Here is a 226,050-nt window from a genome sequence, read left to right on the forward strand (position 1 = left end):
CCCCCCCCCCCCCCCCCCACCCCCCCCCCCCCCCCCCCCCCCAAAACTCCAGACCAACTCACGGGAGAGTGGAGCGGCTCCTCCACAACCGCGCAGCCCACGACGACGGCGCGCCGCCCTCTCCACAGGACGCCCCTCCCCCCCCCTACTCGTCTCCTGGACCTGCGCGGCATCCTCTGAGCATGCGCCCACCATCACCCCTTCCGGAGGAGCTCAGAGGCCGCACGTTCAGTCGCGCGGAAGCACGCGCCCTGGGAGTCCCCGACCACAGACTCCGCGCCCGCGACGTCGAGCATCGCAGTCGGGGCATCTACCGTCACCGTCCCGACCTCGGCCCAGGCGCCCTCTCGCCCCGCGCACCGGTCCCGCAATCGGTCCGTCGGCTGTTCCCACCGGGTTCCCCACCCGGCCGCCCGCAGGATCCGCACGCCCTCGACATAGACCTGTGTCGAGCCGCCTGCTCCCGGTCACGCGTGCTGTGGATCAGTCATCACTCCGCAGCCCGGTTCTACCGACTGCCGCTGCCAGCGAGGTCGGCACGGGATGCACGTCTGCACATCAGCGGACTGACCCGTCATGTGGCTCTCGATGCCGACGTCGACGTCGCCCATCACTGGCCGTGCCCCGCGGCGGGCGAGGTCGTGGAGACCCTCGGGATCCGTGTCTCGTCCCCAGAGCGTGTGTTCATCGACATGATGTCGAGTCTTGGTCGCGAGGAGCTCGTCGCCCTCGGCGACAGTCTGGTGCGCCACCCCCGGCCCCAGTACGAGGGCCGCGAGGAGCCATGGACCACGGTGCCCCGACTGCGGCGGACGGTGGACCAGCACAAGGGCGCCCGGGGTGTCGTCGTCGCGCGCGAGGCGCTCGAACTCATCCGCGTCGGATCGGATTCGCCAGCCGAGACGCGCATGAGATTGGCGCTCACGGAGGCCGGGCTGCCGGAGCCCGAGCTGCAGATCAGGCTCGATCCGACGGACCCGGACTCCCCCTCAGGGGATATGGGATATCGCAACGCCCGCATCCTGCTGCAGTACGAAGGGGCGCACCACTTCTCGGCTGAGCAGCAGCACCATGATCAGTACCGCGATGGCGCCTTCCGCGCGGAGGGATGGACGGTGCTGTCCGCCAACCGACTCGACCTCGCCGAGGGCTTCCGTGGCCTGTCGGGACGGGTCAGGGATCTGCTGATCGCCCCGTGAATGCGTCTGGAGTTGTGGAAACTCGACTCGATCGAGTGGAGTTTCCACAACTCCAGACCAACTCAGCGGAGGGGAGGGAGGGAGGGAGGGAGGGAGGGCGGGCTGGCCTCAGCGCACGGGCACCGGGGCCGACTCGCCGCCGTCGCCGGGCTGCGGACCGGCGTCCGGGTGGGTGCCGTTCGCCATGGCGTCGGCCCGCTCCTCCCAGAACTCGGCGTTGCGCACGCCCACGGTCCGCGGGTCGAACTGCGGGTCCTTGCCGGCCTTCATCTGGGCCCGGTAGTCCTTCAGGGCCTTGAACGCCGGCTGCTGGATGAGCAGGATGCCCACGATGTTCAGCCAGGCCATGATGCCCACACCGATGTCGCCGATGGACCAGGCCCGGCCCTCGGCGCCCATGGCGCCGTAGAAGACCACGATCAGGATGACCACCTGCAACACGGCCAGCAGCGCCCGCTGGACGCTGATGCTGCGCACGTTGCGCATGGCGTAGGTCAGGTTCGTCTCCGCCATGTAGTAGTAGTACACCAGCGTGGAGAAGGCGAAGAAGGTCAGGGCGACGGCCACGAAGATCGTGCCCGCCCCGGCGAACACTGTGTCCAGGGCGAACTGCGTGTACGGAGCTCCAGCCTCGACACCGTCCGGCAGGTTGGAGGCGTGCTCGATCAGGCCGTCCTCGGTCTCCACCTGGAACATCCCGGTGGAGAGGATCAGGAACGCGGTGGCCGAGCAGACGATCAGCGTGTCGATGTAGACGGCGAAGGCCTGCACCAGACCCTGCTTGGCCGGGTGGGAGACCTCCGTGGCGGCGGCCGCGTGCGGCCCCGTGCCCTGACCGGCCTCGTTGGAGTAGATGCCGCGGCGCACACCCTGATCCACGGCGTAGCCGAGGATGCCCCCGAAGACGGCGTGGGCTCCGAAGGCGGACTCGAAGATCAGGCGCAGCATGGCCGGGATCTCAGAGGCGTTGGCCAACAGCACGATGAGCGCGATGATGATGTAGCCGATCGCCATGATCGGCACCACCGTGGCGGTGAAGTGGGCGATGCGCTTCACACCGCCGATGATGATGATCCCCAGCACGATGGCCAGGAAGACGCCGATCATCCACCGGTCCAGTGCGGGGAAGGCACTGGTGAGCGCACCCGACATCGTGTCGGTCTGGATGCCGGGCAGGAACACGCCCAGCGCCACCACCGAGACGACGGCGAAGATCCAGGCGTAGATCTTCAGCGGGATGCCCGCCCAGGTGTGCCGGTAGGCCCTCTCGAAGTAGAAGGCGGGACCGCCGCGGTACTCTCCGGTGCGTGGGTCGCGCTCCTTGAAGATCTGGCCGAGGGTGGACTCCACGAAGGAGGTGGCCGCACCGAGCAGCGCCACGATCCACATCCACATCACTGCACCGGGCCCGCCGAAGGCGATGGCCACGGCCACACCGGCGATGTTGCCGGCGCCCACGCGGCCCGACAGGGACATGGTCAGCGCCTGGAAGGAGGAGATCCCGTCCTTCGAGCTGCCTCCCCTCACCAGGGCCCGGATCATGTCCGGGATCCTGGTGAACTGCACCAGCTTGGCGCGGATGGTGAACAGCAGACCGGCGCCGAGGCACAGCCACACTAGATAGGGGCTCCAGACGACGTTGTCTGCCCATTCGATGAAAGCGTCCATGGGTTTCCTTCCCTCATCATCACACTCGTCGCGGCGGCGCACGGGATGGTGTGGCCGGGCGCGGACCGTCGGCTCGGCGCGAGCACGGGTGTCACGGACGGTCTGTGAGTGTCGGAGCTCACGTCGAGCTCCGATCGCAAAGAGTAGCACCGTCCTGTTTCGACGGTATGTCTGCCAGGACGGCAGGGCGTGATGCCGCTCACATCATGCCACAGCGGCAGTGAGGTCGCCGCATCCGGTGCGCGCTCTCCGTCCTCCTGCCGGGCTGACCATGCCGGGCTGACTATGCTGTGCTGGGTGATCAGCCCGACTCCCCCGGCTCAGCCCTCCCCTGGCCCGCCCGCCCGCGTCCCCTCCCGCCGCTTCCTGGCCTGGGAGGTCGTCCTCGTGCTGGGCGTCTCGCTGGGGCGCAGCGCCGTCTACGCGATCCTGCAGCTGGCCGAGCGGCTGGCGGAGGCCCCGTTGGCGGAGCAGACGGCCACCGTCCACTCCAGCCGGTCCCGCCACGAGCTCTTCGACCTGACCTACCAGGTGCTGGACAGCATCTTCGCCCTCGTGCCGGTGGCGCTGGTGCTCTACCTGATGTTCCTGCACGGGGTGAATCCGTTCCGTCGCTTCGGCTTGGACCTGCGCCGCCCCCGCCGAGACCTGGCCCTGGGGGCAGGCCTGTTCCTGCTGATCGGGGCGGGCACTCTGGTGGTCTATGTGGGCGGCCGCACCGCCGGGGTGACCATGGAGATCATCCCCGCCGACGTCACCGCGCACTGGTGGACCACTCCGACGCTGCTGATCGCCGCAGTCCGCCATGCCCTGGTGGAGGAGGTCATCATGGTCGCCTATCTGCTGGACCGGGCACGGAGGATCTGGCCGGGGCTGACGCCGTCGTGGGTCCGCCCCGAGAGCTCCATGCAGGCCGCCCCCGCCCCGGCCGGCCACCGGGCCGAGCCCCGGGACGCCGCCCCGGCCGGACTGCCGCGGTTGGGCAGACTCTGGTGGGTGGTGGTGGCCGCGGCGCTGCTGCGCGGGGCCTACCACCTCTACCAGGGCTTCGGCCCAGGTCTGGGGAACGCGCTCATGGGCGTGGTCTTCGGCGCCGTCTACCTGCGGTACGGTCGCGTGATGCCACTGGTGATCGCCCACTTCCTTCTGGATGCGGTGGCGTTTCTGGCCTTCCCCTGGTGCTGCGCCTGACAGGGGTGTCCGCACTCATCGGCGGATGACCTCGGCCAGCACCTCGATCGGACCGATGATCTGCTGGAAGGACTCGTCATAGACGTCCTCGGGCAGCATGTAGGGGTCCACGACGTCATCGTCCGGCCCCGGGCGTCCGGCATCCTGGCGCGCCCGGTCCAGCAGGGGCACGACGGCGGCGATCCGGTCCCGCTGCGTGGCCCCCTCCCCCACGACGTCGCGCAGCTGCGCGCGGACGGCATCCCGTCCGAGGTGCTCCGCCAGCCGACCGACCTCCCGGACGGTGAAGGCCCGCGCCCGCGCCCCCGGAACCTCGGCCGTGACGTCCTCCAGGTGCTCTCGGGTGGCGGTGAGGATGAGGTCGGCCTCCTCCACCATCGCGGCGGTGACCTGCCTGGCGGTGAAGTCGTCGGCGTCGGCGCCGTAGTCCGCGACCCGCTGCTTCATCGGCGGCTGCATGTCCTCGCCGTCGTGGGCGTAGGTACCACCCGAATGCACACGCAGACCCTCCTCGGCGGCGTCGGCGAACACCTGGACGAACAGCCGCTCCATGGCGGGTGAGCGGCAGATGTTGCCGGTGCAGACGGTCAGCACGGTGAAGTCCTGGGTCATGGTCCTCTCCTGGCGAGATCTCACGGGTCGGTCCTGCACAGGATCCTCTCACAGGGCCAGGGTTGCGTCGCAGCAGCGCAGGGTGGAGGCCGCATACGCGTCCCCGAAGATCACCCAGTGCCCCAGCAGGTAGAACAGCTGATGGACCGGCACACGTTCTTCCCACCCCGGCGCGAGAGGCAGCTGGGCCTGATAGCCCGCCACCACGGCGTCCAGGTGGGGCAGGCCGAACAGCTGCATCATCGCCAGATCCGATTCCCGGTGGCCGGCGTGGGCGAAGGGATCGATGAGCACGCCCTCGACGTCGGCGTCGCGGCCCGGTGAGCCTGCGGCGGCGGGCTCCTCCGGGGAGACGCGCCTCCACAGCAGGTTCCCGGACCAGAGGTCACCATGGAGGCGCGACGGCGGCTCCACAGGGTCCGTGGCCTGGCCAGTTCCGCGTGCGCCGCCTGCGTCACCGGTGCCACCGGTGCCACATGTCCCGCCGCCGTCGAGGTCGCCGGAGGCGATGCGGTCCCGGGCGGCGCGCAGCACCGGCGGGACTGCCGTCAGGCGCTCCAGCAACGGGTCCAGTCGCTCAGCGGCGAGGAAGGAGCCCCAACTGGGATGGGTCCCCGACCCCATCGGGAGCAGCTGGCCGGCCGGGCCGAACAGGGGCGGCTCCCCGGGCGGGTGCCCCGGGGGCAGGGCGCCGAAGGCCGTGCCGGCAGGTAGGCTCCGGTGGGTGCGGGCCAGGGCTGCGCCGAAGGCCGCAGCTGACATCCGATCGGGCCGGGCCTCCACGACGGTCTCCACAGTGAGCGCGTCATCGTCGACGTCGAGCACGCGGACCACGGCGGCTCCCCCGTCCGGCACAGCTTCAGCCAGCCAGCGCAGCCCCGCAGCCTCGATCCGCGGAGCCGCCGTCGTCCTGCTGGTCTTGCGGACGCTCATCGCGCCCACCCGAGGACCTCCGCTGCGCACTCACGCTCCGTGCTCACGCTCGACACTCACCCTCCGTGCTCCCGGACCGGGCGCAGCGCGTCCGGGGCGGGGAAGGGCAGGGTGTGCTCCCGAGGCCGAGCGCCCACCACGGAGGCCGCCCCCATCGCATCCTCGGCCACGCGAATACGGTCCGGACTGACTTCCACGATCCGGACGCGGACCTCTTCTCCGGCAGGCAGCCTCAGCAGCCAGGGATCCGCCAGGAAGGACAGGCCTCTCCCGTCCAGCGCCTCCTCAGCCTGGAGCCAGTCGACCTGTTCGGTGATCGGCCTGCCCAGGATGTCCACGGCGACGAAGCCGTCCCCGGTCATACGGATCCAACCCACCCGCTCACCGTCGTTCCGATGATGGTCGATCCAGTTCTCGTCCATGGCGCCACTCTACTCACAGCCTTCGACACCGTCGCCGGAGGGTGCGGCGATCTCGCCGAGCTCGGCCCTGACGATGTCGAGCGCCCACGCGGAGTCGGCCTCCGGCGGCTGATGGAAGAGGTGGAAGACGAGCCCGTCGATCAACGCGTGGAGCCGCTGCGCCGTGACCACTGCTGCCGGAGACCCGGGCTCTGAGGTCAGCATCTCGACGATGCGCCCACAGAGCCCGGCCAGCCGCTGGTGCGCCTCGCCCCGGACCCGATGAAGCTCCGGCACCGCGGCGCGTTCGGCCAGGAGGGCGAGGTTGACCTCGAACTCCGCCCGGGTGTCCGGCGTGAGCGGAAGGACCTCTCTGATGAGTGCGAGGGCACGCGCCTCCGGGGCATGGGAGGCCGCCTCCGCGTAGGTGGCATGGAGACGATCCGTGGCGCGCTGCACCATGAGCTCGGCGGAGAACTGCACGAGCTCAGCTCGGCTCGGGAACACATGCCGGAGCGAGCCGACGGCGACGCCGGCCCGATCCGCGACAGTGCGTACAGAGACCGCGGAGATGCCCTGGTCGAGGATCACCTGCCACACCGCCTCCGCGAGCTGGCTCTTGCGCGCATCACGATCCATGGTCCGAGGCATGGACACACCGTAGCACGACCGTGCTACACTCGCGGCGTCGTATATAGCACGACTGTGCTAGAACCACTGGGCGCCCTGTGCCCGCCCTGCACCACGCCATTGCGACACACCCACCGACCCCTCGGGAGCACTCCATGGCAGACCCCCATCCGGCCACTCGGGCGCGCGGCGCTCTCCTTCGCACAGGCCGCGCCACCGCGGCGGCCCTCGCCCTGCTGACCCTGTCGGCCTGCACCACGGACGCCTCTGAGGCCGACCCGGAGTCCAAGACCTTCGACTACGACGGCGACGCCCTCTCCATCGAGACCCATGAGGTCGCCACCCACGTCGTCGCCGCCGATCGGGACGACATCCTGGTCACCCGCTGGTTCGCGAAGACGGCAGGCTTCGAGAAGCTCGTCTGGACCCTGGACGGCGACACCCTGGAGATCGACGCCGGCTGCCACGGCATCGCCGTCTGCGACGCCCGCTTCGACGTCGAGGTGCCCCACGGCATCGACGTCGAAGTCGACGGCGAGCCCATCGACCTCGAATCCCGCTGAGCCTCTCGCCAGGCCCCACAGCGGCACACCCCGATCACCCCTTCACGGAACAGGAGACCCTTCCATGCGCATCCTCATGGAGATCATCGGCATCATTCTGCTCATCAACGGCATCGGCGGCCTGTGGAACGACGACTTCGGCCTCCTGGGCCGCTTCGCCGACGGTGCCGCACTCACCGCGCTCCAGGGAGCCGCCGTCCTGGCCGGCGCAGCGCTGACGGGAGGAAGCCTCTGGGGGCGCCGGTCAGCGAAGGCGAGGCGGAAGTCGCCCGAGTCCTCCGACGACTGGACCGACGACCTCCTCGACGAACTGCTGTGACCGGCGATCGGCAGGAACCTCACCCATGAGGCACTCCAGACATGAGGCGCCCCAGACATGAGGAGGCCCGGGCGGTCTGCGCATCCCCTCGATACGCAGACCGCCCGGGCTCCCCGGCTCAGTCCGTCACATGCTCAGTCCGTCACCGACTCAGTCGCGGCGCTTCTCGAACGATGTGCCGTACGGCTTGTCCTGCAGAAACTCCAGGATGGCCATCTCGCGGGTGTCCGAGGGCAGCTCGTTCGGGTCCTCGAAGAGGCGTCCGGCGGCCCGGTCCGCGAGGTACTGCTTCATCTCCTCCTTGACCTTCGGCGCCAGGATCACGCAGCCGACGACGTTGATGAAGATGCACAGGAACAGGGCCGAGTCGGCGAAGTCGATGATGTTGCCGAAGGACACCATGCAGCCGATCACGATCATCACGCAGATGATGGAGCGGAAGATGGTGTCTTTGGTCTTCGACATGCCCACCAGGTAGCGCCAGGCCTGGATCCCGTAGTAGCTCCAGGTGATCAGGGTGGAGAACGCGAAGAGCGCCACGCAGATCGCCAGGACCACCGAGAATCCAGGCAGGAAGGTCTCGAAGGAGGCGGCCGTCAGACCCACTGGGTTGTCGTGGCCGACCCCGATGGCCTCCTCGTAGTCGGCGGGCCAGGCGAAGATGATCACCAGGGCGGTCATGGTGCAGACCACCACAGTGTCGATGAACGGCTCCAGGATGGCGTTGAAGCCCTCCGAGACCGGGCGGCGGGTCTTCACCGCGGAGTGCGCGATCGGGGCCGAGCCGATGCCCGCCTCGTTGGAGAATGCCGCACGCTGCACACCGATGATGATCACGCCGATGACACCACCGGTGATGCCCTCTGCGGTGAAGGCCCCGGAGATGATCGCGCCGAACGCGTCACCGATGTTGGTGATGTTCACCGCGATGACGATCAGGCAGGCCAGCACGTAGATGCCGGCCATCGTGGGCACGATCTTCGCCGTGGCGGAGCCGATCCGGCGGATGCCGCCGATGATGACCAGAGCCACCAGCCCTGCGAAGATCAGGCCGAAGATGAACGCCGAGGTGTCCGTGCCCAGGAAAGCGAACGCGGAGGTGCCGGTCATCTCGTCGAGCGTGCTGCCGGCGGACTCGATGGCCCCGTACGTCTGGTTGGCCTGGAACATGCCGCCGCCGATGATGCCGAACAGCATGATCGAGATCGCGAAGACGCCGGTGATGATGAGCACCGGCAGCCTGCCGAGCTTCCGGAACGCCACCGGCAGGTACTTGAACGGCCCGCCGTGGACGATGCCGTTCTCATCGATGTGGCGATACTTGACCCCCAAGGTGCACTCCACGAACTTGGTGCACATGCCGAACAGGCCGGCCAGGATCATCCAGAACGTGGCGCCGGGGCCACCCAGGGAGACCGCAGCGGCGACACCGGCGATGTTGCCGAGCCCCACGGTGCCGGAGACCGCAGCCGTCAGGGCCTGGAAGTGGGTGACCTCGCCAGGATCATCCTCGGTGGTCCATTTGCCGCGCACGATCTCAAAGGTCACCGGAGCGGTCCGGAACTGCACGAAGCCGAAATAGATGGTGAACCCGATGGCCGCGACGATGGCCCAGAGGACCACCAGCGGGCCGTCCCAGAGCGTGGTGCCCTCCGGGAACGGGGCACCGAGTGGAATCTCCACGTTGGTGCCGAAGATGAGATTGACGAAGAAGCCGGTGATCTCACCGAACCATTCGTCAATGGTGTCTGCGACGCCCTGCAGGCCGTTGCCGGTCTCTTCGACCTCGGCCATCGCCAAGACGTGTCCTCCTCTGGACATGTGTCGTCCCCCATCTGCATGTCGAGTGATGCTGATCACAACGATTGTGTGCCCTGAGAGTACTACCCGGTACGCACGACAATCTATATGCGAGATGTTTCAGGAGCTTTTCCGTACGCAATTCTGGTGTACCAGTTACGTTTCGAAGGATGCATTCTTTGCTGACGCGCGTCTGATCTGGGGCCACAGGGACGACGACGGCCCCGCACCGCACCACAGGGGTGCGGCACGGGGCCGTCTCGGCGTGTCGCCTCAGCTGATCTCGATGACCCGTCCCGGAGACGGAGCCGACTCTTCGGAACCGTACTCCCCCACATATTCAGTGCGGACATCGCGGATGAGGAAGAACAGGAAGACGAAGAGCAGGATGCAGATCACCAGCACCAGGGGGTGCAGCCCCCGGCGCGGATCCCGTCCCGGCTGGTCCGAGGCGCCGCCGTCCTGCCCTTCGCCGTTCATCCCTCGATCCCGAGCTTGGCCAGCACGATCTCGCGGACCTTGCCGGCGTCGGCCTGACCGCGGGTCTCCTTCATGACCGGGCCGATGAGCGCGCCGATGGCCTTGAGCTTGCCGCCGGCCACCTTCTCCACCACATCCGGGTTCTCGGCCATGGCCTTCTCGACGGCGGCGGTGAGCGCACCGTCGTCGGAGACCACCTCCAGGCCGCGGGCGGAGACGATCTCCTCCGGCGAGCCCTCGCCGTCGAGATGGTGCTCCAGCACCTGACGGGCGATCTTGTCATTGATCTTGCCGGCATCGATCAGCCCGGCCAGCTCGATGATGGTCGCCGGGGTCACCCCCAGCGCCGCGGGTTCGAGATCGCGAGCGTTGGCCAGACGGGAGATCTCCCCCATCCACCACTTGCGGGCCACCGCCGGAGTGGCTCCGGAGTCCACGGTCTCCTCGATCTCGCTGAGCAGACCGGCGGCGACGACGTCGCGGAACTCCGCGTCCGCATAGCCCCAGGCCTCACGCAGACGGCGGCGACGCTCCGCCGGAGGCTCCGGCAGCTCGGCGCGCAGCTTCTCGATCCACTCCTCCGTGGTGACGATCGGCAGCAGATCCGGCTCGGGGAAGTACCGATAGTCGTCCGCATCGGACTTCGGACGCCCGGAGCTGGTGGTGCGGGTGTCCTCCTTCCAGTGACGCGTCTCCTGGACGATGCTCCCCCCGGCGCTGAGCACCCCGGCGTGACGGCGGATCTCGTAGGTCACCGCGTGCTCCACCGCGCGCAGGGAGTTCACGTTCTTGGTCTCCGAGCGGGTGCCGAACTCGCTGGCGCCCTTGGGCATCAGGGAGACGTTGGCGTCGCAGCGGACGTTGCCCCGCTCCATGCGGGCGTCCGAGATGTCCAACGCCTTGACGATGTCCCGGATGGCCGAGACATAGGCCCGAGCGATCTCCGGGGCCCGCTCGCCGGCCCCGACGATCGGCTTGGTGACGATCTCGATCAGCGGCACCCCTGAGCGGTTGTAGTCCACCAGGGAGTAGTCCGCGCCCTGGATGCGGCCGGAGCCGCCGGCGTGGGTGAGCTTGCCGGCGTCCTCCTCCATGTGGGCGCGCTCGATCTCCACGCGGAAGATCTCACCGTCGTCGAGCTCCACGTCCAGGTGACCGTCGAAGGCGATCGGCTCGTCGTACTGGGAGGTCTGCCAGTTCTTCGGGGTGTCCGGGTAGAAGTACTGTTTCCGGGCGAAGCGGCAGGTCTCCGCGATCCGGCAGTTCAGTGCGAGGCCGAGCTTGATGGCGTCCTCCACCGCCTGCCGGTTGACCACCGGTAGGGTGCCGGGCAGACCCAGACAGACCGGGTTGACGTTGGTGTTCGGCTCGTCGCCGAAGGCGTTCGGCGCGGAGGAGAACATCTTCGTCTTCGTGTTCAGCTCCACATGGACCTCGAAGCCGAGGACCGGGTCGAAGCGGGCCATCGCCTCCTCGTAGGACAGCGGCGATGCCTCGGTGAGCGTCTCAGTCATAGGTGTCCTCACTCTCCTGCAGTGTGGGCCGCGGCGGCGGGCTCGGCGGCCAGCTCGGGGATCTGGGCCCACAGCGGTTCGGCGTCGGCGGTGAGCAGACGCTCCAGGGCCGCGCCGGCGTGGTAGACCCGGGCGTCCTCACGGGCGGGCGCGAGGAACTGGATGCCCACCGGCAGCTGGCCCCCGGCGCCGTCGTCGGCCAGTCCGCCGGGCACCGAGATGCCCGGCACGCCGGCCAGGTTCGCCGGGATGGTGGCCACGTCGTTGAGGTACATGGCCAGCGGGTCGTCGAGCTTCTCCCCCAGCCGGAACGCCACGGTGGGCGAGGTCGGGGAGATCAGCACGTCGGCCTGCTCGAAGGCGGCCTCGAAGTCCTGCTGGATGAGGGTGCGGACCTTCTGCGCCGAGCCGTAGTAGGCGTCGTAGTAGCCGGCCGACAGGGCGTAGGTGCCCAGCACGATGCGGCGCTTGACCTCGTCCCCGAAACCGGCGGCGCGGGTCGCCCCCATGACGCGTTCGATCGTCAGCGGCCCGTCCTCGGGGAGCACACGGTGGCCGTAGCGCACACCGTCATAGCGGGCGAGGTTGGAAGAGGCTTCCGAGGGCATGATGAGGTAGTAGGCGCTCAGCGCATGCTCGAAGCTGGGGCAGTCGACCTCCACGATCTCCGCACCGGCCTCACGCAGCGCGTCCAGGGCCTCCTGGAAGCGGGCGAGCACGCCCTGCTGGTAGCCCTCCCCCTGCAGCTGCCGGATGACGCCGACCTTCAGGCCCGTCACGTCCACCCGGCGGGCCGCCTGGGCGAAGTCCGGCACCTCATCCGTCAGGGAGGTGGAGTCCTTCGGGTCGTGGCCGGCGATGAGCGCATGCAGCAGCGCGGCGTCCTCGGTGGTCCGGGCCACCGGGCCGATCTGGTCCAGCGAGGACGCCATGGCGATGGCCCCGTAGCGGGAGACCGAGCCGTAGGTGGGCTTGGTGCCCACGGTGCCGGTCACCGCCCCGGGCTGCCGGATGGAACCGCCGGTGTCCGTCCCCAGGGCCAGCGGGGCCTCGAAGGCGGCGACGGCGGCCGCGGAGCCTCCGCCCGAGCCGCCCGGGATGCGGTCCAGGTCCCACGGGTTGCGGGTCACACCGTAGGCGGAGTGCTCCGTGGAGGAGCCCATCGCGAACTCGTCGAGGTTGGTCTTGCCCAGGATCGGCAGCCGGGCGGCCCGGATCTTCTCGATGACGGTGGCGTCATAGGGGCTCATCCAGCCCTCGAGCATCTTCGAGCCGGCCGTGGTGGGCTGCCCGACGGTCACGATCAGGTCCTTGATCGCAATGGGCACCCCGGCCAGCGGGTGCAGCGCCTCGGCGTCACCACCTCCGGCGGCGCGGATCTTGTCCACCTCGGCGGCGGTGTCCAGGGCCTCCTCGGCGGAGACGTGGAGGAAGGCGTTGATGCCGCGGTCCCCGCCGTCGACGGCGGCGATGCGGTCCAGGTGGGCCTGCACGAGCTCGGTGGAGGTGATCTCCCCGGCGCGCAGCTTCTCCGCCATCTGAGCGGCGGTCAGTCGGATCAGCTCAGTCATGGTCAGCCTCACTCCTCGTCCAGGATCGCCGGAACCTTGAATCGCCCGTCCTCGGCGTCGGGGGCGTTGAGCAGAGACTGCTCCTCGGTGAAGACCTCGCCGACGACGTCCTCACGGAAGACGTTGGTCAGCGGCAGCGGGTGGCTGGTGGCGGGCACGTCCTCGGAGACCGCCTCGGACACCTTCTTCACGGAGTCCACGATGACGGCCAGCTCGCCGGCCATCGTCGTCAGCTCCTCCTCGGTCATGCTGATATGTGCAAGTGTGGCCAGATGCTCGACGTCGGCGCGCGAGATCTCAGACATGCAGCTCCTACGGGGTCGTGGGGTTCACACGTGGATTTCGAAGTCCCCGACAGTCTAGTCGAGGCACCTGACGGGGACGGTCGGACTCCGTGCCCGGCCCAGGCCAGGTTCAGGGCGACGTCAGGCGGCCTACGGGGCGTCCGAAGAACGGGAAACGGGCGTCCTTGCCGTGCTGCTCCCGGGTGATCACCAGGTCCCGGCTCGGGTCCTCGACGAATCCTTCGGAGCGGTACAGCCGGTGGGCCGCGGTCATGGAGACCAGACTGCACAGCACGATGCCCTCCGCACCGGCCTGCTCCGCCCGGCCGATGAGGTGCCGCACCATGGTCCGGGCGATCCCCCGGCCCTGGAACGCGGGCGCCACCGAGAGCATGCGGAACTCCATCTCGGTGCCGCGGGCGAGCTCGGCGAGCGCGTCGCCGGGCCAGGCGATGACGGCGGAGGCGGCGACCACGCCGTCGACCTCGGCCACGATCAGCTCGCCATGCTCCGCTCGGTAGGCGACGTCGGCCAGCTGGGAGATGTAGGGATCATCCGCCGACAGATGACCGCCGTCGACATAGGCTGCGACGGTGAGCTCGCCGATACGGGCATGATCGTCGGGCCGGGCCGGACGGATCACCACCTCAGGGAGAGTGGAAGAACGCTCCGGCGCGGCACCGTCTTCGAGGAACTGGCCGGTCATCGGGCAGCGCCTTCTCCCGGCACCTTCCCGTCCTGCGCCCGCTCGTCGTCCGCCTGCCCGTCCTGTACCTGCTCCTCGGCGAGGCCGATGGGCAGCGGACGCAGTCGCGTATGGGGGATGCCGATGTCTCCGATGAGACACCAGTCTCCCCGCACCGAGCTGTCCGCCACGGCCGGGCGCCGCACCGGCACCCCGGCCTCCTCGGCGATCAGTGCGGCGGCGGACCAGTCGTGCTCCTGGATGCCGAACTCCGCGAAGGCCTCCACCGTGCCGTCAGCGACCATGCAGATGTCCAGGGCCGCTGCCCCGAGGCGCCGCAGATTGCCGAAGCTGTCGAGCATGGCGGCGACGGCGGCGGTCTGCTGAGCGCGCCGTTCGGGGTCGTAGCCGAAGCCGGTCGAGAGCAGACCCGCGGACAGGCTGCCCCGCGGACCGCACAGACGCACCGGATCCCCGATCGGCCGCCCGGGTCCCTCCCCGTCGAGACGAGAGGTGAACGCCCCGCCATCGCGCGAGGCCCACCAGAGGCGACGCAGCCCGGGAGCATGGACGACGCCGACCAGCCACTGACCGTCGGGGCCCTGCACCGCCACCGAGGTGCCGTAGTAGAGGATGCCGCGCACGAAGTTGGTGGTTCCGTCGAGCGGGTCGATCGACCAGCGGTAGCCGGTGGCGCCGTCGGGGGCGACGGTGCCGTACTCCTCCCCCGTGACCGTGTCCTCAGGGCGCCGACGCCGCAGCACCGTGCGCACGGCCTGCTCGGCACGACGGTCGAAGTCGGTCACCAGGTCGGACTCCGAGCTCTTGGTCTCCACCCCGTCACTGCCCAGGGCCAGTCCGGAGGGCGCGACGTCATCCCGCCCGGCCAGCACGGCGGCTCCGGCGGCGGCGGCCTCGCGGGCGATGTCCAGCAGCTGATGCGCAGCGGTCACGATGTGGTCTCCCAACCCTCGTCGATGATGTGTGGTGCACGTGATGTGACTCCTGATGAGCCGGGCGTCGTGCCGGGCCTCAGGACTCGAGGCCCTCGGGCCCCCTCTGCAGCAGGACGCCGAACTGCTCCTCGTCCAGCACCGGCACCCCCAGCGATGCGGCCTTGTCCAGCTTGGAGCCGGCGTTGGCCCCGGCCACGACGTAGGCGGTCTTCTTCGACACGGAGCCGGCGGCCCGGCCTCCGCGGGCGATGATCGCCTCTTTGGACTCGTCCCGGGACCAGTTCTCCAGACTGCCGGTGACCACCACCGTCAGGCCTTCGAGGGTGCGCGGCGTCTCCTCGTCGACGTCGTCGACCATGCGGACCCCGGCCTCCGCCCAACGCTCCACGATCCGCCGGTGCCAGTCCAGCGAGAACCACTCGTGCACCGCCGCCGCGATGGTGGGGCCCACTCCGTCGATGCCGGCGAGCTCCTCCTCGTCGGCGGCCTGGACCTTCTCCAGCGAGCCGTAGGCGGCGGCCAGGGCCCGCGAGGCCGTGGGGCCGACGTGCCGGATGGACAGCGCCACCAGCACACGCCACAGCGGCTGCTCCTTGGCCTTCTCCAGCTCGGAGAACAGCGTGCGGCAACGGTCGTTGGGATCCCCGTCCTGCTTGGCGAAGTACCGCTCCACGGTCCACAGTCCGGTCTTCGTCCACGTGCGCGAGGCGGCGTCGTAGTGCCGCTCCTCCCGCCAGACGTAGACGTCCTTGAGGTCCTCCGGGGAGAGGTGGAAGAGATCGGCCTCGTTGCGCAGCACCGGCGTCTGGGGCTCCGGCATCCCGTCCTCGCCGAAGGTCACCGTGACCCCCGACTCTGCGACGGCCTCGCGGCTGACCAGCTCGGGGAGGTCCGGGCGGCGGAAGTCCGGATCCGTCAGCGCACGACCGCCCTCCTCTCCGAGGCCCTCGATGTCCAGGGCGCCCCGGGAGCCGACGTGGATGACCCGTTCGGCCAGCTGGGCGGGACACGACTCCGCATTAGGACAGCGATAATCGACGTCGCCCTCCTTCGCGGGACGCAGCTCGGTCCCGCAGGCCGGGCACTTCACCGGGAAGACGAACTCGTGGAGCTCCTCCTCCCGTCCCTCGCGGGAGGGAAGCACCGGACCCAGCACCTCAGGGATGACGTCGCCGGCCTTGCGCACGATCACGTCGTCGCCGATCAGCACGCCCTTGGCCCGGACCACGTCCTGATTGTGCAGAGTGGCGCGGGAGACCACTGAGCCGGCGACCTTCTGGGGCTCCAGCACGGCGAAGGGCGTGACCCGGCCGGTGCGGCCCACCTGCACCTGGATGTCCACCAGGCGCGTGTGGACCTCCTCCGGCGGGTACTTGTAGGCGGCCGCCCAGCGCGGGACCCGCGAGGTGTGGCCCAGCGCGCGCTGCTGGTCGAAGTCGTCCACCTTGATCACGACGCCGTCGATCTCATGGACCAGCTCGTGGCGCCTGGACTGGTGCTCGTCCAGGTAGGCCTCGATGTCCTCATAGCTGCGCAGCAGCTTCGTGTAGGGACTGACCGGCAGGCCCCAGGAGGCCAGCAGCTCATAGGCCTCATGCTGCGAGCCCAGGTCGAGGCCCTCTCGGGCGCCGAGTCCGTGGACGAACATGCTCAGCGGGCGCTCGGCGGTCTTGGCGGGGTCCTTCTGCCGCAGCGAGCCCGCCGCGGCGTTGCGGGGGTTCGCCAGCGGCGGCTTCCCGGCGGCGGTGAGCCGCTCGTTGAAGGCGTGGAACTGCTCGGTGGGCATGAAGATCTCTCCGCGGACCTCCAGCTCCGCAGGGTGACCCTCACCGGAGAGCCGCTGCGGGATGTCCTCGATGGTCAGCACGTTGTGGGTGACGTCCTCGCCGGTGGTGCCGTCGCCTCGGGTGGCCGCGCGGACCAGGCGGCCCTCCCGGTAGAGCAGGTTGATGGCCAGCCCGTCGATCTTGACCTCGGTGAGCCAGGTGGGCGTCGCGTCGGGGCGCACCTCGGCCAGAGAGGCGACGGCGCGGTCATACCAGGCGCGCAGCTCGGAGCGGGAGAAGACGTCCTCCAGGGAATACATGCGCTGCAGATGGGTGACCGGGGAGAACGCCTCGGAGACCTCGCCGCCGACCTCCTGCGTGGGTGAGTCCGCCGAGACGATCTCCGGATGCTCGGCCTCAATGCGCTGCAGCCGGGAGTAGAGCTCATCGAACTCCGCGTCAGAGATCAGCGGGGCGTCCTCCTGGTAGTACGCCACCCGATGGCGACGCACCTCCTCCACGAGCTGCTCGTACTCCTCACGCAGCGCCGTCGGCGGAGCGGATGGCTCGGCCGACGGCGCTGAGGCGGGCTCTGCGGTGGGTTCGGGAGCGGGCTCGACGGCGTCGCGGTCAGCAGTCTCGGTCACGCGCACCAGTCTATGACCTCCCCCGGACATGATCAGAGGCCCCGCGCATCCGAGCCACGAGACCTCGGCCACGGCAGGCCCCATGCGTGGCCGCTCGACCCCGCGCCGCCCGGCGACGAGGATGGAGCCATGACTTCCGGACCTGCCGACGACGGCGCACGACGCGCCCAGGGCAGCCTGCTGGTGCTCCTCGGGCTCGGCTGTCAGCAGGTGGGGGCGGCCCTGGCGGTCCTCGTCTTCCCCGCTGCGGGGCCTGTGGGCATGGTGGCCCTGCGCCTGGTGCTCTCCGCCGGCGTCCTGTGGGCCCTGGTCCGGCCCCGGGTCCGCGGCCTGTCCGCCCGGTCCTGGGGCGTGGCCGCCGGGTACGGACTCGTGCTGGCCGGTATGAACATCGCCTTCTACCTGGCGCTGGATCGCCTGCCGCTGGGCACCACGGTCACCCTGGAGATCCTGGGGCCGCTCACCCTGAGCGTCCTCGCGTCACGCCGGTGGCTCAGCGCACTGTGGGCCGGGACCGCCTTCGCCGGCGTCGCGATGATCGGCTGGGACCCCGCCACGGAGCTGGATCCCGTCGGCGTGGTCTTCGCTCTGCTGGCCGCGGCGCTGTGGGCCGCCTACATCATGATGACCAGGCGCACCGGTCAGGAGTTCACCGGACTGATCGGTCTGACCCTGGGCATGACCGTCGGCGGGCTGGCGGTCGCGCCCGTCGCCGTCGTCACCAGCGGTTCCGCGCTGTTCCAGCCGCACATCCTGCTGATCGGCCTGGGGGTGGCGCTGCTGTCCTCCACGGTGCCCTATGCGTTGGAGATGCTGGCGCTGCGGCGGCTGCCGCCCAGCGCCTTCGCGATCCTGCTGGCCCTGGCCCCGGCGATCGCGGCGGGCGCCGGATTCCTCCTGCTCGGCCAGCAGCTCTCGGTCCATGCGCTGCTGGGCATGGGACTGGTGGTGGTCGCCGCGATGGGATCGGTGCGCGGATGAGTCGCGCGGTGCGGCACCTTCCGGATCCGCGAGCAGGATCCGCGGGATTCAGCCCTCGCGGACATCCACCACGATCACGGTGACGTTGTCCCGGCCGCCTTCGCGCAGCGCCTGGTGGATCAGCCAGTCCACGGTGTCCTGGGGGGAGCGTCCGGCGTCGAGGATGTCGGCGATCTGCTGGTCGGTCAGCTCTCCGGTGAGCCCGTCGGAGCAGATCAGCAGCCGCTGGCCGGCCTCCACCGGCGCCATCGTGTAGTCGCCGCTGAACAGGTCGCCGGCACCGAGGGCGCGGGTGATGACGTTGCGGTTCGGGTGGTCGCGGAGCTCCTCGGCGGTGATCATCCCGGACTCGAACATCTCCTGGACCTGCGAGTGATCGCGGGTCAGCTGACGCAGCCGCCCGTCCTGGTGCAGATAGGTGCGCGAGTCACCGATGTTGAACACCAGCCACTGCAGCCGCTGGCCGGCCTCCACCAGCACCGCGCCGGTCAGCGTGGTGCCGGCCTTGGCGTCGGTGGCCTCGCGGATCCGCTCGTCGGCGTCGTCCAGGCAGGCCTGCAGCTCCACCCGGGTGATCGGCCCCGGAGCGGCGTCCCAGCCCTCGGCGAGCGCCTGCACCGCCAGGGCGGAGGCCACCTCGCCGGCCTCGTGGCCACCCATGCCGTCCGCGACGGCGAACAGCGAGTCGGTGACCACCGACGAGTCCTCGTTGAGCTCACGGCGCAGACCGACGTGCGAGCCGTACCCGTAGTCCAGGTAGAGCCCGTGGTCCGGGCGCGGCTGCTGCTCGTCGTCCATGGTCGTCTGGTGCCCTTCGGTCAGTGGGTGCGGGAGATCCGTGCGGCGCGAGGGTGCGCCGGGTCACCAGACCATCATGTCACGATGAGGTCACGTTCCACAGCCGCGACGAGAGCTCAGGAGTTCTCCAGGACGATCCCCGTGCCGCCGGCGCGCAGCAGCATGTGCGGCTGCACCTCCCCGAACCCGCGCACGATCCGCGGCGGCTGCGGGACCAGCAGGTAGTCGTCCTCGGACTCCAGAGCCCGGGCCGTGACGGAGTCCACCAGGATGGTGCCGGGATCGGCCAGGGCCGTGAGCCGGGCCGCGAGGTTCACGGTGGGCCCATAGATGTCGCCCATCCGGGACAGCACGCGCCCCCAGACCACGGACACCCGGGCCTGGGGCAGGACGTCGTCGGCGGCGATCGTCTCGGCCAGGGCCAGTGCGATCTCCGCACCGGCCTCCGGGGTCTCGGCGTTGAACAGGACTTCGTCGCCGACGGTCTTGACGAGCCGACCGCCGCCGATGGAGATGATCTCCGCGCAGCGGGACTCGAAACGCTGCACGGTCTGCGCCAGAGTGCGTTCGTTCATGGTGCGGGACAGCGAGGTGTAGGAGACGAGGTCCGCGAAGCCGACGGCACGGGCCAGCGGCAGCGGAGAGTCGTGCTCGGAGCCGTCCCGGCCCTGGGCAGTGGCGGCCAGCCCGGACTCCACTCGCACAGTGAGCCGCTGCAGCGCCGCGGAGAGCTGCCGGCGCCAGGCGTAGCTCATGAGGCTCTCGATCGGCGCGATCAGCTCCGGCAGGGTCTCCACCACCTGGGTCCGTGCCGTGGCGTCGGAGAGCTGCTGGTTGGCGATCTTGTCCTCCACCAGCGCCTCGATCTGCCAGACCACCATGCGGTCGGTCATCTGGCCCACCGAACGGGTCAGCGAGATCGCGGTCTCCTCGTTGAGGTGGCCGTCGCGCACCAGCGAGATCATCGTGGACAGCGCCTCGACGTCGGCGTCGGTGAACGCCTTGACGTCGTCGTCCAGGTTGGGGAAACCCAGGGCGCGCCACAGCTTGCGGGCGGCGTGGGTGGAGACGCCGAGCTCGCGGGCCATCTCCTGGTAGGTCAGGGTGCGCTCGGCACCGAGCAGCCGGCGTTCCAGGTCCCGGATGCCGCGGTGCCAGTCCTGCTGCTCCACCGTGGGGATCGGGATCGCAGCAGTCTCCGGCGCCCGCTCCCAGCCGTCCGGCGCGGATCCCGACGACGACGCCGCGGCACCCGCCGGGGCCGAGGGGGCCGAGGCCGCTGAGGCCGCTGACCGTGCGGCCGAACGGGCCTCAGCGCGGGTCCGGCCCGCGGGACGTCCCGACCTCTCGTCTCCGGGGTCATGCGGGGTGTGCGCCACCGGCGCCGGCTCGGACGACGGATCGCCCTCCCGGGCACGTCCCTCACCAGCTCCGCCCTCACCAGAACTGTGTGGGCCGGCGTCCGGAGCAGGGGGAGCTGGAGGCGTGGGGGCAGTGGCGGCGGGTGAGTCCCCGGGCGCGCGCCGCACCCCACCGGGCACGGCCGCCGCGGGGCGGGGCAGGGCGATCTCTCCGGTGTGCAGGCTCGGCGTGGTGACGGGCCGCGGGGACGGGAAGTCGGACCAGTCGGACCGGGCGGCGGCGAGCTGCTCGTCGGTGTACCCGACGGCGTCGCGGTCGATCTCCCCGGTCTCACCGGTCAGACTGTGGGCCCCGGGATCCGCGTCGACGTCCTCGGCGGGGGGTCCCTCCGGGGGCGTGGACGCGTCTCCGGAATCGCCTTCCGGGGCGCCGAAGCCGCGCCGGCGGGCCCGCTCCCAGGCGAGCCGCCCATGCTCGGCCGGGCTCTCCTGGGGACCGGTCTGACGCCGGGCGGACTCGTCTCGAGACTCATCGACCATGGTCACACCGCCTGTCCCGGAGACTGTCCGAATCGTGGCTGCTGCCGGGGCGCCGCAGTGCCCGGCGGGGAGGAGTGCCCCTGAGGATGGGGGGACTGCTGGGCGGCGTGCTGCCGGGCGGCGGCCTGCCGGTAGGTGCTCAGCTCCTCGGCCATGACCGTGTGGAAGTGCTCGACGTCCGGCATGTCTGTCAGCACCGTGCGCTGCTGCTGACCGTAGGCGCCGTGCAGCAGCACCAGATCGCCGGCTCCCTGGACGGCCTGCAGCCGCGACTGCTTCAGCTGCACCTCGGACATCAGCCCCAGCGGCACCACCACCGGCTGAGGGGCGCCGAGGATGTTCTTCTGCACCACCCGCAACGTGGTGAGGTAGGTGTGCCGCAGCGCCCACCGCAGCAGGGGGCGGAGCGTACCGAGCACCAGGACCAGACCGCCGGCCACCCAGATCAGGAACACCCCGATGTGGCTGTAGTACCGGATGAACTCCGGCTGCGAACCGCGGGACACGTAGCCGAGGAGGAAGCTCATCACGGTGACCGTGACGAGCAGGTTCACCAGGGCCGGGATCAGCGCACGAAGATGAGCGCGTGTGCGCACGACGACCTGTTCGCCGTCCACGAGCTTCAGCTTCATCGCGTGCCCTCGTCCTCCGCTCTGATCAGGTCAGACCTGTGCCGCCGGTCCGGCGAGGTCCGCGGCCAGTCTACCCGTGGGTCTCAGGCCTGCGCCCGCCGCAGGTGGATGACGTCTCCGGCGGAGAAAGGCCGTCGCCGCTGCGCCGCCGAGCCCTCCACCGCCTCCCACGGCGCCTCCGGCGCGCTCCGACGCCGGGTGACCTCCACCTGCAGGGAGCCGTCGTCCTGCAGCCCGACCGCGGTGCCGCTTTCGGCTCCCCCACCGGGCAGCTCCACACGCACCTCCTGGCCGAGGGTGTCCATGACCTCCTGCACGCGGGCACCCAGCGCACTGTCCCGCACGGAGCCGCGGGCCGCAACGCCCTCCAGGTCGGCGAGGTTCTGCGCCAGACGCTCCAACAGTGCGGCGAGCACCTCGGTGCGCAGCGTCGCGAGGTCGGGCGACCCCGCCCCGGCCGCCGACGCCCGTCCCTCGCCCAGTCGATCCAGCTCCAGCAGCACCGAGGTGGACGTCGGCGTCGGCAGGTCCTCGGCGCGCAGCAGCACGTTGATCCCGATCCCCAGCACCACGGTCACCCCACCGGCGGCGCCCGCAGGGACGGGCGCCAGCACCGCCAGGATTCCGGAGATCTTGCGCCCGTCGATGTGCACGTCGTTGGGCCATTTCAGCTGCGCCGGGATGCCGTGGCGCTCCCGGAGAACCTCTACGAGGCTCAGGCCGGCCACCAAAGAGATCCAGGGCAGCTGGCGCGTGGGGTCGACGCCGTCGCGTCCCGGACGCAGCACCACGGAGGTGGACAGCGAGGTCCGCGGAGGCGAGGACCAGCCGCGGCCGAGCCGACCGGTGGCCCCCGTCTGCTCCTCCGCGGTGAGCACGGAGAGATGCGGCCAGGTCTCGGCGAAGCCCGGCTCCCCGGCCGCCCGAGAGAGCTGCAGGTTGGTGGAGTCGACAGCCTCGACCACCCGCAGCCGGGAGTACGGGCCCTCGGCGACCAGCTGCTGACGCAGCCACGCGGTGTCCAGGGGCGACGCCGTCGTCGGCTGCTGCTCGCCGCCGGTGTTCACTGTGCCGCCGAGGGCCTCGGTGCTCGCTGTGCTTCCTGTGCTGTCCTGTGTCATGCGGCTCCTCCGCCTCCTGCAGCTGCGCGGTGCCGTAGGAGGGCACCTGATGACCGGGCGCCGAGACCCGGCCGGAGCGACCGGAGGTCAGCGGCTCAGAGGAAGATGTCCGGGATGAGCTCGCGCCCGTGCTCCACAGCGTAGTCGGAGAGGTCCTCCACGCCCGCGGCGGCCAGCACCTTCTCGTCGGTGAGGAATTCTCCGGTGCGGCGTCCGGCGGCACCGGAGAGCAGCGCGAGCGCCGCATCCGCGACCACTCCCGGGGTGCGGGCCGAACGGATCATCTCCTCCCCTCCGGGCATCGCCCGGATGGCCGCGGTGTCGATGAGGGTGGCGGGCCACAGGGAGTTCACGTCCACGCCGTCGGCGGCCAGCTCCTGAGCCAGGCCGGCGGTCGTCATGGACATGCCGTACTTGGCCATCGTGTAGCCCAGGTGGCGGCCGAACCACTGCGGGTCCAGGCGCCCGTCGGCGCCGGTCAGCGGCGGAGACAGGGTGAGGATCTGCGCGTGGCGGCCGTCGGCGGCGGCCTGACGCAGATGCGGCATCGCCGTCTTGGACAGGTGGAAGGTGCCGCGGACGTTGATGTCGTGCATCAGGTCGTAGCGCTTCATGTCCAGGGCCTCGGTGGTGGACAGATCGATGGCCGACGCGTTGTTGATGACGATGTCCACGCCACCGAACTCGCTGACCGTGGTGTCCACGGCGCGGAGCACGTCGGCGTCCTCGCGCAGATCCCCGACGATCGCCAGGCCGCGACCTCCGGCGGCCTCGACGTCGGCCACGGCGGTGCGGACGGTGCCGGCGAGCTTGGGATGCGGGGTGTCGGTCTTGGCGAGCATGGCGATGTGGGCACCGCGCCCGGCGAGCGCGACGGCGATGGCGTGCCCGATGCCGCGGCTTCCGCCGGACATCAGCACGCGGGCGCCGTGGAGATCCCGGGGGCCGATCAGCTGGGTGGGCGTCGTGGCGGGGGTGGGTGCTGCTGGCTCAGTCATGCCCTCAATTCTACTCATGAGTAACCCCCTTCTGTCATCTGCGTCACATCGACATCCGACCCCCGGGCCAGCCTTGTAGGGTTCCTACAGTCGTCAGACCCCTGCCCCGGGCTAGACTGGCCGCTGGATTGTAGAGTTCCTCAAGGATCTGGCAGCGACCCCCGTGACGCCCCGCGCGTCCCGCAGCGCCGCCGTCCACCCGACCGCCGGAGAAAAGGGTTCCCCACGGACGATGAGCACCTCCCCCCGCACTGACGCCAGCGCCAGCACCGACGGCCGCACCGCCCCGAGGCCGGGCGCGGAGCACGACCTGTCGACCACCGCCGGGAAGCTGGCCGAGTTCCGCCGCCGTCGGGACCAGACCCACGCCCCCGCCGGGGAGGCCGCCGTGGAGAAGCAGCACTCCCGCGGCAAGCACACCGCCCGCGAGCGCATCGAGATGCTGCTGGACCCCGACTCCTTCGTGGAGCTCGACGCCCTGGCCGTGCACCGCTCCACCTCCTTCGGCATGGAGAAGAAGAAGCTGCTCGGCGACGGCGTCGTCTCCGGCTACGGCACCATCGACGGTCGTCTGGTCGCCGTCTACTCCCAGGACTTCACCGTCTTCGGCGGCTCCCTCTCCGCGGTCAACGGGGAGAAGATCGTCAAGGTCCAGGAGTTCGCCGCCCGCAACGGATGCCCGGTGATCGGCATCAACGACGGCGGCGGCGCCCGCATCCAGGAGGGCGTGGCCTCCCTGGCCATGTTCGCCGACATCTTCCGGAACAACGTCCACTCCTCCGGCGTGGTTCCCCAGATCACCCTGATCATGGGCCCCTCGGCCGGCGGGGCGGCCTACTCCCCGGCGCTGACCGACTTCGTGATCATGGTGGACAAGTCCTCCCACATGTTCATCACCGGCCCCGACGTCATCAAGTCGGTCACCGGCGAGGACGTGGACATGGAGACCCTCGGCGGGGCGCGACAGCACAACACCACCACCGGCACCGCCGCCTACCTGGCCTCCGACGAGGAGGACGCCCTCGAGTTCGTCAAGGAGCTGCTGGAGTTCCTGCCGTTGAACAACCTCGCCGAAGCCCCGGTGGAGCCGACCGAGGAGCGGGCGAAGATCGAGGCCGAGGACGAGGCCCTGAACACCCTCATCCCCGACTCCGCCAATCAGCCCTATGACATGCACGTCGTCATCGAGCAGATCCTCGACGACGGCCACTTCCTGGAGCTGCAGGCCCTCTACGCCCCCAACGTGGTGATCGGACTGGGCCGGGTGGAGGGCCGCAGCGTCGGCGTCGTCGCCAACCAGCCCTCCCAGTTCGCCGGAACCCTGGACATCGCGGCCAGCGAGAAGGCCGCCCGCTTCGTCCGCTTCTGCGACGCGTTCAACATCCCGATCCTCACCCTGGTGGACGTGCCCGGCTTCCTTCCCGGCACCGACCAGGAGTTCAACGGCATCATCCGCCGCGGGGCCAAGCTGCTCTACGCCTACGCCGAGGCCACCGTCCCCAAGATCACGGTGATCACCCGCAAGGCCTTCGGCGGGGCCTACATCGTCATGGGCTCCAAGAAGCTCGGCGCCGATGTGAATCTCGCCTGGCCCACCGCGCAGATCGGTGTGATGGGCGCCCAGGGTGCGGTCAACATCCTGCACCGTCGGGAGCTGGCCGCCGTGGAGAAGGAAGGCGGAGACGTCGAGGCCCGGCGCGCCGAGCTCATCGACGACTACGAGACCGAGCTGCTCAACCCCTACCAGTCCGCCGAGCTGGGCTACATCGACGCCGTCATCGAGCCGGCCGAGACGCGCTGGCAGGTCACCAAGGCGTTGCGGGCGACCTTCCACAAGCGGGAGGCACGGCCGGCCAAGAAGCACGGCAACATCCCGCTGTGACCCGCCGCACCTGCAGCACCTGCAGCACCGAGACCGCCGCTGGGCCCCGCCGGGCCCGACGTCCAGGAAGGAGGCGACGCCGATGACCGAGACCACCCAGGACCCGACCGAGGGGGACTCCCCGGAGACACCCGTCCTGCAGCTCACCGGCACCCCGCTGGGCGCCGAGGAGCTCGCCGCGGTGGCCGCCGTCGTCGGGCGCCTCGCCACCGCGGAGCCCGTGGAGGACGCCGACGCCGGAGGGACCGGCCCGCGGGACCGTACTCTGCAGCGGCGCCGCCATCTGGGCCTGTGGGGCCGCCCCGGCACGGACTCCTGGCAGCACGCGGCAGGACTGAGGTGACCCGGTGAGCGCACATCATGACAAGACTCCCCGACTGATCCTCGCCTCCGCCTCCCCGAGCCGCCGACAGATCCTCGAGGAGGCCGGCCTCGACTTCGAGGTCGTCGTCTCCGAGGTGGACGAGCCCGCCGTCGTGGCCTCCGCCGTCGAGGCGCTCGGACCGCTGACCCCCGCCGAGGAAGCGCTGCTGCTGGCCCGCACCAAGGCCGAGGACGTCGCCTCCCGAGGCGCGGCCCGCGGCGCTCTGGTGCTGGGCTGCGACTCCGTCTTCGAGCTCGACGGCGTCGCCTACGGCAAGCCCTATGAGGTGGAGGTGGCGGTGCAGCGCTGGCGGCAGATGCGGGGCGCCACCGGCATCCTGCACACCGGCCACTGGCTGGTGGACGCCTCGAGCGCCACACGCACCACCGGCTCCAGCTGGCTGGGCCAGAAGCCCGGCCACGACGGCGAGCTGAAGGCCGCCGGCGAGACCGTCTCCACCCGCATCACCTTCGGCCGGCCCACCGATGAGCAGATCCGCGACTACGCCGAGTCCGGGGAGCCCCTGCACTGCGCGGGGGCCTTCACCCTGGAGGGCGCGGCCGCGAAGTTCATCGAGCACGTCGACGGCGACCGCGAGTCGGTCATCGGCGTCTCGCCCGCCGCGCTGGCCCGGCTGCGCGCCCAGCTGGCGCCTGAGGCCCCTCCCGTGTCGAGCGGCCGAGGATGACGGGATCTCCGGCGATGCGGCGGCGTGTCGCCGGACAGATGCCGTCAGAATCGGCCACCAGATGAAGAATTCGCAGCGTCCACCCCGACTACCAGGAGTGCAGAAGAGACCATGACCCAGTTCAGCAAGGTGCTGATCGCCAACCGCGGGGAGATCGCGGTGCGGGTGATCCGTGCGGCCCGTGACGAGGGGCTGTCGACCGTCGCCGTCTACGCCGACCCGGACCGCGACGCCGTCCACGTCACCATGGCCGACGAGGCCTACTCCCTGGGCGGAGCCACCGCGGCGGACAGCTACCTGGTGGTCGAGAAGATCCTGGAGGCCGCCCGCGCCACCGGTGCGGACGCCGTGCACCCCGGCTACGGCTTCCTCTCCGAGAACGCCGACTTCGCCCGTGCCGTGCGCCTGGCCGGACTGACCTGGATCGGCCCCTCCCCCGAGGCCATCGAGACGCTGGGCGACAAGGTCTCCGCCCGCCAGCTGGCCGAGAAGGTCGGCGCCCCGCTGGCGCCCGGCACCAAGCAGCCGGTCAAGGACGCCAAGGAGGTCATCAGGTTCGCGGACAAGCAGGGCCTGCCCATCGCCATCAAGGCCGCCCACGGCGGCGGCGGGCGCGGCATCAAGGTGGTCCGCGAGCATGAGGAGATCACCGAGCTCTACGAGTCCGCCGTCCGCGAGGCCACCGCGGCCTTCGGGCGGGGCGAGTGCTTCATCGAGCGCTACCTGGACGCGCCGCGGCACGTGGAGACCCAGTGCCTGGCCGACGAGCACGGCACCGTGGTGGTGGTCTCCACCCGTGACTGCTCCCTGCAGCGGCGCAACCAGAAGCTCGTGGAGGAGGCTCCCGCGCCGTTCTTGAGCCGCCAGCAGAACCGGCAGCTCTACCGCGCCTCGAAGGCGATCCTCCGCGAGGCCGGCTACACCGGCGCCGGGACCTGCGAGTTCCTGGTGGGCCGCGACGGCACCATCAGCTTCCTGGAGGTCAACACCCGCCTGCAGGTGGAGCACCCGGTCTCCGAAGAGGTCACCGGCATCGACCTGGTCCGAGAGCAGTTCAGGATCGCCCGCGGCGAGCGGCTGGGCTACGACGACCCGGAGGTCCGCGGCCACAGTATCGAGTTCCGCATCAACGGCGAGGACGCCGGACGGAACTTCATGCCCGCCCCCGGCAAGCTCGAGCGCTTCGACCTGCCCAGCGGGCCGGGCGTGCGCGTGGACTCCGGCGTGCGCGCCGGGGAGACGATCTCCGGGGCCTTCGACTCCATGATCGCCAAGCTGATCGTCACCGGCGCCACCCGGGAGCAGGCCGTCCAGCGGGCCCGCCGCGCCCTGGCGGAGATGACCGTCGAGGGCATGCCCACGGTGATCCCCTTCCACCGCCAGGTCCTCGAGGATCCGGCGTTCGTCCCCGAGCTGGCCGAGCACGACGGCGGCCACGGCCACCGGAAGGCGCCGACGTCGTTCTCGGTGCACACCCGGTGGATCGAGACCGAGTTCGACAACACGATCCAGCCGTTCAACATGCTGGCCGCTCACGCCGATCCCGAGCACGAGGAGGAGCGCGCCTCCGTGGTCATGGAGGTCAATGGCAAACGCGTCACCGTCGGACTGCCTGCCTCTCTGGCGGCCGGCAAACTCGCCACCCAGGCGGGCAAGAAACGACGCCGCAAGCGCACCGCCGCAGCCACCGGCGCCTCCGGGGACCAGCTGACTTCGCCCATGCAGGGCACCATCGTGAAGGTCCACGCCAAGAACGGGGACAAGGTGGCCGAGGGCGACCTGATCCTGGTGCTGGAGGCCATGAAGATGGAACAGCCGCTGACCGCCCACAAGGCCGGCAAGCTCAAAGGGCTCAAGGCCGAGGCCGGCGCCTCGGTGAGCGCGGGAGAGGTGCTCGCCACGATCGAGGGCTGAGCAGCCGCACTCCGGGATGGCCCCGGAGGGATTGTCGCCGGACGTCGTCTCAGTGCGCGTCGTCCGACGATCCCTCCGGGGTCATCGTGCGTCCGGGGCAGGATCTCACCATGCGGACAGTTGCTGTTGCGCTATACCTGGACCGCACCGACCGGCGTAATGTGTCGATGCCTTCGCACACGACTCACCTCCCCGAGGAGACCTGTCCCATGTCCACCACGACTCGCCCTGACCTGGACCCGGCTGAACCCGCCGGTCCCAGGGATGGCTCCGCCGCCTCCGCGTCCGGCCTCGTCGACGACACCTCCGATCCGAACAGCACGGTGCCGCGCCGACGGATCATCTTCGCCTCGCTCATCGGCACCACCATCGAGTTCTACGACTTCTACATCTATGCGACGGCGGCCGTCTCGATCTTCCCCCTGCTGTTCTTCTTCGGTGATGAAGGCACCGCCCTGCTGGCCTCGATGGCCACCTTCGGCGCCGCCTTCGTGGCACGTCCCGTCGGCTCCATCGTCTTCGGCCACTTCGGCGACATCGTGGGGCGCAAGGCCACGTTGGTCGGCGCCCTGCTGACCATGGGCATCGCCACGTTCATCATCGGACTGCTGCCCACATACCACCAGATCGGGATCTGGGCACCCGCAATGCTGACCATCCTGCGTTTCTGTCAGGGTCTGGGTCTGGGCGGGGAGTGGTCGGGCGCCGCCCTGCTGGCGTCCGAGACCGCACGCCCCGGCAAGCGGGCCCAGGCCGCCATGTGGCCGCAGCTGGGCGCCCCCTTCGGCTTCATCCTCGCCAACGGCCTCTTCCTGCTGCTGGCCACCCTCTTCGACTATCAGTCCACCGCGACCGACCTCACCGACCCGTTCCTGGTGTGGGGCTGGCGTCTGCCGTTCATCCTGTCCATCGTGATGGTCGCCGTCGGGCTCTACGTGCGACTGCGCATCGAGGAGACTCCGGTCTTCGCCCGGGCGATGAAGAACAACGAGCGGGTCAAGGCCCCCATCGGCGAGGTGTTCCGCAAGAACTGGTGGGAGATCATCCTCGGCACGTTCATCATGCTGGCCACCTACGGCCTCTTCTACATCATGACCACCTGGGTCCTGTCCTACGCCATCGGCTCCGCGGCCACCGGCGGCCTCCACTACGACTACCAGTCGTTCCTCGTCCTCCAGGTGCTGGCGATCCTGTTCTTCGCGGCGTTCGTGCCGGTGGCCGGCCACCTCGCCGACCGCTTCGGACGGCGACCGATGCTCATCACGGTGACCGCGGCGATCATGGTCTTCGGGACCACGTTCGGCATCTGGCTCGACGCCGGCTCCATGGGCACGGGCGACGACCTCAACATCTGGCAGATGCTGCTGTTCCTCAGCGTGGGCATGGCCCTGATGGGCCTGACCTTCGGACCGATGTCCGCCGTCCTGCCGGAGCTGTTCCCCACGAACACCCGGTACACCGGCTCCGGGGTCGCCTACAACGCCTCCTCCATCCTGGGCGCGGCGCTGACCCCCTTCGCCGCGACCTGGCTGGTCCAGAACTACGGAGTCCACGCCGTCGGCCTCTACCTGGCAGGGCTCGGGGCACTCACGCTGATCGCCCTGGTGCTGTCTCCGGAGACGAAGACCAAGTCCCTCTACACCCCCGGGACGGAATGAGCTGACGAGACGGCAGATGCCTCCGCGGTTCGGGCCCTGATGACACGCGGTCTCGCGTGACAAGGGCCGAACCGCGGAGGCATCGTCGTCTGCGCCCGAGGGATGCTCAGTAGTACACCGCCAGGGGCCCGTTCGGTCCCTGCACCACCTGCACCTCGGTATTGAACACTCGGGTCAGGACGTCGTCGCGCATGATCTCGGCCGGAGTGCCGTGCTCCACCACCTGCCCGTCCTTCATGGCCAGGATCCTGTCCGAGTAGTGGGCGGCGAAGTTGATGTCGTGCAGCACGATGACCACGGTCCGGTCGAGCTCGTCGGCAGCACGGCGCAGCTGCTTCATCATCGCCACCGCGTGCTGCATGTCCAGGTTGTTCAGCGGCTCGTCCAGCAACACGTAGTCGGTGTTCTGCGCCAGCACCATGGCTACATACGCCCGCTGCCGCTGCCCGCCGGAGAGCTGGTCCAGATACCGGTCCTCCAGGTCGGTGAGGTCCAGAAAGTCGATCGCCTCGGAGATGTACTTCTCGTCCCCCAGCGTCAGCCTGCCCTTCGAATAGGGGAAGCGCCCGAAGCTGACCAGCTGCCGCACCGTGAGCCGGGTGACGAAGTGGTTCTCCTGGCGCAGCACGGAGATGATCTTCGCGATCGCCTTCGAGGGCGTGTTGACGACGTCGTGACCGGCCACCTCGATGCGCCCGGAGTCCAGGCTCAGCAGCCGGCCGATCATCGTGAGGATCGTGGACTTTCCCGCCCCGTTGGGGCCCACCAGGGCGGTGATCCCGCCGGCGTCGATGTCGACGCTGACCGGCCCGATCGACACGGACGAGGAGTAGGCCTTGCTGACATCGGTCAGGGAGATCACAGGCGTCCCTTTCGCAGGAGGAAGAACAGGAAGACGAGCCCGCCGACGAGCTCCACGATCACCGTCACCGCTCCCCCCGCGTCCCAGACGTGGCGCAGGACGAAGTAGCTCGCGGAGAGGACCGCGTAGCCGCACAGGAACCCGAGCGGGAAGAGGTGCCGGTGCGAGTAGGTGTCGCCGAACTGGTAGGCCAGGGCGGCGGTGAGGAAGCCCAGGAACATCATCGGACCCACCAGCGCGGTGGCCAGGGAGACCAGGATGGAGACCAGCAGCAGGATCTTGATGACCTCCCGCTTGTGGTTCAGGCCCAGGTTGGTGGCGTTGTCCTTCCCCAGCGCGATGACGTTGAGCTTCGGCGCCCACAGCCACAGCACGACGGCGACGGCGAGCGCGATCGGGATCGCGTAGGGCAGGTACTCAGCCCGGGCGTTGGAGAGGTTGCCGAAGAGCCGTGCGGTGAGCACGTCGAACTCGGAGGGGGTGAGCATCCGCTGCATGAAGGTGGACAGCGAACCCAACGTGCCGCCGAGCACCACACCCACCAGCAGCATGATGTGGATGTTGGAGAACTTCCCGGACAGCAGCCACGTGTAGAGGCCGGTGGCCAGCAGCATCATGACCGCCATCTGCAGGAAGAACTGCGGAACGCCCACCAGCATGACGACCCCGGTGATGCCGAAGAGGTAGACGAATCCGGTCTGGATGGCGGTGTAGAGGGAGCCGAAGCCCATGATGCCGGGGGTGATGATCCGGTTGTTGACCGCCGTCTGGAAGGCGATGGTGGCTATGGCGTGGCACAGGGCGACGACGGCGATGGTCAGCAGGGAGTCCCGCCGCATCCCGGCGATGAGCCACCACCCGTCGGAGCCCACGGGCATGGGGTTGTTGTAGAACAGGATCCCGGCCGTGGAGCCCAGCGAGATGAGGATCAGCACGGCGGTGACCAGTGCGTAGACCCGACGGTGCCGCCGGCCGGTGAGGGGCCCGGAGCGGCGCGACTGCTGCGGCGTCTGCTGCGTCCCCCTCTGCGCGGGCGCGTCCTGCGCGGTCTTGAGCATCACGTGACGAGTCCTCCCTTGCGGCGCTGCCTCAGCAGCAGCCCGATGAACACGATCCCACCGACCAGGCCCAGCACCATGGAGACGGGGACCTCGAAGGGAGCGATGATGAGCCGGCCGATGAGGTCGCACAGGGTCACAGTGGAGATCCCGACCAGACACACCCAGGGAAGGTTGCTGCGCAGGTCGTCGCCGCGGAACAGGGCGACGATGTTGGGCACCACCAGGCCCAGGAACGGCAGGGTCCCCACCACGGTGGCGGTGACCCCGGTGGCGACGGCGACCATGGCGGTGCCCATGAACAGCACGAGCGTGTAGTTCAGCCCCACATTGGTGGCCATGTCCTTGCCGAGCCCGGCGGCGGTGAACTGATCGGCCACCAGAAACACCAGCACGGTGACGGCCAGCACGATCCACATCAGCTCATAGCGGCCCTGGATCACGCCGGTGAAGGATCCCTGGAACCAGATGCCGAGCGTCTGGAGGGTGTCGGTCATCAGTGCCAGATAGGTGGTGAAGGAGCTGACCACCGCCCCGAGCATGATCCCGATGATGGGCACGATGAGGCTGGACTTCAGCGAGACCCGGCGCAGGAACAGGAAGAACACCATGGTGCCCAGGAACGCCATCGCCACGGCAGCGGACATACGGGCCAGCAACGAGGCGGTGGGGGCCAGCCACATGACCAGGATGAGACCGAGTCCTGCCCATTCGGTGGTCCCGGTGGTGGTGGGCTCCACGAAGCGGTTCTGTGTCAGCAGCTGCATGATGACCCCGCACATGGCCATCGAGGCTCCGGCGAGCACGAGCGCGACGGTCCGCGGGATGCGGGTGATGCCGAACATCCAGAAATTGCCCTCGGCAAAGACGTCGAACTGCCCCACCAGCAGTGAGGCGGCCAGCAGGCCGAGGGTGACGACGACGGCGAGCAGGAACGACGGCGTCAGCAACGGGCGCCGTCGGGAGCGCTGCTCGTCGACGAGGATGTCGCGGCTCGTGTAGGCGATGTCCTGCCGCAGCGTGGAGGTCATGATGTCTTTCCGGGTGGGTCAGGTGCAGGGGCACGGCCGAGCCCCGCCCGTGAGAAGACGGCCGGGGCTCGACCGGCTCAGCGGTCGGCGTCGAGGACGCTCACCGGGCGGCCTCGAGCGCGTCGGCGAAGTCCTCCAGGAACTCGGTGTAGGCCTGGATGTCCTCGGTGAGGTACATGTTCTGCGGCATGTAGACGATCTGGTCCTCCTGCACCGCAGTGACCTCCTGCAGCGCCGGGGAGTCGGCGATCAGCTCGCCGGCCGGGGTGTACTCGGGGTCGTCGGGGGCCATGCCGTCGCGGTCCAGGACGATGATCCAGTCCGGGTTCGAATCGGCGATGGCCTCCACGGAGATGTCGTCGCCCTCATGGTCGCTGGACTGGTCGTCGACCTCCAGTGCCGGGACGAGGTCGAACTCCTGGAAGATCGGGGCCACTCCGCGGCCCTGGTTCGGGCCGGCGTAGTTGATGTCCCCGCCGGAGGTCAGCACTCCCATCACGCTGGAGTCGCCGTCGTAGGCGGCCTCCACCCGGTCCATGGCGGCCTGCAGGCCCTCGACGAGCTCGGCGGCCTCGTCCTCGGCTTCGAATACCTGGCCGAGCTTTTCGGTCATTTCGATGAGCCCGTCGAAGAATGTCTCCGGGTCGGTGGTGGCCTCGTCGAACTCGAGGATCACGCTGTCATCCGGCAGCAGGGCGGCGATGTCGTCGTAGTACTGCTGGTAGCGCTGCCCGGTGACGACCAGGTCCGGCTCCGCAGCGACGATGAGCTCGAGGTTGGGCTCACGGTGGTTGCCGGTGTCGAGGATGTCCTCGTCGTCGGCGTAGTCGGTGATCCCGGTGCCCATCAGAGCCCGGGCGGCGACGGTCAGCTCGACGCCGAAGTCCTCCAGCGTGCGGAAGGTGCGGTTGTCGAACGCGCCGACGGACTCGATGGAGTCCACGTCGATCTCATGGGTGCCGTGGTCGTCGTCGATGGTGACGACACCGGCACCCTGTGACGACGAGGCCGCGTCGGCGTCGGATCCCGCCTCGGATCCGGCGTCGGACCCGGCGGATGCGTCGGAGCAGGCGGTCAGCGCCAGGGCGGCGACGGCGAGCACGGACAGCCCGGCGGCGGCACGGGAGGTGGAGCTGGTGGTCTCAGCAGAGGTCATGGGGCCTTCCTCAAGGTCACGGGTCGGCGCCGGTGCGGGGCGGCCGACAGTGGTGGAGTGTGTGATGGACTCGGGTGCGAGGCGGCGGGTCGGACCACAGACTGCGAAAGAGGTCACACCTACCTTCGCCGAATGACTTAGCCCAGCCTAAGCAAATAAGAACCTATCGACTTGGCTAATGCGCTGCAAGTTGGTGACGACCCCATGACGGATCGCAGCCCTCCACAGCCTCGTCGGACCGGACGGACCAGCATTCGAGGGCGGCTCCGGCTAGGCTGGCGGAGATGTCTGAGACCTCTGCGCTCGCCCCGCTGCTGACGCCCGAGGGCTGGGAGCTGCTGAACTCGCTCCCGCCCTATGATGCCGACGACGCCGCCCGGCTCAACACCGAGCTGCGGCGCGCCGGCCACTCGCCGGAGCTGGTGGCCGCCGCACTGACGCAGTCCCGCCTGCGCCGGGACGCCGCAGCGAAGTTCGGTGACTTCGCCGCCCGGATGCTGTTCACCCAGGACGGGCTGCAGCAGGCCACCCGACTGCCCGTGGCGGCGGGTCACGCCCGGCGCTTCCGCGAGGCGGGCCTCACCCATGTGGCAGACCTGGGATGCGGCCTGGGAGGCGATGCGCTGGCACTGGCCTCCCTGGGACTGGAGGTCATCGCCGTCGACGCCGACGAGGATGCCGCCGCGGCGGCGACGATGAACCTCACGCCGTTCCCAGAGGCCGAGGTCCGGCACACCACCGCGGAGGCCTTCGTCGCGGAGATGGGCCTGACGATCGGCCAGCCCGACGAGCCGGACGGGACAGACAGGACAGACGGGGCAGACAGGACAGACGGTCCGGGCGGCGCCCCCGCCGGCTGGGGCCTGTGGCTGGATCCGGCGCGCCGGGATGCGGGCCGCGGGCACAGCGCCGACGGCGCCTCGCGCCGCATATGGGACCCGGAGTCCTTCTCTCCGCCGCTGAGCTTCGTGACCTCGCTGGCCGCCACTGGCATCCCCCTGGGCGTGAAGCTGGGGCCGGGGATCCCGCATGAGCTCATCCCCGCCGACTGCGAGGCCGAGTGGGTCAGTGTGGACGGCCACGTGGTGGAGGTGGTCCTGTGGTTCAACGCACTGGCGCGCCCCGGGGTACGACGCGCGGCGGCTGTCCGCAGCGCGGACGCCATGGAGGAGCTGACCTCCGCCGCTGAGTTCGGCGAGCGCCCCGACGCCGAGGCCCTGGGCCCGGACGGGCTCTCCGGACTGCTGTGTGAGCCTGACGGCGCCGTGATCCGCGCCGGGCTGGTCTCCGATCTGGCCGAACGGCTCGGCGGAGCCATGCTGGACGAGCACATCGCCTACTTCGTGCTCCCCGACCGGGCCGCGCCGCCGTCGACCTCCGCCGTCCGGTGCCACCGCGTGGTGGAGGTCTTCCCGTTCCAGGTCAAGCGACTGCGCGCCTGGGTGCAGGAGCACGGCGTGACCAGCGTGGAGATCAAGAAGCGCGGGGTGGACGTGGTGCCGGAGACGCTGCGCAAGCAGATCCTCGCCGGGCAGGACGGGCGCGGCAAGAACGGACGCAGGAAGGACGGACGGGAGAGGACCGCCGCGACGGCGGATCTGCCGCCCGCCGGACCCCGGCACCGCACCCTGGTGATCACGCGGGTCGGCGACCAGCGGCTGGTCGCCGTCGTCGAGCCGGTCTGAGGTCCCGGGCTTGTCTCAGGCGCCGGTGCGACGCCCGGTGCTGCCGTCGAATCAGGCGCCTGGCTTCCGCTGCGCCTGACTCATCCGCGTGAGGTCAGGCGCTCAGCTAGCCAGGCGTCCAGCTCCCGATGGATGGCCGCCGGAGATTCGACCGGCCCCAAGTGTCCGACGCCTGCGAGCGTGGTCGTCTCCGGGTCCCCGGGGAGGGCGCGACGGAGCCGGTGGGCCTGCTCGACTGCGATCCAGGGGTCGTCCTCACCCCAGCCGATGCGCACCGGGCAGCGCAGCTCGCCCAGGCGGTCGACCACCGGGCGGGTGTCCTCCACCCGCAGCTGGGAGATCTGGCGGTAGAAGGCCGCCTGACCCGTGGGGCCCAACCACGGTTCGGTGAGGATCTCCACCCAAGCCGGAGTCAGGGGCTGACGTGCGGCTCCGGCGATGTACTCGCGGACCAGGGCGGCATGCAGCTCCGGCGGAAGCTGGGAGAAGACCTCCTGATGGGCCGAGACGAGGCGGAAGAACGGTGAGCCCCACGGCTCCAGCGCGACGATGTCCCAGAGATGCAGGGAGGCATAGTCCCGCCCGTGCAGAAGGTGCGCGCCGAGGGCGACCGCGCCGCCGATGTCATGAGCGATCACCGAGGGCGCGGAGAGCCGCCAGCGGTCCAGCAGCTGGGCGAAGCGGCGCATCTGCGACCCCAGATCCACCGGAACCTGTTCCTCCTTCGCGGAGGCGCCGTAGCCAGGCATGTCCCACAGGCGCACCCGCCGATGCCGCGCCAGGTGACGGGCCGCCGCGCTCCACACGGCCGCAGACCACGGCGTACCGTGGCAGAGCACCACATCCGGTCCACGGGGCGGCCCATCGGGCTCCAGGAGCCAGGTCGCAACGGCGACGCCGTCGACATCGATGAAGGTGGGCTCAGGAAGGAGGACTGCGTCGTGCGACATGTCAGGAATCTATCTCTCCAGGCTTCGGGCGGCCAACACCTTCCGGCGGCTCAGCAGACCGAGTGGCCGACCTCGTGCTCCCCCACCGGCGTCGGCAGGGCGCCCGGCGCCGGGGCGCCGGCCAGGACCTCCACGAGGGCCGCGAAGCTCTCCTCCCCGCGTCCATAGAGGGCCACCTGGGTCTCGGCCGGGTGCAGACGCAGCGGCTCGGGACGGTCCAGGGCCACCACGACGTCGGCGCCCTGCGACGGCGGCGCCCCCGGCGCCACCAGGCCGATCACGGCGCCTCCGGCGCCCAGCTGATGGCCGGCCGCCTGCAGCGCCGACTCCAATCGCGCGCGGTCCTGCTCCTGTCCGCCGACCACCGTCACCGGACCCTGCAGGACATCGGCCTCGCACTGGCCGGCGACCAGCGTCACCGCGTGACGGGCGACGGCGGCGGCGACCTCGGCGGCGCCGTCGCCAGCGTCCTCGCCCGCGTCCTCGCCCGTGATGCTGGGCAGGTCGGCGTACCCGCCGCCGTCCTGTTCGACCTCCTCCTCGAGGCCCTGAAGGACCTCCGGCAGGGCGACGCCGGGGCCGGCGTCGAGCTCCCCGGCAGCCAGATCCTGCTGCCAGAGCATCAGCGCGACCACCCGCTCGGCGGCCTCCGTCAACCGGTCCTCCTCGAGCCGCCCCGACTCCACCGCGTCGACGATCGCCGCGTGGGCGGTGCGCACATCCGAGGGCATCAGCAGCAGGTCAGCACCGGCCTCCAGGGCCCGCACGGGCGCCTCGGCCGGACCGGCCTGGTCCACCACGGCGGTCATGTTCAGCGCGTCGGTGACGATCACGCCGTCGTGCCCCATCTCGCGCAGCCGCTCATAGGCCACCGGCGACAACGACGACGGCACCCCGGCCTCCAGGGCGGGGACGTCGAGGTGCCCCATCATGATCATCGGGGCGCCGGCCTCGATCACCTGCTGGAAGGGCGCCCAGTCATGGTCCTCCAACTCGCTCAGCTCGGCAGGCTGGACCGGCAGCGTGAGGTGGGAGTCCTCGGTGACGCCACCGTGGCCGGGGAAGTGCTTGGCCGAGCCGGCCAGACCGCCCTCGGCGAGCCCGCGGAGCCCTGCGAGCGCCAGGTCGGCCACCAGCTGGGGGTCAGCACCGAAGGATCGGGAGCCGATGGCCACATCCTCAGCGCCGAGGGTGACGTCCGCATTCGGGGCGAAGTCCATGGTGAAACCAAGCTCCGCCAGGTCCTCCCCCATGGCCCGGTGCCCCAGCGCCGCCAGGGCGTCATGACCGGCGACTGCGGCCTCCTCTGCGGCCTCGTCCGGGGCTTCCTCTGGGGCTTCGTCCGAGTGCTGTCCGTCCAGCGCTCCGAGGCGCGCGGCACCATACGCCATGGGCGCGGGCCACTCCGTCAGCGGGTGCCCCACCCGTGTCACCAGGCCGCCCTCCTGGTCCACGGCGACCACCGCTGGCCAGTCCCGGGACACGGCGGCCTGATGCAGGGTGTCCAATTCACCGGCGAGGGCATCGAGGTCCGCACCGTCCTCGCCGCGGGGAACGTTGTCCCCCATCACGATGGCGCCGGCCAGGTGGAGCTCCTCGATGAGCCCTGCCATGCCGGAGGCATCGGTGCCGCCGTACTCCCCCACGAGCACCTGCCCGGCCTGCTCGTCGATGCTCAGCTCAGCGACCGCCGCGGCCGCCGCATCACGGTGCTGGTCTCCCGGTCCGGCCAGGGCCGCCTCACGGGCCGCGAACGCCTCCCGACGCTCTTGCGCGTCCTGCTCCTGCTGGTCCCGCTCCTGCTGGTCCTGGTTCTGCCCGTCTCCGCTCGCCCCACCACCGGTGCCGTCAGCGTCGTCCCCGGCGCCGCCGTCGTCGCCCGAAGCGCAGGAGCTCAGCAGCAGGGCCGGAACCATCAGCAGGGGCGCCAGACGGCGCAGCGCCGAAGTCATCCGGCCAGCCGCCCGGGGAGCATCAGGAGACGAAGAGATCATGGCCCCAGGGTATCCAGCGTGCAGCATCGAGCGCGCATCGGGCGCCGGGCCCTGGCGACCGTCTCCGATGACCGTCTCTGATGACCGTCTCTGACGGCGTCGCGGTCCCCACTCCAGGGACCCACCGGACCGCTGACGCGCTTCATGCCCGGGCCCCATCCCTGCAACGGGGACAGCGATCCTCACCTGAGGCGCCGCGAGACGCGCGAAGGCCGCCTCACCGAAGGCGGAGGGGCGCCCTGTCCCCGGTATCCTGAAGCTCCCCGCCTGTCGTCCCAGCTGAGGAGCCCCCATGGACCTGCCCTTCGCTCCCTCGGAGCGCTCGACCCTCGGCCTCGAATGGGAGCTCGCCCTGGTGGACAGGTCCTCGGGCGACCTGCGCTCGGTGGCGGAGCATGTGCTCACCGCCTGCCTGGACGACGCCCGAGCCCCCGGCGTCGAACCCCATGAGGACGAGGAGCACCCGTATGTGAAGCGGGAGCTGCTCACCAACACGGTGGAGATCATCACCGAGGTGTGCGACGACGTGGCCGAAGGGGTCGGCTCCCTGCGGGAGACCGCCCAGCAGGTGCTGCGCCACTGCGACCCGCTCGATGTGGAGCTCTACTCCCAGGGATCCCATCCCTTCGCCCCGCCCACCGAGCAGCCGGTCACCGACAAGGAGCGGTACGCGGAGCTGATCCGCCGCACCCAGTGGTGGGGCCGCCAGATGGTGATCTACGGGGTCCACGTGCACGTGGGGCTGGACGATCGCCGGCAGGCCATGCCTGTGGTGGACGGCCTGCTCAACTTCTACCCGCACTTCCAGGCGTTGTCGGCGTCGTCGCCGTACTGGTCCGGGGAGGACACCGGCTACGCCTCGCAGCGGGCCCTGATGTTCCAACAGCTGCCCACCGCCGGGCTGCCCTTCCAGTTCGAGGACTGGTCCGGCTTCGAGCACTGCGTCGGAGACCTGGCCCACACCGGGGTCATCGACGACGTCACCGAAGTCCGCTGGGATGTGCGCGCCGTCCCACGGTTCGGCACCGTGGAGATGCGCATCTGCGACGGCCTGGCCACCCTGGAGGAGATCGCCGGGATCGCGGCCCTGACCCAGTGTCTGGTGCATTCCCTGGTGGAGCGGATCGAGGACGGGGAGAAGATCCCCACCATGCCGCCGTGGTTCACCCAGGAGAACAAGTGGCGGGCTGCCCGCTACGGGATGGACGCCATCATCATTCTCAACGCCGACGGCGACGAGGAGCTGGTGACCGACCACCTCTCCCGCGAGCTCGAACGGCTCGAACCGGTGGCGAAGCGTCTCGGCTGCGCCGACGAGCTCGCCCTGGTCGAGGACATGATGCGCGAGGGCCCCGGCTACCAGCGGCAGCGCAGAGTCGCGGAGAACCACGACGGCGACTTGCGGCAGATCGTGCTGGACTCCTCCGCCCGCACCCGGATGTCGATCAACGGAGGCCGGACCGTCTGAGGGGCGGGGAGCTCACCGGTCCGGAGCCTCACGGCACCCAGCGGTAGCGGTGCTCGGGCCTCCCGGCCTGCCCGTAGCGCAGAGTCAGCTCGGCGCGCCCCTCAGAGCACAGATGCTCCAGGTACCGGCGAGCGGTGACCCGGGCGATCCCGGTCCTCTCGGAGAGCTCCGCCGCGGAGACGTCCCCTTCAGCGGAGCGCAGCGCCTCCGCCACCCGCTCCGCCGTCGTCGCGGTCAGCCCTTTGGGCATGGACCGTGACGAGGCGCGAGGCCGCAGCATGCCGAACAGCGAGTCCACGTCGCTCTGCGTGACCGTGGACATCGCCTCCATCCGCTTCCGCGCGGACGCGTAGCGCTCCACCAGGTCTCGCAGCTGCCGCAGCGGGAACGGCTTGATCAGGTAGTGCAGCGCCCCCAGCGCCATGGCGGTGCGCACCTGGTCCACATCCCGCAGCGCGGAGATGATGACGGCGTCGACGACGCCGACCTCCCGCCTCCAGCCGGGACTGCGCAGCTCCTCCAGCACGGACAGACCCGTCCTGTCCGGCAGGAACAGGTCCAACAGCAGCACATCGGGCCGGTGGCGACGCACCTCCTCCAGCGCCTCGGCCCCGGTGTGGACCACTCCGACCACGGTGAGCCCAGGCAGCGACTCCACCAGCTCCCGGTGATTGTGAGCCACGCGGACGTCGTCGTCCACGATCAGCACCCGAACCCCGGAGCCCACCGAGGCAGGCGAGCCTCCCACTGCTCCTCCTCGCTGAGTCATGTCTCCGAGCCTTCCTCTCGCGCCTCAGCCTCTTGCGCCCCAGGTCGGCGCACCGGCAGATAGGCGGCGAACGTCGTCTCCTCTTCGGCCTCCACGGCCACCGTGCCGCCACGACGCAGACAGGCCTGACGGACCAGCGCCAGTCCCATACCCCGCTGGCCGTCGTCGCCCTTGGTGGACCGGCCCACATGGAAGATCTCCCGAGCGATCTCCGGGTCCAGGCCGGGCCCGGAATCGATGACACGGACCTCCACCACGTCTCCCGCACCCTCTCCGGCACCGTCCCCGGCACCGGCACCGGCAGCGCCATGCCGGCGCACCATCAGCTCCACCCAGCCGTCGGGTCCGGCCGCGTCCATGGCGTTGTCCACCAGGTTGCCCACCACCAGCAGCAGATCGTCGCGGAGATCGGAGGGCTGGTCCTCCGGCAGATGGGAAAGCTCGGAGAGGCTGAACTGCACGCCCCGTTCTGCCGCCTGCACCGACTTGGCCAGCACCAGCGCCGCCACCGTCATATCCCCGATGCGGGCGGCAATCTGAGCATCAGCCCCCGAGGTGGCGGTGGCCAGCTCGGAGAGGTAGTCCCGGGCCCGGTCCACCGCCCCGAGCTCCAGCATTCCGGACACCGTATGGATCCGATTGGCGAACTCGTGCCGCTGGGCGCGCAGCCCGGCGGTGACCGTCCGGGCCCCGTCCAACTGGTCGGTGAGCCGGGTGAGCTCGGTGCGGTCGCGCAGGGTGACGACGACGCCGCCGTCGGCCTCCCGCACCCGCACCGGCCGGCGCGTGCACACCAGGATCCTCCCGTGGGCGCCCAGCAGCAGATCCCCTCCCGGGTCGTCACCGGGGCCGTCACCGGAGAGCACCTGTTCGGCCTCCGCGCTGAGGCCCAGCTGCGCCGGAGTGCGGCCCAGGTGGTCCTCCGGCAGATGCAGCAGCTCCCGAGCCGGCGTGTTGGCCAGCACCACCCGGCGCTGCCGGTCCAGCCCGATGACCCCTTCCCCGATGGCATGGAGCAGCGCCTCTCGCCCATCCAACAGCGTGGCGATCTCCTTGGGCTCGAGCCCATGGGTGTCGGCCCGCAGCCGGCGGGACAGCAGCCGGGCGCCCACCGCCCCTGCCCCCACGGCCACCAGGGCCACCCCCAGGATCAGCGGCAGGGTCTGCACCGACGCCAACCGGACCTCCGAAGCCAGGATCCCCACCGAGACGTAGCCGATGACCTCCTCGGCGTCGTCGAAGACCGGCACCCGCGCCCGCAGGGTCAGCCCGGCGTGCCCGTGCTCCACACCGGTCCAGGTCTGCCCGGCCAACACCGGCGCCGGGTCCAGGGACGGCCGCTGACCGATGGCCTCCGGATCCGGGTGGGACTGACGGATGCCGTGACGGTCCGCGATCATGATGTACTCGAAGCCCGTGGCCGCCCGCAGGGTCTCCGCCCACGGGGCGAGGACCTCCGAAGGATCCTCGGTCTCCAGGGCCTCCTGGACAGTGGGCATCACCGCCACGGACTCGGCCATCGTCAGCACGCGTTCCTCATACTGCTGCCGAGCCTCCACGTACTGGACCACGCCCCAGAGCAGGCTGACCACCGTCACGGCACCCACCAGCAGCGCCATGTTCCACCGGAACAGCCGCCCGGCCAGAGTCACCTCCCGGCGGGGCGCGCGCGTGCGGCTCCGGATCTTCTGGCTCACGGCACCTCCTGGGGGTGACGGTCGCGTCGGCCGGGGCGGCCGACGTCGTGATCACCGATGTGATGACCAATATGACCACTATGGCCTCGGGATGCACAAAACTGTGGGGCCGGTCACATGAGATCCATGCTGTCACACAGGTCACATTCCCGATGCTGATCCTGCCGCACACCCGCATCCAGGAGGACACCATGCTCAGTCTCATCGGCCTGGCGGTGATCGTCACCATGACGACGCTGCTGATTCTCGGGCGCATCGCCCCCATCGTCGGCCTGACCGTCATCCCCGTCACCGGGGCCCTGGTGGCCGGCTACACCTTCACCGAGATCGGCGACTTCTTCGGCGAAGGTCTCAGCTCCGTGCTCAATGTCGCCGTGATGCTGGTCTTCGCGATCCTGTTCTTCGCGATCATGAACCAGGCCGGCCTCTTCGACCCACTGGTCCGCCTGACGGTGAAGCTCACCCGCGGCAACGTGGTGGCCATCTGTGTGGGCACCGTGCTGCTCGCCGCCGTCTGCCACCTCGACGGCGCCGGCGCCTCCACCTTCCTGATCGTCATCCCGGCCCTGCTGCCGCTCTACCGCCACCTGGGCATGAGCCCCTACCTGCTCCTGCTGCTGGCCGCCATGAGCATGGGCGTGCTGAACATGCTCCCGTGGGGCGGCCCTGTCGGCCGCGCCTCCGCCGTCGTGGGCATCGACCCGGTGGAGCTGTGGCGCGGGCTCATCCCCGTCCAGATCCTCTCGCTGGTGCTGCTGGTCATCGCCGCCGTGCTGCTGGGCCTGCGCGAACAGCGCCGCATCGCCGCCCGCGGAGGCGCCCCGGTCATCGAGGAGGACGTCCAGGAGGAGAGCTCCTCCGAGGCCGCGGCGGAGACCCGCGTGGAGGAGCGCGAGCTGGCCACGGTCGGCGCCGGCGGCTCGTCCGGGTCCACCGGCACCGCCGACGCCGTCGTCGGCACCTCGACCGGAGGCCCGTCGGACCGCATCGGCCACGGCACCGGTTCCGCCCGGAACACCCAGGACTTCGCCGGAGACAACGACGACGTCTGGGGCGCCCACGACGACGCCCCGGCCACGCCGCGCTGGCGGATGGCCACCAACGCCGTGCTCGTGCTGGCCATGCTGGCCCTGCTGATCTCGGACATCCTGCCCGCCCCGCTGGCCTTCATGCTGGGCCTCAGCGCCGCCCTGATGGTCAACCACCCCCGGGTCAAGGACCAGATGGAGGCCATCAAGTCCCACGGCGGCAGCGCCGTGGCCACCGGCGCCATCGTGCTGGCCGCCGGCTGCTTCCTGGGCATCATGGAGCACTCCGGGATGCTGGACTCGCTGGCCACCGACGCCGTCGCGATCCTGCCCAGCGCGCTGGTGCCCTACCTGCACCTGATCGTCGGCTTCTTCGGCCTGCCGCTGGAGCTGGTGCTGAGCACCGACGCCCACTACTTCGCCCTGCTGCCGGTGGTGGAAGGCATCTCCACCGAGGCCGGCGTCGGCACGCTCTCTGTGGTCTACGCAGTGCTGGTGGGCAACATCATCGGCACCTTCATCAGCCCGTTCGCCGCCGCCCTGTGGCTCGCCCTGGGCCTGGCCGGCTGCGACATCGGCAAGCACATCCGGTACTCCTTCTTCCCGATGTGGGTCTTCTCCGTGGTGGTGCTCGTCCTGGCCCTGGCCCTGGGCCTCATCCCCTGGAGCTAGCGGCCCCAGCGCTCACGCCTCCGCGCTGAGCGCAACAACCCAGCCGAGTTGGTCTGGAGTTGCGGGTACTCGTCTCGATCGAGTCGAGTACCCAGAACTCCAGACCACCTCGCGTCTGGGGGAAGGGCCGAATGGGCCTCGGGAGGGCCTCGGGAGGGCGCCGAGCTGCGGCTCAGACGCTGATGCGGTCCACCGGCTGGGAGGAGTCCGCGGGGATGTCCAGCGATGACGGCGCCACACCGGCGGCCACCAGCTGGGCCCCCAACGCGGCGACCATCGCGCCGTTGTCCGTGCAGAGGGAGACCGGCGGGATGCGCAGCTCGATGCCGGCGTCGGCGCAGCGCTGCGCCAGCAGCTCGCGGAGGCGGCGATTGGCGGCCACTCCCCCGCCCAGCAGCAGGGTGGTGATCCCGTGCTCACCGGCGGCGCGCACCGCCTTGGCGGTCAGCACGTCCACCACCGCCTCCTGGAAGCTGGCGGCGATGTCCGCCGTCGGAACAGGGCGCCCGGCGACCTCGAACTGCTCCACCGCCCGGGCCACGGCGGTCTTCAGCCCGGAGAAGGACCAGTCGTGCCGGTGCTTGCCGGGCTGCTCCGCGGTGCCGACGAACTTCGGCAGCGTCAGCCCACGCGGGAATCGGAAGGCCTCCGGGTCGCCCTCGGCGGCGAGTCGGTCGATCTTCGGTCCGCCCGGGTACCCCAGGCCCAGCAGCCGGGCGACCTTGTCATAGGCCTCTCCGGCGGCGTCGTCGATGGTGGAGCCCAGCAGCTCCACGTCCCGGGTCAGCGAGCGGACCCGCAGGATCTCGGTATGGCCGCCGGAGACCAGCAGCGCCCCGGTGCCGGGCGGCAGCTCGGTGACCGCGGCGGGCTGGCCCCCACCTGAGACACCGGCGGCGTCGGCGTCGGCAGCGTCATCCAGGAGACCCACCCCGACATGGGCCACCAGGTGGTTGACTCCGTAGAGCGGCTTGTCCGCCGCCAGCGCGAGGCCCTTCGCCGCGGAGAGTCCCACCATCAGGGCCCCGGCCAGACCCGGCCCGGAGGTCACGGCGATCGCGTCGACGTCGTCCAGGGTGACTCCGGCGGTGTCCAGCGCCTGGCGCAGGGTGGGGACGAAGGCCTCCAGATGCGCACGGGCGGCGATCTCCGGGATGACCCCGCCGAAGCGCACATGCTCTTCCACGGAGCTGGAGACGGTGTTGGCCAGCAGCTCGGTGCCGCGGACGATGCCCACACCGGTCTCGTCGCAGGAGGTCTCGATGCCCAGCACCAGCGGGGCGGCAGATGGTGGGCTGGCGGATGCGGTGTGCTCAGTCATCGTGTCCTTCTCGTCAGCGCAGCTGGGAGGCCGAGCTCGGGGCGTTCAGGTCGGTGAGCGGCTTCTGCATGATCAGCGCGTCTGCGCCGTCCGGGTAGTAGCGCCGCCGAGTATGGATATGGGTGAAGCCTTCGCGGGTGTACAGGGCCTGGGCGCCGTCGTTGTCCGCACGGACCTCCAGCAGCACCTGCTCCGCACCCCAGACGGCGGCGGTGTCCACCACCAGCCGCAGCAGCCGGGTGCCGAGCCCGCGGCCCTGCGCCTCCGGTGCGACGGCGATGGTCTGCACATCGGCCAGGGGCAGCACGCACATCATGCCCACATAGCCGAGGAGGCGCTCATCGGTGTGAGGGTCGTCGGCCACCGGCTCGGTGAGCACCCAGTAGCGACGGGTCGCCCGCTCGCCCTGGGTGTGGTCCAGCTCATCGAGGAAGAACTGCTCGGGCCAGGCGTCATGTGGGAAGAGCCGCCGCTCCAGCGCCATGACCTCCGGGAGGTCCTCCACCGCCATGGGACGCAGCCGCACGGCGGGCTCGTCCGGCACAGCACTCACGTGGTGGCCTTCTTCCGGCGCACCGGGGGCTTCGCGTCCGATTCCCGCAGGTACAGCGGTGCGGGGTCCCGGAGCAGCTGCGGCCGCTCCTCGGCGATCAGCCCCAGCTCGGCGGCGTCGGCGGTCCACGACGCCGCCTCCTCGGGCGCGCCGTCCGGCAGTCTGAGCTGCTCCGGGTAGAGGCTGACCCCCACGCCCACGGCCGGCAGCTCCGGGAGCTCCGCGGCCGGCCCCACCTGCGGGCCCTCGAAGTTCTCCACGGCCCGGTACCGCGCCCAGTACACCTCCCGACGACGGGCGTCGGTCGCCACGAGGAACTCCGAGTCCGTGCTCGCCCCGGCGGCGCTGTGCGCCACGGCGCGGCGGGCCAGGGAGTCGAGACTGCAGATGCCATGCAGGGGGGCGCCCCAGACCTCGGCGAGGCTGTGCGCCAGCACCAGCCCCACCCGCAGTCCGGTGAAGGGCCCCGGCCCCACTCCGACGACGACGGCGTCGAGCTGCGCCCCGGTCACACCCGCCTGTGCCATGACGTCCCGCACCGCGCCGGCCAGGACCTCGGCATGGGTGGTGGTGGCGTCGGTGCGCCAGGAAGCCCGCACCTGGGCGTCATGGACGACGGCGGCGGAGGCGCCGGCGGAGGAGTCGATCGCGAGAAGCACCCCACCATGGTAGCCCTGACCGGGATCTCCCGGCTGCGGGCCGATGAGCCTGCCCCAGCCCGAGGTCAGGGCAGGAGATCACGGCCGGGCGGCGGGCTCACAGCACCAGCGCCGCGATGACTCCACCCAGGAACAGCGGGATGTTGAAGTGCAGGAAGGTGGGCACACAGGTGTCCCAGATGTGGTTGTGCTGGCCGTCCGCATTGAGCCCGGAGGTCGGGCCGAGCGTGCTGTCCGAGGCGGGCGAGCCGGCGTCGCCGATTCCGGCGGCTGAGCCGATGAGCGCGGCGGTGGCCAGCGGGCTGAAGCCCAGACTCACCGCCAGGGGGACGAAGATCGCAGCCAGCACCGGCACGGTGCCGAAGGAGGTGCCGATGCCCATCGTGACCAGCACGCCGACCACCATCATCAGCACGGCCGCAAGCAGCTGGCTGTCACCGATCCAGGCGGCGGCGGCCTCCACCAGGGTCTCCACCGCACCGGTCTCGGTGAGCACCGCCGCATAGCCGGAGGCCACCAGCATGATGAACGCGATGGTGCCCATCATCGCCACACCGCGGTCGATGATCGAGTCGCCCTGCTTCCAGGACTCCCCGCGCGCCAGGAAGACCACCAGGATCCCGGCCAACGCGGCGATCACCAGCGAGCCATAGACCAGCTGCAGTACGAGCGTGACCACCAGTCCGAGCAGGACGGCGACGTCGCCCCGACCCCACCGCAGCGCGGGGTTCTCGTCCCCGCTCGAGGCGTCGACGTCGTCGTCGGCCCCACGACCGGCGGACGGGCCGGCGGCCGGGCCGATGCCCGGCATGGCATAGACGCGGGGGCGGCGATAGGTGACCAGCACCGCCACCGCGAGCCCCACCACCATGCCCGCCACCGGGATGGCCATGGCCAGCGGCACCTCCCGCAGGGAGATCTCCACGCCGTGGCGGGTCATCTCCTCGGCCACGATGCCCTGGAAGATGAGACCGAAGCCCAGCGGCACCAGCAGGTACGGCGCCTTGAGCCCGAAGGTCAGGGCCGTGGCGATCGCGCGCCGGTCGAACTGCAGACGGTCGAAGGCCGTCAGCAGCGGCGGGATCAGGATGGGGATGAAGGCGATGTGCACCGGCACCAGGTTCTGCGAGAGGCAGGCCACGCCGGCGATCCCGAACAGGACCATCGCCCGGGGGCCGCGCAGCAGGGGCATGACCCTCCGGATGAGCTTCTCGGCCAGCCCGGAGCGGGCCACCATCACGGCGAGCGTCCCCAGCAGGATGTAGCTCAGGGCCGTCTCGCCCTGCCCGCCGAGGCCGCCGACCAACGTGGAGAAGGTGGACTCCAGGGACAGCCCGCCGGCCAGCCCGGCCACCACGGCGGCCAGCAGCAGGGCGATGATGACGTTGACCCGTGCCAGGCTCAGTGCGGCCAGGACCAGCACAGAGAGCACCACCGGGTTCAGGAGTTCGGACACTCTCGACTCACCTCGTTCTCGACGACCGACGTCGCCGCGGTTGCTGCCGGGCACCACCACCGGGGAGGGCCGGGGCTACCCCTCCGCGGCATTTCACACAGCGGCACGCTTGTCCCATCTATTGAAACTGTGATCCGGGCCATAGGCAAATCGAACGCGGACGACGACGTCACGGGGAACCCTCATGACCACCCGGACAGGCCGAAGCAGGGCTCGGCCGACCATGTCAGACGGGCGGCTCAGACGGGCGCGTCAGACGAGGCACGCCAGACGAGCAGCGCCGGGCGAGCGCTTCAGACGGGTGGAGTGGACCAGCGGGGACCGTAGCCGCGCAGCACCGCGCGGCGCGCCCCACCCAGCAGGTCCTGGTCCGTCTCGGAGAAGTCGGTGATGATCTGCGGCTCGGCGGACTCGCCACCCTCAGCCGCGGCCTCCGGGGCGATCAGCTCCAGGTCCACCCAGGAGCCCTCCTCCCCCACCAGGGCATGCTCGGCCAGCCGGCGTCCCCATTCGACCACCGTGACCGACTCCTCCACAGTGGCGGCGATGTCCAGGTCCTCGAAACCGGCGGCATCCGTCCGATACGCGTCCACGTGGACGAGGTCGACGACCTCCCCGTGATGGATCCGGCTCAGCACGAAGGTGGGCGAACTGATCTGCCCCTCGACCCGCAGTCCGTCGGCGAGCGCCTGAGTGAAGGTGGTCTTGCCCGCCCCGAGCCCTCCGGTGAGGATCAGCAGATCGCCGGCCCGCAGGCTCTGCGCCAGCACCCGTGCCAGTGCGGCGGTGTCCTGCAGGTCCTCCAGCTCCAGAGTGCGGATCCAGCGATGGCCGGCCACCGGCTCCGGCACCATGTCCGCGCCGCCGGCGCCGCGGCTCATGCCCGGCCCTCCTCCGCCCCGGGGGCGGAGACGGCGTCCGACGTCGACCCGTGACCGGCGGCCAGCTCGGCGGAGTCCACCACCAGGCGCGGCACGCGACCTCCGATCCGGGTGATGATCTCGTAGTTGATGGTCTGCGCGGCCCGGCCCCAGTCGGCGGCCGAGATGCCCGAGTCGCCGCCGAAGAGGACGACGTCGTCGCCCACCTGCACCGGAGTGTCCGGGTCCTCCAGGTCCACCACGAACTGGTCCATGGCCACCCGCCCGGCAGACTGGTAGACCCGGCCAGCGATCTGCACCGGGGCATGCACAGCGATCCGCGGCACCCCGTCCCCGTAGCCCAGCGGGATGAGCGCCAGCGCGGTGGGCCGGTCCACCCGGTGGGTGAGTCCATAGCTGATGCCCTGCCCGGCGGGCACCCGCTTCACGTTCGCCACCGTGGTGCGCAGCTCCATGGCCGGCCGCAGGCCCAGCTCCTCGGCGGTGCGGTCCGCGAAGGGGCTCTGCCCGTAGACCCCCACCCCCACGCGCACCATGTCGAAATGCGCGTCCGGGCGCGAGAAGGCCGCCGGAGTGTTGGCGACATGACGCAGGGAGACGCTGAGCCCGGCCTCCTCGGCGACCTGCAGCGCCTCCCGGTAGACCTCCAGCTGCTCGTCGGTCTCCCGCCGGTCAGGCTCGTCGGCCACGGCCAGGTGGGTGAAGATCCCGACCACGGAGATCAGCCCGCGGTCCTGGTGCTCCGCGGCGCGGGCCACCAGCTGCGGCCAGTCGGCCACGGTGCAGCCGTTGCGGCCCAGGCCGGTGTCGATCTTCAGGTGCACGTTGGCCGGCGTCTGCAGGGAGGAGGCCGCCGCGGCCACCTCGTCGAGCTCCCAGCCGGAGATGCCGACGTCCACGGAGCGCTCGATGGCCTCGGCGAAGTCCGTCTGCGCGGTGTGCAGCCAGGCCAGCACCGGCGCCTCGATCCCCGCGTCCCGCAGCGCGATCGCCTCGGTGACGTGTGCGACTCCGATCCAGTCCGCACCGGCCTCCACGGCGGCACGGGCAGTGGTGACCGCGCCGTGGCCGTAGCCGTCGGCCTTCACAGCGACCATGACCTTGGCGGGACGGACGTAGGAGGCGATGGTCTCCACGTTGTGGCGGATCGCGGCGGGATCGATGATCGCCGCCCGTTCGCAGCCCTCCGGGAGACCTCGCGACGATGCGGGCACACGGCTCTGCGTGCCGGGGGAGGTACTCATGAGGACCACTCTACGCGGAGCCGCTGACGCTCTGGGGCTCCCCCGCGGGCACGTGAGGCGCGCCCCGAGGCCGCCGCCGGGGCCTACCAGGCGACCTGCCGGGCAACCTGCCGGCCGCTGGCCAGAGCCCTTCCCCAGCAGCCTCCCCGAGGGCTCAGCGCAGCCGGTCCGTCAACCAGCTGCCCCAGCCCACACCGAGGCCGAGCAGGACGATCCACACCACCTGCAGCACCGCGCTCAGCGGCGCCCAGAGCAGGCCGAAGGTCACCAGCGCACCCACCCCGGCGCCGGTGACGCCGGCGGTGACGGCGGTGCCCAGCGGGGAGGTCGCCGAGAGCCAGCGGGAGCACATCCCCAGCGCGGCCCCCAGCAGCCCTCCGACCAGGCTCACCGGCGCCAGCAGGCGCAGGTAGGCGGCGAGGACCAGGAGCGCCTCGTCGCCCGCCACGAAACCGGTCAGAAGGTCCACCGGCACGGCGACGATCACCACCAGGGCGACGGCGGTCAGCGACCCGAGGGCGCAGAAGATCAGACGGGCGAGGGGGCGCACGGGCGGCACGGAGACAGTCATAGCAGGCCCATCTTCGCAGACTCCCGGTCCCCGATGACCCGCGTCACCGGGTCGGGGCAACGGTGGAGAGCAGCTCCCCGGCCCCGAAGGCGCCGCAGGCGTAGGGATCCAGCCGCTTGGCGGCCTCGGCATGCAGCCGCACCCCCAGGGCCGCGGTGCGCCACATGGGCGCCTGCGGATCCACCGCGGCCAAGGCGCCGATGATGCCGGTGAGCACATCCCCGGAGCCCGCGGTGGCCAGGCCGGGGGCATGGACCCGGTGCACCACCGTGGGGCCCTGCGGCGCGGCGATGATCGTGGAGGGCCCCTTGAGCAGCACGGTGACGTTGAGCCGGGCCGCCAGCTGCTCCACGGCGGTGGCAGGATCCCGGTCCAACACCTCCCCCAGGTCCTCATGGCCGGTGTTGGTCATCACCCGGCGCAGCTCCCCGTAGTGCGGAGTGAGCAGCACGTTCGGGCCGAGATCCTCGTCTGCGAAGTACTCGTCGTCGAGGTTGGCCAGGGCCGACGCGTCGATCACGCACGGGTGCTCCGTGCCGGCCCACTCCACGGCGCGTCCCATCGCGGCGATCTGGAAGACGTCACGGGAGATGCCGGGGCCGATGGCCGCCGCCGTCGCCCGCTCCAGCACGGCGGTGGACTTCCCGGAGGTGGTCACCACCTCCGGCATCATGATGCTCAGGCGTTCCCGGACCTCCTCCGGGGCCTGCAGGGTGACCATGCCGACGCCGGAGGTCACCGCCGCTGTCGCGGTCAGCTGCGCCGCCCCGGGGAACTGCACCGAGCCGGCGATGACATGCAGCACCCCGCGGGAGTACTTGTGATCGCGCGCCGAGACCCGCGGCCGGCTCAACGGGGCCGGTGTGTCGGCCGCATCCGGCGTGGTCGCCCGCAGCCGCTCGTCGCCCACCAGCCAGCGGGCCGGCGTCGGCAGGGTGGCGCCCAGTCCGATGTCCACCGCCCGGATCTCGCCGGCGGCGTGGGAGCCCTCGCCCAGCGCCAGGCCGGACTTGATGCCCCCGAAGGTGACCGTCACGTCCGCGTCGATCACGTCGCCGGCGACCGCCCCGGTCTCCACGTCCACCCCGGAGGGGATGTCGCAGGCGATCACCTGGGTGGACTCATCGGCCAGCACCTCGTCCAGCCCCGGGATGCGCGGCATCTCGAAGCCCACCCGGGAGCCGGTGCCGATGATCGCGTCGATCAGCGCATCGGTGTCGGTGTCCACCACGTCCACGAGGCGACCGCCGGCGGCCAGGAAGGCGCGGGTCCCGGCCTCATGGGCGCGGTCCCGCATCATCACCGCATGGGTCTCCACTCCGCGGCGGCGCAGCATCGCCAGGGCATAGAGGCCGTCACCGCCGTTGTTTCCGGAGCCGATGAGCCCGGTGACCTTCGCCCCGTACACCGACCCGCGGACGGCGCGGAGCCTCTCCAGCACGGCCTGGGCCAGCCCGTAGGCGGCCCGCCGCATCAGCGTCTCCCGGTGGCCGGCCTCCAGCAGCGGGGCCTCCGCCTGGCGGATCTGCCGCCCCGTGTAGAGCGGGATCAGCGGGATGCATGACGGTGCGCCCATCGGTCAGTCCTTCCCTTCGGCGACCACCATGGCGGTGGCGACGTCGCCGTCGTGCGACAGCGAGAGATGCCAGCGGGCGACGCCCCGGGCCGCCGCGACGTCGGCCACCGTGCCGGTGACCTCCACCTGCGGGGCGCCCAGCGGGTCCAGCACCACCTGGCAGTCCTGCCAGTTCATGCCGGCCGGGGCGCCGAGCGCCTTGGCCACGGCCTCCTTGGCGGCGAAGCGGGCGGCCAACGACCGCACGTTCAGCTCCCGCTCCGCCGGGACGAACAGCCTCTCCCGCAGAGCGGGGGCCTTCGTCAGCTGCTGGGCGAATCGCGTCACGAGCACGACGTCGACGCCGATCCCGATGATCACGACGACACCTCCTTCAGCAGTCCACTCACCAGGTCATTCCGCTGGCCGTTCCGGGCTCCGCACGGCAGCTGGTCACTCCACCGTGACGGACTTGGCCAGGTTGCGCGGCTGGTCCACGTCGTAGCCCTTCTCGCTGGCCAGGGCGCAGGCGAAGATCTGCAGCGGCACCGTGGTCAGCAGCGGCATCAGCAGCGGCTGGGTCTCCGGCACGTGGAAGACGGCCTCGGAGAACTCCTTGACGGCCTCGTCACCGGACTCCGCCACGGTGATGGTCTTCGCACCGCGCGCGCGGACCTCCTGGATGTTGGAGACCACCTTCGAGTGCAGCGAGTCGCGGCCGCGCGGGGACGGGACGACCACGAACACCGGCTGCCCCTCATCGATCAGCGCGATGGGGCCGTGCTTGAGCTCGCCGGCGGCGAAGCCCTCCGCGTGGATGTAGGCCAGCTCCTTGAGCTTGAGCGCACCCTCCATGGCCACCGGATAGCCGACGTGACGGCCCAGGAACAGCACCGACGGCGTGTCGGCCATGTCCCGGGCGAGCTGCTTGATCTGCTCCGAGTTGTCCAGGATCTCCTGGATCTTGGCGGGGATCTTGTGCAGATCGGCCAGGATGTCGGTGATCTGGCCCTGGAAGAGCTGACCGCGCAGCTGTGCCAGGTACAGGCCCAGCAGGTAGGCGGCGGCGATCATCGCCAGGAACGCCTTGGTGGAGGCCACCGCGATCTCCGGACCGGCGTGCAGGTACAGCACCGCGTCGGACTCCCGCGGGATGGTGGCCCCGTTGGTGTTGCAGATGGACAGCGTCCGCGCGCCCTGCTCCTTGGCGTAGCGGACGGCCATGAGGGTGTCCATGGTCTCCCCGGACTGGGAGATGGAGACCACCAGGGTGGTCTCATCGATGATGGGGTCCCGATAGCGGAACTCGTGGGCGAGCTCCACCTCCACCGGAATGCGGCACCAGTGCTCGATCGCGTACTTGGCCACGGTGCCGGCGTAGGCGGCCGTGCCGCAGGCCAGCACGATGATCTTCTGGACGTCCTTGAGCTCCTCCGGGTCGATCCGCAGCTCATCCAGGGCGAGCCGGCCCTCGGCGTCGGTGCGGCCCAGCAGCGTGTCCTCCACGGCCTTGGGCTGCTCGTTGATCTCCTTCTCCATGAAGGTGTCGAAGCCGCCCTTCTCGGCGGCGGCCGCATCCCAGTCCACGGTGAAGCGCTTGCCCTCGGCGGGGGTGCCGTCGAAGCCGATGATGGCGACGTCGTCATGGGTGATGGTCACGATCTGGTCCTGCTCGAGCTCGACGGCCTCACGGGTGAAGTCGATGAAGCCGGAGACGTCGGAGCCCAGGAAGTTCTCACCCTCGCCAAGCCCGACCACCAGCGGGGAGTTGCGGCGGGCCGCCACCACGCGGTCCGGCTGGTCCACGTGGACCGCCAGCAGGGTGAACGCGCCCTCCAGCTCCTGGCAGGCCAGACGCATCGCCTCGGTCAGGTCGCCGGCGGCGTCGTCGGCGAAGTGCCGACCGATCAGCTGCGCCGCGACCTCGGTGTCGGTCTGGGACTCGAAGACGCACCCCTCGGCGAGCAGCCGCTCCTTGAGCTCCGCGAAGTTCTCGATGATGCCGTTGTGGATCACCGCCAGCCGGCCGCCGTCGCCCAGATGCGGGTGGGCGTTCTGGTCGGTCGGACCGCCGTGGGTGGCCCACCGGGTGTGCCCGATGCCCACCGTGGCGGGCGCGACCGGCGAGGTCTCGATCTCCGCGACGAGGTTGGCCAGCTTGCCGGCCTTCTTCCTCGACTCGACGACCCCTCCGGAGACGGTGGCGACGCCGGCGGAGTCGTACCCGCGGTACTCCAGGCGGCGAAGCCCCTCGAGGAGCACGTCGAGTGCGTTGTGTTCTGCAGTCTTCTCAGGCAGGCCGATGTAGCCGACGATTCCACACATGCGACATAGCGTATCGTGTTCACGTGTCACCGCACCCTGATGAACACCCGCGCCCGGCGGCCCCCATCCCCAGCGAGCCGCACCCGACCGGTCCCATCCCGGCGGAGGTCGCGGGCACCGCGCCGTGGGCGGGATCACCTCCGCTGGCCTCGGACGCTTCTGACCACTACTCCCCGTTCGTGGAGCTCGACCGCCGCGCCTGGTCCCGGCTGGCCGACACCATCGAGCAGCCGCTGAACCAGGAGGACGTGGACCGGCTCCGCGGCATCGGTGAGCACCTCTCGCTGGACGAGGTCGCCCAGATCTACCTGCCCCTGTCACGTCTGCTGTCCATCTATGTGGAGTCAGCCGCCCACCTGCGGGCCGCCACCAACGACTTTCTGGGCGGCAACGCCCGCCGCACCCCATTCGTCATCGGCGTGGCCGGCTCGGTGGCGGTCGGCAAGTCCACGACGGCCCGCGTGCTGCAGGAGATGCTGCGCCGCTGGCCCTCCACGCCCCGGGTGGAGCTGGTCACCACCGACGGCTTCCTGTATCCGAATGCGGAACTGCGCCGCCGCGGCCTCATGGAGCGCAAGGGCTTCCCGGAGGCCTACGACCGCCGCGCCCTGCTGCGCATGGTCTCCGAGGTGAAGTCGGGCAAGCCCGAGGTCCGCGCTCCCTGGTACTCCCACCTGTACTACGACATCGTGCCGGACAAGGAGGTCGTGATCCGCCGTCCGGACGTGCTGATCGTGGAGGGCCTCAACGTGCTGCAGCCCGCCCGGGTCCGTGCGGACGGCACCACCGGGCTGGCGCTGAGCGACTTCTTCGACTTCTCCATCTATGTGGATGCGAATCCGCGCCACATCGAGCAGTGGTATGTGGACCGGTTCATGCGTTGGCGCACCGGCGCGTTCGCGAACCCGGAGAGCTACTTCCACCAGTATTCCTTCCTCTCCGACGACGAGGCGGTGCAGCGCGCCACCGACATCTGGCACCGGATCAACGGCCCCAACCTGCGCGAGAACATCCAGCCCACCCGTTCCCGGGCCCGGCTGGTGATGAGCAAGGACCGCGACCACTCGGTGTCCCGGGTGCTGCTGAGAAAGGTGTGAGCTTCTCCCCGTGACTCCTGGCACCCCGATCCCCCGCCCCACACCGCGGGACCCCTCCTCGCCGCGCCCGCCCGCTCCGTCTGGGGGCACCCGCCACCGTCGCCGCCCCTCCCCTGCGGTGATCCGGCGACGGCGGCTGGTCGCCGTCGCGCTGCTGGCGCTCGTCCTGGTGGGCGCGGGCTGGCTGGGCGCCAGCCTGGTCGACGCCCTCCGCGGAGGCGACGACGAGCCCGTGGCCGAGCAGGGCGCTTCGCTGACCGAGCGCGCGTCCGACGAGGCGGCCGAGGAGGAGTCAGGAGAGGAGTCGTCGGCCCAGGACGGAGCAGCGGACGCCTCGGATGAGGACGCTGCCGACGACGCCCGGTCCGGTGCCGGAGATGAGGGAGACGGCGAGGAGACGACGGAGGTCGCTGAGAGCACCGACGAACCGGAGCGCACCGAGGACGAGCGCACCGAGGAGGAGGACGCAGACGGTGCAGAGGACGACGACGCCTCCTCAGGGGAGGATGCGGCGACGGAGGACGGCACCGCTGAGGACGAGCCGGAGCCGCGTCGGACGGAGACCGTGGGCCCGGAGGACTTCTACCCTCCGGTCAGCGAGGCCTCGTCGGACCCGGACTCGATCCATGTGCTGGTCAACAGGCTCAACCCGCTCGACCCGCTGGACCACCAGCCTGACGACCTGACCACCCCGCAGGTGCGGTCCTCCTACGACGGCATGCTGCTGCGCGAACAGGCCGCCGATGCGCTCGCCGAGCTGTTCTCCGCCTCCGATGCGGAGGGCCTGCTGATGACGCTGACCAGCGCCTACCGCTCCTACGGCTATCAGCAGCAGCTCTATGACGGCCGGGCCGCGGAGCTGGGAGTCGCCGGAGCCGATGAGTACACCGCACGCCCCGGACACTCGGAGCATCAGACCGGACTCGCCGCCGACGTGATCGCCTATGACAACCCCACCTGCGGGATGGGCGCCTGCTTCGGCGACACCGCCGAAGGCATCTGGCTGGCGGAGAACGCCCACCGGTTCGGCTTCATCATCCGCTACCAGGAGGGCACCGAGGACATCACCGGCTACGCCTATGAGCCCTGGCACCTGCGCTACGTGGGCGAGGAGACCGCCGAGGCGGTCTTCGAGGCCGGGGTGACCCTGGAGGAGTACTGGGGCGAGCCCGCCGCCCCGCGCTACCCCGGCGAAGAGTGAGCCGCAGCGTGCCGCGACACGCTGAAGAAAGTTCCCGGACCTGCACACGGCCCTGACATCGCATGCCTAGAATCGCCCCATGATCAAGGGATTCAAGGACTTCATTCTGCAGGGCAACGTGGTCGACCTCGCCGTCGCCGTGGTCATCGGCACCGCGTTCGCCGCCGTCATCAACGCCCTGGTGGAGAGCGTGCTGATGCCGCTCATCTCCGCGCTGGTCGGTTCTCCCGACTTCGACAGCTTCGCTGTGGTGTCCCTCAACGGCAATCAGCTGCTCTTCGGGGTGCTGCTCACCCAGATCGTCAACTTCCTGCTCATCGCCGCCGCGATCTACTTCGTGGTCGTGGTGCCGATGAACAAGATCATCGAGGCCCGCAAGCGCCGGCTGGGCATCGAAGACGAGGAGGAGGTCGAGCCGAACACCCAGCTGCTCACCGAGATCCGCGACCTGCTCCAGCAGCAGGCCACGCGCTGACAGCTGCCCCCAGGGGGCTCACGGAGACGGGGCGCGGTCCGGAGCTGATGCTCCGGGCCGCGCCCCGTCTCTGTTGTCAGTGAGCCACCGTGAGGAGGGCTCAGAGCGCCAGTTCGGCGCGGACGATCTGCGCCAGCGACTCCGACTCCTCCTGGGCGATCTCCGCTGTGGAGGCCTCCACCATCACCCGGACCACCGGTTCGGTGCCGGAGGGACGCAGCAGCACCCGGCCAGCTTCCCCGAGGCGACCCTCCACCTCCGCGACGGCGGCCAGCACGGCGTCATGGGTCTTCACCCGCGCCTTGTCCACTCCGGAGACGTTGACCAGGACCTGCGGCAGCCGGTCCATGGCCTCAGCGGCCAGCGTCTGCAGGGGCTTGCCGGTGGCGGCCACCCGGGCGGCCAGCTGCAGCCCGGTGAGCACCCCGTCGCCGGTGGTCGCATAGTCGGAGAAGATCAGATGCCCGGACTGCTCGCCGCCGAGCGAGTATCCGCCGGCGCGCATGCCCTCGAGCACGTAGCGGTCGCCGACGGCGGTCTCCACCACGGAGATCCCGGCCTTCTTCATGCCGAGCTTCAGCCCGAGGTTGCTCATCACCGTGACCACCAGAGTGTCGTCCTTCAGCTGACCGTCGGACTTCAGCGCCAGGGCCAGGATGCCCATGATCTGGTCGCCGTCCACGACGGCGCCGGTGTGGTCCACGGCCAGGCAACGGTCGGCGTCGCCGTCGTGAGCGATGCCGAGGTCCGCGCCCTGGGAGACCACCGCCTCCTGCAGCTGGTCCAGGTGGGTGGACCCGCAACCCTCGTTGATGTTGATGCCGTCGGGGTCCGCGCCGATGACGACGACGTCCGCACCGGCGTCGGTGAAGGCCTGCGGCGAACACCCGGAGGCGGCGCCGTGGGCGCAGTCCAGCACGATCTTCAGGCCACGCAGGGAGGTCTCCCCCAGAGAGCGCAGCAGGTGGACCACATAACGGTCCTCCGCATCCGCGAAGCGCTGCACCCGACCGACCTCCGCACCCGTGGGGCGGGGCGGCTCGTGGGCGAGCTGGTCCTCGATCTCGTCCTCGAGGGCGTCGTCGAGCTTGTGCCCGCCGCGGCCGAGGAATTTGATCCCGTTGTCCGGGGCGGGGTTGTGGGAGGCGGAGATCATCACACCGAAGTCCGCGTCGATGTCCGCCACCAGGAAGGCCGCAGCCGGGGTGGGGAGGACGCCGGCGTCGTGGACGTCCACGCCGGCGCTGGCCAGGCCCGCCTGCACCGCCGCGGAGATGAACTCTCCGCTGACGCGGGGATCACGGGCGACCACCGCCACGGGGCGGCGACCGCCCTCGGTGCGGCGGTGGCCGAGCACCTCTGCGGCGGCCTGGGCGAGCTTGAGTGCGAGCTCCGCGGTCAGCAGCCCATTGGCCACACCGCGGACTCCGTCGGTTCCGAAAAGTCGTGCCATGATGCGGACAAGTCTAGCCATAGCCGAGCAGTGCTCCTGCACCGACACCGTCGCCGGCCGATGACCTGCACCGCCAGATCACGTCTGCCCCCTCAGATCTGACGGTGCAGACGTGATGTCGGTGGGCAGAACGCGCGCTCGGACCGCCTGGGGCCACCGGGCGAACCGGCCGCAGACGCAGGAGGACCCCCGTCCGGCACGTGCCGAGCGGGGGTCCTCCTGCGGCGCTCGCACCACTGGATCAGCGGGGCGAGGCCGGAGCGGCTGAGACGATCAGCGCTTCGAGTACTGCGGAGCCTTGCGGGCCTTCTTGAGACCGGCCTTCTTGCGCTCCACGGCGCGGGCGTCGCGGGTCAGGAACCCGGCCTTCTTGAGCGCCGGACGGTTGTGGTCCCGGTCGATCTCGTTGAGCGCACGGGAGATGCCCAGGCGCAGCGCGCCGGACTGGCCGGAGGGGCCGCCGCCGTCGATGCGGGCGACGACGTCATAGGCGCCCTCGAGCCCCAGCAGGGTGAAGGGGTCGTTGACCTCCTGCTGGTGCAGCTTGTTCGGGAAGTAGTCCTCCAGGCTGCGGCCGTTGATGGTCCACTGGCCGGAGCCGGGGACGATGCGGACGCGGGCGCGAGCACGCTTGCGACGGCCGATGGCGGCGCCGCCGACGGTCAGCGGGGCGCGCTCGGTCTCGCCGGTCTCCTGGACGGGGGCGGACTCCGAGGTGTAGCTGGTCAGCTCCTCGGCAGTGTTCAGCTCTTCAGTGTTCTGAGCCACGGTTCTCCTTGAAAATGTTCTCGTGTCGGGTGGCCAGGACTACTGAGCGACCTGGGAGATCTCGTACGGCTTCGGCTGCTGGGCCGCGTGCGGGTGCTCCGGGCCGGCGTAGACGCGCAGCTTCTTGAGCTGGGCGGCACCGAGCTTGTTGTGCGGGAGCATGCCCTTGACGGCGAACTCCACAGCACGGGTCGGGTGACGCTCGATCATCTCGTCGAACGTCATGGAGGAGATGCCGCCCGGGAAGCCGGAGTGGCGCCAGTAGCGCTTCTTCTGGCCCTTGTCGCCGGTCACGGCGACCTTCTCGGCGTTGATGATGATCACGAAGTCGCCCATGTCCTGGTGAGGAGCGAAGGTCGGCTTGTGCTTGCCGCGCAGCAGGGCGGCGGTCTGGCTGGCGAGACGACCCAGCACGACGTCGGTGGCGTCGATGATGTGCCACTGAGCGTCGGCGTCGCCAGGCTTCGGGGTGTACGTACGCACGGTGATGATGCCTTCGGTCGGTGTTCTACGGTTCAGCGCACCGGGCACGCGGTGGTGTGAGAGTCACCATGCGCCAGTGGCTGTTTCTTCGCGAGTGCGCCGTCCGGCTTCCCAGGTGAGGGCTGGGAAGATGCCGGGCCCGTGAGTTCCCCTGCCGCTCGTGGAGGCATACGGTCATGCAACTGAACCGCCTCGACACAAGCCCACGCAGGAGTGGACACGCACAACAACCGTTCACTATACCGGGTGGGCCTCACCGCGGCAATGTGAGCTCCCGCTCCCCGGTCAGCGACGAGCTCCTCGTCCATCTCGTCCGTCAGCTCGGGTTCGCTGCGCCGTGACCCCCAGACGCGTCTGTCCCCGCCATGTTCGTTCGTCCCTACGGTATTCCACAGGGACGGACGAACGAACATGGCGGGGACAGGCGGCAGGGTGGGGGCGGGATCAGCCGCGACGGCGGGCCACCAGCTCCTCCACCGGCCCGGCCAGCGGGTGGTCGGCCTCCAACCCGGTCACCTGCTCCACGAAGTCCCTCGGCGGCAGATCCGCCAGCAGGCCCTCCAGCTGATTCGCCTGCTCGTCGTGGGCGTCCCGGAAGTCCAGGGCGGCGTCGACGACGGCGAGCAGCGCCTCCGCTCCCAGCCCCTGCTCCACGGCCTGGGAGGCCGGGCCGATCAGCCGTTCGTGGCGGGAGAGCTTGCGCAGCGGCTGGCGACCCACGCGCTGCACGGTGTCCGGCAGCGCCGGGTTCCGGAACCGCCCCAGGATGGTCTCCCGGTAGGAGGCCATGTCCTCGGCCGCGAAGCCGTGCTTGGCCACCAGCAGCGCGGAGGTCTCCTCCAACGCGGCGGCGACCCCGGACCCTACGGCGTCGTCGGCGAGCGCCTCGGCGATGGTCCCGGCACCGGCCCGAGAGCCCAGATAGGCGGCCGCGGCGTGCCCGGTGTTCACGGTGAACAGCTTCCGCTCGATGTACGGGCCGAGGTCGTCCACGAAGTGGGCACCGGGGATGTGCGGCGGGTTCTCCCCGAACGGCCCACGCTCGATCGCCCACTCGTAGAAGGGCTCCACGGTGACGTCAAGCCCCGCACCCTCGGGCTGTCCGGGCACGATGCGGTCCACCGCCGTATTGGCGAACACCGCCCGGGCGGAAAGCTCCTCCCAGTCCGCCCCGGCATGCTCCCGCATATGTCCGGCCAGGGTGTCCGTGGCGCCGATCGCGTTCTCGCAGGCCATGACCTGCAGCGGCGGCGCATCCGCGGCGCGCCGCCGCAGCCCGGCCACCACATGCGGGGCGATGTGCTTCAGGATCATCGGCCCGACGGCGGTGGTCACCACCTCCGCGGTGCCCACCTCCTCGGCCACAGCCTCCGGGGACTGCGCGGAGTCCACCGCGCGGAACCCGTCGACCACCCGGTCCGTGCCGCCGTCGCCGACCTCATGGACCGTATAGCTCTCCGCGGCGTCCAAGGCCTGCACCAGGGGCGCGACGACGTCGGAGAAGACGACCTCATAGCCTCCCTCGTGCAGCAGCAGGCCGACGAAGCCCCGACCGATGTTGCCTGCGCCGAAATGCACGGCCTTCATGACTGGTCCTCCTGTGCTCTCCATGGTCAACCCTCGTCCACCGCGGAGAGCAGCTCGAGCAGCTCCTCCTCACTGGTGGCCTCCTTGAGCCGCTGGACGGTGGCCTTGTCCCCGAACAGCCGGGCGATGCGGGAGAGGATCTGCAGGTGCTCGTCCCCCACTCCGGCGATGCCGACGACGAAGGTGGCCCGCTGGCCGCCCCAGTCCACGCCGTCGTCGTACCGGGCCACCGAGAGCGCGGAGGCCTTGATGGCGTCCTTGGCCTCGTTGGTGCCGTGCGGGATGGCGAGCTCGTTGCCCATGAAGGTGGAGACGGTCTCCTCCCGCTCATACATGGCGGCCAGGTAGTCCCCGGTGACCGCGCCGGCGGTCTCCAGGGCTGCCGCCGCCTCGGCCATGGCCTCGTCCCGGGTGGCGGAGCCGGAGTGGATGCGGACCCGGTCCAGGGCCAGGATCCCACCGGTCGCCGAGCCTGAGGGCTCGCTCGCTGCCGGTGCCGCAGCTCCGGCACCCACCGCAGCAGGCTGGGCGCTGCCGACCTCGGCCCGGCTGCGGACCAGCTCGACGACCTCGTCGTACTCCGGAGCGTCCATGAAGCTCTCCACGGAGACATGGATGGCCTCCGGCTCCTGCCCACGGGCTCGGTCGGTGAGCTGCTGCTGGGTGATCACCAGGTCGGTGTCACCCGGCAGCGCCGCCACCGCCTTGTTCGTCACCGTGACGCCCTCGATGCCCGCGTCCTTGATCTTCTTCCGCAGCACCGACGCTCCCATCGCGGAGGAGCCCATGCCGGCGTCGCAGGCGAAGATGATCGAGTTGATGCGGCCGGCGGCCTCCCCGGAGGCGGCCTGCGCGGCCAGGCCGGCGAGCGCCGCCGAGGACTTGCCCTTGGCGGCCTCGGTGCGTGCGACGGCGTCGGAGAAGGAGTCCTCGGCCTGCAGGTCCCGCTTCCGGCTGGCGAGCAGGATGAACGCGGCGATGGTGAAGCTGACCGCGGCGGAGAGGATCACCGAGAGAGTGACGCCGAGGTAGGAGTCCGAGGCGGTCTGGATGAGCACGGCGAAGATCGAACCCGGCGCGGCAGGGGCACGCAGGCCCGAGTCGAAGAGCGCATTGGTGGCCACACCGGTGGCGCCGCCGCCGATGACGGCCAGCAGCAGGGCCGGCTTCATCAGCACATACGGGAAGTAGACCTCGTGAATGCCGCCGGCGAACTGGATCAGCGCCGCCCCCGGAGCCGTGGCCCGGGCGGCCCCGACGCCGAAGACGGTGAAGGCCATCAGCACGCCGAAGCCGGGGCCGGGATTGGCCTCGAGCAGGAACAGGATGGACTTGCCCTCCGCCGCGGCCTCGGAGATGCCCAGCGGGGTGAGCACGCCATGGTTGATGGCGTTGTTGAGGAAGAAGACCTTCGCCGGTTCGATGATGATCGAGGTCAGCGGCAGCAGACCGTTGTCCACCAGGAACCGCACCGCAGCACCGAGGACGTCCATCAGGGCGTTGACGATCGGCGCCAGGGCGAAGAAGCCGACCACGGACATCAGGAAGGCCGTGATGCCGGCGGAGAACATGTTGACCAGCATCTCGAAGCCGGCCTTGACCTTGCCCTCCCACAGGGCGTCCAGCCGCTTGATCACCCAGGCGGCCAGCGGACCCATGATCATCGCGCCGATGAACATGTGGATCTGCCCCAGCTCGTCAGCCCCCTCCGGCAGCGCGGCATTGGCCTGCGCGATGAGGAAGTCCGAGCCGATGATCACACCGAAGGTGGCCGTGGCGCCGACGACGGCGCCCCGGACGTCGTAGATCATCTTGCCGCCCTGGACGGCGATCAGGATGGGCAGCAGGAAGTGGATCATCGGGCCGATGATCTCGCCGAACGCATCCGTGGCCGCCGTGCCCTCGGTGAACTCGTTGACGTTCACGATCACGGCGGTGATGATCCCCCAGGCGATGAGCGCGGGGATGATGGGCATGATCATGCCCGAGAGGAAGGAGCCGAACTTCTGGACCCCCACGCGCAGACTGCCTGGAGAACTGCTCTCCGAGCTCTGCGCCGCGGGCGACGTCGACGTCGTCGTCATGGCGTATGCCTTTCGTCAGGTGCCCCGTCGGGGCGAGTGATGTGGGTGGATGAGAAGAGAGGTCAGCGGGAGACGTCGGCGAGCGCCGCCCGGGCCGCCTCGCGCGCGTCCTGCGCGCCGGCGGCGGCCAGCGCCGCCTGGGCCGCGGCCCGAGCGGCCTCGGCCGTGTGTCGGGCCAGCTCGGCGCGGACATCGGCCATCGCGGCCGGAGCCATCGAGAGCGTCTGCACTCCCAGGCCGACCAGCACCACGGCCAGCAGCGGATCCGCGGCGGCCTCGCCGCACACCCCCACCGGGCGGTCCTGGCGGGCTCCGGCGGCGCCGACCTCGCCGATGAGCCGCAGCACCGCCGGGTGCCACGGGTCCTGCAGCTCGGCGACGGAGCCCAGCAGCCGGTCGGCGGCCATCGTGTACTGGGTCAGGTCGTTGGTGCCGATCGAGGCGAAACCGGTGCGGGCCAGCAGCTGGTCGGCGATCAGGGCGCTGGAGGGGACCTCCACCATCACCCCGGCGGTGCGCAGCCCGTGCTCGGCGGCGAGGGCGGTGAACGCCTCGGCCTCCTCCGCGGTGGAGACCATCGGAGCCATGACCCACAGGTCGGCCTCGGTGGCGGCGGCGGCCTCGGCCAACGCGGTGAGCTGGCCCCGGAGGATCTCCGGCTGCGCGTTCAGGGCGCGCAGGCCACGGCGCCCCAGCGCCGGGTTCTCCTCGTCCGCGTCGGTGAGGAACGGCAGCGGCTTGTCCGCGCCGGCGTCGAGCAGTCGGATGACCACCTTCTGCCCGGGGAAGGCCTCGAGCATCTGCTGGTAGGCGTGGCGTTGGGCGGCAACGTCCGGAGCGGTCTCCGCGCTGAGGAAGAGGAACTCGGTGCGGAACAGGCCCACACCTTCGGCGCCGCGCTCCACGGCCTCGGCCGCCCCCTCCGGCGATCCCAGGTTGGCCAGCAGCGGCACCGGGGTCCCGTCGGCCAGCGCCCCCGGAGTGACCGGGGCGGAGGCCGCGGCGGCCCGCTCCGCGATGCGCGCGCGGACCTCCTCCTCACGCTCAGGGCTCGGGGAGGTCTCCACCGCGGAGGCGGCGGCGTCGACCACCACGGTCTCACCATCGGTCAGCTCGGCGGCCCCGGCCACCCCGACCACGGCGGTGAGGCCCTTCTCCCGGGCGAGGATCGCGGTGTGGGAGGTGGGCCCGCCCTCGATGGTCACCACCGCCAGGACCTTCTCCAGATCGAGCAGCGCGGTGTCGGCCGGGGCCAGGTCCTGGGCCACCAGCACGAAGGGATGGCCGGGGTCCGGGACGCCGGGGGCCGGAAGCCCGGAGAGGTGGGCGATGACGCGCTGGGCGACGTCGGCCAGGTCGGCGGCGCGCTCCCCCAGGTAGCCTCCGGCCTGCTCCAGGCGGCGACGGAACTGCTCGAAGGACTCATGGACGGCCCGCTCCGCGGTGGCGCCGTCGCCGAGACGGGCCCGCACCGCCTTGTCCAGGGCCGGGTCCTGGGCCATCATCGCCTGGGCCTGCAGCACGCCCTGGGCCGTTCCGCCGGCGGCCTCGCCCCGGGCGGCGAGGTCCTGGGCGACGGCGACCACGGACTCCTGCACGCGAGCGTGCTCCTGCTCCGGGGTCAGGGCGCTGGGCTCCTCCCCCGGGGCCTGAAGAGGGGCCGCCATCCGGGCCACGGGCCCCAGGGCCACACCCTGCCCCACGCCGGTGCCGGTCAGGGTGCGCGCCCCGGGAGCGGGCTGTTCCGCGGGCGCGGCGGAAGCAGCGGACACAGCGGGCGCGACCTCCTGGGAGGAGGCGTGCGGCAGCAGGGACGAGGTCATGAGGTCTCCTCGGGGTCATTGCGGTCGACGGGGAGCGACTCGAGGATCAGGGCAAGGGTGCGGGATCCGTCGAGGTCGCTGAAGATGTCAGGGGGAAGGGTCACCAGGGGGATGCGCATGCTGTAGGAGTCCAGGCGGTCCTGGACCTGCTCCCGGAAGGCGGCCAACTGGGGCCCCAGCAGGAGGAGGTCGACGTCATCGAGGTCCCCCGACAGTGCGGAGTCGGCGGCGGCACGCACCGTATGCGGCAGCCCCGCCCGCTGCAGAGCGGCGCGGGCGCGCTGGGCCACGAATGTGCTGGACGCACCGGCGCCGCAGACCACCAGGATCTCCATCGATCATCAGCTCCTTCTTCTCCTGACTGTGATTCTCCGCGCGCCGCGATGCCCGTCACAACCATTGAAGTTTCCGCCTCCCCGGAAATCTGCCGGTCACCGGCCCGCCACCTGCCGGTCGCCCAAGGACCCGGAGACGCGGCGCGGGTATCGTAGGCGTGGATCCTCCCGCCGCCCGAGCGCAGGCGGGCGGCACCTGCCATGGAACGACGGCGCCGAGGGGGCATGCGATGACGCGGCAGCGCCAGGACCAGCTGGTCACCCTGCTGCTGCGCGACCGCGGCTGGACCACGGCGGCCGCGCTGGCGGACCTGCTCGGCGTCACGCCGCGCAGCGTGCGCTCCTACATCGCGGCGATCAACGCCCGCACTCCCGGCGGCGACGCCGTCGAGTCAGGGCCTTCCGGCTACCGCGCCAACCGACCCGTGCTCGCCGGGCTGAGGGCCGGCGGCGAGCGGGAGACTCCCCGGGACCGGCTGCACCGGCTGGTGCGGGCGCTGCTCACCGCCGAGGAAGGGCTCGACGTCTATGAGACCGCCGAGACGCTCTACGTCAGCGACGCCACGGTGGAGTCTGACCTTGCGCGTGTCCGCGGCCTGCTGGACGGGACCGAGCTGCAGCTTCGACGCAGCGGACCGCGGGTGCGCCTGGTGGGCGACGAGCTGGCCCAGCGCCGGCTGGTCTCCCGCCTGGCCCATGAGGAGATGGAGGAGGGAACCTTCGACGTCGAGGCTCTGCGGCGGGCCGCAGGGCTCGGCACCGTGGACAGCGCCGCCTTCGGGACCTTCACCCGGGAGCTGGCCGCCGAGCTCGCCTCGCTGGGCTGGTACGTCAACGAGTTCGCGGCCGCCGACGTCGCCCTGCACGCCGCCATCGCCGCCGACCGGGTCGCGCGCGGCCGCGCCCTGCACAGCACCCACGGGGAGCCCAGCGACGATCAGCACCGCCTGGGGGCGACCCTCGATGCGCTGAGCCGACGCCATTTCGACGTCGCCCTGGGCCCCGGCGACCTGCAGCATCTCAGTTCCCTGGTGCTGACCCGGGTGGTCGCCCCCGGTGGGGCCGCCGAGGAGCAGGTGCGGCTGGACCCGGAGATCGAGGCCACCGTGCGGCAGGCCGTCACCCACGCCGCCCACGGGTACCTGGTGGACATCGTCGACGAGGAGTTCATCCGGCGCCTCGGCCTGCACGTGCAGAACCTGGTGCTGCGCTCCCGGGAGCATGCGACCGCCCGCAACCCATTGACCCGATCCCTGAAGTCCGCCTACCCGATGATCTTCCAGGTGGCGGTGTCCATCGCCAACGACGTCGGCCGCCGCCTGGACGTGGAGATCCACGACGATGAGATCGCCTACATCGCCATGCATGTGGGGGGCCGTCTCGAGCGCCGCCGGATGGCGGAGACGGTACTGACCGCCACCATCGTCTGCCCCGGGTACTACGAGCTGCACGAGCTGCTGCGCTCCCGGATCGCCCGCTCCCTGGGACCCAGCATCGAGGTCACGGGAGTCGAGACCCGGGTGGACCCCGACTGGGCGGCGATCGACACCGACCTGGTGCTGACCACCATCGAACCGCCCCACCGCGACGAACGGACCGTCACCCTGCCCCCGTTCCTCACCGACGCGGACCTGGAACGCATCACCACGGCGGCCTCCCGGATCCGCCGGGGCCGACGGCTGGCCCGGCTGCGGGAGGAGCTCGAGCGCTACCTGAGCCCGGACGCCTTCATCCGTCCGCTGGACACCGCGGACGAGGAGGAGGCCATCCGCGCCCTGGGTGCTCCGCTGGCGGCCCGCGGAGTGATCGACCAGGACTACATCGACCGCACCGTGGAGCGGGAACGGCTCTCCTCCACGGCGTTCACGGAGGCCCTGGCGGTGCCGCATGCACTGCAGATGACCGCCACGCGCACGGCCATCGCTCTGGGCATCGCCGACGGCTCCGTCCCCTGGGGCGACGCCCGCATCCAGGTGGTCGCGCTGGTCGCCTTCAGCGAGGACGAGCGCGAGGCCTTCCAGACGATCTTCGAACAGCTCGTCGAGGTCTTCAGCGAACGCGAGTCCGTCCAGCGGCTGCTGCGCCGCGGGCAGGACTTCGGCAGCTTCCTGGACGAGCTGGTCGCCGTCATCGACGGGTGAGGGCGGCCCCCTGAGGCTGCCCACCCCTGGCACGTGCGGCGGGCTCTGGCCCAGCCTCCTGCGGCGGTTCGGCCCCGCGAGCAGGACGGGCATGCGCATGCCCGTCGTCATTCTCCGCCGCGTGTCGGAGGGACGGACGACGACGGCCGGCCACCTCCCCCCACTGAGGGACGTGACCGGCCGTCGTCTGCGCACTGCCCCGGTGCGCCCGATGGATCCGGGCTGCGGGCTCAGTCCTGCTTGGTGTAGGCGCCTTCCGCCATGTCCTCAAGCTCGCGGCCCTTGGTCTCCGGGACCCATTTGAGCACGAAGACCAGGGACAGCAGCGCCGAGACCGCATAGAAGCCGTAGGCGAAGACGAGCGAGAGCTCCGCCATGGACGGGAAGACCGTGGAGATCACGAAGTTCGCCGCCCAGTTGGCCGACGCCGTCACCCCCAGCGCGATGGCGCGGATGCGGTTGGGGAACATCTCCCCCAGCAGCAGCCACATGAACGGGCCCCAGGTGGCGCCGAAGAACAGCACGAACACGTTGGCCGAGATCAGGGCGACCACGCCCCAGGCCCCGGGGAGCTGGACGTCGTCGCCGACGGTGACGGCCTGGGAGAAGGCCACCGCCATCATCCCGAGGCCCAGGGCCATGCCGGCAGAGCCGACGGCCAGCGGAATGCGGCGGCCCACCTTGTCCACGATGATGATGCCGACCACGGTGGCCACGATGTTCACCGTGGTGGTGATGACCTGGATCAGGAACGACTGGTCCTCGGGGATGCCCACCGACTGCCACAGCGTGTTGGAGTAGTAGAAGATCACGTTGATCCCCACGAACTGCTGGAAGACCGCGAGCCCCAGGCCGACCCACACGATGGGCATGACCTTGCCGGAGACCAGCAGGTCGCGCAGTCGCTGCCGGGACTCCATGTTGATCGTCCGGCCGATCTCCTGGATCTTCGCGCGGATCTCGTCGTCCTGGCGCAGGCCCACGACCTCCCGCAGAACCGTCGCCGCGCGGGCGTCGTCGCCCCGCGAGACCAGGTAGCGCGGCGACTCCGGGATGGAGGTGGCCAGCAGGCCGTAGATCAGGGCGGGGATCGCCTCGATGAGGAACATCCAGCGCCAGGCGTCGACGCCGAACCACAGTTCCCCGGAAGCCCCACCGGCGAGGTTGGAGATGAAGGCGTTGGAGACGGCCGCGGCGAAGATCCCGATGACGATGGCCATCTGCCACAGCGAGCCCAGGCGTCCCCGGAGGTTGGTGGGCGCGACCTCGGCGATGTAGGCCGGGGCGATCACCGAGGCCATGCCGACGCCGACGCCGCCGAGCACGCGCCAGACGATCAGGTCCACGGTGTCGAAGGCCAGGCCGGAGCCCAACGCGGAGATGAAGAAAGCGGCGGCGGCGATGAGCATGGCGCGCACGCGACCCAGACGGTCCGAGAGCGTGCCGCCGATCCAGGCGCCGACCATGCAGCCCAGCAGAGCGGAGGAGACGGTGAAGCCGATCAGGACCTCAGAGAGGCCGAACGTGTCTTGGATGGCGCCGACCGCACCGTTGATGACGGCGGTGTCGAAGCCGAAGAGGAAGCCGCCGAACGCGGCGACCAGCACGACCCATGTCACGGCGGTGACCGCGGGGTCCTGCGATCGTGTGGTGGTGGTGCTCATCAGAGGGTGATCCTTTGAGTCGAAGAGGTCTGAACCGGTGAGCTGCGTCCTATGAGCCAGGTCGCAACGCATGCGAACTGTGGCACCCTACATCACCAGGCAGGAAGCGCTCTCAGCCTCTCGGCACGCCATGAGTGGAACATCACCCCTGGTCAGAGAGCTATAGCGCTGGAGCAATCGATGCGTGACTCCGCACACTGCGTGCGAAAGATCACATCAGTCGATGTCATGGGTGTCACAGCAGGCATCGCATGACAATTCGTCCGCGGCTCAGGATCCGCGTGTCGGGCGCGTGGCCCGAGTCTGCTCCGCACGGTCGGCCAGCTGATCGTCGGGCGGGTAGTCCACAGACTCCAGCACCAGTCCTCGCGGCGGGGCCAGCCGCACTGCGGCGTCCCAGCTGGGCGTGCCCAGCCGCTCCATGAGCCAGCCCGACTCACGGCGCCCCTCCCCCACGTCGATCGTCGCGCCGATCAGGGCCCGCACCATGTGGTGGCAGAAGGCGTCCGCGGTGAGCCGGGCCGCGATGACGCCGTCGTCCCCGCGTGCGATGCTGAACTCCTGCAGCTCTCGGATGGTCGTGCTCATCTCCCGGGGCCGGCAGAAGCTGCCGAAGTCATGCAGCCCCAGCATCCCGACGGTCTCAGCTGCCATGAGCGCGTCGTCCAGCCGCGCGCGATGCCAGGCGGTGTCCGCCCGACGCAGCGGATCCCGCAGCGCGGGATGGTCGGCGATCCGGTAGGTGTAGGTGCGGCTCAGGGCCGAGAACCGGGCGTCGAAGCTCGCCGGGACCTCGGCGGCGCTGTGGACGACGACAGCCCCGTCCTCGCGGGCCAGCACCCCGCCCAGCCGGCGCAGGATCGCCTCCTCGGGCGCGATGTCCCGGCCCCGTGACAGACCTTCCCATTCGGCGCGGCTCAGGTCCAGGTGCACCACCTGGCCTCGGGCGTGGACCCCGGCGTCGGTCCGCCCGGCGACCACGACCTTCACAGGCCGACGGATCAGGGTGGCCAGCGCCTCGGTGAGCACACCCTCTACGGTGCGCAGCCCCGGCTGGGCGGCCCAGCCGCGGTAGGCGCCGCCGTCGTAGGCCAGGTCGAGTCGGATCCGCACATCTGCCATGGACACCAGGGTATCCGGGCTCCGCACCGCAGCCCGCACACGCAGAAGCCCCCGATCCCCTCCAGGGGATCGGGGGCTTCTGCGATGCCGAGGGCACATCGTCACGGCGTGCTGACGATGCGCGGCGCGGAGAACCGTCAGGACAGGCGCTCTGCCGGATCATCGGACCCGAAGGCCCGGAAGGGTCACTTGTCCTCGGTCTCCTCGGAAGTCTCCTCAGCCGGAGTCTCCTCAGCGGGAGTCTCCTCGGTGACCTCCTCGACCTGAGTGTCCTCGGCGACCTCCTCGACCGACTCCTCCTCGACCGGGGCGGCGGCGGCCTGCTCGGCCTCCTTCACCACAGCCTGCTTCGGGGAGACCGGCTCCATGACGAGCTCGATGACAGCCATGGGGGCGTTGTCGCCCTTGCGGTTGCCGATCTTGGTGATGCGGGTATAGCCGCCCTCGCGCTGGGCCATGGCCGGAGCGATCACAGTGAACAGCTCGTGGATGATGGCCTGGTTGGTCGAGTTCTTGGCGCTGATCTTGCCGACCACCTGGCGGCGAGCCGCGAGGTCACCCTTCTTGGCGATGGTGATCAGGCGCTCTGCGTACGGACGCAGACGCTTCGCCTTGGTCACCGTGGTGGTGATCGAGCGGTGCTCGAACAGGCTGGCCGACAGGTTGGCCAGCATCATCTTCTCGTGCGACGGGCTCCCGCCCAGGCGCGGTCCCTTGGTGGGGGTAGGCATTGTCTCGTTCTCCTTGGATGGTGCGCCGCCGGGTCACAGCCCCCGCGACGCGCAGATGATGTCGTGTGCGTCAGGCGCTCAGAACTGCTGCTCGCCCTCGAGGTACTCGCCCTCGCCCGCCTCCTGGAAGCGCGCGGCGGTCGGGTCGAAGCCCGCCGGGGAGTCCTTCAGGGACAGGCCGAGCTCGGTGAGCTTGTCCTTGACCTCGTCGATGGACTTCGCACCGAAGTTGCGGATGTCCATCAGGTCGGCCTCGGAGCGTGCCACGAGCTCACCCACGGTGTGGATGCCCTCGCGCTTGAGGCAGTTGTAGGAGCGCACCGTCAGCTCCAGGTCCTCGATGGGCAGAGCCATGTCGGCGGCCAGGGCGGCGTCGGTCGGCGAGGGGCCGATCTCGATGCCCTCGGCGGCGACGTTGAGCTCCCGGGCCAGCGAGAACAGCTCGACCAGCGTGGTGCCCGCGGATGCCAGTGCATCGCGCGGAGCCATCGACGGCTTGGCCTCGACGTCGACGATCAGCTTGTCGAAGTCGGTGCGCTGCTCGACACGGGTCGCCTCGACCTTGAAGCTCACCTTCAGGACCGGGGAGTAGATGGAGTCGACCGGAATGCGGCCGATCTCCGAGTCCGCGACCTTGTTCTGCGAGGCCGACACATAGCCGCGGCCGCGCTCGATGGTCAGCTCCATGTCCAGCTTGCCGTCCTCGTTGAGGGTGGCCAGGTGGAGGTCGGGGTTGTGGACCTCCACACCCGCCGGCGGAGTGATGTCCGCGGCAGTGACCTCACCCGGGCCCTCCTTGCGGAGGTAGGCGACGACGGGCTCGTCGTGCTCGGAGGACACGGAGAGCCGCTTCACGTTGAGCACGAGCTCGGTGACGTCCTCCTTGGCGCCGGCGACGGTGGTGAACTCGTGGAGCACACCGTCGATCCGGATGCTGGTCACAGCCGCGCCCGGAATGGAGGACAGCAGGGTGCGACGCAGCGAGTTGCCGAGGGTGTAGCCGAAGCCCGGCTCCAGGGGCTCGATGATGAAACGCGAACGGTGGTCAGCGACGACTTCTTCGGTCAGCGTGGGGCGCTGTGCAATGAGCACTGGTGGTTCCTTTCAGAGTGCATCCGCTATATGACGCAAACTCAGCGATGATGATGCTCACCTCCGCCGCAGCCCGGGAGGCCGCGGCGGAGATCGGTGTCGTATAGAAGGTCGCTCAGACGCGACGGCGCTTCGGCGGGCGGCAGCCGTTGTGCGCGCTCGGGGTGACGTCCGTGATGGAGCCGACCTCGAGGCCGGCGGCCTGCAGGGAGCGGATGGCGGTCTCGCGCCCGGAGCCCGGGCCCTTGACGAACACGTCGACCTTGCGCATGCCGTGCTCCTGGGCACGCTTGGCGGCCTGCTCCGCGGTCATCTGCGCCGCGTAGGGAGTGGACTTGCGGGAGCCCTTGTGTCCGACCTCGCCCGACGAGGACCACGAGATCACGGCGCCGGTGGGGTCCGTGATGGACACGATCGTGTTGTTGAAGGTCGACTTGATGTGGGCCTGGCCCTGGGTGATGTTCTTGCTGGCCTTGCGGCGCGGCTTGCGAGCCGCTGCGCGTGACTTGGGGGGCATATCTTCTCCGTGACTCAGTTGGTCTGATCAGCGTGTGCCGGCCTGTCCGGGACCCCGGAGGCCGAGGGCATACGCAGAACTACTTCTTCTTGCCTGCGACGGTCCTCTTCGGACCCTTGCGGGTGCGGGCGTTGGTCTTGGTGCGCTGACCGCGGACCGGCAGGCCACGGCGGTGGCGCAGGCCCTGGTAGGAACCGATCTCGACCTTGCGCCGGATGTCGGCGGCGACCTCACGACGGAGGTCACCCTCGACCGTGAAGTTCCCCTCGATGTAGTCACGCAGAGCGACCAGCTGGTCGTCGCTGAGGTCCTTCACACGGGTGTTCGGGTCGATCCCGGTGGCCTCGAGGGCCAGCTGGGCGCGGGTGTGCCCGACGCCGTAGATGTAAGTGAGTGCGATCACCGTGCGCTTGTCGCGCGGGATGTCGACACCTGCCAGACGTGCCACGTGGCAGTCCTCCTTGTTCTTGTCCGAAGGTCTTCAGCAGTGCGTTCCCTCTGGGACGTCCCCGATACGGTGATCGGCGGCGTCCGGCGTCGGAGGTGACGCCGTCAGCGGGTCTCCGGCCCTCGGCAACCGGAGGTGGAACCGTGCAGCTCATCCACGGTGTGCACTGCCATCATCATTGAGCTGTGGTCGAGCGCCCGGGCGCCCTCACTTCATCCAGGTGGGAGAAGGTGAGGAGCTCAGCCCTGGCGCTGCTTGTGGCGCGGGTTCTTGCAGATCACGCGGATCACGCCGTTGCGGCGGATCACCTTGCAGTCAGAGCAGATCTGCTTCACGCTGGGGTGAACCTTCATGGCTTTCCTCTTTACTTGTAGCGGTAGACGATACGTCCACGGTTGAGGTCATACGGGCTCATCTCCACCACGACCCGGTCCTCCGGGAGGATCCGGATGTAGTGCTGGCGCATCTTGCCCGAGATGGTGGCGAGCACCACGTGGTCGTTCTCCAGACGCACGCGGAACATCGCGTTCGGAAGGGCTTCGGTCACCCGGCCCTCAACCTCGATCACACCTTCTTTTTTACCCATATGCTCCACACCGTTCGCGACTCCCCCGTCCGGTCGATGCACGACGACGGCGACAGCACCCGTCGATCCGGACCGCGGCGCACTGCACCGCCTGACCCGTGATCATGAGGAATGATGCCGCCGCACGTGACGTGCGGGCCGGGAGAATCTGGTTCTGTTTCTGACAGACGCCGCTGGGCTCCCTCCGCTCCCGGTGAGACCGGAGGCGCAGGACGCCCGCCGGTCTGCGGGCACGGCTGAACCACAGAGACAACCAGCAGTCAATACTACCCGACACCGAGTCGTCGCGGCAATTCGCCGCAGGAGGACCCGGGGCGGGTCAGCGGTGAGGAGGGCGGACCGGGGCCGGCAGCCGCGGTCGACCCGAGTGTCGATCAGCGGATCGGCACGGGGGTCACGCCGAGCGGCTCCAGCTCGGAGGCCCCGCCGTCGGGTGCGGTCAGCACCCAGATCCCGCCCTCGTGGCGGGCCACCGAGTGCTCCCACTGGCTGGCCCGGGACCCGTCCTCCGTGACGACCGTCCAGTCGTCGTCGAGGACCCGGGTCTCGATGCCGCCGCAGGTGAGCATCGGCTCGATGGCCAGCGCGAGGCCCGGCTTGATCCGGGTGCCCTTCATGCCCGTGGAGTAGTTGAAGACGTCCGGGGGCAGGTGCATGGCCGAGCCGATCCCGTGGCCCACATAGTCCTCGAGGATCCCCAGCCGCTCGCCGGGCTGGGAGACGACGTGCTCCTCGATCGCTTCACCGATCTCCCCGACGTGGCGGGCCGTGGCGAAGGCGGCGATGCCGCGCCACATGGCCTGGCGCGTGATCTCCGAGAGACGCTCGTCGCCGGCGTCGGCGGTCCCGTCCTGGGAGGAGCCCAGGATCACCGTGCGCGCCGAGTCCGAGTGCCAGCCGTCGATGATGCAGCCGCCGTCGATCTTCAGCACGTCGCCGGTCTGCAGGACTCGGCCTCCGGGGATCCCGTGGACGACCTCGTCGTTGACCGACGCGCAGATGTGCCCGGGGAAGCCGTGATAGTTCAGGAAGTTCGGCTTCGCCTCGTGGTCGGCGAGCACCTCGGCGAAGACCGCGTCGAGCTCCGCCGTGCTCCGTCCGGGCTCTGCCGCGGCGACGGCGGCGTCGAGCGCCTCACACAGCACTGAGCCGGCGGCGTCCATGGAAGCCAGCTGCTCGGGCGTCTTGAGCTCGACGCGGGGTCGGGAGAACATCAGCCGCGGATCGCTTCCATGATGCGTCCGTAGACCTCGTCGATCTCGCCCAGCCCGTCGACCTGGCGGAGCAGGCCGCGGGAGTCGTACTCGGCGATCATCGGCGCGGTCTCGGTCTCGAAGAGCTCCAGACGACGGCGGATCGCGGCCTCATCGGCGTCATCCTCGCGCCCTTCGATCTCGGCGCGCTTCTTCAGCCGCTGGGTCAGCTCCTCACGGTCGGCGGTGAGCTCCAGCACGACGTCGAGCTCCACTCCCAGGCGGGAGAGCATCTCATCGAGCGCAGTCACCTGGGTGCGGTTGCGGGGGTAGCCGTCCAGCAGGAAGCCGTCCTTCGCGTCCTCCCAGGACAGGCGGTCCTCGACCATGCGGTTGGTCACCGAGTCCGGGACGAGCTCGCCGGCGTCGACGTAGGTCTGGGCCTCCCGGCCCAGCTCCGTCCCGCCCTTGATGTTGGCCCGGAAGATGTCACCGGTGGAGATGGCGACGATGCCCAGCTCCTCGGCGATCTTCTTCGACTGGGTTCCCTTGCCCGACCCGGCGGGTCCGACGATCAGCATTCGCGTCATCGCAGCAGCCCTTCGTAGTTCCTCTGTTCCATCTGAGCATTGATCTGCTTCACCGTGGTCAGACCCACACCCACCATGATGAGGATGGAGGTTCCGCCGAACGGGAAGTTCTGGTCGGCGCGGATCAGCACGAAGGCGATCAGCGGGATCAGGGCGATGAAGCCCAGATACAGCGAGCCGGGGAACGTGATGCGGGAGATCACGTAGGCCAGGTAGCTCTCCGTGGGCCGGCCGGCGCGGATCCCGGGGATGAACCCGCCGTACTTGCGCATGTTCTCGGCCACCTCGTTCGGGTTGAACGTGATGGTCACGTAGAAGTAGGTGAACCCGATGGTCAGCAGGAAGAAGATCACCATGTACACCGGGTGGCTCTGCGTGCCGAAATACGTCTGGATGAGCTCGGCGAACCGGCCGGGCTCTTCTCCCGGGGCCGGCTGGTTGAACTGGATGTACACCGAGGGGAGCATCAGCACCGAGGAGGAGAAGATCACGGGGATGACACCGGCCATGTTGACCTTGATCGGAATGTAGGTGGAGGTTCCGCCCACCGTGCGACGGCCGACCTGGCGCTTCGCGTACTGGACCGGCACACGCCGCTGGGACTGCTCCACGAAGACCACTGCGGTGATGATGACCAGGCCGATCAGCATCACCAGGGCGAAGGTCCGCCAGCCCTGCACGGTCCAGATCTGACCCATGGCGCCGGGGAAGCCGGCGGCGATGGAGACGAAGATCAGGATGGACATGCCGTTGCCGACGCCTCGCTCGGTGATCTGCTCGCCGAGCCACATGATCAGCGCCACGCCCGAGGTCAGCACGACGATCATCAGGACGATGACCCACAGGGAGTCGTTCGGGATGATGGGGATGTCACAGCCCAGCAGCGCACCCGTGCGGGCCGTGGCGACCAGCGTGGTGGCGTTCAGCGTGGCCAGTCCGATGGTGAGGTAGCGGGTGTACTGCGTCAGCTTCGCCTGCCCCTGCGGGCCCTCCCGCTGCAGCGTCTCGAAGCGGGGGATGACCACGCGCAGCAGCTGCACGATGATGGCCGCGGTGATGTAGGGCATGATGCCCAGGGCGAAGACCGAGACCTGCAGCAGCGCACCGCCGGAGAACATGTTCACGAAGGAGTAGAGGCCCCCTTCCGTGGAGCCCAGCTCGAGACACTGCTGGACGGCGCCGTAGTCCACCCCGGGGGCCGGGATGAAGGCTCCGATCCGGTAGATCGTGATGATCCCGATCGTGAACCAGATCTTGCGGCGCAGGTCGGGCGTCTTGAACACCCTGGCTAGTGCGCTGAACACGCGTCCTCCTGTGGATGGTGCCTCGGCATGGCGTCAGTGGTCGCCGCCGAGGTCCGGCGGCCACACAGACAGCCATACTAACGTCACATGCGGGAACGATGAGAATCGTCTCCGGGATCCGGACCACAGCCGGAGCTCCTGATCACATGGCGGCGAGGCGGAACATGGGGTGGGTGGAGATGCACGACGGCCCCCGTCGCACGCGACGGGGGCCGTCAGACATCAGCGATGTGTCGCTCAGTCCTGTGCCGGAGCCGGACGCAGGTCCAGCGTCGTGACCGAACCGCCGGCCTCGGTGATCTTCTTCTCGGCCGAGGCGGAGAAGGCGTGGGCCTTCACCTGGACCGCCGAGGAGATCTCACCGGAGCCGAGCACCTTGACGGGGCGGCCCTTCTTGGCCACGCCCTTGGCGATGAGGATCTCCGGAGTGACCTCGCCGCCGGAGGGGAAGAGCTCCCCCAGGGTGGAGAGGTTCACCGGGGAGAACTCGACCCGGTTCGGGTTCTTGAAGCCGCGCAGCTTCGGAAGGCGCATGTGCAGCGGCAGCTGCCCACCCTCGAAGCCGGCGCGGACCTGGTAGCGGGCCTTGGTTCCCTTGGTGCCGCGGCCTGCGGTCTTGCCCTTGGACGCCTCACCACGGCCCACACGGGTGCGGGCCTTCTTGGAGCCGGGGGCCGGACGCAGGTCGTGGACCTTGAGGACCTCAGACTCGGCAGCGTTGTTCTCTGCCATCACTTGGCCTCCTCAACATTCACGAGATGCTTCACAGTGTTCAGCATGCCCACGGTGACGGCGTCCGCGTCACGGACCACGGTGTGGCCGATCCGCTTCAGACCCAGCGAACGCACCGTGTCACGGTGCTTCGGCGTGGCGCCGATGGTGGACTTCTTCTGAGTGATCTCCAGCTTGTGGTCGCCGGGGACCAGGTTCTTGGCGGTGGTGTAGTTGACCGTCACCCTCATGCACCTGCCTTCTGCGCACGAGCCTCGCGGTCCGCCTCCATGGTGCGGAGCATCGGGGCCGGTGCGACCTCGTCGAGGGCCTTGCCGCGGCGAGCCGCCACAGCCTGAGGCTCCTCGAGCTGCTTCAGAGCGTCGATGGTGCCGTGCACGATGTTCAGCGCGTTCACCGAGCCCATGGACTTGGTGAGCACGTCGTGGATGCCGGCGCACTCCAGCACGGCGCGAACCGGACCACCGGCGATCACACCGGTACCCGGGGAGGCCGGACGCAGCAGCACGACGCCCGCGGCGTCCTCGCCCTTGACCAGGTGCGGGATGGTGGAGCCCACGCGCGGCACGCGGAAGAAGTTCTTCTTGGCCTCCTCCACGCCCTTCTGGATCGCGGCGGGCACCTCCTTGGCCTTGCCATAGCCGACGCCGACCATGCCGTCGCCGTCGCCGACGACGACCAGCGCGGTGAAGCTGAAGCGACGACCGCCCTTGACGACCTTGGAGACGCGGTTGATGGTCACGACGCGCTCCAGGAACTTGTCCCGGTCGTCGTCGCGGCCGCCACGGCCACGGCCCTCGCCGCGGCCACGACCGCCGCGGCCACCACGGCCGCCGCGCTCGTCACGACCGCCGCGGCCGGAGCTCTTGTCAGCGGCCTGCTGGGTCTCGCCGGCCTGGGGCTGCTGAGCAGCCTGGGCGGCGTTCTCGTTGGCCTCAGTCACAGATGAGTCCTTCACAGTGTTGTCGGTGTTCTCACTCACAGCTTCAGACCACCCTCCCGAGCGCCGTCAGCGACGGCGGCCACGCGACCGTGGTACTTGTTGCCGCCGCGGTCGAAGACCACGGCCTCGATGCCGGCAGCCTTGGCGCGCTCGGCGATCAGCTCGCCGACCTTCTTCGCCTTGGCGGTCTTGTCGCCGTCGAAGCTGCGCAGGTCCGCCTCCATGGTGGTGGCGGAGACCAGCGTGCGGCTGCGGTCGTCGTCGACGACCTGAGCGACCATGTGGCGCGATGAGCGGGTGACCACCAGGCGCGGACGCTCGGCGGAACCGCTGATCTTCTTGCGCAGGCGGAGGTGACGACGGCCGCGGGCAGCGGACTTCGACTTGCCCTTGATACCAATAGCCATGCGTTACTTACCTGCCTTTCCGGCCTTGCGGCGAATCTGCTCGCCCTCGTAGCGCACGCCCTTGCCCTTGTACGGGTCAGGCTTGCGCAGCTTGCGGATGTTGGCGGCGACCTCGCCGACCTGCTGCTTGTCGATGCCGGAGACCGCGAGCTTGTTGGCGCCCTCGACCTGGAAGGTGATGCCCTCGGGGGCCTCCACCTGGATCGGGTGCGAGTAGCCCAGGGCGAACTCGAGGTCCGAGCCCTTCGCCTGCACGCGGTAACCGGTGCCGACGATCTCGAGCTTCTTGGTGTAGCCGTCGGTGACACCGATGATCATGTTGTTGATCAGGGTGCGGGTCAGGCCGTGCAGGGAGCGGGACTCGCGCTCGTCGTCGGGACGGGTCACCGTGATGGTGCCGTCCTCGATGGCGACGTCGATGCCCTCGGCGAGGGTCCGCTGGAGCGAGCCCTTCGAGCCCTTCACGGAGATCTCACGGCCGTCGAGGGAGACCTCGACGCCGGCAGGGATGGTGATCGGAAGACGACCGATGCGTGACATTGTGCTTCGACTCCTTCCGGTTACCAGACGTAGGCGAGGACTTCCCCGCCGACGCCCTTCTTGGCAGCCTGCCGGTCCGTGAGCAGACCGGAAGAGGTGGACAGGATCGCGATGCCCAGACCGCCCAGCACGTGCGGGAGGTTGTTGGACTTCGCATACACCCGGAGACCGGGCTTGGAGATGCGGCGCAGGCCGGCGATCGAACGCTCACGGTTCGGGCCGAACTTGAGGTCGATGACCAGGGTCTTCCCGACCTCGGCCTCCTCCTCGCGCCAGTCAGTGATGTAACCCTCGGCCTTGAGGATGTCGGCCACCCGCACCTTCAGCTTGGAGCTGGGCATGGAGACCTGGTCGTGGTAGGCCGAGTTGGCGTTGCGCAGACGCGTCAGCATGTCTGCGACTGGGTCAGTCATTGTCATGTGGGGCGTGTGCCCTTCCTCGCCGCGGTTTCCGATCTCCGAAGGGACTCAGCGTCCCCGACAGAGTCGGGGCCGATGGAACCTCTGGTGAAGGGACCTGCGGCGTAGTGCTTACTGTTCGGTCTTGAAGGGGAAGCCGAGCGCCTTCAGCAGCGCGCGGCCCTCGTCGTCGGTCTTGGCGGTGGTCACCACGGTGATGTCCATGCCGCGAGCACGGTCGATCGCGTCCTGGTCGATCTCGTGGAACACCGCCTGCTCGGTCAGACCGAACGTGTAGTTGCCGTTGCCGTCGAACTGCTTGGGGCTCAGGCCGCGGAAGTCACGGATGCGCGGCAGCGCAAGGGTGACGAGGCGGTCGATGAACTCCCACATGCGGTCGCCGCGCAGCGTGGTGTGCGCACCGATCGGCTGACCCTCGCGCAGCTTGAACTGCGCGATGGACTTCCGGGCGCGGGTGACCTTCGGCTTCTGGCCGGTGATGTTGGTCAGGTCGCGCACGGCGCCGTCGATGAGCTTGGAGTCGCGTGCGGCCTCGCCGACGCCCATGTTGACCACGACCTTGACCAGGCCGGGGACCTCCATGACGTTGCCGTAGCCGAACTCGCCCTGCAGCGCCTCGCGGATCTCGGAGCGGTACTTGGTCTTCAGACGGGGGGTGATCTTCTCGGTCACGCTCTGCACCTCGGTCATCACAGGTCCTTTCCGGAGGCCTTGGCGTACCGGACGCGCACAGTCTTGGTGCGGCCGTCACGCTCGACGGTCTCCTCCCGGTAGCCGACCCGGGTGGGCTTGCCCGACTCCGGGTCCACCACGGCCACGTTGGAGATGTGGATGGGGGCCTCGGACTCGACGATGCCGCCCTCGGTGTTGCCGAACTGGCCGGCACGGAGGTGGCGCTTCACACGGTTGACGCCCTCGACGACGACGCGCTCCTCGCGCGGCCGCACCTCGAGGACCTTGCCCTGCTTGCCCCGGTCCTTGCCGGTGAGGATCTGGACGAGGTCGTCCTTCTTGATCTTTGCCATGAGTCAGAGCACCTCCGGCGCGAGCGAGACGATCTTCATGAACTTCTTGTCGCGCAGCTCACGACCCACCGGCCCGAAGATACGGGTACCGCGGGGCTCCGGGGTGTCACCCTTGAGGATGACGGCAGCATTCTCGTCGAAGCTGATGTAGGAGCCGTCGTTGCGGCGGGTCTTCTTCTTCGAACGGACGAGCACAGCCTTGACGACGTCGCCCTTCTTGACGTTGCCGCCGGGGATGGCGTCCTTGACGGTGGCGACGAAGGTGTCGCCGATGCCTGCGTAGCGGCGTCCCGATCCGCCGAGAACACGGATGACCAAGAGTTCCTTGGCCCCGGTGTTGTCAGCGATCTTCAGCCGCGATTCCTGCTGGATCACGTGGATAATCTCCTGTCGTCTCGCCGGTTCTCGTCGTCCATCCGACGAGCCTTGCGGAACTTCTACGGGAACACTCCCCCGCCGCTTACCCCCGTGGTCCATCGCGTCAGACGCGATCTGTCACTGTCCACGGGGCCGAGGCGGCCTTGGGGGACGTGCGCTTTCCTCAACCCTCCCGGTCTGGCGACCGGAGACGAGGGCCCGCGGGATGGATGGTCCCGCTGCAAGGGCGCACAGCCTCAATATCATACCTGAAAACAGTTCGGGACCCAACTCACCGCGGTGAGTCGGGTCCCGAACCGTCAGCCGGCCCCTCCGGGCCGGGGTGCCGTGCCGCGCTCCCCACAGGGAGCGCGGCACGGGATGCTCATCAGTCGATGATCACTTGGCCTTCTCGATGATCCGCACCAGGCGCCAGCGCTTCGACGCCGACAGCGGGCGGGTCTCCGAGATGAGCACGGTGTCGCCGATGCCGGCGTCGCCGTTCTCGTCGTGAGCCTTGAACTTCGAGTGCCGCTTCATGACCTTCCCGTACAGGGAGTGCTTCCTGCGGTCCTCGACCTCGACCACGATGGTCTTGTCCATCTTGTCGGACACGACCACACCACGCAGGTTCTTGCGGTAGTTGCGCTCGGTGCCCTGTGCTTCGGTGTTCTTCTCGCTCATGCTCAGTCCTCAGCCTTCTCTTCAGCAGCCTCTGCCTCGGCGCCGACCATCTCACGGATGCCCAGCTCGCGCTCCCGCAGGACCGTGTAGATCCGGGCGATGTCACGCTTGACGGCCTTCAGGCGGCTGGAGCTCTCCAGCTGACCGGTGGCGGACTGGAAGCGCAGGTTGAACAGCTCCTCCTTGGCGGAGCGCAGCTGCTCGGCCAGCGAAGCGTCGTCCATGGTCGAGAGCTTCTCGACCGTCAGATCCTTCGAACCGACTGCCATCGTCACTCACCACTCTCTCGGCTGATCACGCGTGCCTTCATCGGCAGCTTGTGGATTGCCAGACGCAGGGCCTCCTTGGCGACCTCTTCGCTGACACCGGACAGCTCGAACATCACGCGTCCGGGCTTCACGTTGGCGACCCACCACTCGGGCGAGCCCTTACCGGAGCCCATGCGGACCTCGGCGGGCTTCTTGGTCAGCGGCTGGTCCGGGTAGATGTTGATCCAGACCTTTCCGCCTCGCTTGATGTAGCGGGTCATCGCGATACGTGCCGACTCGATCTGCCGGTTCGTCACGTAGGCGGGGCCCAGGGCCTGGATGCCGTACTCGCCGAAGGCGAGTTCGGTGCCGCCCTTGGCCTGGCCGCGGCGCTTGGGCTTGTGCGGCTTGCGGTACTTGACTCGACGGGGCATCAGCATCAGCTCTGTCCTCCTTCAACTGCAGACTCGGCAGCCGCCGGAGCGCCCTGCTGGTCCCGGCTGCGACCGCCGCGACGACGACGCTCGCCGCCGCCGGCACCGCCGCGACCGCCACGACCGCCCCGGCCCGAAGGCTGGGAGGCCTGCTGAGCGGCCAGCTCCTTGGCGGTCAGGTCACCCTTGTAGACCCAGACCTTGACGCCGATCCGACCGAAGGTCGTCTTGGCCTCGTGCCTGCCGAAGTCGATGTTGGCGCGCAGGGTGTGCAGCGGCACGCGACCCTCGCGGTAGAACTCCGAACGGGACATCTCCGCACCGCCCAGGCGTCCGGCGCACTGGATGCGGATGCCCTTGGCGCCGGCACGCATGGCCGACGAGATGGACTTCTTCATCGCGCGGCGGAAGGCCACACGGGAGGCGAGCTGCTCGGCCACACCCTGGGCGACCAGCTGAGCGTCGGTCTCGGGGTTCTTGACCTCGAGGATGTTCAGCTGGATCTGCTTGCCCGTGAGCTTCTCCAGCTCGCTGCGGATGCGGTCCGCCTCGGCGCCGCGGCGGCCGATCACGATGCCCGGACGTGCCGTGTGGATGTCCACACGGACGCGGTCACGGGTGCGCTCGATCTCGACCTTGGAGATGCCGGCGCGCTCGACGCTCTTGTTCAGCAGCTCCCGGATCTGGACGTCTTCCTTCACGAAGTCCTTGTAGCGCTGACCCGGCTTGCTCGAGTCGGCGTACCAGTGGGAGACGTGGTCAGTGGTGACACCCAGACGGAAACCATTCGGGTTGATCTTCTGTCCCACTACTGATCCCCACCTTTCTCTTCCGTACCGACCACGACGGTGACGTGGCTGGTGCGCTTGTTGATGCGGTACGCCCGACCCTGGGCGCGCGGACGGAACCGCTTCATGGTCGGTCCCTCGTCCACTCGGGCCTCGGTGACGTAGTAGTCGTCCTCGTTGAAGGCGACACCGGCCTGGTCCGCGTGCTGGCGAGCGTTCGCCAGCGCGGAGGCCACCACCTTGTACACCGGCTCCGAGGCGCCCTGCGGGGCGAACTGGAGGATCGCCAGCGCCTCGTTGGCCTGCTTGCCGCGGACAAGGTCGACGACGCGCCGGGCCTTCATAGGCGTCACACGCAGGTAGCGCGCAATTGCCTTGGCTTCCATTGCTTTCCTTCTCTCGTCTCTCGATCGAAGAGGCTTCACGTTCACTCATCCCGTGAGGGGATCAGCGACGCTTGCCCTTCTTGTCGTCCTTCACATGGCCGCGGAAAGTGCGGGTCAGCGCGAACTCGCCGAGCTTGTGCCCGACCATCGACTCGGTGATGAACACCGGGATGTGCTTGCGACCGTCGTGCACTGCGATCGTGTGGCCGAGCATGTCCGGAATGATCATGGAACGGCGGGACCAGGTCTTGATGACGTTCTTGGTGCCCTTTTCGTTCTCAGCCACGACCTTCAGGTACAGGTGCTGATCAACGAAGGGGCCCTTCTTCAAGCTGCGTGGCATGTCTCCAGGCTCCTATCGCTTGTTCTTGTTCCGACGGCGACGCACGATGAGCTTGTCGCTCTCCTTGTTGGGACGACGAGTGCGACCCTCGGGCTTGCCGTTCGGGTTGACCGGGTGGCGACCACCGGAGGTCTTGCCCTCACCACCACCGTGCGGGTGGTCCACCGGGTTCATGACCACACCGCGCACGGTCGGGCGGATGCCCTTCCAGCGGTTGCGGCCGGCCTTGCCCCAGTTGATGTTGGACTGCTCGGCGTTGCCCACCTGGCCGACCGTCGCGCGGCAGCGGACGTCGACGTTGCGCACCTCACCGGAGGGCAGACGCAGCTGGGCGTACTTGCCCTCACGGGCGACCAGCTGGATGGAGGCTCCGGCGGAGCGGCCCAGCTTTGCACCGCCGCCCGGACGCAGCTCCACCGCGTGGATCACGGTACCCAGCGGGATGTTGCGCAGCGGGAGGTTGTTGCCCGGCTTGATGTCAGCGTTCGGGCCGGACTCCACCGGGGCACCCTGCTCCAGCTTGGCCGGAGCCAGGATGTAGCGCTTGGTGCCGTCGGCGAAGTGCAGCAGGGCGATGCGGGCGGTGCGGTTCGGGTCGTACTCGATGTGCGCGACCTTCGCCGGGACGCCGTCCTTGTCCGAGCGACGGAAGTCGATCAGCCGGTACTGGCGCTTGTGACCGCCGCCCTTGTGGCGAGTGGTGATCTTGCCCGAGCTGTTGCGGCCGCCCGACTTGGACAGCGGGCGCAGCAGGGACTTCTCCGGGGTGTCCCGGGTGATCTCTGCGAAGTCGGCCACCGACGAGCCGCGCTGGCCCGGGGTGGTCGGCTTGAGGTTACGGATAGCCATGTTCTTCTTCCTCGATTAAGTGGTCTCCGCGGGGCTCAGCCCAGCGGACCTCCGAAGATGTCAATGTTGCCCTCGCGCAGGGTGATGATCGCGCGCTTGGTGGCGTTGCGAGATCCCCAGCCGAAGCGCGTGCGCTTCCGCTTGCCCGGGCGGTTGATGGTGTTGACGGAGTCGACCTTCACCGAGAAGATCTTCTCCACGGCGTACTTGATCTCCGACTTGGTGGCCTTGACGTCGACGAGGAAGGTGTACTTGCCCTCGTCGATCAGGCCGTAGGACTTCTCCGAGACGACCGGTGCGATGACCACGTCCCGGGGGTCTTTCTCGGTCAGGACGCTCACTTCGTCTCCTCCTTCTCGGCGCCCGCCTGCTGCGCGAGGAAGGCGTCATAGCCGGCCTGGGTGAACACCACGTCGTCAGAGACGACGACGTCATAGGTGTTCAGCTGGTCCGAGTACAGCGTGTGGACGTGCGGCAGGTTGCGGGTCGACAGCGCGGCGACGTCGTCGCTGCGGTCGATCACGACCAGCCAGTTGCGGTTCGCGCCGCCCAGGGAGGCCAGGGCTTCCTTGGCGGCCTTGGTGGACGGGGTCTCAGAGACCAGAGCGTCCACGACGTGGATCCGTCCGTTGCGCGCCCGGTTGGAGAGGGCGCCGCGCAGAGCGGCGGCCTTCATCTTCTTGGGGGTGCGCTGGGCGTAGCTGCGCGGGGTCGGGCCGTGGACGATGCCGCCGCCGATCATGTGCGGGGCGATCATCGAACCCTGGCGCGCGCGGCCGGTGCCCTTCTGGCGGAACGGCTTCGCCGTGGTGCCGGACACCTCCGCACGGGTCTTGACCTTGTGCGTGCCCTGACGGGCTGCAGCCTGCTGCGCGACCACGACCTGGTGGATCAGGGCGACGTTGGTCTTGGCGTCGAAGACCTCGGCAGGGAGGTCGACGGAAACCTTGTTGGCCATGTGGATCATGCTCCCTTCACTGCCGTGCGGACCAGGACGACCTGGCCGCGAGCACCGGGGACGGCGCCCTTGATGAGCAGCAGGTTCTTCTCGGCGTCCACCGCGTGGACGGTGAGGTTGTGCGTGGTGTGGCGCTCGTTGCCCATGCGGCCGGCCATGCGCAGACCCTTGAAGACGCGACCCGGAGTGGCGGCGCCACCGATCGAGCCCGGCTTGCGGTGGTTCTTGTGCTGACCGTGCGAGGCGCCCACACCGGCGAAGCCGTGACGCTTCATGACGCCGGCGAAGCCCTTGCCCTTGGTCTTGCCGACGACGTCGACCTTCTGGCCGGCCTCAAAGGCTTCGACGGAGAGGTCCTGGCCGGCCTCATAGGCAGAGGAGTCGGCGGTGCGGACCTCGACGAGGTGGCGACGCGGGGTCACACCGGCCTTGGCGAAGTGGCCCGCCAGCGGCTTGGTGACCTTGCGCGGGTCGATCTGGCCGTAGCCGATCTGCACCGCGTTGTAGCCGTCGGTCTCGTCAGTGCGGACCTGCGTGATGACATTGGAGTCGGCCTGGACGACAGTGACCGGAACGAGGTTGTTGTCCTCGTCCCAGACCTGGGTCATGCCGAGCTTCGTGCCCAGCAGTCCCTTGACGTTCAGTTCGACGCGGGAAATGTTGGTCATAGTTCTCTCAGCACCTCCCTGCTTCAGAGCTTGATCTCGATGTTGACATCTGCAGGCAGGTCGAGTCGCATCAACGAGTCGACCGCCTTGGGGGTGGGGTCGACGATGTCGATGAGGCGCTTGTGGGTGCGCATCTCGAAGTGCTCGCGGCTGTCCTTGTACTTGTGGGGAGAACGGATCACGGCGTACACGTTCTTCTCGGTGGGCAGCGGCACGGGGCCCACTACCGTCGCACCTGCGCGCGTGACCGTGTCAACGATCTTCCGGGCTGAGGTGTCGATGACCTCGTGGTCATACGACTTCAGCCGGATGCGGATTTTCTGTCCCGCCATGGCGTCTGCCTCTTTCTGGTCAGTGCTTCTTCGTCTGGTCTTCTCGCAGTCCACCGCTGCGGCAGAGCATCACGCTCCCAGAAAAGGCATCGCCCCATCCCCGTCTCGCGACAGGCCTGAGCGGCACTCCCCTTCTGCAGTTGTGGACTGCGCATCAGGCAAGGCCGTGATGCACACCCCGGTCAGGCCGAACCCGTCATGATGACGGGCTGCTCGCCCCGCCGGACTCCGACCCCCGCGGTCGGGCGTGTCGCTTTGATGAGCGGAGAACTCCGCGCACAGCAGGACACACCGCGCAGATCGGGCTGGACTTCGATCAGATTGACAGCTCATCGGCGCCTGATGACACCGGGATTCGGGCGACCCCTGGGGAGCGGGCCTGCGATCATGTCGCCTGCCGCAGCCATCTCAGGGCGCACTCGTCCGTGAGCAACTTGTCCATCTTGACAGAAAAACCTCCAGCACGCAAAACAAGGGCCCCCGACGTCCTGGTGGACATCGGGGGCCCTTGTGCGCCCTCAGGAGGAGGTCAGGTCCTGACCTGGGCCCTCCTGCGGATCAGCCGTGGGGATCAGATCACTTCAGGATCTTGGTCACACGACCGGAGCCGACGGTGCGGCCACCCTCGCGGATGGCGAAGCCGAGGCCCTCCTCCATGGCGATGGGCTGGATGAGCTCCACGGTCATCTCGGTGTTGTCACCGGGCATGACCATCTCGGTGCCCTCCGGCAGGGAGATCACACCGGTCACGTCCGTGGTCCGGAAGTAGAACTGCGGACGGTAGTTGGTGTAGAAGGGGTTGTGACGGCCGCCCTCGTCCTTGGACAGGATGTAGACGTTCGCCTCGAAGTCGGTGTGCGGGGTGATCGAGCCCGGAGCGGCGACGACCTGGCCGCGCTCCACGTCGTCACGCTTCAGACCGCGCAGCAGCAGACCGCAGTTCTCGCCGGCCCAGGCCTCGTCGAGCTGCTTGTGGAACATCTCGATGCCCGTGACGGTGGTCTTCTGCTTCTCGCGGATACCGATGATCTCGATCTCGGAGTTGATCGACAGGGTGCCGCGCTCGGCGCGACCGGTGACCACGGTGCCGCGACCGGTGATGGTGAAGACGTCCTCGATCGGCATCAGGAACGGCTTGTCCTTGTCGCGCTCCGGCTCCGGGATGAACTCGTCGACGGCGTCCATCAGATCCTCGACGGTCTTGACCCACTCGGCGTCGCCCTCGAGGGCCTTCAGACCGGAGGTGCGGATGACCGGAGCGTTGTCGCCGTCGAACTCCTGGTCCGACAGCAGCTCGCGGACCTCCATCTCGACGAGGTCCAGCAGCTCCTCGTCCTCGACCATGTCGGCCTTGTTGAGGGCGACCAGCAGCGCGGGGACGCCGACCTGGCGGGCCAGGAGGACGTGCTCACGGGTCTGGGCCATCGGACCGTCGGTGGCGGCGACCACGAGGATCGCACCGTCCATCTGAGCGGCACCGGTGATCATGTTCTTCACGTAGTCGGCGTGGCCGGGAGCGTCGACGTGCGCGTAGTGACGCTTCTCGGTCTGGTACTCGACGTGGGAGACGTTGATCGTGATGCCGCGCTCGCGCTCCTCGGGAGCGTTGTCGATGGACGCGAAGTCACGCTGCTCGTTCAGGTCCGGGTACTTGTCACCCAGCACCTTGGAGATGGCGGCGGTCAGAGTGGTCTTGCCGTGGTCGACGTGACCGATGGTGCCGATGTTGAGGTGCGGCTTGGTCCGCTCGAACTTTGCCTTGGCCACAGGTTCCTCCTATAGAACTTGTTCAGGTCAGAAGACTTGCTATCAGCCGCACAGGTGAACAGGCTGAAACTCTCGCAAGTCTACTGGGGCGCATGGTATTTGGTGAAATTCTCCGGATGGCCTGCGGGCCCGGGTTCACCGGTTCCCGCATGGGTGTTGCGACGACGGGACGACTCCGGAGCTCATCCCGCCCTCGGTCCGCTTCCCCCGGCGACCGGGATGGTCCCCGGGGGAAGCGGACGATGAGCGTCAGGCGCGAGGGGTCACCTCACTCGCCGCGGCTCTTCTCGATGATCTCCTCGGCCACGGCCTTGGGAACCTCGGCATAGGAGTCGAACGACATGGTGAAGACCGCGCGGCCCTGAGTGCGCGAACGCAGCTCACCGATGTAGCCGAACATCTCCGACAGCGGCACCGCGGCCTTGACGACCTTGACACCGGAGGCGTCGTCCATGGACTGGATCTGACCACGGCGCGAGTTCAGGTCACCGATGACATCGCCCATGTACTCCTCGGGAGTACGGACCTCAACGGCCATCATGGGCTCGAGCAGCACCGGGTTGGCCCGCTTCACGCCCTCCTTGAACACCTGGGAGCCGGCCAGCTTGAAGGCCATCTCGGAGGAGTCGACGTCGTGGTAGGCACCATCGGTGAGCTCGGCCTTGACGCCGACCATCGGGTACCCGGCCAGCACGCCCAGCTGCATGGCGTCCTGGATGCCGGCGTCCACCGAGGGGATGTACTCACGCGGGATGCGACCACCGGTGACCTTGTTCTCGAACTCGTAGAGCTCGCCCTCGCTGGTGTCCAGCGGCTCGAAGTTGACGAGCACCTTCGCGAACTGACCGGAACCGCCCGTCTGCTTCTTGTGGGTGTACTCGACCTTCTCGACGCGCTTCTTGATCGTCTCGCGGTAGGCCACCTGCGGCTTGCCGACGTTGGCCTCGACCTTGAACTCGCGCTTCATGCGGTCCACGAAGACGTCCAGGTGGAGCTCGCCCATGCCGCCGATGACGGTCTGGCCGGTCTCGTCGTCGAGAGAGACGGTGAAGGTCGGGTCCTCCGCCACCAGCTTCTGGATGGCGGTCGACAGCTTCTCCTGGTCACCCTTGGACTTCGGCTCGATGGCCACGTTGATGACCGGCTCGGGGAAGGTCATCGACTCGAGCACGATCGGCTGCTCCGGGTTGCACAGGGTGTCACCCGTGGTGGTGTCCTTCAGACCGATCACCGCGTAGATGTGGCCGGCCTGCACCTCCTCCACCGGGTTCTCCTTGTTGGCGTGCATCTGGAACAGCTTGCCGATGCGCTCCTTCTTCCCCTTGGTGGAGTTGAGGATCTGCGCGCCGGAGGACAGCTGACCGGAGTACACCCGGATGAAGGTCAGGGTGCCGAAGAACGGGTGCGAGGCGATCTTGAACGCCAGCGCCGCGAACGGCTCGTCCTTGGACGGGCGGCGGGTGAGGATGGCCTCCTCGTCGCCCGGCTTGTGGCCCTCCATGGACTCGACGTCCGCCGGCGACGGCAGGTAGTCCACGACGGCGTCCAGCATCGGCTGCACGCCGCGGTTCTTGAACGCGGAGCCGCAGAAGACCGGGTAGGCCTCGCCCGCGACCGTGAGCTTGCGGATGCCGACCTTGAGCTCATCGATGCTGAGCTCCTCGCCCTCGAGGTACTTCTCCATGAGCTCCTCGTCGGCCTCGGCCACGGCCTCCACGAGCTGGTTGCGGTACTCCTCCGCGCGCTCCTGCAGGTCCTCGGGGATCTCACGGGTCTCGTACTCCGCACCCATGGTCACGTCACCCTTGGCGTCACCCGGCCACACCAGGGCCTTCATCTGGAGCAGGTCGATGACGCCGATGAAGTCGCTCTCGGCACCGATCGGCAGCTGCATGACCAGCGGCTTGGCACCCAGGCGCTCGACGATGGTGTCGACGGTGAAGTAGAAGTCCGCACCCAGCTTGTCCATCTTGTTGACGAAGCAGATGCGCGGCACGTTGTACTTGTCGGCCTGGCGCCACACGGTCTCGGACTGCGGCTCCACACCTTCCTTGCCGTCGAACACGGCGACGGCGCCGTCGAGCACGCGCAGGGAGCGCTCCACCTCGACGGTGAAGTCGACGTGGCCCGGAGTGTCGATGATGTTGATCTGGTTGTTCTCCCAGAAGCAGGTCACCGCGGCAGAGGTGATCGTGATGCCGCGCTCCTTCTCCTGCTCCATCCAGTCCGTCGTCGACGCGCCGTCGTGGGTCTCACCGATCTTGTGGTTGATGCCCGTGTAGAACAGGATGCGTTCGGTCGTGGTGGTCTTACCGGCATCGATGTGAGCCATGATGCCGATGTTGCGGACCTTCTTCAGGTCGGTGAGCACGTCTTGTGCCACGGTTGATCCCCTTGTCCTCTCAGGTCTCTCTCAAAAGGGTGGAGCCGCCGGCGGGGCCGCCGACTCCGTTCAGCCTACGCGGCCCGCCCGCACCGGTGAAGCCTCGTCCCGCAGGACGGCGGCCGACCGGGCACGGGCGGGATGCTCCGCGCAGACGCCCGCTCACCAGCGGTAGTGGGCGAAGGCCTTGTTGGACTCGGCCATCTTGTGCGTGTCCTCGCGGCGCTTCACAGCGGCGCCGAGGCCGTTGGAGGCGTCGAGGATCTCGTTCATGAGGCGCTCGGTCATCGTCTTCTCGCGGCGGTCCTTGGCATAGCCGACCAGCCAGCGCAGCGCCAGCGCGGTGGCGCGACCCGGCTTGACCTCGACGGGCACCTGGTAGGTGGCGCCGCCGACGCGGCGGGAGCGGACCTCGAGGGCCGGGCGGACGTTGTCCATGGCCTTCTTCAGGATGCCGACGGCGTCCTCGCCGGTCTTCTTGTGGACGCCCTCGAGGGCGCCGTAGACGATGCGCTCGGCGGTGGACTTCTTGCCGTCGACGAGCACCTTGTTGATCAGCTGGGTGACCAGCGGGGAGCCGTGGACGGGGTCCTGGACGAGCGGGCGCTTGGGTGCGGGTCCCTTACGAGGCATTACTTCTTCTCCTTCTTCGCACCGTAGCGGCTGCGGGCCTGGCCGCGACCCTTGACACCCTGGGTGTCGAGGGCGCCGCGGACGATCTTGTAGCGGACACCGGGGAGGTCCTTCACACGACCGCCGCGCACGAGCACGATCGAGTGCTCCTGCAGGTTGTGCCCCTCGCCGGGGATGTACGCGGTGACCTCGACGCCGCCGTTCAGGCGCACACGGGCGACCTTCCGGAGTGCGGAGTTCGGCTTCTTCGGGGTCGTGGTGTACACACGGGTGCAGACACCGCGACGCATCGGGCTGCCCTGCAGGGCAGGGGTCTTGTTCTTGGCAACCTTGGGAGTGCGCCCCTTGCGCACCAGCTGCTGAATAGTAGGCACTATGCGTTCTCCATACGTGGTTCGGGCTTGACGATCTGTGGACGGGCCGCAGACCGGTCGAGCTGAGGGATGCACTGAAGATCCCGCGTGCGATCGGTTCTGACACGATCCGCGGGAAAAGCCCCTGGGCGTGCAAAAATGTGGCATTCGTTGCGCACCTTCCCCGCAACCCGGACCGAGTCCCTCTGCCACACAGAAACAATCGAGTCAACGATACCAGCTGGGGCGGATCCTGGCGAAACGGGGCGACCGGCGGGACCCTGCGCCCCTGCGGCCACCCCGTCCGGCATGCAGCCGGTGAGCATCCGCCGCGGCCCATCACAGAGCATGGAGGGCACTTCCGCAGGCCTTCAGCGGACCGCTCCCCCACCCGTATCAGCCTCTTCGTCCGGCCTCTCCTCGTCCGGCATCTCCTTGCGCACCGCCTCCTCGTCGGACGCCGTCCCTGACGCGGCGACCTCTGCCTGCGGCACGGCCACACCTGCCCACGCCTGCCGACGCAGCTCCCGACGCCGGCGGTCCCGCCGGACCAGCCACCCGACGCCGACACCAGCCACCACCAGCACGGGGATCCAGGGCACGAGCACCCCGGCCACCACCAGCACCCCGTCGGCGGTGCGCAGCAGCCCGTTCCAGCCGGACTGGAGACCGCCCACGAATCCGTCGGCGCGCACCGCGGCGACGCGTCCGTCGATGAGCTCGAGCCGCAGGGTCGACATCTCCACCTGATCCGCCAGCGCATCCCGCTGTGACACCAGAGACTCCAGCTCCGCCTGACGGTCGCTCAGCGTGGTCTCCGCCGCGAGCAGCTCCTCGCTGGTCTCCGCCTGCTCCATGATCTCCAGGAGGCGATCCACCGAGATCTCCAGCGCCTGGATCCGGGCATCCAGATCGCGAGCAGTCCCGGTGACGTCCTGAGCGCGCTGACTCAGGTCATGGACGTCGCCGAGGCCCTCGAGGTCGTCCAGCAGCTCGGCGAGATGCTCGGCCGGCACTCGCAGCGTCAGAGTCGCCAGGCTGAGCCGACCGTCGTCGTCGGTGCTCTCCCGGCGTGCCTCCACATGACCGCCATACCGCTCGACCTGCTCGACGACGTCCGTCACCGCCTCGGCGACGTCGCGGACCTCCACCTCGGCGGAGGCTGTGGTGACCACCTCTCGATCCTCCGCGTCGGCGTCCGGGCGGGTGCGCTCCTGGCCCGGCGCCTCCGGCGCAAAGTCTTCGGCCGCCTCGTGATCCACGGCCCACTCCCCGCCTTCCGCCCCGTCCGCCTCGCCGTCACCGGCTCCGCATCCGGTCAGCAGGAGCACCGCCACCACCAGCGCGGCCACCGCTTGCAGCCCCCGCAGGACCGCTCCGCCGGCCCCGCGCGCCCTTCCCGTCGCCCTCATGATCCGCCCCTCCGCCGCCTGAACTTTGCAACTGTGAATCCATGATGACAGCAGCGACGGGCGAGGACAAGAGCCCGGGGGCCCTTCACCGACACCCTGCCCTGGCGGTCGACGCGTCTCAGACGCACGAGAGCCCGGACCCCTGGCAGGGTCCGGGCTCTCGAGTGCTCACCTCAGACTGTGGCAGCCCGCGGTGCGCGGAGGTCAGCGGAAGTCGACCTCAGTGTTGTAGTCATCCAACGGGATGGCGTGGAACTCTCCCTCACCCTCCGCGCCGGCGTAGTCGAAGCTGGAGCCGTAGAGGCTCGGCCCGGTGAACAGGTTCGCCTTGGCCTCCTCCGTGGGCTCCACCGCCGACTGCGTGTAGCGGTCCAGACCGGTGCCGGCCGGGATGAGCTTACCGATGATCACGTTCTCCTTCAGGCCCAGCAGCGGGTCGGACTTGCCCTCCATCGCCGCCTGGGTCAGGACACGGGTGGTCTCCTGGAAGGAAGCCGCCGACAGCCACGAGTCCGTGGCCAGCGAGGCCTTGGTGATGCCCATCAGCTCGTCACGACCGGAGGCCGGCTGGCGACCCTCGGCCACGGCCTTCCGGTTCTCCCGCTGGAAGCGGAACCGGTCGGTCAGCTCACCGGGCAGCAGGTCCGTGCCGCCGGACTCGATGACGGTGATGCGCCGCAGCATCTGCCGGACGATGACCTCCACGTGCTTGTCGTGGATGCCCACACCCTGGGACTGGTAGACGTCCTGGACCTCGGAGACCAGGAACTTCTGCGCAGCCCGCGGGCCGAGGACGCGGAGGACCTGCTTCGGGTCCACCGCACCGGCCACCAGCTGCTGGCCGACCTCGACGTGCTGGCCGTCCTCCACCAGCAGACGGGCACGACGCAGCACCGGGTAGGCCTGCTCCTCCGAACCGTCGTCCGGGGTGAGCACGAGGCGTAGCTGCTTGTCCGCATCCTCGAGACGCACACGGCCGGCGGTCTCGGCGATCGGCGCCACACCCTTGGGGGTGCGGGCCTCGAAGAGCTCCTGAATACGGGGCAGACCCTGGGTGATGTCGTCCGCCGACGCGATACCACCGGTGTGGAAGGTACGCATCGTCAGCTGCGTGCCGGGCTCACCGATGGACTGGGCCGCGATGATGCCCACGGCCTCACCGATGTCCACGGTCTTGCCCGTGGCCAGCGACCGGCCGTAGCACAGCGAGCAGGTGCCCACCGGCGACTCACAGGTCAGCACGGAGCGGACCTTGATCTCGGTCACGCCAGCCTCGAACAGCCGTGCGATGAGGACGTCGCCCACATCGGTGCCGCCCTCGGCGAGCACGGTGCCCTCGGCGTCCACGACGTCGACGGCGAGAGTCCGCGCGTAGGCGGAGTTCTCGACGGCCTCGTGGAGCTTCAGCTCGCCGTTCTCGTCGGCCACAGCGATCGGCACGGTCAGGCCGCGCGACGTACCGCAGTCCTCCTCGCGGACGATGACGTCCTGGGAGACGTCCACCAGACGACGGGTCAGGTACCCGGAGTTCGCGGTCTTCAGCGCGGTGTCCGCCAGACCCTTACGGGCACCGTGGGTCGCGATGAAGTACTCGAGGACCGACAGGCCCTCTCGGTAGGAGGACTTGATGGGCCGCGGAATGATGTCACCGCGCGGGTTGGTCACCAGACCACGGATCCCGGCGATCTGCCGGACCTGGAGCCAGTTGCCTCGAGCACCTGAGGTCACCATCCGGTTGATGTTGTTGAGCTCGTCCATGCCCTTCTGCATGGCACCGGCCACCTCGTCGGTCGCCTTGGACCAGATCTCCACCAACTCGGCGTGACGCTCGTCGTCGCCGATCAGACCCATGTCGTACTGCGACTGGACCTTGGCGGCCTGCTCCTCATAGGCGTCCATGATGGACTGCTTGTCCATGTCGGAGGTGATGTCCGAGATGGCCACCGTCACGCCCGAACGCGTCGACCAGTAGAAGCCGGCGTCCTTGAGGTTGTCCAGGGTGCGCGCCGTCGCCACGGTGGGGTACCGCTCGGCGAGGTCGTTGATCAGCGCGGAGAGTTGACCCTTGTCCGCGGCCGTGTCCTGCCAGGGATAGTCCGCCGGCAGCAGCTCGTTGAACTTCACCTTGCCCAACGTGGTCCGGATGACGGCCCGCTGGCCCTGCTCCCAGCCCTCGGGAGCGGGGACATCGGCCGAGGGGACGAAGTTCTCCACCGCGATGGACACCGGAGCGTTGAGGTGCAGCTCCTTCAGGTCGAAGGCCATCTGCGCCTCACCCACGGAGGCGAAGGCACGACCGGCGCCGACCTCGTCCTCCCGGACGGTGGTGAGGTGGTGCAGACCGATGATCATGTCCTGCGAGGGCAGGGCCACCGGGCGGCCGTCCGAGGGCTTCAGGATGTTGTTCGAGGACAGCATCAGGATGCGCGCCTCGGCCTGTGCCTCCGGGCTCAGCGGCAGGTGCACCGCCATCTGGTCGCCGTCGAAGTCCGCGTTGAACGCCGCACAGACCAGCGGGTGCAGCTGCAGGGCCTTGCCCTCCACCAGCTGCGGCTCGAAGGCCTGGATGCCCAGACGGTGCAGGGTGGGGGCACGGTTCAGCAGCACCGGGTGCTCGGTGATGATCTCTTCGAGCACGTCCCAGACCTGGGAGCGCTGACGCTCCACCATCCGCTTGGCGGACTTGATGTTCTGAGCGTGGTTGAGGTCCACCAGGCGCTTCATGACGAAGGGCTTGAACAGCTCCAACGCCATCTGCTTCGGCAGACCGCACTGGTGCAGCTGCAGCTGGGGGCCGACCACGATGACCGAACGGCCCGAGTAGTCCACGCGCTTGCCCAGCAGGTTCTGACGGAAGCGTCCCTGCTTGCCCTTGAGCATGTCGGACAGCGACTTCAGCGGACGGTTGCCCGGCCCGGTGACCGGACGACCGCGACGACCGTTGTCGAACAGCGAGTCCACAGCCTCCTGGAGCATGCGCTTCTCGTTGTTGACGATGATCTCCGGAGCACCCAGGTCCAGCAGACGCTTCAGACGGTTGTTGCGGTTGATCACCCGGCGGTACAGATCGTTGAGGTCGGAGGTCGCGAAGCGGCCGCCGTCCAGCTGGACCATCGGACGGATCTCCGGCGGGATCACCGGCACGGCGTCGAGCACCATGCCCTCCGGCGAGTTGCCGGTGGACAGGAACGCGTTGAGGACCTTCAGACGCTTCAGGGCGCGGGTCTTGCGCTGGCCCTTGCCGGTGCTGATGGTCTCCCGCAGCTTCTCGGCCTCGGCGTCCATGTCGAAGGTCGCCAGACGCTTCTGGATCGCCTCGGCGCCCATGAAGCCCTCGAAGTACTGGCCGTAGCGGGCCCGCAGCTCGCGGAACAGCGCCTCGTCGCCCTCCAGGTCCGAGACCTTGAGGTTCTTGAAGCGGTCCCAGACCCTCTCCAGCTGCTCGATCTCGGCGTCGGCGCGCTTGCGGATCTGCGCCATCTGCTTGTCGGCGGCGTCGCGGGCCTTCTTCTTCTCCGCGGCCTTGGCACCCTCGCCCTCCAGGCGCTCGAGGTCGTCCTCCAGGTCCTTCGCGACGGCGGCGATGTCCGCGTCGCGCTGGTCCGCCAGGTGCTTGACCTCCTGGTCGTACTCGGCCTGCAGGTTCGGCAGGTCCTCGTGACGACGGTCCTCGTCCACGGAGGTGATCATGTAGGCCGCGAAGTAGATGACCTTCTCCAGGTCCTTCGGAGCCAGGTCCAGCAGGTAGCCCAGACGCGAGGGCACACCCTTGAAGTACCAGATGTGGGTCACCGGGGCGGCGAGCTGGATGTGGCCCATCCGCTCACGACGCACCTTGGCACGGGTCACCTCGACGCCGCAGCGCTCACAGATGATGCCCTTGAAGCGCACCCGCTTGTACTTGCCGCAGTAGCACTCCCAGTCCCGCGATGGTCCGAAGATCTTCTCGCAGAAGAGTCCGTCCTTCTCCGGCTTCAGGGTGCGGTAGTTGATGGTCTCCGGCTTCTTGACCTCACCGTGGGACCAGCTGCGGATGTCGTCACCGGTGGCCAGCGCGATGCGCATGGTGCCGAATGAGGATTCGTTGGACATAGTCCTGTGTCTCTCTTTTCTCTCTCAAGATTCGTGACGCGATGACTGCCGTCGCCGACTGCTCTCAGCCGGCGACGGCGCGGGTGAGGCTCAGACCTCTTCGACCGAGCTGGGCTCCGCACGGGAGAGGTCGATGCCCAGCTCCTCGGCGGCGCTGAACCCGGACTCCTCCGCGTCACGCATCTCGATCGCGCTGCCGTCGGCGGAGAGGACCTCCACGTTCAGGCAGAGCGACTGCATCTCCTTGATCAGGACCTTGAACGACTCCGGAACACCGGGCTCCGGAATGTTCTCGCCCTTGACGATGGCCTCGTAGACCTTCACACGGCCGTGGATGTCATCCGACTTGATGGTCAGCAGCTCCTGCAGGGTGTAGGCCGAGCCGTACGCCTCCAGGGCCCAGACCTCCATCTCGCCGAAGCGCTGACCGCCGAACTGCGCCTTACCACCGAGCGGCTGCTGGGTGATCATCGAGTACGGACCGGTCGAGCGGGCGTGGATCTTGTCGTCGACCAGGTGGTGCAGCTTCAGGATGTACATGTAGCCGACCGAGATCCCGTCCGGGAACGGCTCGCCGGAGCGGCCGTCGAACAGCTGGGCCTTGCCGTCGGGCCCGACCAGCCGCTCACCGTCGCGGGTGGTGTTGGTCGAAGCGAGGATGCCGGTGAGCTCGTCCGCCTCGGCACCGTCGAACACCGGAGTGGCGACCTTGGTCGGCCCGGTCTCGCGCGGCAGGTTCGGCAGGTTCTTCAGCCACTCGGGCTCGCCCTCGATGGTCCAGCCCTGCTTCGCGGCCCAGCCCAGGTGCAGCTCCATGACCTGACCGATGTTCATACGACCGGGCACACCCAGCGGGTTGAGCACGACGTCGACCGGGGTCCCGTCGGCCAGGAACGGCATGTCCTCGACCGGCAGGATCTTGGAGATCACACCCTTGTTGCCGTGACGGCCGGCGAGCTTGTCGCCGTCGGTGATCTTGCGCTTCTGGGCCACGTAGACGCGCACCAGCTGGTTCACGCCCGGAGGCAGCTCGTCGCCGTCCTCCGCGTCGAAGATGCGCACACCGATCACGGTGCCGGACTCGCCGTGGGGCACCTTCAGGGACGTGTCACGGACCTCGCGGGACTTCTCGCCGAAGATGGCGCGCAGCAGGCGCTCCTCCGGGGTCAGCTCCGTCTCACCCTTCGGGGTCACACGGCCGACCAGGATGTCCCCGGCCTCGACCTCGGCACCGATGTGGATGATGCCGCGCTCGTCCAGCTGGGAGAGCATCTCGTCCGAGACGTTCGGGATGTCCCGGGTGATCTCCTCCGCGCCCAGCTTGGTGTCGCGCGCGTCCACCTCGTGCTCCTCGATGTGGATCGAGGTCAGGACGTCGTCCTGCACCAGGCGCTGCGACAGGATGATCGCGTCCTCGAAGTTGTGGCCCTCCCAGGACATGAACGCGACCAGCAGGTTCTTGCCCAGGGCGATCTCGCCGTACTCCGTGGACGGACCGTCGGCGATGATCGACTGCCGCTCCACCCGGTCGCCCTCGGAGACCCGGACACGCTGGTTGTAGGTGTTGCCCTGGTTCGAGCGCTCGAACTTCATGATCGGGTAGTGCGTCATGGTGCCGTCGTCATTCATGACGGAGACCAGGTCCGCCGCGACCTTGGTGACCACGCCGGCCTGCTCGGCGGTCACGGAGTCGCCGGCGTCGACTGCGACGTACTTCTCCATGCCCGTGCCGACCACCGGGGACTCGGACTCCAGCAGCGGCACCGCCTGGCGCTGCATGTTGGCACCCATGAGCGCGCGGTTGGCGTCGTCGTGCTCCAGGAACGGGATCAGGGCGGTCGCCACCGACACCATCTGGCGCGGAGAGACGTCCATGTAGTCGATGTCCTCGGCGCCGACCAGCACCGGCTCGCCCTCACCACCGCGCTGACGGCACAGGACCTGCTCCTCAGCGAAGGAGCCGTCCTCAGTCAGCGGCGCGTTGGCCTGAGCGATCTGGGCCGCCAGCTCGTCATCGGCGGTCAGGTACTCGATCTCCTCGGTGACCTTGCCGTCGACGACCTTGCGGTACGGCGTCTCGATGAAGCCGAAGCGGTTGATACGCCCATAGGTCGCCAGCGAGCCGATTAGACCGATGTTCGGACCTTCAGGGGTCTCGATCGGACACATGCGGCCGTAGTGCGACGGGTGGACGTCACGGACCTCCATGCCCGCGCGGTCACGGGACAGACCGCCCGGGCCCAGCGCGTTCAGACGCCGCTTGTGCGTCAGACCGGCCAGCGGGTTGTTCTGGTCCATGAACTGCGAGAGCTGCGAGGTGCCGAAGAACTCCTTGATGGAGGCCACCACGGGACGGATGTTGATCAGCGTCTGCGGGGTGATCGCCTCCACGTCCTGGGTGGTCATGCGCTCACGCACCACCCGCTCCATGCGAGACAGGCCCGTGCGGACCTGGTTCTCGATCAGCTCGCCCACCGCACGGATGCGACGGTTGCCGAAGTGGTCGATGTCATCGATCTGCACGGGCAGGTCGATCTGCTCGCCGTCGCGCAGACCCTTGATGGTCTCGCGGCCGGCGTGCACCGCGCACAGGTAGTGGATCATCGCCACGATGTCCTGCTCGGTGAGCACCGAGGCGTCGGCGTCGGTGAAGTCCTTGTCCACGCCCAGCTTGCGGTTGAGCTTGTAGCGGCCCACCTTCGCGAGGTCGTAGCGCTTCGGAGTGAAGTACAGGCCCTTGAGCAGGCCCTCGGCGGCTTCGACCGTCGGCGGCTCTCCCGGACGCAGCTTGCGGTAGATGTCCAGCAGCGCGTCGTCCTGGGTCTCGAAGGTGTCCTTCTCCAGGGTGGCGCGGATGGAGTCGTAGTCGCCGAACTCCTCGATGATGCGGGACTCGGTCCAGCCCAGCGCCTTCAGCAGTGCGGTGACCGGCTGCTTGCGCTTGCGGTCCAGACGCACGCCGACCTGGTCGCGCTTGTCGATCTCCAGCTCGAACCACGCGCCGCGGGACGGGATGATCTTCGCGGTGAAGATGTCCTTGTCGCTGGTCTTGTCCGGGGTGCGCTCGAAGTAGGCGCCCGGGGAACGGACCAGCTGCGAGACGACGACGCGCTCGGTGCCGTTGATGATGAACGTGCCGCGGTCGGTCATCAGCGGGAAGTCGCCCATGAACACCGTCTGCTGCTTGATCTCGCCGGTGTTGTGGTTCATGAACTCGGCCTTGACGTACAGCGGAGCCGCGTAGGTGGTGTCGCGCTCCTTGCACTCGGCCATCGGCATCTTCGGGTCGGCGAATTCCGGCTCGGAGAAGCTCAGGGACATGGTGCCCTGGAAGTCCTCGATGGGGGACATCTCTTCGAAGATGTCCGCCAGGCCCGAGGTGTCGGAGACGCCCTTGATGCCCTTCTGGCGGGCCTCCTCCACGCGGGCGGCCCAGCGCTCGTTGCCCACCAGGCGGTCGAAGGAGTCGATCTGCAGAGCCAGAAGCTCCGGGACATCGAGGGGTTCGTGGATCTTTGCGAATGAGAGTCGGCCGGCGTATTCAGCGGTACGGGCCGAGGCAGCGGTTTGAATTGAGGTGCTCGAGGCGACCAAGAGGGATCCTTCCACAGACCTTCGTAGCTTCCTTGGCACGCTTCCCCGTCCCCGCGCACGCGGACGGTGTCTGGCCGATCCGACGCCGGGCAGACGTCAGGCGGTCCAGCTGTGAGGAGGAGACGATGCAGGTGCCCACCGCTATTTGAAGGCACGCGCATAGAGGGGAGGCGCAAAAGTACAGCATAAACGACGAGTACGCAGACGCGCAACGCCGCGTCGTGGAGATCACACGCACCGGCGGTGTCGATGAGAGGCGGACGTCCGACGCCGAACCGGCGGGACTGAGTTCCGAGGCAAGATTCTAGCACCGGCGCCGCGGTCACGCATGCGCCGCGCAGGGGCGCGGCGGGGCTCAGTGAGGTGACGGCGGCACCGCCTCAGGGCCGGAGCCGCTCCAGATGCCGGGCCATCACCGCGGCCATGTCCACGCGCGGATCCAGCAGCCACTGGGCCTGGAGGCCGTCGGCCAGCGCGACGAGCTCCAGGGCCGTCTCCTCCGGATCCAGCTCCGGTTGCACGTCCCCCTGGAGCTGAGCGGCGCGCACGGCGCGGGCGAGCCCGGCCAGCACGCGCTGCTGGCGCGTACGGAAGTACTCATGGGCGGGATGCCCGGAGTCCGCCGCCTCCGCCTGCAGCCGCGTATAGAGGTGGATCAGACCCGGCACCTCGGCATTGCGCCGGAGGATCTCCACGAAGCGCCCCAGCTCCAGGGGGACGGCGGACAGATCGGGCCCGCCCGGCGCCGACCCGTCCGGCGCGCTCCGGCGCGGCGCGGGGTCGCCCGCCGCGACGGCGGCGTCGACCTCGTCCCGAGCGCGCAGCACCTCGATGAAGAGCTCCTCCTTCGTGCCGAAGTGATGCAGCAGCCCCGCCTGGCTCAGCCCGACGGCATCGGCCAGCTCCCGCACGGAAGCGCTGGAGTAGCCGCTGCGGGCGATGACCTCCAAAGCGGTGCGCAGGATCTCTCGGCGCCTGGCCAGACCTTTGGCATAGGACCCTCGTCTCCCCATGGCGGCGATTCTACGGCCCCGTCCGCCGACGCTTGCCGCATGAAAACCGAGTGGCGTACAGTTTTGGACAGTGAGGCGGACCACATCGACTCCAGGTCGTCCGTCCACCTCTCCCATCTCCGCTCCGGAAGGACCCCTCATGACCACACCCGCCACACCTTCCTCCCTCGGCACCGACAGCTCCCCCGACCTCTTCGCCGAGGCCGAGCCCCGCGACGTCGTCGCCCGCCTGAGCCTGGAGCAGAAGGCCGAGCTGGTCACGGGCGCCACCTTCTGGACCACCGCCGCCGTCGAGGAGGCCGGGATCCCGGCGATCATGGTCACCGACGGCCCCCACGGACTCCGCAAGCAGGGCGGAGCCGCCGACCATCTGGGCCTGGAACAGAGCGTGCCCGCCACCTGCTTCCCGCCCGCGGTGGCCCTGGGCTCCGCCTTCGACACCGACCTGGCCGAACGCGTCGGCGCCGCCATCGGCGCCGAGGCCCGCGCCGAAGGGGTCGGCGTCGTGCTGGGCCCGGGCCTGAACATCAAGCGCTCCCCGCTGTGCGGCCGCAGCTTCGAATACTTCTCCGAAGACCCCCTGGTCTCCGGCGAGCTCGCCGCCGCCGTCACCCGAGGCATCCAGTCCCGCGGCGTGGGCGCATGCCTGAAGCACTTCGCGGCGAACAACCAGGAGCATGACCGCATGCGCGTCTCCAGCGACGTGGACGCCCGCCCCCTGCGGGAGATCTATCTGCGCGGCTTCGAACGGGCGATCGCCTCCGCCCGCCCGTGGACGGTGATGAGCGCCTACAACAAGATCAACGGCGTCTCGGCCTCCGAGGACCCCTGGCTGCTCACGGAAGTGCTGCGTGACCAGTGGGGCTTCGACGGCCTGGTGATCTCCGACTGGTTCGCCGTCGGCGACCGAGTCGAGGCGCTGCGAGCTGGACTGGACCTGGAGATGCCGACCACCGGAGGCGCCAGCCAGGAGCAGGTCATCGCCGCGGTGCAGGAGGGCGACCTCGACGAGGCGGCCCTGGACCGCTGCGCGGCGCGCGTGGTGGAGCTGGTGCAGAAGGTCCAGGCCGGGGCCCGCACGCCGGCGGTGGACGTCGACGTCCAGGCACACCACGCGCTGGCCCGCGAGGCCGCCGCACGCTCCGCCGTGCTGCTGAAGAACGACGACGAGATCCTGCCGCTGGATGCCAGCGCCTCCGTGGCGGTCATCGGCGAGTTCGCCCGCACTCCGCGCTACCAGGGCGCCGGCAGCTCACAGATCAACCCGACCCGGGTGGACGACGCGCTGACCGCCATCACGGCGGCGTCCCGGGCCGAGGTCCGGTTCGCCCCGGGCTTCCCCCTGGAGGGCGCCGAGGAGACCGCCTCCGGGACGGCCGAGTCCCTGCGCGCCGAGGCGGCGGAGGCCGCCGGCGCTGCCGACGTCGCCGTCGTCTTCCTGGGACTGCCCGCCGCCGACGAGTCCGAAGGCTTCGACCGGGAGCACCTCGACCTGCCCGCCGAGCAGCTGAACCTGCTCGAGGCCGTCGTGGAGGCCAACCCCCGCACCGTGGTGGTGCTGTCCCACGGCGGCGTCGTGGCGCTGCCCTTCGCCCAGACGGTGCCGGCGATCCTGGAGGGCTGGCTGCTCGGCCAGGCCGGCGGATCCGCCACCGCCGACCTGCTCTACGGGACGGCCAATCCCTCAGGACGGCTCACCGAGACCATCCCGCTGCGGCTGGCCGACTCTCCCGCCTACCTGGACTTCCCCGGCGAGCACGGGCACGTCCGCTACGGGGAAGGAGTCTTCGTGGGCTACCGCTGGTACGACGCCCGAGACCTCGACGTGGCCTTCCCGTTCGGCCACGGCCTGAGCTACACGCGCTTCGAGCACACCGACCTGGACGTCTCGGTCGAGGCGGACGAGCTGCGCATCCGGACGACCATCACCAACACCGGCGAGCGCGACGGGCACGAGGTGGTCCAGGTCTATGTGGGCCGCCCCGGCTCCGCCGTGGCCCGTGCCCCACGTGAGCTCAAGGCCTTCACCGCCGTGGCCCTGCAGGCCGGAGAATCCCAGATCGTGGAGCTGCGCGTGCCGCGCCAGGACCTGGCCCACTGGGACCGCCGTCTGGACCGATGGGTGGTGGAAGGCGGCGAGCACGTCGTCGCCGTCGGCGCGTCCTCCCGCGATCTGCGCCAGGAGACGAGGGTGGAGGTGCCTGGCGACGAGGTGGCCGTCCCGCTGACCCGGGAGTCCACACTCGGCGACGCCCTGGCCCACCCACTCACCGGTCCGCTGGTGCGCGAAGCGGTGCAGGAGGCGGCCCAGTCCGGCGGAGGCGGCGACGTCTTCAGCGCCGAGGGCCTGATGCGGATGTTGGAGTCCTTCCCTCTGGGACGGCTCGGCGGATTCTCCACCAGCGGGATGGACCAAGAATGGGTCGACGGGCTGATCGCGCGCACCCGGCGGGGCTGAACCGGCCGGGCCGGAAGACAGGGGGCACTCCGTCCGAGCCCCTCCGTCCCCGTCGGGTTCGTCCGTCCTCCGGAATACCCTAGGGACAGACGAACCCGGCGGAGACGGGCCGGGCCCCCTCGAGGGGGGGGGGGGCGGACGCCCAGACCTCAGACGATGCGGCGCTGCTCGGCCCAGCGAGTCAGCTCATGCCGAGAAGACAGCTGCAGCTTGCGCAGCACCTTGGAGACGTGGGACTCCACCGTCTTGACGGAGATGAACAGGTCCGAGGCGATCTCCCGGTAGGTGTAGCCCCGCGCGATGAGCCGCATGACCTCCACCTCCCGGGCGGAGAGCAGATCCAGCTCCTCGTCCCGGACGTCCTGGGCCACCGAGGAGGTGCCGAAGGCGTCCAGCACAAACCCGGCCAGCCGTGGGGAGAAGACCGCGTCTCCCCCGGCGACGGCCGCGACGGCGTCGACCAGGTCGTCCGAGCTGATCGTCTTGGTGACGTACCCGCGGGCGCCGGCGCGGATGACCGAAACCACGTCCTCGGCCTGGTCCGAGACGCTGATCGCTAGGAACCGCACGTCCTCCAGCAGGTCACGGCAGCCCGCCACCACCTCCGCTCCCCCGCCGCCGGTCCCACCCGGCAGGTGTACGTCCAGCAGCACCACCTCAGGCAGGTGCTCGCGCACCGCCAGCACCGCGGAGTCGACGTCGTGGGCCTCCCCGACGACGGCGACCCGACCGTCCAGCTCGGCGCGCAGCCCGGCGCGGAAGATGGCGTGGTCGTCCACGATCACCACCCGATGCAGCTCAGTCATGGCCGTTCTCCTCCTCGACGGCGGCGTCGACCGGCATGAACAGCTGCACCTCGGTGCCTCGGCCGTTCGAACGGATGCGCGCCTCGCCGCCGGCCCGACGCATCCTGCCGATGATGGACTCCCGGACTCCGAGGCGGTCCTCCTCGATCCCCTCGAGGTCGAACCCTGGGCCCCGGTCACGGACGAAGACCGCGTCCTGGGCGGCGTCGGACTCCACATACACCGAGGCCGGCCCGGCGTGCTTCAGGGCGTTGACGATCGCCTCCCGGACGGCGGCCACCAGCACACGGTGGTCCTGACGCCGGGACTCGCCGACGGCGACGACCTCCACCGTGCCGTCATGCATCTCCTCCAGTTCGGCGGCGGCCGCGGTGAGCTGGTCCTTCAGCGTGCCGGACTCGTGCTCCTGCTGGCGGTACAACCAGCCTCGCAGCTGCCGCTCCTGGCTGCGGGCGAGCCGCTCCACGGCCGCGGGGTCGTGACGCTGCTTCTGGATCATCGCCAGCGTCTGCAGCACCGAGTCGTGCAGGTGGGCGGCGATGTCCGCCCGCTCGGCCTCCGCGGCCGCGCGGGCCCGTTCAGTGGTGGCGGTGCGGTACAGGCGGATCAGCCATGGGGCGATCACCAGGGCGATCCCGGCCAGCAGCATCATGGCCACGATGAGTCCCAGCAGCAGGTCCCCGCCCGGTACGAAGCCGCCGGCGATGACCAGCAGCGCGACCACCACGAGCCCTGCCCCACCGGCGATCTGCCACAGCGTGGTGTGGTCGGCGCCGCCACGGCCGGTCTTGTCGACCTGGGACCAGGCCAGGAGGATCCCGACCAGGATCACCGCGGGCGGCCCGAAGAGCCGCCAGTTCATCTCGACCCCCGCCAGGGACAGCGCCAGCAGGGCGGCCGCACCGAGCAGCAGGCCGCCCAGCAGCACCTCCGGCGAGCTGGTCAACGAGTCCAGGAGCCGGCGGATGCGTTCCCCCGGGTCGGCGGCTCCCTGGGTCCCGTCACGCGCCGCGCCGTCGGACGCGGGTTCCGCACCGGGCGGCCCTTCGCCGTCCACCGCCGGGCCGGAGAGGCCGCGCACCCCGGCGGTGGCCTCCGGCTCGTCCTCCGACGGCACGAAGATCCACAGCCAGCAGTACAGGAGGATCCCTACGCCTCCCGCGATGGCCAGGCCGATCATCACCGCGCGGACCACCGGCAGGGAGACCCCGAGGTGCCGGGAGACGCCCAGGCACACGCCGGCCACGGGGGTGCCGGTGCCCCGGCGCAGCGGGGGCCGTTCGGTGTCCGTGACCATGGTTCCATCCTGCCACGGCGGGAGACCCTGAGACCCGTCGTCGCCCGGAATTCCGGGCTTCTGAGGGAAGGATCAGGGTCGGATCAGGGTGGACCCCCATAGCGGAGACCCCCGGGGGCGGAGGAAGCTGGAGGCATGGATGACTCGACCACTCCCCACGATGAGCGCGCCCGGCCACGGCCGGAGGCGCCGGACCCCCGGCCCGAGGCCGGCCACCAGTTCTTCGACTGGATCCGCTCCACCGGCCTGACCCGTCCGGACACCGGGTGGGCCGGCGGCGTCATGGCGCTGCTGGCCCAGAAGCTCCGCTGGGACGCCACCCTGGTGCGTGGCCTCGGCGTCGTGGCCCTCGTGCCGTTCTTCTCCCCGGTGATCCTGCTCTACGGCCTGGCGTGGATCCTGATCCCGGACTCGAAGGGCCGGATCCCGACGCAGCAGGCGCTGCGCGGAGACTTCACCGGCGGACTCGTCGGCGGCGCCGCCCTGGCGGTCATCGGCGCGCTCAACGTCTCCACCCCGCTGAGCCTGGCCGGGCCGTTCGCGATCCTGCTGAACCTGGTGATCATCGGTGTGGTCGCCTGGGTGGTCTACACCCTGATGCGTCGGCACACCGCTGAGCACGGCGGCCCGCGCTGCGCCCCGGCGGGCTCCTCGTCCGGGCCGGGCGGATACGGAGACGACGCCGCGTTCCGCCGTGAGGCGCAGCGGGAGGCGGACCGGGAGGCTCGCCGGGCCTCCCGTCACGCCCGTCATGAGGCGCGCCGCGCCGCGCGGGAGGCCTCTGCGCAGGTGAAGGAGGACGACGCCCAGGGAAAAGCGCAGGCCGGGAGCTCATCATCCGTCCGTGATGACGGGCGCCCGGCCTGGTACCCGAAAGAGACGGCCTCCGACGCCGACAGCGGCTCCGGAGGCGACTCCGGAAGCGGTCCGGGCAGCACCTCCGACGCCGCCGGGACGTCCGCCCCCCGCAGTCCGCACCAGGACGCGCCTGCCGGCGCCGCCGTGGCCTGGGACCCTCGAGTCCTGGAAGAGTCCCGGCGTCGGCGCATGATCGCCTTCGGTCTGTTGCTGGCCGCAGCCTCCGGCGTGCTGGCCGCGATCTGGGTCCTGGGCGTCTCCGGCACCTCCGCGGTGCTGGCCGGACTGGTGGGCCTGGTCTCCGTGCTGGCTCTGCTGCACCTGCTGGGGGCACTGCGCGGCAGGCGCGGGCACGGCTTCCTGCTGACGGTGGCCACCGTGGCGATGCTGCTGACCTTCTTCGTCCACCAGAATCCCGGCAGCGCACCCTCTGTGAGCGGCTCGAACGTGGCGTTCGGCAGCTACACCAGCGACGCCGAGTCGCTGAACTCAGCTTTCGCGAACACCACCATGGACCTGCGCCACCTCGCCGGACGTGGCGAGCCTGGCGTCACCGAGGTGGTCCACGCCGAGCTGAACTCCGCCTTCGCCCGCACCACCGTGGTCATCCCCGACGACTCCACGCTGATCGTCCAGTCCCGTCAGGCGCTGGGTCGGCTCGACATCCATACCCAGGACGAGCAGCGCAGCTCCCGCGGAGCCGAGGTCACCGAGCACCGGATCGGTGACGAGGATGCGGATCTGCAGATCCTGCTGACGGCCAACACCGCCTTCAACAGGGTGGAGATCTACGACGCGACCACCTATGCGGAGCAGGTCGAAGGTGACATCGGCGGGCAGCACGACGACGGCGACGCCGCCGGAGCCGGTGCGGGTGCCGGAGCTGGTGCAGGTGCCGGTGCAGGTGCCGGTGCCGGAGACCTGACCGATGCGGCGGCGTTCGAGACCTATCCCTTCCCGGGCGGCGTGACGCAGGCCGAGACCGCCGCAGACCTGGAAGGAGCCGACCGATGACCCACGACCACGACGAGCCCCGCACCACTTCCCCCGACCGCCGCGCGTCCCCAGAGCCCCCTGACTCCCCGCAGTCCGCCGGATCACCGGCCGACTCACCGACGGGCGCCGCATCCGCTACCGCGTCCCCGACCCGACCGACCATCCCCCTGCCGCCGGAGCCCGAGGACGTCGACGCCCTGCTGGCCGACTCCCTGAGGGCCCAGAGCGAGCAGGAGTTCACCTGGAAGGAGCCCGAGCGTCGCCCCCGCTGGTACGAGCGGGCCGAGATGCAGCAGGCGGCCTCCGCCGAGTCTCCCTCCGCCCCGGCCGCTGCGACCGCACCCGGGAAGTCCCGCGGACGCCGGCGCGGCCGACCCCGGATCGGGCAGGCGGTCTTCGCCCTGATCTGCCTGATGCTGGCACTGTGGGTGTTGGCCGCCGTCGTGCTCAACGTCATGATCGACCCGCTGATGGTGGCCCTGGGCATCTGCGCGGTGGCCGGACTGGCCCTGGTCGTCGGAGGCCTGCGCCCCCGCCCCGGCGCCAGGCTCTGAACCGGGCCATGGTTCGGACCGCTCGCGGAGACGTCCCGGCCTGCGATCCTTGACAGCCCGCGAAGCGTCCGGCCTACCCTCAGAGCCCGCCGATGCCATGGAGTGACATGGGGTGAGCGGGGTGAGCGTCGCCGTCGAACGCAGGGAGCGCATCATGGACAGGGCCATGCCGCCGGTGGTGGACCAGCAGATCTGGGAGCAGGAGCTGGAGCGACTGCGCACCCGGGAGAAGGCGGTCACGCGCGAGCTGGACGCCGTCGCCGCGCAGCGTCGTCGCCTCCCGATGGTGAAGATGCCCGACTACACGCTCGCCGGTGAGCATGGCCCCGTGCGGCTCGCGGAGATCTTCGACGGAGCCTCCCAGCTGATCACCTACCACCACATGTGGACTCCGGGCGCCGAGTGGCAGTGCGGCGGCTGCACCGGCTACACCTCCCAGTTCACCCGCCTCGACTTTCTCCGGCACTACGACGCCCGGTTCGTGATCGTCACCCAGGGTGAGATCCATGATGCCCTGGCGTATCGGGAGAAGGTCGGCAACCGGATGACCTGGTACTCCACCGCCGACAGCAGCTTCGGCGCCGACGTCGGCGCCCCGCCGGGCGGAGGCTTCGCCCTCAACGTCTTCCTCCGCGACGGCGACGACGTCTACCGCACCTGGCACTCCTCCGGACGCGGGACCGAGCAGCTCAGCCACACCTTCGCGCTGGTGGACGTGCTGCCCTACGGACGGCAGGAACGGTGGCAGGACTCTCCGGAGGGATGGCCCCAGGGCCCCACCTACAGCGGATGGTTGGGCTCCGAGGAGGTCGCCCGGCTCTATGGGAGCGGCCGCGAGGACGACGGGCCGCAGGAGGATGAGCGGCAGGAGGATGAGCGGCCATGAGACGGCGGCGGGCCCACGGAGCCTCGGAGGAGGCCCTGCACAGGGACCGGCTGATCGAGGCCCCGGCCGCCAGGATCTTCGCCGTGCTCACCGACCCCGACCAGCACCAGTACACCGAGCCCTCCGACTGGGTCAGGGAGGCGATCTCCTCCGAACCGCTGACCCGTGTGGGACAGATCTTCGGGATGGCCATGCACCACGTCAATGCCGGCGGCGACTACGTCATGCACAACAGAGTGGTCCTCTTCGAGCAGGACCGGGCCATCGCCTGGGAGCCCGGCCAGTACGGCGCCGCAGGACAGCTCGACGTCGGCGGCTGGATCTGGCGCTACGACCTCGCACCCCACGGCGCGGGCACCGAGGTCCGGCTGACCTATGACTGGTCGGCCACCCCGGCGCATGTCCGCGCGGAGATCGGAGGCATGCCGCCCTTCGGCGCGGACTTCCTGGAGACCTCGCTGGCCACGCTGGACGTGCACGTCACCTCACGCACCCGGTGATCGCATGCGTCGCTCCTCGCCGTCCTGGCACTCGGGGGTCTCACCGCGGGCGCCCTCGTGCTGTCGGCCTGCGGACCCTCCCCGCGGGCCACGTCTTCCGGCAGGACGGCTATCGAGACTTCACCGCAGACTGCCCCACCGGGGCGCCGGACGCGATCTGGCTCGAAGAGGCCACTGGGGAGACCCTGCTGATGGCCGTCGGTGCGCCCGGCGGTCCCTCGAACACCCGACGAACCAGATCGACGACCGCCCGCGCGTCCCGGGAGGGCTCGCCGAAGAAGACCCACTGGCGGGAGGAGCCCCCAGATGCCACGCCCCGGCGCTCTCGGGCCTCCTGGCGGACTCGGTGAGCGCGGACGAGCACTTCTCCGAAACGCGGCTGGACCACACCGCCCGCGGTCACATCCGCACCATCGGGGCTCCGGAGCCAGCCTCCGCCGGTGCTCGGAAGGGCACGGCCGACGGCGAGGACACCGGATTCGTAATCGCCCGTGAGGCGGACGCCAGGGGGCTGTATCGGCGCCCGGTGGGCAGCCGATGGGGTCGGCTCCGCCGTGAGGTGCTGCTGCCGGTGACCACCAGCCCCTTCGCGGAACTGTTCGTCCTGGTCTAGGTGCCGTTCGCGCTGCCGCTGCTCGGCTCGTGGATCCCCGGGACGCAGCGCCGTGGGCACCGCGCTCCATGGCCAGGTCGACGGCTTCCGCGAGGCACTGGCGGAGATGACAGCCCAGGAGCTGGCTGGTGCCACTGAGCTCGGCACTCTGGCGGCCTCCTCCGAACCCGGGGGCAGGATGCTCCACCAGCGGCGCCTCGGGCACTCCTTCGGGGCTTCGGTGGGCACCGTGGTCAGCACCTCTGGCGGCTTCGCCGGTGGAGGCGGCGGAGTGAGGTGGGGCGGTCGGTGACCGCCCCACCCGGTCAGGCATCCGCGCCGTCGTCCTCCGCGCCGGTGTCCTCCGCGCCGGTGTCCTCCCCATCAGACTCTTCAGAGTCATCAGAGAACTCGTAGCCGCTGCGGGAGACCTGCATCCAGTTGTCCCCGGCGATGCAGGTGATGGCGTCCTCGCCGACCGTGCAGGCCAGCCCCTCGACCTCGAGGACCTCGCCGTAGTTCAGCGTCGGCACCTCAGAAGACTCGAACTGGGGGTAGACGGGCCCCTCGTAGCCGTAGAGCCCCACGTCGGACTCCAGCAGGGACGGGTGGCGCTCACGGCCCTGGTCGTCCGGCTCGGGCTGGACGTCCTCGTCGAAACTCATGTAGCAGACCGCGGCCGGAGTCGCGGCCTGACCTGAACGCCCCAGGCTGCACGTGTGCCGGCCACTGGGAGTCTCGAACTGCCAGGCCCGGGCGCCGATGGCCTGGCTCTGCTCGTCCAGCGGCACCTCGAAGGCGTCCGGGTCCACCCGGTCCCCGCTGAGCTCCCCATCGAGGTGCTCATCCGCGGCCTGGTCCTCCTCGGGCTCCTCCTCGGGCTCCTCCTCCGCACCGTCGTCGGCAGCGTCTTCGGCACCGTCGTCGGCGCCGTCCCCGGAGGTGTCGGCGCCGTCGTCGTCGCCGGAGCCGCCGTCTGGGGCGTCCTGGCCGTCGGTCTCCTCCTGTGCGGCGCCGTTCTCCTCGGTCTCGCCCTCGGAGTCATCGGCCACCGCGCAGGAAGCCAGCGCCAGTGCTCCGATGCCCAACACGCCCACCAGAGCCTGCTTCGTCCTGATCAACGCCATCGCGCCCCCTTGTCCGTTCGATCGGTCCTCGTCAGCCACATGCTACTGCCCTCTGCCGCCCCAGGGGAGAGGGTGCCGGTGCCGCGTCAGCGCGTCGGCGCCCGCAGACAGACGGATCCCCGGGTGTCAGGCGTGCTGCCTGACTCCCGGGGATCCGTCGTATGAGCAGATCAGGTGACCTGCGAGAAGCGGTCCTCAGACCGCGACCATCACTTGAGGGTGACGGTGGCGCCGGCGCCCTCCAGGGCCTCCTTGGCCTTCTCAGCGGCCTCCTTGTCGACACCCTCGACGACAGCCTTGGGGGCGCCGTCGACCAGCTCCTTGGCCTCCTTCAGGCCGAGGGAGGTGAGACCGCGCACCTCCTTGATGACGCCGATCTTCTTGTCGCCAGCGGCCTCGAGGATGACGTCGAACTCGGTCTGCTCCTCAGCAGCCTCGCCCTCGCCACCACCGGCGGCCGGGGCCGCACCGGCGACGGCCACCGGAGCGGCGGCGGTCACGTCAAAGGTCTCCTCGAACTGCTTCACGAACTCGGAGAGCTCGATGAGGGACATCTCCTTGAACTGCTCGATCAGCTCGTCGTTGCTCAGCTTCGCCATGGTTGGCGCTCCTTCTCTGTCTTGGCGTGCCGCGCCGTCGGTCCGACGACGTCGACACATGCGGATCTTGGTGGTCACCACCGCTCCTGCGGAGCGATGTGGCAAGGCCCCCGGTACGCCTCCGGGACCTCACCGTCGTGTCACTCGGCTCAGGCGGCCTCTTCCTGCTTGGCCCGCAGCGCGTCGGCTGCCCGTGCGATCTTGGAGATCGGGGCCTGGAAGGTGGCGGCAGCCTTGGTCTGGGCGCCGATGAGCGCCCCGGCCAGCTTGCCGAGCAGAACCTCACGGGATTCAAGATCCGCGAGCTTCTTCACGCCCTCCTCATCGAGAGCGGCGCCATCCATGTAGCCGCCCTTGACGATGAGCTGAGGGTTGTCCTTGGCAAAGTCACGCAGCGCCTTGGCCACGTCCACGGGGTCCCCGTGGACGAAGGCGATCGCGGACGGACCGGACATCTTGCCCTCAAAGGCGTCGACGCCGGCTTCCTTGGCCGCGATCTCGGTGAGCGTGTTCTTCACCACGGCGTAGTTCGCGTTCTCCCGCACGGACCGCCGCAGAGTCTGCAGCTGGCCCACGGAGAGGCCGCGGTATTCCGTGAGCACTGCGGCGTTGGAGCTGCGGAACTGCTCCGCGAGCTCGGCAACGGCGGCAGCCTTCTCAGGATTCGCCATGGCACTCCTTCCGATCAATCGAGCCGGCCAGGTCCTTCCAGAGGTCCAGGGCATGAAAAAAGCCCCGGTGCGCAGGCACGGGGCTCGGATGACTCCCAGCAGAGACGCCGTGAGAACACGGGCCTCCCGATGGGGAGATCGGCTCGAGGTGCACCTGCGCAGGTCGCCCGGAAGGGTCTTTACAGTTGCGCCGCACATCGAGCATGCTGCTCGACGACCGTGGAGCTCAGTGCCACTGCTCTCCACACGACGACAACGACCGGCGGTCTTTGGTCAGCGCTCATATTACACAGCCGACGGTGCCGGAGCAAAACGGGCCCCGACGGCGCCGCACGCGCGAGGAGCGGTCCCTCTCCGTCGGGAGAGGGACCGCTCCTCAGCAGGTGGGCGGCAGGCGCTCAGCCGCGGCGACGCACCAGGCGTGCCCGGTGGGCGAACGCCATGAGCGCGGCACCCAGTGCCAGGAAGGCCCCGGCGATCGTCCCGGCGGTGCGGGCCTCGACGCCGGTCTCCGCCAGCTTCTCGCCGGAGGACTCGGCCGGGGCCTCGGTCTTCGCCTCGGTCTTCGCCTCGGTCTTCGTGTCAGCCGTCGAGACGACCTCCTCCTCCGTGGAGTCCTCGACGGTGACCGTCACGCCCTCATCGGAGAGTTCGACGTCGATGCCGGCAGCGGTGTCCTCGGCGGCATCGTCGTCGTCATCCTCCTCGGAGACGCCCTCCTCCGCGTCAGAGGTGGACTCGTCCTCGGCGACAGGCTCGTCACCGTCATCCTCGGAGGCAGACTCCTCGTCTCCCTCATCCTCGGACGACGCCGAGTCATCCTCATCCGACGGGGTCGACTCGTCGCCATCCGACGGGGACTCATCCTCGTCCGGCGGGGTGACCTCACCTTCGTCCTCATCGTCCTCGTCATAGATCTCGACGTCCTCGTCGTTCGCGTTGCGCAGGAAGTCGGTGGGGACATAGAAGAGGAAGAAGTCGGTGGTGTCGAGAGCATCCGCGAGCTCAGGGCTCTCGACCATGATCCGCTGCCCGATGAGGTCGGGGTTCCGTCCCTCACCCACATCCTCCGGCGAGTCGGCATGAGCAAAGCGGATCAGCGTCCCGGCCGGGATGTAGGCCAGCACCTCGTCGTTGAGCCCCTCGGTGTAGGAGCCATAGACGGGTGCGCGGTCCGTGACCACCGCAAGGTTCCACAGGTCGCCGTCATACTCCGGGTCGTCCAGATCGACGGTGGGTGCCTCCGATTCCGTCGGCGTCGGCCGCGGGCCGTCGGAGACCGCGCTGTCATCGTCGACGGAGGTGATGTGGTCGGTGCGGATCGAGACAGACTCCACACCGAGCTCGCGCTCGAAGAGGTCGTCGGTGAGGGTGACGAACCCTCCGGCCTCGTCGACCCGCTCGAGGTCGCCGGTGAAGCGGACGATCGAACCCTCCGCGATGTAGGCGATCGGTTCACCCCACTCCCCGCCAGTCTCGAAGACCGGAGCCCGCTCCGTGACGACGAGGACGACCTCGTCCTGGTAGTCCGAGGCATCGCGCGGCGGGAACTCCAGGACCGGCACATCGGCGTCCGGCACGTCCGTCTCAGGAGCGTCCTCATCGGGTGCACCGTCGGCGACAGCGGCGACGTCCGAGGGAGAGAAGTACACGACTCCTACCCCGAAGTGCTCGGCGAAGATGCCGTCAGAGGAGGAGATCCTGGACCAGTCGTCATCCGCGTCGAGGTCACCCGAAGAGTGCTGCAGCACGCCGCCCTGGGCGACGTAGCCGATGACCTCGAGCTCTCCGTCCTCATCGATCACGTGCACGGGCGCAGGGTCAGCCGTGACCTGGAAGAACTCGTCCTCCTGGCCGGTCACGTCACGCGGTCCGACCGTGATGGTCGGCAGCTCGCCGGCATCTTCAGCGTCCGCGTCCTCAGCGTCCGCGTCCTCACCGTCACCCTCTTCGGAGTCCGCACCCTCCTCCTCAGAGACGGGCTCGTCCCCCTCAGAGTCAGCGTCGTCCTCGTCGGAGACCGGTTCGTCGTCGTCTGCGGCGTCCTGGTCCCCACCCTCGGTCGCGTCCTGGCCGTCGTCGACGGTCTCGTCCTGAGTCTCCTCGACGACCTCTGCCGAATCCGGCTCCTGCTCGGTGTCCGCGGAGACGGGCGCCATGCCCAGTCCCAGCATGCCGGCGGTCACCGCCGGGCCAGCGATCAGCGCCGCGGCCAGTCGCCCCTTCTTCGTGGTCAGTTCCTCGGTCATGAACCCCTCATGTCTCGGCCCGCACGCATGACGGCGGGCCTGTTCATCTGGTTGCTGATGCTGCTCGGCGTGGCCCGCAGGCCGCCGCGCCCTGGGCGCAGGACACCGAGGCGCCTCCATGCGTCGCCCCACCTCTCAGACGATGGAGACTCCTGTGACAGTAGCGAAGCGTTCAGGAGGATTCAAGGTTTTGTCAGGATTCTTTCCAGCGACGCAGGTCAGCGACTGAAGCGCACCACCCCCGAGTACACCTCTCGGGAGGCGGAGCCCCGGCGGAGTCGGCCACCGTCAGTCGTGGTGGCGGATCCGCGTCATGGCACATATGCGCCACACTGTTCCTCTTCTCAACGAGCCACGCGGCCCCGAGCATGGTGTTCACCTGTCACTCGACCAGGAGAACATCTGTGATCACTCCATCCATGACCACCCGTGCGGCGGCGATGCTCGCCGCGGGTGCGCTGACCCTGACCTTCGCCCCCGCGGCGAGCGCCGCACCCGGTGCGGGCGACGTCGTCGTCCCCGCATCCCCCCACGCCGCACACCCCGACGCCGGAGAGCTGGGCGCCCATCTTCTCGACCAGGACCTCGAGTGGGAAGACTGCACGTTCCCCAGCGTCGCCCCCGAGACGGAGGCCGCACTGCAGGAGATCGAGGGACTCGCCTGCGCCGACGTCACCGTCCCCCGCGACTGGCACGACCCCACCGACGGCGAGACGCTGACCGTTCGCGTGTCGGTCACCGACACCGCCGACCCCGACCTCTCCCAGGGAATCGCCCTCGTCAACCCGGGCGGACCCGGCGGCTCGGGCCTGCCCTGGGGAGCCGCGATGGCCATGCGCTCACCCGAGCTGGCCGAGCAGTTCAACTTCGTCGGCTTCGACCCGCGCGGAGTCGGCGAATCCACACAGCTCATCTGCGAGTATCAGCCGGACGCCTCCCATGACGCCTGGGAGGACTCCGCCGCCGCAGTGGACGGCTGCCTGGAGAATCCGCTGACCCCGTTCATCACCACCGAGCAGACCGCCTATGACATGGACTTCATCCGAGCCCTGCTCGGTGAGGACCAGATCAGCTACGTGGGCTACTCGTACGGCACCTGGCTGGGCAGTTGGTACCAGACGCTCTTCCCCAGCCACTCCCACAGGTTCCTGCTCGACTCCGCCACGGACCTGACCCGGAAGTCCCTGCAGGAGACCTGGGACCTGCAGCCGCGCAGCCGGGACCGGCAGTTCCAGGACATGCTGCTGCCCTACATGGCCCGCAACCACGACACCTACCAGCTCGGCGAGGACCCGATGGAGATCCGCCGCGCCTGGGAGAACGCCGGCGGCACCCGTGACCCGCTGGGTGCGCTGATCACCGCGCAGATCGTCATCCCGGCCATGTACTCCACCGCCGGATACCCTGGTGCGGCAGACGCGATCGCCACGTTCATCGCGCTCGACGCCCCGGAGGCCGACGGCGCCGAGGAGCTCTCCGCGCAGCTGGAGGACTTCATCGCCTCCTCCGGCGGTGTGGCCGTCGACGAGGCAGAGGCCTCCGTCGTGCAGGCCCAGCTCTTCGAGAAGGCCCGCGAGGAGGTCCAGCGCCTGGTCGAGGTCGAGCAGGCCGCCGTGACCGGGGAGACCGTCGCGTTCTCCGGAACGTTCAACGCGATCCGGTGCCAGGACGGCCAGTGGAACCAGTCCCAAGGCTATTGGAACGCCTGGGTGGCGGACCTGAACAACAAGGCTCCCTACATCGGCCCGCTCATGGGCGCCCCGCTGTGCGCCCACTGGCCGGCGGTCACTGAGAAGCCGAAGCCGCATCAGCGCACCCACCCGGACACGCTGATCCTCCAGGCCGAGTTCGACGCCGCCACCCCCTACGAGGCCGGTGAGCGCTCGGCGAAGATCATGCCCAACACCACGCTGATCAGTGTGAACAACGAGGGGACCCACGGGATCTTCCCCTATGGCACCACCTGCGTGGACGACCCGGTGGAGGCCTTCTTCCTGGAGGGCACCATGCCTCAGAACGTGGTCTGCGGGGCGCTTCCGCTGCCCGGCGAGGACCAGGCATACCAGGTCGGCGGGGACATCCATGAGGCCCAGCAGTCGGTGAAGGTCAAGATGCGCACCGACGCGGTCAAGGAGGCCAACCGGATGGTCCGCGAGATGCTGCTGGAGCAGCACCACGGCCAGTGACCCGGTGACCCCTCGCGTCGAGCCCCTTCCCGCCGACGGCGGGGAGGGGCTCGCCCGCGTCTGACCGCTCCACACCGGGGCGGCCGACGTCGGGCCCCGCGAACTCAGGTCCTCAGGGAGAGGTCAGGCAGGGCTCAGACCAGCCAGCCGCGACGCGCGGCCTGCACCCCCAGCTGGAAGCGGGTCCGCGCCCCGGTGCGCTCCAGGAGGTCCTGGACCCTGCGGGAGAGCGTCCGCCGGCTGATCCCCAGCTCCCGGGCCATATGTTCATCGGTCAGTCCGGAGGCCATCAGCCGCAGCAGCTGCCGGGTCTGACCGTCGACGTCGTCCAGATGCGGGATGTCGTCGGCCACCCCGAGGGGCACCGACGTCGCCCAGATCGAGTCGAAGAGCCCGATCAGTGCGTCCAGCAGAGGCGAGGGGTGGACCACCACACCGGTGACCCGCTCCTCCTCGTTGAGCACGATGAGCCCGAGATCGTCGTCCATGAGGCGCAGGCGCATCGGCACTGCGGCATGCACTCGGGCCTCCTCCCCCAGATCCACGGACTCCCCGATCGCCCGTCGGATGTCCGCGGCCGCGGCGGCGTCCTCGCCGTACACGGTCCGATACCGGATCCCGCGGGGCAGCATCTGCCGCTGGATGGGACACATCTCCCCCGCCGTCGAGGGCGAGTAGGGTCCACGGTCCAGGGAACGCACCTCATGCCGGACCGCCAGCTGCGAGGAGTCCGCCACCTGCGTCACCGCACTGCGGCCGTGCAGGACCTCCACGATCTCCGTGCCGGACTCGGTGGGTCGGTCCCACAGGGAGCCGAGCTGGTGCTCCAGGTGCAGCACTGCCTCCGCCTGACGGCGGTGCCTTCGAGCCACTGCCCGCAGGACCTGGCGCGGATCGTTGAGCAGCCAGACGCCGTCGTCCCCCGACTCCCCCAGCAACCCTGCCGCCGCCAGTTCGGCGCGCACGGGTTCCGGCGGGATGACCCGGCGGCTCCCCTGAGCGAGCAGCGTCAGATAGGCCTCCGCCGCCTCCCCGGAGAGGCCCAGCCGATGCAGCTGGTGAGCGTCCATCGTCGAGGCCAGGGCCGGGGACTGGCTGGGCGACGTGCTGGGCGACATGCTGGATTCTGGCGTGGCCGGTGCGGCAGTGTCCATGAGGCGCGCTCCTCTCCGTTCCCCTCGGCGAGCTCCCGGGCCACGTTACCGGAGCGTCAGGGAGATCCTCGTCACAGGGTCAGCACCACGGGAGGTACGCTCGACTCTGACATCGATGGGACGGCCGATCGGCCGCCGCGGAGGAGGAGCGCCTGTGCTCGATGACCTGGAGCGACGCATCGCCGAGGCCCTGCAGATCGACCCGCGGGCCAGCTGGCGACGCATCGCCCGGGTCCTGGGCGAGCACGAACGGCTCATCACCCGCCGGGGCACTGCGCTGCTGGAGTCGCGCGGCGTCGTGGTCGCCGGGGTCCGTCACGAGGGGTCGAGCACCTTGGTCCGCGGCATCTGCCACCCCGGCGCCCGACTCACCGCCGCTGAAGCCCTGGCCCTTCGTCCCGACTCGACCTTCACCTATGTGCTCTCCGGCGCCTTCGACGTCGTCGCCGAGATCCACCGGCGCCCCCGCTCACCGGCGTACTCCCTGGACGCCTCCATCACGCCGGGGCTCGCGCGGGCCGAGACGCTGCCCATCCTGAGGTACTTCCGCACCATCCGCGGGTGGCGGCTGGGAGTCCTGACCGAGGCCGAGTCCCGAGCGCTGACCCGCGGCCCCTCGGAGACGTTCCCCGAAAGCGAGACCCCGGAGCCCGACTCGCCGGTGGACCTGGCGATCATCGACGCACTGGAGGGCGACGCCCGGATGAGCCTGGACGAGATGGCCCGCCGCGCGGGAGTCTCCGAGTCCACGGTCCGCCGGCGTCTGGACCTCCTCCAGGAGAAGAACCAGGTCAGCATCCGCGCCCTGGTGGAGCCGGCGGAAGCCGGGCTGCACACCGAAGCCCTCCTGTGGATGCGCGTGGCGCCGCACCGGATCCACCAGGTGGCCACCGCCGTGGCGGCCGAACGGAGCGCCCGATACGTGGCCGTCGTCGCCTGGAGCTGCCAGCTCATGGCCGATGTGACCGTGCCCGACCCGGCGGCGCTGTACCGGCTCCTCACCGAGAGCACCTGGGCCAGCCATGTGGAGGCCCTCGACGTGTCGATGGTCGCCGGCGCCCGGAAGCGCGGAGGTCAGCTGTTGAGCATGCCAGGGGCCACCGAGGACCAGCCCGTGGCCCGCTCATAGGCCCAGGCGTACTCCAGCAGCCACGGATCCCGCAGGTGGTCCGCACTCAGCTGGATCCCCGTGGGGAGGCCGCCCGGGTCGAAACCGGCCGGCAGGGCGATGGTCGGCACACCGGCCGCGGAGAGGACGGACGCGGAGCGCATCCACTCCAGATAGGTGGACATGGGGCGGCCGTCGACCGTCGAGGGCCACCGCTGGGAGCCCTCAAAGGGCGTCAGCTGGGCCCCGGGGCTGAGCAGCAGGTCCACCTCGCTGAAGCAGGCGCGGGTCGCCCGACGCAGATCGGCCAACAGGGCGCGCGCGCCCAGGATCCGCTCGGCGGAGAGCGCCAGGCCCTCCTCCACGTTCCACACCACCTCTGGCTTGATCTGCGCGCGATGCTCGCGCACCAGCCCACCGAGCGCGCCGGCGAAGTCGAGGGCGCGCACCACATGGAAGACCTCGTCGGCGGCGGAGAAGTCATGGCGGGACTCCACGACCTCGGCCCCCAGCTCCTCGAAGACCGCCACGGCACGGTCCAGCGCCTCCCGCATGGCCGGCTCCACCGGGATGTCCGCCCCGTGGTCCACGGTGACGCCGATCCGCACACCGCGCAGGTCCTGGGTGTGCGGCTCCCGACCGGTGAGGGCGAACCGCTCGGGCGTCAGGAAGGGAGTACCGGGAAGCTCCGGGGTGCCGGCGACGGCGGCGCGCATGAACAGCGCGATGTCCTCCACGGTCCTGGCCATCGGTCCGCTGCGGCCCAACCAGGACTCGGCGCTGTGGGGCGGGGTGCCGGGCAGCAGGCCGTGAGACGGGCGGAAGCCGACGATGTTGCACCAGCAGGCCGGGTTGCGCAGGGAGCCGCCCATGTCGCTGCCTTCGCCCAGCGGCTGGCACCGGGACGCGACGGCGGCGGCCACTCCGCCGGAGGAGCCCCCGGCGCTGCGGGTGGGGTCATAGGGGTTGCCGGTGGCGCCGAAGACCTCATTGAAGGTGTGGGAGCCGGCGGCGAACTCGGGCACGTTGCTCTTGCCGGAGGAGACCACGCCGGCCGCACGGAGACGCGCGACGAGCGGGTCGTCACGCTCGGGGACGTTCTCGGCGAACAGCGGCGACCCATGGGTGGTGCGCATGCCGGCGACGTCGTGAGTGTCCTTATGCGTCATGGGCAGACCGTGGAGCAGGCCGGTCGGCCGTCCTGCCGCCCGCCGCTCGTCGGCGTCCAGGGCCTCCCGCCGCGCTCTCTCCGGGTCCAGGGTGACCACGGCGTTGAGCTGTGGATTCACCGCCTCGATCCGGCGCAGATGCGCCTCGGTCAGCTCGCGGGCGCTCAGCTCCCCCCGCGTGGTCCGGCGGACCAGCTCGGTCGCGGACAGCTCCAGCAGCTCGTCCATGGTTCGTTCCTCCCTCAGCGAGGCGCCCGGCCCGGGACGGGGCTCATGGCGTCGAGTGTGTCCTTGACCACCACGGTGACGCACAACTCCGCCCACCGCGACCCCTGACGGAATGAGACACGACCTGCGTCGCATTCCGTCCACCCTTGCCTGGGCCAGTGATCCTTCTCACACTCGAGGCATACCCCATGGACGGGGCACCGCAGAGTCCGGCACCGACGCCGCCCCGGCACGCACCGTCCGACATCCGAAGGAGGGCCTTCCGTGATCTCCCCGATGCACACCGTGGCCACCGCCGACATCTCCGCGGTGGCGCACTCACCCTGGCTCTGGGGCAGCGCCCTGGTCATCTTCGGCATCATCGCCGTGCAGTCCTGGATCTATCTGCGGGCCGCCAAGACGGCCGGAGACGGCGTGGGCCTCTCTCGGCAGGACCTCAACCGTGCCTTCCGCTCCGGCGCCGCCGCCTCCGTGGGACCGTCGCTGGCCGTAGTGCTCGTGGCGATCGCCCTGCTCACCCTGTTCGGCACTCCCGCCGTGCTGATGAGGATCGGCCTGGTCGGCTCCGCCGCCACGGAGACCGCCTCGGCCACCATCGCCGCCTCCACGATGGGGGCAGACCTCGGCGGCGCGGGCTGGACCCAGGACGTCTTCGTCGTGGCCTTCTTCGTGATGTGCGTCTCCGGCAGCGCCTGGATGCTGTTCACCCTGATCCTCACCCCCGTGCTCTCCCGAGGCAGCAAGAAGCTGAGCTCCATCAGCCCCCGCGCCATGCGGATCATTCCGGGAGCGGCCCTGCTGGGCGCGTTCCTGGCCATCGCCGTCACCGAGGTGCCGAAGTCGTCCATGCACGTCGTCGCCATGGCGGTCTCCGGCGCGGCGATGGCCCTCATGCTGCTGATCGCCCGCCGATGGTCCGTCGGCTGGCTCAAGGAATGGGCCCTCGGCCTGGCCATCCTCGTCGCACTCGGCGTCGTCTACCTCACCCACCACGGCATCCTCGGCTGAGCGCCCCGACTCCGGCCGCCGGCACCCTCCACTTCCCTGACAGAGAGGCCACCATGAGCACTGCAGACCAGTCCATGCTTCACTTCGAGAGGACCACCGCACGGTGGGGTCGGCTCACGATGGGCGCCGGCCTGGTCGTCTCCCTCGCCGCCCCCATGCTGCTGCTCAGCCTGGGCGACTTCTCCATCACCGGCGGCCAGCTGATGACCGCCTACCTGGCCGTCGCCGCCGTGTTCCTGGCCTTCGCGATCATCGAGCCCATCACGTACTTCCCGATCCTCGGTCAGGCCGCCATGTACCAGGCCTTCATGATCGGCAACATCTCCAACAAGCTGCTGCCCGCCGCCGTCGTCGCGCAGAACCGCATCGACGTGCGGCCCGGCAGCAGGCACGGCGACCTCGCGGCCGTGGCCGCCATCTGCGGCGCGGCCAGCGTCCACATCGTCTCTCTGCTGCTGTTCGTCGGTCTCTTCGGCACCTGGTTGCTGCGCGTGATCCCCGAGTCGGTCATGGAGGTCACCCAGCTCTACATCCTGCCCTCGATCCTGGGCGCCGTGGTGGTGCAGGCCGTGGTGACGGTGCGCCAGGCACGCAGCACGGCCTTCGCCCTGATCATCGCCTGCCTGGTCATCCTCGTGGCGGTCCCTCTGGCACCGGCCATCGGACCCTACGGTGTGGCCATCACGGTGCTCCTCACCGTCGTGGCCTCCTGGGTCTTCCGAGGAACGGCTCCCGCACAGGAGGATGGACCCGAGCCCGCCGCCGCCGAAGACGGCGAGCTCCCGGAGGACGCCCGCAGCCCGCACTGACGTCCTCACGGCGCTTCGACACCTGCACCGCGCACCTGACCACCCACCTGACCGCCCTTCCCACCGCCCATCCCAGGAGGACCGCCCCATGACCGAGAACCCCGCCCCCACGCTGGCCGGCTTCGCCCTCGACGCCGCCGAGCGGACGCAGATGCACCAGCTGTACCGCACGCTGCACGCCGAGCCGGAGCTGAGCATGCAGGAGCACCGCACCGCCGCGCGGATCGAAGGCATCCTCGGCGACCTCGGGGTGGAGCACTTCCGCTGCGGCGGCACCGGTGTGGTGGGTATCCTGCGCAACGGCGCAGGCCCAGTGGTGGCCTTCCGCGCCGACACCGACGGCCTGCCCATCGAGGAGCAGACGGGTCTGGAGTACGCCTCCACGGCACGCGGAGTCCTGCCCGACGGGACGGAGGTGCCGGTGATGCACGGCTGCGGGCACGACACGCACGTCGCCGCGCTGATCACCGCGACCCGCCTGCTGGTGCGCGAGCGGCAGCGCTGGTCCGGAACCGTGGTGCTGATCTTCCAACCCGGAGAGGAGACCGCCGCCGGGGCCCGGGCGATGGTGGACGACGGCCTGTGGGACCGCGCTCCCCGTCCGGAAGTGGTGCTCGGCCAGCACGTCTCACCGGCGAAGGCGGGCACCGTCCTGCTCAGCCGAGGACCGGCCATGGCCATGGCCGACTCGTTGCGAGTGCGGGTGCTGGGCCGGCAGACCCACGGATCCCAGCCGGAGAACGGTCGGGACCCGATCGTCGCGGCGGCCGCCATGGTGACCCGGCTGCAGACCATCGTCTCCCGGGAGCTGGCTCCCCAGGATCCCGCCGTCGTCACCGTGGGCACCTTCCATGCGGGGCTGAAAGAGAACATCATCCCGGCCGAGGCGGAGTTCACGATCAACGTCCGCACGCTCTCCGGAGAGGTCCGTCAGAAGGTGCTGTCGTCGATCCGTCGGATCATCGGTGCCGAGGCGCTGGCTGCCGACCTTGAGGAGCCGGAGATCAGCGAGATCTACGACTTCCCGCTGAACCACAACGACGAAGACCAGGCCACGACTCAGCTGTCCGTGCTGGGCTCGGCTCTGGGCGAGGAGGCCGTGACCGAGACCGGCCCGAAGATGGGCTCCGAAGACTTCGGCTGGCTGGGCGAGTCCATCGGCGTTCCGTCGGTCTTCTGGTTCTTCGGAGGGACCGCCGACGGCGACCCCGAGGGCCCCACCAACCACTCCCCCTTCTTCGGGCCCGTCCTGGAGCCGACCCTGGGCACCGGGGTGACCGCCGCACTGGCCGGGCTGCTCCACTGGGTGGGCGTCAGGGACTGACGGAGCCCCGCGGACACAGGAAGACGCAGCAGACAGACACAGCCCCAGACACAGCAGAGCCCCGATGCACCGGGTGCATCGGGGCTCTGCTGTGTCAGCGTGCTGCGTGGGTGCTGAACCTCAGCGGCTCAGCGGAGCGACGAAGACGCTCAGGCGTCGACGACGACCTTGGTGACGTTCGGGTCCACCTGGATGCCCGGACCGAAGGTGGTCGAGATGGTGGCCTTCTGGATGTACCGGCCCTTCGACGCCGACGGCTTCAGACGCAGGATCTCGTCCAGCGCGGCGGCGTAGTTCTCGGCCAGCTGCTTCTCGTCGAAGCTGGTCTTGCCGATGATGAAGTGCAGGTTGGAGTGCTTGTCGACACGGAAGTCGATCTTGCCGCCCTTGATGTCGGCCACGGCCTTGGCGACGTCGGGGGTGACGGTGCCGGTCTTCGGGTTCGGCATGAGGTTGCGCGGACCCAGGATCTTGCCCAGACGACCGACCTTGCCCATCATGTCGGGCGAGGCGACGGCGGCGTCGAAGTCGGTCCAGCCGTCGGCGACCTTGGCGATGAGCTCGTCGGCGCCGACGTGGTCAGCACCGGCCTCCTCGGCCTTGGCGGCGTTGTCACCCTGGGTGAAGACCACCACGCGGGCGGTCTTCCCGGTGCCGTGCGGCAGGTTGACGGTGCCGCGCACCATCTGGTCGGCCTTGCGGGGGTCGACGCTGAGCCGGAAGACGACCTCCACGGTCGTGTCCTTCTTCGACGGGTTGGTCGACTTGGCCAGGGACACGGCCTCGGCGGGCGAGTAGACGGTGTCCTCGCCGATCTTCTCGAGAGCGGCCTTGTATGCTTTGCTGCGCTGTGCCATCTGCGATGTTCTCCTTAGCAGGTGTGGTGTGACGGGCCGCGCCCGGCCCTTTCCCACGATGTTCTGTTCAGCCGGAAGGCCGGTGTCAGCCGTCGACGGTGATGCCCATGGAACGGGCGGTGCCGGCGACGATCTTGGAGGCGGCCGCCAGGTCGTTGGCGTTGAGGTCCTCCATCTTGGTCTGCGCGATCTCCTCCACCTGAGCCTGGGTCAGCTTGCCGACCTTCTCGGTGTGCGGCACGCCGGAGCCCTTGGCCACACCGGCGGCCTTCTTGATCAGCTCGGCGGCCGGCGGAGTCTTGGTGATGAAGGTGAAGGAGCGGTCCTCGTAGACCGTGATCTCCACGGGCACCACATTGCCGCGCTGCGACTCGGTCGCGGCGTTGTAGGCCTTGCAGAACTCCATGATGTTGACACCGTGCTGACCGAGCGCAGGGCCGATCGGCGGGGCCGGGTTGGCGGCGCCTGCCTGGATCTGCAGCTTGATCAGGCCGGCGACTTTCTTCTTCGGGGCCATGTGAAGCGTCCTTACATGTCGTACGTGTCCCTGCCGCCACAGGAGTGTGGACGGAGGGGTTGGTCACCATGGCGGCGATGACCGGCTCGACGCCGCGGACCAAAGCAATCCGCGACGTCGAAAGTCTGTGAAGTTGTGGCGACCCCGCTCGGCGAGGAGCCGGGAACCTCAGTAGATCTTGTCGACCTGGTTGAAGTTCAGGGTCACCGGGGTCTCCCGCTCGAAGATCGAGACGAGGACCACCAGCTGGCGGCTGTCGGGGTGGATCTCGGAGATCGATGCCGGCAGGGTCGCGAACGGACCGTCGTTGACCGTGACGGACTCGCCGATCTCGAAGTCGACGGTGACGTTCTGCGCCGGAGCGGCGGCCTCGGCGGCCGAGTCCTCGGAATCGCCCTCGATCCGCTTCGGGGCGTCCGGCTTGCCGAGGCGGTGCTCGGCCAGCATGTCGAAGACCTCGTCGAGGGTCAGCGGGTGCGGGTCGTGGGCGTTGCCCACGAAGCCGGTCACACCGGGAGTGTGGCGCACCACGCCCCAGGAGGCGTCTGTGAGCTCCATGCGGACCACCACGTAGCCCGGGATGCGGACCCGGTTGACGATCTTGCGCTGGGTGCCCTTGATCTCGACGACCTCCTCCATGGGGACGTCGATCTCGTAGATGAAGTCCTCCATGTCCTGGGTCTGGATGCGGGTCTCCAGGTTGGACTTCACACGCTTCTCGTAGCCGGCGTAGGTGTGCACGACGTACCAGTCGCCCAGCTGACGACGCAGCTTGCCACGCAGCTCGTCGGCGCGCTCCTCGTAGGACTTCTCCTCCTCGGGAGCGTCCTCCGCCGGAGCCTCGTCAGCCGCAGCCTCCTCAGCCGGAGCCTCAGCGTCGGCCTCCTCAGCCTCTGCGGCAGGAGCCTCGGCGTCAGCCTCCTCTACGGCGACGTCGTCGTCAGCCTCGACGGCCTCGACCGCCGCCTCCTCGGCCTCAGCCTCGGTGTGCTGCGAAAGTTCCTGGTCAGACACTGTTCTCCTGCTTTCCGTGGTGCTCGCCGCGGCCCGTCCTGGCGACGGATGCCTCGGTCGCTTCGTCTCTCACGTCATCGCTCGCCCGGCCGACGTCGGCGACGTCAGCTCATTCGCCGGCGCCGTCACCCTCGACCGGGACGTCTGCGGGAAGCTCCGTGGAGCCGTCACCGAAGATCCACTCCGCGCCGTTGCTGAACACCCAGTCCAGCCCGGAGACGATCAGGATCACGATGATCACGAAGACCAGGACGACCAGCGTGTAGTTGGTCAGTTCGCGACGAGTCGGGACGACGACCTTCTTGAGCTCGTCGACGACCTGCCGCAGGAACAGCCACACCTTCCCGAAGGGACCCTTCGGATCGCCTCCGTCAGGCGTCGACCCCTGCACATCAGTGGAAGGCGTCTGGGTCACGGAGGGCTCCATCTGGTCGAAGGGACGCGTGTGATCGATGCTGTATGCCTGAGCGGCCGTGTCGACGACGCTCAGCGCAGGGCAGACAGGACTCGAACCTGCAACCTACGGTTTTGGAGACCGTTGCGCTACCAATTGCGCCACTGCCCTTCGGGTCACGGCGGACCTGACCTGACCATTCTCCCATCGAACCACCGGGCCGCAAACTGCGGAACAGGGGACCTCGACGGGCACGGCCGTGCCAGGTGCACAAGACACCGATGGACAAGTTTACGGGCATACCGCCTGCCACGGCAAACCGAGCGCCTCGGCCCTGACCCGCGGCGGCGCGCTGCCGGTAGTGTGGTGACCCGCAGGCGCCCTGCCTGCCCGTCAGTGTCGACACCGTCCACGCTCGCGACAGACAAGGAAACCCGATGACCGCTCCGTCCTCCCGCGTCTCCGACCGCATCGGCTCGATCGCCGAGTCCGCCACTCTTGCCGTCGACGCCAAGGCGAAGGCCCTCAAGGCAGCCGGAGAGGACGTGATCGGGTTCGGCGCCGGGGAGCCGGACTTCCCGACTCCAGGCTACATCGTGGACGCCGCCGTCCAGGCGGCCTCCGAGCCGCGGTTCCACCGGTACTCCCCGGCCGCCGGGCTGCCGGAGCTGCGCCAGGCGCTGGCGGAGAAGACCACCCGGGACTCCGGCTTCGCCGTGGAGCCCGGTCAGGTGCTGGTGACCAACGGCGGCAAGCAGGCCGTCTACAACACCTTCGCCACGCTGCTGAACCCCGGCGACGAGGTCATCGTGCCGACGCCGTACTGGACCACCTACCCGGAAGCCATCAGGCTCGCCGGCGGCGTGCCCCGCGAGGTCTTCGCGGGCCCCGAGCAGGGCTACCAGGTGACCGTCGAGCAGCTGGAGGCCGCGCTGACCGAACGCACCAAGGTGCTGCTGTTCGTCTCGCCGTCGAACCCCACCGGGGCCGTCCACTCCCCCGAGGCCACCGAGGAGATCGGCCGCTGGGCCGCGCAGAATGGCCTGTGGGTCGTCACCGACGAGATCTACGTGCACCTCACCTACGACGGCGTCCCCTTCACCTCCATCGCCTCCCTGCCCGAGCTGGCCGACCAGGTGGTCGTGCTCAACGGCGTCGCCAAGACCTATGCGATGACCGGCTGGCGCGTCGGATGGATGGTCGGCCCCGCCGACGTCATCAAGGCCGCGGCGAACCTGCAGTCGCATGCCACCTCCAACGTCGCCAACGTCTCCCAGATGGCCGCCCTCGCCGCGGTGACCGGGCCGCTGGACGCCGTGGAGGAGATGAAGGTCGCCTTCGACCGGCGCCGCCGCGCCATGGTGGAGGGCCTCAACGCGGTGGCCGGCTTCTCCTGCCCGACCCCGCAGGGCGCCTTCTACGCCTATGTGGACGTCCGGGACGCGCTGGCGGACGGTGCACGGCCGGCGGAGGTCGCCGGACGCACCCCCACGACCTCTGCCGAGCTGGCCGAGCTGATCCTCGAGGAGGCGAAGGTCGCCGTCGTGCCGGGCGAGGCCTTCGGGCCCAGTGGGTACCTGCGCCTGTCCTACGCCCTGGGCGACGACGACCTCGCCCGCGGCCTGGAGCGGATCCAGCGCCTGCTCGGCACCGCTTGAGCACCCCCGCGGTCCTGTGCCAGCGGCGCCAGCGGTGCCGGTGGAACGCACAGGACGCCCGCGGGGCTCACCGCCGTCGCCGCCGCATGTGAGCGTCGCGGGCATCACACCATAGACTGGAGACATCCACCTGCCGAGGGCGCCAGGTCATTCACCACTGATCACACCAGGAAAGGGATGAGCTGAACCATGCGCATCGGACTCCTCACCTCAGGCGGAGACTGCCCCGGCCTCAACGCCGTCATCCGGTCAGCCGTGCTGCACGGCATCAAGAGCTACGGCGACGAGTTCGTCGGCTTCCGCGGCGGCTGGCGCGGGCTCATCGAGGGTGACTACATGGAGCTGGGCCGCCAGGACGTCCGGGGCCTGGCGCGCGACGGCGGCACGATCCTGGGCACCTCCCGCACCCACCCGTACAACCACCCGCAGGGCGGCCCGGAGAACATCCGGAAGATGATGCGCCGCCATGACATCGACGCGGTCATCGCGATCGGCGGCGAGGGCACCCTGGCCGGCGCGCGCCGACTGGCCGCCGACGGTCTCCCGGTGGTGGGCGTGCCCAAGACCATCGACAACGACCTGAAGGCCACCGACTACACCTTCGGCTTCGACACCGCAATCTCCATCGCCACCGACGCGATGGACCGACTGCGCACCACCGGCGAGTCCCACCACCGCTGCATGGTGGCCGAGGTCATGGGTCGCCACGTCGGCTGGATCGCACTGCATTCGGGCATGGCCGCCGGTGCGCACGCGATCCTCATCCCGGAGCAGAAGGTCAGCCTGGACCAGGTCAACGAATGGGTCGAGCAGGTCCACTCGCGGGGACGCTCGCCGCTGGTCGTCGTCGCCGAGGGCTTCATCCCCGAAGGCGCCGAGGAAGCCTTGGCCGGCAAGGGCCAGGAGGCCGACGGGCGCCCGCGCCTGGGCGGCATCGGGGAGTGGCTCACCCATCAGATCGAGGAGACCACCGGCATCGAGACCCGCAACACCACGCTGGGACACATCCAGCGCGGCGGGAATCCCACCGGCTATGACCGGGTGCTCGCCACCCGCTTCGGCATGAAGGCCCTGGACCTCGTCCACGAGGAGGCCTGGGGACATATGGCCGCGCTGCGGGGAACCGAGATCGTGAAGGTGGACCTCGCCGACGCCCTCGACGGACTCAAGGAGGTCCCGCAGTCCCGCTACGAGGAGGCGAAGATCCTCTTCGGCCGCTGAGCCGGCCGGCGAGCACCGGCTGACGAGCACCGGTCCTGATCAGCGTCCGCCCGGGCGGCGCGTAGAGTGGCCTGCATGTCCCTGACCGAGCAGACCCGGCAGATCGTCAAGCTGGCCTGGTGCCGCATGCTGGACCTCGAGGACACCGACCTCGACCTCGGCGACCCCCGGGTACGGGTGGAGGCCGTGGCCGAGGACGCCGCGGCGGTGACGTTCGTCCGGCTGTTCGACCGCACCGTAATCTTCGGACCCGCCGAGGTCATCGGCGAGGCCCGCCGGTACAGCGATGCGGAGCTGGCCCGGGAACGCACACTGCTGTCTCTGGTGCGCGCACATCATTCCGGCGCCCGAGCGCTGGGTGCCGCCCACCTGCTCTACTGCGAGGAGCCTCCGCAGATCAGACCGCGCGCCGACGTCGCCGTCTCCTTCGAACCGGAGCATGTCACCGGGCTCATGGCCGCCTCCCCGGCCGACGACGTCGCCGCCTCTGGGCTCGCGGAGGCCGGCTGGGCGGCCGCCCTGGTGGAGGAGCGGCCTTCGTCTGCTCCCGGTGCACCGGGACACAGCGAGGGCTCTGCCGGGGCCGATTCCCGGGAGCAGGTGCTGGCCGCCGCAGGCCGGGAGGTCTGGCAGCAGATGATCGCTCAGCTGGGTGTGCTCACCCATCCGGCCCACCGCGGGTCCGGCCACGGACGCTACATCGCCTCCGTGGCGGTGGAGGAGGCGTTCGTCGACGGCCTCGTCCCGCAGTGGCGCGCCGCCATGGACACGGAGGCCTCACATCGGGCCGCCATCCGGCTCGGCTTCAGCGAGGCCGGCTCCCAGACCACAGTCCTGCTGGACTGAGGCGACGCGCAGACTGAGGCGTCGCGCGGAATCAGGTGACGCGTGGAATGAGGTGACGCGCAGACTGGGTCCTGCCCGGACCCGGCCGCCGCCCGCGGTGTGTGGGGCTCAGCGGGGGCCGCGCAGGAAGTCGCCCTGCGGACGCCCGACCGTCTTGCCGGCGTCGGGCCGCACGATGAGCTCCTGGGCGGCGGCGTAGAAGGTCTGCACGGGCGCAGCGGCATCGCCGGCGCCCTCGCCGACGTCCTCGCCGACGTCCTCGCCGGCGTCCTCGCCCTCGGCCTGCGACGTGTCACGCACCACCAGGCGGGCTTCGGGATCCACCCGGCGCTTGAGCAGCGCCAGAGCGATCGGACCCATCTCGTGGTGCCGGGCCACCGAGGTCACGGTGCCCACGGACCGCTCGGAGGACAGGCTCTCCGCGGTGGCGGCGTCCACGTCGGCCGGAGCCAGGACGGCGGATCCGGCCGCGGGCAGCGTGTGCTCGCTGCCGTCCAGGTGCAGGAACACCAGACGGCGCGGCGGGTGCCCCAGATTGTGCACCCGTGCGACCGTCTCCTGCCCGCGGTAGCAGCCCTTCTCCAGATGCACTGCGGTGCGGATCAGGTCGAGTTCGTGCGGGATGGCCTTCTCATCCACCTCGGTGGCCAGTCGAGGCCGCCAGGAGGCGATGCGCAGCGCCTCGGCGGCGAGCACGCCGGCCAGGCGCAGGCCCTGGACCTCCAGCGCGTCGACGACGTCGGTCAGCCGGGGGCGCTCCACCAGGGTCAGGTGCCAGGACCAGTCGGAGCCCGGGTGGTCGACCTCGTCGACGGCGGCGTAGCTGGCCGCACCGGGCCCCAGTCGCGGCCACGGATCCTCCCAGCGCACCGGCAGCTCCCCGGGGAGGCCCTGCGGCAGCGCCGTAGTGGAGCCGAGCACCGCCACCTCGCCGGTGCGGTCGGCGATCTCCACGCGCAGCATGAACTTCATGGACTCCAGCCAGGAGGCCAGCTGGGCGCCGTGGCCGCCCTCGGTGATCAGCCAGGCCGTCTCACCGTCGTCGACCACCGCGGCGTCATGCTCGATGCGCCCGGAGACGTCGAGCAGCAGCAGCTCGGTGGACTGCCCGGCAGGCAGCGACGCCACCTGCTGGGAGGACAGCGTGGTCAGCCAGGAGAGCCGGTCCGGCCCGGTGACGGTGACCACGGCTCGATGGGAGAGGTCCACGACGGCGCGACCCTGGTCCAGGGCGCGCTGCTCGCCGGTCGGGTCGCCGTAGTGGGCGGCGACGGCGGCGTCCACGCCTCCTGCGGCGACCGCGCCCTCACGGGCCAACAGCGGACTGGTGCTCTCGGTGCTCACGGGGATGCTCCTTCGGCGGGGTGATCAGTCGGCCGACTCGGCCGCCGTCGCCCGGCGATCCAGTATCGCGGAGGCGTGGGGCTCCATCTCGCCGTCGACGCCGCGGGTGTCCCAGCGCCAGAACAGCTGGCCGTTCACCAGGCCGAACATGCGAGTGGCCCCGCCGTATTCCGCAGCGTGCTCGCCGCGCATGACCGCGTCGGTCGCGATCTGCAGCTGCGGACCCTTGATCTGGCCGTAGTACAGCTCCGTGAGGCTGCCGGGGTGGGAGATCGTCGCCGTGATCGGGTAGGAGCCGTCATCATTGACGAGGTCCTCCACCTCGGAGGCCGTCTTGTAGGCCGGCACCACGTCGGCAGGGCTCAGCCCGGGGCCGACGTCGGCGTCGGCGCGCGGACGGTCCAGGGACCAGAAGCCGGTCTCCACGCTCAGCGGGCGCAGCCGGGCACCGGACTCATCGGTGAGCCAGGACACGGCACGGTACTCCACGAACTCCAGCCCCGAGTCCCGGAATGTGACGTGCTGCGTGAAGGTCGGGTCGGACTCCTCCCCTGAGCCGAGACGGCCCTGCCCCTCCCAGCTGCCGAGCAGCCAGTACAGGGGAGCCAGCTCAGGGGTGAGGTCAGTGGGCAGCTCCATAGGTGCCAAGGGTCAGCGCTGCCCCTTGTACAGGCGAGACACGACGGTCCAGGAGATGCCGGCGATGACCAGCGTCGCCAGGATCAGCAGCCCGATGAAGAAGATCTCCAGGGCCAGCAGCGAGACGTTCTGCAGTGCGAATTCCATGCCGCAGAGTCTACCTCCGACGCCGTCCCCGTGCGCCGCGCCCGACCGCAGATGACCTGCGCCCCGTCCGACGCTCGTGGAGCTCGTGGAGCCCGTGGCGGCTTCAGACGAACAGCAGACGCTCGGTGAAGTAGACCAGAGCTCCCATGCCGGCGATCGGAGCCGCCCCCACCGCCATCGCGGACAGCGTGGCCGCCGGCGCCCCCTGAATGATCAGGAAACGGCGCATCGCCGCGATGAGCGCCCCCGCGACCAGACCCAGCAGTCCGGAGAACAGCAGGGTCAGCTCGCCCCAGAGCAGCGCCGTGCCCAGAGATCCTGCGAAACCGCCGAGGAGCACCAGCGGCAGGGCGACGGCGTCTCGCACCGGCAGGCAGGCCATCAGCACGGACACGGCCAGGCTGATCCCCGCCAGACCGACCACCGACAGGTCGCCCCCCGCGCCGGTGACGTCCAACAGGGCCCAGTCCTCGAACAGCGCCAGCCCGGGCACCGCCAGCACACCGAGGGCGTCCTCACCATCAGCGAGGCCGACCAGCTCGGCGGGATAGCGCAGGCCGGCCACCCATCCGGCCGCCGTCGTGGAGATCACCACACCCGCACTCGCCCCCAGGGTGGACTCCAACCGGTGGGGCCGGCCGGTGCCGCGCAGCACCTGGATGACGAACACCGCCATCACGCCGAAGGCCAGCGCCACCGAGGACCAGAAGAACAGGGACTCCACCTCGTTGACGATGGCCGCACCCAGGGCGGCGACGATTCCCGCCAGCAGGATGACCGCCGACAGCGAGCGCCGCGCCGTCACCCCCATGAGCTGGGGCCAGCCGAGGGCCAGGATCACGCAGATGGCGCAGACGACCGCGGTGAGCGCGGCGGTGCCCGCCCAGGAACCCGCCACCAGGGCGATCGCCGAGAGCAGGGCCGAGGCGGCCACCGGGAAGTACTTCACATCACGCCATCTTGCCAGAGGTGGCCCGCGGTCCTTCCGTGACGCGGCCCGCGGGCCGCTGACCAGCGGTGCCGATATACTCGTCGTCGTGCGGTCCCAGGCGCACGAGACGGCGACGTCATAGTCGGCGCCGACGACGCGCCGGCGGTCACACTGGGAGACGACTCACGCGAGGGAGGGACCCGGATGGCTCAGGTGCTGCTGCTCTCTGACGCCCCCGACGACGCCCTGCCCTCCCTGGAGCTGCTGACCCACCGGGTCCGCGTCTTCCCCGCCGAAGCCTCCTCCATCGTGCGGGCGCCGAACGCCGACATCACCCTGGTGGACGCCCGTCGCCAACTGGCCCACGCCCGCTCGCTGTGCCAGCTGGTGAAGTCCTCGATGCTGACCCCGATCATCGTCATCGTCTCCGAGGCCGGGCTGGCCACCCTCAACGAGTCCTGGCAGATCGACGACTTCGTGCTGGCCGACGCGAACCCCGGCGAGGTCGACGCCCGGATCCGGCTGGCCGCCGTCGAAGTCGAGGAGGAGGCCCCCACCGGAGAGATCCGCGCCGGGGGAATCACCATCGACGAGACCACCTATATGGCCACCATCGACGGGCGACTCCTGAACCTCACCTATAAGGAGTTCGAGCTGCTCAAGCACCTGGCGCTGCACCCCGGCCAGGTCTTCACCCGCGACCGGCTGCTCCACGACGTCTGGGGCTATGACTACTTCGGCGGCACCCGGACCGTGGACGTCCACATCCGTCGCCTGCGCGCCAAGCTCGGCCCGGACCACGAGTCGCTGATCGGCACGGTGCGCAACGTCGGCTACCGGCTGGTGGTCGCCGACGCCGGCAAGGACAGCGACGACGACGCCGACGCCTGACCACAGACCAGTCCACGTCCGCCCACGTCCAGGAGGATCTCCCCCATGAGCACCGCCCAGCCCGTCGTCGTCACCGCCTCCTTCCACCCTGCCGAAGGTCGGCGCGACGAGGTCATCGCCGCCCTCGAGAAGGCGATCCCCCGCGTCCACGAGGAGCCCGGCTGCAACCTGTACTGCATCCAGGACGCCCCGGACGGCACGCTGCTGATGATCGAGCACTGGGACTCCGCGGAGGCGCTCGACGCCCACGGAGCCGGCGAGCCCGTGGCGGAGCTGAACCGGGACCTGGAGGGGTCCCTCGCCCGCCCGGTGGAGGTCACTCGGCTGACCCCTCGGCCGATCGGCCAGCCTGCCAAGGGCGCCCTCCTCGGCTGAGACCCCGGCACCCGTCCTCCGATACGGCGCCCGTCCTCCGATACGGCGCCCGTCCTCCGATACGGCGCCCGTCCTCCGATACGGCGCCCGTCCTCCGATACGGCGCCCGTCCTCCGATACAGTGGAGACATGAGGCCCCAGGAGACCCAGACCGCCCCTGAGACGACCGTCGAACTGTGCGGAGGCGCCCCCACCGCGGACCAGGTGGACGCCCTGGTCGAACTGGCCCGCGCCGCAGAGGAGGCGGACGCCAATCCGCCGTTCTCGGAGCAGACCCTGGTGGAGCTGCACCAGGCCGCCGACTCCGGCGACCCCCAGGCCCCGCTGCGCATCGCCTACGCCTGGGCCGCCCCGGACGAGCACCGCACCGATCATCAGCATCTGCTCACCGGCGCCGGCGTCGTCGTCCTCGGTGCCGAAGACGCCCCGGACGTCCTCGAGCTGGTGGTCCGCCCCAACTGCCGCCAGCACGGCATCGGCGGGCAGCTCACCGCAGCCCTGGCCGACGACGTCCTCGCTCCGCAGCCCGGACGCGTCCAGCGGGCTTGGGCCCACGGTGAGCACGACGCCGCCGCCCGCCTGGCCACCCGCTACGGCTGGGCCCCGGTCCGCGAACTGTGGCGGATGCGCCTGACCTCGCTGGACGAGGTCCCCTCCCCCCGCCTGCCGGAGAGCGTCACCATCCGGGCCTTCGAGCCCGGCCGTGACGAGGAGGACTGGCTGCGGGCCAACGCCGCCGCCTTCGCCACCCACCCCGAGCAGGGCCGCCTCACCCGGGCGGACCTCGATGCCCGCATGGCCGAGGACTGGTTCGATCCGTCCGGCTTCCTGCTCGCCGAGGAGGACGGTCAGCTGCTGGGCTTCCACTGGACCAAGGTCCACCCCGGCGAGGACGGCGGAGCCGAACCGCTGGGCGAGGTCTACGTGGTCGGCGTCGTCCCGGATGCGCAGGGCCGCGGACTCGGGTACTCTCTGACGCTGGCCGGCATCGAGCATCTGCGCTCGCAGGGGCTGGGCGCGATCATGCTGTACGTGGACGCGGACAACACCGCCGCCGTCGAGCTCTACCGCAAGCTCGGGTTCACCCGCTGGGACGTGGACACCATGTACGCCCCGGTGACCGAGCCCGGTGCGGAGCCCGCCTGACCCATCCCGACTGCGTGAGACAGCGAGCATCCATCCGATGAACCCCCGGCCGAGCGCCCGCGCCGAGAGCACCGGCACCACCTCCGGTGACGTCCCTGCCAGCCTCACCGACTCCGACGAGACGCCCGCCGCCGCAGGAGGTCCCTTGCGCCGAGTCCCCCGCCGCCGCACGCCGGCCCACGCCGACGACGGCACCGACGCCCAGATCCTCGCCGCCGGAGCCCTCTGCTGGCGCCTGCACCGCGGGGAGCTGGAGGTCCTGCTCATCCACCGGCCCCGCTATGACGACTGGTCCTTCCCCAAGGGGAAGCTCGACCCCGGCGAGACCCTGCCCGAATGCGCCGTGCGGGAGGTCGCCGAGGAGATCGGGCTCAAAGTCCGCCTGGGCGTGCCGCTGCCGATCACCCGCTACGACGTAAGGAAGAACGGGCGCGCCAAGCCCAAGGAGGTCTGGTACTGGGCGGCCCGGATCATGGAGGGCACCCCGACGCCGGACGGCTCCGAGACCGACGAGGTCCGGTGGGTCTCGGTGGACACCGCCCGCGAGATGCTCACCAATGTCACGGACCGTGAGCCGCTGGACGAGCTCGAGCGGCTGCATGCGGACCTGCGGCTGCACACCAGCCCGTTCGTGGTGCTGCGCCACGCCAAGGCCAAGCCCCGGGCCAGCTGGTCCCGCGCCGAGGGCGAACGCCCCCTGGCGGCCACCGGGAAGCGCCAGGCCAAGGCCGTGGAGCGACTGCTGACCGCCTGGCGGCCGCGGCTGATCGAGACCTCCCCGTGGCGTCGCTGCGTGGAGACCGTGGCGCCCTATGTGAAGCGTCACCGCCACAAGCTCAAGCACCGCAAGTCCCTCACGGAGAAGCGTGCCGAAGAGGATCCGCGCAAGACCCTCCACCGCACCCGCAAGTGCCTGGAGGTCCTGCAGCCCACGGTGCTGTGCACCCACCGTCCGGTGCTGCCGATCGTGCTCGGGGAGGTCCGCAGCTGGATCCACGACGAGCGCCTGCTCCAGGCCATGCCGGAGGCCGACCCCTTCCTGAAGCCAGGCGCGGTGCTGGTCGCCCAGCAGGCGGTGGACCGCAGCGGCGAGATCGTCTCCGTGGAGGTCTACGAGCCGTTCGAGGACTGACAGCCGGTCGAACGTGACGGTAGTCTCACCGTATGAGCGTTGAGAAGAACGTCCACCCCACTGCGGTGCTTCGTCGGGATGAGGACCGCGGCCGTGCCGAGCTGTGGGACACCCTGGACGGCGTCGAGACCTTCATCGGGTTCATCGGCTACACCGAGGAGACCATCGGCGGCCAGCAGGTGAAGCGCCTGCAGCACACGATCATCGATCCGCAGTTCGGCCGTCGCGGCTATGCCCGCTGCCTGGTGACGCTGCTGCTGGACGAGCTCGTCGCCGAAGGGTGGTCGTTCCTCTCCGAGTGCAGCTACATCGATCAGTACCTGCACCGCTATCCGGAGTACCGGAAGCACCAGGCGCCGGTGAGCTGAGCGGGACGGCCGACGTCGGCCCGTCCGCACCCGGCGCGCCTCCGGCGTCGGCCGGTATGCTGGGCACCGTGAGCGACGCGATCCCCACCCCGTATGAGGACCTGCTGGCCGAGGTGCTGGCCGAGGGCACGCCCAAGTCGGACCGCACCGGCACCGGAACGCGCAGCGTCTTCGGCCGGCAGCTGCGCTTCGACCTGCATGACTCGTTCCCCCTGATCACCACCAAGCGCGTGCACTTCAAGTCGGTCGCGCTGGAGCTGCTGTGGTTCCTGCGCGGAGACTCCAACGTGCGCTGGCTCCAGGAGCGCGGTGTGCGGATCTGGAACGAGTGGGCTGACGAGGACGGCGAGCTGGGCCCGGTCTACGGCGTGCAGTGGCGCAGTTGGCCCACTCCCGACGGCGGCTCCATCGATCAGATCGCGCAGGTGGTCGACTCGCTGCGCACGAATCCGGACTCGCGCCGCCACGTGGTCACTGCCTGGAATCCGGCCGAGGTGGAGAAGATGGCCCTTCCGCCCTGCCATGTGATGTTCCAGTTCCATGTGGCCGAGGGGCGGCTGTCCTGCCAGCTGTACCAGCGCAGCGCGGACCTGTTCCTGGGTGTGCCGTTCAACATCGCCTCCTATGCCCTGCTGACCCTGATGGTCGCCCAGCAGACCGGCCTGGAGCCTGGAGAGTTCATCTGGACCGGTGGGGACTGCCACATCTACGACAACCACGTGGAGCAGGTCACCGAGCAGCTCTCCCGGGCCCCCTACCCGTATCCGCGCCTGCGGATCGGCCGCACTCCGGAGTCGATCTTCGCCTACGAGTATGAGGACTTCGAGGTCCTCGACTACCAGCACCACCCCACCATCTCCGCACCGGTGGCCGTATGACGACGCCCGAGTCCGCCGCCCGCCCCTGGGTCGGGATGATCTGGGCGCAGACCCGCGACGGCGTGATCGGCCGCGACGGCGACATGCCGTGGCACCTTCCGGAGGACTTCGCGCACTTCCGCGCCCAGACGCGCGGCCGCCCGGTGGTGATGGGGCGTCGCACCTGGGAGTCGCTGCCGGAGTCCGTCCGTCCCCTGCCGGGACGGCGCAACATCGTCATCACCGGTGACGCCGACCGGGCCGCGACGATCACCGCCGCCGGCGCCGAGACGGCGTCCTCCCTGGACGCCGCCCTCGATCTGGCCTGCTCGCCGGGTGCCGACGGGCAGCCGCCTGCGAAGGTCTGGATCCTCGGCGGAGGGCGCATCTACGCGGAGACCGTGGAGCAGGACCTCGCCGACGGCGCGGTGGTGACGGTCATCGACCTCGACGTCGACGGCGACACCTACGCCCCGCAGCTGCCGCCGTCGCGCTGGGAGCTCTGCGCCGCAGACCCCGCAGAGGGCTGGCACACCGCCGCCGACGGGCAGCGCTACCGCTTCGAGACTCTCTGCCGCCACGACGGCGAAGAGGATCCGGACAGCGACTGAGCCTTCCGGCGCCGGACCGGCGGCCGGGGAACCGTGACACTGACCCACCGGCGGCCTACCGTCGTGTCATGAGCACGATGCCAGGGCTGGGCGAGGCGGAGGACTGGAGCGCCGACGCGCCCCACCGCAAGCTGTGGAAGCTGCTGCTCGGCGTCCTTCTGCTGCTCGTCGCCGTCGGTGTGGTGATCGGCGCCGCGGCGCAGTACATCGGCGACACCTCCTCAGGATTCGCCGCAGGCGACCCCCTCGGGGTCTACCTGATCGGCATGCTGCTGGGCGGGTTCCTGTTCGTGGTGGTGCCCGCCGTCGTCGCCGCCTGGCTGATCTGGAGCTGGCGCCGCGGCCTCTGACTCGAGCCGGGGTCGGCCCGGATGATGACGCCGCATGAGCCGGACGTGATGCTCACCACTCGGTCTCACGGACCGAGTTCGTTACCCTGGTAAGCATGGCTTCTACGACATCCCTCGCAGTCTCGGCCCTCTCCGACGCCACCGGCGCGACCCCGTCCGTCGGGATCGTCGGCTGGCGCGGCATGGTCGGCTCCGTGCTCATCCAGCGCATGCTCGACGAGGGGGACTTCGACCACATCTCCCCGGTGTTCTTCTCCACCTCCAACGCCGGCGGGCCCGCCCCGAGCTTCGACGGCGTGCAGCCGGCCGAGGACACGCTCCAGGACGCCTATGACCTGGACACCTTGGCGAAGCTGCCGATCATCGTCACCGCGCAGGGCGGCGACTTCACGAAGGCCGTCCACCCGAAGCTGCGCGCGGCCGGATGGGACGGCATCTGGATCGACGCCGCCTCGACGCTGCGCATGGCCGAGGACTCCATCATCACCCTCGACCCCATCAACCGGGACGTCATCGACGCCGGCCTGGCCGCCGGCGTGAAGGAGTTCATCGGCGGCAACTGCACCGTCTCCTGCATGCTGATGGGCTTGGGCGGACTGTTTTCCGAGGGCCTGGTCGAGTGGGGCACAGCGATGACCTACCAGGCGGCCTCCGGCGGCGGCGCCAAGCACATGCGCGAGCTGCTGACCCAGTTCGGCGACCTGCACAGCGCCGTGGGCGAGGAGCTCGCCGATCCGGCCTCCGCGATCCTGGAGATCGACCGCAAGGTCCTCGAGTCCCAGCGCGGCGGCCTGGACGCCTCCCAGTTCGGAGTGCCGCTGGCCGGCTCGCTCATCCCCTGGATCGACGCGGACCTCGGCAACGGCGTCGCCAAGGAGGAGTGGAAGGCCGGGGTGGAGACCAACAAGATCCTGGGCCGCGGCGACTCACTGGCCCCCGGGGTGGAGCGCCGCGGGGAGAGGATCCCGTTCGACTCCCTGTGCGTGCGGGTGGGCGCCCTGCGCTCCCACTCCCAGGCACTGACCCTGAAGCTGCGCGAGGACCTCGAGGTCTCTGAGATCGAGTCGATCATCGCCGCCGGCTCCGACTGGGCGAAGGTGGTCCCCAACGAGAAGGAGGCCACCATGGAGCAGCTCACCCCGGTGGCCGCCACCGGCGAGCTGACCATCCCGGTGGGCCGCATCCGCAAGTTGGAGATGGGCCCGGAGTACATCTCCGCCTTCACCGTGGGGGACCAGCTCCTCTGGGGTGCGGCCGAGCCGCTGCGCCGCATGCTGCTGATCGCGGTCGGCAAGCTCTGAGGACGCCCCACTCCCGCTGTCGCCTCGGCGCTTTCTCCGGCACCCCGCGCCCGCGCCACCACACGACGACGGCGCCCTGCCTCCTCAGCGAAGCAGGGCGCCGTCGTCGTGTGGTCGGGCAGTGACGACCGCGCTCCGAGAGCCGCAGGCAGGAGCCCTGCTCAGAACTCTCCTCGAAGCGCTGCTCAGAGCTCGCAGCCGATGAGCACCGGCTCGGGGTGCAGTTCGATGCCGAAGATCTCCCGGACCCGGTCGCGGACCGCACCGGCCACCGTCAGCAGGTCCGCTGTGGAGGCCTCACCACGGTTGGTGACGGCCAGCGTGTGCTTGGTGGACAGTGACGCACGGCCCTCCACCAGCTCCGCCCCGAAGCCCTTCTGGCAGCCGGCGCGGTCGATGAGCCAGGCCGCGGAGAGCTTCACCCGCGGGGAACCGTCCACATCCGGCAGGGCAGGGAAGCGCGGCGCCCCCTCGGGCAGGGTGGCCAGCACATCCTCCCCCACGATCGGGTTGGTGAAGAACGAACCGGTGGACCAGGTGTCGTGGTCGGCGGGGTCCAGGACCATGCCCTTGCCGGCCCGCAGGGCCAGCACCGTGGTGCGCACGTCGGCCAGCGGCGCACGCCGCTGATCCTCCGCCGCGTTGACGTCCAGGCCCAAGGAGCGCGCCAGCTCCGCATAGCGGACCGGCGACGACGGCGTGGCCTCACCTCGGTGCGTCAGACGGAACCGCACCGAGAGCACCACGTAACGCGGCGAACCGTGCAGCGTGGTGCGCTTGAGCACCGAGTCCCGGTACCCGAAGTCCAGCTCCTCGTTGCTCAGCGTCACGACCTCGCCCAGCAGCCGGTCCCAGGCGCGGACGTCCACCAGCGTCTGGGACACCTCGGCCCCATAGGCGCCCACGTTCTGCACCGGGGTCGCCCCGGCGGCCCCGGGGATCCCGGAGAGGGCCTCCAGGCCCGCATACCGGCGCTGCACGGTCCAGGCGACGACGTCGTCCCATTCATGTCCGGCCGCGACGGTGACCAGCACGTCGCCGTCGTCGTCGTCCACCGGTGCCGCGGTGATGCCGGTGAAGGCCAGCTGCAGCACAGTGCCAGCGAAGCCGTCGTCGGCCACCAGCAGGTTGGAGCCGCCTCCGAGCACCAGCAGGGTGTCCCCGCCGGCGGCGCGGTCCTCCTCGGACGGCAGCGGATGGCGGGAGAGCGTCTGCAGGGCCTCGAACTCGGTGCCGGCGACGACCCACTCCCCTGCGGTGCCGCCCACTCGGGCGGTGGTGTGGTCGCTGAACCGGCGCATGACGGTCTGCCGCATCAGTCCCGGATGTCCACGTCGGTCGGGTTCAGCACTCGGCGCAGGAAGTCCTGGGTGCGGGGCTGCTGCGGGTCGCCGATGACCTCGGCGGCGGGGCCCTCCTCGACCACACGTCCCTGGTCCATGAACACGACCCGGTCGGCGACCTCCCGGGCGAAGGCCATCTCATGGGTCACCACGATCATGGTCATCCCGGCCTCGGCGAGCTGCCGCATGATCGCCAGCACATCCCCGACCGTCTCCGGGTCCAGGGCGGAGGTCGGCTCGTCGAAGAGCATCAGCGCCGGGCGCATGGTCAGCGCGCGGGCGATCGCCACCCGCTGCTGCTGGCCTCCGGAGAGCTGGTCCGGACGGCGCTGGGCGAGCTCCTCGAGCCCGACCCGGCGCAGCTGAGTCATGGCCTCCGCCTCGGCGTCCTCCTTCGGCTGTTTGAGCACCCGGCGCGGGGTGATCGTGCAGTTCTCCAGCACCGACAGGTGCGGGAAGAGGTTGAACTGCTGGAAGACCATGCCGATGTGTCGGCGCATGGCGTCCAGGTCGACGTCGGGATCGGTGGCTTCGAAGGAGCCCACCGTGATGGTCCCCGCGTTGGGGTCCTCCAGGCGGTTCACGCAGCGCAGCAGCGTGGACTTCCCGGACCCGGAGGCCCCGATGAGGCAGACCACCTCCCCGGGGCGCACCGACATGTCGATGCCCTTGAGCACCTCATTGTCCCCGTAGGCCTTGTGGAGGCCCGTGATGGTCACCCCGGCGGGGCCGTCCTCCGCAGAGGGGTGTTCGGCCAGTTCAGGCTCGGTCATGTGGATCGGGCCTCCCTATTTCTTCCTCGGCGAGCGGTGCTCCATGCGGCGCGCCAGGATGGACAGCGGCACCGTGATGAGCAGGTAGCAGGCGCCGGCGGCCACCAGCGGGGTCAGACCCGCCTGGTAGATGTTGATGCCGTCGCGTCCGAACTTGGTCAGCTCGGCCGCGCCCGCGGTCAGCCCGACCACGAAGATCAGCGAAGAGTCCTTGGTGAGCAGGATCGCCTCATTCGTCAGCGGCGGCAGCACGATGCGGAAGGCCTGCGGGATCTGGATGGAGACCATCGCCCGCCAGGCCGGCATGCCCAGGGCCCGTGCGGCCTCCACCTGGCCCTTCGGCACCGCCTGCAGACCGGCGCGCAGGGTCTCGGCGATGTAGGCGCTGGCGACCAGGCCGAGCGCCGAGCCGGCGATCTGCAGGGAGGTCAGGTTCCATCCGAAGGCGATCGAGACGCCGAAACCCAGGGCCAGGAACACCAGGATCGCAGGGATCCCGCGGAAGAACTCGATGTAGGCGGTCGCCAGCCACCGGTAGACCGGGAAGCTGGAGAGCTTCATCAGGGCCAGCACCGTGCCGCCCAGCAGGCCGAGCACGAATCCGACCGCCGTGTACTGCAGGGTGTTGACCAGCCCGACGGTGATGATGTCGGGGAACATCGGGCCGATGCGCTCGATGTCGAAGAAGCTGCGGTGGATCGCGCTCCAGTCCATGATGAACAGGAGAGCGATCAGCACCGCGACGAAGAGGCCGGCCTGGATCCCGAGGCTCAGCCGTGCTCGGTCACGGGTCGTCAGTGCCATGCGGGTCAGTCGTCGTCCTCGTCGGCGTCAGCGTCATCGGCGTCGTCCGCGTCGTCCGCGTCGTCCGCGTCATCGACCTCGTCGTCAGCCTCCTCGTCGACGTCGCCCTCCTCGGGAGTCTCGCCGCCGCCGAACCACAGGTCCTCGGCCTCGGCCATGAAGCCGCCGGACTCCATCTCCGCGAGGATCTCGTCCACTGCGTCGATGAGGTCCTGGTTGTCCGACTGGGCGGCGATGCCCAGCTGCTCGCCGGTGTCGATCTCCTCGACGAACTCGGAGCCCTCGTGCTCGCCGGCCTGGTAGCCGAGGATGGAGATGTTGCCGATGGCGGCCTCCACCTGGCCGGACTCCAGCCCCTGGATGAGCAGCCCGGAATCGGGGTAGGAGCGGATCTGGTACCCCTGCTCCTCCGCGTAGGTCTCTCCGGTGGTGTCCGCCTGCACGCCCACCGTGATGGAGTCGTCGATGTCCTCCAGGGAGCCGATGCCGGCGTCGGAGGCGGCCAGCAGACCCAGGTTGTCGTCCAGATACGGCTCGGAGAAGAGCATGTTGCCGGCGCGCTGCTCGGTGATCGTCATCCCAGAGATGGCCAGGTCGCAGGACGCCGCGTTGAGCGCCACACCGGACTGGATGCCCTCGAAGCTGGTCTGCACCACCTCGAGCTCGACGTCGAGCACCTCCGCGATGCCCTCGGCGATGTCGATGTCGAAGCCGACGACCGCGCCGTCGGCGTCGTAGTACTCGAACGGCGGGTAGGGCACGTCCGAGCAGACGGTCAAGGTGCCCTCGGAGATCAGCTCCACCTCACCGACCTCGAGGTCGAGCTCGGTCTCCACCTGCGGCTCGGCCTCGACGTCGCCCTCTCCCTCGTCCTCGCCGCCGCAGGCGGTCAGGGCCAGGGCGGCGATCGCCGTCACGCCGAGCCCTCTGGCCACGTGGGTGCGCCGCGGGGCGGCAGGGCGTGCGACGGGCGCGACGGCGCCCTCCGCGGTCTCGATCTCCGTGGTGCTGGGCATGAGAGGTCCCCTGTTCGCTGGTGCTCGTGGGCCGCGCCGGTGCAGGTGCGGCGAATCCGTGTGGCGATTATACGGTGCTGACCGGCCCGCGGACGGGATCCTCGGGCCCGTGATCAGGCGTGATCCTCAGAGCCGGACGCTGACCTGGGACTTCGCCAGGACCTTGGCGCCTTCCAGGCTCACCGTCAGATCGACGCGCGCCGTGGCGGCCTCGACGTCGACCGCTCCGACCTTCCCGCTGATCAGCAGCGTGGCGGTGGGTGTGTCCGGGGGTCCGGCCTCGGCGTCCGGGACCGGGACCGGCTTGGTGAAGCGGGCCTGGTAGTCGACCACCCGGCCGGGGTCGCCCACCCAGTCGGTGACCAGGTCCACAGCCAGGCCCATGGTGAGCATGCCGTGGGCGATGACACCGTCGAGGCCGACCTCCCGGGCGAAGCGCTCGTTCCAGTGGATGGGGTTGTGGTCGCCGGAGGCGGCCGCGTAGCGGAGCAGGTCCGCACGGGAGAGCCGGACCTCCCGGCTGCCGATCTCCTGGCCCTTCTCCAGCGTGTTGATGTCCGGGGTGGTGGTGTCCGGGGTGCTCATGCGTCCTCCTCCTCGGCACGCACCAGCAGGGAGGAGGTCACGGTGCTGCGCGCCTCGCCCTCGGCGGTGGTGATCTCTACCTTGGTGGTGACCATCGCCCCGGCACCCATGACCCGGATCCGGTCCAGGGTTGCCTGGGCGTGCAGCGTGTCGCCGGCCAGGATGGGGCTGTGGTGAGTGAAGCGCTCGTCGGCGTGCACCACGCGGGAGAAGTCGATGCCGACCTCATCGTCGGCCACCACGGCGGCCTCCGCGCGCTGGGCGACGACGACGGCGAAGGTCGGCGGGGCGACCAGGTCACGGTGACCCAGGGCCGCGGCGGCGTCGACGTCATGGTGGGCGGGGTGCTCGGCCTTGACCGCGACGGCGAACTCGCGGATCGCCTCCCGGCTGACCTGATACGGCGCGGCCGCCGGGTAGACCCGGCCCTCCGCCTCGGTGGTGATGCTCAACGCGTCAGCGCCCTCTCTTCTTCGACTGGTCCGCCCGGGCCTGGATGATCTGCTTGGCCTGCCGCTTGCGCAGCAGGATGGCGATCAGGTGGCTGATGATGCCCAGGCCGATGAGCCCGAGCCCGAGCCCGCGCAGGGTCGGCTCGAGGTCCGGCCCGACGGCGACGGCCGCCAGCACCACGCACACGACGCCGAGGAAGGTGGAGACCATCCCCAGCAGCAGCGTGCGTCGGTAGGCGGGCGTCCCGTTGGTCCACGGGTCCAGAGGCGGTGTGCTCATCGGGGCAATCCTACCGGGGACGGCGGCTCTGCCGGGCAGCTCCTCGCGCACGTGCCTGTGATGTGAGCCGGTTGTGAGGACCTCCGGCTAGGGTCCGGGGACACGCTGCACGCACGACTCCCCGAGGAGAAGCCGATGACCGACCAGTCTCACCGCCGGCCGCCGGAGCACCCGGCAGTCCCGGCGCCCGACGAATCCGGAATCGGGGCCGGACCGGCCCCCGGCTCCCTGCCGCCGCGCCTCGGATCTGCCCCGATGCTGCTGTGGCAGCGGATCGGTCTGGCCCTGCTGGCCGCCACGGTCGACACCGTCATCTTTGCGGTCAGTCTCCACGCGGCGGCACCCTCCTCCTTCCGCTGGCTGACCTTCCATCTGGAGGGCTGGCTGACCCTGAGCCTCATCGCTGTGCTGGCGGCGGGTATCGCCGCTCTGATCCGCGCGCTCACGGGCAGTGCGCTGCTCGCCGCCCTCGGCGTCGTGGGCTTCCTGCTGCTGGACTCGCTGCGTTTTGTGGTCACCGTCCTGACGTCGCCGGATGTCCACACACCCGACTCTCTCTGGCACCATGTCCAGTTCTGGGTGCTCGTCCTGCTGGCCTGTGGGCTGCCAGACCTGCTCCCGTCCGGCCGTCGCGGCCCCCACGCCATGCCTCGCTTCCCCGCGGGTCGGCGCCCCGCTGCGCGTCCGGCCGCTCGGCTGGTCGGCACCCCGGCGACGGCGGCGCTGGCAGCCCTCTGCGCATCACCCCTCGGGCTGGGCCTCGGCCTGGCCTTCGGGAACCATCCCTGGCCCTGGTCGCCCACCGCCCTGGCGGCGATCCTCGGGCTGCTGGTGCTGGTCCTGGGCGTCTCCGGACTGCTCGCCGGGACACTGAGCCTGCTGCTGCGGCGGCTGGGGCACCTGCACCTGGTCACCGGTGTGACCGCGGGAGTGGTGGTCGCCCTTCCGGCCAGGATGGTGTGGACTCCGCTGGCGAACCAGCTTCAGGAGATCATGCCCGGGCTTCACACGACCTGGGTGCTGATGGTGTGCCTGTGGGCCGTCGTCGTCGCCGCCGCGATCTTCACCGGCGTGCTGGACCGGCCGCGGCGTACCGGTCCAGGATGATGTCCACCAGCTCCGGAGGGGAAGCCGGCGGCGCCCCCGCGTCCTGCGGAGCGGGCAGCAGCGGCGCGGTGGTGACGTCGCCGGCCGCCTTCTCCAGCAGGGTCTGGAAGTAGCCGGGGGCCAGCAAGTAGCTGGCGACGACGACGCGCCCACCCTCCCCCGCAGCGTCGCGGGCCTGCCGGGCATCGGCGACGGCCCCGGCCACCGTGGGCTGGGCTGCGGCGAGGAAGGCCACCTCGACGTCGGCCCCCAGGCGCGCGGACAGGCGGCGGCCCATCTCATGGCAGTCCTCGACGGCGGCCGGGTCCGAAGAGCCCGCCACCCCCAGGATGATCCGGTCCGTGCCCGGGGACGCGCCGGCCTCCGCCAGGCGGCGCACCAGGATGTCCACGAGCCGGTCATCCGGGCCGAGGGCCCCGGCGATGGGGACCTCACGGCCGACGTCGGCGGTCTCCTTCCTCAGGTCCACGTGGACGTGGTAACCGGCGGAGAGCAGCACCGGCACCACCACAGCGGGCAGGGACTCGGGGAGCTGCGCCAGCGTGGCGGGCACGTCCGGGTCCTGGACGTCCACATGTCCCAGTCGCACCGGGGCGTCCAGGTCACGGGCCTCGGCCGCCGCGGCGACGTCGTCGGCCAGCCGACGGACCACCGCCTGACCGGCGGCGTCGGAGGTGCCGTGGGAGATTGCCACCAGGGCGGGCGGGAGCTCGGGGCTCTCGGGGCTCATCGAGGACGTCCTTCCGGAGGGTGCCTGCAGTCCTGGGCACTCAGCCTAGGACGGATGTGTGACACTCCGATGAACGCGACGTCTCGCGGCGTCACAGCAGCGGTGAGCACCGCCCCTCCGGCGGGCACGTCATGGTCCCGGTGAGGTGAACACCGCCGCCGACTGGCCGCCGATCCTCCACACGCCGGCATCCTCACCCTCCGGACGTGCCTCACCGGCGGTGTCGACCTCCAGCTGCCATGGCCCGTCGCCGGGAAGGCGCACCGTCGTCTCCTCACCCACGGTGAGCACGACCGCCACGGCCCCGGTGAGGGTCTCCCCCACGGGGTCTCCGGCGGCGCCGCGCAGCACCGCGATGACGGTGCGAAGCTCGGGGTCCTGCCAGTGCTCCTCCGTGGCGGGTTCACCGTCCGCGCTGAGCCACAGCACATCTGGGGCGCCGTCGGACCGGGCTGCTCCGTGCAGGAAGGCCCGCTGCCGCAGCACCGGGAGCCGCCGGCGCAGCGCGGTCAGCCCTCGCATCAGGTCCAGCAGCTCGTGGTCCGGGTCCGTCCAGTCCACCCAGCCGATCTCGTTGTCCTGCGCGTAGGCGTTGTTGTTGCCGCCCTGGCTGTTGCCGATCTCGTCCCCGGCCAGCAGCATGGGCACCCCCTGGGAGACGAACAGGGTCGCCAGCATCGCCCGCACCCTGCGCGATCGCGCGGCGCGGATCTCGGGATCGTCGGTAGGGCCCTCCACCCCGAGGTTGTCAGAATGGTTCTCGCTGTGGCCGTCGCGGCCGTCCTCGCCGTTGGCCTCATTGTGCCGCTCGGCGTAGGAGACGACGTCGGCCAGGGTGAACCCGTCGTGGGCGGTGAGGAAGTTGATCGACGCCGTGGGGGCGCGCCGCGAGTGGTCGAAGGTCTCGGCAGAGCCCAGCAGACGTGCGCCGAGGGCCCGGACGGCGTCCTGGTCCCCGCGCCAGGCGCGCCGCACGTCGTCACGGAAGCCGTCGTTCCACTCGGACCACGGGTGCGGGTAGGCGCCGCGCTGGTAGCCGTCGGGGCCGAGGTCCCAGGGCTCGGCGATCAGCGTGGCCCCGGCGAGCACGGGGTCCTGCCGCACGGTCTGGAAGAACGCGCCGGCGGCGTCGAAGCCTGCCGGCCCGCGGGCCACGGCGGTGGCCAGGTCGAAGCGGAACCCGTCGATCCCGTAGCGCGTCACCCAGTGGCGCATGCTGTCGAGGATCAGCTGCAGCATCATGGGGTGTTCGGTGGCCATGGTGTTGCCGGTGCCGGTGTCATCGATGTGGGAGCCCTCGTGCCGGCGGTAGTATCCGGCGTCCAGGCCGCGCAGGCTGAGGACGGGGCCGCCGTCGCCGCCTTCCCCGGTGTGGTTGTACACCACGTCCAGGAACACGGCGATGCCCGCCTCATGCAGGGTGTGCACCAGGGTGCGCAGCTCAGCGTCGGCGTCGTGGAGCGCGTAGCGCGGCTCCGGCGCGTGCCAAGCGATCGGCTGGTACCCCCAATAGTTGGTGAGGCCACGCCCGACCACGTGCTCGTCGTCGAGGAAGGCCTGCAGCGGCAGCAGCTCCACGGCGGTGACACCCAGCTCCACCAGGTGGTCGACGATCGCCGGGTGGGCGAATCCGGCGTAGGTGCCGCGCAGCTCGTCCGGCACCTCCGGATGCGCGGCGGTGAGGCCCTTCAGATGCGCCTCATAGATGATCAGGTCGCCGACGTCGTGGCGCGGCCGGTTCGCCGCAGGATCCGGGACCTCCGCGTCGCCGGTCTGAGCCTCACGCCCGCCCACGTCCGCGACGATGATGCCCTTGGGCATCACGGCCGCGCTGTCCTCCTCGGAGCCGCTGGCCATCTCCGGGTGCCACCGGACGGGGCCGTCGAGGGCGCGGGCGTAGGGGTCGATCAGCAGCTTCCGCTCATCGAAGCACAGCCCCTGCTCCGGCGCCCAGGGCCCGTCGGCGCGCAGCCCGTACCGCATGCCTGCGGACAGGCCGGAGATGTGAGCATGCCGGATGCCGCCGTCGGCATAGGGCAGCAGGACGCGTTCCTCCTGCTCGCCGTCGACGAGGCACAGCCAGACGGACTCGGCCTCCGGGGCCCAGACGGCCACGTTCGCGCCGTCCTCGGACAGGGTGATGCCCAGCGGCCAGGAACGGCCGGGCGTGACACGACGGGTCACCGCACCAGCTCCGTGAACAGGGCGGCGTACTGCTGCGCCGAGGAGGACCAGTCCACCGGGCTGGTCATGGCGGTCTGCCGGACCGCACCCCATGCCCGCTGGTCCTGGTGGAGCCGCAGCGCCCGGCCAAGCGCGTCCGCCAGGCCGGCGGCGCTGAGCTCGGTGACCAGGAAGCCGGTGGCGGTGCCCGCGGCCAGGTTCTCCACCGTGGCGTCGACGACCGTGTCCCGGAGCCCGCCGGTGGAGGCCACCAGCGGCAGCGCCCCGTAGCGCAGGCCGTAGAGCTGGGTGAGGCCGCACGGCTCGAACCGTGAGGGCACCAGCACCAGGTCCCCTCCGGCGTACATCCGGTGACTCAGCGGCTCGTCGTAGCCCAGGCGCACACCTACCGCGTCAGGCCGTCGGGCGGCGAGCTCTCGGAGGCCCTGCTCATAGGCGGGGTCCCCTGAGCCGAGCACCGCCACCGCACCGCCGGCCTCCACGAAACCGGGCAGAGTCTCCAGCAGCAGGTCCACGCCCTTCTGGTGCGTCAGGCGGGTGACGACCACGGCCAGGGGCCCGGTGGGCTCGGCGAGCCCGAACTCCTGGAGCAGCGCCGCCCGGTTGGCCGCCTTGGACGCGGGGGCCTCCGCCGAGTACGGCCTGATGTGCGGGTCCTGCGCCGGATCCCACACGGTGGTGTCGATGCCGTTGACGATCCCGTGCATCTCGCCGCGGCGGCGACGCATGGCGACCACGCCCTCAAGGCCGAAGCCGAACGCGGGGGTGGTGAGCTCCTCCGCATAGGTGCGGCTGACCGTGGTCACCCGGGAAGCGTGCATCATCCCCGCCTTCAGGCTGCTCACCGCCCCGTGGTACTCGATCCCCTCCGGGTGGAAGTCCCAGCGCGGCAGGCGCAGCCGATCCAGCTGGTCCTCCCCGAAGATCCCCTGGAAGGCGATGTTGTGGATGGTCATCACGGTCGGCACGCTGGCGCCGGCATACTTCAGGTACGACGGCGCCAGCCCGGCCTGCCAGTCATGGGCGTGCACCAGATCCGGCCGCCAGGGCTCCCCCGCGCCGTCGTCGACCCCGTCCTGGGCGATCTGCGCGGCCGCCCAGCTCAGCGCGGCGAACCGCACATGGTTGTCCGGGTGGTCCTGCTGGCCGTCGGCATAGGGGCCGCCGGGCCGCTGGAACAGGTGCGGAGCGTCCAGCAGCAGCATCGGCAGCCCGTCCACGGTGCCCGAGCGCACGCAGGCGGGTCCGCCGAACAGGTCGTCCTCGGCCCATACGCGGCGGGAACCGTCGAGTTGATCGAGCACCTGCGGGTAGGCCGGCAGCAGCACCCGGGACTCCCAGCCGCAGGGCTCGAGTGCGCCCGGAAGCGCCCCGACGACGTCGGCGAGCCCGCCGGTCTTGATCAGGGGTGCGCACTCCGAGGCGACGGAGAGGACACGACGACGCACGGCGGTCACGGGACGTCCTTTCAGAGGAGGAGCACCAGACTACTCCAGCGCGGCGGCCCGGCGGTCCAGCATGTCCTGGGTGATGAGCGTGATCCCCTTGTCCGTGTGCCGGAACCACTTCGCATCCTCCTCCGGGTCCTCCCCGACCACGAGGTCGTCCGGGATGCGGACCCGGCTGTCGATCACGCAGCGGCTCAGCTGGGCGTGCCGGCCCACCTCCACGTACGGCAGCGCGACGACGTGGTCGAGCGTCGAGTACGAGTGCACCCGGTTCCCGGTGAACAGCAGCGAGTTGTGCACATCGGAGCCGCTGATGATGGTGTCCCCGGAGATCAGCGACTGGATCGCCTGGCCCCGGCGGTCCTCCTCGTCGTGGATGAACTTCGCCGGCGGCGTCTGCTCGGCGTAGGTCCAGATGGGCCACTTCTGGTCATAGAGGTCCAGCGGCGGCACGAACTCGGTGAGGTCGATGTTGGCCTGCCAGAACGAGTCGATCGTGCCCACGTCCCGCCAGTAGGGACGGGTCTCCAGGCCGCTCATCACGCAGGATTCGCTGAAGCGGTGCGCATAGGCCGCACCTCGGGTCACCAGCTGCGGGATCAGGTCGTGACCGAAGTCATGGCTGGAGTCCGGGTCATGCATGTCCTCGATGAGCAGCTGGCGCAGGAACTGCCAGTCGAAGACGTAGATCCCCATCGATGCCAGGGAGACGTCCGGGTCGTCGGGGGTGCCGGGCGGATCGGCCGGCTTCTCCAGGAAGTCGATGATCCGGTCCCGCTCATCGATGTGCATCACCCCGAAGGCGCTGGCCTCCTCCCGCGGAACCGTCAGGCAGCCGACGGTGACCTCCGCGCCGCTCTCCACGTGCTGACGCAGCATGACCTCGTAGTCCATCTTGTACACGTGGTCCCCGGCGAGCACGATCACGTACTCGACGTTGTAGTCGTCCACGATGTCGATGTTCTGGGTCACGGCGTCCGCCGTGCCGAGGTACCACTTGTTCTCCTCCACACGCTGGCTGGCCGGAAGGATGTCCAGGTACTCGTTGCGTTCGGCACGGAAGAAGCTCCAGCCGCGCTGCATGTGGCGGATCAGCGAGTGAGCCTTGTACTGGGTGGCGATCGCCATCTTCCGGATGCCCGAGTTCAGCGCGTTGGACAGCGGAAAGTCGATGATGCGGGTCTTGCCCCCGAAGTGCACGGCGGGCTTCGCCCGGCGGTCCGTGAGCTCCTCCAGGCGGCTGCCCCGGCCGCCGGCGAGCACGAAGGCCATGGCCTGACTGCTCAGCCGGGCTGGTGCGCCCGGCTCGATGCTGGTGTTCATGAGTGATCCTCCACGAAGTAGATGGCCGAGAGAGGGGGAAGGGTGAGGAGCGCCGACTGCGCCTCGTCCACCGCGGGCACCGGCTCCGTCTCCACGGCACCGCCGTGGCCCCGATCGCCGCCGCCGTATGCGGAGGAGTCCGTGTTGAGCGCCTCCCGCCAGCGCCCGGCGACGGGGAACCCGACCCGGTAGCCGGTGCGCTCCACGGGGGCCAGGTTCAGCACGACGACGACATGCGGATCACCCGGCTCTCCCCGTCGGGTCCAGGCCACCACCTGGTCGTCGGCTCCGTCGACCAACAGCCAGGAGAACCCGCGGGCGTCTGAGTCCCAGCGGTGCAGCGCCGGCTGCTCCCGGTAGATCCGGTTCAGGTCCCGGACCAGGGCCTGCACACCGGCGTGACCGGGGTCGTGGAGGACGCCCCAGTCCAGTTCGCCGTCGTGGTCCCATTCGGCCGGCTGGCCGAACTCCTGCCCCATGAACAGCAGCTTCTTCCCCGGGTGGCCCCACATGTAGCCGAAGAACGCTTTCAGCCCGCCGAGCTTGTCCGCATGCGAGCCGTGCATCCTCTGGTACAGGGAGCCCTTCCCGTGGACAACCTCGTCGTGGCTGATGGGCAGCACGAAGTTCTCGCTGAAGGCGTAGGAGAGCCCGAAGGTGAGGTCGTCGTGGTGATACTTCCGATGGACCGGGTCGCGGCTGAAGTAGGTCAGCGAGTCGTTCATCCAGCCGAGGTTCCACTTGTACCCGAAGCCCAGACCGTCATGGTCCACCCGGCGGGTCACCCCCGGGAAGGAGGTGGACTCCTCGGCCGTCATCGCCGTCCCCGGGTGGGTGCCGTAGACGGCGACGTTGGTGGCGCGCAGGAAGTCGATGGCCTCGTGGTTCTCGCGCCCGCCGTCCCGGTTGGGGACCCACTCCCCCTCCGCCCGTGAATAGTCCCGGTAGAGCATGGAGGCGACCGCATCGACCCGCAGCCCGTCCAGGTGATACTGGTCGATCCAGTAGAGGGCGTTGGCCACCAGGTAGCCGCGCACCTCGGGGCGCCCGTAGTTGTAGATGTAGGTCTTCCAGTCCGGGTGGAATCCCTGACGGGGGTCCAGGTGCTCGTACAGTGCGGTGCCGTCGAACCGTCCCAGCCCGTGCTCGTCGGTCGGGAAGTGTCCGGGCACCCAGTCGGCGATGACTCCCAGCCCCCGGGCGTGGGCGGCGTCCACGAAGGCCGCGAACTCCGCCGGGGTGCCGTAGCGGATGGTGGGCGCATACATGCCCACCGGCTGATAGCCCCAGGACCCGTCGAAGGGGTGTTCGCTGACCGGCAGCACCTCGATATGGGTGAAGCCCATGTCGGCGACGTAGTCCACCAGCTGCGAGGCGAGCTCCAGGTAGGACAGCGGGCGGACGCCGTCGACCCTCCGCCAGGACCCCAGGTGGACCTCATAGACGCTGATGGGGCTGGTCACCGCGTTCGCCTCGGCTCGGCGGGCCAGCCACTGGTCGTCCTGCCAGTGGTGGGCGTCCAGGCGGCGCACCACGGACCCGGTGGCGGGCGGGTGCTCGGCGCCGAAGCCCACCGGGTCGGCCTTCTGCGGCAGATGGTGACCGTCTCGGTCGTGGAGGTCGTACTTGTAGACGGTGCCCTCGACGACGCCGGGCACGAAGGTCTCCCACACCCCGGTGGACCCGACCGGCCGCATCGGATGCTCGTCAGGGTTCCAGTGATTGAAGTCCCCGACCACGGCGACCCGGGAGGCGTTGGGGGCCCAGACGGCGAAGTGCACGCCGTCGACCCCTTCATGGGTGATGAGGTGTGCGCCGAGCGCGTCCCACAGCCGGTGGTGCGTTCCCTCGGCGAAGAGGTGCTCGTCGAGCGCTCCCAGCACGGGGCTGAATCGGTGCGGATCTGCCGGTGGGGACATGGCCGGGGCCTTTCGTCGACAGGACGGCGGCTACTGCGCCGGGGGTACGTTCCAGATCTCCCTCATGTAGTGCCGTACTGCGCGGTCGGAGCTGAAGCTGCCCATCCGTGCCACATTCGTCACTGCCATCCGCTGCCACCGCAACGGATCGCGGTAGGACATGTCTACCAGCTCCTGGGAGGAATTGTAAGCGTCGAAATCGGAGGCGACGAGGAACCAGTCGCTGTTCCACAGGTGGTCGACGAGACCGCTGTAGCGCGCTGGTTCCTCGGGGCTGAACGTGCCTTCCGCGATCGCCTGCAGGACGTCCTGCAGCGGTTGGCTCTGCTCGATCGCCGCACGAGCGTGGCCGGGCTGCTCACGCCGGGCGAGGACCTCGTCCGCGGTGAGGCCGAAGAGGAAGAAGTTCTCCGCCCCGACCTCCTCGCGGATCTCCACGTTCGCGCCGTCCAGGGTGCCGATGGTCAGCGCCCCGTTGAGCGCGAACTTCATGTTCCCGGTGCCCGAGGCCTCCATCCCAGCCGTGGAGATCTGCTCGGAGAGGTCGGCGGCGGGGATGAGCTTCTCCGCCATGGTGACGTTGTAGTTCGGCGGGTAGATGATCCGCAGCCTCTCCCGGGTCTCGGGATCGCTGTTGATGACCGCCCCGACGTCGTTGATCAGCCGAATGATGTCCTTGGCCGCGGTGTAGCTGGGAGCCGCCTTGCCTCCGAAGATCTTGACGCGCGGCACCCAGTCCGCGCCGGGGTCGGCCTTGATCCGCTGCCAGCGAGAGACGGTCCACAGGATGTTCAGCAGCTGTCGCTTGTACTCGTGGAGGCGCTTGACCTGCACGTCGAGGAGCGCTTCCAGGGGCAGCTCGATGCCGTGCTCCTCGTCCAGCCAGGTGGCCAGGCGGTGCTTGGCCAGATGCTTGGTGCGTCCGAAGGCCTCCAGGAAGTTCGGGTCCTCCGCGTGGGGCTCCAGTTCACGCAGCCGGTCCAGATCCGTCTCCCATCCGGGGCCGATGGTCTCGGTGACCAGATCGGCGAGTGCGGGGTTGGCCAGGGCGAGCCAGCGCCGGGGCGTGATCCCGTTGGTGACATTGAGGATGCGGCCCGGGGTGAGGGCCTCCAGGTGGGGGAAGAGGTTCCGGCGCACCAGGTCCGTGTGCAGCGCGGAGACGCCGTTGACCCGGTGGCTGGTCACCACGGCGAGCTCCCCCATCTTCACGTGGCCGTGCTCGATGAGGTGGACGTCGTCTGCCGCACTCCCGTGGACCTCGTGGACGCGCTGGTCCAGCCGCTCGATGATCTGCAGGTGACGGGGCAGCAGGTGGCGCATCAGATCCACCGGCCACATCTCCAGGGCCTCCGGCAGCAGGGTGTGGTTGGTGTATCCGAGCACCTGGACGGCCAGGTCGGCGGCGGTGTCGAAGCCGACGCCGTGCTCGTCCACCAGCAGACGGATCAGCTCCGGGCCGGCCAGGGCCGGGTGCGTGTCGTTCATCTGGATGGCGGCGTGCTCGGGAAGACGGCGCAGATCCTGCTGGGTCTCCAGGAACCGGTGCAGCACGTCCTGCACCGAGGCGGAGGTGAGGAAGTGCTCCTGGGACAGGCGCAGGCGCCGCCCCAGGTCGGTGGTGTCGGTCGGGTAGAGCACCCGGCTGAGAGTGCGCGCCCAGGTCTCCGTCTCGGCGGCGCCGAAGAAGTCGCCGGCGCTGAACCGGTCCAGATCCAGCAGGTCTGCGGCGGGCAGCGCCGACCACAGGCGCAGCGTGTTGACCCACCCACCGCCGTAGCCGATCACCGGGGTGTCGTGGGCGGCGGCCACGAGGCGGGTCTCCGGCCGCCAGGCCGTGCCGCCGTCGTCGTCGGAGACCTCCCCGCCGAAGGGGACCGCGTAGGCGGTGGCAGGGCGGGAGAGGCTGAACGGATCGCCAGAGGTGAGCCACTCATCCGGGCGCTCCACCTGCCGACCGTCCTCGAAGTGCTGCCGGAACAGGCCGCGCTCATAGCGCAGCCCGTAGCCGTGGGCGGGGCACGCCAGGGTGGCCATGGACTCCAGGTAGCAGGCGGCCAGACGCCCCAGTCCGCCGTTGCCGAGCGCGGGGTCCGGTTCGCCGGCGACGACGTCGGCGAAGCTCACTCCCAGGTCGTCGAAGGCGGCGCTGACAGAGTCCCGCAGCCGCAGGTTGATGGCGGCGTCCTCGAGGAGGCGACCGGGCAGGAACTCCATGGAGAGGTAGTTGACGCTCTTCAGCCCGTCCTCCCGGGTGCGCCGGGCGGAGTCGAGCCACGAGTCCGTGGCCTGCTCGCGGAGGGTGTGGGCCAGGGCGAGGCGCCAGTCCAGCAGCTGGGCGCGGGCCGGCTCCACCCCCACCGAGCACCTCAGATGGTGCAGCAGGACGGAGGTCAGATCTGAGGCTGTCGACATGCGCTCAGCATAGCCCGGCCGACAACGCACGACGCCCCCGCGTCCAGGGGGACTCGGGGGCGTCGAATGTAGTAGCGGTGGCGGGGCTCGATCCCGCGACCTCACGATTATGAGTCGTGCGCTCTAACCAGCTGAGCTACACCGCCACGAATGAGAAAGCCCGCGCCGCGCCGGAAGCGCCGCGCGGGCTCTCATTCAGAGCCCCAACCGGGAATCGATCCCGGGACCTCAGTCTTACCAAGACTGCGCTCTACCACTGAGCTATTGGGGCAACGGCATGAAACTCTACCACCAGCTCCCGTCGGGAGAAAATCGAGGCAGAGAGACGTCCGTCACAGAACCCTGGAGGGGTCCTGCTGAGTTTCAGCGCCAGCGGGGCTTGCGACGCTTGTCGCCCTTGTCCCCGCCGAAGCCGCCCTTGCGGTGCCCGCCGCGCGGTCCCCGGTCGCCACGGTCGCCGCGGTCAGCACGGTCGCCGCGATCACCGCGGTCTCCACCACGGGAGCCAGCGCCGGAGCCGGCGCCGGAGTCCTTCTCCAGGCGGATCAGCTCGCCGCCGATCCGGGTCTTGGACAGCGCCTCCCACTGCGCGCTGGAGAGGTGATCGGGCAGCTCCACCAGCGAGTGGGTGTTGCGGATGTCGATCCCGCCGATCTTCTTGGCGGGGATCTCCGCCTCGTTGGCGATGGCGCCCACGATGTGGCCCGGCGCGACGCCGTCGCGACGACCCAGCGCAATCCGGTACATGGCGTTGCCAGGACCGGCCTCGCGGGGAGCCCGCGGCCCACGCTCGGCACGCGGACCCCGCTCGGGGCGGTCGTCCCGCTCACGCCCGGCGCGCTCAGCCTCGCGGACCAGCTCGTCGGTGCCGTTCTCGTCCAGCAGCAGCGGACGCCCGTCGTGGACCATGGCCACCAGAGCGGCGGCCACGTCCTCGGCCGGGGTGTTCTGCTCGGCCACATAGGAGCTCACCAGCCCGCGGTACTCCTCCAGGTCCTCGGAGGCCAGGGTCTGGGTGATCTTCTCGGAGAACCGCTGCAGGCGGGAGGCGTTGACATCGGCCACGGTGGGCATGGACATCGGCTCCACTTTCTGGCGGGTGGCCTTCTCGATGGCGCGCAGCAGGCGGCGCTCCCGCGGGGTCACGAACAGCACAGCCTCGCCGGAGCGTCCGGCGCGGCCGGTGCGGCCGATCCGGTGCACATAGGACTCGGTGTCCAGCGGGATGTCGTAGTTGAACACGTGGCTGATCCGCTCGACGTCGAGGCCGCGGGCCGCGACGTCGGTGGCCACCAGCACGTCCACACGGCCGGAGCGGAGGTTCTCCACCGTGGTCTCGCGCAGCTTCTGCGGGATGTCGCCGTTGATGGCGGCCGCGCGGAACCCACGGGCCCCCAACCGGTTGGCGACCTCCTCGGTGGCCGAGCGGGTGCGCACGAACACGATGGCGGCGTCGTGCGCCTCGGTCTCCATGATGCGGGTCAGCGCCTCCAGCTTGGAGGAGTGACGGACCTGCACATAGCGCTGACGGATCGTCGACGACGTCGAGGTGGTCGACTTGACCGAGACCTCCACCGGGTCGTTCAGGTAGTCCTGGGAGATGCGGCGGATGGCCCGGGGCATGGTGGCCGAGAACAGCGCCACCTGCTTGTCCGCAGGGGTCTGCTCCAGGATCTGGTCGACCTCCTCGGCGAAGCCCATGCGCAGCATCTCGTCGGCCTCGTCCAGCACCAGGTGCTGCACCTCGGAGAGGTCCAGCGAGCCGCGGGAGAGGTGGTCGATCACACGACCGGGCGTACCAACCACGACGTGCGCACCCCTGCGCAGGCCCGCCAGCTGCGGGCCGTAGGGGGCGCCGCCGTAGATCGGCAGCACGGTGATGCCGTCGACGTCGGCCGCGTAGGTGGAGAAGGCCTCGGCCACCTGCAGGGCCAGCTCACGGGTGGGAGCCAGCACCAGGGTGGAGGGGGCGGTGCCCAGCTCGCCGGCGTCGGCGGCATGGGCCATGTGGGTCAGAGCCGGCAGTGCGAACGCGGCCGTCTTGCCGGTGCCGGTCTGGGCGAGGCCGACCACATCGCGGCCCTCGTTCAGCAGCGGGATGGTCTGGGCCTGGATGGGTGAGGGGGTCTCGTAGCCGAGCCGCTCAGTGGCGGCCAGGACACGGGCGTCCAGGCCCAGATCCGCGAAGCGGGGGCCTTCCTGCTTCGGCTGTTCCTGCTTCGGCTGTTCCTGCGTGGGAGCATCCTGCGTGGCGGCATTCTCCGGAGTCTCTGCCGGGGTCTCCACAGCGACCTCAGCCGGGGTCTCCGTGGAGGTCTCTGCGTGAACCGTCTCTGCGTGCTCTGCGTCGGCAGCACCCTCGAAGGTCTCGGGGGCGTCCGTCGTCGTGATGGTGGGGGTGCTCATGGGTTGAGGCTCCTTCATCTGGTAGGCGGCCTCGAATCCCCGTACGCGGCCCTCTGCACACGGGCGTCAACCACCTCTGCTCGACAGTCATGTCAAGGGCAGGGCAGGGTGCACATGCTCTGATGGGGCGTGACGGGACGGGGACTCTGCGGCCACTGGTGGGCTCCGGAGTCGACCCGTGAAAACACACACGAACCTCGACAGCCTCTCGGGCGCCGAACCTGTCGGCGCGCACCGATCATCGGTGCAGAGATGCTGGAGTAGCAAGAGAAGACGGGATCTTCCGGAGAATGCTCTTCAAGTGTAGGGGACGCCGTCGCATTTTCCCCAATCAGGAGACCAACATCACGCTGAGTGGCACACTGGCCGGATGGACCATGGCCACCTGCAGACCCTCGAGACGGAGCTGCTCGCACCCACCGTCCGCGCGGACCGCCGCCGGCTCGACGTGCTGCTCCACCCCGACTTCCACGAGATCGGCAGGTCTGGCCGGCACGTGAGCCGCGAAGAGATCCTGGACGCCCTGCCCCACGAGGAGCGGACCGCCCCTCCGGTGCCGGAGGAACGGCGGGCCGACGACGTGGGCCCGGGTCTCGTGCTGCTGACCTACCGTCTCACCGACCCGGTCTCCGGACGGCGAAGCCGACACTGTTCTCTGTGGGAGACGACGCCCGAACCCCGCCTGAGGTACCACCAGGGCACCTGGGAACTCTGAGCCTCCCCACCACACCTTCGGCTCGATCCCACATGCTGAGGTGGTCTGCAGTTGTGGGTACTCGACTCGATCCAGTCGAGTACCCGAAACTCCAGACCAACTCGCGGAAGAGGAGGGCGGGTCGGGGAGGCTCTCTGCGCGGCTCAGTCGTTCGGGCGGGCCGCCGTCGGGCCCTTGGCCAGGGCGATCTCTCGGATGGTGAGCTCCGGGGCCTCCGCCGCAGCGATGACCTCCACCGGGTCGCCGGCGCGGACCTCTCCGGGGGTGACCACGCGGAAGTAGGTGCCAGGACGTCCGGCCTGCAGGAACCGCTTCACCCAGCCGGGCTGGTCCATCCAGCGCCCGAAGGTCGCACACGGGATCCTAGGCCGGGTGACCTCCAGGACGAGCCGGTCCCCCACCCGCCAGCGCTCACCCGGGAACGCGCCGTCGACGTCGAAATCCTCACCCGCGGACCCGGATATCCGCAGATTCTCCCCGAAACTGCCGGGCGAGATGTCCCGGCCCAGCTGCTCGGCCCACCAGACGGCGTCGTCGGCCGCATAGGCGTAGACCGCCTTCTCCTCCCCGCCGTGGTGCTTCCGGTCCGCCTGCAAGTCGCCGTGCAGGCCGAGGCTGCGCACCATCACGGGCCCGCTGACCGGACGCTTGTCGATGCCGGTGACCCCGACCGGACCGGGGTCGTCCCGAATCAGCTGGTCCACCACGCAGACGGCGTCGACAGTCCCGGTCAGGCCCAGACGCTGCGCGGCGGCGGCCAGACAGGTCGGAGAGGAGGCGTGGTCGAGGCTCATGGACGACAGTCTAAGCAGACCAGAGGTCCCACTCGGGAAGCCGGCTGTCGGCCCGGAGCACCCGGACAGTCAGTCCCCGAGCAGAGCCACAGGGACGACGGCGATTCCGTCTCGTCGACGAGAGGCACGTCTCCCTGTCGTCACCACCACCAGGTCCACGACGTCGTCGGGCATCTTCTCCCGCCACGATGAGGTCGACCTCCTCACACGAGTCATGCGACCGACGATGCGTCACCCGAGCGCCATGAGCCTCCGCAATGGCACGAACAGTGAGCGTCGCCAGCGCTTCGAACAGCTTGCCTGCCAGGTCGGCGGACGCGGGAAGGCTCAGGCGACGGGCGGTGAGTCCCTGATCGGGGAGGTCTCGGTCGATCACCCGTGGGAGGCAAGAGTCCAGCTCCCGCCCGAGCAGGTGAGCCGGACGCTGGCGCAGACCCGGGAATCCACCTCAGACGATCTCCTGGCAGCAGTCCGTCACGGGGAGCCCCGACTCCCCATGCACCTCCGTCTCCGAGCCGTCGATCATCTCGACCAGACTGACGGTCGACTCCGCGAGCCCTCTCTCGTGGAGACCCATCGGCCACAGCCGGGCGTGAAGGATTCGTCCCGCTCCACTCTGGACAGTCGAGCCGGCACGGGGCGCGGCGCTGCCGGCCAAGAGAAACGTGCACCACTGACGCTGCCTCTGGTGCACTTCTGCGACGCAGCATGCCTCCGCGGCTCGGGCCCTTATGAGCGCGCATCTGCGCCGACAAGGGCCCGCACCGCGGAGGCATTTCCGAACGTGTCGGTTCAGAGTCCGGCGAGCGCGGCGTCCAGGTCGTCGATGAGATCGGCCACGTCCTCGATGCCCACCGAGAGACGCAGCAGGTTCTCCGGCACGGCCAGCTCGGTGCCGCGCACCGAGGCGTGCGTCATCTCATGCGGGTAGTTCATCAGGGACTCGATGCCGCCCAGAGACTCGGCGAGCACGAACAGCCGGGTGGCCTCGGCGACCTTCCGCGCCGCGGGCTCCCCGCCGGCCAGCTGGAAGGAGACCATGCCTCCGTAACCGCTCATCTGCCTCGTCGCGAGCGCGTGGCCCGGGTGGTCCGGCAGACCCGGGTAGAGCACCCGCTCCACGCCCGGATGGCCCACCAGGTGCTCCGCCACGGCCTGAGCATTGCTGCAGTGCCGGTCCATCCGGACCCCGAGGGTCTTCAGCCCCCGGGTGGTCAGGTAGGCGTCCAGCGGTCCGGAGACCGCGCCGACGGCGAACTGCTGGAAGGCGACCTTCTCGGCCAGGTCTGCCGCGGCGTCGTCGGAGCCCAGCACCACGGCACCGCCGACGACGTCGGAGTGCCCACCGATGTACTTGGTGGTGGAGTGCACCACGATGTCCGCACCGAGGGCCAGCGGCTGCTGCAGGTACGGGGTGGCGAACGTGTTGTCCACGACCAGCAGCGCCCCGCGTGCGTGGGCGATCTCAGCCAGGGCCGGGACGTCGACCACCGTCATCAGCGGGTTGGACGGGGTCTCCACCCACAGCAGGGTCGCGTCGTCGCCGTCGAGCTCGGCGGCGACCCGCTCGTGGTCGTTGAGGTCCAGCGGAGTGTTCGCAATGCCCCAGTCGCCATGGATGCGGCTGATCAGCCGGTAGCTGCCGCCGTAGGCGTCGTTGCCCATCACGATTCGCTGTCCCGGGCGCATCACGGCCCGGATGACGGCGTCCTCGGCGGCCAGCCCGGAGCCGAAGCTGAAGGCGTGCCCCCCGCCCTCGACGGCGGCCAGCTGATTCTGCAGGGCCGTGCGGGTGGGGTTGCCGGCGCGGCCGTAGTCATAGCCGTTGCGCAGGTTCCCGATGCCGTCGGGCGCGAATGTGGTGGAGAAGTGGAGCGGCGGGACCACTGCGCCGAAGACCTCGTCGAGGTCCTGGCCGGCGTGGATCGCCTCGGTGGAGAATCCGCGAGCGCGGTGGGCGTCGTCGTGGTGGGTCATCGGTCCTCCTTAAGCACCGCTGAGGTGCGCCAACAGGTCGTTGCGGGTGAGCACGCCGACGATGTCGCCGTTCTCAGCCACCAGCAGGGTCGGGTTCTTCCGGAGCTTCGCCAGGATCTGCGGCACCGTCTCGGTGATGCCGACCAGAGGCAGGTCCGCACTGAGGTGCTGAGCCACCTCGTCTCGGGGGTCGGCGTGGCCCACGATGAGGTCCTCGGAGAGGCGCTCGACGTCGACGATGCCGTAGACCTCACCGATGCGGGCGACCCGCCCGGGCTGGTCGATGACGGGCACGATGTCGATCCCGTACCGGTTCATCACCGACACCGCCTCCCGCAAAGACGTGGTCCGGGGGATGGAGATCACCTCGGGCAGCGCTTCGCCCACGGAGGTCCGCTTGGCGGCGAGCACGTCGGCGGCCGTGGTGGAGGCGGGGTCCTTCGCGCCGGTGCCGGGGGCAGGGGCGGCGTCGGCACCGATGATGCCCTCACGCACCGCCGTGCTGATCTCGTCCTGGCTGGCCACGCTGATCTCGGTGCCGGTGGAGGTGGACACCACCTCGCCGAAGCCGTGGTCGATCATCCACTGGTCGTTGAAGATCTTGCCCAGGTAGCCGCGGCCGGAGTCCGGCAGCACCGCGACGACGACGTCGTCGGGCCCCAGATCGGCGGCGACCTTCAGCGCCGCGGCCACCGCGGTGCCGGAGGAGCCGCCCACGAGCAGTCCCTCCTCGGTGGCCAGCCGACGGGCCATGGCGAAGGACTCGGCGTCGGTGATGGCGTGGTTCTCGTCGGGGACGGAGGCGTCGTAGTTCTGCACCCAGACGTCCTCGCCGACGCCTTCCACGAAGTACGGGCGGCCCTCGCCGCCGGAGTAGATGGAGCCGTCCGGGTCCGCGACGACCACGCGCACCGGCCCGGTCTCGCGGTCCGCGGAGACCTCCTTGAGGTAGCGACCGGTGCCGGTGACGGTGCCGCCGGTTCCCGCGCCGACCACCAGGTGGGTGATGCGGCCTTCGGTGTCCTCCCAGATCTCCGGTCCGGTCGTCTCATAGTGGGAGGCGGGCGCGGCGGGGTTGGAGAACTGGTCAGGCTTGTAGCCGCCGTCGATCTCGGCGGCGATCTGGTCGGAGATCCCGTAGTAGGACAGCGGCGACTCCGCGGGCACGCCGTTGGGGCCGACGACGACGTCGGCTCCGTAGGCACGCAGCACGTCGCGCTTCTCCTGGGCGACCTTCGGCACGGTGATGAAGACGCTGCGGTAGCCCTTCTGCTGGGCCACCAGGGCCAGGCCGACCCCGGTGTTGCCGGAGGTCGGTTCGACGACGACGCCGCCGGGCTTCAGCCTCCCGTCGGCCTCGGCCTCCTCGATCATCTTCAGCGCGATGCGGTCCTTGATGGACCCTCCGGGGTTCAGGTACTCCAGCTTCACCAGCACGGTGGCGGAGATCCCCTCTGTGATGCGGTTCAGCTTCACCAACGGGGTGCCGCCGATGAGGTCGACGACGGACTGGGCATATCTCATGAGGCCAGCCTACCGGCGCGGACCGACGCGTCTCCGGGGCCCCTCCCCTGGGGGACTCACGGCGCAACATGTCAGTCCGCTGTGCTTCCATGGACAAGTGACGCACCAGCCCCTGACCCAAGACTCGGCGCGGCCGTGGGCGCCCGACGGCGAGGCAGTCGTCGACATGGCGGGGCCGGTGGATCTGCCGCGCACCCTGGGGATCATCCAGCGGGGCTCCGGGGACCCGGCGTTCCGGGTGGATCCCGGCGTCTGGAGGGGTGGGGCCGCCGGCACTTCGGGAGCGGGGGCGTGGGCCTGCTTCAGGATGTGGTCTCCGCAGTCCTCCCGCGAACTGGGCCAGGTCCTGCTCCGGCTGGATCAGCTGGACGTCTCCCGGGTGCGCGCCCGCCTGTGGTGCGCCGGCGTCGAGGCATCCTCCGAGGAGCTCGCCACGGCAGCGCTGGAGCGTGTGCCCGCGCTGCTGGGCGCTGAGGACGAGGGCTGGGAGGATTTCGACCTCCTGATCGACGCCCTCGGCGACGACCAGTCGACCGCCCTGGCGCGGATCCGTCGCCGGCACCCCGGGGTCCGGCTGCCGGCCACCGGCCAGCTGCTGGACCAGCTGGTGACAGTGACCCTGGAGCAGAAGGTCACCCATGACCAGGCCCGGCACGGCTGGCGTGAGCTGCTGCGCCGGCATGGAGAGCGCCCGCCCGGACCGGCGCCGGACTGGATGCGGCTGCCGTTGACCGGCGAACAGCTCCGCCGGATTCCGTCCTGGCGCTGGCATCAGATGTGGGTGCAGCCGCCGATGGCGGCCACGGTCCTGCGGATCGCCGAGCGTGCCTCCGCGCTGCATCGACTCGCGGCGTGCCCCGGCGATGCGGCATCACTGGAGGACCTGCAGTCCCGGCTGACGGCGATCTCCGGCGTCGGGGTCTGGACCGTCGCAGAGACCCTGCAACGCACGCACGGCGCCGCCGACCTGCCCGCGGTCGGTGATTATCACCTGCCCGCCCTGGTGGGCGAGGCGCTGACCGGGAGCAGGACCGACGACGCCGGCATGCTGCGGATCCTCGAACCGTGGCGGGGACACCGCCAGCGGGTGGTGCGGCTCATCCGGCTGAGCGGATACCGGCACCAGACGTTCGGGCCCCGGCTCAATCCTGCGGACCACCGGGGACGATGACGGGAAAGGTCAGCCCTGCTGCTGGCCCTCGGCCTGGTCCTCGGCGATCTGCCGGTGGATCTCCTCCATGTCGAGGCCCTTCACCGCGGTGATGACCTCGTTGAGCTGCTCGGCATTGAGCGCGCCGGGCTGGGAGAACACCAGCACCTTCTCGCGGAAGGCCATGAGAGTGGGGATGGAGGTGATGCTCGCCGCGGCGGCCAGCTCCTGCTCCGCCTCGGTGTCGACCTTGGCGAAGGTCACGTCCGGGTGCTCCTCGGAGACCTGCTCGTAGATCGGAGCGAACTGCTTGCACGGGCCGCACCAGTCGGCCCAGAAGTCCACCAGGAGGATGTCATTGTCCTCCAGGGTCTTCTGGAACTCCTCGGCGGTGATGTCGGTGGTAGCCATGGCGGCCACGATACGCGACACCGGCGGCGCTGTCGGCCCCGCAGCAGTCGCCGGCGCCCGCTTAAGCCGCCGGCGAAAGGCCTGCGGTCTGCAGTCCTGGCGTGCGCAGTCCTGGCGTGTGCAGTCCTGGTGCGCGCCTCAGTCCACGCACCAGAGGACGGGTTCCTCGTCGCCCTCCTGTGCCTCCAGGCAGATCGCCGCCTCCTGGGCGAGGTCTCGCAGCGCCGGGTCCACCGGCAGCTCGAGGTGCAGCGTCTCCCCGGGTGCGAGGGTGTGGACCTCATCTTCCGGCCCCCACAGCCACACCGGCACCGCAGTGACCGTCCGCAGGGTGTCCGAATCGGACGGGACCCTCAGGCGCAGCTCGTCCCGAGCCGTGCTGACGAGCTCGAGCAGGTGGCGGTCCTGCGCGCCGTCCTCGATCTCCTCCCGTTCTGCGGCCTCGTGGCTGCGCCTCGGCAGCAGAGCACTGAACGGCCGCTCGGTCTCCGGTGGGAGCTCGATGCCGTTCTGCTCGGCGGCCCAGGCCATCCCGTCGAACGGCTCGGCCGCAGGGTCGGCCTCGGTGCAGGTCAGCTCGAGGGCCGCCTCGGAGCTGCGGATCACCACCTCCAGCAGCATCCCCGGCAGGGGGTAGTGGTCCTCGAAGGACGAGAACGCAACTTCCTCAGCGTCGGTGACCGCCAGGCACAGGGTCTCGACGTGCGTTCCGGCCGCGCTGACCGGAACGTCCTCCCCGGCAGGGACGCTCAGCACCGTGACCCGCGGCGCGTCGGCGTAGAGGATCTCTCCGCGCTCCCAGGGCAGGTCGAACGGACTCACGTGCAGGGTGACTCCGTCGACCGTGGGCGGGCCCGGATCCCGGGGAAAGACGACGTCTCGTGCGGAGGAGATCAGCACCACGTATCGGTCGGCGTCGGCGTCGGGCCGCAGCGTGAGGGTGACGTCCTCGGCCAGGCTCGCCTCTCCAGCGTTGACGCGCAGGATCCGCCCGTCCTCCAGTTCCAGGTCGGCGACCGCGGCGTCACGGTCGTCGGTCTGCCGCAGATCGACGACGGCGGAACGGCCGGTCGGCTCGCCGAGCGGCACACAGCCAGCCAGCAGGACGGCCGCAGCCGTCCCCGTCAGTGCGAGGCGACTACGGCCCCACCTGCGTCCTCTCCCCCGGTGCCCCATGACACCAGTGTCCATGGTCCGGGGCCTCAAAGCACCGGAGACGCCCGACGAGTTGTGAGACCCCAGGCACGAGAAAGGCCCGGACCGTGTGGTCCGGGCCTTTCCAGTGGGTGGCAGATGAGGGATTCGAACCCCCGTAGGCAATGCCAGCTGATTTACAGTCAGCCCCCTTTGGCCGCTCGGGTAATCTGCCGTGGTGCCGTCGTCGGCACCAGACAACTTTACCCAAGACCTCGCGATTTTTCGAATCGGTCGCTCCGGGACGTCCCCGTCCGCCTGTCACGACTTGCCAGTAGGCTGGCCCTGCCCCGTTGTTCACCCATGCCCAGAACCTAGGAGGCTTCGTGGCTGACGTCGAAGCCGAGTCATTGGCCCGCTCCCTGACCGAACGCAGCCCGGCCGGCATCGCCGAGCAGATCCGCGAACTCATCGCCGCCGGCGTGCTCACCGCCGGGATGCGCCTGCCCACCGTCCGCGACGTCGCCACCGAGATCGGAGTCAGCGTCGGCACGGTCGCCCAGGCCTGGGCGCTGCTGCGCGAAGGTGGGCTCGTGGAGACCCGACGCCGGGGCGGCACCCGCATCATCGAGGGCGCCGACCCCCTGGGTGGCGAGTTCGCCGGCTGGTCCGGTGTGGACCTGCTCTACTGCAGTCCTGACCCTCATCTGCTGCCGCCGCTGGACGAAGCTCTGGCCAAAGCTCTCAAGCAGCCCGGCATCAACGCCTGGGGACGGGAGCATATGCTTCCGGAGCTGCAGAAGGAGCTGCAGAAGCGGCTGACGGACCAGCCGCGGGAGTTCGTCACCGTCAGCTCCGGCACCGAGGCGCTGTGGCTGGCCACCCGCGCTGCGGCGGAGTCCGGGGACACCATCGCAGTGGAGGAGCCCACGTCCCCCGGCTACCTCTCCGTGCTGCAGTCCATGGGCCTGCGGGCGGTCGGGGTCCCGGTGGACGAGCAGGGTCCGGTCCCGGAGCGTCTCTCCGAGGCCCTCGAAGCCGGCGCGGTCGCGTTCGTGCACTCCCCCGGCGGTGCATTCTCAGATCGCCACACCCTCACCCCAGAGCGTGGGCTCGCCCTGGAGGCCGCCCTGGAGGCCGCCCCGGAGGTGCTGATCATCGAGGACGATCCGCTGGGACCGCTGGGCCCGGGGGCTGCCCCTTCCCTGGATGCGCTGTTCCCCGAACGGACCGTGCGGGTGCTCGGATTCGAGCGCGCGTTCGGCATGGATCTGCGCACCTCGGCCCTGGCGGGGCCCCGGGAGCTGGTGCATCGCTGTGTGCGTCACCGGTCCGGAGGCGTGGCCTCGAACTCGCGGATCCTTCAGCATGCGCTGGTGCAGCTGCTGCGGGACCCGGTGGTCTCTCACCGTCTCACCTCCGCGCGGGGACACTATGCCACCCGCCGACGACTGGCCTTGGAGGCTTTCGAAGCCGCCGGACTGACCGCCCGCGCGGGCACCCACAGCTGGGCGGTGTGGGTGGAGGTCGCCGACGAGCGCGCTGCGGCCCTGGCGCTCAGCGGCCAGGGGGTGGTGGCCGACGTCGGCGCCGCCAGCCACGTCACGGAGCAGCCCACCGGCCTGCTCCGCTTCTCGGTGGCGCAGCTGCCGGAGGACGACGCCGTGCTGGCCGAGCTGGCGCAGCTGGTGCGTCGCGCCGCCGTCGGGGAGCTGGGCGAGGCGACGTTCGTCTGAGCCGCTTTCGCCGCTCACCTCACCTCGCCGTCCGTGGACGTCGATAGACTCGACGTCGACGACGACCCCGAGCAACAGGAGGATCTATGGCCAAGGAATCCAGCTTCGACATCGTCTCTAAGGTGGACAAGCAGGAGGTCAGCAACGCCCTGAACCAGGCGCAGAAGGAGATCGCTCAGCGCTACGACTTCCGCGGCACCGGCGCGGAGATCGACTTCTCCGGGGAGAACATCCTCATCAAGGCCAACTCGGAGGAGCGGGCCAAGGCCGTGCAGGACGTGTTCGGCTCCAAGCTCATCAAGCGCGGCATCTCCCTGAAGTCCTTCGACGCCGGCGAGCCCTTCGCCTCCGGCAAGGAGTACCGGATCGAGGGAGCCATCAAGGAGGGCATCGACCAGCCCACCGCGAAGAAGATCACCAAGCAGATCCGGGATGAGGGCCCCAAGTCGGTCAAGGCCACCATCCAGGGCGATGAGCTGCGCGTGACCTCGAAGTCGCGTGACGACCTCCAGGAGGTCATCACGATGCTGAAGGACTTCGATGACGCGGCCCTGCAGTTCGTCAACATGCGCTGAGGATCCGACCACCTGGACTCAGTCGAGGACGAGCCCCCAGGCATCTCGCAGAAGCCCGCGCCCAGACTCCGTGAGCGTCAGCCCACGGCCGGCGCGGTGCTTCTGCACCCACTCGGCATCGAGGAAACGCGTGGCCACTGCTGCGCCGAGAGCTCCCGCCAGGTGGGGCCGACGCACGGTCCAGTCCAGGCAGGCCCGCGTGGTGGGGCGCCTGGCCTCTCCTGCCGCGCAGACGTCGACGTCCAGGGCTGACAGGCCCTCCGCTCCGCGGTCGCTGAGTGCCAGCTGGTCCCCCGTCAGCCAGCCGCGACGTCGCCATTCGTCGGTGATCGCCACACCGAGTCGACCCGCCAGATGGTCGTAGCACAATCGGGCCTCCGCGAGCCGTGCGGCCTCACGGCTGACCGCATAGCTGTGAACCTCTGTAGGTTCGCTGACCGCCCCAAGGGCCTCCAATGCCTCTGCCACCTCCGGACCCGCAAGGGCGTACCAGCGACGCCTCCCCTGAGCCGTACAGGTGACCAGCCGGGTCTCCACCAGCACCGCCAGATGCTCCGATCCGGTGGAGGGACTCACCTTCGCCGCCCGAGCCAGCTCCCCCGCCGGACGGACGCTTCCGTCCATGAGCAGGTTCAGCATCCTCGCCCGCGCCGGCGCTGCCAACGCGGCCCCGATCCGCGCGAAGTCCCGGTCTCTCATCTCCACCACCGGCACCGCCCCGTCCCGTCCTGGCGCGTCCTGCTGCGCCTGGTCATCTGGTTCCCTGCTCATCCTCCCGCAACGACGTTTCGGCCGTGGCCGCACCGATCGGCTCCTACGGTGGATCCATGAGTGCTACAGCCCACCATTATCAGACCCGACTCGCCTGGCCTGTCTCCCCGGAGGCGGGTTCCACCGGTCGAGGGCTCCGAGGCTACTCCCGGAATCATGAGGTGGTCACCGACGGAGTGGACGGCGCCCTGGCCTTGAGCGCGGACCCGGGCTTCCGTGGAGATCCGTCGCGGCTCAACCCCGAGCAGCTGCTGGTGATGGCGGCGTCGTCCTGCCAGATGCTGAGCATGCTGGGGGCCGCTGCCCGTGCGGGGGTGGACATCCTCAGCTATCAGGATGTCGCCACGAGCCGGCTGCTGGGTAATGCCGCCCGCCTCGACCCCATCCGCCTGGAGGTGACGGTCCAAGTCGCTCCAGGAACGGACGCATCCCGCGTCCGCGAGCTCGCGCAGGAGGCGCACGAGCAGTGCTACATCGCCAACAGTCTGGCGATCCCCGTCGAGGTGGATCTCACCGCGGTGGTCACCGCGGGTCGGGGCTGAGCGGAGGATCGCCTCCGTCGTCCTCCTGCCCGGGCAGTGCCGGGCCATCCGTGCCGTCCGAGCCGGACCGCCCGCCGGCGTCGCCGTCCTGCCCGCGGACCTCGTGGAGGACCTCCTGGAAGAAGTCGCGGACCTCTTCCCAGCGGACGCGGGAATTCGCGAGGTGCTCCTCGAGGCGCTCGATCTCCTCATGCTGCAGGCGCCGCTGACGCTGCTCGGAGAGCTCTCGGCGCAGCTCGGCGACCGTGGACTCGGCCTCGCGGAGGATCTTCTCGAGCTCGGCCTCCAGCTCCGTGACGTTCTCGTCGTGCTCCGGACGATGCTCCTCGTGTTCAGCGCTCACGGCCTGGCCCCTTCTCTTCCCTGAGGCGCAGCGCGCCCGCGTTCTCAGCTCCCACTCTGGCCCAGCATGGGCTCCGGCACAACACGTGCCGAGGGCCGGACGGTGAACGGCGGGGGAACGCTCAGAAGATGACGGTGCCGAAGATCAGCACCAGCGGCAGGGCGACGAAGACGCCGAGGACCCAGACGGCGGCGTAGATCTTCTTCTCGGCCGCCAGGTTCGCCAGCCAGGTGGCGCCGCGCGGCGGCAGCTCCCGCAGGAACGGCAGGCCGAAGATCACCAGGGTGGCCAGCACGTTGAAGCTCAGGTGCACCAGGGCGGCGATGAGCGCGTAGTGCGCCTCCACGCCGGTGAAGGCGAAGGCGGAGATCAGCGCGGTCACCGTGGTGCCGATGTTGGCGCCGATGGTGAACGGGTAGACCTGGCGCAGCGTGAACGCGCCGGAGCCGGCCAGCGGGACCATCAGGGCGGTGGAGGTGGAGGAGGACTGCACCATGACGGTCATCAGAGCGCCGGAGCCGATGCCGGTGATCGGGCCGCGGCCCATGGCCGCGTGGAAGACGGCCTTCGCCTTGCCGACCATCAGGACCTTGAGCATCCGGCCGATGAAGTTGATGACCATCAGGATCAGCGCCACGGCGACCACGATCATCACGATGCCGCGGACCGGGTCCGGGATCCAGCTGACGGTGTACTGGATGCCGTCCGCCAGCGGCGTGGTGGCTGCTTTGACGACGTCGCCGATGCCGCCGAACACCGCAGCGAACAGGCCGCCGTCGCTGTCCGAGGCGTGGCCGGCGAAGAACGTGGCGATGCGCTCCAGCAGGCCGAAGGCCATCTCCAGGGGCAGGAAGATCAGCACCGCGATGAGGTTGAAGAAGTCATGGACGGTGGCGGCGGCGAATCCGCGGCGGAACTGCTCCTTGTCCCGGACCATGCCGAGGCTGACCAGCGTGTTGGTCAGCGTGGTGCCGATGTTCGCACCCAGGATGATCGGGATGGCCACCTGCAGCGGCAGACCGCCGGCGACGAGGCCGACGGTGACCGAGGTGGTGGTGGAGGAGGACTGGGTCAGCGCCGTGGCGGCCACACCGATCATCAGGCCGATGAGCGGGTTGGTGGCAAAGGCGAACAGCGTCTCCGCCTGGTCGCCGGTGGCGGCCTTGAAGCCGGAGCCGATGACATTGACGGCGGTGATGAGCACGTAGACGGCGGCCACGACGGCCAGCCAGTTGATGACGTCGAGTGCGCGGCCGGAGAATCCGAGGCGCTCGAACGGGCTGATGAGACGGGGCGTCTCCTCAGCGGCCTGCACTGCCGGGCGGCGGGCCTCGACAGACGGCATTGCGGTCATCCAGTCTCCTCCAGATGTGGGCTACGCACAGCCCTGACTCACTGTCCTCATCCAGAGTGATCCCTCCCGACGACCAGAACCACACGTTAAGGTGAACGGAAGGTGAACAGTGGCGCACCGACCCTGTGAGTCCTCGCACAGACGTCCGCGCAGACCTCCGCACAGCTGTCCGCCCTCAGCGTGCAGACAGCCGCCCCAGGGCGCCGTGTCAGGCGGGATCAGTAGGATGGCGCCATGCACCATCACCATGGACGGCTCCGCACGGCAGGCCTGCTGGCCTTCCTGTTCGCCCTGCTCCTCTTCGTGGGCGCGATCGTCGCCTACTTCACCAATGCGCCGATCTTCCTGTTCATCTTCGCCGGAGTCGGCCTGGTCTCCGTGGCGATCAGCTACTGGAACTCGGACAAGATCGCACTGCGCGCCATGAAGGCCTACCCGGTGAGCCGGGAGCAGGCCCCCCAGCTCTACCAGATGGTGGAGGAGCTGGCCCACCGCGCCCAGCAGCCGGTGCCGCGCATCTACATCGCACCCAGCCCCACCCCGAACGCCTTCGCCACGGGCCGCAATCCCGAGAACGGCGTCGTGTGCTTCACCGAGGGCATTCTCAACCTGCTGACTCCGCGCGAGCTACGCGGTGTGACCGGCCACGAGCTGATGCACGTCTACAACCGAGACATCCTGGTCTCCTCGGTGGCGGCGGCCGTGGCCGGCTTCCTGACCACCATCAGCCAGTACTTCATGTTCTTCGGCATGATGGGCGGCGGTCGCAGCAACAACCAGGGCGGCGGCAACCCGCTGGTCCTGGTGGGCGGCCTGCTGGCCATGCTGCTGATGCCCATGGCGGCCAGCCTGATCCAGATGGCGATCAGCCGCACCCGCGAGTATGACGCCGACGCCGACGGCTCGGAGCTCAGCGGAGACCCGCTGGCGCTGGCCTCAGCCCTGCGCAAGCTCGACGGCGGCATCGCCCGTCAGCCGCTGCGCGAGGAGCCCAAGCACGACGCCCACGCGCACATGATGATCGCCAACCCCTTCGGACCGAAGGCGAAGCAGATGTTCAGCACCCACCCGCCGATGGACGAGCGCATCGCCCGCCTGGAGCAGATGGCCGGCGGTCAGGCCCCGCAGGGCTGATCGGCCGGCGCCGGTCAGACCGTCGCCTGCACCGCGCGGGAGATGCGCACCATCTCCTCGCGCGGGACCACCTTGACGCGCTCGCGCTCCACGGGGCCGGACGCAGTGGCCTCCTCACCGAGGCGGACCTCGTGCTCATCCAGCTGCAGCCATCCGTCCCAGGTGGTGAACTCGACACCACGGGACTCCAGCAGCTCCACCACAGCATCCTCCCGCGGGTCCTCGGCCACGGGCAGGTGGTGGACATCCTCGAGCAGGCAGCCGATGGTCTCCAGCGCATCGCCCTTGGTGTGACCGATGAGCCCCACCGGCCCCCGCTTGATCCAGCCGGTGGCGTAGGTGCCGGGAATGTGTTCGCCGTCCTGCAGGACGCGGCCGGCCTCGTTGACGATGACGCCGCGGCGCTCGTCGAAGGGCACGCCGTCCACAGGGGAGCCGAAGTAGCCGACGGCCCGGTAGACCGCCTGGCACTCGTAGTCCAGGAACTCTCCGGTGCCACGGACGCCGCCGGCGCCGTCGAGCTCCATGCGTTCGAAGCGGACCCCGGCGACCTTCCCGGCCCGGTCGCCGGTGCCTTCGAGGATCTCCACCGGCTGGTGCAGGAAGTGCATATGCAGCCGGCGTGACGCCTCCTCGGTGCGTTCCTCCTGCTCCACCAGCCAGTTCGCCAGGGTGTTGACCATGGTCTTGACCTGGTTGTTGGACTTGATGGCCTCGTCCGAGGCCTCGTCGAACTCGAAGTCCTGCTCGTCCAGGACGATGTCGACGTCGCGGCTGTGGGCCAGCTCGCGCAGCTCCAGCGGGGTGAACTTCACCTGGGCGGGCCCACGGCGCCCGAAGATGTGGACGTCGGTGACGGGCGAGGACGCCAGCCCCTGGTAGACGTTGTCCGGGATCTCTGTGCTGAGCATGTCCGTGGCGTGCTTGGACAGCACGCGCGCCACGTCCAAGGCCACGTTGCCGTTGCCGATGACGGCCACCTTCTCCGCCTCCAAGGGCCACTCGCGGGGGTAGTCCGGGTGGCCGTCGTACCAGGAGACGAAGTCCGCGGCGCCGAAGGACCCCTCGAGCTCGATGCCGGGGATCGCCAGCTCGGCGTCCTTGATGGCCCCGGTGGCGAAGATGACGGCGTCGTAATGACGCCGCAGGTCCTCCAGGGTGATGTCGGTGCCGACGTCGACATTGCCGAGCAGACGGATGTCTCCACGGTCCATGACCTTGTGCAGAGCCTTGATGATGCCCTTGATCCGCGGGTGGTCCGGGGCCACGCCGTAGCGGATCAGCCCGAAGGGCGCCGGGTAGCGGTCGAAGAGGTCGATGCTGAACTCGATGTCGCTCTTCTTCTGGGACTTCGACAGGATGTCCGCCGCGTAGACGCCGGCGGGGCCGGAGCCGATGATGGCCACACGGAGGGGCCGCTGGCGAGGATTCTCAGACACGGACGACTTCCTTTCGGCGCGAATACCACAGAACAGTATGCCGTATTGGTCAACGCCACCCCTCCCCCCGGCTGTTCCCGACAGGCGCGAACTCCGCCCATCATGAGGGAACTCACACCATCAGCAGCAGCATCACTGGCCAGGTGCACGAAAAGTGCACTACAGTGCACTGCATGGATGTGACCCAGGCCCTCGGCGAGCGCGTGCGCTCCGCCCGCCTCCGCCGCGGCTGGACCTTGGACCGACTGGCGGAAGCGGCCGGCGTCTCCCGCCGCATGGCGGTCAACATCGAACAGGGCACCACCAACCCCACGCTGGCCACGCTGCTGAAGCTCAGTGAAGCGCTCGGCACCGGACTGCCGGCGCTCGTGGAGCCCCCGCGCCGGCCCCTGCAGGTCACCCGGTCCGGGGAGGGCTCCACGCTCTGGAAGGGCGAGCACGGCGGACGCGGCGTGCTGGTGGCCTCCTCGGACCGCCCCGACGTCGTCGAACTCTGGGACTGGACGCTGCGCCCCGGAGAGTCCCACCGCAGCGCACCGCATCTGCCTGACACGCGGGAACTGCTGCATGTGATCTCCGGGGAGCTGACTGTGGAGGTCGACGACGACGCCGTCACCCTCTCCCCCGGCGACTCCCTCACCTTCCCCGGAGACGCCCCGCACGCCTACCGATGCACCGGCGCCGACCCGACGCGCTTCTCCCTGACCGTCCACGAACCCCGCAGCGAAGGACCCTCATGACAGCACTGACCCAGACCGACCTCGACCGGTTCCTGGCCGGAGCCCGCATCACCGACCCGGTCATGGCGTTGCGCCCCGACTACCGGGCCCTGCTGCTGGCCGTGGACCGGGTCGACGCCGGCGAGCGCGACGCCGCCAGCGAGGACCTGCTGCGCCGCGCCGAGGCCTCCGCCGCCGAGGAGCTCACCTCCCGGCCCGTCACCGAGGTGCCGCATGTGGCCGCCTGGCGGGAGGCCTACCGGGCCTTCGGCGCCAAACCCAAGAAGGTCCGCAGCAGCCTGGAGGCGCTGATGCGCCGCGCCGCCTCCGACGGACTGCCGCGGATCAACCGGCTGACCGATGTCTACAACGCCGTCTCGGTGCTCCACCAGGTGCCTGTGGGCGGAGAGGACCTGCACCGCTACCAGGGCTCACCTGTGCTGACCCGGGCCGCCGGGGACGAACCCTTCGACACCGCCGCCGGCGGAGAGCCGCTCATCGACCACCCAGAGGCCGGAGAGGTCATCTGGCGCGACGACGTGGGGGTGACCTGCCGGCGGTGGAACTGGCGTCAGGGCCGCCGTACCGCGCTGACGACGTCGACCTCCGCCGCCCTGTTCATCTTCGACGCCCTCGAGCCGATGGACGACGACGCCCTGCACGCCGCCGCCGACGTCCTGGTGGAGCACCTGGGCGCCGGAGCCTCTGCCCGCCGCCTCCTGCCGGGAGACTGAGCCATGCCTGCCCCGACCCCCGCAGAGCTCTTCTCCGGCCTCTCCGCCTTCCCGCTGACGCCATTCCGCAGAGCCGCCGACGGAACGGACACCGTCGACCTCGACGCCGTGTCCTCCCTGGTGGCACGCTGCGCGTCCGCCGGAGCCCAGAGCATCACCGTGCTGGGCTCCACGGGCTCCTACGCCTACCTGAACCGCACCGAACGGCGGGACGTGCTGGAGGCCGCCGTCGCCGCGTCCCCCGGGAGCCCCGTGCTGGCCGGTGTGGGAGCGCTGCGCACCTCGGCGGTGCTGGAGCACGTGCGCGACGCCGAGGCCGCCGGCGCGGCCGGCCTGCTGCTGGCCCCGGTCAGCTACCAGCCGCTCTCCGAGGACGAGGTCGTCGGGCTCTTCGACGACGTGTGCCGCCGTACGGAGCTTCCCGTGGCGCTCTATGACAATCCCCGCACCACCGGATTCCGCTTCACCCCCGAGCTCTACGGGCGCATCGCCGCACTGCCCCAACTGGCGGCGGTGAAGATCCCGCCGTTGCCGGAGGACCCCGCCCAGGCCCGCGACGTCGTCGCCGCAGTCCGCGCGGAGGTCCCCGACGACGTCGCCCTCGGCATCTCCGGCGATCCCTCGGCGCTCCGGGGGCTCACCTCCGGCTGCGCGGCCTGGTTCTCCGTGATCGGCGGGGTGCTGCCCGGGGCCGCCCGTCGGCTGGTGGAGCGCCGGGACGACACCGAGCTGAGCCCGCTGTGGCCGCTGATGGCCACCCATGGCAGCCTGCGCGTGGCCGCCGCAGCCGCCGAACATCTGGGACTGGCGCCCCGGGACTGCCTGCCCCGGCCGCTCCGAGGGCTGGACGAGGACGCCCGTGCCCACGTGGCCGACGCGCTGGAGACCGTGCAGCCCTGACCGTCCAGCCCTGATGACCGCCCAGCCCTGACCGCCCAGTAGACTGGCGCGCATGGCGGAGATGCTGCTCGAGAAGTTCAAGGCCCTGGTCCCGAAGTACCTCGATGAGAAGTGGACCCCGCAGGAGGGCTACTCCGCCGAGGAGCTGGGCGACGCCCTCGCGGAGGCGGAGCTGCCCGACGGCGTCCGACTGCCGCTGGTGCTCGAAGAGTTCTACCGGGCGCTGGGCCGCTGCGAGGAGCTCATGGAGGCCCATCACTTCTTCTTCGACCCGGACGAGCTCGAGGTCGAGGACGGGCACCTGCTGTTCCTGGAGGACGAAGACGAACGCTGGGTGTGGGGCATCCCCGTGGACATCCTGGACGTCCCGGACCCGCTGATCCGGCGTCGCAGCAACAAGCAGAAGCACTGGAACGATGAGGACGCCACCGTGGGCGAGTTCATCCTGGACCTGCTCGAGTTCTCCTTCGAGGAGGACTGATGCCGCTGTGGAGCTCCCACGCGCCGGACGCCTATCCCTGCCCGTTCTGCGGCCTGGCCCGCGGTGACGTCAGCGACCCGACGAACCGCTGCGAGCTGAGCGACCTCGTCTTCCAGGACGAGGAGCTGCTGGTGTTCATGGCCTGCGACGGGTTCGGCCCGCACGAGGGTCACGCGATGATCTCCCCGGTGGCCCACCGGGAGACGCTCTACGACCTCGACGACCACCTGCTGGCGCGCATCGGGGCCATGTCCCGGGACCTCGCTCTGGCGATGAAGCTCGCCTGGAACCCGGAGGGCACCTCCGTGCGGCAGCACAACGAGCCGGCCGGCAACCAGCACGTGTGGCACTATCACCTGCACGTCTTCCCGCGGTACAGCGATGACATGCTCTACCGGCAGGTCCGTCATCCCGTGGCCGTGGAGGTGCGGGCCCAGAAGGCCCGGCAGCTGGCGGCCGCGCTGGAGCAGATCCTGGCCGGGGCCAGGCACTGACCCTCAGGCCGGCGGCTTCAGCGGCTCAGCTCTCGCGGTCGACGACGGCCTCGGCGAAGGACAGCAGCGCCGACTTCACCGTGGACTCCGGCAGTCCCGCCACCGCCTCCTGGGCGGTGGCCGACCAGGCGCGGGCCACCTGCCAGGCCTCTTGGGTGACCGGGTGCGTGACGACGGCGGCCACGGCCTCGGCCAGGGCCTCATCTCCCCGGAGATCGCCGTCCACCAGGCGCAGCGCCTCAGCCGCCTCCTGTTCCCCGGCGGCGGCGCGTTCGCGCAGCAGCAGCACCGGCAGCGTAGGGACCCCTTCGCGGAGGTCGGTGCCGGGCGTCTTCCCGGAGGTCTCGCCGTCGGAGGTGAGGTCGATGACGTCGTCGGCCAGCTGGAACGCGACCCCGACGGCCTCACCGTAGGTGGCCAGCATGGCCGCGGTCTCCTCCGTGCATCCGCCGAACATGGCGCCGAGCCGGGAGGCGGCCGCCACCAGGGACCCGGTCTTGTCCGCGATGACGGACAGGTAGTGCTTCTTGGGGTCGTCACCCTCGCGCGGGCCGACCGTCTCGTGCAGCTGCCCCATGACGAGGCGTTCGAAGGTCTCGGACTGCACCCGGGAGCCCTCCTCGCCCATCTCGGTCATCAGCTGCGAGGCGCGGGCCAGGATCAGGTCACCGGTGAGGATGGCCACCGAGTTGCCCCACACCTCGTGGGCGGCGGGGGCGCCACGGCGGACCGGCGCGGAGTCCATGACGTCGTCGTGATACAGGGTCGCCAGGTGGGTCATCTCCATGACGACGGCGGCTTCCCTGACCTGCGCGTCAGGGCCCTCGCCCAGGAGGGAGGTCAGGATGGTCAGCAGCGGGCGGATGCGCTTGCCGCCGGCCTCGGCCAGGTAGCGGGCGGAGGCGTTGGCCAGCTCGTCGGAGCTGGAGAGGGCCTCCAGGAGTCGCTCTTCGACCTCCCCGAGGGCGCGGAAGACCTCGGAGGCGAGGTGCTCGTCGTCGGCGAGAACGTCAAACCCGGCCGGCAGTCTCAGCGACAGGGGCTCGGCTGCTGATTCAGTCATCGGAGTCCAGCCTACCGAGCTTGCGTGCGTGGTGGATGGCCACGATGCCTCCGCTGAGGTTCCGATACTTCACATCCGCGTACCCGACCCCAGAGATCTGGGCGGCCAACTCGTCCTGGTCCGGCCAGGCCCGGATGGACTCGGCCAGATACACGTACGCCTCCGGGTTGGAGGACATCGCCCGCGCCACGGGGGGAAGCGCCCGCATCAGGTACTCGTTGTAGACCCGATTGAACGGAGCGAAGGTGGGGTCGGAGAACTCCATGACCGCCAGGCGACCGCCAGGCCTGGTCACGCGGAGCATCTCCGCCAGTCCCGCGATCGGGTCGGCCACGTTGCGCAGCCCGAAGGAGATCGTGACGGCGTCGAACGTGTCATCGGCGAAGGGCAGGTTCATGGCGTCCCCAGCCACGAAGGTCATGTCAGGGCGCCGACGCTTGCCCACCTGGAGCATGCCCAGGGAGAAGTCGCAGGCGATCGCCTCAGCGCCGGCGGCCACGAACGGCTCCGTGGAGGTGCCGGTGCCGGCGGCCAGGTCCAGCACCCGCTCTCCGGGCTGGACGTCCAGCGCCTCCACCAGACGTCGGCGCCACAGCCGGGCCTGTCCGAAGGACAGCACGTCGTTGGTGATGTCATAGCGGGCGGCGACCTCGTCGAACATCGAGGCGACGTCGGCCGGCTTCTTGTCCAGATCGGCCCGGTTTCCTGGGGCGTGCTGCTCCTGTGTCACCCCAGCATTGTCCCAGATCGCGGGGACCCCCGTGCGCGCGGGGCGTGGGGCGTTCGGCGATAGACTTGCTCCGCTATGCCTGCCCAGCCTCTGCGCGCCGTCTCAGTGACGGTCGCCCTCCCCCACGACGTCGCCCTGACCGACCTGCTGCCGCGGCTCACCCCCAGCGGCACCTGGCTCCGTCATGGTGAAGGCATCGTGGGCCTCGGTGTGGCCGACCGCGCCACGGCCCGTGGCTCGGAGCGCTTCGCCGACCTGGCCCATTGGTGGGAGGACCGGCTGGCGACCATCACGGAGGAGCCGCGGCCGGAATCCCTGCAGGAGGTGCCCGGCTGCGGGCCGGTCGCGTTCACCTCGGTCACCTACTCCTCAGATTCCGCCGCGGACTCGGTGCTGGTGCTCCCGGAGCTCATCCTGGGATCGGTGGCCGGCCGCAGCTGGGTGACGGTGCTCAGCGCCGCCGCGGACCAGGCCGACGTCCTCTCCGCGCTGGACCGGCACGGCCTCACCCTGACGGGCGGCGTCCTGGGTCCGGCCTCCCCGGAGCCCCTCGATCCGGCGCTCGACCCGGCGCTCGTTCCGCCCCGCGACCCTCGCAGCGCCACCGCCCTGCAGGAGGGCACTCATCCCACGGCGCACTACCTGCAGGCGGTGGAGGCCGGGGTGCAGGCGATCACCGAACGAAGGCTGGAGAAGCTGGTGCTGGGCCGCGACGTCGTCGTCGCCTCCGAGGAGCCGCTGGCGGCGGGGCGTCTCCTGGCGACCCTGAGCCGTGACTATGCCGACTGCTGGACCTACCGGGCTGGCGAGGTGTTGGGCGCCACCCCGGAGATGCTGGTGACGGTGCGCGGGGAGCGCATGGCCGCCAGGGTGCTGGCCGGCACGGTGGACGGGACGCTGCCGGCGGAGCAGGCGCGCGCCCTGCTGCTGGAGGACCCCAAGCAGCGCACCGAGCATGAGATCGCCGTACAGTCCCTGCTCACCCAGCTGGCCCCGGTGGTGGAGGTCATCAGCGCCCAGAACCCGCCGGCGGTGCTGGAGCTGCCCAATGTCTACCACCTCTCCACCGATGTGACGGGCCGCCTGGTCAAGGACTGCACCGACGGCGGCCGCCCCGGCGCCGCCCCGGTGGCGCCCCGGGTGCCGCCGGCGCTGCTGGTCGCCGAGCGGGCCCACCCGACGGCGGCCATCTGCGGGACGCCGACGGCGACGGCCGCCGAGTTCATCGCTCGCCTCGAGGATCTGGACCGCGGCCCGTTCACCGGCCCGGTGGGTTGGCTGGACGGCCAGGGCAACGCGGACTTCGGGATCGCCCTGCGCGGTGGGGTGCTGTCCCAGGACGCGCGCCAGGTCCGCCTCTACGCCGGCTGCGGGATCGTGGCCGGCTCCGAGCCGTCCTCCGAACTGGCCGAGACCTGGGCGAAGCTGCGCCCCATGCTGGGCGCGCTCGGCGTCGGCTGAGACCCGCTGAACCCCGCTGCCGAGGAACGTCCCCACGGCCTGATCCCCGCAAGCTCCTGCCCCTCCCCGCGACTTCCCCGACGAGAGGTCACTTTCCTGCATACCTCGACCGTGGTGACGCGCTTCAGCTCATCGAGATGCACGGGCAATTGACCCCTCGATGCCTGCACTCTGCCGTGCGCGGCGCCTCGCGACGGACGGCTGGACCGCTCACGCGGCCACCAGGGGGTCGAGGCGCAGATGGGTCCGCGTACGTTCGATCCCGAGCAGGTGCCACCTGTCCCGGAACAGGGCGAGCAGCTGCCCGTCGCTGCGCTCGAGGACCTCCACCCCAGCCAGGCCGGCCAGCTCGTGGGACGAGGGCTCATCGGTGGCGCGCGCCAACGAGTGCTCCAGCGGCTCCAGCTTCGCGCTGGAGCGGAACTCCTCGCGCAGGCGATGGTCGACGACCTCGAACTGCATGGGCCCCACGGCCGCTAGAACCGGCACATGGGTGCCCCGCACCTCCGAGCGCAGCACCTGGATCACTCCCTCGGCCTCCAGCTGCTCCACACCCCGGCGGAACTGCTTCATCCGCCCCATGTCTGCCGGACGGGCGACGGCGAAGTGCTCGGGCGCGAAGCGCGGCAGCGGCGGGTACTCCACCGGCTGCGCCTCATAGAGCGTGTCGCCGATGCGCAGCGCGGAGGCGTTGACGATGCCCACGACGTCGCCCGGGTAGGCGACGTCGACGACCTCCCGGGTGCGGCCGAAGGCCAGATGCGCGTACTTCATGGAGAAGGGCCTGCCGGTGCGCGCGGAAGTCACCGTCATGCCGCGGCGGAACACGCCGGAGCAGACCCTCACGAAGGCCAGCCGGTCCCGGTGCGCGGCGTCCATGCCGGACTGGATCTTGAACGTGAAGGCGCTGAAGGGCGCGTCCAACGGCCGCGACTCGCCCTCGGCGTCGGGGCGGGGCTCCGGCGACGGCGCCAGTTCCACCAGCGCGTCCAGCAGTCGGGGCACCCCCAGGTGCCTCACGGCGGCGGCGAAGAACACTGGCGTGGAGATCCCAGCCAGGAAGGTCTCCTGGTCATGGTCGGCCCCCGAGGCGCCGAGCAGCTCGGACTCCTCGCGGGCCTCGGCGAGCTCCGGCAGGCCGAGAGCCTCGGGGGTCGCCTCCTCGGCGCTGAAGTGCTCCTCCTCTGCCGAACGCCGACCGCCCGGCGTGGCTCGGATCAGCGTGAGGTCCCCGGTCCTGCGCTCCAGGTAGCCATGGAAGTCTCCGGCGATGCCGACCGGCCAGGTCACCGGCGTGGGGTCCAGCCCGGTCTCCTCGCGGATCTCATCGATCAGTTCCAGCGCCTCCAGGCCGGGACGGTCCCATTTGTTGATGACGGTGATGATGGGGATCCCCCGGTGGCGGCAGACGTTGAACAGCTTCATGGTCTGCGGCTCGAGACCCTTCGCGGCATCGATCAGCATGACGGCGGCGTCCACGGCGGCCAGCACCCGATAGGTGTCCTCGGAGAAGTCGGCGTGACCGGGGGTGTCCAGCAGGTTCAGCACCGTGCCCCGATGCTCCAGCTGCATGGAGGCGGAGGAGATCGAGATCCCGCGGTCCTTCTCCATGCCCATCCAGTCGGAGACCGTGGCCGACCTGCCGGCCTTGCCATGGATGTGCCCGGCCTCCTCGATCGCACGGGCGTTGAGCGCCAGCGACTCGGTCAGCGTGGACTTGCCGGCGTCGGGGTGACTGATGATGGCGAAGGTGCGGCGCCGTGCGGCCGCCGCCGCGGCACCTTCTGCCGGGTGGTCCTCTGCCGTCACGCCTTCTCCTTGCCACTGCTGCTGGGACTCGAACGGCACGTCGTGCAGGTGCACGTGAGCCGCTGGATGCTCTGTGAGCCAGAGCCTCCGCTGAGAACCTACCGCAGCGTCAGAGTCGCACCCAATGCCGCGGTCCCTCCGCCGACCCCACACCGACCCCACACCGGCCGCGAGGCCGATCGGTCGACGATCATGTCTCGATCACTGAGATCTTCCTCACGCAATTCCGACCCATCCCTCACGTAAGGGTAGAGTTGAACGCTGTGAGCCGGGCACGCTCCGCCCGCCGCTCCCCACTGATCATCTCGCCCTGATCGTTCCGCGCAGTGCCGCGCGCCCGTCGCCCCTTGAAGAGCCGGACACGACTGTGCCCTGTGAGCCGCACACGCCGGTGTCCTGACCACAGAACGGAGCCCCATGGCCCCCGCACCCACTCCTGCCGTCGCGCATCCCGAGGAGTCGATCGCGCATCCGGAGGACCGCCAGTCGGTCCTGCGCACGCTGAAGTCGCCCCGCCTGCTGAAGGTGGAGGTCCTCGCCGGCCTCGTCGTCGCCCTGGCCCTGATCCCTGAGGCCATCGCCTTCTCGCTGATCGCCGGGGTGGACCCCCAGTACGGACTCTTCGCCTCCTTCACGATGGCCGTGGCCATCGCCTTCCTCGGCGGGCGTCCGGCCATGATCTCGGCGGCCACCGCCGCCACGGCGCTGGTGATCGCCCCGCTGGTGGAGAGCCACGGGATCGACTACTTCATCGCCGCCGTCATCCTCGCCGGCATCTTCCAGGTGCTGATGGGAGTCCTCGGCGTCGCGAAGGTCATGCGATTCATTCCGCGCTCGGTGATGGTCGGCTTCGTCAACGCGCTGGCCATCCTCATCTTCACCTCCCAGCTGCCGGAGCTCATCGGGGTGCCCTGGCTGGTGTATCCGATGGTCGCCGCCGGGCTCCTCGTGATCTACCTGCTGCCCCGCATCACCAAGGTGGTGCCCGCTCCGCTGGTCTCGATCGTCCTGCTCACCGTCATCTCCGTGGCTTTCGCCTTCAACGTCCCCTCCGTGGGCGACAAGGGTGAGCTGCCCGACTCGCTGCCGTCCCTGTTCATCCCGGACGTGCCGCTGACCTTCGAGACCTTCCAGATCATCGCGCCCTTCTCCCTCGGCATGGCCGTGGTGGGCCTGCTCGAGTCCCTGATGACCGCCAAACTGGTGGACGACGTCACCGACACCCGCTCCGACAAGGTCCGCGAGTCCTGGGGCCAGGGCGCGGCCAACATCATCACCGGCTTCTTCGGCGGCATGGGCGGCTGCGCCATGGTCGGCCAGACCATGATCAACGTGAAGGCCTCGGGCGCCCGGACTCGCATCTCCACCTTCTGCGCAGGGATCTTCATCCTCATCCTGGCTGTCTCCCTGGGCGACGTGGTCGCGCTGATCCCGATGGGCGCCCTGGTGGCCGTGATGATCTTCGTCTCCGTGGCGACCTTCGACTGGCACAGCATCCGGCCCTCCACCCTGCGCATGATGCCCAAGAGCGAGACCTCAGTGATGCTGGTGACCGTGATCGCCACCGTGTGGACCCACAACCTGGCGATCGGCGTGATCCTGGGCGTGCTGACCGCCATGGTCCTGTTCGCCCGCCGCGTGGCCCACCTGGCCACCGTCACCCGCCGCGTGGACGAGCACTTCGGCGAAGAGGTCGCCAAGTACGAGGTCAAGGGGCAGCTGTTCTTCGCCTCCTCCAACGACCTCTACACCCAGTTCCACTACCGGGACGACCCCGACCACGTGGTCATCGACCTCTACAACGCGGACCTCTGGGACGCCTCCACGGTGGCCTCCCTGGACGCCATCTGCGAGAAGTACGCGAAGTACGACAAGCACGTGGAGATCGCCGGGCTCGAGGGCGCCAGCGCCGTGATGCACGAGCGGATGGCCGGCAAGCTCGGCGCCGGGCACTGAGCTCGCGCTCACGGAAGCTCGCTGCCGGGCGGCTCGTTGCCGGGACGCTCAGCCCGTGGACGCCGCGTACTGGGCGATCCGCCCGCCGGCCAGCACCATCTCCACCTGACGTGCCGAGAGCCGATGGCGCAGGGTGACCTGCCGTTCGTCGCCGTTCCCGACGACGACGGCGGGCACCTCGCGTCCGGTGTGCAGCGCCTCGGCCAGCCCGCGCAGCCTGATCCGGTCCTCCTGGTCGACCGAGGCGTAGACCTCCTCATCGCACTCCAGCGCCAGGACTCCGAAGTTGGCCAGATTCTGCCAGTGGATCCTCGAGAAGGAGCGGGCCACCACCAGGCGCAGCCCCAGATACCGCGGAGCGATCACGGCATGCTCCCGCGAGGACCCCTGGCCGTAGTTCACGCCGCCGAGGATCGCATGGCCGCCCCCGACCCCGCCTGCCCGCTCCGGGTAGGTGGGGTCGACCTGTCGGTAGACGAACTCGCTGATCTTGGGGATGTTGCTGCGGTAGGGCAGCACCCTCGATCCGGCGGGCATGATCTCATCGGTGGAGACGTCGTCGCCGAGCTTCAGCAGCACCGGCAGGTCGATCTCGTCCGGCAGGGGGTCGAACTCCGGCAGCGCACTGATGTTTCCTCCCTTGACCAGCTCGACCTCACGGGCCTGCTCCGCCGGCAGGGGCGCCACCAGCATCTCGTGGTCGATGGTGGGCGCCTCCGGCATGCGCGGGGTGGGACAGGCGAGGCCCGGTGACTCCTCCAGGGCACGGGGGTCGGTGATGCGCCCGGTCAGAGCCGAGGCGGCCGCGGTCTCCGGGGAGCACAGCCACACCGAGTCCTCATCCGTTCCGGACCGTCCCGGGAAGTTGCGCGGCATGGTGCGCAGACTGTTGCGCCCCACGGCCGGCGCCTGCCCCATGCCGATGCAGCCCATGCAACCGGACTGGTGGATGCGGGCCCCGGCGGAGATGAGGTCCAGCAGCCAGCCGCCGCGGGCCATGTCCGCATAGATCTCCCGCGAGGTGGGGTTGATGTCCAGGGACACGCGCTGGTCGACCTGACGTCCGCGGAGGATCTCCGCGACGACCGCGAAGTCCCGCAGCCCTGGGTTCGCGGAGGAGCCGATCACGACCTGGTGGACCTCTTCCCCGGCCACCTCCCACACCGGCGTCACGTTCCCCGGGGAGGACGGCGCGGCGATCAGAGGCTCCAGCGTGGACAGGTCGATCCGTTCGGTGAGGTCGTATGCGGCGTCCTCGTCGCCCTGCAGCTCGACGAACTGGTCCTCCCGGCCGCGCTCGGCCAGATAGCGCCGGACCTCATCGTCCGCTGGGAAGATGCTGGTGGTCGCCCCCAGCTCGGCGCCCATATTGGCGATCACATGCCGGTCCATCGCGCTGAGGGACCGGACGCCGTCGCCGTGGTATTCGATGATGCGGCCGCCGCCTCCGGTGACGCCGTGACGCCGCAGCATCTCCAGGATGACGTCCTTGGCCGAGACCCAGGGCGGCAGCTCACCGGTGAGCTCCACTCCCCAGACCTCGGGCATGGTGACGTACAGCGGCTCCCCGGCCATGGCCATGGCGACCTCGAGCCCACCGACCCCGACGGCGAGCATCCCCAGGGCACCCGCCGCACAGGTGTGGGAATCGGATCCCACCATCGTGGCCCCGGGACGCCCGAAGTGCGCCTGGTGGACCGGATGAGAGACACCGTTGCCGGCCTTCGAGAACCAGAGGCCGAACCGCCGGGCCGCCGACTGCAGGAACAGGTGGTCCTCGGGGTTCTTCTCATCGGTCTGAAGCAGGTTGTGGTCCACGTACTGGACAGAGAGCTCCGTGCGGACCCTGTCCAGCCCCATGGCTTCCAGCTCCAGCATCACCATGGTGCCGGTGGCGTCCTGGGTCAGGGTCTGGTCGATGCTCAGCTCGATCTCCTCGCCGGGGTGCGGGCTTCCCTCCACGAGATGCGAGGTGATGAGCTTCTGTGTCAGATTCTGGGAGGCGTGTGCCATTCCGGTCATCCTCCTGGGGTCGGGGCGCTGCGGGTGGAGCCCACGGCGCGGGCTCTCCCCTCGACCATCTCTCCCCCGTCCCGAGCGGCACAAGGGTTCCCGAGCGGCATCAGGGCCGCAGCACCACGGACGAAGAGTCAGATTCCCGCACATCACCCCCTCGGTGACGCGCGTCAGCAGCCGCCGGAATGCCGGGAACTGACCCCTCGATCGCAGGGGGCGGTCAGAGGGCGGCCACGCCGTCCTTCATCCGGGCGTGCAGGTCCCGCAGCCCGTGGCGATCGGTGCGGACCTCGATGATCCGCACACCGAGCCGGTCATCGGGGTGCGCCAGGGCCTGCTGCAGCTGCTCCGGGGTGCCCACCCCGCGGTGCTCGACGCCGAATCCGGCGGCGATCTGTGCCAGGTCCACCGCCTGCGGAGTGCCGAAGAGCCGTTCCACGGCTTCTCCCTTCCCCGGGCGGCGTCCCACGTCCCCGTGCTCGAGCTGGTCGAAGATCGCCCCGCCGGCGTCATTGATCACCACCACATCCACACTGGGCACCTGCTCACGGGACGGCAGCAGCAAGGCATTGAGGTCATGGAGGAACGTCAGGTCGCCCACCAGTGCCGTCACCCGGCGCTCCCGGCTCAGGGCGATCCCTGAGGCCGCCGAGACGTTGCCGTCGATGCCGGAGAGTCCCCGCAGCGCCACCAGCCGCGCCGGCCCGTGCATGGTCAGCCGGGCGGCGAGGTCCACATCGCGGATCACCGAGGAGGAGCCCAGCAGCAGCGGGGTCCGCACCGTCTCCGCCACCAGCTGCGCCGCCCGCACTGAGGACATCGCCCCGACGGAATCCAGCTCCCGATCCACCACCTGCTGCGCCCGGCGGCCCACCCTCAGCCACGTGTCCAACCACCCGGCGGGAGGAGCTCCGGCGAACTCGCGGATCCTCTCCAGGTCATGCTCCACGGGACGGGGCAGCCGCTCATCGTGCCAACCGACGCCGGCGGGCTGGTACTGCACCGCCTCCACGGAATCGGCACTCAGCAGCCGCTGCACCGGCCGGGACAGCGTCGGGCGTCCGGCCACCACCACCCGTTGGATCTCCGCGGTCAGCCGGCCGCCGGCGCTCGAGGCCGGCGCCTGCAGGATCAGCCGATAGGCCGGCACGGCCGCATCGGCATCCCGGGCCCCGCTGGTCGGCTCCGCCAGGACCGGGTGACCCAGCTCCAGAGCCAGCTGCGCAGCCTCGGGCGGAGCGTCGTGGCCCAGGACGAAGACGGTGCGCACGTCGCGGGCGATGTCCTGCACCGCCCGCAGGCTGCGCCGGATCTGCTCCCTGGCGGCCTCCCGCTCCTCGGCGTCCAGCTGGTCCATCAGCGCCCCGCCCTGCAGATGCACCGCCGGCTGCACAGGCGCCTGCGGACGCACCGGTCGGCGGGCCCAGCGCTGCGGCACCGCGGGCGCGCCCTCTTCAGGTTCGCGGGGCACCAGGGGGTCCCGGAAGCCGATGTTCAGGTGCACCGGGCCGGGTCCCTTGCCGCGGGACTCCGAGGCCTGCCGCATCAGCAGCGCCACCTGGGTCTCCGCGGAGAGCATGTCGTCCCGGGAGACAGGCTCCAGGCGCACCTCGCCCTGCTCCAGATGGATCTCGTCCCGCACCCGGCCGGCGAACATGCCGTGCTGCCAGGTGGTCTGGTTCGCGCCGGTGCCGTGAAGCTCCTCCGGCCGGTCGGCGGTGATGGCCACCAGGGGCACACCGGCCATGTCCGCCTCCATCACGGCCGGTGTCAGGTTCCCCACGGCGGTCCCGGAGGTGGTCACCACGCCGGCCGGCTGGCCCGAGTCCAGCGCGATTCCCAGGGCGGTGAACGCCGCGGAGCGCTCATCGATGCGCACGTGCAGGCGGATCGCACCCAGCTGTTCGGCCTCCGCCAGGGCGTAGGCCAGCGGCGCGGAGCGGGACCCCGGAGCGATCACCACGTGGCGCATGCTCAGGCTCAGCCCGCGCACCACCCGACGCGCCAGACGCAGCGCCTCGGCGTCCTCAGAGTCGTCGAATTCGCGGAAGGGACGCCGGTCGGAGTGCATGCCCCAATCCTAAGACGCAGCGCCCGTCCTCTGAGCCAGCACGGCATGGGCAGACCGCAGCCGCTGCTCCCACCAGGCACGGCGTGCCCCGTCCACCCGGTGCTCGTCCAGCAGCCGCGGCGCCGGGTCCGGAGCCACCACGCGGCCGTTCCGCACCGGGACCCTCAGCGCCCCCTCCACCGGAAGCAGCGGGGGGTCCACGACGTCGGCTGCCAGCAGCGCGGCAGTGCCCAGTCCGCACGCATAGGGCAGGGACTCCAACCGGGCGGCCAGCGCCAGGCCGGCGGCCAGACCCACGGAGGTGTCCAGCGCGGAGGAGACGACGGCGTCGAGCCCGGAGTCGCGCACCACCTGGGCGGCACGGTCCACTCCGCCGAGCGGCGGGACCTTCACCACGATGAGGTCGGCGGCGCCCAGCCGCGCGACCCGCAGCGGATCCTCAGCTTTGCGGACGGCCTCGTCGGCGGCGATCCGCACCACGGTGCCGCGCCGGTGGAGCTCCTCGCGCAGCACGGCCAGCGGCTCCACGCCGGCCACAGGCTGCTCCACATACTCCAGCCGGTCACCGGCGACGTCGGCGATCGCCTCCACCGCGCGAACCGCCTCGGCGTGCGTCCAGCCGCCGTTGGCGTCGGCCCGCAGGCCGGCATGCGGCAGCAGGCGCGCCACCTCCCGGAGGCGGGCGACGTCGTCGTCGAGGCTCTGACCGGGCTCGGCCACCTTGATCTTCACGGCGGGGATCGCCTCGGCGCGGCCGTAGCGCTCCAGCACCTGGGCCACCTGCGCGGCCGGCACCGCCGGCATCGTGGCGTTGACCGGCACCGTGGTGCGCCGGTGCTCCCCCAGGCCGGTCCATCCGGCGTCGACGGCGGCGGCGAGCCACGCCGCGGACTCCTGCGGACCGTACTCGGGGAAGGGCGCGAACTCGGCCCAGCCGGCCGGACCGTGCAGCAGCATCGCCTCCCGGGCGGTCTGGCCGCGGAAGCGGGTCCGCATCGGCAGGCTCACGACGGCGGCACCGCGCAGCAGCTCCTCGACGTCGGGCAATGAGGTCATGGGCACAGTGTAGGCTTCACCGGCTCGACGGCAGCCGCCTGCGATACTGGTGTGCATGTCCGAGCATTCCCGTCTCCGCCTGCCCGCACGCCGCACCTGGCTGTGGGTCGTGGGCCTGCTGCTGTGCGCCTTCGCGCTGGTGGCGGTGCATGAGTTCTTCATCCGGTCCGCGACGGGGCAATGGCTCGAGCAGGCCACGCTGGAGTCCCGGTACTGGAACATCACCCAGGGGCCCCTGCAGAACGAGACGCTGCGGCAGCTGCTGCTCAAGGCCCCGGCGGCCGCGGCGGCGGTCTCGGGGCTGATCTTCTTGGCGATCACCCTGCTGCGCCGTCGGTTCCTCACCGCGGGCATCGCGATCGTGGTGTTCCTGGGAGCCAACATCACCACCCAGGTGCTGAAGAACGTGTGGATCCACCGGCTGGACCACGAGATCCCGCTCTCGGTGGCGGACATGCGCTCCTGGTGGTGGACGGATCCCACGTTCCCCTCCGGGCATGCCACGATGGCCGCGGCAGCCGCCGTCGCCGTGTTCCTGGTCAGCGCCCCGCATCAGCGGCCCTTCATCGGGCTGTTCACCGGCCTGCTGGCGGTGTTCTCCGGGGCGGCGATCTTCATGACAGGGCATTTCGCCTCGGACATCATCGCCGCCTATCTGGTGGCCGCGCTGTGGGGCATCGCCGGCGGCTGGCTGGTGATGCGCACCGGCGAACGCTGGAACACCGTCACCGTGGAGGACGACACCGCCGTCGGTGCCGGAGCCGGGTTGGCCTGGTTCCTGGGGGTCGTGTTCTGTGCGGCCACAGGGCTGGCCTTGCTGTTCGCGGGCGGCTGGGAGGCCGTGCGCACTGCGGCCGAGAACCCCAGCGGCTGGCACTGGGTGGCGGGCACGCTGCTGCCCGTAGGTCCCGGGTTCCTGCTGTGCGCCGCGGGCATCACGTTCTTCGACGCCGAGGCCGGGCGTCGCCACCACGGACAGCCGCTGCACGCGGCCCCGCCGACGCCGCACCCGGTGCCGCCGCAGTTCACGCATCTCTACGACGTCTGATCGCCCCGCCGGGGAGGCTCCCCCGGGTGGAGGCTCACGGTCCCCAGTCGATGCTGAGCCAGGTCGCCACACCGAGCAGCAGCATGACGCCGAGGATGACGCCCAGCCGGTTCAGCCGGATCTGGAACTCGGGCTCCTCCCGCTCCTCGCCGGGGCGCTGACGATTGGTGAAGAACATGGGCCTCGCGGGTCCGTCTCAGGGTCAGTGGCCGGCGCGCAGCCGGCTGATCAGTTCCCGGGACTCCTCCGGGCCATAGGGCAGGATCGGGATGGCCTTGGTCGCATCGGTGACGGCATCCCGCAGCGCCTGCCGGGAGAGGGTGTGCCCCTGTTCCATGCGGCGGCGCATCGAGGCCACGAAGTCCGCGTCCACCGGCTGACCGTGACCGGGAATGATGCGCGAGCAGGTGCCCGCCATGGACCAGATGCGCCCCAGCGTGCGTACCCAGTCCTCCGGATGGGAGTCCCGGAAGCTCGGATCGGTGCCCTCGCGGACGAGGTCCCCGCAGAACATGATGCCGTCGTGGCCCTCGCGGCTGACCTCGACCACCAGGTCGCCGTCGGTGTGACCGCGTCCCAGGTGCTCGACGACCACCTCAGGGCCTCCCAGGTCCAGAACCACCGGGGCCTGGCCGACCAGCTCGGTGGCGGTGGCCACCTCCGCCTCACGGTGGGCCAGGATCCGCTCCACACCGTGCTCACGCAGATACGCGTTGGCCCCGATGTGGTCCCCGTGACCGTGGGTGTTGACCACGATCAGCTCCGCATCGGTGACCTGTCGGACCGCCGCCAGCAGGGCCTCATGGTCGCCGCCGTCCGGCCCCGGGTCGATCAGCACCGCGCCGCGGCTGCCGACCACCAGTCCGATGTTCAAGGGGGTGACGCCGCCGTCGACGGTGGTCATGAAGACGTCGTCGTCGACCCGGGTGAATGGAGTGATGCCAGGGGTGCTGGCCATCGTGATCACCTTCTCTGCCAAGGGGTGCCCGTTGTGCTTCATTGTGCCCCACGGGCACCCCTCTGGCGAGGATCCGGCCGGCTCGGCGGGCCTCAGTCGGCGCTCGGGTAGTGGCCCTCCGGCACCGGGACCTGACGCCAGTCGATGTCATGGCCGAGGTGGAAGTCCGGGTAGGTCGGCTGGTTGTAGGCGGTCTGCTGGTAGGCCACACCCACCCGGTACTGCGGGTCATGCATCAGCGTGTAGAGCTTGCGGTCGGTCACCTCGGTGGCCGTGAAGATCCGCAGCGCGGAGCTGTCCGACGTGCGCAGCACCAGCTCCTCACGCCAGTCCCCAAAGATGTCCGCCACCAGGGACGGGTTGCCCTTGGTGTAGTTGTTCGTCCTCGTACCCTCGGCCACCAGCAGGGTGCCGTCCAGCCAGTCCTCGATGCGCGGAGTGTCCTCCCGGTCGCCGACGATGAGCTGGGTGGTCATGTCCGGGGCCCAGCGGATGCTCATGTTCGTGCCGGGGACGTCCCCGTCCACCGGCTCACCGGTGGCAGTGAACAGTCCGGTCGTGCCCTCCTCCTCGTTGGGCGGGATCGACGCCCAGGCATGGTAGCCGGGGGTCTCCGGGTCGATGTCGCCGACCATGCCGCGGCCGACGTCGGTGCCGGTGTAGTCGCCCCACAGGACCTCGCCGGTGGCGGCGTCACGCATCGTATAGCCATAGGGCGCCCAGGGACCGGCCTCGTGGACGGCGAAGATCTCCTGGCCCTGCCGATCGGGATCGAAGTGGCCCACGTGCAGGGCGTCCCCATGGCCCAGCTTCATCTCCTGGCCGGGGATGCTGCTGTCCGGGTGGCCCACTCCGGTGGATGAGTACAGCAGGCTGCCGTCATGGTCCAGAGTGGCGGAGCCGTAGATGATCTCCTGGTTCCCGTCGCCGTCGACGTCGGCCACGCTCAGCGAGTGGAAGCCCTGTCCGGCGAAGGTGCCCAGCTCGGGGTCCGTCCCCACTCCCTCGTGCGGGCCGGCGTCGAAGGGGTTGTCCATCGGCACATGCCCGGAGTCGGCCACCCACCGCTCGGTGATCTGCTCGCCGTCGAAGTCATAGGCGGCCGCCGCGGAGCGGGTGTAGTAGCCGCGGGTGAATACCGCGGACGGCGACTGGCCGTCCAGGTAGGCCACCCCGGCCAGGAAGCGGTCCACCCGGTTGCCCGGCTCGATGCGGGACATCGCGTAGTCGCCCCAGAGCAGGCCGTCGTCGCCGCGCTCCGGCGTGTAGGGCACGGTGTCCAGCTCGGCGCCGGTCTCACCATCGAAGACGGTCAGGTACTCCGGGCCGTGGACGATGAAGCCCTCGAAGGTCCGCAGATCGTTGCGTTCGCTGCGGGAGGGCGCGTACTCGTCGATGAAGAAGTCAGCCAGCTGCCGGGCGTCGGCGTCACCGAGCGGGTAGTCGTAGGAGGGTTCCTCACCGAAGGCCTCCTCCAGGGTCTCCGGCCAGTTCCCGGCGACCACCTCGGGATGCCCGTGCCAGCCGCGGAATACCTCCACCACATGCTCGTAGTAGTCGTCGGCGCTCATCCGGTAGTCGTCCTCAGGGCTGTACCCGGCATCCAGGTCCTCCTGCGGCATGGTGATGTGCTCGCCGTCGCCGGCCACCGTGCCGGGGGCGGTCTTCATCATGATCTCGGCGGTGCCGTCGCCGTCGAAGTCATAGACGAGGAACTGGGTGTAGTGGGCCCCGGCGCGGATGTTGGGGCCCAGTTCGATGCGATTCAGCAGCTCACCGTCGAGCGTGTAGGTGTCCACGTAGACCTCGCCGGTGTAGCCCACCTGGGAGACGTCCTTGGAGTTGCTGGGGTCCCACTTCACCACGAACTCGTACTGCCCGTCGCCGGTGACGTCCCCGACGGAGACGTCGTTGGCGTGGTACTCATACTCCTCTCCGGCCGGGGTGGTCCCCGGTTCGGGCTTCTGCAACGGCAGGTCATAGTGGCCCTCCGCCCAGACCTCCGCCTCGCCGTCGGGTCCGTTGTGCGGGGCGTTGCCCACCGGGGTGACGGTGTAGGTGGAGTCGGCGTCGCCGTCCGCGTCGTGGAAGTTCGTGGAATCGGTGACCGTGGCGATGCGCTCGCCATCGCGCAGCACGTGGAAGTTCGGCCCCTTCATGCCGTGGCCCGTGGCTCCGGTGGTCTCCTCGCCCAGCAGTCGCCAGCTCAGGTGGACGCCGTCGTCGGTGCCGACCGCGACCAGGCCGCGGTCCAGGGCCTCCAGCTGGTGGCCGAGCTCGGTGGTCTGGGAAGGACCCGCGGACACGGATCCGGCAGTCAGGCTCAGCGCCGCGGCACCGGCCAGGGCAGCGGCGGTACGTGCTGTTCGTCGTCGATAGGGCACAGGCTCAGCTCCTCGTTCATCACTCTCGGACCATCCAGCGTTGTAACGTGGATCACCCTAGAGCGGCGCGGTTGCCCTCGACAACAGTGATGCTAAAAACGTTTCAATAGCGGTGGGCACAGCGCTGTCGCGACATGACGTACGACGGCGCACACGCCGTCAGCCCGCTCTCCACCTGTTGTCCGCCTCACAGTGCGCGATACAGTCGGCCCATCATGACTATGGATTCACTGCTCCAGATCATCGGAGACATCGAAGAGACCGCCTGGTCCTGGCTCGGCATCTGGGTCGTCATCGGCGTCGGCATCTACATGACCGTCCGCACCGGGGTGGTGCAGCTGCGCCACCTGCCCGCGATGTTCGCGGCCATCGTGGAGAAGGCCCGGCGGGACGAGACCGGTCGCACCAAGTCGCTGTCCGCCTTCCAAGCCTTCACGATCACGGCGTCGGCCCGCGTGGGCACCGGAAACATCGCCGGAGTCGCCGGAGCGATCGCCCTGGGCGGCCCGGGCGCGATCTTCTGGATGTGGGTGATGGCCGTCCTGAACTCCGCGGCCTCCTTCGTGGAGTCCACCCTGGCGCAGCTCTACAAGACCCGCCGCTTCGACACCTTCAAGGGCGGCCCGGCCTACTACATCCAGCGCGGACTGGGCTCCCGCAGCGCCGGCATCGTCTTCGCCGTGATCTTCATCTTCTGCTTCGCCCTGTCCTTCACCTCCCTGCAGGCCAACACCGTCGTCGACGCCGTCACCGGTGCCGCGGACGCCGTCGGGGTGGCCGACACCACCATGCTGAGCTGGATCCTTGCCGTCGTGCTGACCGTGCTGACCGGACTGATCGTCGTCGCCGGCCTGCGCAGCGTCGCCCGGGTGGCCCAGAACGTGGTGCCGCTCATGGCCTCGCTCTACATCATCCTCGGGCTGGTGGTGATCATCATGAACATCGAGGAGCTGCCCCGCGTGGTGGGCCAGATCCTCGGCGACGCCTTCGACTTCCGCGCAGCTGCCGGCGGCGCCTTCGGCGCGATGATCATGGCGGGCGTGCAGCGCGGCATGTTCTCCAACGAGGCCGGCATGGGTTCGGTGCCGAACGTCGCAGCCACCGCCGACGTCTCCCACCCCGCCAAGCAGGGCCTGGTGCAGACCCTGGGCGTCTACCTGGACACGATCATCATCTGCTCGGTGACCGCGTTCATCATCCTGTTCACCTTCGAGGACCCGGTCGGGGCGGACGCCAACCTGGGCGTGGAGCTCACCCAGGGCGCCCTCGAGGCGAACCTCGGCATGTTCGGCGCCATCGCCCTGGCCGTGATCATCACGCTGGTGGCCTTCACCTCCATCCTGGGGAACTACTCCTACGGCGAGGCGAACATCCTGTTCATCTCCTCGAAGGAGAACGTCCGCAAGGCCTTCGCCGTGGTGCTCACCGGCGTGGTGTTCCTCGGCTCCATCATCAGCGTCGACCTCGCCTGGGCCATCGCCGGGGTCACCATGGTGATCATCGCCCTGTTCAACCTCGTGGTGATCTGTCTGCTCGGCAGCAAGGCGTTCCGCCTGCTCAAGCACTTCGACGCCCAGCGCAAGCAGGGCCTGGACCCCGTATTCGTCGACGAGGACATGCCCGACCTGGAGAACGTCGAATGCTGGAGCCGCGAGGACGTCAGCGACTACCTGCAGCAGCGAGAATCGCCGACAGCTCCGCGGGCCGAGTGACCTGAGGCCAGTGGCCGGAATCGATGTCGACCAGCTCGACGTCGTCCCCGGCGGCCAGCTCCGGCATGAACCCGGCGGCCATCCACTGCCGAGCATCCTTCACGGTGAACTCCGGGCACACCAGCGTGACCGGCACCTGATGGCGGCGCGCATCCCGGTAGGTCACCGGGGTCTCGAGCACGCCCGCCGGGCTGGGACGCATGATCGCTTCCAGTCCCGCGCGCGCCTCGTCGTCGAGGTCCCGGACGTCCTCGGACTCGAAGGCCGCCCACCCGGGGAAGGGGACGTCGTCGCCGTCGGCGGCGAAGCCCTCCAGGAAAGGGCTGCCTTCCGCAGCCGGCATCCCGCCGATCATCACCGTGCGGGCCACGGAGTCCGGCCAGGCGTCCGCGGCCAGATGCGCCAACGTGGCCGCGGCCGAGTGCCCCACGACGACGGCGGGCTCCGGGTCCTCCTCCACGGCGGCGAGCACCGCGCCCAGGTGGTCGTCCAGGCCGAGGCCGGCGCGGCCGGCGTCGCGGGACTCCAGGCCGGGAAGGGTCAGCGCGTGAGCCTCATGGCCGGCCTTCCGCAGCAGGTCAGGGACGTCTCCCCACGAATCGGCGGCCAGCCAGAGGCCGGGGATCAGGATGAATCGCATGGCGTGAACACTCGCCGTCGAGCCGCGGCGAGTCAAGGGCTGATGACCGACCCCCTACCCCGGTAGGGGGCGGAGTTGGCTCCCCTGGGTGATGCCTCCGTACTGACCGGCTCCTTACGGTAGCCGCATGAGCGTCATCAGCACTGAGAAGAGCACCGCCACCGTGGAGCAGACGGCACCGTCGGCCCCGCGTGAGCGCATGCCGCGCAATGCGCAGACCAATGACTTCGCCGAGCTCGCCGCGGAGGTGAAGGCCGCTGGACTGATGGACCGCCGGGCCGACCGCTACATCCTGCGTCTGGTGGTCCTCGGACTGGCTGCCGTCGTCTCGGTGGCCCTGATGTTCGTGCTCGGAGACAGCCTCTGGCAGCTGGGGCTCGCCGCCGTCTTCGGCGTCCTGTTCACCCAGCTGGCCTTCCTCTCCCATGACAGCGCCCACCAGCAGGTGTTCGCCACCGGGCGGACCAACGAGTGGTTCTCCCGGATCGTGGGCAATCTGGGCGTCGGCCTCAGCTACGCCTGGTGGTCGCGGAAGCACGGGCGCCACCACGCCAGCCCCAACACCATCGGCCGCGACGGCGACATCGCCACCGGCGCCCTGGTGTTCGTCCCCGGAGAGAACGAGGGACGCACCGGCTTCATGGGGTGGATCACCCGCCGACAGGGCTGGCTCTTCTTCCCGCTGCTCACCCTCTTCGCCTTCGCCCTGCACTACAACGCGGTGCGCACCATCATCCTGGAGCCCAAGGTCAAGCACCGCGCCGTGGAGGCCGTGCTGGTGACCATCCGGCTGGTCGGCTTCCCCACGCTGGTGCTGCTCACCCTCGGACTGCCGCTGGGCCTGGCGTTCCTGACAGTGCAGCTGGTGGTCTTCGGCGTCTACATGGGCGGCAGCTTCGCCCCCAACCACAAGGGCATGCCGCTGATCCCCAAGAACGAGCGCATCGACTTCCTGCGCCGCCAGGTGCTGACCTCCCGCAACATCCGCGGCGGGCTGCTCATGGACTGGGCGATGGGCGGGCTCAACCTGCAGATCGAGCACCACCTGTTCCCCCGCATGCCCAGCATGAACCTGCGCAAGGTCCGGCCGATCGTGGTGCGGTTCTGCGAGGAGAAGCAGATTCCCTACACCGAGACCGGACTCGTGGAGTCCTACGGCATCGTGATCCGCTACCTCAACCGCGTGGGCCTGGGGTACGCCGACCCCATGGACTGCCCGCTGGTCACCCAGTACCGGGGGCGGTGAGCCGGGGCGCCGGGAGAATCCAGGGTCGGCCCGTCGCAGTGAGTCGAGGCGCGGGCGCATTCAGTTCCAGCCGGTGAACTGCGCCAGCAGCAGGAAGCTGGCGCCGACGACGAACCACATGAGGAACAGCGGCAGGAAGAACCGGACCCACTTGTCATAGGGCACACCGCCGATGGCCAGTGCCGCCATGAAGTACCCGGACGTCGGCAGGATGATGTTGCTCGGACCATCACCCAGCTGGAATGCGAGGACCGACGTCTGACGACTGATGTCCAGCAGATCCGCCAATGGCGCCATCACCGGCATGGTCACCACCGCCTGGCCTGATCCTGACGGCACTACGAAGTTGAACAGCGTCTGGGTCACCAGCATCCCCAGCGCCCCCAGTGCCGACGGCAGGCCCCCGACGAGGGTTCCCAGCGAGTGGACGATCGTGTCCAGAATCAGGCCGTCCTCCAGCATCACGGCCACCGCCCGCGCCAGGCCCACGATGATGGCCCCTTCGAGGACGCTCCGCATGCCCTCGGAGAAGGATTCGGAGACTTGTGACGGCGTCAGGCCGCTCACCAGCCCGATGATGAGCATGAGCAGGATGAACATCCCGGCCATCTCGATCATGAACCACCCTTGGGTGGACACGCCCCAGACGGTCACTCCGAGCACGGGCAGGGCCAGCAGCGTGGCGATCCGCTGCCTGCGGTTCAGACGCTGGCCGGGCTCCCTCTCCTGGTCGCGATACTGGCGACGCTTCGCTTCTTCCTCCGGCACGCCGTTCATGAGGCTCTTACGAGGGTCCCGGGAGATGCGCGCCACGTACCTCATGGTCCAGAGCGCACCCAAGGTCACCAGCACGACGAACAGGCCCGCACGGAGCCCCGCACCCGAGAACGTCTCGAGACCCGCGATCTGCTGCGCCAGTCCTGTGTTGACCGGATTCAGCACCCCTGCCGTGAAGCCCGCTGTGGTGCCGATGAGTGCAATGGCCACGGCAGTCATCGAGTCATAGCCCATGGCGATGATGAACGGCAGCAGCACCGGGATGTAGACCAGCGCCAGTTCCTGCGTCCCGATCAAGGTCGCCAGCACCCCAAACACGACCATGAGGACCGGAATCAGCAGGACCCGGCGCGTCGCGAAGGTCAGCAGCAAGCGATCCAGCGCGATCTCGATGACACCGGTGCGGCGCACCACCATGAAGACGCCGCCGATGATGAAGGTGAAGAACACCACCTCCCCTGCATCCATCAAGCCGCGGGGCACAGCGGTGATGAAGTCCAAGGGCGACGTCGGCGAAGCCGGCACCGCGGCATAGGTGTCCGGATCGATTACCTCTCGCCCGCCCGGACCTTCGACACGTTCGAACTGATTCGCCGGGACGATGTACGTGGCCAATGCCGCGACGGCCGAGAGACCGAAGAGGATGACATAGATATGCGGCATGCGGAACTGCCGTCGCCTTCCGGCCCGCACCTCCGGTGCAGTCGACTGACCGGTCCTGGAGCTCTTCACCATGCGATCCACCCTTCTGAGACCACCACGCCGCATCATCAGATTTCGCAATATGGAATGATTAGTCCACTGTGCGAAGTGTGATGTACGCTACATCGCGCCCTGAGGGCAGTCAACAGAGTGACGGGATTATCGCGGTTCACACTTGCCGAGGGGCCGAAGCAGGCACCTGGCCCAGGATCCGGCTTGCGAGCCCGGCCCCGAGCCCCACCAGAACTCCCGCTCACTCCAGCGGCAGGCGCGCCTCCACACGGAAGCCGCCCTCCGGCGTGGGACCGGACTCGACGACGCCGCCCACCGCACTGACCCGTTCCTCGATGCCCTCGAGCCCCAGCCCGGCGCCCGGAGACGGTGCGGCGTCGCTCGCCGGTGGGGCAGTGTTGCTCACAGTCAGCTGCAGCTCTCCCGCCTCCACCGAGGCCGTGACCGCCACCGTGGAGCCGGGCGCATGGCGCAGGGCGTTGCTCAGCGCCTCCTGCACCAGCCGGTAGGCGGCCAGCCCAGCGGCGGAGGGGACCTCAGGCAGCTCGGCGAACCCGTCGACGTGGATCGTCACGCCCGAGGCGCGGGTGTCCTCCACCAACTGCTCGATGTCCCCGAGCCCGGGCGTCGGCGCGGTGGGGACGTCGTCGTCGCCGCGCAGGATGCCCAGCAGCATCCGCATCTCCCCCAGCGCCTGCCGAGAAGAACGCGCGATCTCCTCGAACTCTCGCTGTGCCTCCTCGCCGATGTCGGGGACGCGATACGCAGCCGTGGCGGACTGGACGCTGATCACCGACATGCTGTGCGCCACGACGTCATGCAGCTCCCGGGCGATGCGGTTGCGCTCCTCCAGCTCACGGCGGCGCCGGGTCTGCTGGGCGCTGGCCTGCTCGGAGGCCTGCAGGCGCCCGGCGTTGAGGATCCACTGACGGGTCAGTGCTCCGAGCAGCACCACTCCTGCACTGACCGAGGCGAAGACGATCGCCGTAGAGAGCACCCCGCCCGGCACCTCAGGGGCGGTCGCGACTACGGCAGCGCCGGTCAGCAGCGCACTGGCCGCCCAGCCGCTGGCCGCCACATACCAGCGCTGACGCAGTGCTGCGACCAGCAGCACCCCGCACTGGGCGAGCATCGCGGTCACCGGCCAGGGCCAGACGCTCACCTCGGACTCGGCGGTGGCCCCCATCATGGCTGCCGAAGCCACGACGGAGAGACCGATGCCGGACCAGGAGTGACGTAGCGTGAGCACCAGGGCGCCGCTGTGCGCCACAGTGAGAATCATGGCGATCGCCACGTTGACCTCATAGACGGCGGCGGTGACCGGCCAGCCCACGGCCAGCAGCACGACGGCGGCGAACACCGCCCCCATCCAGGACCACGCCTGGGCGCTGAACGAGGCCCCGGAGGCCCGCTCCGTCGGGGCGCCGGAGGCGGTCTCGGGCCCGACGACAGGATCGACGACAGGATCGATCCCTGGGGCGACGATGCCGCCGTCGGGAAGCCTGCCCCGGCCGCCGGAGCCGAGCAGGCTGGTGGCCAGCAGCGCGTCCATCCACGCCAAGCCGTGCATCACAGCCGGCAGCGTGACCAGCACGATCACGCCCAGCGTGAAGAAGACCGCGGAGTCCAGCAGGTATCGGCCGGCGTCGGTGGCGGGCACCAGCGTAGGGGCGAGCAGGTCCAGCAGCTGGATCAGGCCGCGCTCGCCCGGGATGAAACGGGACCAGAAGAAGTACGTGATGCCGGCCGGCCCCAGGACGATCCACAGCACCGCGATCACGAAGGTCACCAGCCGCACGGGCAAGGCGATGATCGCCTCGAAGATGAGGTCCAGCCAGCGTCGCGGGTCGCCCAGCAGGCGCATCACGCCGGCGACACCGGAGCCCCGCCGCCGGTACACGACAGGCTCCGGGACCGCACCCCACAGGCGCAGCCGCCGACGGGACAGCTCCGCGAAGCCGGAGGCGACGATCAGGGTGGCCGGCAGCAGCAGCGCCCCGATCCACAGCGGGGCGGTGCCGATGGAGGCGGCGGTCAGCGTGATCAGCAGGCTGAACCCGAAGACCGCGATGGGCAGTCCGGGCAGCACGTAGGCGCAGTCGCGCAGCAGGCGGCGGATCATGACATCGATCCTTGACGAGGAGCTGTGATGGTCACATCACACCACAGAGCCATGTGTGGGGCATACCGGAGGGGTACCGTGGGGCCATGCCTGAGATCTCCTCCGACGTGGTGCGCGTGCTGATCGTGGACGACCAGTCGATGATCCGCGCCGGATTCGCCGCGCTGCTCGATGCCCAGGAGGACCTGGCCGTCGTTGGGACCGCGGAGGACGGGGAGGGGATCGTCGACGTCGTGCGCCGCACCCGGCCGGACGTGGTGCTGATGGACATCCGCATGCCCGTGGTCAACGGGTTGGAGGCCACGAAACAGATCGCTCAGATGCCGGGCACCCCGCCGCGGATCCTCATGCTGACCACCTTCGACGCCGACGAGTACGTCTTCGACGCGCTGCGCGCCGGGGCCAGCGGGTTCCTGCTCAAAGACGCAACCCCGGAGGAGCTGGTGCATGCGGTCCGTGTGGTGGCCGAAGGCGAGGCGCTGCTCTCCCCCAAGGTGACCCGAACCCTGATCGCCGACTACGCCTCCCGGCCCACGTCGCGGCCCCGGACCCACCTGCTGGCCGAGCTCACCGACCGGGAGCGGGAAGTGATGACGCAGGTGGCCCGAGGCCTGGCGAACGCGGAGATCGCCGCCGAACTGCACCTGGCCGAGCAGACCGTGAAGACCCACGTCTCGCGGATCCTCACCAAACTGGGCCTGCGCGACCGGGCACAGATCGTGGTGACGGCGTATGAGTCCGGGCTGGTGCGGGCAGGGGAATAGGCCCGTCAGATCCGCAGCCGTCGCCGAGTCACGTCATGGGACGCGGCGAGTGGACCGCCGGGGGATGAGGCTCGGCGTCGAAACCTTCACACCCCTGACCACCTCACGGTGATCGATCTTTGCCTCCAGCAGCTCCAGGGCATTGGCTGCGATCTCTTCAAAGGGGACTCTCACGCTCGTCAACGGAATCGGGAGATGCGCACTGAGCGGGATGTCGTTGTAACCGACCACGGACACGTCGTCGGGCACAGTCAACCCACGTCGCGACAAAGCAGACATGGCACCGATAGCGAGATTGTCGGTCGCGGCAAAGAGGGCCGAGAACCCGTGTCCAGCGTCCAGCATCTCGTGGACCGCCTCCGCGGCGGAGTCCACTGTGAAGTCAGTGGCCCTCACCAGCACGGGGTCGATCTCCGCGCCCTGCTCTTCCATGGCTTCACGAAATCCCTGCTGGCGAAGCCGGGCGTTGGAGGCGAACTCTGGGCCGGTCAGCAGAGCGATGGAGCTATGTCCGAGATCCAGCAGGTGTCGGGTGGCGAGGTATCCGCCCAGCACGTCGTCGCCGACTGCAGCATCCCCGTCTCCTTCACTGCGAAGTGCCAGCACGTACGGCACCTCAGATTCTTCCAGCCAGCTGTGCGCGGGGTCGTCGCGCCGGTCCGCGGCGAAGATGATCCCGTCGACGCGCCGCTTGACCAGATTCTGCACGGCACGTCTGGCCCCGTCCGGCTCATGATCCGTGGTGGCCACGACGGCCAGCCTGCCCCTGCGATCGCTGGCATGGGAGATCGCTTCGAAAAACACCGCCATGGCCGTGTCGGTGAGCCGGGGAACGATGACGCCGACGGTGTTGGTCCGCCCCTGACGCAGACCAGAGGCGAAGACGTCACGGGTGTAGCCCAGTTCTTCCGCAATGCGTCTCACCCTCTGGGCATTCGGAGAGCCCGAATGGGGAAGCCGGTCGTCGAGAATGCGCGACACAGTCGACTTGCTGACCCCGGCGGCGCGCGCCACGTCCAAGATTGTGACCCTACGGCCTCTGCCGCTCTGCTGCTCCATGTGCTCCCCACCTCCCGCTGTCGACCACTCTAGAGGCAAGACGCCGAAGATTCTCCGACCGAACCCCTTGACGCAAACTGTGACTCCCGTCATAGTGGGAACGTTCCCGCAATCGATTCTAGGAGTGACGCAATGATGGAGGCGATGGATCTCAGGGGCCTCAACCCCGCACCCGTGACCGTGTTCGGCGAGGACGGCGACGTCGATCACGCAGCGAACGCCAAGTACGCCCAGTGGCTGGCCTCATTCGACGAGGTGAAGTCACTGGTGTGTCTCGGCCATGCAGGTGAGGGGACGTTCCTCACCGCCCAGGAGCAGACCGACCTGATCAGGACCCTGGTCGAAGCCGTTGACGGGCGTATCCCGATCATCGCCGGGATCACCGGCGAGGGGACCCAGGTCGCAGCCGAGGAGGCAGTCCGCGCCGCCGAAGCTGGAGCGACCGGCGCGCTCGTCTACCCCTCCCACGGGTGGCTGCGCTTCGGATATCAGCACGGTGCGCCGCAGGAGCGCTACCGTGCGATCTACGAGGCCTCCGGACTGCAGTCGATCCTCTTCCAGTACCCCGACGTCACCAAGGCCACCTACAATCTCGACACCCAGTTGGAGATCGCGGCTCAGCCCGGCGTCATCGCCACGAAGAACGGCGTCCGCAACATGCGCCGTTGGGACACCGAGATCCCTGTCCTTCGGGCGGAGAATCCTGACCTGCAGATCCTCACCTGCCACGATGAGTACCTGCTCCATACGATGTTCGACGTCGACGGCGCACTGGTGGGCTATGGAGGGCTCGCCCCGGAACCGTTGATCGAGCTCATCCGGGCGGGCAAGGCAAAGGACTACCCCGCAGCCCGCGCCATCCACGACAGGCTCCTCCCGGTGACGAAGAACGTGTACCACCGCGGCTCTCACATGGAGGGAACGGTGGCTCTGAAGCTCGGTCTTGTGGAACGGGGCATCATCCCCCGGGCCGCGGTCCGGAGTCCCCTGCTGGATCTCCCGGACCAGGCCCGCGTCGAGATCGCCGAGGCGTTGAGGGCCGCGGAGCTGACATGAGTGACAAGGCGGTGACCAGCGCTATGAGCCGCGGAACGTCTGAACGGCCAACATGGCCGCGGCGGGTCATCACGAGCCTGGCCATCATGGGACCGGCCTTCATCGCCGGGGCCTGGCAGTTCGGCCCCGGGGCCCTGACCACGGCGGTGCAGGCTGGGAACCAGTTCGGCTATCACCTGCTGTGGGTCATCGTCCTGTCCACCGTCCTCGCCATCGTGTTCACTGACATGAGCGCACGGATCGGGCTGCGGAGCGGGACCTCGATCATCCAGACAGCAAAGGACACCTTCGGCACTGCGTGGGGTGCCCTTTCCGGCGTCGGAGTCTTCCTCATCACCCTGATCTTCAGCGTCGGCAACGCCGTCGGCACCGGACTGGGCCTGGCAGGACTTTTCGGCGGTCCGCCGATGGTCTGGACGATCATCGCCTCGGCGGCGGTCGCGTTCGTGGTCTTCGCCAAGAACGTCTATCGCATCATCGAACGCCTGCTGATCGCCATGGTTGCGGTGATGGCACTCGGATTCGTCATCAGCGCATTGATGACCGACCCAGCCTGGAGCTCAGTCGCGACGGGCCTGGTCCTGCCGACAGTTCCAGCTGGAGCTGAGCTGCTGGTGGTCGCCCTGGTGGGGACTAACTTCTCCATCAATGCCGCGTTCTACGTCAGCTACGCGATCCGCGAGCGCAAGCTGACGGAACAACAGTTCCGCGAGGTGCGCTGGCGGGACACCGTACCAGGCATCGCGGCACCAGGGCTGATGGCCGTATTCGTGATCGTCGCCGCCGTGGCCACGTCGCGCCATGGGTTGGAAGCCAACACCCTGCAGGAGCTGGGCCAGGCACTTGAGCCGGTGGCCGGGCCGATCGCCTCGACGCTGTTCTCCCTCGGGTTCTTCGCCGCGGCCTTCTCATCCATGACGGCGAATGCTGTGGCCAGCGGCACTGTGCTCTCTGACGCGTTGGGGCTGGGAGACAAACTCGCCTCGGCTCCGGTGAAGACCTTCATCCTGATCCCATTGATCTTCGGCGCGACAGTGATGATTGTGGCCGGCGGGAACCCCATCCAGCTGATTGTCACGGCGCAGGCTCTGATCGTGCTGGTGGCACCCTATGTGGGGCTGGTCGTCGTGCTGCTCGCCAGCCGTCGGGCCCTGATGGGGAGACTCGTCAACGGCGTGGCGATGAAGACAGCAGGTGCAGTCGGCATTCTTGTGCTCCTGGCGATGAGCGGGCGGCTGGTCTTCTCCTGGTTCGGGTGACCCCGCACTCCCTCGATGCCTGGTGGGTGCTCCGATCACAGGCGATCGGGTCACCCACCAGGCATCTCTCTGGGCGGACGGAGAGCACCCCGCTCGATCTGTCGACCCCTCAGTCCACGGCGACGAACACGTCGTCGGCAAACATGCCGGGCGACACCTTCAGCACGCCGTCCTCCACGCCGTCGGCCGGGACGTGGATCGCGATGTTGCCGGTGGACGTGGCGCCCTCGTACAGCGTGCTCATGGAGTCGAAGCTGTCCGGCGCCACCGTCATCATGTCGGAGGACCGGAACGTGTTGCCCTCGGCGGATACGTAGTCGACGCTGACCATCGGAATGTCCCCTTCGGGATCGTCACCGATGTACTGGACGCTGAGGTCCACCAGGATGTAGCTGTGGCCCTCCTCCGGGTCCTCGTTGAACGGGTTCTCCGCCAGGACGGCGTCAGTGGCGTCCAGGTCCACGCTGTTGACCGTCACCGCCCAGTCAGAGGCGGTGATCTCAGAGCCCAGCGGATAAGGGTTCGCGCGGGTGCCCTGCTCGGCATCGTCTGCGGTGGCATCGTCGTCATCAGATGCCGCGGCGACGTCGGCCGCCTCCTCAGTGGCCGCCTCATCCTCGGCCCCAGAGGCGGCCTCGTCGTCGCCGCCCTCATCCTCCTCCGGCGCGGAGACGGTGGTCTCGTCGCTGAAGGCGTCGTCGAAGGCGTCGGCCACCACGGCGAAGAACACGATGACGCCGACGACGGTGCCCACCACCGAGACGATCAGCCCGACGATCCCGGCTCCGCGCTTCTTCCCCTTCAGGAACAGGGACACCAGCGCCAGGACGAAGGCGATGGGCAGCAGCACCCATCCCAGGATCAGCGCGCCCGGCACGCAGGCGAAGATCGTGCCGAGGATCGCGGTGATCAGGGCGATGATCCCGAGGACGTTCCGGCTCGGCGCCGCCTCGACGGCGACGGGTCCGGGATAGGTGGAAGTCATGGCTCAAACCTGCTTTCTTCATCAGTCTGCGAGTGCTGCACGATGTGCTGATTCGAGCCTGTCGAAATCCGCACCGCCTCGGCACCGCTGATCAGGCAGACCGCACTGCCCGATCGGGCACAACGGGATGCCCGATCCGCCGTGTCCGCATGTCAGAGCGGCTCAGTACACTGACGGCATGTTCCCCCGATCGTGGCCCCGGGCCGTGCGCGTCATCCTCTCCGGCATCGTCGTGCTGGTGATGATGAGCACCGGGCTCCTGGTGACGGTGTCGACGGCGATGACGAACCCGGGGTACATCGACCCGGCGACGGACGAACCGACCACTCTCGGCGCCATCATGATCGGGGTGGCGATGCTGGCCCTGCTCACACTGCCCTTCTACCGGCGCGCTCCGCTGGTGCCGATGATCGCCGGCACCGTCGTCGCACTGCTGCTGCGCCTGGACCCCTTCGTCCTGGCCGTGGGGCTGACCGTGTGGGTGGTCCGGGCCGAGCGTCGCTGGCACTGGGCGGTCGCCGCCGCCGGATTCGCCGTCATCCTGATCTGCGCGGGCCTGCATCTGCACGCCCTCACCGGCTGGCCGGATCCGGACTACCGGCGCACCGGGCAGATCCTGGTCGCCGTCGTCACGGTCCTGTGCCTGGGCCTGGTGCTGGGGATCTCCCTGGGCGTACGACAGCGCCGCTCCGCCCGGGCCGCCGAAGCCCACGCCCGGGCCGCCGAACACAGCAACGAGCAGCTCACCGAGCAGCTCACCCGTCAGCAGGAGCGGCAGGTCCTCGCCCGCGAAGTCCACGACACCTTGGCCTCCGACCTCTCCGGGCTCTCCCTGCACGTGGGCGGGCTGGAGAAGGCCGCGCAGCACTCCGGCGACCCACGCCTCGGTGACGAGCTGCGCACCACCCGGCACTATGCCGACCGCGCCCTGTCCAACCTCCGCACCCTGCTCACGTCGCTGCGCGAGGGCGGAGCCGGCGACGACGCCCCGGCACCCTCCCCACAGGGCGTGGCCGACCTGCAGGCCCTGTTCGCCGAAGCCGCGGCCGGCGGCGTCGAGGTCCGTCCCTTCGTCCTCGTCGACGGATTCTCCACAGCTTCTGACGCCCTGCAGCACGCGGTCCGGCGCATCCTCCAGGAAGCCCTGACCAACGTGCTGCGGCACAGCAGCGACCGCACCGCGGAGGTGAGCCTGACCGGGGGCGAGGGCCAGGGGATCGATCTGCGGGTCACCAACCGAGTCCCGGATCAGCCCCGCTTCACCGCCGGCTCCTGCACCGGCCTGGTCGGCCTGGAGGAGAGGGCCCGGGCGCTCGGCGGCACTGTGGAGACCCGTCGGCTCGAGGGTCGCTTCATCCTCACCGTCCGGCTCCCCTGGCCTCTGCCCGAGACCGCCGAGCACCCGAGCTGAGCCTCGGCCCCGCCCGAGCCGCTGACCTGGGGCTGCCCCGTCATGTCAGTCCCAAGTTGGTAGACTTCGCGCGTGATGCTCTCCGTGGTGATGGTCGACGACGACGCCCTGGTCCTGGGCTCGCTGCAGAACATCCTGAGCGGCGAGGAGGACATCGCCGTCGTCGGCACCGCCCCATCCGGCGCTGAGGCGATCGACACCGTCCGCGCCCACCGGCCCGACGTCGTCGTGATGGACCTGCACCTGGGTGCAGGCATGGACGGCGTCGAGGCCATCCGCCGGATCCGCGAGCAGCTGGCCCCGCCCGCCGTCCTGGCGGTGACCGCCTTCGGCACGGACACCCACCTGCATGGCGCCCTCGACGCCGGGGCCACCGGCTTCCTGCTGAAGGACGACGCCACCGAGTTCCTCGCCACCGCCCTCCGCATGGCCCACGAGGGCGACCCGATGATCTCCCCGGCGATGACCTCGCGGCTGATCGCCAGCTACGTCGGCCCGCGGACGGAGCCGGTCTGCGAGTCGGCCCGTCGACGCGTGAGCAGGCTCGCGGAGCGCGAGATCGCCGTGGCCCGGCTGATCGGTGACGGCAAGACCTATGAGGACATCGCAGGTGAGCTGTTCATCTCGCCGAGCACCGTCAAGAGCACCCTGGCCAGCGCACGGGCCAAGATCGGGGCGGACACCAGCGCCCAGTTGGCCGTCATCGTCGCCCAGGCCCGGCTGGATCTGAACGGGCAGGCATGACGACACAGCGGTGACACCGCCCTCTGGTTGAATGGTGCCCATGTCTGAGACCACCACGATTCCCGCTCCCCCGCAGGCGAAGAAGGTCCCCACCACCCGCACCCATCACGGGGACACCGTCACCGATCCCTACGAGTGGCTGCGGGACAAGGAGTCCCCGGAGGTCATCGACCATCTGACCGCGGAGAACAGCTACACCGACGCCGTCACCGCGGACCAGGAGGCGCTACGGGAGGCGATCTTCGCCGAGATCAAGCACCGCACCGTGGAGACCGACCTGACCGTGCCCTCCCGCCGCGGCGGGTTCTGGTACTTCACCCGCACCATCGAGGGTGAGCAGCACCCGGTCTACTGCCGCGTGCCGGTCAGCGCCCCGGACACCGAGACCGCCGGGGCCCAGGCTCTGGAGTCGTGGACCCCGCCCGATGTGGAACCCGGCGTCGCCCTCGACGGTGAGGTCACCTATTTCGACACCAATGCGGAGGCGACGGCGCATGCCTTCTATCAGCTCGGCGGGATGAGCATCGACGAGTCCGGCCGGCTGCTCGCCTACTGCGAGGACACCACCGGGGACGAACGGCACACCCTGCGCTTCCGGGACCTCACCACCGGGGAGAACCTGCCGGAGACCGTCGAGGACGTCCATGGCGCCGCCGTCCTGGATCCCACCGGGTCGCGCGCCTACTACATGGTGGCCGACGAGGCCTGGAGGCCCTGGCGTCTCTACGTCCACACCCTGGGCACCGACGCCTCCGCGGACCGGCTGCTGCTGGAGGTCGCCAACGAACAGCTGTGGACCGGATTCGGGCTCTCCTCAGACAAGCGCGAGATGATCATCCTCTCCGGCAACTCCGAGTATGACGAATCCCGCCTGCTGGACCTCACCGACGCCGACGCCGAACCGGTGCTGCTGATCCCTGCCGGCCGCCGGCTGCTGCACAGCGTGGACCCGATCGAGCTCGACGGCGAGCGGAAGCTGCTGATCACCCACAACGCTGAGGGCCCGAACAACGCGCTGAGCCTGACCACCGCAGAGGCGCTGGCCGCTCAGAGCGCAGACGGTCGGCAGGCGGAGGCCGAACTCGACCTGGGCGCCACCGTGCTGCCGCACGAGGACACCGCCAAGCTCGAGGGCGTCACCGTCACCGCCGCGCAGGTCCTGGTCAGCGCCCGGCGCGACACCGTGGAGTCCGTCCAGCTGCTCTCCCTGGACACGCTGCGGCAGGTGCGCGACGGCGGGGCGGCGGTGCCGACGTCGTCGCTGCCCGGTCCGGACTTCGAGGAGGAGCTGTTCACCTGCGCGGTGACCTCCGCCGAGCACGAGGCCCCGATGTTCCGGGTGCTGTACACCTCCTGGTTCACCCCGCCGCGCATCTATGACATCCCGCATGCCGCCACCTCCGACGACGGCGCCGCCCCCACCCCGATCCTGCGCCGCGAGACCCCGGTCCAGGACGTGGATCTCTCTGCCTACCGCGCCACCCGGATCTGGGCACCCGGGGACGGCACCGCGCCGGACGGCTCCCCAGTGCAGGTCCCGGTCACCGTGATGCACCACCGCGATGTCGCCCCGGACGGCACCAACCCCACCCTGGTGTACGGCTACGGCTCCTATGAGATCAGCATGGACCCGTCCTTCGGGATCCCCCGCCTGTCCCTGCTGGACCGTGGGATCGTGTTCGCCATCGCCCATGTGCGCGGCGGCGGGGAGCTGGGCCGCTGGTGGTACGAGGACGGCAAGAAGCTGACCAAGACCCACACGTTCACCGACTTCCTCTCCGCCACCGACCGGCTCGTGGAGGCTGGCTGGGCAGACCCGGCGCGCATCGCGGCCCTCGGCGGATCCGCCGGCGGACTGCTGATGGGCGCGATCGCGAACATGGCCCCGGAGAAGTACACCGCGATCGTCGCGCAGGTGCCGTTCGTGGACAACCTGACCTCCATCCTGGACCCCGACCTGCCGCTGTCCGCCCTGGAGTGGGAGGAATGGGGCAACCCGATCCAGGACGCCGAGGTCTACGCCTACATGAAGTCCTACTCCCCCTATGAGAACGTCCGGGACACCCGCTACCCGGCCATCGCCGCCGTCACCAGCCTGCATGACACCCGGGTGCTGTACGTGGAACCCGCCAAATGGGTGCAGGTGCTGCGTGAGCATCAGCAGGGCGACGCTCCGGTGGTGCTGAAGATCGAGATGGACGGCGGCCACGGCGGCGCCTCCGGACGATACGAGTCCTGGAAGGAGCGCGCCTGGGACTACGCCTTCCTGGCGCACCACCTGGGCGCGGCCGAGCGGCGGTTCTGATGGGCGAGACCGTCACCGTCGAGGGCCCGTGGACGGAACACCCGGAGATGGTGCGCGTCTACGACGTCGAGAACTCCGGCGGCTGGGACCACGAGTTCTACACCGCGCTGATCGAGCAGAAGGACGCTCGGCGGGTCACCGACATCGGCTGCGGCACCGGGGTGCTCGGCGTCGAGCTGGCACGCCGAGGGTTGCAGGTCACCGGGGTGGACCCCTCGGAGGCGATGATCGAGGTCGCCCGCACCCGGCCGGGCGGCGAAGCCGTCACCTGGATCCATGGCACCGCGGAGCAGCTGCCGACGGCGGCGGCCGACGTCGCCGTCATGGAGGGCCATGTGGCCCAGTACTTCCTGCCCCGCGCAGCCTGGGACGAGGTGCTGGCCCACGCCCACCGGAACCTGGCCGACGGCGGCTGGCTGGCCTTCGAGTCCCGGAACCCGGAGGCCCTGGAGCTGGACGCCTGGGACGCCGAGCACACCCGGGAGACCCAGCCGCATCCCGACGGCGGCGAGTTCACCTCCTGGGTGGAGCTCGCCGGGGTGGATGCGACCTCGGCTGACGCCGCCGACGACGGCCCGCTGATCACCCACCGCGGCCACACGGTGCTGCCCGACGGACGACACCTGGTGGTCCACGAGACCCTGCGCTACCGGAGCCTGGCCACGCTGGTGGAGTCCCTGGGGCAGGCCGGTTTCGTGGTCGCCGAGGTCTGGGGAGACTGGGACCGGGAGGAACTCGCCGAGGACTCCCCCGAGATCATCATCCTCGCGCAGAAGCTGCCGGACCCGCCGAGTGAGGAGCCGCGGGCAGCCGGATGACGAACCGGGTGCGGCCCGGCCGGGACTCGCAGCGGATCGTCCCCCGGTGGGCGTGGACGATCGCCGCGCAGATCGCCATCCCCAGGCCGGTGTTGCCCTGACCGGTCTCGGCATCGCCGCGGCTGCGAGCGCCGTCGCCGCGCACGAACCGGTCGAAGATGCGGGGCTGCAGCTCCTCCGGGATGCCGGGGCCGTCGTCCTCGACGGTCACCTCCACGGCATCTGCACGGTCCGCACGCAGGCGCAGGATCACCGAGGTGCCCTCCGGGGTGTGGTCCTTCGCATTGTTGACCAGGTTGGACACCACCTGGTGCAGCCGGGCGGCGTCCCCGCGGACCGTCAGATCCGCAGCGCCCTCGGGCAGGTCGATGTGCCACTGATGCCCCGGGGCGGTCAGCTGGGCGTCCGCGGAGACGTCCACCAGGATGCGGGCCAGTTCCACGGGTTCCTCGGCCAGCGGCACCCCGGAGTCCAGGCGGGCCAGCAGCAGCAGGTCCTCCACCAGCAGCCCCATCCGCTGCGATTCGGAGCGGATCCGCTGGGAGGAATGCCCCAGCTCCTCCGGCATCTCCGTCCGGCGGCGCTCCATCAGCTGGGCGTGGGCGCTGATCGCCGCCAGCGGGGTGCGCAGCTCGTGGCCGGCGTCGGCGATGAACCGGCGCAGCTGGTCCTCGCTGCTCTGCCGCCGGCCGATGGCGTCCTCCACATGGTCCAGCATCCGGTTCAGCGCCGCACCCACCTGCCCCACCTCGGTGCCCGGAGAGGTGTCCTGGTCCTGCACCCGGCTGGGCATGGAGACGGTGCCCTCGGCCAGCGGGGTCTGCGACACCTGGGAGGCCGTGCGGGCCAGCCGTTCCAGCGGGCGCAGCCCCAGCCGGATGATCCAGCGCCCGCCCAGGGCCGCCAGGGTGACCCCCAGCAGCCCCACCACGGTGAAGGACAGGGTCATGTCCCGGATGGTCTGGTCCACCTCGGACAGGGACTGCCCCACCACCACCTGTCCGCCGCCGCCGAGGGCGGCCGAGGTGACCCGGTAGGAGCCGTGATCGCTCAGCTGGACCGTCTCGGCGTAGGGCTCCCGGCCCGCACCGTCGAGCAGCTGATGCCGTTCCGCGTCCGAGAGCGGCGACACCACCCCGGACTCATCGGTGAGTTCGGCGACCTCTTCGACGCCGTCGGCCTCGATGACCACCACGGAGCGGGCCCGCATCCGGGGGATCTCCTGGGCCTCGTCCTCCACAGCGGAGCGCTGCGCCTCCAGCACGGTCTCGAGCTGGTCGTCCACCCGGTCCAGCACGGTGTGCCGCTGCACCGCCACCGTCACCACCCCGATCACGACGGTAGCCACCACCAGCAGCATCACGATCCCGGCCACCAGCTGGCGGCGCAACGGCCAGCGACTCAGCCGGGCCAGGGTCCGCTCACTCATCGGCGGCCCTGATCGAATAGCCGACCCCGCGCAGCGTGTGGATCATCGGCGGGCCGAGCGCGTCGATCTTGCGCCGCAGGTAGGAGATGTAGAGCTCCACCACCGAGGAGCGGCCCCCGACGTCGTACTGCCACACCGCGTCCAGGATCTGAGACTTGGACAGCACCTTGCGCTGGTTCTCCATCAGGTACCGCAGCAGGGAGAACTCGGTGGCGGTGAGCTCCACCGGCGCCCCGGCCCGGGTGACCTCATAGGTGTCCTCGTCCAGGACGAGGTCTCCGACCACCAGCACCGAGGACTCCTCCGCCACATGCCGCACATGCCTGCGCACCATGCCGCGCAGCCGCACCACCACTTCCTCCACGGAGAAGGGCTTGGTCACGTAGTCGTCCCCGCCGGAGGTCAGTCCGGCGATCCGATCGGCGACGTCGTCCTTGGCGGTGAGGAACAGCACCGGCACATCCTCTCCGGAGGCCCGCAGCCGGCGGACCACCTCGAAGCCGTCGATGCCGGGCATCATCACGTCCAGCACGACGACGTCGGGGCGGAGCTCCCGCACCGCGGCCAGTGCGGCCTGGCCGTTGCCCACCCGGTGAGGCTCCCAGCCCTCGGCACTGAGCGCCATGGCCAGGACTTCGCTGAGCATCGGGTCGTCGTCCACCACCAGCGCCCGGATCGGACTGCCGTCCAGGCGGGTCAACGTATGCTCCTGACTCCCCATGGGAGCACCCTACCGGCTGGGCAGGCTCTCACCATGGTGGATCCCCGAGGCGAAGTGCCGGCGCAGCGTGCGCTTCCAGGGGGTCGCCGGAAGCTCCGGGCACAGCGCCGCCAGGCCGGTGCAGTACTTGGACAGCCGGGTCGGCCGCACGCCCAGCTGCCACAGGATCCGGTCCGCCTGGCCCGCGCCCGAGGCCGACTTCGTCTCGACGACGGCGAGGCCCGGGGTGGTCAGGGACTCGCTGCGTGCGGGTGTGGAGCCGGCCTCGGCGGTGCTGACATGCCGGGTCCACTGGAGGTCGGTGTCGATCGTCATCCGCGACGGCGGCTCCCCCGGCTCCGCGGCAGGAAGCAGCACCGTGGTGCGCCGGTAGGCGGTGCCCAGCGACGGCACCAGCTCCTCGATCCGCGCCGGGTCCACTCCGGTGGAGGACAGGGCGGCGGCGACGTCGTCGTCGGCGGTCCCGCGGAAGCGGTCCAGCTGGACATAGGGGTGGCTGGTGCGTTCCTTGACCGTCTCCCCGCGGGACCCTGAGCGTTTGATCTCCAGGTAGGCCTGGCCGGTGTCCACATACTGGCGGGTGCGCAGCTTGAAGCGACGCCGCCGGCGCAGCGTGGACTGCAGGTAGGAGACCCGGTCCGGGGTGTCGAAGTACAGGGACCGGTACCGCATGGCCCGTGCCCCGGAGATCTCCAGGACCCGGGCTGGGTCCTCCTGGAGGTGACGCAGCAGCGCCTCCACCTGGGGACCATGGACCACGTATTTGCGGTCCACGCGGGTCTGCAGCGCAGCCTGCGCGTTGAGCTGGTCCAGCGTGATGGGGGCGAATCCGGCCGCGAGGGACTCGACCATGCGCCCGGGCGGGGTCGCGTGGGGCAGTCTCATGCCCGACGCTCCAGCCCCTCGGCCACAGGATGCTCTGCCGCGGACGGACCCGCCAGGTCCGCCTCGGTGCGGAGGTCCCGGGGGCGCGCATCGGACCACCGCACGTTGACCGTCATGGTGTCGTCCACGAGGTCCACTCGGGTGATGCTCACGGAGCGCACCGGCGCGCCGATGAGGGGCTCGAGCCGGGCGCGCACCGTGTCCAGGTCGAGGTCCGCGCCGTCGAGGCGCAGGGTCTGCTGACGGGACCGGCCCAGCACCTTCCGGGAATCCACCAGGGCCACGGCCAGCAGGATCAGGGCGATCAGGGCGACGCCCAGGACGGGGTCGATCCCGTCGAAGCCGGCGATCAGACCGATGGCCAGCGAGGCGAAGTAGTAGGCCACCTCATGCTGGGAGATCTCGGAGGAGCGCAGCCGGATGATGGACAGCACGCCGAAGAGGCCGAGGCCCACCCCGATGCCGATCTCCAGGGAGGACAGCACCGCGGCGACGGCGAAGACGCCGATGTTGACCACCACGAACGCGGTGACCAGGTCCCGGCGGTGGTGACGGCGGAAGTACAGGCCGAAGGTCAGCAGCAGGATCGCTGCGGCGTCGACCATGACCATCCAGAGGTGTTCCATGGGGTTCTCCTGGGGTTCTCGATGACGTGTCGAGTCCCCATGGAAGGGCACGATCTTATGAACGCCCTATGAATCGGCGATGTCTCGGTCAAGAATTCATAGGGCGCTCGCCTGACCCCCTGCTACCGTGAGGCCATGCCGTGGTTCGCCTGGATCGTCCTCACCGCCATCATCGTCGGCGGGATCGTCGCCGTGGTCACGGCGCGGACAGAGCGAGGGATCGGGGCACCGGGCGACCGTGAGGAGCTCGAGCAGCTCAAGAGGCGCCTCTCCGAGCTGGAGAGGCGGCCCGCCGCCCCGGAGTTGGAGGAGCCGCACATCCCGACCCGGGCCGAGGAGAACCTCACCGCCGAGGACCGGTGGCGCCTGGACATGCTGGAGGCCCGGCTCGAGAGCCTCGAGGGAAGCACAGGACGGACGGCGGCCGACGCCGACGAGCGGAACAGCGGCGAGCCGGACAGCGACGAACCGGATGACGGCGACTCTGGCCACCCGGACGGCTTCAGCGGCACCACGCGCTGACGACGTCGTCGTCCAGAAGGGCCACATCCAGATCGGAGTCCTCGATGTCGACGCCGATGGGCAGCGTCCCGGCCAGCGCCCAGCCCTCGACGCCGGAGATGTCGTCAAGTCCGAGCCCGTCCAGCAGCCGCTGCGCCTCCGCCAGCCGAGCGCGGTCCCTGAGAGTCACAGTGCCTGGGCGTACTGCCCGTGGGGGCCGGTGCGGGCGATCGGCTCGCCGTCGAGGGCCAGCACGAAGTCCGAGGTGTCGCCGCCCTGGGGCAGCTTCTCGGTGATCTCGGGCAGCACCCGGGAGCCCTCGTTGGAGATCCACCGGGCGTGGGAGGCCCGCACCTGGCGGGCGAAGGACTCGCGGTCCTCCAGCGGCAGGTAGGCGAGCACCGCCGAATGGAACACCACCGGGGTGACCCCGTAGGGCACCTGGTCCAGCAGCTGGGGCAGCATCCCGTTGAGGTCCCCGCGGACGATCGACGGCGGCTGGGCGGCCACCAGCTGGGCGCCGGCGTGGATGCGGTCTAACCGGTATTCCATGCCCGGCCACACCAGATGCTCCAGCCACTCCCGGTCCTCCTCCCGGCGGAGGTCCAGCGGGTTCAGGTCCACGCCGGCGCGCCAGGCGATTTCCGGCAGCGATGACGGCGCCTCGATGCCTTCCAGCCCGCAGTCCAGCTCCACCTCGGCGCGCACCGGGCCTGTCGGTTCCAGGGTGACGGGGCCCGCAGCCGTGCCGTAGCGGATCTCCCAGCAGTCGGGGTAGAGCAGCAGGCCGGCGGAGGCTCCCACTTCGATGAGGGCGACCGGGCCCTCGATCCGGGACAGGGCGAGGTTCAGCACCGCGCTGCGCCCGGGCTCATTGGTCTGGGTGCGCCGTTCCCGCATCGTAGTGGTGATGTCCTCCCAGTGGGCGAGGATCTGCGGGCGGGCGTCCGCCCAGGCCTTGAGCGGAGTGCCGTGCAGCCGCGCGGCGGCGAAGAGCAGGTTCGGCTGGCGCTTCTCCGGAGGCAGGGCCAGCAGGCGGTCGAGCACCTCGGTGTCCTCAGCGACCCCCAGGGCCCAGTCCTCGTAGAGCACCGACACCGGGGCCGCCTCGACGTGCCCGAAATGCCGGTAGAACTCGCGCAGGTGGTCCATGTCGCCGTCGTGTGTGATCTCCCGCATACCCACACCCTACGGCCAGCTCAGCATCCGCGGAAGGACCCTCGGGTACGGTGAACCCATGGAGCGCATCCCGGAGTCCCCCGCCTCGGCGGACCTCGGCCGCCTCACGGGTTTCGATCCCCGGCGCCATGCCTTCCGGTTCCCGAACCGCTTCGTGGACGTGCTCTTCTCCGGCCGACTGCCCCCGGTGGTGGGCCGGAAGGTCACCTGGACCGGACGCGGGCGATGCGGCGGGATGGCGTTCTCCGCGCTGGACCACCTCCACGCCGAGGCGGAGGTGCCGCCGTCGACGTCTGAGGACTTCCGCACCGCAGACGAGACCTGTCCGGGCGTCCCGCCGGACGGGCATCCGCTGGCCGATCACATCCGCGCCCGTCAACGCCACAGCATGCTCAGCGGCTGGCACGGCGCCCTGAACGGACTTCGGTACCTGACGTGGAGCGCGATGCCCACCGGGTGGCTGATCCGGCTCACCCGGAGGGAGGTTCGGCGCGCCCTGGCCTCGCTCGACGACGGCGTCCCCGTGGTCCTCGGGCTGGTGAGCGTCCACTCGCTGCGCCCCTCGGCGCTGGGCCGCAATCACCAGGCGGTCTGCCACGGGTACCGGCGCTCCCCGGCGGGCGAGCTGGAACTGCTGCTCTACGACCCCAACCACCCCTACGATCCGGGCGCCCCGGCTCACAGCGCGGTGGTGCTCCGGCAGCGCGAGGGGGACGCGCCGTCGTCGCCGTATCAGTCCGGGGCTCCGGGTTCGGTGCCCCGGCGCTGGCGCGGCTTCTTCGTGGCGCGGTACCGGCCCCGTCCGCTGCCGCCAGCGCTGCGCTGACGGGCCGTCCGCGTGGTCAGTGTTCCGGGCCGCGGTCGTGTCCAGGGCAGCGTCATCAGCGCCCATACCGCAGCAACGAGCACGATCTCCCAGAGGATGTAGATCGGCCACGGGCCCAACAGATCCAGGATCGAGTCGCCTGGGGGAAGCTCGTTGAGGAAGCCGTAGTTGGTGCCCAGCCAGAAGTTGAGGACCATGACGATCGCCGCCCACCCCAGCACGGCCGCGTAGGCGATGCGGAAGTCCCGCCAGGCTGGCCGATGGCCCAGTCCCCAGACGACGACGAGCGCCACCAGCAGCACCGCGATGTGCAGCCCCCAGTAGAAGGGAAACTCCACCGGGGAGAACTGCAGCTGACTGGGATGCGGGGTCAGCAGCGCCTGCGTGTTGAGGGTCAGCCCCCAGTACCAGGTGATGGCCACCGCCCCGCGGGAGCGTCGGATCAGCGCGACAGCCGCAATGATCCGCAGCACGTCCGAGTAGTGCAGCGGCAACGAGCGCCCGATGTCCCAGTTCTGTGGGAGCATCCACCAGCCCATCCAGACCAGCGACGCCGCCAGCAGCAGCCAGCCCGCCAGGCAGGTCACGCCGTGCTCGGCCGGATGACCTCGCAGCCGTCGGGCGCCCCAGACGACCACCACGCCCAGCACGGCGGCCAGTCCCAGCAGAGCCAGATGGCGCCCGCCGAACACCTCAGGTGCGGCGGCGGCGATCACAGTGCTCACATCTCCACTGTACGTGTGAGGCCGCCTCGGCCCCACAGTTCGTCACGAAGACTCACCCCGAGAGAGGTGAACACTTGCCAGGAGATGTGACGTGCACTACATTTCCGTTCATCGGGAGAACAAAATGCGCTCACCCGCCGATCTCCCGCCGCACCCTCGGTGCCGCAACCCGGTACACAGCTCCGAACCGGCCACGGAAGCCTGATCACCTTCCTCGCCGGGACATGAACATTCCCACGAAAGGTGATGACATTCCCATGACCACCGCTCAGACGCCGCCCGCCCGGACGGCGACACGACCCCCGTCCACCGGCCGCATCCGCCGACTTCTGCACCGCCGCGCCGTCGCCGTCGCTGCTGCGCTGGCCATGCTGTGCGGGGCCGTTCTGGCCACCCCAGCCTCGGCCCAGCCCGTCTACGAGGACACCCAGGGATACCACGACGGCTACTTCTACACGTTCTGGACCGACGCCCCCGGGACCATCACCATGAACCTGGAACCGGGCGGCAGCTACTCCACGCAGTGGGGCGACACCGGGAACTTCGTCGTCGGAAAGGGCTGGTCCACCGGTACGTCCCGGACCGTGGACTACTCCGCGACGTTCAACCCGTCGGGCAACGGCTACCTGGCCCTCTACGGCTGGACCCGTGGCCCGCTCGTGGAGTACTACATCATCGAGGACTACGGCACCTACCGTCCCACCGGTGACTACAAGGGCACCTTCTGGTCGGACGGCAGCTACTACGACATCTACGAGACCACTCGGGTCGAGGAGCCGTCGATCGACGGCACCCAGACGTTCCAGCAGTACTGGAGCGTCCGGCATGACACGCGCACCAGCGGGTCGATCACCACGGCGAACCACTTCCACGCGTGGGAGCAGGCCGGCATGCCGCTGGGCAGCCACGACTACCAGGTCATGGCCACCGAGGGCTACCAGTCCTCCGGCAGCTCGTCCGTGACGGTCCACACCGCCCCGTGATGCGCAGGCCCTGACCCCAGGCCGAGACTCTGCACCCCGGAATCACGATCGCACCGCCATATCTGGTGAGGCAGACGTGATTTCGGGGTGCAGAACGGCCGGAACCCACGACGGCGGCGGTATCGTGAGCCGCATGACCAGTCACGCGGCCCGAGCGTCCGGGTGGCGCACACGCCCCGAATCGCCGACGGATCCCGCCGATGCGGCCGCCGTGCGCCGCATCACGCGCGCCGCCTTCGAGACCAGCGCCGAGGCAGATCTGGTGGACGCTCTCCGGCAGGACCCTGCCTGGATCCCCGGGCTCTCCATGCTGGCGCTGACACCGGAGGGTGAGCCGGTGGGCCACGCCTTGCTGACCCGCTGCCACATCGGTGAGATGCCGGCCCTGGCCCTGGCTCCCTGCTCGGTCGTCCCGGTTCACCAACGCACCGGAGCGGGATCGGCCGCCACCCGCGCCGGCCTCGACGCCGCCCGGGACTTGGGCGAGGACGCCGTCGTCGTGCTGGGCCACCCTGAGTACTACCCCCGGTTCGGCTTCGAACGAGCCTCCTCCCACGGGATCAGGGTCGGCTTCGACGTCCCTGACGAGGCTCTGATGGCACTCAGCCTCACCGGTTGCCCACTGCCGACGGGGACGATCCGGTACCCCGCACCGTTCGGCGTCTGAGACTGATCCTCTGCACCCCGCGACGGCGGCGGTATCGTGACACCCATGACAGCGGATGAGCACTGGGAGCGGCTCCTCACCGCCCTGGAGCAGGACGACACGATCCTGGAGCAGACGATCCGTGACATCCGTGCCACCGTGCCGGGCTACGACGACGTCCCGGACTCCGCCCTGCAGTCCTCCGTGCGGCGCAACATCGCCCTGAGCATCCGGACTGTGCGTGCCGGGTTCGAGCCCTCCCCGCAGGACGTCAGCGAGGCCGACGCGCTGGCCTCGGAGCGCTATGCCCAAGGCGTGCCCGTGGGCAGCGTGCTGGCGGGCTTCCGAGTGTGCATGTCCGTGATCCTGCACCGCCTCCTGGAGCACGCCCCGGCCCACCGCATTCCCGCCGACCAGGTGCTGGCCTCCTCCACCATCCTCTGGGCATTGGGAGACGCCTTCTCTTCCCGGGCGGTGCTCGTCTACCAGGACAAGGACCTCGCCCGAGCTCTGGCCGACTCCACACGCCGGGCGGCATGGATCGGCGACGCCGTCGCCACGTGGATGGAGCCCGCGGAGCTGGCCCGGGGCGCGGCCCTCTACGACGTCCCCACGTCCGCGCCGCTGCGCGCCCTGGCCGCCGACTCCCACCCGGAGGCCGACGTCGACCGCCAGCGCGCCCTCGACGACTGGGCAGAGCGGGCCGGAGTGAGGATCCTGACCGCAGTCCGCGCCTCCTCGCTGGTGGGGATCGTCATCGGAGAACCCACTCCCGGAATCCACCCGGCCCGGCTCACCGCGGCGCTGGGCCCCGCCGTCGCGCTGGACGAGCTGCCACGATCCTTCGAATCCGCCTCTGCGGCCCTGCGCGCCGCCGGGGCGGTGGGCCGCACCGGGCTGGTGGATCTGGAGAACCTGTCCTGGCGGGCCGGGGTGCACGCCTCCCCGGAGGTCACCGCTCTGCTGAGGGAGCGCTACCTGGCGCCGCTGGAGGACACCGGCAGCTTCGGCGAGCATGTGCTCGAGGCCCTGGAGGCGTACCTGACCCACCGGCTGAGCATCCCCCTGGCGGCCCGCAGCATCCCCGTGCACGTCAACACGCTGCGCTACCGGCTCCAGCGCTTCGGCGAGATCGCCGGGGCGGACCTGGGAGACCTGGACACCCTGATCGAGATCTCATGGGCGCTGGCGTCCCGACGGTCCGGCCCACCTCGTGGCGGTGCTTCGTAGCTGGACACAAGATCCGCGCCCCAGCGTTGAACATGTCGATGTAGCTCAGATCACAGTCCGCGGAGCATGCTGGTCCACGGCGACGAGATCCCGTCGCCCGACCACCACCTCCGAAGAGGAGACCTCATGATCCTGGGCATCATCGGCATCATCGTGTCCCTGCTGCTGCTGATCACGCTCGCCTACCGGGGCGTGCCGGTCATCCTGGCCGCCCCCATCTCCGCCGTCGTCTGCCTGGTGTTCTCCGGGGCCCCGATCCTGGCCTCCTACACCGAGGTGTTCATGCCCGCGATGGCCGGGTTCGTGGGCAGCTGGTTCCCGATCTTCCTGGTCGGGGCCATCTTCGGGATCCTGATGACCGTCACCGGATACGCGGAGTCCATCGCCCGCACGGTGACCGGCTGGATCGGCAGCCGCAGCGCCATCGCCGCCACGGTGATCACCTCCGCCCTGATGACCTACGGCGGCATCAGCCTGTTCGTGGTCGCTTTCGTGATGTACCCGCTGGCCCGCGAGCTGTTCCGTGTGGCGGACATCCCCCGTCGGCTCATCCCGGGCACCATCGCGCTGGGCATCTTCACCTTCACCATGACGGCCCTGCCGGGCTCCCCGCAGGTGCAGAACATCATCCCCGGGCAGTTCTTCGACACCGGAGCCTATGCAGGCCCCGGCGTCGGCATCCTCGGCGGTGTGCTGATCTTCGGCCTCGGCCTGCTGTGGCTGGAGCACCGGCGTCGCAGCCTCATCACCAAGGGCGAGCATTTCGAGTCCCCGGAGTCCAAGAAGGTCATCGGAGGCTCCGCCGACGACGGCTCGCAGGTCACCATCACCCTGGCCCCGCCGAACCGGATCGTGCCGTTCCTGCCGCTGCTGATGGTCTTCGCCGTGAACTTCGCCTGCACCCTGGTCATCTTCCCCGCCCTGGACTGGTCCTACCTGCAGGAGGAGACCTTCGGGTCCATCGCCTACGACTCCCGGGCCGGCCTGTGGGCCGTGCTGGTCGCCATCGTGGCCGCGGTGCTGCTGATCGTGGCCATGAACTTCGGCCAGTGGAGCACTCTGAAGGTCGGGTTCAGCGACGGCGTCAAGCGCTCCATGCTGCCGATCTTCTCCACCGCCTCCGAGGTGGGCTACGGCGCCGTCGTCGCCTCCGTGGCCGCCTTCGCCGTGGTCCGCGACTCGGTGTTCGGCATGGGCGCCAACGCGCTGGTGACCTCGGTGGTCACCACCTCCATCACCGCCGGTCTCACCGGCTCTTCCTCGGGCGGCATGACGATCGCGCTCAACGCCCTCGGCGGGGACCTGCGCGCCATGGCTGAGGCGGAGGGGATGAGCCTGGAGATGATGCACCGTCTGACGGCCATGGCCGCCGGCGGACTCGACACCCTGCCGCACTCCGGCGCGGTGGTCACCCTGCTGATCGTGTGCGGGCTCACCCATCGCCAGTCGTACAAGGACATCGGTATGGTGACGCTTGTCATCCCGGTGCTGGTCGTGGCCGCGCTGATCGCCCTGGTCTCCGCCGTCGGCGGCTTCTGATCCGCACCTGCCAGTCCCGAGACCTGCCCGCCCCGACAGCTGATCGCCCCAACCTCACCCCCGTTCCCCAGGAGGAGATCCATGGACCCCCAGCCCACCCGGACCCCGCCGATCCCTGCCGACGCGCTGGCCGGACGTCGCGCCGTCGTCACCGGAGGGGCCTCCGGCATCGGGGCGGCCTGCGTGCGGGCCTTCGCCACCGCCGGCGCGGAGGTCACGGTCTGCGACCGCGACGGCGACGCCGCCACGGCCCTGGCCTCCGAGGTGGGCGGCCGGGCATGGACCGTGGATCTGGCCGAGACCTCCGCGCTGGAGGAGCTGAGTGAGGAGACCGGCGTGCCTGACGCCGACATCCTGGTCAACAACGCCGGCGTCCAGCGGGTGTCCCCGCTGCATGAGTTCGACCCCGAGGCCTGGCGCTTCATGCACCGCCTCATGGTGGAGTCCCCGTTCCTGCTCATCCGCGCCGCGCTTCCCGGGATGTACCAGCGCGGCTTCGGCCGGATCCTCAACATCTCCTCGGTCCATGGGCTGCGCGCCAGCGCCTACAAATCCGCCTAT

At 69.8% G+C, this 226,050-nt stretch carries 215 protein-coding genes and 4 tRNA genes (1 of these 219 only partly in view); 73 read left to right on the plus strand and 146 right to left on the minus strand.

The features are described 5' to 3' along the window. The first annotated feature begins 578 nt into the window (after positions 1–578). A complete protein-coding gene (locus Q7C18_RS04895) occupies positions 579–1,199 on the plus strand; it encodes a hypothetical protein (protein WP_311024452.1) in 621 nt (206 codons plus the stop codon). A 108-nt stretch (positions 1,200–1,307) separates the two neighbouring features. Here the strand turns inward: Q7C18_RS04895 and Q7C18_RS04900 are convergent, their stop codons facing one another. Next, on the minus strand, positions 1,308–2,867 hold the full coding sequence (locus tag Q7C18_RS04900) for an alanine/glycine:cation symporter family protein (protein ID WP_311024453.1): 1,560 nt from the start codon (positions 2,865–2,867) through the stop codon (positions 1,308–1,310). 297 nt (positions 2,868–3,164) lie between these two features. Between Q7C18_RS04900 and Q7C18_RS04905 the strand changes: the two genes are divergently transcribed. Continuing rightward, positions 3,165–4,058 (plus strand): CPBP family intramembrane glutamic endopeptidase, encoded by an 894-nt coding sequence (locus tag Q7C18_RS04905; protein ID WP_311024454.1) that lies wholly within the window; start codon positions 3,165–3,167, stop codon positions 4,056–4,058. Positions 4,059–4,073: 15 nt separating this feature from the next. Here Q7C18_RS04905 and Q7C18_RS04910 read toward each other — a convergent pair whose 3' ends face one another. Genes Q7C18_RS04910 through Q7C18_RS04925 form a run of 4 tightly spaced genes read right to left on the minus strand, consistent with a single transcriptional unit; the run spans position 4,074 to position 6,655 of the window. Beyond that, complete coding sequence (locus Q7C18_RS04910) at positions 4,074–4,670, minus strand: low molecular weight phosphatase family protein (protein ID WP_311024455.1); 597 nt, start codon at positions 4,668–4,670, stop codon at positions 4,074–4,076. A 48-nt stretch (positions 4,671–4,718) separates the two neighbouring features. Continuing rightward, a complete protein-coding gene (locus Q7C18_RS04915; protein ID WP_311024456.1) occupies positions 4,719–5,603 on the minus strand; it encodes a fructosamine kinase family protein in 885 nt (294 codons plus the stop codon). A 56-nt stretch (positions 5,604–5,659) separates the two neighbouring features. Continuing rightward, positions 5,660–6,025: a hypothetical protein gene (locus tag Q7C18_RS04920; RefSeq protein WP_070162270.1), complete on the minus strand. Its 366-nt coding sequence runs from the start codon at positions 6,023–6,025 to the stop codon at positions 5,660–5,662. A gap of 9 nt (positions 6,026–6,034) precedes the next feature. Then, entirely contained in the window at positions 6,035–6,655 is a 621-nt protein-coding gene (locus tag Q7C18_RS04925) for a TetR family transcriptional regulator C-terminal domain-containing protein (RefSeq protein WP_311024457.1), read from the minus strand. Between the two features lie 134 nt (positions 6,656–6,789). On the opposite strand from Q7C18_RS04925, the gene Q7C18_RS04930 reads away from it, so the two are divergent. Together Q7C18_RS04930 and Q7C18_RS04935 are read left to right on the plus strand one after the other, a co-directional pair. Further along, a complete protein-coding gene (locus Q7C18_RS04930; protein WP_311024458.1) occupies positions 6,790–7,197 on the plus strand; it encodes a hypothetical protein in 408 nt (135 codons plus the stop codon). Between the two features lie 64 nt (positions 7,198–7,261). Beyond that, entirely contained in the window at positions 7,262–7,516 is a 255-nt protein-coding gene (locus Q7C18_RS04935; protein WP_311024459.1) for a hypothetical protein, read from the plus strand. Positions 7,517–7,666: 150 nt separating this feature from the next. Here Q7C18_RS04935 and Q7C18_RS04940 read toward each other — a convergent pair whose 3' ends face one another. The 8 genes from Q7C18_RS04940 to ligA all read right to left on the minus strand — a co-directional run bounded on the left by Q7C18_RS04940 (position 7,667) and on the right by ligA (position 17,219). Further along, positions 7,667–9,310, minus strand: a complete 1,644-nt coding sequence (locus Q7C18_RS04940; protein WP_311024460.1) for an alanine/glycine:cation symporter family protein — start codon at positions 9,308–9,310, stop codon at positions 7,667–7,669. A 279-nt stretch (positions 9,311–9,589) separates the two neighbouring features. Further along, entirely contained in the window at positions 9,590–9,796 is a 207-nt protein-coding gene (locus tag Q7C18_RS04945; RefSeq protein WP_311024461.1) for a hypothetical protein, read from the minus strand. Beyond that, positions 9,793–11,310 carry an Asp-tRNA(Asn)/Glu-tRNA(Gln) amidotransferase subunit GatB gene (gene gatB / locus Q7C18_RS04950; RefSeq protein WP_311024462.1) on the minus strand — a complete coding sequence of 506 codons (1,518 nt, stop codon included), beginning with the start codon at positions 11,308–11,310 and terminating at the stop codon, positions 9,793–9,795. The genes Q7C18_RS04945 and gatB overlap by 4 nt, the downstream gene beginning before the upstream one ends. An 8-nt stretch (positions 11,311–11,318) precedes the next feature. Then, positions 11,319–12,881, minus strand: coding sequence for an Asp-tRNA(Asn)/Glu-tRNA(Gln) amidotransferase subunit GatA (gene gatA / locus Q7C18_RS04955; RefSeq protein WP_311024463.1), 1,563 nt, complete (start codon positions 12,879–12,881; stop codon positions 11,319–11,321). A gap of 8 nt (positions 12,882–12,889) precedes the next feature. Beyond that, complete coding sequence (gene gatC, locus Q7C18_RS04960) at positions 12,890–13,186, minus strand: Asp-tRNA(Asn)/Glu-tRNA(Gln) amidotransferase subunit GatC (RefSeq protein WP_070162280.1); 297 nt, start codon at positions 13,184–13,186, stop codon at positions 12,890–12,892. A gap of 109 nt (positions 13,187–13,295) precedes the next feature. Then, the gene (locus tag Q7C18_RS04965) at positions 13,296–13,871 is read right to left on the minus strand and encodes a GNAT family N-acetyltransferase (RefSeq protein WP_311024464.1); all 576 of its coding nucleotides are present in this window, start codon (positions 13,869–13,871) and stop codon (positions 13,296–13,298) included. Beyond that, positions 13,868–14,803, minus strand: coding sequence for an inositol monophosphatase family protein (locus Q7C18_RS04970; protein ID WP_311024465.1), 936 nt, complete (start codon positions 14,801–14,803; stop codon positions 13,868–13,870). Before Q7C18_RS04970 ends, Q7C18_RS04965 begins: the two co-directional genes overlap by 4 nt. Before the next feature lie 79 nt (positions 14,804–14,882). Continuing rightward, positions 14,883–17,219: an NAD-dependent DNA ligase LigA gene (gene ligA / locus Q7C18_RS04975; protein WP_311024466.1), complete on the minus strand. Its 2,337-nt coding sequence runs from the start codon at positions 17,217–17,219 to the stop codon at positions 14,883–14,885. Positions 17,220–17,348: 129 nt separating this feature from the next. Here ligA and Q7C18_RS04980 point away from each other — a divergent pair, with 129 nt between their 5' ends. After that, a complete protein-coding gene (locus Q7C18_RS04980) occupies positions 17,349–18,200 on the plus strand; it encodes a DMT family transporter (RefSeq protein WP_070162285.1) in 852 nt (283 codons plus the stop codon). Positions 18,201–18,248: 48 nt separating this feature from the next. Here Q7C18_RS04980 and Q7C18_RS04985 read toward each other — a convergent pair whose 3' ends face one another. The 5 genes from Q7C18_RS04985 to Q7C18_RS05005 form a co-directional block, all read right to left on the minus strand. Next, the gene (locus Q7C18_RS04985) at positions 18,249–18,998 is read right to left on the minus strand and encodes a protein phosphatase 2C domain-containing protein (protein WP_311024467.1); all 750 of its coding nucleotides are present in this window, start codon (positions 18,996–18,998) and stop codon (positions 18,249–18,251) included. A gap of 116 nt (positions 18,999–19,114) precedes the next feature. Further along, positions 19,115–20,185, minus strand: a complete 1,071-nt coding sequence (locus Q7C18_RS04990; RefSeq protein ID WP_311024696.1) for an adenylate/guanylate cyclase domain-containing protein — start codon at positions 20,183–20,185, stop codon at positions 19,115–19,117. Between the two features lie 716 nt (positions 20,186–20,901). Next, entirely contained in the window at positions 20,902–21,531 is a 630-nt protein-coding gene (locus Q7C18_RS04995) for a hypothetical protein (RefSeq protein WP_070159435.1), read from the minus strand. A gap of 83 nt (positions 21,532–21,614) precedes the next feature. Then, complete coding sequence (locus Q7C18_RS05000) at positions 21,615–22,652, minus strand: biotin--[acetyl-CoA-carboxylase] ligase (RefSeq protein ID WP_311024468.1); 1,038 nt, start codon at positions 22,650–22,652, stop codon at positions 21,615–21,617. Positions 22,653–22,747: 95 nt separating this feature from the next. Beyond that, positions 22,748–23,650, minus strand: coding sequence for an SDR family oxidoreductase (locus Q7C18_RS05005; protein ID WP_311024469.1), 903 nt, complete (start codon positions 23,648–23,650; stop codon positions 22,748–22,750). 232 nt (positions 23,651–23,882) lie between these two features. On the opposite strand from Q7C18_RS05005, the gene Q7C18_RS05010 reads away from it, so the two are divergent. The 5 genes from Q7C18_RS05010 to Q7C18_RS05030 all read left to right on the plus strand — a co-directional run bounded on the left by Q7C18_RS05010 (position 23,883) and on the right by Q7C18_RS05030 (position 30,156). Beyond that, the gene (locus tag Q7C18_RS05010; RefSeq protein ID WP_311024470.1) at positions 23,883–25,532 is read left to right on the plus strand and encodes an acyl-CoA carboxylase subunit beta; all 1,650 of its coding nucleotides are present in this window, start codon (positions 23,883–23,885) and stop codon (positions 25,530–25,532) included. 82 nt (positions 25,533–25,614) lie between these two features. After that, positions 25,615–25,875 carry a hypothetical protein gene (locus tag Q7C18_RS05015; RefSeq protein ID WP_070159430.1) on the plus strand — a complete coding sequence of 87 codons (261 nt, stop codon included), beginning with the start codon at positions 25,615–25,617 and terminating at the stop codon, positions 25,873–25,875. A 4-nt stretch (positions 25,876–25,879) separates the two neighbouring features. Next, positions 25,880–26,584 (plus strand): nucleoside triphosphate pyrophosphatase, encoded by a 705-nt coding sequence (locus Q7C18_RS05020; protein WP_311024471.1) that lies wholly within the window; start codon positions 25,880–25,882, stop codon positions 26,582–26,584. A gap of 111 nt (positions 26,585–26,695) precedes the next feature. Continuing rightward, a complete protein-coding gene (locus Q7C18_RS05025) occupies positions 26,696–28,498 on the plus strand; it encodes a biotin carboxylase N-terminal domain-containing protein (protein ID WP_311024472.1) in 1,803 nt (600 codons plus the stop codon). Between the two features lie 209 nt (positions 28,499–28,707). Continuing rightward, a complete protein-coding gene (locus tag Q7C18_RS05030; RefSeq protein ID WP_311024473.1) occupies positions 28,708–30,156 on the plus strand; it encodes an MFS transporter in 1,449 nt (482 codons plus the stop codon). Positions 30,157–30,262: 106 nt separating this feature from the next. On the opposite strand, the gene Q7C18_RS05035 is transcribed toward Q7C18_RS05030, so the two are convergent. From Q7C18_RS05035 to Q7C18_RS05050, 4 genes are all read right to left on the minus strand, one after another. Then, on the minus strand, positions 30,263–31,018 hold the full coding sequence (locus Q7C18_RS05035; protein WP_311024474.1) for an ATP-binding cassette domain-containing protein: 756 nt from the start codon (positions 31,016–31,018) through the stop codon (positions 30,263–30,265). Continuing rightward, on the minus strand, positions 31,015–32,076 hold the full coding sequence (locus Q7C18_RS05040; protein ID WP_311024697.1) for an iron chelate uptake ABC transporter family permease subunit: 1,062 nt from the start codon (positions 32,074–32,076) through the stop codon (positions 31,015–31,017). Before Q7C18_RS05040 ends, Q7C18_RS05035 begins: the two co-directional genes overlap by 4 nt. Then, positions 32,076–33,107, minus strand: coding sequence for an ABC transporter permease (locus tag Q7C18_RS05045; RefSeq protein WP_083277414.1), 1,032 nt, complete (start codon positions 33,105–33,107; stop codon positions 32,076–32,078). The genes Q7C18_RS05040 and Q7C18_RS05045 overlap by 1 nt, the downstream gene beginning before the upstream one ends. A gap of 100 nt (positions 33,108–33,207) precedes the next feature. After that, positions 33,208–34,263 (minus strand): ABC transporter substrate-binding protein, encoded by a 1,056-nt coding sequence (locus Q7C18_RS05050; protein WP_311024475.1) that lies wholly within the window; start codon positions 34,261–34,263, stop codon positions 33,208–33,210. Between the two features lie 284 nt (positions 34,264–34,547). Here Q7C18_RS05050 and Q7C18_RS05055 point away from each other — a divergent pair, with 284 nt between their 5' ends. Continuing rightward, positions 34,548–35,948, plus strand: a complete 1,401-nt coding sequence (locus tag Q7C18_RS05055) for a THUMP-like domain-containing protein (RefSeq protein WP_311024476.1) — start codon at positions 34,548–34,550, stop codon at positions 35,946–35,948. Positions 35,949–36,028: 80 nt separating this feature from the next. On the opposite strand, the gene Q7C18_RS05060 is transcribed toward Q7C18_RS05055, so the two are convergent. Together Q7C18_RS05060 and Q7C18_RS05065 are read right to left on the minus strand one after the other, a co-directional pair. Then, positions 36,029–36,898, minus strand: a complete 870-nt coding sequence (locus tag Q7C18_RS05060) for an alpha/beta hydrolase (protein ID WP_311024477.1) — start codon at positions 36,896–36,898, stop codon at positions 36,029–36,031. A 50-nt stretch (positions 36,899–36,948) separates the two neighbouring features. Beyond that, positions 36,949–38,892 carry a glycoside hydrolase family 3 N-terminal domain-containing protein gene (locus Q7C18_RS05065; protein ID WP_311024478.1) on the minus strand — a complete coding sequence of 648 codons (1,944 nt, stop codon included), beginning with the start codon at positions 38,890–38,892 and terminating at the stop codon, positions 36,949–36,951. Positions 38,893–39,184: 292 nt separating this feature from the next. Here Q7C18_RS05065 and Q7C18_RS05070 point away from each other — a divergent pair, with 292 nt between their 5' ends. Continuing rightward, entirely contained in the window at positions 39,185–40,360 is a 1,176-nt protein-coding gene (locus tag Q7C18_RS05070; protein ID WP_311024479.1) for a glutamate--cysteine ligase, read from the plus strand. Positions 40,361–40,388: 28 nt separating this feature from the next. Here the strand turns inward: Q7C18_RS05070 and Q7C18_RS05075 are convergent, their stop codons facing one another. Continuing rightward, positions 40,389–41,129 (minus strand): response regulator, encoded by a 741-nt coding sequence (locus Q7C18_RS05075; protein ID WP_311024480.1) that lies wholly within the window; start codon positions 41,127–41,129, stop codon positions 40,389–40,391. Next, positions 41,126–42,826, minus strand: coding sequence for a sensor histidine kinase (locus tag Q7C18_RS05080; RefSeq protein ID WP_311024481.1), 1,701 nt, complete (start codon positions 42,824–42,826; stop codon positions 41,126–41,128). Before Q7C18_RS05080 ends, Q7C18_RS05075 begins: the two co-directional genes overlap by 4 nt. A 152-nt stretch (positions 42,827–42,978) precedes the next feature. On the opposite strand from Q7C18_RS05080, the gene Q7C18_RS05085 reads away from it, so the two are divergent. Further along, positions 42,979–44,526 (plus strand): SLC13 family permease, encoded by a 1,548-nt coding sequence (locus tag Q7C18_RS05085; protein WP_311024482.1) that lies wholly within the window; start codon positions 42,979–42,981, stop codon positions 44,524–44,526. 172 nt (positions 44,527–44,698) lie between these two features. Here the strand turns inward: Q7C18_RS05085 and tsaD are convergent, their stop codons facing one another. From tsaD to glmS, 10 genes are all read right to left on the minus strand, one after another. Next, positions 44,699–45,847 carry a tRNA (adenosine(37)-N6)-threonylcarbamoyltransferase complex transferase subunit TsaD gene (gene tsaD / locus Q7C18_RS05090; protein WP_311024483.1) on the minus strand — a complete coding sequence of 383 codons (1,149 nt, stop codon included), beginning with the start codon at positions 45,845–45,847 and terminating at the stop codon, positions 44,699–44,701. Positions 45,848–45,860: 13 nt separating this feature from the next. Further along, positions 45,861–46,400, minus strand: coding sequence for a ribosomal protein S18-alanine N-acetyltransferase (gene rimI, locus Q7C18_RS05095; RefSeq protein ID WP_083277413.1), 540 nt, complete (start codon positions 46,398–46,400; stop codon positions 45,861–45,863). Next, positions 46,397–47,059: a tRNA (adenosine(37)-N6)-threonylcarbamoyltransferase complex dimerization subunit type 1 TsaB gene (tsaB, locus tag Q7C18_RS05100; RefSeq protein WP_311024484.1), complete on the minus strand. Its 663-nt coding sequence runs from the start codon at positions 47,057–47,059 to the stop codon at positions 46,397–46,399. The genes rimI and tsaB overlap by 4 nt, the downstream gene beginning before the upstream one ends. Positions 47,060–47,156: 97 nt before the next feature. Further along, positions 47,157–48,515 carry a Na+/H+ antiporter NhaC family protein gene (locus Q7C18_RS05105; RefSeq protein ID WP_311024485.1) on the minus strand — a complete coding sequence of 453 codons (1,359 nt, stop codon included), beginning with the start codon at positions 48,513–48,515 and terminating at the stop codon, positions 47,157–47,159. Positions 48,516–48,808: 293 nt separating this feature from the next. Further along, positions 48,809–49,396 (minus strand): tRNA (adenosine(37)-N6)-threonylcarbamoyltransferase complex ATPase subunit type 1 TsaE, encoded by a 588-nt coding sequence (gene tsaE, locus Q7C18_RS05110; protein WP_311024486.1) that lies wholly within the window; start codon positions 49,394–49,396, stop codon positions 48,809–48,811. Further along, positions 49,393–50,640 carry an alanine racemase gene (gene alr / locus Q7C18_RS05115; protein ID WP_070159412.1) on the minus strand — a complete coding sequence of 416 codons (1,248 nt, stop codon included), beginning with the start codon at positions 50,638–50,640 and terminating at the stop codon, positions 49,393–49,395. Before alr ends, tsaE begins: the two co-directional genes overlap by 4 nt. Positions 50,641–50,794: 154 nt before the next feature. Next, complete coding sequence (locus tag Q7C18_RS05120; RefSeq protein WP_311024487.1) at positions 50,795–51,211, minus strand: hypothetical protein; 417 nt, start codon at positions 51,209–51,211, stop codon at positions 50,795–50,797. Positions 51,212–51,254: 43 nt separating this feature from the next. Then, positions 51,255–52,787 carry an NAD(P)H-hydrate dehydratase gene (locus Q7C18_RS05125; RefSeq protein WP_311024488.1) on the minus strand — a complete coding sequence of 511 codons (1,533 nt, stop codon included), beginning with the start codon at positions 52,785–52,787 and terminating at the stop codon, positions 51,255–51,257. Between the two features lie 3 nt (positions 52,788–52,790). Further along, positions 52,791–53,147: a holo-ACP synthase gene (locus Q7C18_RS05130; RefSeq protein WP_085437408.1), complete on the minus strand. Its 357-nt coding sequence runs from the start codon at positions 53,145–53,147 to the stop codon at positions 52,791–52,793. Positions 53,148–53,219: 72 nt separating this feature from the next. Next, positions 53,220–55,091, minus strand: coding sequence for a glutamine--fructose-6-phosphate transaminase (isomerizing) (gene glmS / locus Q7C18_RS05135; protein WP_070159406.1), 1,872 nt, complete (start codon positions 55,089–55,091; stop codon positions 53,220–53,222). A 143-nt stretch (positions 55,092–55,234) separates the two neighbouring features. Between glmS and coaA the strand changes: the two genes are divergently transcribed. From coaA to mscL, 3 genes are all read left to right on the plus strand, one after another. Further along, on the plus strand, positions 55,235–56,188 hold the full coding sequence (coaA, locus tag Q7C18_RS05140) for a type I pantothenate kinase (protein WP_070159437.1): 954 nt from the start codon (positions 55,235–55,237) through the stop codon (positions 56,186–56,188). A 10-nt stretch (positions 56,189–56,198) separates the two neighbouring features. Next, positions 56,199–57,389 (plus strand): M15 family metallopeptidase, encoded by a 1,191-nt coding sequence (locus Q7C18_RS05145; protein WP_311024489.1) that lies wholly within the window; start codon positions 56,199–56,201, stop codon positions 57,387–57,389. Positions 57,390–57,468: 79 nt separating this feature from the next. Further along, on the plus strand, positions 57,469–57,864 hold the full coding sequence (mscL, locus tag Q7C18_RS05150) for a large conductance mechanosensitive channel protein MscL (RefSeq protein WP_311024490.1): 396 nt from the start codon (positions 57,469–57,471) through the stop codon (positions 57,862–57,864). A 100-nt stretch (positions 57,865–57,964) separates the two neighbouring features. Here the strand turns inward: mscL and glmM are convergent, their stop codons facing one another. The 5 genes from glmM to Q7C18_RS05175 form a co-directional block, all read right to left on the minus strand. Next, complete coding sequence (gene glmM, locus Q7C18_RS05155) at positions 57,965–59,317, minus strand: phosphoglucosamine mutase (protein WP_311024491.1); 1,353 nt, start codon at positions 59,315–59,317, stop codon at positions 57,965–57,967. Between the two features lie 273 nt (positions 59,318–59,590). Beyond that, positions 59,591–60,085 carry a 30S ribosomal protein S9 gene (gene rpsI / locus Q7C18_RS05160; protein WP_070158737.1) on the minus strand — a complete coding sequence of 165 codons (495 nt, stop codon included), beginning with the start codon at positions 60,083–60,085 and terminating at the stop codon, positions 59,591–59,593. A gap of 39 nt (positions 60,086–60,124) precedes the next feature. Next, positions 60,125–60,568 (minus strand): 50S ribosomal protein L13, encoded by a 444-nt coding sequence (gene rplM, locus Q7C18_RS05165; protein WP_070158740.1) that lies wholly within the window; start codon positions 60,566–60,568, stop codon positions 60,125–60,127. Positions 60,569–61,012: 444 nt separating this feature from the next. Then, a complete protein-coding gene (locus Q7C18_RS05170; RefSeq protein ID WP_311024492.1) occupies positions 61,013–62,155 on the minus strand; it encodes a mannitol-1-phosphate 5-dehydrogenase in 1,143 nt (380 codons plus the stop codon). Positions 62,156–62,181: 26 nt separating this feature from the next. Next, the gene (locus Q7C18_RS05175) at positions 62,182–64,137 is read right to left on the minus strand and encodes a PTS mannitol transporter subunit IICBA (RefSeq protein WP_311024493.1); all 1,956 of its coding nucleotides are present in this window, start codon (positions 64,135–64,137) and stop codon (positions 62,182–62,184) included. Here Q7C18_RS05175 and Q7C18_RS05180 point away from each other — a divergent pair. Next, positions 64,136–64,279 carry a hypothetical protein gene (locus tag Q7C18_RS05180; protein WP_237090257.1) on the plus strand — a complete coding sequence of 48 codons (144 nt, stop codon included), beginning with the start codon at positions 64,136–64,138 and terminating at the stop codon, positions 64,277–64,279. The two genes, Q7C18_RS05175 and Q7C18_RS05180, sit on opposite strands and share 2 nt — an antisense overlap. Positions 64,280–64,301: 22 nt before the next feature. Here Q7C18_RS05180 and ptsP read toward each other — a convergent pair whose 3' ends face one another. Beyond that, complete coding sequence (gene ptsP, locus Q7C18_RS05185; protein WP_311024494.1) at positions 64,302–66,062, minus strand: phosphoenolpyruvate--protein phosphotransferase; 1,761 nt, start codon at positions 66,060–66,062, stop codon at positions 64,302–64,304. Next, entirely contained in the window at positions 66,059–66,397 is a 339-nt protein-coding gene (locus tag Q7C18_RS05190; protein ID WP_311024495.1) for a PTS sugar transporter, read from the minus strand. Before Q7C18_RS05190 ends, ptsP begins: the two co-directional genes overlap by 4 nt. A gap of 230 nt (positions 66,398–66,627) precedes the next feature. Between Q7C18_RS05190 and Q7C18_RS05195 the strand changes: the two genes are divergently transcribed. After that, entirely contained in the window at positions 66,628–68,538 is a 1,911-nt protein-coding gene (locus tag Q7C18_RS05195) for a PTS sugar transporter subunit IIA (RefSeq protein WP_311024496.1), read from the plus strand. Positions 68,539–68,768: 230 nt separating this feature from the next. Here the strand turns inward: Q7C18_RS05195 and Q7C18_RS05200 are convergent, their stop codons facing one another. The 39 genes from Q7C18_RS05200 to Q7C18_RS05390 all read right to left on the minus strand — a co-directional run bounded on the left by Q7C18_RS05200 (position 68,769) and on the right by Q7C18_RS05390 (position 103,145). Beyond that, positions 68,769–70,202: a sugar porter family MFS transporter gene (locus Q7C18_RS05200; RefSeq protein WP_311024497.1), complete on the minus strand. Its 1,434-nt coding sequence runs from the start codon at positions 70,200–70,202 to the stop codon at positions 68,769–68,771. Between the two features lie 270 nt (positions 70,203–70,472). After that, entirely contained in the window at positions 70,473–71,324 is an 852-nt protein-coding gene (locus Q7C18_RS05205; RefSeq protein WP_311024498.1) for a tRNA pseudouridine synthase A, read from the minus strand. A gap of 185 nt (positions 71,325–71,509) precedes the next feature. Next, positions 71,510–72,055, minus strand: a complete 546-nt coding sequence (gene rplQ / locus Q7C18_RS05210) for a 50S ribosomal protein L17 (protein WP_311024499.1) — start codon at positions 72,053–72,055, stop codon at positions 71,510–71,512. Positions 72,056–72,133: 78 nt separating this feature from the next. Further along, positions 72,134–73,147 carry a DNA-directed RNA polymerase subunit alpha gene (locus tag Q7C18_RS05215; RefSeq protein ID WP_311024500.1) on the minus strand — a complete coding sequence of 338 codons (1,014 nt, stop codon included), beginning with the start codon at positions 73,145–73,147 and terminating at the stop codon, positions 72,134–72,136. A gap of 115 nt (positions 73,148–73,262) precedes the next feature. Further along, positions 73,263–73,664, minus strand: coding sequence for a 30S ribosomal protein S11 (rpsK, locus tag Q7C18_RS05220; RefSeq protein ID WP_070162535.1), 402 nt, complete (start codon positions 73,662–73,664; stop codon positions 73,263–73,265). A 79-nt stretch (positions 73,665–73,743) separates the two neighbouring features. Next, on the minus strand, positions 73,744–74,112 hold the full coding sequence (rpsM, locus tag Q7C18_RS05225; RefSeq protein ID WP_070162533.1) for a 30S ribosomal protein S13: 369 nt from the start codon (positions 74,110–74,112) through the stop codon (positions 73,744–73,746). 239 nt (positions 74,113–74,351) lie between these two features. Then, positions 74,352–74,465 (minus strand): 50S ribosomal protein L36, encoded by a 114-nt coding sequence (rpmJ, locus tag Q7C18_RS05230; RefSeq protein WP_070162531.1) that lies wholly within the window; start codon positions 74,463–74,465, stop codon positions 74,352–74,354. An 11-nt stretch (positions 74,466–74,476) separates the two neighbouring features. Then, positions 74,477–74,698: a translation initiation factor IF-1 gene (gene infA / locus Q7C18_RS05235; RefSeq protein WP_070162529.1), complete on the minus strand. Its 222-nt coding sequence runs from the start codon at positions 74,696–74,698 to the stop codon at positions 74,477–74,479. Between the two features lie 374 nt (positions 74,699–75,072). Beyond that, a complete protein-coding gene (map, locus tag Q7C18_RS05240; RefSeq protein ID WP_396954340.1) occupies positions 75,073–75,912 on the minus strand; it encodes a type I methionyl aminopeptidase in 840 nt (279 codons plus the stop codon). Beyond that, on the minus strand, positions 75,912–76,481 hold the full coding sequence (locus Q7C18_RS05245; protein WP_311024501.1) for an adenylate kinase: 570 nt from the start codon (positions 76,479–76,481) through the stop codon (positions 75,912–75,914). Before Q7C18_RS05245 ends, map begins: the two co-directional genes overlap by 1 nt. Then, positions 76,478–77,785, minus strand: a complete 1,308-nt coding sequence (gene secY, locus Q7C18_RS05250; RefSeq protein WP_311024502.1) for a preprotein translocase subunit SecY — start codon at positions 77,783–77,785, stop codon at positions 76,478–76,480. Before secY ends, Q7C18_RS05245 begins: the two co-directional genes overlap by 4 nt. Before the next feature lie 237 nt (positions 77,786–78,022). Beyond that, the gene (gene rplO / locus Q7C18_RS05255; protein WP_311024503.1) at positions 78,023–78,517 is read right to left on the minus strand and encodes a 50S ribosomal protein L15; all 495 of its coding nucleotides are present in this window, start codon (positions 78,515–78,517) and stop codon (positions 78,023–78,025) included. Continuing rightward, entirely contained in the window at positions 78,517–78,747 is a 231-nt protein-coding gene (gene rpmD / locus Q7C18_RS05260) for a 50S ribosomal protein L30 (protein WP_070162524.1), read from the minus strand. The genes rplO and rpmD overlap by 1 nt, the downstream gene beginning before the upstream one ends. Continuing rightward, positions 78,744–79,499: a 30S ribosomal protein S5 gene (gene rpsE, locus Q7C18_RS05265; RefSeq protein ID WP_311024504.1), complete on the minus strand. Its 756-nt coding sequence runs from the start codon at positions 79,497–79,499 to the stop codon at positions 78,744–78,746. Before rpsE ends, rpmD begins: the two co-directional genes overlap by 4 nt. Next, entirely contained in the window at positions 79,496–79,867 is a 372-nt protein-coding gene (gene rplR / locus Q7C18_RS05270; protein ID WP_070159069.1) for a 50S ribosomal protein L18, read from the minus strand. The genes rpsE and rplR overlap by 4 nt, the downstream gene beginning before the upstream one ends. A gap of 3 nt (positions 79,868–79,870) precedes the next feature. Continuing rightward, positions 79,871–80,407 (minus strand): 50S ribosomal protein L6, encoded by a 537-nt coding sequence (gene rplF / locus Q7C18_RS05275; RefSeq protein ID WP_311024505.1) that lies wholly within the window; start codon positions 80,405–80,407, stop codon positions 79,871–79,873. Positions 80,408–80,427: 20 nt separating this feature from the next. After that, positions 80,428–80,826: a 30S ribosomal protein S8 gene (gene rpsH, locus Q7C18_RS05280; RefSeq protein ID WP_070159067.1), complete on the minus strand. Its 399-nt coding sequence runs from the start codon at positions 80,824–80,826 to the stop codon at positions 80,428–80,430. Between the two features lie 111 nt (positions 80,827–80,937). Beyond that, positions 80,938–81,516: a 50S ribosomal protein L5 gene (rplE, locus tag Q7C18_RS05285; RefSeq protein WP_070159066.1), complete on the minus strand. Its 579-nt coding sequence runs from the start codon at positions 81,514–81,516 to the stop codon at positions 80,938–80,940. After that, positions 81,516–81,851, minus strand: coding sequence for a 50S ribosomal protein L24 (gene rplX, locus Q7C18_RS05290; RefSeq protein ID WP_070159065.1), 336 nt, complete (start codon positions 81,849–81,851; stop codon positions 81,516–81,518). The genes rplE and rplX overlap by 1 nt, the downstream gene beginning before the upstream one ends. 3 nt (positions 81,852–81,854) lie before the next feature. Then, positions 81,855–82,226 carry a 50S ribosomal protein L14 gene (gene rplN / locus Q7C18_RS05295; protein ID WP_070159064.1) on the minus strand — a complete coding sequence of 124 codons (372 nt, stop codon included), beginning with the start codon at positions 82,224–82,226 and terminating at the stop codon, positions 81,855–81,857. A 381-nt stretch (positions 82,227–82,607) separates the two neighbouring features. Then, a complete protein-coding gene (rpsQ, locus tag Q7C18_RS05300) occupies positions 82,608–82,892 on the minus strand; it encodes a 30S ribosomal protein S17 (protein WP_070159063.1) in 285 nt (94 codons plus the stop codon). 2 nt (positions 82,893–82,894) lie between these two features. Then, positions 82,895–83,161 carry a 50S ribosomal protein L29 gene (gene rpmC / locus Q7C18_RS05305; RefSeq protein WP_070159062.1) on the minus strand — a complete coding sequence of 89 codons (267 nt, stop codon included), beginning with the start codon at positions 83,159–83,161 and terminating at the stop codon, positions 82,895–82,897. A gap of 2 nt (positions 83,162–83,163) precedes the next feature. Then, positions 83,164–83,580, minus strand: coding sequence for a 50S ribosomal protein L16 (rplP, locus tag Q7C18_RS05310; RefSeq protein ID WP_070159061.1), 417 nt, complete (start codon positions 83,578–83,580; stop codon positions 83,164–83,166). After that, the gene (gene rpsC, locus Q7C18_RS05315; RefSeq protein ID WP_311024506.1) at positions 83,580–84,383 is read right to left on the minus strand and encodes a 30S ribosomal protein S3; all 804 of its coding nucleotides are present in this window, start codon (positions 84,381–84,383) and stop codon (positions 83,580–83,582) included. The genes rplP and rpsC overlap by 1 nt, the downstream gene beginning before the upstream one ends. Continuing rightward, the gene (rplV, locus tag Q7C18_RS05320; RefSeq protein WP_070161783.1) at positions 84,383–84,748 is read right to left on the minus strand and encodes a 50S ribosomal protein L22; all 366 of its coding nucleotides are present in this window, start codon (positions 84,746–84,748) and stop codon (positions 84,383–84,385) included. Before rplV ends, rpsC begins: the two co-directional genes overlap by 1 nt. Before the next feature lie 61 nt (positions 84,749–84,809). Beyond that, positions 84,810–85,091 carry a 30S ribosomal protein S19 gene (gene rpsS / locus Q7C18_RS05325; protein WP_070161785.1) on the minus strand — a complete coding sequence of 94 codons (282 nt, stop codon included), beginning with the start codon at positions 85,089–85,091 and terminating at the stop codon, positions 84,810–84,812. A 12-nt stretch (positions 85,092–85,103) separates the two neighbouring features. Then, entirely contained in the window at positions 85,104–85,940 is an 837-nt protein-coding gene (rplB, locus tag Q7C18_RS05330) for a 50S ribosomal protein L2 (protein WP_070161787.1), read from the minus strand. Positions 85,941–85,975: 35 nt separating this feature from the next. Continuing rightward, entirely contained in the window at positions 85,976–86,281 is a 306-nt protein-coding gene (rplW, locus tag Q7C18_RS05335) for a 50S ribosomal protein L23 (RefSeq protein ID WP_070161789.1), read from the minus strand. Beyond that, positions 86,278–86,898: a 50S ribosomal protein L4 gene (gene rplD, locus Q7C18_RS05340; protein WP_311024507.1), complete on the minus strand. Its 621-nt coding sequence runs from the start codon at positions 86,896–86,898 to the stop codon at positions 86,278–86,280. Before rplD ends, rplW begins: the two co-directional genes overlap by 4 nt. Before the next feature lie 5 nt (positions 86,899–86,903). Continuing rightward, the gene (gene rplC, locus Q7C18_RS05345) at positions 86,904–87,566 is read right to left on the minus strand and encodes a 50S ribosomal protein L3 (RefSeq protein ID WP_085437746.1); all 663 of its coding nucleotides are present in this window, start codon (positions 87,564–87,566) and stop codon (positions 86,904–86,906) included. Positions 87,567–87,589: 23 nt separating this feature from the next. Continuing rightward, positions 87,590–87,898, minus strand: coding sequence for a 30S ribosomal protein S10 (rpsJ, locus tag Q7C18_RS05350; protein ID WP_022871716.1), 309 nt, complete (start codon positions 87,896–87,898; stop codon positions 87,590–87,592). A gap of 576 nt (positions 87,899–88,474) precedes the next feature. Then, positions 88,475–89,665, minus strand: a complete 1,191-nt coding sequence (gene tuf, locus Q7C18_RS05355) for an elongation factor Tu (RefSeq protein ID WP_070161794.1) — start codon at positions 89,663–89,665, stop codon at positions 88,475–88,477. Positions 89,666–89,933: 268 nt separating this feature from the next. Continuing rightward, complete coding sequence (gene fusA / locus Q7C18_RS05360; RefSeq protein ID WP_070161796.1) at positions 89,934–92,048, minus strand: elongation factor G; 2,115 nt, start codon at positions 92,046–92,048, stop codon at positions 89,934–89,936. A gap of 162 nt (positions 92,049–92,210) precedes the next feature. Continuing rightward, positions 92,211–92,681 (minus strand): 30S ribosomal protein S7, encoded by a 471-nt coding sequence (rpsG, locus tag Q7C18_RS05365; protein ID WP_070161799.1) that lies wholly within the window; start codon positions 92,679–92,681, stop codon positions 92,211–92,213. Next, the gene (gene rpsL, locus Q7C18_RS05370; RefSeq protein ID WP_070161800.1) at positions 92,681–93,055 is read right to left on the minus strand and encodes a 30S ribosomal protein S12; all 375 of its coding nucleotides are present in this window, start codon (positions 93,053–93,055) and stop codon (positions 92,681–92,683) included. The genes rpsG and rpsL overlap by 1 nt, the downstream gene beginning before the upstream one ends. Positions 93,056–93,405: 350 nt before the next feature. Further along, complete coding sequence (locus Q7C18_RS05375) at positions 93,406–94,446, minus strand: DUF4349 domain-containing protein (protein ID WP_311024508.1); 1,041 nt, start codon at positions 94,444–94,446, stop codon at positions 93,406–93,408. A 204-nt stretch (positions 94,447–94,650) separates the two neighbouring features. Beyond that, entirely contained in the window at positions 94,651–98,538 is a 3,888-nt protein-coding gene (locus Q7C18_RS05380) for a DNA-directed RNA polymerase subunit beta' (RefSeq protein WP_311024509.1), read from the minus strand. 90 nt (positions 98,539–98,628) lie between these two features. After that, the gene (locus tag Q7C18_RS05385) at positions 98,629–102,132 is read right to left on the minus strand and encodes a DNA-directed RNA polymerase subunit beta (protein WP_070161804.1); all 3,504 of its coding nucleotides are present in this window, start codon (positions 102,130–102,132) and stop codon (positions 98,629–98,631) included. A 380-nt stretch (positions 102,133–102,512) separates the two neighbouring features. Further along, positions 102,513–103,145, minus strand: a complete 633-nt coding sequence (locus Q7C18_RS05390) for a TetR/AcrR family transcriptional regulator (protein WP_311024510.1) — start codon at positions 103,143–103,145, stop codon at positions 102,513–102,515. A gap of 139 nt (positions 103,146–103,284) precedes the next feature. Between Q7C18_RS05390 and Q7C18_RS05395 the strand changes: the two genes are divergently transcribed. Next, entirely contained in the window at positions 103,285–105,603 is a 2,319-nt protein-coding gene (locus Q7C18_RS05395; RefSeq protein WP_311024511.1) for a glycoside hydrolase family 3 C-terminal domain-containing protein, read from the plus strand. A 149-nt stretch (positions 105,604–105,752) separates the two neighbouring features. On the opposite strand, the gene Q7C18_RS05400 is transcribed toward Q7C18_RS05395, so the two are convergent. Both Q7C18_RS05400 and Q7C18_RS05405 read right to left on the minus strand, forming a co-directional pair. Continuing rightward, the gene (locus Q7C18_RS05400) at positions 105,753–106,409 is read right to left on the minus strand and encodes a response regulator transcription factor (RefSeq protein WP_311024512.1); all 657 of its coding nucleotides are present in this window, start codon (positions 106,407–106,409) and stop codon (positions 105,753–105,755) included. Further along, entirely contained in the window at positions 106,402–107,706 is a 1,305-nt protein-coding gene (locus tag Q7C18_RS05405) for a PspC domain-containing protein (protein WP_311024513.1), read from the minus strand. The genes Q7C18_RS05400 and Q7C18_RS05405 overlap by 8 nt, the downstream gene beginning before the upstream one ends. 135 nt (positions 107,707–107,841) lie before the next feature. On the opposite strand from Q7C18_RS05405, the gene Q7C18_RS05410 reads away from it, so the two are divergent. The 6 genes from Q7C18_RS05410 (at position 107,842) to Q7C18_RS05435 (ending at position 112,405) form a co-directional block, all read left to right on the plus strand. Next, positions 107,842–109,578 carry a PspC domain-containing protein gene (locus Q7C18_RS05410; protein ID WP_311024514.1) on the plus strand — a complete coding sequence of 579 codons (1,737 nt, stop codon included), beginning with the start codon at positions 107,842–107,844 and terminating at the stop codon, positions 109,576–109,578. Then, positions 109,575–110,114, plus strand: a complete 540-nt coding sequence (locus Q7C18_RS05415) for a hypothetical protein (RefSeq protein WP_311024515.1) — start codon at positions 109,575–109,577, stop codon at positions 110,112–110,114. The genes Q7C18_RS05410 and Q7C18_RS05415 overlap by 4 nt, the downstream gene beginning before the upstream one ends. A 154-nt stretch (positions 110,115–110,268) precedes the next feature. Beyond that, on the plus strand, positions 110,269–111,000 hold the full coding sequence (locus tag Q7C18_RS05420) for a DUF899 family protein (protein WP_311024699.1): 732 nt from the start codon (positions 110,269–110,271) through the stop codon (positions 110,998–111,000). Then, positions 110,997–111,500 (plus strand): SRPBCC domain-containing protein, encoded by a 504-nt coding sequence (locus Q7C18_RS05425; RefSeq protein ID WP_083277330.1) that lies wholly within the window; start codon positions 110,997–110,999, stop codon positions 111,498–111,500. The genes Q7C18_RS05420 and Q7C18_RS05425 overlap by 4 nt, the downstream gene beginning before the upstream one ends. A 346-nt stretch (positions 111,501–111,846) precedes the next feature. Beyond that, positions 111,847–112,113 carry a hypothetical protein gene (locus Q7C18_RS05430; protein ID WP_311024516.1) on the plus strand — a complete coding sequence of 89 codons (267 nt, stop codon included), beginning with the start codon at positions 111,847–111,849 and terminating at the stop codon, positions 112,111–112,113. A gap of 52 nt (positions 112,114–112,165) precedes the next feature. Next, positions 112,166–112,405, plus strand: coding sequence for a hypothetical protein (locus Q7C18_RS05435; RefSeq protein WP_311024517.1), 240 nt, complete (start codon positions 112,166–112,168; stop codon positions 112,403–112,405). A gap of 13 nt (positions 112,406–112,418) precedes the next feature. On the opposite strand, the gene Q7C18_RS05440 is transcribed toward Q7C18_RS05435, so the two are convergent. From Q7C18_RS05440 to Q7C18_RS05455, 4 genes are all read right to left on the minus strand, one after another. Next, positions 112,419–113,219, minus strand: a complete 801-nt coding sequence (locus tag Q7C18_RS05440) for a hypothetical protein (RefSeq protein ID WP_311024518.1) — start codon at positions 113,217–113,219, stop codon at positions 112,419–112,421. Positions 113,220–113,428: 209 nt separating this feature from the next. Next, complete coding sequence (gene rplL, locus Q7C18_RS05445) at positions 113,429–113,818, minus strand: 50S ribosomal protein L7/L12 (RefSeq protein WP_070158998.1); 390 nt, start codon at positions 113,816–113,818, stop codon at positions 113,429–113,431. Between the two features lie 149 nt (positions 113,819–113,967). After that, a complete protein-coding gene (gene rplJ, locus Q7C18_RS05450; RefSeq protein WP_070158999.1) occupies positions 113,968–114,489 on the minus strand; it encodes a 50S ribosomal protein L10 in 522 nt (173 codons plus the stop codon). 398 nt (positions 114,490–114,887) lie between these two features. Beyond that, complete coding sequence (locus Q7C18_RS05455) at positions 114,888–116,738, minus strand: hypothetical protein (RefSeq protein ID WP_311024519.1); 1,851 nt, start codon at positions 116,736–116,738, stop codon at positions 114,888–114,890. A 404-nt stretch (positions 116,739–117,142) separates the two neighbouring features. Between Q7C18_RS05455 and Q7C18_RS05460 the strand changes: the two genes are divergently transcribed. Further along, entirely contained in the window at positions 117,143–118,924 is a 1,782-nt protein-coding gene (locus Q7C18_RS05460; RefSeq protein WP_311024520.1) for an alpha/beta hydrolase, read from the plus strand. Between the two features lie 134 nt (positions 118,925–119,058). Here the strand turns inward: Q7C18_RS05460 and Q7C18_RS05465 are convergent, their stop codons facing one another. Next, entirely contained in the window at positions 119,059–120,078 is a 1,020-nt protein-coding gene (locus Q7C18_RS05465; RefSeq protein WP_311024521.1) for a helix-turn-helix transcriptional regulator, read from the minus strand. A gap of 154 nt (positions 120,079–120,232) precedes the next feature. Here Q7C18_RS05465 and Q7C18_RS05470 point away from each other — a divergent pair, with 154 nt between their 5' ends. Further along, the gene (locus tag Q7C18_RS05470; RefSeq protein ID WP_311024522.1) at positions 120,233–121,207 is read left to right on the plus strand and encodes an AsnC family transcriptional regulator; all 975 of its coding nucleotides are present in this window, start codon (positions 120,233–120,235) and stop codon (positions 121,205–121,207) included. Here Q7C18_RS05470 and Q7C18_RS05475 read toward each other — a convergent pair. Continuing rightward, positions 121,153–122,583, minus strand: coding sequence for an amidase family protein (locus tag Q7C18_RS05475; RefSeq protein WP_311024523.1), 1,431 nt, complete (start codon positions 122,581–122,583; stop codon positions 121,153–121,155). The two genes, Q7C18_RS05470 and Q7C18_RS05475, sit on opposite strands and share 55 nt — an antisense overlap. A gap of 264 nt (positions 122,584–122,847) precedes the next feature. Here Q7C18_RS05475 and Q7C18_RS05480 point away from each other — a divergent pair, with 264 nt between their 5' ends. The 3 genes from Q7C18_RS05480 (at position 122,848) to Q7C18_RS05490 (ending at position 125,724) form a co-directional block, all read left to right on the plus strand. Next, the gene (locus tag Q7C18_RS05480) at positions 122,848–123,591 is read left to right on the plus strand and encodes a DUF5058 family protein (protein WP_311024524.1); all 744 of its coding nucleotides are present in this window, start codon (positions 122,848–122,850) and stop codon (positions 123,589–123,591) included. A 53-nt stretch (positions 123,592–123,644) separates the two neighbouring features. Then, positions 123,645–124,400, plus strand: a complete 756-nt coding sequence (locus Q7C18_RS05485; protein WP_311024525.1) for a hypothetical protein — start codon at positions 123,645–123,647, stop codon at positions 124,398–124,400. 88 nt (positions 124,401–124,488) lie between these two features. Beyond that, entirely contained in the window at positions 124,489–125,724 is a 1,236-nt protein-coding gene (locus tag Q7C18_RS05490) for an amidohydrolase (RefSeq protein ID WP_311024526.1), read from the plus strand. 149 nt (positions 125,725–125,873) lie between these two features. Here the strand turns inward: Q7C18_RS05490 and rplA are convergent, their stop codons facing one another. The 5 genes from rplA to Q7C18_RS05515 form a co-directional block, all read right to left on the minus strand. Then, positions 125,874–126,581: a 50S ribosomal protein L1 gene (gene rplA / locus Q7C18_RS05495; RefSeq protein WP_070159003.1), complete on the minus strand. Its 708-nt coding sequence runs from the start codon at positions 126,579–126,581 to the stop codon at positions 125,874–125,876. A gap of 85 nt (positions 126,582–126,666) precedes the next feature. Continuing rightward, complete coding sequence (gene rplK / locus Q7C18_RS05500) at positions 126,667–127,098, minus strand: 50S ribosomal protein L11 (protein ID WP_311024527.1); 432 nt, start codon at positions 127,096–127,098, stop codon at positions 126,667–126,669. A 168-nt stretch (positions 127,099–127,266) separates the two neighbouring features. Next, positions 127,267–128,112 carry a transcription termination/antitermination protein NusG gene (gene nusG, locus Q7C18_RS05505; RefSeq protein ID WP_311024528.1) on the minus strand — a complete coding sequence of 282 codons (846 nt, stop codon included), beginning with the start codon at positions 128,110–128,112 and terminating at the stop codon, positions 127,267–127,269. A gap of 109 nt (positions 128,113–128,221) precedes the next feature. Next, positions 128,222–128,527: a preprotein translocase subunit SecE gene (secE, locus tag Q7C18_RS05510; protein ID WP_311024529.1), complete on the minus strand. Its 306-nt coding sequence runs from the start codon at positions 128,525–128,527 to the stop codon at positions 128,222–128,224. Positions 128,528–128,604: 77 nt separating this feature from the next. Further along, positions 128,605–128,677, minus strand: a tRNA-Trp gene (locus Q7C18_RS05515). Positions 128,678–128,943: 266 nt separating this feature from the next. Here Q7C18_RS05515 and Q7C18_RS05520 point away from each other — a divergent pair. The 3 genes from Q7C18_RS05520 (at position 128,944) to Q7C18_RS05530 (ending at position 132,231) form a co-directional block, all read left to right on the plus strand. Continuing rightward, on the plus strand, positions 128,944–130,164 hold the full coding sequence (locus Q7C18_RS05520) for a pyridoxal phosphate-dependent aminotransferase (protein ID WP_311024530.1): 1,221 nt from the start codon (positions 128,944–128,946) through the stop codon (positions 130,162–130,164). 189 nt (positions 130,165–130,353) lie between these two features. After that, complete coding sequence (locus Q7C18_RS05525; protein ID WP_070159006.1) at positions 130,354–131,385, plus strand: 6-phosphofructokinase; 1,032 nt, start codon at positions 130,354–130,356, stop codon at positions 131,383–131,385. 75 nt (positions 131,386–131,460) lie between these two features. Continuing rightward, positions 131,461–132,231, plus strand: a complete 771-nt coding sequence (locus tag Q7C18_RS05530) for a GNAT family N-acetyltransferase (protein ID WP_070159007.1) — start codon at positions 131,461–131,463, stop codon at positions 132,229–132,231. 108 nt (positions 132,232–132,339) lie between these two features. On the opposite strand, the gene Q7C18_RS05535 is transcribed toward Q7C18_RS05530, so the two are convergent. From Q7C18_RS05535 to Q7C18_RS05550, 4 genes are all read right to left on the minus strand, one after another. Then, positions 132,340–133,575: a folate-binding protein gene (locus Q7C18_RS05535; protein WP_311024531.1), complete on the minus strand. Its 1,236-nt coding sequence runs from the start codon at positions 133,573–133,575 to the stop codon at positions 132,340–132,342. Between the two features lie 24 nt (positions 133,576–133,599). Then, positions 133,600–134,214 (minus strand): FABP family protein, encoded by a 615-nt coding sequence (locus tag Q7C18_RS05540; protein WP_070159009.1) that lies wholly within the window; start codon positions 134,212–134,214, stop codon positions 133,600–133,602. A gap of 12 nt (positions 134,215–134,226) precedes the next feature. Continuing rightward, positions 134,227–134,361: a hypothetical protein gene (locus tag Q7C18_RS05545; RefSeq protein WP_281366338.1), complete on the minus strand. Its 135-nt coding sequence runs from the start codon at positions 134,359–134,361 to the stop codon at positions 134,227–134,229. Positions 134,362–134,464: 103 nt separating this feature from the next. Further along, positions 134,465–135,310, minus strand: a complete 846-nt coding sequence (locus tag Q7C18_RS05550) for a hypothetical protein (RefSeq protein WP_311024532.1) — start codon at positions 135,308–135,310, stop codon at positions 134,465–134,467. Between the two features lie 186 nt (positions 135,311–135,496). Here Q7C18_RS05550 and Q7C18_RS05555 point away from each other — a divergent pair, with 186 nt between their 5' ends. The 9 genes from Q7C18_RS05555 (at position 135,497) to asd (ending at position 142,323) form a co-directional block, all read left to right on the plus strand. After that, complete coding sequence (locus Q7C18_RS05555; protein WP_070159011.1) at positions 135,497–136,183, plus strand: response regulator transcription factor; 687 nt, start codon at positions 135,497–135,499, stop codon at positions 136,181–136,183. A gap of 45 nt (positions 136,184–136,228) precedes the next feature. Beyond that, complete coding sequence (locus tag Q7C18_RS05560; protein ID WP_070159012.1) at positions 136,229–136,558, plus strand: putative quinol monooxygenase; 330 nt, start codon at positions 136,229–136,231, stop codon at positions 136,556–136,558. Between the two features lie 129 nt (positions 136,559–136,687). Then, positions 136,688–137,704: a mycothiol synthase gene (gene mshD / locus Q7C18_RS05565; protein ID WP_070159013.1), complete on the plus strand. Its 1,017-nt coding sequence runs from the start codon at positions 136,688–136,690 to the stop codon at positions 137,702–137,704. A 37-nt stretch (positions 137,705–137,741) separates the two neighbouring features. Beyond that, positions 137,742–138,836, plus strand: a complete 1,095-nt coding sequence (locus Q7C18_RS05570) for an NUDIX domain-containing protein (protein ID WP_083277335.1) — start codon at positions 137,742–137,744, stop codon at positions 138,834–138,836. Positions 138,837–138,868: 32 nt separating this feature from the next. Further along, positions 138,869–139,204 (plus strand): N-acetyltransferase, encoded by a 336-nt coding sequence (locus Q7C18_RS05575; protein WP_311024533.1) that lies wholly within the window; start codon positions 138,869–138,871, stop codon positions 139,202–139,204. Positions 139,205–139,260: 56 nt separating this feature from the next. Then, positions 139,261–140,082 carry a thymidylate synthase gene (locus Q7C18_RS05580; protein ID WP_170922649.1) on the plus strand — a complete coding sequence of 274 codons (822 nt, stop codon included), beginning with the start codon at positions 139,261–139,263 and terminating at the stop codon, positions 140,080–140,082. After that, entirely contained in the window at positions 140,079–140,672 is a 594-nt protein-coding gene (locus Q7C18_RS05585; protein WP_311024534.1) for a dihydrofolate reductase, read from the plus strand. Before Q7C18_RS05580 ends, Q7C18_RS05585 begins: the two co-directional genes overlap by 4 nt. Positions 140,673–140,740: 68 nt before the next feature. Continuing rightward, entirely contained in the window at positions 140,741–141,022 is a 282-nt protein-coding gene (locus Q7C18_RS05590) for a hypothetical protein (RefSeq protein WP_139827724.1), read from the plus strand. Between the two features lie 95 nt (positions 141,023–141,117). Then, positions 141,118–142,323 carry an aspartate-semialdehyde dehydrogenase gene (gene asd / locus Q7C18_RS05595; RefSeq protein ID WP_311024535.1) on the plus strand — a complete coding sequence of 402 codons (1,206 nt, stop codon included), beginning with the start codon at positions 141,118–141,120 and terminating at the stop codon, positions 142,321–142,323. A gap of 185 nt (positions 142,324–142,508) precedes the next feature. On the opposite strand, the gene Q7C18_RS05600 is transcribed toward asd, so the two are convergent. From Q7C18_RS05600 to Q7C18_RS05630, 7 genes are all read right to left on the minus strand, one after another. Beyond that, on the minus strand, positions 142,509–143,639 hold the full coding sequence (locus Q7C18_RS05600) for a UDP-N-acetylmuramate dehydrogenase (RefSeq protein ID WP_311024536.1): 1,131 nt from the start codon (positions 143,637–143,639) through the stop codon (positions 142,509–142,511). Continuing rightward, the gene (locus tag Q7C18_RS05605) at positions 143,639–144,439 is read right to left on the minus strand and encodes an amino acid ABC transporter ATP-binding protein (protein ID WP_311024537.1); all 801 of its coding nucleotides are present in this window, start codon (positions 144,437–144,439) and stop codon (positions 143,639–143,641) included. Before Q7C18_RS05605 ends, Q7C18_RS05600 begins: the two co-directional genes overlap by 1 nt. Before the next feature lie 15 nt (positions 144,440–144,454). After that, positions 144,455–145,243, minus strand: coding sequence for an amino acid ABC transporter permease (locus Q7C18_RS05610; RefSeq protein ID WP_311024538.1), 789 nt, complete (start codon positions 145,241–145,243; stop codon positions 144,455–144,457). Positions 145,244–145,248: 5 nt separating this feature from the next. Further along, positions 145,249–146,259 carry an ABC transporter substrate-binding protein gene (locus tag Q7C18_RS05615; protein WP_311024539.1) on the minus strand — a complete coding sequence of 337 codons (1,011 nt, stop codon included), beginning with the start codon at positions 146,257–146,259 and terminating at the stop codon, positions 145,249–145,251. Between the two features lie 126 nt (positions 146,260–146,385). Continuing rightward, positions 146,386–146,844: a MaoC family dehydratase gene (locus Q7C18_RS05620; protein WP_311024540.1), complete on the minus strand. Its 459-nt coding sequence runs from the start codon at positions 146,842–146,844 to the stop codon at positions 146,386–146,388. Continuing rightward, the gene (locus Q7C18_RS05625; RefSeq protein WP_311024541.1) at positions 146,841–147,296 is read right to left on the minus strand and encodes a MaoC family dehydratase N-terminal domain-containing protein; all 456 of its coding nucleotides are present in this window, start codon (positions 147,294–147,296) and stop codon (positions 146,841–146,843) included. The genes Q7C18_RS05620 and Q7C18_RS05625 overlap by 4 nt, the downstream gene beginning before the upstream one ends. Positions 147,297–147,300: 4 nt before the next feature. Then, positions 147,301–147,576: a hypothetical protein gene (locus Q7C18_RS05630; protein ID WP_311024542.1), complete on the minus strand. Its 276-nt coding sequence runs from the start codon at positions 147,574–147,576 to the stop codon at positions 147,301–147,303. Between the two features lie 135 nt (positions 147,577–147,711). Here Q7C18_RS05630 and Q7C18_RS05635 point away from each other — a divergent pair, with 135 nt between their 5' ends. Next, positions 147,712–148,683 carry a hypothetical protein gene (locus tag Q7C18_RS05635; protein ID WP_311024543.1) on the plus strand — a complete coding sequence of 324 codons (972 nt, stop codon included), beginning with the start codon at positions 147,712–147,714 and terminating at the stop codon, positions 148,681–148,683. Here the strand turns inward: Q7C18_RS05635 and Q7C18_RS05640 are convergent. The 9 genes from Q7C18_RS05640 to Q7C18_RS05680 all read right to left on the minus strand — a co-directional run bounded on the left by Q7C18_RS05640 (position 148,640) and on the right by Q7C18_RS05680 (position 161,108). After that, entirely contained in the window at positions 148,640–149,413 is a 774-nt protein-coding gene (locus Q7C18_RS05640; protein WP_311024544.1) for a CbiX/SirB N-terminal domain-containing protein, read from the minus strand. The genes Q7C18_RS05635 and Q7C18_RS05640 overlap by 44 nt on opposite strands. 129 nt (positions 149,414–149,542) lie before the next feature. Beyond that, entirely contained in the window at positions 149,543–151,597 is a 2,055-nt protein-coding gene (glgX, locus tag Q7C18_RS05645; RefSeq protein WP_311024545.1) for a glycogen debranching protein GlgX, read from the minus strand. Next, positions 151,594–153,054 (minus strand): glycogen synthase GlgA, encoded by a 1,461-nt coding sequence (glgA, locus tag Q7C18_RS05650; RefSeq protein WP_311024546.1) that lies wholly within the window; start codon positions 153,052–153,054, stop codon positions 151,594–151,596. The genes glgX and glgA overlap by 4 nt, the downstream gene beginning before the upstream one ends. A 30-nt stretch (positions 153,055–153,084) precedes the next feature. After that, positions 153,085–154,368: a glucose-1-phosphate adenylyltransferase gene (gene glgC, locus Q7C18_RS05655; RefSeq protein ID WP_139827771.1), complete on the minus strand. Its 1,284-nt coding sequence runs from the start codon at positions 154,366–154,368 to the stop codon at positions 153,085–153,087. After that, entirely contained in the window at positions 154,365–156,287 is a 1,923-nt protein-coding gene (glgB, locus tag Q7C18_RS05660; RefSeq protein WP_311024547.1) for a 1,4-alpha-glucan branching protein GlgB, read from the minus strand. Before glgB ends, glgC begins: the two co-directional genes overlap by 4 nt. A 30-nt stretch (positions 156,288–156,317) precedes the next feature. Next, positions 156,318–158,702, minus strand: a complete 2,385-nt coding sequence (locus tag Q7C18_RS05665) for a glycogen/starch/alpha-glucan phosphorylase (protein WP_311024548.1) — start codon at positions 158,700–158,702, stop codon at positions 156,318–156,320. A gap of 72 nt (positions 158,703–158,774) precedes the next feature. After that, positions 158,775–158,848: transfer RNA gene (locus Q7C18_RS05670), tRNA-Met, on the minus strand. A 53-nt stretch (positions 158,849–158,901) separates the two neighbouring features. Next, positions 158,902–158,973 (minus strand) — tRNA-Thr (locus tag Q7C18_RS05675). Positions 158,974–159,065: 92 nt separating this feature from the next. Next, positions 159,066–161,108: a DEAD/DEAH box helicase gene (locus Q7C18_RS05680; RefSeq protein ID WP_311024549.1), complete on the minus strand. Its 2,043-nt coding sequence runs from the start codon at positions 161,106–161,108 to the stop codon at positions 159,066–159,068. Between the two features lie 370 nt (positions 161,109–161,478). Here Q7C18_RS05680 and Q7C18_RS05685 point away from each other — a divergent pair, with 370 nt between their 5' ends. Beyond that, a complete protein-coding gene (locus Q7C18_RS05685) occupies positions 161,479–161,823 on the plus strand; it encodes a nuclear transport factor 2 family protein (RefSeq protein ID WP_311024550.1) in 345 nt (114 codons plus the stop codon). A 143-nt stretch (positions 161,824–161,966) separates the two neighbouring features. Here the strand turns inward: Q7C18_RS05685 and Q7C18_RS05690 are convergent, their stop codons facing one another. The 3 genes from Q7C18_RS05690 to Q7C18_RS05700 form a co-directional block, all read right to left on the minus strand. Beyond that, positions 161,967–162,617: an MOSC domain-containing protein gene (locus Q7C18_RS05690; protein WP_311024551.1), complete on the minus strand. Its 651-nt coding sequence runs from the start codon at positions 162,615–162,617 to the stop codon at positions 161,967–161,969. Between the two features lie 792 nt (positions 162,618–163,409). Beyond that, the gene (locus Q7C18_RS05695; protein WP_311024552.1) at positions 163,410–164,594 is read right to left on the minus strand and encodes a cystathionine gamma-synthase; all 1,185 of its coding nucleotides are present in this window, start codon (positions 164,592–164,594) and stop codon (positions 163,410–163,412) included. Positions 164,595–164,603: 9 nt separating this feature from the next. Next, positions 164,604–166,118 carry a pyridoxal-phosphate dependent enzyme gene (locus Q7C18_RS05700; protein WP_311024553.1) on the minus strand — a complete coding sequence of 505 codons (1,515 nt, stop codon included), beginning with the start codon at positions 166,116–166,118 and terminating at the stop codon, positions 164,604–164,606. A gap of 97 nt (positions 166,119–166,215) precedes the next feature. On the opposite strand from Q7C18_RS05700, the gene Q7C18_RS05705 reads away from it, so the two are divergent. Next, on the plus strand, positions 166,216–167,289 hold the full coding sequence (locus Q7C18_RS05705; protein WP_311024554.1) for a 3-methyladenine DNA glycosylase: 1,074 nt from the start codon (positions 166,216–166,218) through the stop codon (positions 167,287–167,289). Between the two features lie 9 nt (positions 167,290–167,298). Here Q7C18_RS05705 and trxA read toward each other — a convergent pair whose 3' ends face one another. From trxA to Q7C18_RS05720, 3 genes are all read right to left on the minus strand, one after another. Continuing rightward, positions 167,299–167,679, minus strand: coding sequence for a thioredoxin (gene trxA / locus Q7C18_RS05710; protein WP_070161199.1), 381 nt, complete (start codon positions 167,677–167,679; stop codon positions 167,299–167,301). 138 nt (positions 167,680–167,817) lie between these two features. Next, positions 167,818–168,768 (minus strand): hypothetical protein, encoded by a 951-nt coding sequence (locus Q7C18_RS05715; protein ID WP_311024555.1) that lies wholly within the window; start codon positions 168,766–168,768, stop codon positions 167,818–167,820. A 198-nt stretch (positions 168,769–168,966) separates the two neighbouring features. Then, positions 168,967–169,048, minus strand: a tRNA-Tyr gene (locus Q7C18_RS05720). Positions 169,049–169,199: 151 nt separating this feature from the next. On the opposite strand from Q7C18_RS05720, the gene Q7C18_RS05725 reads away from it, so the two are divergent. Next, positions 169,200–170,549, plus strand: a complete 1,350-nt coding sequence (locus Q7C18_RS05725) for a PLP-dependent aminotransferase family protein (RefSeq protein WP_311024556.1) — start codon at positions 169,200–169,202, stop codon at positions 170,547–170,549. 86 nt (positions 170,550–170,635) lie between these two features. Next, the gene (locus Q7C18_RS05730; RefSeq protein ID WP_070158358.1) at positions 170,636–171,124 is read left to right on the plus strand and encodes a YajQ family cyclic di-GMP-binding protein; all 489 of its coding nucleotides are present in this window, start codon (positions 170,636–170,638) and stop codon (positions 171,122–171,124) included. An 18-nt stretch (positions 171,125–171,142) separates the two neighbouring features. Here the strand turns inward: Q7C18_RS05730 and Q7C18_RS05735 are convergent, their stop codons facing one another. Further along, positions 171,143–171,895: a helix-turn-helix domain-containing protein gene (locus Q7C18_RS05735; protein ID WP_311024557.1), complete on the minus strand. Its 753-nt coding sequence runs from the start codon at positions 171,893–171,895 to the stop codon at positions 171,143–171,145. Between the two features lie 56 nt (positions 171,896–171,951). On the opposite strand from Q7C18_RS05735, the gene Q7C18_RS05740 reads away from it, so the two are divergent. Then, the gene (locus Q7C18_RS05740) at positions 171,952–172,437 is read left to right on the plus strand and encodes an OsmC family protein (RefSeq protein ID WP_311024558.1); all 486 of its coding nucleotides are present in this window, start codon (positions 171,952–171,954) and stop codon (positions 172,435–172,437) included. Here the strand turns inward: Q7C18_RS05740 and Q7C18_RS05745 are convergent. Further along, positions 172,418–172,780, minus strand: coding sequence for a hypothetical protein (locus Q7C18_RS05745; RefSeq protein WP_311024559.1), 363 nt, complete (start codon positions 172,778–172,780; stop codon positions 172,418–172,420). The genes Q7C18_RS05740 and Q7C18_RS05745 overlap by 20 nt on opposite strands. A gap of 121 nt (positions 172,781–172,901) precedes the next feature. Further along, a complete protein-coding gene (locus Q7C18_RS05750; RefSeq protein ID WP_139827772.1) occupies positions 172,902–174,134 on the minus strand; it encodes a Na/Pi symporter in 1,233 nt (410 codons plus the stop codon). A 234-nt stretch (positions 174,135–174,368) separates the two neighbouring features. Between Q7C18_RS05750 and Q7C18_RS05755 the strand changes: the two genes are divergently transcribed. Then, positions 174,369–175,268 carry a M48 family metalloprotease gene (locus Q7C18_RS05755; protein ID WP_311024560.1) on the plus strand — a complete coding sequence of 300 codons (900 nt, stop codon included), beginning with the start codon at positions 174,369–174,371 and terminating at the stop codon, positions 175,266–175,268. Positions 175,269–175,282: 14 nt separating this feature from the next. Here Q7C18_RS05755 and Q7C18_RS05760 read toward each other — a convergent pair whose 3' ends face one another. Next, the gene (locus Q7C18_RS05760; protein WP_070158354.1) at positions 175,283–176,707 is read right to left on the minus strand and encodes an FAD-dependent oxidoreductase; all 1,425 of its coding nucleotides are present in this window, start codon (positions 176,705–176,707) and stop codon (positions 175,283–175,285) included. Positions 176,708–176,880: 173 nt separating this feature from the next. On the opposite strand from Q7C18_RS05760, the gene Q7C18_RS05765 reads away from it, so the two are divergent. Genes Q7C18_RS05765 through Q7C18_RS05785 form a run of 5 tightly spaced genes read left to right on the plus strand, consistent with a single transcriptional unit; the run spans position 176,881 to position 180,035 of the window. Further along, positions 176,881–177,447, plus strand: a complete 567-nt coding sequence (locus Q7C18_RS05765; protein WP_311024561.1) for an XRE family transcriptional regulator — start codon at positions 176,881–176,883, stop codon at positions 177,445–177,447. After that, complete coding sequence (locus tag Q7C18_RS05770; protein ID WP_311024562.1) at positions 177,444–178,160, plus strand: phenylalanine--tRNA ligase beta subunit-related protein; 717 nt, start codon at positions 177,444–177,446, stop codon at positions 178,158–178,160. Before Q7C18_RS05765 ends, Q7C18_RS05770 begins: the two co-directional genes overlap by 4 nt. A 3-nt stretch (positions 178,161–178,163) precedes the next feature. Then, positions 178,164–179,060, plus strand: a complete 897-nt coding sequence (locus tag Q7C18_RS05775; RefSeq protein WP_311024563.1) for a dihydrodipicolinate synthase family protein — start codon at positions 178,164–178,166, stop codon at positions 179,058–179,060. A 52-nt stretch (positions 179,061–179,112) separates the two neighbouring features. Further along, positions 179,113–179,541: a hypothetical protein gene (locus tag Q7C18_RS05780; protein ID WP_070158351.1), complete on the plus strand. Its 429-nt coding sequence runs from the start codon at positions 179,113–179,115 to the stop codon at positions 179,539–179,541. After that, positions 179,541–180,035: an HIT family protein gene (locus tag Q7C18_RS05785; protein ID WP_311024564.1), complete on the plus strand. Its 495-nt coding sequence runs from the start codon at positions 179,541–179,543 to the stop codon at positions 180,033–180,035. Before Q7C18_RS05780 ends, Q7C18_RS05785 begins: the two co-directional genes overlap by 1 nt. 25 nt (positions 180,036–180,060) lie before the next feature. Here the strand turns inward: Q7C18_RS05785 and Q7C18_RS05790 are convergent, their stop codons facing one another. Both Q7C18_RS05790 and Q7C18_RS05795 read right to left on the minus strand, forming a co-directional pair. Beyond that, positions 180,061–181,164 (minus strand): polyprenyl synthetase family protein, encoded by a 1,104-nt coding sequence (locus Q7C18_RS05790; RefSeq protein WP_396954343.1) that lies wholly within the window; start codon positions 181,162–181,164, stop codon positions 180,061–180,063. Further along, positions 181,091–181,759, minus strand: coding sequence for a demethylmenaquinone methyltransferase (locus tag Q7C18_RS05795; protein ID WP_070158359.1), 669 nt, complete (start codon positions 181,757–181,759; stop codon positions 181,091–181,093). Before Q7C18_RS05795 ends, Q7C18_RS05790 begins: the two co-directional genes overlap by 74 nt. A gap of 144 nt (positions 181,760–181,903) precedes the next feature. Between Q7C18_RS05795 and Q7C18_RS05800 the strand changes: the two genes are divergently transcribed. Next, complete coding sequence (locus tag Q7C18_RS05800; protein ID WP_311024567.1) at positions 181,904–183,289, plus strand: chorismate-binding protein; 1,386 nt, start codon at positions 181,904–181,906, stop codon at positions 183,287–183,289. A 210-nt stretch (positions 183,290–183,499) separates the two neighbouring features. Here Q7C18_RS05800 and Q7C18_RS05805 read toward each other — a convergent pair whose 3' ends face one another. Next, complete coding sequence (locus Q7C18_RS05805) at positions 183,500–185,098, minus strand: peptide chain release factor 3 (RefSeq protein WP_311024568.1); 1,599 nt, start codon at positions 185,096–185,098, stop codon at positions 183,500–183,502. A 417-nt stretch (positions 185,099–185,515) separates the two neighbouring features. Here Q7C18_RS05805 and Q7C18_RS05810 point away from each other — a divergent pair, with 417 nt between their 5' ends. Beyond that, entirely contained in the window at positions 185,516–187,054 is a 1,539-nt protein-coding gene (locus Q7C18_RS05810) for a SulP family inorganic anion transporter (protein ID WP_311024569.1), read from the plus strand. A gap of 48 nt (positions 187,055–187,102) precedes the next feature. Here Q7C18_RS05810 and Q7C18_RS05815 read toward each other — a convergent pair whose 3' ends face one another. The 3 genes from Q7C18_RS05815 to Q7C18_RS05825 all read right to left on the minus strand — a co-directional run bounded on the left by Q7C18_RS05815 (position 187,103) and on the right by Q7C18_RS05825 (position 192,197). Continuing rightward, positions 187,103–189,067: an aconitate hydratase gene (locus tag Q7C18_RS05815; RefSeq protein WP_311024570.1), complete on the minus strand. Its 1,965-nt coding sequence runs from the start codon at positions 189,065–189,067 to the stop codon at positions 187,103–187,105. A gap of 223 nt (positions 189,068–189,290) precedes the next feature. After that, on the minus strand, positions 189,291–191,141 hold the full coding sequence (menD, locus tag Q7C18_RS05820; protein WP_311024571.1) for a 2-succinyl-5-enolpyruvyl-6-hydroxy-3-cyclohexene-1-carboxylic-acid synthase: 1,851 nt from the start codon (positions 191,139–191,141) through the stop codon (positions 189,291–189,293). 9 nt (positions 191,142–191,150) lie between these two features. After that, a complete protein-coding gene (locus Q7C18_RS05825; RefSeq protein WP_311024572.1) occupies positions 191,151–192,197 on the minus strand; it encodes an o-succinylbenzoate synthase in 1,047 nt (348 codons plus the stop codon). 55 nt (positions 192,198–192,252) lie between these two features. On the opposite strand from Q7C18_RS05825, the gene Q7C18_RS05830 reads away from it, so the two are divergent. After that, positions 192,253–193,245: a phosphatase PAP2 family protein gene (locus tag Q7C18_RS05830; protein WP_311024573.1), complete on the plus strand. Its 993-nt coding sequence runs from the start codon at positions 192,253–192,255 to the stop codon at positions 193,243–193,245. Between the two features lie 34 nt (positions 193,246–193,279). Here the strand turns inward: Q7C18_RS05830 and Q7C18_RS05835 are convergent, their stop codons facing one another. From Q7C18_RS05835 to Q7C18_RS05845, 3 genes are all read right to left on the minus strand, one after another. Next, positions 193,280–193,423 carry a hypothetical protein gene (locus Q7C18_RS05835; RefSeq protein ID WP_170922549.1) on the minus strand — a complete coding sequence of 48 codons (144 nt, stop codon included), beginning with the start codon at positions 193,421–193,423 and terminating at the stop codon, positions 193,280–193,282. Positions 193,424–193,447: 24 nt separating this feature from the next. Beyond that, positions 193,448–194,203, minus strand: coding sequence for an MBL fold metallo-hydrolase (locus Q7C18_RS05840; protein ID WP_311024574.1), 756 nt, complete (start codon positions 194,201–194,203; stop codon positions 193,448–193,450). 92 nt (positions 194,204–194,295) lie between these two features. Then, positions 194,296–196,587: a rhamnogalacturonan lyase gene (locus tag Q7C18_RS05845; protein ID WP_311024575.1), complete on the minus strand. Its 2,292-nt coding sequence runs from the start codon at positions 196,585–196,587 to the stop codon at positions 194,296–194,298. A gap of 215 nt (positions 196,588–196,802) precedes the next feature. Between Q7C18_RS05845 and Q7C18_RS05850 the strand changes: the two genes are divergently transcribed. Next, on the plus strand, positions 196,803–198,299 hold the full coding sequence (locus Q7C18_RS05850) for an alanine/glycine:cation symporter family protein (protein WP_311024576.1): 1,497 nt from the start codon (positions 196,803–196,805) through the stop codon (positions 198,297–198,299). Here the strand turns inward: Q7C18_RS05850 and Q7C18_RS05855 are convergent. Next, the gene (locus tag Q7C18_RS05855) at positions 198,247–198,939 is read right to left on the minus strand and encodes an alpha/beta hydrolase (protein ID WP_311024577.1); all 693 of its coding nucleotides are present in this window, start codon (positions 198,937–198,939) and stop codon (positions 198,247–198,249) included. The two genes, Q7C18_RS05850 and Q7C18_RS05855, sit on opposite strands and share 53 nt — an antisense overlap. A gap of 127 nt (positions 198,940–199,066) precedes the next feature. Here Q7C18_RS05855 and Q7C18_RS05860 point away from each other — a divergent pair, with 127 nt between their 5' ends. After that, a complete protein-coding gene (locus Q7C18_RS05860; protein ID WP_396954341.1) occupies positions 199,067–200,185 on the plus strand; it encodes a fatty acid desaturase family protein in 1,119 nt (372 codons plus the stop codon). A 60-nt stretch (positions 200,186–200,245) separates the two neighbouring features. Here Q7C18_RS05860 and Q7C18_RS05865 read toward each other — a convergent pair whose 3' ends face one another. After that, positions 200,246–201,625 (minus strand): TIGR00366 family protein, encoded by a 1,380-nt coding sequence (locus tag Q7C18_RS05865; protein WP_311024578.1) that lies wholly within the window; start codon positions 201,623–201,625, stop codon positions 200,246–200,248. 292 nt (positions 201,626–201,917) lie between these two features. Beyond that, on the minus strand, positions 201,918–203,798 hold the full coding sequence (locus Q7C18_RS05870; RefSeq protein ID WP_311024579.1) for a sensor domain-containing protein: 1,881 nt from the start codon (positions 203,796–203,798) through the stop codon (positions 201,918–201,920). Positions 203,799–203,884: 86 nt separating this feature from the next. Between Q7C18_RS05870 and Q7C18_RS05875 the strand changes: the two genes are divergently transcribed. Continuing rightward, positions 203,885–204,562 carry a response regulator transcription factor gene (locus Q7C18_RS05875; RefSeq protein WP_311024580.1) on the plus strand — a complete coding sequence of 226 codons (678 nt, stop codon included), beginning with the start codon at positions 203,885–203,887 and terminating at the stop codon, positions 204,560–204,562. Between the two features lie 33 nt (positions 204,563–204,595). Here the strand turns inward: Q7C18_RS05875 and Q7C18_RS05880 are convergent, their stop codons facing one another. After that, complete coding sequence (locus tag Q7C18_RS05880; RefSeq protein ID WP_311024581.1) at positions 204,596–205,576, minus strand: LacI family DNA-binding transcriptional regulator; 981 nt, start codon at positions 205,574–205,576, stop codon at positions 204,596–204,598. Positions 205,577–205,765: 189 nt separating this feature from the next. Here Q7C18_RS05880 and Q7C18_RS05885 point away from each other — a divergent pair, with 189 nt between their 5' ends. Together Q7C18_RS05885 and Q7C18_RS05890 are read left to right on the plus strand one after the other, a co-directional pair. After that, on the plus strand, positions 205,766–206,677 hold the full coding sequence (locus tag Q7C18_RS05885; RefSeq protein WP_311024582.1) for a dihydrodipicolinate synthase family protein: 912 nt from the start codon (positions 205,766–205,768) through the stop codon (positions 206,675–206,677). An 86-nt stretch (positions 206,678–206,763) separates the two neighbouring features. Continuing rightward, positions 206,764–207,936, plus strand: coding sequence for an Nramp family divalent metal transporter (locus Q7C18_RS05890; protein WP_311024583.1), 1,173 nt, complete (start codon positions 206,764–206,766; stop codon positions 207,934–207,936). A gap of 109 nt (positions 207,937–208,045) precedes the next feature. Here the strand turns inward: Q7C18_RS05890 and Q7C18_RS05895 are convergent, their stop codons facing one another. Beyond that, entirely contained in the window at positions 208,046–208,921 is an 876-nt protein-coding gene (locus tag Q7C18_RS05895; protein ID WP_311024584.1) for a hypothetical protein, read from the minus strand. A 178-nt stretch (positions 208,922–209,099) separates the two neighbouring features. Between Q7C18_RS05895 and Q7C18_RS05900 the strand changes: the two genes are divergently transcribed. The 4 genes from Q7C18_RS05900 to Q7C18_RS05915 all read left to right on the plus strand — a co-directional run bounded on the left by Q7C18_RS05900 (position 209,100) and on the right by Q7C18_RS05915 (position 214,199). Further along, a complete protein-coding gene (locus Q7C18_RS05900) occupies positions 209,100–210,332 on the plus strand; it encodes a histidine kinase (protein ID WP_311024585.1) in 1,233 nt (410 codons plus the stop codon). A 75-nt stretch (positions 210,333–210,407) separates the two neighbouring features. After that, positions 210,408–211,076, plus strand: a complete 669-nt coding sequence (locus Q7C18_RS05905) for a response regulator transcription factor (RefSeq protein WP_311024701.1) — start codon at positions 210,408–210,410, stop codon at positions 211,074–211,076. 40 nt (positions 211,077–211,116) lie between these two features. After that, positions 211,117–213,381, plus strand: a complete 2,265-nt coding sequence (locus Q7C18_RS05910; protein ID WP_311024586.1) for a S9 family peptidase — start codon at positions 211,117–211,119, stop codon at positions 213,379–213,381. After that, the gene (locus Q7C18_RS05915) at positions 213,381–214,199 is read left to right on the plus strand and encodes a class I SAM-dependent methyltransferase (RefSeq protein ID WP_311024587.1); all 819 of its coding nucleotides are present in this window, start codon (positions 213,381–213,383) and stop codon (positions 214,197–214,199) included. Before Q7C18_RS05910 ends, Q7C18_RS05915 begins: the two co-directional genes overlap by 1 nt. Here the strand turns inward: Q7C18_RS05915 and Q7C18_RS05920 are convergent. Genes Q7C18_RS05920 through Q7C18_RS05935 form a run of 4 tightly spaced genes read right to left on the minus strand, consistent with a single transcriptional unit; the run spans position 214,141 to position 217,860 of the window. Beyond that, entirely contained in the window at positions 214,141–215,628 is a 1,488-nt protein-coding gene (locus Q7C18_RS05920; RefSeq protein WP_311024588.1) for an ATP-binding protein, read from the minus strand. The genes Q7C18_RS05915 and Q7C18_RS05920 overlap by 59 nt on opposite strands. After that, positions 215,621–216,349 carry a response regulator transcription factor gene (locus Q7C18_RS05925; protein ID WP_311024589.1) on the minus strand — a complete coding sequence of 243 codons (729 nt, stop codon included), beginning with the start codon at positions 216,347–216,349 and terminating at the stop codon, positions 215,621–215,623. The genes Q7C18_RS05920 and Q7C18_RS05925 overlap by 8 nt, the downstream gene beginning before the upstream one ends. Positions 216,350–216,358: 9 nt before the next feature. Further along, positions 216,359–217,234 carry a polyphosphate polymerase domain-containing protein gene (locus Q7C18_RS05930; RefSeq protein ID WP_311024590.1) on the minus strand — a complete coding sequence of 292 codons (876 nt, stop codon included), beginning with the start codon at positions 217,232–217,234 and terminating at the stop codon, positions 216,359–216,361. Further along, positions 217,231–217,860, minus strand: a complete 630-nt coding sequence (locus tag Q7C18_RS05935; protein ID WP_311024591.1) for a DUF4956 domain-containing protein — start codon at positions 217,858–217,860, stop codon at positions 217,231–217,233. The genes Q7C18_RS05930 and Q7C18_RS05935 overlap by 4 nt, the downstream gene beginning before the upstream one ends. A 135-nt stretch (positions 217,861–217,995) precedes the next feature. On the opposite strand from Q7C18_RS05935, the gene Q7C18_RS05940 reads away from it, so the two are divergent. Further along, the gene (locus Q7C18_RS05940) at positions 217,996–218,382 is read left to right on the plus strand and encodes a hypothetical protein (RefSeq protein ID WP_311024592.1); all 387 of its coding nucleotides are present in this window, start codon (positions 217,996–217,998) and stop codon (positions 218,380–218,382) included. Here Q7C18_RS05940 and Q7C18_RS05945 read toward each other — a convergent pair. Beyond that, the gene (locus tag Q7C18_RS05945) at positions 218,363–218,551 is read right to left on the minus strand and encodes a hypothetical protein (protein ID WP_070158857.1); all 189 of its coding nucleotides are present in this window, start codon (positions 218,549–218,551) and stop codon (positions 218,363–218,365) included. The two genes, Q7C18_RS05940 and Q7C18_RS05945, sit on opposite strands and share 20 nt — an antisense overlap. Continuing rightward, positions 218,548–219,540 carry a DUF2332 domain-containing protein gene (locus Q7C18_RS05950; protein WP_311024593.1) on the minus strand — a complete coding sequence of 331 codons (993 nt, stop codon included), beginning with the start codon at positions 219,538–219,540 and terminating at the stop codon, positions 218,548–218,550. Before Q7C18_RS05950 ends, Q7C18_RS05945 begins: the two co-directional genes overlap by 4 nt. A 58-nt stretch (positions 219,541–219,598) precedes the next feature. Here Q7C18_RS05950 and Q7C18_RS05955 point away from each other — a divergent pair, with 58 nt between their 5' ends. After that, positions 219,599–220,366 (plus strand): hypothetical protein, encoded by a 768-nt coding sequence (locus tag Q7C18_RS05955; protein ID WP_311024594.1) that lies wholly within the window; start codon positions 219,599–219,601, stop codon positions 220,364–220,366. On the opposite strand, the gene Q7C18_RS05960 is transcribed toward Q7C18_RS05955, so the two are convergent. Further along, complete coding sequence (locus tag Q7C18_RS05960; protein ID WP_311024595.1) at positions 220,273–221,091, minus strand: TIGR02206 family membrane protein; 819 nt, start codon at positions 221,089–221,091, stop codon at positions 220,273–220,275. The two genes, Q7C18_RS05955 and Q7C18_RS05960, sit on opposite strands and share 94 nt — an antisense overlap. Before the next feature lie 257 nt (positions 221,092–221,348). Here Q7C18_RS05960 and Q7C18_RS05965 point away from each other — a divergent pair, with 257 nt between their 5' ends. The 5 genes from Q7C18_RS05965 to Q7C18_RS05985 all read left to right on the plus strand — a co-directional run. After that, positions 221,349–222,074 (plus strand): glycoside hydrolase family 11 protein, encoded by a 726-nt coding sequence (locus Q7C18_RS05965; RefSeq protein WP_070158853.1) that lies wholly within the window; start codon positions 221,349–221,351, stop codon positions 222,072–222,074. Between the two features lie 133 nt (positions 222,075–222,207). Next, on the plus strand, positions 222,208–222,741 hold the full coding sequence (locus tag Q7C18_RS05970) for a GNAT family N-acetyltransferase (RefSeq protein WP_070158852.1): 534 nt from the start codon (positions 222,208–222,210) through the stop codon (positions 222,739–222,741). A gap of 45 nt (positions 222,742–222,786) precedes the next feature. Then, positions 222,787–223,950, plus strand: coding sequence for a helix-turn-helix domain-containing protein (locus Q7C18_RS05975; RefSeq protein WP_311024596.1), 1,164 nt, complete (start codon positions 222,787–222,789; stop codon positions 223,948–223,950). A gap of 126 nt (positions 223,951–224,076) precedes the next feature. Continuing rightward, positions 224,077–225,489 carry a GntP family permease gene (locus Q7C18_RS05980; RefSeq protein WP_085437079.1) on the plus strand — a complete coding sequence of 471 codons (1,413 nt, stop codon included), beginning with the start codon at positions 224,077–224,079 and terminating at the stop codon, positions 225,487–225,489. A gap of 81 nt (positions 225,490–225,570) precedes the next feature. Next, on the plus strand, positions 225,571–226,050 hold the 5' portion of the coding sequence (locus Q7C18_RS05985) for a 3-hydroxybutyrate dehydrogenase (RefSeq protein WP_311024597.1). It continues 318 nt past the right edge of the window; 480 of the gene's 798 nt are visible here — the first part of the coding sequence; its start codon is at positions 225,571–225,573; its stop codon lies beyond the right edge, outside the window.

This window comes from Nesterenkonia sp. CL21, from assembly GCF_031705515.1.
GTDB lineage: Bacteria > Actinomycetota > Actinomycetes > Actinomycetales > Micrococcaceae > Nesterenkonia > Nesterenkonia aethiopica.

Excerpts from the sequence above, each read along its gene's own strand:
- Q7C18_RS04900 (WP_311024453.1), bottom strand. The coding sequence starts at position 2,867 with ATGGACGCTTTCATCGAATGGGCAGACAACGTCGTCTGGAGCCCCTAT.
- Q7C18_RS04910 (WP_311024455.1), bottom strand. The coding sequence starts at position 4,670 with ATGACCCAGGACTTCACCGTGCTGACCGTCTGCACCGGCAACATCTGC.
- Q7C18_RS04915 (WP_311024456.1), bottom strand. The coding sequence starts at position 5,603 with ATGAGCGTCCGCAAGACCAGCAGGACGACGGCGGCTCCGCGGATCGAG.
- Q7C18_RS04920 (WP_070162270.1), bottom strand. The coding sequence starts at position 6,025 with ATGGACGAGAACTGGATCGACCATCATCGGAACGACGGTGAGCGGGTG.
- Q7C18_RS04925 (WP_311024457.1), bottom strand. The coding sequence starts at position 6,655 with ATGCCTCGGACCATGGATCGTGATGCGCGCAAGAGCCAGCTCGCGGAG.
- Q7C18_RS04930 (WP_311024458.1), top strand. The coding sequence starts at position 6,790 with ATGGCAGACCCCCATCCGGCCACTCGGGCGCGCGGCGCTCTCCTTCGC.
- Q7C18_RS04935 (WP_311024459.1), top strand. The coding sequence starts at position 7,262 with ATGCGCATCCTCATGGAGATCATCGGCATCATTCTGCTCATCAACGGC.
- Q7C18_RS04940 (WP_311024460.1), bottom strand. The coding sequence starts at position 9,310 with ATGGCCGAGGTCGAAGAGACCGGCAACGGCCTGCAGGGCGTCGCAGAC.
- Q7C18_RS04945 (WP_311024461.1), bottom strand. The coding sequence starts at position 9,796 with ATGAACGGCGAAGGGCAGGACGGCGGCGCCTCGGACCAGCCGGGACGG.
- gatB (WP_311024462.1), bottom strand. The coding sequence starts at position 11,310 with ATGACTGAGACGCTCACCGAGGCATCGCCGCTGTCCTACGAGGAGGCG.
- gatA (WP_311024463.1), bottom strand. The coding sequence starts at position 12,881 with ATGACTGAGCTGATCCGACTGACCGCCGCTCAGATGGCGGAGAAGCTG.
- gatC (WP_070162280.1), bottom strand. The coding sequence starts at position 13,186 with ATGTCTGAGATCTCGCGCGCCGACGTCGAGCATCTGGCCACACTTGCA.
- Q7C18_RS04965 (WP_311024464.1), bottom strand. The coding sequence starts at position 13,871 with ATGACCGGCCAGTTCCTCGAAGACGGTGCCGCGCCGGAGCGTTCTTCC.
- Q7C18_RS04980 (WP_070162285.1), top strand. The coding sequence starts at position 17,349 with ATGACTTCCGGACCTGCCGACGACGGCGCACGACGCGCCCAGGGCAGC.
- Q7C18_RS04985 (WP_311024467.1), bottom strand. The coding sequence starts at position 18,998 with ATGGACGACGAGCAGCAGCCGCGCCCGGACCACGGGCTCTACCTGGAC.
- Q7C18_RS04995 (WP_070159435.1), bottom strand. The coding sequence starts at position 21,531 with ATGAAGCTGAAGCTCGTGGACGGCGAACAGGTCGTCGTGCGCACACGC.
- Q7C18_RS05000 (WP_311024468.1), bottom strand. The coding sequence starts at position 22,652 with ATGACACAGGACAGCACAGGAAGCACAGCGAGCACCGAGGCCCTCGGC.
- Q7C18_RS05005 (WP_311024469.1), bottom strand. The coding sequence starts at position 23,650 with ATGACTGAGCCAGCAGCACCCACCCCCGCCACGACGCCCACCCAGCTG.
- Q7C18_RS05010 (WP_311024470.1), top strand. The coding sequence starts at position 23,883 with ATGAGCACCTCCCCCCGCACTGACGCCAGCGCCAGCACCGACGGCCGC.
- Q7C18_RS05015 (WP_070159430.1), top strand. The coding sequence starts at position 25,615 with ATGACCGAGACCACCCAGGACCCGACCGAGGGGGACTCCCCGGAGACA.
- Q7C18_RS05025 (WP_311024472.1), top strand. The coding sequence starts at position 26,696 with ATGACCCAGTTCAGCAAGGTGCTGATCGCCAACCGCGGGGAGATCGCG.
- Q7C18_RS05030 (WP_311024473.1), top strand. The coding sequence starts at position 28,708 with ATGTCCACCACGACTCGCCCTGACCTGGACCCGGCTGAACCCGCCGGT.
- Q7C18_RS05040 (WP_311024697.1), bottom strand. The coding sequence starts at position 32,076 with ATGCTCAAGACCGCGCAGGACGCGCCCGCGCAGAGGGGGACGCAGCAG.
- Q7C18_RS05045 (WP_083277414.1), bottom strand. The coding sequence starts at position 33,107 with ATGACCTCCACGCTGCGGCAGGACATCGCCTACACGAGCCGCGACATC.
- Q7C18_RS05050 (WP_311024475.1), bottom strand. The coding sequence starts at position 34,263 with ATGACCTCTGCTGAGACCACCAGCTCCACCTCCCGTGCCGCCGCCGGG.
- Q7C18_RS05055 (WP_311024476.1), top strand. The coding sequence starts at position 34,548 with ATGTCTGAGACCTCTGCGCTCGCCCCGCTGCTGACGCCCGAGGGCTGG.
- Q7C18_RS05060 (WP_311024477.1), bottom strand. The coding sequence starts at position 36,898 with ATGTCGCACGACGCAGTCCTCCTTCCTGAGCCCACCTTCATCGATGTC.
- Q7C18_RS05065 (WP_311024478.1), bottom strand. The coding sequence starts at position 38,892 with ATGATCTCTTCGTCTCCTGATGCTCCCCGGGCGGCTGGCCGGATGACT.
- Q7C18_RS05070 (WP_311024479.1), top strand. The coding sequence starts at position 39,185 with ATGGACCTGCCCTTCGCTCCCTCGGAGCGCTCGACCCTCGGCCTCGAA.
- Q7C18_RS05075 (WP_311024480.1), bottom strand. The coding sequence starts at position 41,129 with ATGACTCAGCGAGGAGGAGCAGTGGGAGGCTCGCCTGCCTCGGTGGGC.
- Q7C18_RS05085 (WP_311024482.1), top strand. The coding sequence starts at position 42,979 with ATGCTGATCCTGCCGCACACCCGCATCCAGGAGGACACCATGCTCAGT.
- tsaD (WP_311024483.1), bottom strand. The coding sequence starts at position 45,847 with ATGACTGAGCACACCGCATCCGCCAGCCCACCATCTGCCGCCCCGCTG.
- tsaE (WP_311024486.1), bottom strand. The coding sequence starts at position 49,396 with ATGAGCCGCGGCGCCGGCGGCGCGGACATGGTGCCGGAGCCGGTGGCC.
- alr (WP_070159412.1), bottom strand. The coding sequence starts at position 50,640 with ATGAGTACCTCCCCCGGCACGCAGAGCCGTGTGCCCGCATCGTCGCGA.
- Q7C18_RS05120 (WP_311024487.1), bottom strand. The coding sequence starts at position 51,211 with ATGACTGTCTCCGTGCCGCCCGTGCGCCCCCTCGCCCGTCTGATCTTC.
- Q7C18_RS05125 (WP_311024488.1), bottom strand. The coding sequence starts at position 52,787 with ATGGGCGCACCGTCATGCATCCCGCTGATCCCGCTCTACACGGGGCGG.
- glmS (WP_070159406.1), bottom strand. The coding sequence starts at position 55,091 with ATGTGTGGAATCGTCGGCTACATCGGCCTGCCTGAGAAGACTGCAGAA.
- mscL (WP_311024490.1), top strand. The coding sequence starts at position 57,469 with ATGATCAAGGGATTCAAGGACTTCATTCTGCAGGGCAACGTGGTCGAC.
- glmM (WP_311024491.1), bottom strand. The coding sequence starts at position 59,317 with ATGGCACGACTTTTCGGAACCGACGGAGTCCGCGGTGTGGCCAATGGG.
- Q7C18_RS05170 (WP_311024492.1), bottom strand. The coding sequence starts at position 62,155 with ATGAAGGCCGTGCATTTCGGCGCAGGCAACATCGGTCGGGGCTTCGTC.
- Q7C18_RS05180 (WP_237090257.1), top strand. The coding sequence starts at position 64,136 with ATGCCCGAGAGGAAGGAGCCGAACTTCTGGACCCCCACGCGCAGACTG.
- Q7C18_RS05175 (WP_311024493.1), bottom strand. The coding sequence starts at position 64,137 with ATGATCATGCCCATCATCCCCGCGCTCATCGCCTGGGGGATCATCACC.
- ptsP (WP_311024494.1), bottom strand. The coding sequence starts at position 66,062 with ATGACCTCGTCCCTGCTGCCGCACGCCTCCTCCCAGGAGGTCGCGCCC.
- Q7C18_RS05190 (WP_311024495.1), bottom strand. The coding sequence starts at position 66,397 with ATGGAGATCCTGGTGGTCTGCGGCGCCGGTGCGTCCAGCACATTCGTG.
- Q7C18_RS05195 (WP_311024496.1), top strand. The coding sequence starts at position 66,628 with ATGACGCGGCAGCGCCAGGACCAGCTGGTCACCCTGCTGCTGCGCGAC.
- Q7C18_RS05200 (WP_311024497.1), bottom strand. The coding sequence starts at position 70,202 with ATGAGCACCACCACCACACGATCGCAGGACCCCGCGGTCACCGCCGTG.
- Q7C18_RS05205 (WP_311024498.1), bottom strand. The coding sequence starts at position 71,324 with ATGGCAGATGTGCGGATCCGACTCGACCTGGCCTACGACGGCGGCGCC.
- rplQ (WP_311024499.1), bottom strand. The coding sequence starts at position 72,055 with ATGCCTACCCCCACCAAGGGACCGCGCCTGGGCGGGAGCCCGTCGCAC.
- rpsK (WP_070162535.1), bottom strand. The coding sequence starts at position 73,664 with ATGCCCCCCAAGTCACGCGCAGCGGCTCGCAAGCCGCGCCGCAAGGCC.
- rpmJ (WP_070162531.1), bottom strand. The coding sequence starts at position 74,465 with ATGAAGGTTCACCCCAGCGTGAAGCAGATCTGCTCTGACTGCAAGGTG.
- infA (WP_070162529.1), bottom strand. The coding sequence starts at position 74,698 with ATGGGTAAAAAAGAAGGTGTGATCGAGGTTGAGGGCCGGGTGACCGAA.
- map (WP_396954340.1), bottom strand. The coding sequence starts at position 75,912 with ATGTTCTCCCGACCCCGCGTCGAGCTCAAGACGCCCGAGCAGCTGGCT.
- Q7C18_RS05245 (WP_311024501.1), bottom strand. The coding sequence starts at position 76,481 with ATGACGCGAATGCTGATCGTCGGACCCGCCGGGTCGGGCAAGGGAACC.
- rplO (WP_311024503.1), bottom strand. The coding sequence starts at position 78,517 with ATGGCAGAGAACAACGCTGCCGAGTCTGAGGTCCTCAAGGTCCACGAC.
- rpmD (WP_070162524.1), bottom strand. The coding sequence starts at position 78,747 with ATGAGGGTGACGGTCAACTACACCACCGCCAAGAACCTGGTCCCCGGC.
- rplR (WP_070159069.1), bottom strand. The coding sequence starts at position 79,867 with ATGGCTATTGGTATCAAGGGCAAGTCGAAGTCCGCTGCCCGCGGCCGT.
- rplF (WP_311024505.1), bottom strand. The coding sequence starts at position 80,407 with ATGTCACGCATCGGTCGTCTTCCGATCACCATCCCTGCCGGCGTCGAG.
- rpsH (WP_070159067.1), bottom strand. The coding sequence starts at position 80,826 with ATGACAATGACTGACCCAGTCGCAGACATGCTGACGCGTCTGCGCAAC.
- rplE (WP_070159066.1), bottom strand. The coding sequence starts at position 81,516 with ATGACCGAGGTGCAGAGCGTGACCGAGAAGATCACCCCCCGTCTGAAG.
- rplX (WP_070159065.1), bottom strand. The coding sequence starts at position 81,851 with ATGGCAAAGATCAAGAAGGACGACCTCGTCCAGATCCTCACCGGCAAG.
- rpsQ (WP_070159063.1), bottom strand. The coding sequence starts at position 82,892 with ATGAGCGAGAAGAACACCGAAGCACAGGGCACCGAGCGCAACTACCGC.
- rpmC (WP_070159062.1), bottom strand. The coding sequence starts at position 83,161 with ATGGCAGTCGGTTCGAAGGATCTGACGGTCGAGAAGCTCTCGACCATG.
- rplP (WP_070159061.1), bottom strand. The coding sequence starts at position 83,580 with ATGCTGATGCCCCGTCGAGTCAAGTACCGCAAGCCGCACAAGCCCAAG.
- rplV (WP_070161783.1), bottom strand. The coding sequence starts at position 84,748 with ATGGAAGCCAAGGCAATTGCGCGCTACCTGCGTGTGACGCCTATGAAG.
- rpsS (WP_070161785.1), bottom strand. The coding sequence starts at position 85,091 with ATGCCACGCAGCTTGAAGAAGGGCCCCTTCGTTGATCAGCACCTGTAC.
- rplB (WP_070161787.1), bottom strand. The coding sequence starts at position 85,940 with ATGGCTATCCGTAACCTCAAGCCGACCACCCCGGGCCAGCGCGGCTCG.
- rplD (WP_311024507.1), bottom strand. The coding sequence starts at position 86,898 with ATGGCCAACAAGGTTTCCGTCGACCTCCCTGCCGAGGTCTTCGACGCC.
- rplC (WP_085437746.1), bottom strand. The coding sequence starts at position 87,566 with ATGACCAACATTTCCCGCGTCGAACTGAACGTCAAGGGACTGCTGGGC.
- rpsJ (WP_022871716.1), bottom strand. The coding sequence starts at position 87,898 with ATGGCGGGACAGAAAATCCGCATCCGGCTGAAGTCGTATGACCACGAG.
- rpsG (WP_070161799.1), bottom strand. The coding sequence starts at position 92,681 with ATGCCTCGTAAGGGACCCGCACCCAAGCGCCCGCTCGTCCAGGACCCC.
- Q7C18_RS05375 (WP_311024508.1), bottom strand. The coding sequence starts at position 94,446 with ATGAGGGCGACGGGAAGGGCGCGCGGGGCCGGCGGAGCGGTCCTGCGG.
- Q7C18_RS05380 (WP_311024509.1), bottom strand. The coding sequence starts at position 98,538 with ATGTCCAACGAATCCTCATTCGGCACCATGCGCATCGCGCTGGCCACC.
- Q7C18_RS05390 (WP_311024510.1), bottom strand. The coding sequence starts at position 103,145 with ATGGGGAGACGAGGGTCCTATGCCAAAGGTCTGGCCAGGCGCCGAGAG.
- Q7C18_RS05395 (WP_311024511.1), top strand. The coding sequence starts at position 103,285 with ATGACCACACCCGCCACACCTTCCTCCCTCGGCACCGACAGCTCCCCC.
- Q7C18_RS05400 (WP_311024512.1), bottom strand. The coding sequence starts at position 106,409 with ATGACTGAGCTGCATCGGGTGGTGATCGTGGACGACCACGCCATCTTC.
- Q7C18_RS05405 (WP_311024513.1), bottom strand. The coding sequence starts at position 107,706 with ATGGTCACGGACACCGAACGGCCCCCGCTGCGCCGGGGCACCGGCACC.
- Q7C18_RS05410 (WP_311024514.1), top strand. The coding sequence starts at position 107,842 with ATGGATGACTCGACCACTCCCCACGATGAGCGCGCCCGGCCACGGCCG.
- Q7C18_RS05415 (WP_311024515.1), top strand. The coding sequence starts at position 109,575 with ATGACCCACGACCACGACGAGCCCCGCACCACTTCCCCCGACCGCCGC.
- Q7C18_RS05420 (WP_311024699.1), top strand. The coding sequence starts at position 110,269 with ATGGACAGGGCCATGCCGCCGGTGGTGGACCAGCAGATCTGGGAGCAG.
- Q7C18_RS05425 (WP_083277330.1), top strand. The coding sequence starts at position 110,997 with ATGAGACGGCGGCGGGCCCACGGAGCCTCGGAGGAGGCCCTGCACAGG.
- Q7C18_RS05440 (WP_311024518.1), bottom strand. The coding sequence starts at position 113,219 with ATGGCGTTGATCAGGACGAAGCAGGCTCTGGTGGGCGTGTTGGGCATC.
- rplL (WP_070158998.1), bottom strand. The coding sequence starts at position 113,818 with ATGGCGAAGCTGAGCAACGACGAGCTGATCGAGCAGTTCAAGGAGATG.
- rplJ (WP_070158999.1), bottom strand. The coding sequence starts at position 114,489 with ATGGCGAATCCTGAGAAGGCTGCCGCCGTTGCCGAGCTCGCGGAGCAG.
- Q7C18_RS05455 (WP_311024519.1), bottom strand. The coding sequence starts at position 116,738 with ATGACCGAGGAACTGACCACGAAGAAGGGGCGACTGGCCGCGGCGCTG.
- Q7C18_RS05465 (WP_311024521.1), bottom strand. The coding sequence starts at position 120,078 with ATGGACACTGCCGCACCGGCCACGCCAGAATCCAGCATGTCGCCCAGC.
- Q7C18_RS05475 (WP_311024523.1), bottom strand. The coding sequence starts at position 122,583 with ATGGACGAGCTGCTGGAGCTGTCCGCGACCGAGCTGGTCCGCCGGACC.
- Q7C18_RS05485 (WP_311024525.1), top strand. The coding sequence starts at position 123,645 with ATGAGCACTGCAGACCAGTCCATGCTTCACTTCGAGAGGACCACCGCA.
- Q7C18_RS05490 (WP_311024526.1), top strand. The coding sequence starts at position 124,489 with ATGACCGAGAACCCCGCCCCCACGCTGGCCGGCTTCGCCCTCGACGCC.
- rplA (WP_070159003.1), bottom strand. The coding sequence starts at position 126,581 with ATGGCACAGCGCAGCAAAGCATACAAGGCCGCTCTCGAGAAGATCGGC.
- rplK (WP_311024527.1), bottom strand. The coding sequence starts at position 127,098 with ATGGCCCCGAAGAAGAAAGTCGCCGGCCTGATCAAGCTGCAGATCCAG.
- Q7C18_RS05520 (WP_311024530.1), top strand. The coding sequence starts at position 128,944 with ATGACCGCTCCGTCCTCCCGCGTCTCCGACCGCATCGGCTCGATCGCC.
- Q7C18_RS05525 (WP_070159006.1), top strand. The coding sequence starts at position 130,354 with ATGCGCATCGGACTCCTCACCTCAGGCGGAGACTGCCCCGGCCTCAAC.
- Q7C18_RS05530 (WP_070159007.1), top strand. The coding sequence starts at position 131,461 with ATGTCCCTGACCGAGCAGACCCGGCAGATCGTCAAGCTGGCCTGGTGC.
- Q7C18_RS05540 (WP_070159009.1), bottom strand. The coding sequence starts at position 134,214 with ATGGAGCTGCCCACTGACCTCACCCCTGAGCTGGCTCCCCTGTACTGG.
- Q7C18_RS05545 (WP_281366338.1), bottom strand. The coding sequence starts at position 134,361 with ATGGAATTCGCACTGCAGAACGTCTCGCTGCTGGCCCTGGAGATCTTC.
- Q7C18_RS05555 (WP_070159011.1), top strand. The coding sequence starts at position 135,497 with ATGGCTCAGGTGCTGCTGCTCTCTGACGCCCCCGACGACGCCCTGCCC.
- Q7C18_RS05560 (WP_070159012.1), top strand. The coding sequence starts at position 136,229 with ATGAGCACCGCCCAGCCCGTCGTCGTCACCGCCTCCTTCCACCCTGCC.
- mshD (WP_070159013.1), top strand. The coding sequence starts at position 136,688 with ATGAGGCCCCAGGAGACCCAGACCGCCCCTGAGACGACCGTCGAACTG.
- Q7C18_RS05570 (WP_083277335.1), top strand. The coding sequence starts at position 137,742 with ATGAACCCCCGGCCGAGCGCCCGCGCCGAGAGCACCGGCACCACCTCC.
- Q7C18_RS05575 (WP_311024533.1), top strand. The coding sequence starts at position 138,869 with ATGAGCGTTGAGAAGAACGTCCACCCCACTGCGGTGCTTCGTCGGGAT.
- Q7C18_RS05580 (WP_170922649.1), top strand. The coding sequence starts at position 139,261 with ATGCTGGGCACCGTGAGCGACGCGATCCCCACCCCGTATGAGGACCTG.
- Q7C18_RS05585 (WP_311024534.1), top strand. The coding sequence starts at position 140,079 with ATGACGACGCCCGAGTCCGCCGCCCGCCCCTGGGTCGGGATGATCTGG.
- Q7C18_RS05590 (WP_139827724.1), top strand. The coding sequence starts at position 140,741 with ATGAGCACGATGCCAGGGCTGGGCGAGGCGGAGGACTGGAGCGCCGAC.
- asd (WP_311024535.1), top strand. The coding sequence starts at position 141,118 with ATGGCTTCTACGACATCCCTCGCAGTCTCGGCCCTCTCCGACGCCACC.
- Q7C18_RS05600 (WP_311024536.1), bottom strand. The coding sequence starts at position 143,639 with ATGCGGCAGACCGTCATGCGCCGGTTCAGCGACCACACCACCGCCCGA.
- Q7C18_RS05605 (WP_311024537.1), bottom strand. The coding sequence starts at position 144,439 with ATGACCGAGCCTGAACTGGCCGAACACCCCTCTGCGGAGGACGGCCCC.
- Q7C18_RS05610 (WP_311024538.1), bottom strand. The coding sequence starts at position 145,243 with ATGGCACTGACGACCCGTGACCGAGCACGGCTGAGCCTCGGGATCCAG.
- Q7C18_RS05615 (WP_311024539.1), bottom strand. The coding sequence starts at position 146,259 with ATGCCCAGCACCACGGAGATCGAGACCGCGGAGGGCGCCGTCGCGCCC.
- Q7C18_RS05620 (WP_311024540.1), bottom strand. The coding sequence starts at position 146,844 with ATGAGCACCCCGGACACCACCACCCCGGACATCAACACGCTGGAGAAG.
- Q7C18_RS05630 (WP_311024542.1), bottom strand. The coding sequence starts at position 147,576 with ATGAGCACACCGCCTCTGGACCCGTGGACCAACGGGACGCCCGCCTAC.
- Q7C18_RS05635 (WP_311024543.1), top strand. The coding sequence starts at position 147,712 with ATGACCGACCAGTCTCACCGCCGGCCGCCGGAGCACCCGGCAGTCCCG.
- Q7C18_RS05640 (WP_311024544.1), bottom strand. The coding sequence starts at position 149,413 with ATGAGCCCCGAGAGCCCCGAGCTCCCGCCCGCCCTGGTGGCAATCTCC.
- glgC (WP_139827771.1), bottom strand. The coding sequence starts at position 154,368 with ATGAACACCAGCATCGAGCCGGGCGCACCAGCCCGGCTGAGCAGTCAG.
- glgB (WP_311024547.1), bottom strand. The coding sequence starts at position 156,287 with ATGTCCCCACCGGCAGATCCGCACCGATTCAGCCCCGTGCTGGGAGCG.
- Q7C18_RS05665 (WP_311024548.1), bottom strand. The coding sequence starts at position 158,702 with ATGTCGACAGCCTCAGATCTGACCTCCGTCCTGCTGCACCATCTGAGG.
- Q7C18_RS05680 (WP_311024549.1), bottom strand. The coding sequence starts at position 161,108 with ATGAGCACCCCCACCATCACGACGACGGACGCCCCCGAGACCTTCGAG.
- Q7C18_RS05685 (WP_311024550.1), top strand. The coding sequence starts at position 161,479 with ATGGACCATGGCCACCTGCAGACCCTCGAGACGGAGCTGCTCGCACCC.
- Q7C18_RS05690 (WP_311024551.1), bottom strand. The coding sequence starts at position 162,617 with ATGAGCCTCGACCACGCCTCCTCTCCGACCTGTCTGGCCGCCGCCGCG.
- Q7C18_RS05695 (WP_311024552.1), bottom strand. The coding sequence starts at position 164,594 with ATGACCCACCACGACGACGCCCACCGCGCTCGCGGATTCTCCACCGAG.
- Q7C18_RS05700 (WP_311024553.1), bottom strand. The coding sequence starts at position 166,118 with ATGAGATATGCCCAGTCCGTCGTCGACCTCATCGGCGGCACCCCGTTG.
- trxA (WP_070161199.1), bottom strand. The coding sequence starts at position 167,679 with ATGGCTACCACCGACATCACCGCCGAGGAGTTCCAGAAGACCCTGGAG.
- Q7C18_RS05730 (WP_070158358.1), top strand. The coding sequence starts at position 170,636 with ATGGCCAAGGAATCCAGCTTCGACATCGTCTCTAAGGTGGACAAGCAG.
- Q7C18_RS05735 (WP_311024557.1), bottom strand. The coding sequence starts at position 171,895 with ATGAGCAGGGAACCAGATGACCAGGCGCAGCAGGACGCGCCAGGACGG.
- Q7C18_RS05740 (WP_311024558.1), top strand. The coding sequence starts at position 171,952 with ATGAGTGCTACAGCCCACCATTATCAGACCCGACTCGCCTGGCCTGTC.
- Q7C18_RS05750 (WP_139827772.1), bottom strand. The coding sequence starts at position 174,134 with ATGACCGCAATGCCGTCTGTCGAGGCCCGCCGCCCGGCAGTGCAGGCC.
- Q7C18_RS05755 (WP_311024560.1), top strand. The coding sequence starts at position 174,369 with ATGCACCATCACCATGGACGGCTCCGCACGGCAGGCCTGCTGGCCTTC.
- Q7C18_RS05765 (WP_311024561.1), top strand. The coding sequence starts at position 176,881 with ATGGATGTGACCCAGGCCCTCGGCGAGCGCGTGCGCTCCGCCCGCCTC.
- Q7C18_RS05770 (WP_311024562.1), top strand. The coding sequence starts at position 177,444 with ATGACAGCACTGACCCAGACCGACCTCGACCGGTTCCTGGCCGGAGCC.
- Q7C18_RS05775 (WP_311024563.1), top strand. The coding sequence starts at position 178,164 with ATGCCTGCCCCGACCCCCGCAGAGCTCTTCTCCGGCCTCTCCGCCTTC.
- Q7C18_RS05780 (WP_070158351.1), top strand. The coding sequence starts at position 179,113 with ATGGCGGAGATGCTGCTCGAGAAGTTCAAGGCCCTGGTCCCGAAGTAC.
- Q7C18_RS05785 (WP_311024564.1), top strand. The coding sequence starts at position 179,541 with ATGCCGCTGTGGAGCTCCCACGCGCCGGACGCCTATCCCTGCCCGTTC.
- Q7C18_RS05795 (WP_070158359.1), bottom strand. The coding sequence starts at position 181,759 with ATGTTCGACGAGGTCGCCGCCCGCTATGACATCACCAACGACGTGCTG.
- Q7C18_RS05800 (WP_311024567.1), top strand. The coding sequence starts at position 181,904 with ATGCCTGCCCAGCCTCTGCGCGCCGTCTCAGTGACGGTCGCCCTCCCC.
- Q7C18_RS05810 (WP_311024569.1), top strand. The coding sequence starts at position 185,516 with ATGGCCCCCGCACCCACTCCTGCCGTCGCGCATCCCGAGGAGTCGATC.
- Q7C18_RS05815 (WP_311024570.1), bottom strand. The coding sequence starts at position 189,067 with ATGGCACACGCCTCCCAGAATCTGACACAGAAGCTCATCACCTCGCAT.
- menD (WP_311024571.1), bottom strand. The coding sequence starts at position 191,141 with ATGCACTCCGACCGGCGTCCCTTCCGCGAATTCGACGACTCTGAGGAC.
- Q7C18_RS05825 (WP_311024572.1), bottom strand. The coding sequence starts at position 192,197 with ATGACCTCATTGCCCGACGTCGAGGAGCTGCTGCGCGGTGCCGCCGTC.
- Q7C18_RS05830 (WP_311024573.1), top strand. The coding sequence starts at position 192,253 with ATGTCCGAGCATTCCCGTCTCCGCCTGCCCGCACGCCGCACCTGGCTG.
- Q7C18_RS05835 (WP_170922549.1), bottom strand. The coding sequence starts at position 193,423 with ATGTTCTTCACCAATCGTCAGCGCCCCGGCGAGGAGCGGGAGGAGCCC.
- Q7C18_RS05840 (WP_311024574.1), bottom strand. The coding sequence starts at position 194,203 with ATGGCCAGCACCCCTGGCATCACTCCATTCACCCGGGTCGACGACGAC.
- Q7C18_RS05850 (WP_311024576.1), top strand. The coding sequence starts at position 196,803 with ATGACTATGGATTCACTGCTCCAGATCATCGGAGACATCGAAGAGACC.
- Q7C18_RS05855 (WP_311024577.1), bottom strand. The coding sequence starts at position 198,939 with ATGCGATTCATCCTGATCCCCGGCCTCTGGCTGGCCGCCGATTCGTGG.
- Q7C18_RS05860 (WP_396954341.1), top strand. The coding sequence starts at position 199,067 with ATGAGCGTCATCAGCACTGAGAAGAGCACCGCCACCGTGGAGCAGACG.
- Q7C18_RS05865 (WP_311024578.1), bottom strand. The coding sequence starts at position 201,625 with ATGCCGCATATCTATGTCATCCTCTTCGGTCTCTCGGCCGTCGCGGCA.
- Q7C18_RS05870 (WP_311024579.1), bottom strand. The coding sequence starts at position 203,798 with ATGATCCGCCGCCTGCTGCGCGACTGCGCCTACGTGCTGCCCGGACTG.
- Q7C18_RS05875 (WP_311024580.1), top strand. The coding sequence starts at position 203,885 with ATGCCTGAGATCTCCTCCGACGTGGTGCGCGTGCTGATCGTGGACGAC.
- Q7C18_RS05885 (WP_311024582.1), top strand. The coding sequence starts at position 205,766 with ATGGATCTCAGGGGCCTCAACCCCGCACCCGTGACCGTGTTCGGCGAG.
- Q7C18_RS05890 (WP_311024583.1), top strand. The coding sequence starts at position 206,764 with ATGGGACCGGCCTTCATCGCCGGGGCCTGGCAGTTCGGCCCCGGGGCC.
- Q7C18_RS05895 (WP_311024584.1), bottom strand. The coding sequence starts at position 208,921 with ATGACTTCCACCTATCCCGGACCCGTCGCCGTCGAGGCGGCGCCGAGC.
- Q7C18_RS05900 (WP_311024585.1), top strand. The coding sequence starts at position 209,100 with ATGTTCCCCCGATCGTGGCCCCGGGCCGTGCGCGTCATCCTCTCCGGC.
- Q7C18_RS05905 (WP_311024701.1), top strand. The coding sequence starts at position 210,408 with ATGCTCTCCGTGGTGATGGTCGACGACGACGCCCTGGTCCTGGGCTCG.
- Q7C18_RS05910 (WP_311024586.1), top strand. The coding sequence starts at position 211,117 with ATGTCTGAGACCACCACGATTCCCGCTCCCCCGCAGGCGAAGAAGGTC.
- Q7C18_RS05915 (WP_311024587.1), top strand. The coding sequence starts at position 213,381 with ATGGGCGAGACCGTCACCGTCGAGGGCCCGTGGACGGAACACCCGGAG.
- Q7C18_RS05920 (WP_311024588.1), bottom strand. The coding sequence starts at position 215,628 with ATGAGTGAGCGGACCCTGGCCCGGCTGAGTCGCTGGCCGTTGCGCCGC.
- Q7C18_RS05925 (WP_311024589.1), bottom strand. The coding sequence starts at position 216,349 with ATGGGGAGTCAGGAGCATACGTTGACCCGCCTGGACGGCAGTCCGATC.
- Q7C18_RS05930 (WP_311024590.1), bottom strand. The coding sequence starts at position 217,234 with ATGAGACTGCCCCACGCGACCCCGCCCGGGCGCATGGTCGAGTCCCTC.
- Q7C18_RS05935 (WP_311024591.1), bottom strand. The coding sequence starts at position 217,860 with ATGGAACACCTCTGGATGGTCATGGTCGACGCCGCAGCGATCCTGCTG.
- Q7C18_RS05940 (WP_311024592.1), top strand. The coding sequence starts at position 217,996 with ATGCCGTGGTTCGCCTGGATCGTCCTCACCGCCATCATCGTCGGCGGG.
- Q7C18_RS05950 (WP_311024593.1), bottom strand. The coding sequence starts at position 219,540 with ATGCGGGAGATCACACACGACGGCGACATGGACCACCTGCGCGAGTTC.
- Q7C18_RS05955 (WP_311024594.1), top strand. The coding sequence starts at position 219,599 with ATGGAGCGCATCCCGGAGTCCCCCGCCTCGGCGGACCTCGGCCGCCTC.
- Q7C18_RS05965 (WP_070158853.1), top strand. The coding sequence starts at position 221,349 with ATGACCACCGCTCAGACGCCGCCCGCCCGGACGGCGACACGACCCCCG.
- Q7C18_RS05970 (WP_070158852.1), top strand. The coding sequence starts at position 222,208 with ATGACCAGTCACGCGGCCCGAGCGTCCGGGTGGCGCACACGCCCCGAA.
- Q7C18_RS05975 (WP_311024596.1), top strand. The coding sequence starts at position 222,787 with ATGACAGCGGATGAGCACTGGGAGCGGCTCCTCACCGCCCTGGAGCAG.
- Q7C18_RS05980 (WP_085437079.1), top strand. The coding sequence starts at position 224,077 with ATGATCCTGGGCATCATCGGCATCATCGTGTCCCTGCTGCTGCTGATC.